The sequence below is a fragment of the Janthinobacterium sp. BJB304 genome, assembly GCF_002735765.1.
Lineage (GTDB): Bacteria > Pseudomonadota > Gammaproteobacteria > Burkholderiales > Burkholderiaceae_D > Janthinobacterium.
In genome coordinates, this window is sequence record NZ_PDZN01000005.1 from 57519 (window position 1) to 282943 (window position 225425).

The 225425-nt window shown below is 62.9% G+C and carries 213 protein-coding genes, 2 tRNA genes and 1 pseudogene (1 of these 216 only partly in view); 121 read left to right on the plus strand and 95 right to left on the minus strand.

What is annotated here, in order from left to right:
• Positions 1-81 precede the first annotated feature (81 nt).
• Positions 82-414, plus strand: a complete 333-nt coding sequence (locus tag CSQ95_RS29630; protein WP_180278986.1) for a hypothetical protein — start codon at positions 82-84, stop codon at positions 412-414.
• On the opposite strand, the pseudogene CSQ95_RS07445 reads toward CSQ95_RS29630, so the two are convergent.
• The 3 genes and pseudogenes from CSQ95_RS07445 to CSQ95_RS07455 form a co-directional block, all read right to left on the minus strand.
• A pseudogene (locus CSQ95_RS07445) lies at positions 402-746 on the minus strand (helix-turn-helix domain-containing protein); the annotation flags it as partial. The gene CSQ95_RS29630 and the pseudogene CSQ95_RS07445 sit on opposite strands and share 13 nt — an antisense overlap.
• Before the next feature lie 805 nt (positions 747-1551).
• Positions 1552-1839 (minus strand): H-NS family nucleoid-associated regulatory protein, encoded by a 288-nt coding sequence (locus CSQ95_RS07450; protein WP_099409030.1) that lies wholly within the window; start codon positions 1837-1839, stop codon positions 1552-1554.
• A gap of 285 nt (positions 1840-2124) precedes the next feature.
• The gene (locus CSQ95_RS07455) at positions 2125-3078 is read right to left on the minus strand and encodes a M48 family metalloprotease (protein ID WP_143449915.1); all 954 of its coding nucleotides are present in this window, start codon (positions 3076-3078) and stop codon (positions 2125-2127) included.
• A 427-nt stretch (positions 3079-3505) separates the two neighbouring features.
• Between CSQ95_RS07455 and CSQ95_RS07460 the strand changes: the two genes are divergently transcribed.
• From CSQ95_RS07460 to galE, 3 genes are all read left to right on the plus strand, one after another.
• Positions 3506-3579 (plus strand) — tRNA-Gly (locus CSQ95_RS07460).
• A gap of 92 nt (positions 3580-3671) precedes the next feature.
• Positions 3672-4352: a tRNA (guanosine(46)-N7)-methyltransferase TrmB gene (gene trmB, locus CSQ95_RS07465; protein WP_099409032.1), complete on the plus strand. Its 681-nt coding sequence runs from the start codon at positions 3672-3674 to the stop codon at positions 4350-4352.
• Positions 4353-4508: 156 nt separating this feature from the next.
• Positions 4509-5528, plus strand: a complete 1020-nt coding sequence (galE, locus tag CSQ95_RS07470; RefSeq protein ID WP_099409033.1) for a UDP-glucose 4-epimerase GalE — start codon at positions 4509-4511, stop codon at positions 5526-5528.
• 206 nt (positions 5529-5734) lie between these two features.
• On the opposite strand, the gene CSQ95_RS07475 is transcribed toward galE, so the two are convergent.
• From CSQ95_RS07475 to CSQ95_RS07505, 7 genes are all read right to left on the minus strand, one after another.
• The gene (locus CSQ95_RS07475; protein ID WP_070220497.1) at positions 5735-7021 is read right to left on the minus strand and encodes a Glu/Leu/Phe/Val dehydrogenase; all 1287 of its coding nucleotides are present in this window, start codon (positions 7019-7021) and stop codon (positions 5735-5737) included.
• 277 nt (positions 7022-7298) lie between these two features.
• Positions 7299-8279 carry a LysR family transcriptional regulator gene (locus tag CSQ95_RS07480; RefSeq protein ID WP_099409034.1) on the minus strand — a complete coding sequence of 327 codons (981 nt, stop codon included), beginning with the start codon at positions 8277-8279 and terminating at the stop codon, positions 7299-7301.
• A gap of 44 nt (positions 8280-8323) precedes the next feature.
• Positions 8324-8806 (minus strand): hypothetical protein, encoded by a 483-nt coding sequence (locus tag CSQ95_RS07485; RefSeq protein ID WP_099409035.1) that lies wholly within the window; start codon positions 8804-8806, stop codon positions 8324-8326.
• Positions 8806-10629 (minus strand): DNA helicase RecQ, encoded by a 1824-nt coding sequence (gene recQ / locus CSQ95_RS07490; RefSeq protein WP_099409036.1) that lies wholly within the window; start codon positions 10627-10629, stop codon positions 8806-8808. Before recQ ends, CSQ95_RS07485 begins: the two co-directional genes overlap by 1 nt.
• A 6-nt stretch (positions 10630-10635) precedes the next feature.
• Positions 10636-11481 (minus strand): undecaprenyl-diphosphate phosphatase, encoded by an 846-nt coding sequence (locus tag CSQ95_RS07495; protein ID WP_099409037.1) that lies wholly within the window; start codon positions 11479-11481, stop codon positions 10636-10638.
• A 155-nt stretch (positions 11482-11636) separates the two neighbouring features.
• Positions 11637-12785 carry an MFS transporter gene (locus tag CSQ95_RS07500; RefSeq protein WP_099409038.1) on the minus strand — a complete coding sequence of 383 codons (1149 nt, stop codon included), beginning with the start codon at positions 12783-12785 and terminating at the stop codon, positions 11637-11639.
• 31 nt (positions 12786-12816) lie between these two features.
• Complete coding sequence (locus CSQ95_RS07505) at positions 12817-13587, minus strand: DeoR/GlpR family DNA-binding transcription regulator (RefSeq protein ID WP_099409039.1); 771 nt, start codon at positions 13585-13587, stop codon at positions 12817-12819.
• Positions 13588-13819: 232 nt separating this feature from the next.
• On the opposite strand from CSQ95_RS07505, the gene CSQ95_RS07510 reads away from it, so the two are divergent.
• Positions 13820-14803 carry a DUF5655 domain-containing protein gene (locus CSQ95_RS07510; protein ID WP_099409181.1) on the plus strand — a complete coding sequence of 328 codons (984 nt, stop codon included), beginning with the start codon at positions 13820-13822 and terminating at the stop codon, positions 14801-14803.
• 21 nt (positions 14804-14824) lie between these two features.
• Here CSQ95_RS07510 and CSQ95_RS07515 read toward each other — a convergent pair whose 3' ends face one another.
• Both CSQ95_RS07515 and CSQ95_RS07520 read right to left on the minus strand, forming a co-directional pair.
• On the minus strand, positions 14825-15103 hold the full coding sequence (locus CSQ95_RS07515; protein ID WP_099409040.1) for a YkgJ family cysteine cluster protein: 279 nt from the start codon (positions 15101-15103) through the stop codon (positions 14825-14827).
• A 230-nt stretch (positions 15104-15333) separates the two neighbouring features.
• Entirely contained in the window at positions 15334-16203 is an 870-nt protein-coding gene (locus CSQ95_RS07520) for a head GIN domain-containing protein (RefSeq protein ID WP_099409041.1), read from the minus strand.
• A 327-nt stretch (positions 16204-16530) separates the two neighbouring features.
• On the opposite strand from CSQ95_RS07520, the gene CSQ95_RS07525 reads away from it, so the two are divergent.
• The 4 genes from CSQ95_RS07525 (at position 16531) to CSQ95_RS07540 (ending at position 19826) form a co-directional block, all read left to right on the plus strand.
• Positions 16531-17181, plus strand: a complete 651-nt coding sequence (locus CSQ95_RS07525; RefSeq protein WP_099409042.1) for a TetR/AcrR family transcriptional regulator — start codon at positions 16531-16533, stop codon at positions 17179-17181.
• A 170-nt stretch (positions 17182-17351) separates the two neighbouring features.
• Positions 17352-18002, plus strand: coding sequence for a protein-L-isoaspartate O-methyltransferase (locus CSQ95_RS07530; RefSeq protein ID WP_099409043.1), 651 nt, complete (start codon positions 17352-17354; stop codon positions 18000-18002).
• Positions 18003-18015: 13 nt separating this feature from the next.
• Positions 18016-18339: a rhodanese-like domain-containing protein gene (locus CSQ95_RS07535; protein WP_099409044.1), complete on the plus strand. Its 324-nt coding sequence runs from the start codon at positions 18016-18018 to the stop codon at positions 18337-18339.
• A gap of 146 nt (positions 18340-18485) precedes the next feature.
• Complete coding sequence (locus CSQ95_RS07540) at positions 18486-19826, plus strand: TolC family outer membrane protein (protein WP_070220470.1); 1341 nt, start codon at positions 18486-18488, stop codon at positions 19824-19826.
• Positions 19827-19895: 69 nt separating this feature from the next.
• Here the strand turns inward: CSQ95_RS07540 and CSQ95_RS07545 are convergent, their stop codons facing one another.
• A complete protein-coding gene (locus tag CSQ95_RS07545) occupies positions 19896-20363 on the minus strand; it encodes a DMT family transporter (RefSeq protein ID WP_099409045.1) in 468 nt (155 codons plus the stop codon).
• A gap of 84 nt (positions 20364-20447) precedes the next feature.
• Here CSQ95_RS07545 and CSQ95_RS07550 point away from each other — a divergent pair, with 84 nt between their 5' ends.
• Positions 20448-21362: a LysR substrate-binding domain-containing protein gene (locus CSQ95_RS07550; RefSeq protein ID WP_099409046.1), complete on the plus strand. Its 915-nt coding sequence runs from the start codon at positions 20448-20450 to the stop codon at positions 21360-21362.
• Between the two features lie 4 nt (positions 21363-21366).
• Here CSQ95_RS07550 and gloA read toward each other — a convergent pair whose 3' ends face one another.
• From gloA to CSQ95_RS07570, 4 genes are all read right to left on the minus strand, one after another.
• Complete coding sequence (gene gloA / locus CSQ95_RS07555) at positions 21367-21774, minus strand: lactoylglutathione lyase (protein ID WP_099409047.1); 408 nt, start codon at positions 21772-21774, stop codon at positions 21367-21369.
• 125 nt (positions 21775-21899) lie between these two features.
• The gene (locus CSQ95_RS07560) at positions 21900-22322 is read right to left on the minus strand and encodes an OsmC family protein (RefSeq protein ID WP_070220462.1); all 423 of its coding nucleotides are present in this window, start codon (positions 22320-22322) and stop codon (positions 21900-21902) included.
• Positions 22323-22422: 100 nt separating this feature from the next.
• Complete coding sequence (locus CSQ95_RS07565) at positions 22423-23733, minus strand: sorbosone dehydrogenase family protein (RefSeq protein WP_099409048.1); 1311 nt, start codon at positions 23731-23733, stop codon at positions 22423-22425.
• 51 nt (positions 23734-23784) lie between these two features.
• Complete coding sequence (locus tag CSQ95_RS07570) at positions 23785-24051, minus strand: hypothetical protein (protein WP_099409049.1); 267 nt, start codon at positions 24049-24051, stop codon at positions 23785-23787.
• A gap of 262 nt (positions 24052-24313) precedes the next feature.
• On the opposite strand from CSQ95_RS07570, the gene CSQ95_RS07575 reads away from it, so the two are divergent.
• The 7 genes from CSQ95_RS07575 to can all read left to right on the plus strand — a co-directional run bounded on the left by CSQ95_RS07575 (position 24314) and on the right by can (position 33427).
• The gene (locus tag CSQ95_RS07575) at positions 24314-25285 is read left to right on the plus strand and encodes an NAD kinase (protein WP_227742053.1); all 972 of its coding nucleotides are present in this window, start codon (positions 24314-24316) and stop codon (positions 25283-25285) included.
• Between the two features lie 47 nt (positions 25286-25332).
• The gene (gene recN / locus CSQ95_RS07580) at positions 25333-27000 is read left to right on the plus strand and encodes a DNA repair protein RecN (RefSeq protein ID WP_099409050.1); all 1668 of its coding nucleotides are present in this window, start codon (positions 25333-25335) and stop codon (positions 26998-27000) included.
• Positions 27001-27298: 298 nt separating this feature from the next.
• Entirely contained in the window at positions 27299-28408 is a 1110-nt protein-coding gene (hemH, locus tag CSQ95_RS07585) for a ferrochelatase (protein WP_099409051.1), read from the plus strand.
• A 344-nt stretch (positions 28409-28752) separates the two neighbouring features.
• A complete protein-coding gene (gene grpE / locus CSQ95_RS07590) occupies positions 28753-29289 on the plus strand; it encodes a nucleotide exchange factor GrpE (RefSeq protein ID WP_034788734.1) in 537 nt (178 codons plus the stop codon).
• 91 nt (positions 29290-29380) lie between these two features.
• Positions 29381-31324, plus strand: a complete 1944-nt coding sequence (gene dnaK / locus CSQ95_RS07595; RefSeq protein ID WP_070290878.1) for a molecular chaperone DnaK — start codon at positions 29381-29383, stop codon at positions 31322-31324.
• A 161-nt stretch (positions 31325-31485) separates the two neighbouring features.
• Positions 31486-32619, plus strand: coding sequence for a molecular chaperone DnaJ (gene dnaJ, locus CSQ95_RS07600; RefSeq protein WP_034745985.1), 1134 nt, complete (start codon positions 31486-31488; stop codon positions 32617-32619).
• Between the two features lie 136 nt (positions 32620-32755).
• Entirely contained in the window at positions 32756-33427 is a 672-nt protein-coding gene (can, locus tag CSQ95_RS07605; protein WP_034788731.1) for a carbonate dehydratase, read from the plus strand.
• An 18-nt stretch (positions 33428-33445) separates the two neighbouring features.
• On the opposite strand, the gene CSQ95_RS07610 is transcribed toward can, so the two are convergent.
• Positions 33446-33931, minus strand: coding sequence for a tetratricopeptide repeat protein (locus CSQ95_RS07610; protein ID WP_099409052.1), 486 nt, complete (start codon positions 33929-33931; stop codon positions 33446-33448).
• 211 nt (positions 33932-34142) lie between these two features.
• Between CSQ95_RS07610 and CSQ95_RS07615 the strand changes: the two genes are divergently transcribed.
• The 4 genes from CSQ95_RS07615 to CSQ95_RS07630 are packed head-to-tail and all read left to right on the plus strand — an operon-like array spanning position 34143 to position 37799.
• A complete protein-coding gene (locus CSQ95_RS07615) occupies positions 34143-35027 on the plus strand; it encodes a TauD/TfdA family dioxygenase (RefSeq protein WP_099409053.1) in 885 nt (294 codons plus the stop codon).
• A 30-nt stretch (positions 35028-35057) separates the two neighbouring features.
• Positions 35058-36083, plus strand: a complete 1026-nt coding sequence (locus CSQ95_RS07620; protein WP_099409054.1) for an ABC transporter substrate-binding protein — start codon at positions 35058-35060, stop codon at positions 36081-36083.
• Between the two features lies 1 nt (position 36084).
• Complete coding sequence (locus CSQ95_RS07625; RefSeq protein WP_070311703.1) at positions 36085-36930, plus strand: ABC transporter ATP-binding protein; 846 nt, start codon at positions 36085-36087, stop codon at positions 36928-36930.
• A complete protein-coding gene (locus CSQ95_RS07630) occupies positions 36927-37799 on the plus strand; it encodes an ABC transporter permease (protein ID WP_099409055.1) in 873 nt (290 codons plus the stop codon). The genes CSQ95_RS07625 and CSQ95_RS07630 overlap by 4 nt, the downstream gene beginning before the upstream one ends.
• Before the next feature lie 14 nt (positions 37800-37813).
• Here the strand turns inward: CSQ95_RS07630 and CSQ95_RS07635 are convergent, their stop codons facing one another.
• Positions 37814-38701: an HTH-type transcriptional regulator ArgP gene (locus tag CSQ95_RS07635; protein ID WP_099409056.1), complete on the minus strand. Its 888-nt coding sequence runs from the start codon at positions 38699-38701 to the stop codon at positions 37814-37816.
• 149 nt (positions 38702-38850) lie between these two features.
• Here CSQ95_RS07635 and CSQ95_RS07640 point away from each other — a divergent pair, with 149 nt between their 5' ends.
• Positions 38851-41289 carry a penicillin-binding protein 1A gene (locus CSQ95_RS07640; RefSeq protein ID WP_099409057.1) on the plus strand — a complete coding sequence of 813 codons (2439 nt, stop codon included), beginning with the start codon at positions 38851-38853 and terminating at the stop codon, positions 41287-41289.
• A 4-nt stretch (positions 41290-41293) separates the two neighbouring features.
• Positions 41294-41917: a trimeric intracellular cation channel family protein gene (locus CSQ95_RS07645; RefSeq protein WP_070220436.1), complete on the plus strand. Its 624-nt coding sequence runs from the start codon at positions 41294-41296 to the stop codon at positions 41915-41917.
• A 23-nt stretch (positions 41918-41940) separates the two neighbouring features.
• Here CSQ95_RS07645 and gabD read toward each other — a convergent pair whose 3' ends face one another.
• Positions 41941-43395: an NADP-dependent succinate-semialdehyde dehydrogenase gene (gene gabD / locus CSQ95_RS07650; RefSeq protein ID WP_099409058.1), complete on the minus strand. Its 1455-nt coding sequence runs from the start codon at positions 43393-43395 to the stop codon at positions 41941-41943.
• A 172-nt stretch (positions 43396-43567) separates the two neighbouring features.
• On the opposite strand from gabD, the gene CSQ95_RS07655 reads away from it, so the two are divergent.
• From CSQ95_RS07655 to CSQ95_RS07665, 3 genes are all read left to right on the plus strand, one after another.
• Positions 43568-45454 (plus strand): beta-propeller domain-containing protein, encoded by a 1887-nt coding sequence (locus CSQ95_RS07655; protein ID WP_099409059.1) that lies wholly within the window; start codon positions 43568-43570, stop codon positions 45452-45454.
• Between the two features lie 64 nt (positions 45455-45518).
• Positions 45519-46070 carry a sigma-70 family RNA polymerase sigma factor gene (locus CSQ95_RS07660; protein ID WP_257217981.1) on the plus strand — a complete coding sequence of 184 codons (552 nt, stop codon included), beginning with the start codon at positions 45519-45521 and terminating at the stop codon, positions 46068-46070.
• Positions 46067-46873, plus strand: a complete 807-nt coding sequence (locus CSQ95_RS07665; RefSeq protein ID WP_099409060.1) for a hypothetical protein — start codon at positions 46067-46069, stop codon at positions 46871-46873. Before CSQ95_RS07660 ends, CSQ95_RS07665 begins: the two co-directional genes overlap by 4 nt.
• Positions 46874-46877: 4 nt before the next feature.
• On the opposite strand, the gene CSQ95_RS07670 is transcribed toward CSQ95_RS07665, so the two are convergent.
• A complete protein-coding gene (locus CSQ95_RS07670; protein ID WP_099409061.1) occupies positions 46878-48023 on the minus strand; it encodes an MFS transporter in 1146 nt (381 codons plus the stop codon).
• Between the two features lie 282 nt (positions 48024-48305).
• On the opposite strand from CSQ95_RS07670, the gene CSQ95_RS07675 reads away from it, so the two are divergent.
• The 9 genes from CSQ95_RS07675 to CSQ95_RS07715 all read left to right on the plus strand — a co-directional run bounded on the left by CSQ95_RS07675 (position 48306) and on the right by CSQ95_RS07715 (position 58455).
• Entirely contained in the window at positions 48306-49070 is a 765-nt protein-coding gene (locus tag CSQ95_RS07675) for a gamma-glutamyl-gamma-aminobutyrate hydrolase family protein (protein ID WP_099409062.1), read from the plus strand.
• A gap of 54 nt (positions 49071-49124) precedes the next feature.
• The gene (locus tag CSQ95_RS07680) at positions 49125-50495 is read left to right on the plus strand and encodes a glutamine synthetase family protein (RefSeq protein WP_035822563.1); all 1371 of its coding nucleotides are present in this window, start codon (positions 49125-49127) and stop codon (positions 50493-50495) included.
• An 11-nt stretch (positions 50496-50506) separates the two neighbouring features.
• Positions 50507-51967, plus strand: coding sequence for an aspartate aminotransferase family protein (locus CSQ95_RS07685; protein ID WP_099409063.1), 1461 nt, complete (start codon positions 50507-50509; stop codon positions 51965-51967).
• Positions 51968-52201: 234 nt separating this feature from the next.
• Positions 52202-53350 (plus strand): ABC transporter ATP-binding protein, encoded by a 1149-nt coding sequence (locus CSQ95_RS07690; protein WP_099409064.1) that lies wholly within the window; start codon positions 52202-52204, stop codon positions 53348-53350.
• Between the two features lie 7 nt (positions 53351-53357).
• Positions 53358-54287 (plus strand): ABC transporter permease subunit, encoded by a 930-nt coding sequence (locus CSQ95_RS07695; RefSeq protein WP_099409065.1) that lies wholly within the window; start codon positions 53358-53360, stop codon positions 54285-54287.
• On the plus strand, positions 54284-55135 hold the full coding sequence (locus tag CSQ95_RS07700) for an ABC transporter permease (protein ID WP_099409066.1): 852 nt from the start codon (positions 54284-54286) through the stop codon (positions 55133-55135). Before CSQ95_RS07695 ends, CSQ95_RS07700 begins: the two co-directional genes overlap by 4 nt.
• Before the next feature lie 30 nt (positions 55136-55165).
• Positions 55166-56653, plus strand: a complete 1488-nt coding sequence (locus CSQ95_RS07705; protein WP_099409067.1) for an aldehyde dehydrogenase — start codon at positions 55166-55168, stop codon at positions 56651-56653.
• A 175-nt stretch (positions 56654-56828) separates the two neighbouring features.
• Entirely contained in the window at positions 56829-58121 is a 1293-nt protein-coding gene (locus CSQ95_RS07710; RefSeq protein WP_257217982.1) for a type II toxin-antitoxin system HipA family toxin, read from the plus strand.
• 1 nt (position 58122) lies between these two features.
• Positions 58123-58455, plus strand: a complete 333-nt coding sequence (locus CSQ95_RS07715; protein ID WP_070311687.1) for a helix-turn-helix transcriptional regulator — start codon at positions 58123-58125, stop codon at positions 58453-58455.
• Between the two features lie 6 nt (positions 58456-58461).
• Here the strand turns inward: CSQ95_RS07715 and panB are convergent, their stop codons facing one another.
• From panB to CSQ95_RS07745, 6 genes are all read right to left on the minus strand, one after another.
• Positions 58462-59337 (minus strand): 3-methyl-2-oxobutanoate hydroxymethyltransferase, encoded by an 876-nt coding sequence (gene panB / locus CSQ95_RS07720; protein ID WP_175445216.1) that lies wholly within the window; start codon positions 59335-59337, stop codon positions 58462-58464.
• A gap of 107 nt (positions 59338-59444) precedes the next feature.
• On the minus strand, positions 59445-59921 hold the full coding sequence (folK, locus tag CSQ95_RS07725) for a 2-amino-4-hydroxy-6-hydroxymethyldihydropteridine diphosphokinase (RefSeq protein ID WP_099409069.1): 477 nt from the start codon (positions 59919-59921) through the stop codon (positions 59445-59447).
• Positions 59921-61291, minus strand: coding sequence for a polynucleotide adenylyltransferase PcnB (gene pcnB / locus CSQ95_RS07730; protein ID WP_070311685.1), 1371 nt, complete (start codon positions 61289-61291; stop codon positions 59921-59923). The genes folK and pcnB overlap by 1 nt, the downstream gene beginning before the upstream one ends.
• A complete protein-coding gene (locus CSQ95_RS07735; protein ID WP_070220747.1) occupies positions 61284-61955 on the minus strand; it encodes an HAD family phosphatase in 672 nt (223 codons plus the stop codon). The genes pcnB and CSQ95_RS07735 overlap by 8 nt, the downstream gene beginning before the upstream one ends.
• Positions 61955-62623, minus strand: a complete 669-nt coding sequence (gene hda / locus CSQ95_RS07740; protein WP_034746045.1) for a DnaA regulatory inactivator Hda — start codon at positions 62621-62623, stop codon at positions 61955-61957. The genes CSQ95_RS07735 and hda overlap by 1 nt, the downstream gene beginning before the upstream one ends.
• A gap of 199 nt (positions 62624-62822) precedes the next feature.
• The gene (locus tag CSQ95_RS07745; RefSeq protein WP_099409070.1) at positions 62823-63905 is read right to left on the minus strand and encodes an AI-2E family transporter; all 1083 of its coding nucleotides are present in this window, start codon (positions 63903-63905) and stop codon (positions 62823-62825) included.
• A gap of 188 nt (positions 63906-64093) precedes the next feature.
• Between CSQ95_RS07745 and purM the strand changes: the two genes are divergently transcribed.
• Positions 64094-65137: a phosphoribosylformylglycinamidine cyclo-ligase gene (purM, locus tag CSQ95_RS07750; protein ID WP_099409071.1), complete on the plus strand. Its 1044-nt coding sequence runs from the start codon at positions 64094-64096 to the stop codon at positions 65135-65137.
• Between the two features lie 72 nt (positions 65138-65209).
• Here purM and CSQ95_RS07755 read toward each other — a convergent pair whose 3' ends face one another.
• Together CSQ95_RS07755 and CSQ95_RS07760 are read right to left on the minus strand one after the other, a co-directional pair.
• Positions 65210-66541, minus strand: a complete 1332-nt coding sequence (locus CSQ95_RS07755; RefSeq protein WP_099409072.1) for an MFS transporter — start codon at positions 66539-66541, stop codon at positions 65210-65212.
• Between the two features lie 118 nt (positions 66542-66659).
• Positions 66660-68276, minus strand: coding sequence for a GMC family oxidoreductase (locus CSQ95_RS07760; protein WP_099409073.1), 1617 nt, complete (start codon positions 68274-68276; stop codon positions 66660-66662).
• Positions 68277-68439: 163 nt separating this feature from the next.
• Here CSQ95_RS07760 and CSQ95_RS07765 point away from each other — a divergent pair, with 163 nt between their 5' ends.
• Positions 68440-69288: an IclR family transcriptional regulator gene (locus tag CSQ95_RS07765; protein WP_099409074.1), complete on the plus strand. Its 849-nt coding sequence runs from the start codon at positions 68440-68442 to the stop codon at positions 69286-69288.
• On the opposite strand, the gene CSQ95_RS07770 is transcribed toward CSQ95_RS07765, so the two are convergent.
• The 5 genes from CSQ95_RS07770 to CSQ95_RS07790 all read right to left on the minus strand — a co-directional run bounded on the left by CSQ95_RS07770 (position 69285) and on the right by CSQ95_RS07790 (position 75242).
• Positions 69285-70511 carry a 6-phosphofructokinase gene (locus CSQ95_RS07770; RefSeq protein ID WP_070290904.1) on the minus strand — a complete coding sequence of 409 codons (1227 nt, stop codon included), beginning with the start codon at positions 70509-70511 and terminating at the stop codon, positions 69285-69287. The two genes, CSQ95_RS07765 and CSQ95_RS07770, sit on opposite strands and share 4 nt — an antisense overlap.
• A 109-nt stretch (positions 70512-70620) precedes the next feature.
• The gene (locus tag CSQ95_RS07775; protein ID WP_070290905.1) at positions 70621-72669 is read right to left on the minus strand and encodes a sodium:solute symporter family protein; all 2049 of its coding nucleotides are present in this window, start codon (positions 72667-72669) and stop codon (positions 70621-70623) included.
• Positions 72666-72980 (minus strand): DUF4212 domain-containing protein, encoded by a 315-nt coding sequence (locus CSQ95_RS07780; protein ID WP_099409075.1) that lies wholly within the window; start codon positions 72978-72980, stop codon positions 72666-72668. The genes CSQ95_RS07775 and CSQ95_RS07780 overlap by 4 nt, the downstream gene beginning before the upstream one ends.
• Positions 72973-74511 (minus strand): sensor histidine kinase, encoded by a 1539-nt coding sequence (locus tag CSQ95_RS07785; protein WP_257217983.1) that lies wholly within the window; start codon positions 74509-74511, stop codon positions 72973-72975. The genes CSQ95_RS07780 and CSQ95_RS07785 overlap by 8 nt, the downstream gene beginning before the upstream one ends.
• Positions 74508-75242 (minus strand): response regulator transcription factor, encoded by a 735-nt coding sequence (locus CSQ95_RS07790; RefSeq protein ID WP_099409076.1) that lies wholly within the window; start codon positions 75240-75242, stop codon positions 74508-74510. The genes CSQ95_RS07785 and CSQ95_RS07790 overlap by 4 nt, the downstream gene beginning before the upstream one ends.
• Before the next feature lie 254 nt (positions 75243-75496).
• Between CSQ95_RS07790 and recA the strand changes: the two genes are divergently transcribed.
• The 7 genes from recA to CSQ95_RS07825 all read left to right on the plus strand — a co-directional run bounded on the left by recA (position 75497) and on the right by CSQ95_RS07825 (position 82611).
• Positions 75497-76600, plus strand: coding sequence for a recombinase RecA (gene recA / locus CSQ95_RS07795; RefSeq protein WP_076565922.1), 1104 nt, complete (start codon positions 75497-75499; stop codon positions 76598-76600).
• Between the two features lie 203 nt (positions 76601-76803).
• The gene (recX, locus tag CSQ95_RS07800; RefSeq protein WP_034788658.1) at positions 76804-77259 is read left to right on the plus strand and encodes a recombination regulator RecX; all 456 of its coding nucleotides are present in this window, start codon (positions 76804-76806) and stop codon (positions 77257-77259) included.
• A 155-nt stretch (positions 77260-77414) separates the two neighbouring features.
• The gene (locus tag CSQ95_RS07805) at positions 77415-78953 is read left to right on the plus strand and encodes a class I SAM-dependent methyltransferase (RefSeq protein ID WP_099409077.1); all 1539 of its coding nucleotides are present in this window, start codon (positions 77415-77417) and stop codon (positions 78951-78953) included.
• Positions 78954-79231: 278 nt separating this feature from the next.
• Positions 79232-79792: a DUF2889 domain-containing protein gene (locus CSQ95_RS07810; protein ID WP_070220385.1), complete on the plus strand. Its 561-nt coding sequence runs from the start codon at positions 79232-79234 to the stop codon at positions 79790-79792.
• 75 nt (positions 79793-79867) lie between these two features.
• Positions 79868-81037 carry an ADP-forming succinate--CoA ligase subunit beta gene (sucC, locus tag CSQ95_RS07815; RefSeq protein ID WP_092711837.1) on the plus strand — a complete coding sequence of 390 codons (1170 nt, stop codon included), beginning with the start codon at positions 79868-79870 and terminating at the stop codon, positions 81035-81037.
• 13 nt (positions 81038-81050) lie between these two features.
• Positions 81051-81932 (plus strand): succinate--CoA ligase subunit alpha, encoded by an 882-nt coding sequence (gene sucD / locus CSQ95_RS07820; protein ID WP_034746085.1) that lies wholly within the window; start codon positions 81051-81053, stop codon positions 81930-81932.
• A gap of 214 nt (positions 81933-82146) precedes the next feature.
• A complete protein-coding gene (locus tag CSQ95_RS07825) occupies positions 82147-82611 on the plus strand; it encodes a pilin (RefSeq protein WP_099409078.1) in 465 nt (154 codons plus the stop codon).
• Positions 82612-82632: 21 nt separating this feature from the next.
• Here the strand turns inward: CSQ95_RS07825 and CSQ95_RS07830 are convergent, their stop codons facing one another.
• A complete protein-coding gene (locus tag CSQ95_RS07830; RefSeq protein WP_070220379.1) occupies positions 82633-83355 on the minus strand; it encodes a flagellar brake protein in 723 nt (240 codons plus the stop codon).
• 163 nt (positions 83356-83518) lie between these two features.
• On the opposite strand from CSQ95_RS07830, the gene CSQ95_RS07835 reads away from it, so the two are divergent.
• On the plus strand, positions 83519-83899 hold the full coding sequence (locus CSQ95_RS07835; protein ID WP_099409079.1) for a DUF6713 family protein: 381 nt from the start codon (positions 83519-83521) through the stop codon (positions 83897-83899).
• Here the strand turns inward: CSQ95_RS07835 and moaC are convergent, their stop codons facing one another.
• The gene (gene moaC / locus CSQ95_RS07840; RefSeq protein ID WP_070220374.1) at positions 83900-84406 is read right to left on the minus strand and encodes a cyclic pyranopterin monophosphate synthase MoaC; all 507 of its coding nucleotides are present in this window, start codon (positions 84404-84406) and stop codon (positions 83900-83902) included. It abuts the gene before it with no gap.
• A gap of 185 nt (positions 84407-84591) precedes the next feature.
• Between moaC and CSQ95_RS07845 the strand changes: the two genes are divergently transcribed.
• Positions 84592-86181, plus strand: a complete 1590-nt coding sequence (locus CSQ95_RS07845) for a M48 family metalloprotease (protein WP_099409183.1) — start codon at positions 84592-84594, stop codon at positions 86179-86181.
• A gap of 3 nt (positions 86182-86184) precedes the next feature.
• Here CSQ95_RS07845 and CSQ95_RS07850 read toward each other — a convergent pair whose 3' ends face one another.
• The 4 genes from CSQ95_RS07850 to CSQ95_RS07865 are packed head-to-tail and all read right to left on the minus strand — an operon-like array spanning position 86185 to position 88483.
• Positions 86185-86775: a DUF2946 family protein gene (locus CSQ95_RS07850; protein WP_070290913.1), complete on the minus strand. Its 591-nt coding sequence runs from the start codon at positions 86773-86775 to the stop codon at positions 86185-86187.
• The gene (locus tag CSQ95_RS07855; protein WP_099409080.1) at positions 86768-87805 is read right to left on the minus strand and encodes a YheT family hydrolase; all 1038 of its coding nucleotides are present in this window, start codon (positions 87803-87805) and stop codon (positions 86768-86770) included. The genes CSQ95_RS07850 and CSQ95_RS07855 overlap by 8 nt, the downstream gene beginning before the upstream one ends.
• The gene (locus CSQ95_RS07860; protein WP_070311672.1) at positions 87805-88230 is read right to left on the minus strand and encodes a nuclear transport factor 2 family protein; all 426 of its coding nucleotides are present in this window, start codon (positions 88228-88230) and stop codon (positions 87805-87807) included. The genes CSQ95_RS07855 and CSQ95_RS07860 overlap by 1 nt, the downstream gene beginning before the upstream one ends.
• Before the next feature lie 58 nt (positions 88231-88288).
• Positions 88289-88483, minus strand: a complete 195-nt coding sequence (locus CSQ95_RS07865) for a zinc-finger domain-containing protein (protein WP_070220739.1) — start codon at positions 88481-88483, stop codon at positions 88289-88291.
• Positions 88484-88741: 258 nt separating this feature from the next.
• On the opposite strand from CSQ95_RS07865, the gene CSQ95_RS07870 reads away from it, so the two are divergent.
• From CSQ95_RS07870 to CSQ95_RS07920, 11 genes are all read left to right on the plus strand, one after another.
• Positions 88742-89488, plus strand: coding sequence for an AzlC family ABC transporter permease (locus tag CSQ95_RS07870; RefSeq protein ID WP_180278989.1), 747 nt, complete (start codon positions 88742-88744; stop codon positions 89486-89488).
• The gene (locus tag CSQ95_RS07875) at positions 89481-89831 is read left to right on the plus strand and encodes an AzlD domain-containing protein (RefSeq protein WP_070220364.1); all 351 of its coding nucleotides are present in this window, start codon (positions 89481-89483) and stop codon (positions 89829-89831) included. The genes CSQ95_RS07870 and CSQ95_RS07875 overlap by 8 nt, the downstream gene beginning before the upstream one ends.
• Before the next feature lie 77 nt (positions 89832-89908).
• Positions 89909-91120, plus strand: a complete 1212-nt coding sequence (locus tag CSQ95_RS07880; RefSeq protein ID WP_099409081.1) for a phosphoglycerate kinase — start codon at positions 89909-89911, stop codon at positions 91118-91120.
• A gap of 234 nt (positions 91121-91354) precedes the next feature.
• The gene (pyk, locus tag CSQ95_RS07885; RefSeq protein ID WP_099409082.1) at positions 91355-92803 is read left to right on the plus strand and encodes a pyruvate kinase; all 1449 of its coding nucleotides are present in this window, start codon (positions 91355-91357) and stop codon (positions 92801-92803) included.
• 82 nt (positions 92804-92885) lie between these two features.
• Positions 92886-93950 (plus strand): class II fructose-bisphosphate aldolase, encoded by a 1065-nt coding sequence (gene fba / locus CSQ95_RS07890; protein WP_010401625.1) that lies wholly within the window; start codon positions 92886-92888, stop codon positions 93948-93950.
• A 106-nt stretch (positions 93951-94056) separates the two neighbouring features.
• Positions 94057-94950 (plus strand): phosphoribosylaminoimidazolesuccinocarboxamide synthase, encoded by an 894-nt coding sequence (locus CSQ95_RS07895; RefSeq protein WP_070220356.1) that lies wholly within the window; start codon positions 94057-94059, stop codon positions 94948-94950.
• A gap of 1 nt (position 94951) precedes the next feature.
• The gene (gene purE / locus CSQ95_RS07900) at positions 94952-95449 is read left to right on the plus strand and encodes a 5-(carboxyamino)imidazole ribonucleotide mutase (RefSeq protein ID WP_070220354.1); all 498 of its coding nucleotides are present in this window, start codon (positions 94952-94954) and stop codon (positions 95447-95449) included.
• A gap of 15 nt (positions 95450-95464) precedes the next feature.
• The gene (locus CSQ95_RS07905; RefSeq protein ID WP_099409083.1) at positions 95465-96673 is read left to right on the plus strand and encodes a 5-(carboxyamino)imidazole ribonucleotide synthase; all 1209 of its coding nucleotides are present in this window, start codon (positions 95465-95467) and stop codon (positions 96671-96673) included.
• Positions 96670-97689: an L-threonylcarbamoyladenylate synthase gene (locus CSQ95_RS07910; RefSeq protein ID WP_099409084.1), complete on the plus strand. Its 1020-nt coding sequence runs from the start codon at positions 96670-96672 to the stop codon at positions 97687-97689. The genes CSQ95_RS07905 and CSQ95_RS07910 overlap by 4 nt, the downstream gene beginning before the upstream one ends.
• Positions 97690-97930: 241 nt before the next feature.
• Positions 97931-99322, plus strand: coding sequence for an SGNH/GDSL hydrolase family protein (locus CSQ95_RS07915; RefSeq protein ID WP_099409085.1), 1392 nt, complete (start codon positions 97931-97933; stop codon positions 99320-99322).
• Positions 99323-99420: 98 nt separating this feature from the next.
• A complete protein-coding gene (locus tag CSQ95_RS07920) occupies positions 99421-100107 on the plus strand; it encodes an OmpW family protein (RefSeq protein ID WP_180278990.1) in 687 nt (228 codons plus the stop codon).
• 38 nt (positions 100108-100145) lie between these two features.
• On the opposite strand, the gene CSQ95_RS07925 is transcribed toward CSQ95_RS07920, so the two are convergent.
• Positions 100146-100652 carry a flavin reductase family protein gene (locus CSQ95_RS07925; RefSeq protein ID WP_099409086.1) on the minus strand — a complete coding sequence of 169 codons (507 nt, stop codon included), beginning with the start codon at positions 100650-100652 and terminating at the stop codon, positions 100146-100148.
• A 177-nt stretch (positions 100653-100829) separates the two neighbouring features.
• Here CSQ95_RS07925 and msrA point away from each other — a divergent pair, with 177 nt between their 5' ends.
• Complete coding sequence (gene msrA / locus CSQ95_RS07930; protein WP_099409087.1) at positions 100830-101363, plus strand: peptide-methionine (S)-S-oxide reductase MsrA; 534 nt, start codon at positions 100830-100832, stop codon at positions 101361-101363.
• A gap of 22 nt (positions 101364-101385) precedes the next feature.
• Here msrA and CSQ95_RS07935 read toward each other — a convergent pair whose 3' ends face one another.
• The gene (locus CSQ95_RS07935) at positions 101386-102621 is read right to left on the minus strand and encodes a cyclopropane-fatty-acyl-phospholipid synthase family protein (protein WP_099409186.1); all 1236 of its coding nucleotides are present in this window, start codon (positions 102619-102621) and stop codon (positions 101386-101388) included.
• Positions 102622-102748: 127 nt separating this feature from the next.
• The gene (pdxH, locus tag CSQ95_RS07940) at positions 102749-103957 is read right to left on the minus strand and encodes a pyridoxamine 5'-phosphate oxidase (protein ID WP_099409088.1); all 1209 of its coding nucleotides are present in this window, start codon (positions 103955-103957) and stop codon (positions 102749-102751) included.
• A gap of 113 nt (positions 103958-104070) precedes the next feature.
• Here pdxH and tcdA point away from each other — a divergent pair, with 113 nt between their 5' ends.
• Positions 104071-104925: a tRNA cyclic N6-threonylcarbamoyladenosine(37) synthase TcdA gene (tcdA, locus tag CSQ95_RS07945; RefSeq protein WP_257217984.1), complete on the plus strand. Its 855-nt coding sequence runs from the start codon at positions 104071-104073 to the stop codon at positions 104923-104925.
• A 10-nt stretch (positions 104926-104935) separates the two neighbouring features.
• Here tcdA and thpR read toward each other — a convergent pair whose 3' ends face one another.
• A complete protein-coding gene (thpR, locus tag CSQ95_RS07950) occupies positions 104936-105454 on the minus strand; it encodes an RNA 2',3'-cyclic phosphodiesterase (protein ID WP_180278991.1) in 519 nt (172 codons plus the stop codon).
• A 95-nt stretch (positions 105455-105549) separates the two neighbouring features.
• Here thpR and CSQ95_RS07955 point away from each other — a divergent pair, with 95 nt between their 5' ends.
• Together CSQ95_RS07955 and cysK are read left to right on the plus strand one after the other, a co-directional pair.
• Positions 105550-106014, plus strand: coding sequence for an FKBP-type peptidyl-prolyl cis-trans isomerase (locus CSQ95_RS07955; protein ID WP_034780576.1), 465 nt, complete (start codon positions 105550-105552; stop codon positions 106012-106014).
• An 85-nt stretch (positions 106015-106099) separates the two neighbouring features.
• The gene (cysK, locus tag CSQ95_RS07960; RefSeq protein WP_099409091.1) at positions 106100-107032 is read left to right on the plus strand and encodes a cysteine synthase A; all 933 of its coding nucleotides are present in this window, start codon (positions 106100-106102) and stop codon (positions 107030-107032) included.
• On the opposite strand, the gene CSQ95_RS07965 is transcribed toward cysK, so the two are convergent.
• Complete coding sequence (locus tag CSQ95_RS07965; RefSeq protein WP_099409092.1) at positions 106993-108306, minus strand: SGNH/GDSL hydrolase family protein; 1314 nt, start codon at positions 108304-108306, stop codon at positions 106993-106995. The two genes, cysK and CSQ95_RS07965, sit on opposite strands and share 40 nt — an antisense overlap.
• Positions 108307-108405: 99 nt before the next feature.
• Here CSQ95_RS07965 and CSQ95_RS07970 point away from each other — a divergent pair, with 99 nt between their 5' ends.
• A complete protein-coding gene (locus CSQ95_RS07970; RefSeq protein ID WP_099409093.1) occupies positions 108406-109311 on the plus strand; it encodes a LysR family transcriptional regulator in 906 nt (301 codons plus the stop codon).
• 89 nt (positions 109312-109400) lie between these two features.
• Complete coding sequence (locus tag CSQ95_RS07975; protein ID WP_099409094.1) at positions 109401-109802, plus strand: DUF2809 domain-containing protein; 402 nt, start codon at positions 109401-109403, stop codon at positions 109800-109802.
• A gap of 6 nt (positions 109803-109808) precedes the next feature.
• Here CSQ95_RS07975 and CSQ95_RS07980 read toward each other — a convergent pair whose 3' ends face one another.
• From CSQ95_RS07980 to CSQ95_RS07990, 3 genes are all read right to left on the minus strand, one after another.
• A complete protein-coding gene (locus CSQ95_RS07980) occupies positions 109809-112622 on the minus strand; it encodes a pitrilysin family protein (RefSeq protein WP_099409095.1) in 2814 nt (937 codons plus the stop codon).
• Positions 112623-112700: 78 nt separating this feature from the next.
• Positions 112701-113054 (minus strand): hypothetical protein, encoded by a 354-nt coding sequence (locus CSQ95_RS07985; protein WP_099409096.1) that lies wholly within the window; start codon positions 113052-113054, stop codon positions 112701-112703.
• Positions 113055-113783: a hypothetical protein gene (locus CSQ95_RS07990; protein WP_070220320.1), complete on the minus strand. Its 729-nt coding sequence runs from the start codon at positions 113781-113783 to the stop codon at positions 113055-113057. It abuts the gene before it with no gap.
• A gap of 212 nt (positions 113784-113995) precedes the next feature.
• Between CSQ95_RS07990 and CSQ95_RS07995 the strand changes: the two genes are divergently transcribed.
• Positions 113996-115768 carry a diguanylate cyclase gene (locus tag CSQ95_RS07995; protein WP_070220735.1) on the plus strand — a complete coding sequence of 591 codons (1773 nt, stop codon included), beginning with the start codon at positions 113996-113998 and terminating at the stop codon, positions 115766-115768.
• Here the strand turns inward: CSQ95_RS07995 and CSQ95_RS08000 are convergent.
• Positions 115758-116240 (minus strand): CinA family protein, encoded by a 483-nt coding sequence (locus CSQ95_RS08000; protein WP_070220318.1) that lies wholly within the window; start codon positions 116238-116240, stop codon positions 115758-115760. The two genes, CSQ95_RS07995 and CSQ95_RS08000, sit on opposite strands and share 11 nt — an antisense overlap.
• A 223-nt stretch (positions 116241-116463) precedes the next feature.
• Here CSQ95_RS08000 and CSQ95_RS08005 point away from each other — a divergent pair, with 223 nt between their 5' ends.
• The 3 genes from CSQ95_RS08005 to CSQ95_RS08015 are packed head-to-tail and all read left to right on the plus strand — an operon-like array spanning position 116464 to position 121685.
• On the plus strand, positions 116464-117081 hold the full coding sequence (locus CSQ95_RS08005; protein WP_162995783.1) for a YfiR family protein: 618 nt from the start codon (positions 116464-116466) through the stop codon (positions 117079-117081).
• Positions 117082-119112: an ATP-binding protein gene (locus CSQ95_RS08010; RefSeq protein WP_070220315.1), complete on the plus strand. Its 2031-nt coding sequence runs from the start codon at positions 117082-117084 to the stop codon at positions 119110-119112. It abuts the gene before it with no gap.
• Positions 119109-121685: an EAL domain-containing protein gene (locus CSQ95_RS08015; RefSeq protein WP_099409097.1), complete on the plus strand. Its 2577-nt coding sequence runs from the start codon at positions 119109-119111 to the stop codon at positions 121683-121685. The genes CSQ95_RS08010 and CSQ95_RS08015 overlap by 4 nt, the downstream gene beginning before the upstream one ends.
• Before the next feature lies 1 nt (position 121686).
• On the opposite strand, the gene thiL is transcribed toward CSQ95_RS08015, so the two are convergent.
• Entirely contained in the window at positions 121687-122667 is a 981-nt protein-coding gene (thiL, locus tag CSQ95_RS08020; RefSeq protein WP_099409098.1) for a thiamine-phosphate kinase, read from the minus strand.
• A gap of 89 nt (positions 122668-122756) precedes the next feature.
• Here thiL and CSQ95_RS08025 point away from each other — a divergent pair, with 89 nt between their 5' ends.
• A complete protein-coding gene (locus tag CSQ95_RS08025) occupies positions 122757-123365 on the plus strand; it encodes a hypothetical protein (protein WP_099409099.1) in 609 nt (202 codons plus the stop codon).
• On the opposite strand, the gene CSQ95_RS08030 is transcribed toward CSQ95_RS08025, so the two are convergent.
• Complete coding sequence (locus CSQ95_RS08030; protein WP_099409100.1) at positions 123362-123883, minus strand: MarR family winged helix-turn-helix transcriptional regulator; 522 nt, start codon at positions 123881-123883, stop codon at positions 123362-123364. The two genes, CSQ95_RS08025 and CSQ95_RS08030, sit on opposite strands and share 4 nt — an antisense overlap.
• A 122-nt stretch (positions 123884-124005) precedes the next feature.
• Here CSQ95_RS08030 and CSQ95_RS08035 point away from each other — a divergent pair, with 122 nt between their 5' ends.
• From CSQ95_RS08035 to CSQ95_RS08050, 4 genes are all read left to right on the plus strand, one after another.
• Positions 124006-125193, plus strand: a complete 1188-nt coding sequence (locus CSQ95_RS08035) for an MFS transporter (protein ID WP_099409101.1) — start codon at positions 124006-124008, stop codon at positions 125191-125193.
• A gap of 39 nt (positions 125194-125232) precedes the next feature.
• Positions 125233-125826 carry an SMI1/KNR4 family protein gene (locus CSQ95_RS08040; RefSeq protein ID WP_099409102.1) on the plus strand — a complete coding sequence of 198 codons (594 nt, stop codon included), beginning with the start codon at positions 125233-125235 and terminating at the stop codon, positions 125824-125826.
• The gene (locus CSQ95_RS08045; RefSeq protein ID WP_218963590.1) at positions 125810-126172 is read left to right on the plus strand and encodes a hypothetical protein; all 363 of its coding nucleotides are present in this window, start codon (positions 125810-125812) and stop codon (positions 126170-126172) included. The genes CSQ95_RS08040 and CSQ95_RS08045 overlap by 17 nt, the downstream gene beginning before the upstream one ends.
• A gap of 198 nt (positions 126173-126370) precedes the next feature.
• Positions 126371-128689: an NADP-dependent malic enzyme gene (locus CSQ95_RS08050; protein ID WP_099409103.1), complete on the plus strand. Its 2319-nt coding sequence runs from the start codon at positions 126371-126373 to the stop codon at positions 128687-128689.
• Between the two features lie 52 nt (positions 128690-128741).
• Here CSQ95_RS08050 and CSQ95_RS08055 read toward each other — a convergent pair whose 3' ends face one another.
• Both CSQ95_RS08055 and CSQ95_RS08060 read right to left on the minus strand, forming a co-directional pair.
• A complete protein-coding gene (locus tag CSQ95_RS08055) occupies positions 128742-129611 on the minus strand; it encodes a hypothetical protein (RefSeq protein WP_099409104.1) in 870 nt (289 codons plus the stop codon).
• Between the two features lie 69 nt (positions 129612-129680).
• Positions 129681-130517, minus strand: coding sequence for a universal stress protein (locus CSQ95_RS08060; protein WP_099409105.1), 837 nt, complete (start codon positions 130515-130517; stop codon positions 129681-129683).
• A 411-nt stretch (positions 130518-130928) separates the two neighbouring features.
• Here CSQ95_RS08060 and CSQ95_RS08065 point away from each other — a divergent pair, with 411 nt between their 5' ends.
• Entirely contained in the window at positions 130929-131744 is an 816-nt protein-coding gene (locus CSQ95_RS08065) for a class I SAM-dependent methyltransferase (protein WP_218963591.1), read from the plus strand.
• Positions 131745-131750: 6 nt separating this feature from the next.
• On the opposite strand, the gene CSQ95_RS08070 is transcribed toward CSQ95_RS08065, so the two are convergent.
• The 3 genes from CSQ95_RS08070 to CSQ95_RS08080 form a co-directional block, all read right to left on the minus strand.
• A complete protein-coding gene (locus CSQ95_RS08070) occupies positions 131751-132251 on the minus strand; it encodes a hypothetical protein (protein ID WP_099409106.1) in 501 nt (166 codons plus the stop codon).
• Positions 132252-132315: 64 nt separating this feature from the next.
• A complete protein-coding gene (locus CSQ95_RS08075) occupies positions 132316-133062 on the minus strand; it encodes a M56 family metallopeptidase (RefSeq protein ID WP_099409107.1) in 747 nt (248 codons plus the stop codon).
• A 7-nt stretch (positions 133063-133069) separates the two neighbouring features.
• Positions 133070-133486: a GNAT family N-acetyltransferase gene (locus CSQ95_RS08080; RefSeq protein ID WP_257217985.1), complete on the minus strand. Its 417-nt coding sequence runs from the start codon at positions 133484-133486 to the stop codon at positions 133070-133072.
• 147 nt (positions 133487-133633) lie between these two features.
• On the opposite strand from CSQ95_RS08080, the gene CSQ95_RS08085 reads away from it, so the two are divergent.
• Together CSQ95_RS08085 and CSQ95_RS08090 are read left to right on the plus strand one after the other, a co-directional pair.
• Positions 133634-134026, plus strand: coding sequence for an Imm10 family immunity protein (locus tag CSQ95_RS08085; protein WP_070290944.1), 393 nt, complete (start codon positions 133634-133636; stop codon positions 134024-134026).
• Positions 134027-134095: 69 nt separating this feature from the next.
• The gene (locus CSQ95_RS08090; protein ID WP_099409109.1) at positions 134096-134674 is read left to right on the plus strand and encodes an NnrU family protein; all 579 of its coding nucleotides are present in this window, start codon (positions 134096-134098) and stop codon (positions 134672-134674) included.
• A 144-nt stretch (positions 134675-134818) separates the two neighbouring features.
• Here CSQ95_RS08090 and CSQ95_RS08095 read toward each other — a convergent pair.
• Positions 134819-134905 (minus strand) — tRNA-Leu (locus CSQ95_RS08095).
• 174 nt (positions 134906-135079) lie between these two features.
• Between CSQ95_RS08095 and CSQ95_RS08100 the strand changes: the two genes are divergently transcribed.
• Positions 135080-135844, plus strand: coding sequence for an SDR family oxidoreductase (locus CSQ95_RS08100; RefSeq protein WP_099409110.1), 765 nt, complete (start codon positions 135080-135082; stop codon positions 135842-135844).
• A 67-nt stretch (positions 135845-135911) separates the two neighbouring features.
• On the opposite strand, the gene CSQ95_RS08105 is transcribed toward CSQ95_RS08100, so the two are convergent.
• Together CSQ95_RS08105 and CSQ95_RS08110 are read right to left on the minus strand one after the other, a co-directional pair.
• Positions 135912-137228, minus strand: coding sequence for a hypothetical protein (locus tag CSQ95_RS08105; protein ID WP_070290994.1), 1317 nt, complete (start codon positions 137226-137228; stop codon positions 135912-135914).
• A 263-nt stretch (positions 137229-137491) separates the two neighbouring features.
• Complete coding sequence (locus tag CSQ95_RS08110; protein WP_099409111.1) at positions 137492-139855, minus strand: DNA polymerase II; 2364 nt, start codon at positions 139853-139855, stop codon at positions 137492-137494.
• A gap of 133 nt (positions 139856-139988) precedes the next feature.
• Between CSQ95_RS08110 and CSQ95_RS08115 the strand changes: the two genes are divergently transcribed.
• Positions 139989-141668, plus strand: a complete 1680-nt coding sequence (locus tag CSQ95_RS08115) for an AMP-binding protein (RefSeq protein WP_099409112.1) — start codon at positions 139989-139991, stop codon at positions 141666-141668.
• A 74-nt stretch (positions 141669-141742) separates the two neighbouring features.
• Here the strand turns inward: CSQ95_RS08115 and CSQ95_RS08120 are convergent, their stop codons facing one another.
• The 8 genes from CSQ95_RS08120 to hutC all read right to left on the minus strand — a co-directional run bounded on the left by CSQ95_RS08120 (position 141743) and on the right by hutC (position 152340).
• Positions 141743-142723, minus strand: coding sequence for a choice-of-anchor A family protein (locus tag CSQ95_RS08120; RefSeq protein ID WP_099409113.1), 981 nt, complete (start codon positions 142721-142723; stop codon positions 141743-141745).
• Positions 142724-142922: 199 nt separating this feature from the next.
• Positions 142923-144647, minus strand: a complete 1725-nt coding sequence (locus tag CSQ95_RS08125; protein WP_070311644.1) for a glycosyltransferase family 39 protein — start codon at positions 144645-144647, stop codon at positions 142923-142925.
• A 152-nt stretch (positions 144648-144799) separates the two neighbouring features.
• The gene (locus CSQ95_RS08130) at positions 144800-145069 is read right to left on the minus strand and encodes a type B 50S ribosomal protein L31 (RefSeq protein WP_034746247.1); all 270 of its coding nucleotides are present in this window, start codon (positions 145067-145069) and stop codon (positions 144800-144802) included.
• 305 nt (positions 145070-145374) lie between these two features.
• Positions 145375-146637, minus strand: a complete 1263-nt coding sequence (gene rho, locus CSQ95_RS08135; protein WP_034746249.1) for a transcription termination factor Rho — start codon at positions 146635-146637, stop codon at positions 145375-145377.
• Between the two features lie 155 nt (positions 146638-146792).
• A complete protein-coding gene (trxA, locus tag CSQ95_RS08140) occupies positions 146793-147119 on the minus strand; it encodes a thioredoxin TrxA (RefSeq protein ID WP_070224200.1) in 327 nt (108 codons plus the stop codon).
• 314 nt (positions 147120-147433) lie between these two features.
• Entirely contained in the window at positions 147434-147892 is a 459-nt protein-coding gene (locus tag CSQ95_RS08145; RefSeq protein ID WP_099409114.1) for a response regulator, read from the minus strand.
• A 73-nt stretch (positions 147893-147965) separates the two neighbouring features.
• Positions 147966-151289 carry a PAS domain-containing hybrid sensor histidine kinase/response regulator gene (locus CSQ95_RS08150; protein ID WP_099409189.1) on the minus strand — a complete coding sequence of 1108 codons (3324 nt, stop codon included), beginning with the start codon at positions 151287-151289 and terminating at the stop codon, positions 147966-147968.
• A gap of 331 nt (positions 151290-151620) precedes the next feature.
• A complete protein-coding gene (gene hutC, locus CSQ95_RS08155; protein ID WP_070224202.1) occupies positions 151621-152340 on the minus strand; it encodes a histidine utilization repressor in 720 nt (239 codons plus the stop codon).
• A gap of 180 nt (positions 152341-152520) precedes the next feature.
• Between hutC and ada the strand changes: the two genes are divergently transcribed.
• The 3 genes from ada (at position 152521) to CSQ95_RS08170 (ending at position 156013) form a co-directional block, all read left to right on the plus strand.
• On the plus strand, positions 152521-153576 hold the full coding sequence (gene ada / locus CSQ95_RS08160) for a bifunctional DNA-binding transcriptional regulator/O6-methylguanine-DNA methyltransferase Ada (RefSeq protein ID WP_099409115.1): 1056 nt from the start codon (positions 152521-152523) through the stop codon (positions 153574-153576).
• Positions 153573-154262 (plus strand): 2OG-Fe(II) oxygenase, encoded by a 690-nt coding sequence (locus CSQ95_RS08165; RefSeq protein ID WP_099409116.1) that lies wholly within the window; start codon positions 153573-153575, stop codon positions 154260-154262. The genes ada and CSQ95_RS08165 overlap by 4 nt, the downstream gene beginning before the upstream one ends.
• 74 nt (positions 154263-154336) lie before the next feature.
• On the plus strand, positions 154337-156013 hold the full coding sequence (locus tag CSQ95_RS08170; protein WP_099409117.1) for a mechanosensitive ion channel family protein: 1677 nt from the start codon (positions 154337-154339) through the stop codon (positions 156011-156013).
• Positions 156014-156055: 42 nt separating this feature from the next.
• Here CSQ95_RS08170 and CSQ95_RS08175 read toward each other — a convergent pair whose 3' ends face one another.
• The 7 genes from CSQ95_RS08175 to CSQ95_RS30010 are packed head-to-tail and all read right to left on the minus strand — an operon-like array spanning position 156056 to position 160133.
• Positions 156056-156559, minus strand: a complete 504-nt coding sequence (locus CSQ95_RS08175) for a hypothetical protein (RefSeq protein ID WP_099409118.1) — start codon at positions 156557-156559, stop codon at positions 156056-156058.
• A gap of 10 nt (positions 156560-156569) precedes the next feature.
• Positions 156570-157094 (minus strand): hypothetical protein, encoded by a 525-nt coding sequence (locus CSQ95_RS08180; protein ID WP_099409119.1) that lies wholly within the window; start codon positions 157092-157094, stop codon positions 156570-156572.
• On the minus strand, positions 157069-157566 hold the full coding sequence (locus CSQ95_RS29015; RefSeq protein WP_143449916.1) for a hypothetical protein: 498 nt from the start codon (positions 157564-157566) through the stop codon (positions 157069-157071). Before CSQ95_RS29015 ends, CSQ95_RS08180 begins: the two co-directional genes overlap by 26 nt.
• A gap of 13 nt (positions 157567-157579) precedes the next feature.
• Positions 157580-158086 (minus strand): hypothetical protein, encoded by a 507-nt coding sequence (locus CSQ95_RS29020; RefSeq protein WP_143449917.1) that lies wholly within the window; start codon positions 158084-158086, stop codon positions 157580-157582.
• Positions 158087-158096: 10 nt separating this feature from the next.
• Positions 158097-158552: a hypothetical protein gene (locus CSQ95_RS29025; protein WP_143449918.1), complete on the minus strand. Its 456-nt coding sequence runs from the start codon at positions 158550-158552 to the stop codon at positions 158097-158099.
• Between the two features lie 47 nt (positions 158553-158599).
• Positions 158600-159043, minus strand: a complete 444-nt coding sequence (locus CSQ95_RS08185; RefSeq protein WP_180278992.1) for a hypothetical protein — start codon at positions 159041-159043, stop codon at positions 158600-158602.
• A 19-nt stretch (positions 159044-159062) separates the two neighbouring features.
• Positions 159063-160133: a hypothetical protein gene (locus tag CSQ95_RS30010; RefSeq protein ID WP_099409121.1), complete on the minus strand. Its 1071-nt coding sequence runs from the start codon at positions 160131-160133 to the stop codon at positions 159063-159065.
• 132 nt (positions 160134-160265) lie between these two features.
• Here CSQ95_RS30010 and CSQ95_RS08195 point away from each other — a divergent pair, with 132 nt between their 5' ends.
• From CSQ95_RS08195 to CSQ95_RS08235, 9 genes are all read left to right on the plus strand, one after another.
• On the plus strand, positions 160266-160880 hold the full coding sequence (locus tag CSQ95_RS08195; protein WP_099409122.1) for a GNAT family N-acetyltransferase: 615 nt from the start codon (positions 160266-160268) through the stop codon (positions 160878-160880).
• A 67-nt stretch (positions 160881-160947) separates the two neighbouring features.
• Positions 160948-162621: an amidohydrolase gene (locus CSQ95_RS08200; protein WP_099409190.1), complete on the plus strand. Its 1674-nt coding sequence runs from the start codon at positions 160948-160950 to the stop codon at positions 162619-162621.
• A 127-nt stretch (positions 162622-162748) separates the two neighbouring features.
• Entirely contained in the window at positions 162749-164452 is a 1704-nt protein-coding gene (hutU, locus tag CSQ95_RS08205; protein WP_099409123.1) for a urocanate hydratase, read from the plus strand.
• 19 nt (positions 164453-164471) lie between these two features.
• On the plus strand, positions 164472-166031 hold the full coding sequence (hutH, locus tag CSQ95_RS08210; RefSeq protein WP_099409124.1) for a histidine ammonia-lyase: 1560 nt from the start codon (positions 164472-164474) through the stop codon (positions 166029-166031).
• A gap of 20 nt (positions 166032-166051) precedes the next feature.
• The gene (gene hutG, locus CSQ95_RS08215; protein WP_099409125.1) at positions 166052-166855 is read left to right on the plus strand and encodes an N-formylglutamate deformylase; all 804 of its coding nucleotides are present in this window, start codon (positions 166052-166054) and stop codon (positions 166853-166855) included.
• Entirely contained in the window at positions 166840-168228 is a 1389-nt protein-coding gene (locus CSQ95_RS08220; RefSeq protein WP_099409126.1) for a formimidoylglutamate deiminase, read from the plus strand. The genes hutG and CSQ95_RS08220 overlap by 16 nt, the downstream gene beginning before the upstream one ends.
• Positions 168228-168803, plus strand: coding sequence for a HutD family protein (locus tag CSQ95_RS08225; RefSeq protein ID WP_099409127.1), 576 nt, complete (start codon positions 168228-168230; stop codon positions 168801-168803). The genes CSQ95_RS08220 and CSQ95_RS08225 overlap by 1 nt, the downstream gene beginning before the upstream one ends.
• 12 nt (positions 168804-168815) lie before the next feature.
• On the plus strand, positions 168816-170042 hold the full coding sequence (hutI, locus tag CSQ95_RS08230; protein ID WP_099409128.1) for an imidazolonepropionase: 1227 nt from the start codon (positions 168816-168818) through the stop codon (positions 170040-170042).
• An 81-nt stretch (positions 170043-170123) separates the two neighbouring features.
• The gene (locus CSQ95_RS08235; protein ID WP_099409191.1) at positions 170124-171569 is read left to right on the plus strand and encodes a glycine betaine ABC transporter substrate-binding protein; all 1446 of its coding nucleotides are present in this window, start codon (positions 170124-170126) and stop codon (positions 171567-171569) included.
• 11 nt (positions 171570-171580) lie between these two features.
• Here the strand turns inward: CSQ95_RS08235 and CSQ95_RS08240 are convergent, their stop codons facing one another.
• The gene (locus CSQ95_RS08240; RefSeq protein WP_034746290.1) at positions 171581-171760 is read right to left on the minus strand and encodes a hypothetical protein; all 180 of its coding nucleotides are present in this window, start codon (positions 171758-171760) and stop codon (positions 171581-171583) included.
• Positions 171761-171774: 14 nt separating this feature from the next.
• On the opposite strand from CSQ95_RS08240, the gene CSQ95_RS29030 reads away from it, so the two are divergent.
• A complete protein-coding gene (locus CSQ95_RS29030) occupies positions 171775-172113 on the plus strand; it encodes a hypothetical protein (RefSeq protein WP_139143096.1) in 339 nt (112 codons plus the stop codon).
• Positions 172114-172346: 233 nt separating this feature from the next.
• On the opposite strand, the gene CSQ95_RS08245 is transcribed toward CSQ95_RS29030, so the two are convergent.
• The 4 genes from CSQ95_RS08245 to CSQ95_RS08260 form a co-directional block, all read right to left on the minus strand.
• Positions 172347-172853, minus strand: a complete 507-nt coding sequence (locus tag CSQ95_RS08245) for a GNAT family N-acetyltransferase (protein ID WP_099409129.1) — start codon at positions 172851-172853, stop codon at positions 172347-172349.
• Positions 172850-173794 (minus strand): DMT family transporter, encoded by a 945-nt coding sequence (locus tag CSQ95_RS08250; protein ID WP_099409130.1) that lies wholly within the window; start codon positions 173792-173794, stop codon positions 172850-172852. The genes CSQ95_RS08245 and CSQ95_RS08250 overlap by 4 nt, the downstream gene beginning before the upstream one ends.
• Positions 173795-174112: 318 nt before the next feature.
• The gene (locus tag CSQ95_RS08255; RefSeq protein ID WP_034780449.1) at positions 174113-174562 is read right to left on the minus strand and encodes a glycine zipper 2TM domain-containing protein; all 450 of its coding nucleotides are present in this window, start codon (positions 174560-174562) and stop codon (positions 174113-174115) included.
• Positions 174563-174715: 153 nt separating this feature from the next.
• Positions 174716-175144: a DUF962 domain-containing protein gene (locus CSQ95_RS08260; RefSeq protein ID WP_099409131.1), complete on the minus strand. Its 429-nt coding sequence runs from the start codon at positions 175142-175144 to the stop codon at positions 174716-174718.
• A 95-nt stretch (positions 175145-175239) separates the two neighbouring features.
• Between CSQ95_RS08260 and CSQ95_RS08265 the strand changes: the two genes are divergently transcribed.
• A complete protein-coding gene (locus CSQ95_RS08265) occupies positions 175240-175782 on the plus strand; it encodes a DNA-deoxyinosine glycosylase (protein WP_099409132.1) in 543 nt (180 codons plus the stop codon).
• A 15-nt stretch (positions 175783-175797) separates the two neighbouring features.
• Here CSQ95_RS08265 and CSQ95_RS08270 read toward each other — a convergent pair whose 3' ends face one another.
• Together CSQ95_RS08270 and CSQ95_RS08275 are read right to left on the minus strand one after the other, a co-directional pair.
• Positions 175798-177006 (minus strand): hypothetical protein, encoded by a 1209-nt coding sequence (locus tag CSQ95_RS08270; protein WP_099409192.1) that lies wholly within the window; start codon positions 177004-177006, stop codon positions 175798-175800.
• A 106-nt stretch (positions 177007-177112) separates the two neighbouring features.
• A complete protein-coding gene (locus CSQ95_RS08275) occupies positions 177113-177979 on the minus strand; it encodes an HDOD domain-containing protein (protein ID WP_070224224.1) in 867 nt (288 codons plus the stop codon).
• Positions 177980-178268: 289 nt separating this feature from the next.
• Between CSQ95_RS08275 and CSQ95_RS08280 the strand changes: the two genes are divergently transcribed.
• A complete protein-coding gene (locus tag CSQ95_RS08280) occupies positions 178269-178859 on the plus strand; it encodes a DNA-3-methyladenine glycosylase (RefSeq protein WP_099409133.1) in 591 nt (196 codons plus the stop codon).
• On the opposite strand, the gene CSQ95_RS08285 is transcribed toward CSQ95_RS08280, so the two are convergent.
• Together CSQ95_RS08285 and CSQ95_RS08290 are read right to left on the minus strand one after the other, a co-directional pair.
• Positions 178856-180553, minus strand: coding sequence for a methyl-accepting chemotaxis protein (locus tag CSQ95_RS08285; RefSeq protein WP_099409134.1), 1698 nt, complete (start codon positions 180551-180553; stop codon positions 178856-178858). The genes CSQ95_RS08280 and CSQ95_RS08285 overlap by 4 nt on opposite strands.
• 64 nt (positions 180554-180617) lie before the next feature.
• On the minus strand, positions 180618-181076 hold the full coding sequence (locus CSQ95_RS08290; protein ID WP_099409135.1) for a cache domain-containing protein: 459 nt from the start codon (positions 181074-181076) through the stop codon (positions 180618-180620).
• A gap of 281 nt (positions 181077-181357) precedes the next feature.
• Here CSQ95_RS08290 and CSQ95_RS08295 point away from each other — a divergent pair, with 281 nt between their 5' ends.
• The 5 genes from CSQ95_RS08295 to CSQ95_RS08315 all read left to right on the plus strand — a co-directional run bounded on the left by CSQ95_RS08295 (position 181358) and on the right by CSQ95_RS08315 (position 187084).
• Positions 181358-182722, plus strand: coding sequence for a KamA family radical SAM protein (locus tag CSQ95_RS08295; protein ID WP_257217986.1), 1365 nt, complete (start codon positions 181358-181360; stop codon positions 182720-182722).
• A 2-nt stretch (positions 182723-182724) separates the two neighbouring features.
• Positions 182725-184074: a nitrate/nitrite transporter gene (locus CSQ95_RS08300; RefSeq protein ID WP_180278993.1), complete on the plus strand. Its 1350-nt coding sequence runs from the start codon at positions 182725-182727 to the stop codon at positions 184072-184074.
• A complete protein-coding gene (locus CSQ95_RS08305) occupies positions 184019-184867 on the plus strand; it encodes a fumarylacetoacetate hydrolase family protein (protein WP_099409137.1) in 849 nt (282 codons plus the stop codon). The genes CSQ95_RS08300 and CSQ95_RS08305 overlap by 56 nt, the downstream gene beginning before the upstream one ends.
• The gene (locus CSQ95_RS08310; protein ID WP_099409138.1) at positions 184867-185433 is read left to right on the plus strand and encodes a carboxymuconolactone decarboxylase family protein; all 567 of its coding nucleotides are present in this window, start codon (positions 184867-184869) and stop codon (positions 185431-185433) included. The genes CSQ95_RS08305 and CSQ95_RS08310 overlap by 1 nt, the downstream gene beginning before the upstream one ends.
• A gap of 91 nt (positions 185434-185524) precedes the next feature.
• Positions 185525-187084: a S1C family serine protease gene (locus CSQ95_RS08315; RefSeq protein ID WP_257217987.1), complete on the plus strand. Its 1560-nt coding sequence runs from the start codon at positions 185525-185527 to the stop codon at positions 187082-187084.
• 56 nt (positions 187085-187140) lie between these two features.
• Here the strand turns inward: CSQ95_RS08315 and CSQ95_RS08320 are convergent, their stop codons facing one another.
• From CSQ95_RS08320 to yjgA, 3 genes are all read right to left on the minus strand, one after another.
• Complete coding sequence (locus CSQ95_RS08320; RefSeq protein WP_099409140.1) at positions 187141-187809, minus strand: alpha/beta hydrolase; 669 nt, start codon at positions 187807-187809, stop codon at positions 187141-187143.
• Complete coding sequence (gene mog / locus CSQ95_RS08325) at positions 187806-188435, minus strand: molybdopterin adenylyltransferase (RefSeq protein WP_099409141.1); 630 nt, start codon at positions 188433-188435, stop codon at positions 187806-187808. Before mog ends, CSQ95_RS08320 begins: the two co-directional genes overlap by 4 nt.
• Before the next feature lie 89 nt (positions 188436-188524).
• Positions 188525-189124, minus strand: a complete 600-nt coding sequence (gene yjgA, locus CSQ95_RS08330; RefSeq protein WP_070224233.1) for a ribosome biogenesis factor YjgA — start codon at positions 189122-189124, stop codon at positions 188525-188527.
• A gap of 92 nt (positions 189125-189216) precedes the next feature.
• Here yjgA and pmbA point away from each other — a divergent pair, with 92 nt between their 5' ends.
• From pmbA to CSQ95_RS08345, 3 genes are all read left to right on the plus strand, one after another.
• Positions 189217-190569, plus strand: coding sequence for a metalloprotease PmbA (gene pmbA, locus CSQ95_RS08335; protein ID WP_099409142.1), 1353 nt, complete (start codon positions 189217-189219; stop codon positions 190567-190569).
• 246 nt (positions 190570-190815) lie between these two features.
• Positions 190816-193227, plus strand: coding sequence for a TonB-dependent siderophore receptor (locus tag CSQ95_RS08340; RefSeq protein WP_218963592.1), 2412 nt, complete (start codon positions 190816-190818; stop codon positions 193225-193227).
• Positions 193228-193242: 15 nt separating this feature from the next.
• A complete protein-coding gene (locus CSQ95_RS08345) occupies positions 193243-194550 on the plus strand; it encodes an aminotransferase class V-fold PLP-dependent enzyme (protein ID WP_099409143.1) in 1308 nt (435 codons plus the stop codon).
• 37 nt (positions 194551-194587) lie between these two features.
• Here the strand turns inward: CSQ95_RS08345 and CSQ95_RS08350 are convergent, their stop codons facing one another.
• The 3 genes from CSQ95_RS08350 to CSQ95_RS08360 form a co-directional block, all read right to left on the minus strand.
• Positions 194588-195697: a cytochrome-c peroxidase gene (locus CSQ95_RS08350; protein WP_257217988.1), complete on the minus strand. Its 1110-nt coding sequence runs from the start codon at positions 195695-195697 to the stop codon at positions 194588-194590.
• 254 nt (positions 195698-195951) lie between these two features.
• Positions 195952-197661: a methyl-accepting chemotaxis protein gene (locus CSQ95_RS08355; protein ID WP_099409145.1), complete on the minus strand. Its 1710-nt coding sequence runs from the start codon at positions 197659-197661 to the stop codon at positions 195952-195954.
• Positions 197662-198028: 367 nt separating this feature from the next.
• Positions 198029-199153: a M14-type cytosolic carboxypeptidase gene (locus CSQ95_RS08360; protein ID WP_034746346.1), complete on the minus strand. Its 1125-nt coding sequence runs from the start codon at positions 199151-199153 to the stop codon at positions 198029-198031.
• A 141-nt stretch (positions 199154-199294) separates the two neighbouring features.
• Here CSQ95_RS08360 and CSQ95_RS08365 point away from each other — a divergent pair, with 141 nt between their 5' ends.
• Positions 199295-199549: a hypothetical protein gene (locus tag CSQ95_RS08365; RefSeq protein WP_077408596.1), complete on the plus strand. Its 255-nt coding sequence runs from the start codon at positions 199295-199297 to the stop codon at positions 199547-199549.
• Between the two features lie 235 nt (positions 199550-199784).
• On the opposite strand, the gene paaX is transcribed toward CSQ95_RS08365, so the two are convergent.
• Positions 199785-200714 carry a phenylacetic acid degradation operon negative regulatory protein PaaX gene (paaX, locus tag CSQ95_RS08370; RefSeq protein WP_070224237.1) on the minus strand — a complete coding sequence of 310 codons (930 nt, stop codon included), beginning with the start codon at positions 200712-200714 and terminating at the stop codon, positions 199785-199787.
• Positions 200715-200981: 267 nt separating this feature from the next.
• Here paaX and paaA point away from each other — a divergent pair, with 267 nt between their 5' ends.
• The 20 genes from paaA (at position 200982) to CSQ95_RS08470 (ending at position 221424) form a co-directional block, all read left to right on the plus strand.
• A complete protein-coding gene (gene paaA, locus CSQ95_RS08375; protein WP_070311619.1) occupies positions 200982-201971 on the plus strand; it encodes a 1,2-phenylacetyl-CoA epoxidase subunit PaaA in 990 nt (329 codons plus the stop codon).
• Between the two features lie 28 nt (positions 201972-201999).
• On the plus strand, positions 202000-202284 hold the full coding sequence (gene paaB / locus CSQ95_RS08380) for a 1,2-phenylacetyl-CoA epoxidase subunit PaaB (RefSeq protein ID WP_070224239.1): 285 nt from the start codon (positions 202000-202002) through the stop codon (positions 202282-202284).
• A gap of 14 nt (positions 202285-202298) precedes the next feature.
• Positions 202299-203051, plus strand: coding sequence for a 1,2-phenylacetyl-CoA epoxidase subunit PaaC (gene paaC / locus CSQ95_RS08385; protein WP_099409146.1), 753 nt, complete (start codon positions 202299-202301; stop codon positions 203049-203051).
• Positions 203051-203578: a 1,2-phenylacetyl-CoA epoxidase subunit PaaD gene (gene paaD, locus CSQ95_RS08390; protein WP_099409147.1), complete on the plus strand. Its 528-nt coding sequence runs from the start codon at positions 203051-203053 to the stop codon at positions 203576-203578. Before paaC ends, paaD begins: the two co-directional genes overlap by 1 nt.
• Positions 203579-203618: 40 nt before the next feature.
• Positions 203619-204698 carry a 1,2-phenylacetyl-CoA epoxidase subunit PaaE gene (gene paaE / locus CSQ95_RS08395; RefSeq protein WP_099409148.1) on the plus strand — a complete coding sequence of 360 codons (1080 nt, stop codon included), beginning with the start codon at positions 203619-203621 and terminating at the stop codon, positions 204696-204698.
• Between the two features lie 84 nt (positions 204699-204782).
• The gene (paaG, locus tag CSQ95_RS08400; RefSeq protein WP_099409149.1) at positions 204783-205574 is read left to right on the plus strand and encodes a 2-(1,2-epoxy-1,2-dihydrophenyl)acetyl-CoA isomerase PaaG; all 792 of its coding nucleotides are present in this window, start codon (positions 204783-204785) and stop codon (positions 205572-205574) included.
• 1 nt (position 205575) lies between these two features.
• A complete protein-coding gene (gene paaH / locus CSQ95_RS08405) occupies positions 205576-207141 on the plus strand; it encodes a 3-hydroxyacyl-CoA dehydrogenase PaaH (protein ID WP_099409150.1) in 1566 nt (521 codons plus the stop codon).
• Positions 207134-207586: a hydroxyphenylacetyl-CoA thioesterase PaaI gene (gene paaI / locus CSQ95_RS08410; protein ID WP_099409151.1), complete on the plus strand. Its 453-nt coding sequence runs from the start codon at positions 207134-207136 to the stop codon at positions 207584-207586. The genes paaH and paaI overlap by 8 nt, the downstream gene beginning before the upstream one ends.
• A gap of 47 nt (positions 207587-207633) precedes the next feature.
• On the plus strand, positions 207634-208962 hold the full coding sequence (gene paaK / locus CSQ95_RS08415; protein ID WP_070224246.1) for a phenylacetate--CoA ligase PaaK: 1329 nt from the start codon (positions 207634-207636) through the stop codon (positions 208960-208962).
• 22 nt (positions 208963-208984) lie between these two features.
• Entirely contained in the window at positions 208985-210190 is a 1206-nt protein-coding gene (gene pcaF / locus CSQ95_RS08420) for a 3-oxoadipyl-CoA thiolase (protein ID WP_070291034.1), read from the plus strand.
• Positions 210191-210274: 84 nt separating this feature from the next.
• Complete coding sequence (locus CSQ95_RS08425; protein WP_099409152.1) at positions 210275-211426, plus strand: ABC transporter substrate-binding protein; 1152 nt, start codon at positions 210275-210277, stop codon at positions 211424-211426.
• 72 nt (positions 211427-211498) lie between these two features.
• Positions 211499-212377, plus strand: coding sequence for a branched-chain amino acid ABC transporter permease (locus CSQ95_RS08430; protein WP_070224249.1), 879 nt, complete (start codon positions 211499-211501; stop codon positions 212375-212377).
• Positions 212374-213357 (plus strand): branched-chain amino acid ABC transporter permease, encoded by a 984-nt coding sequence (locus tag CSQ95_RS08435; RefSeq protein WP_070291037.1) that lies wholly within the window; start codon positions 212374-212376, stop codon positions 213355-213357. The genes CSQ95_RS08430 and CSQ95_RS08435 overlap by 4 nt, the downstream gene beginning before the upstream one ends.
• Before the next feature lies 1 nt (position 213358).
• A complete protein-coding gene (locus tag CSQ95_RS08440) occupies positions 213359-214114 on the plus strand; it encodes an ABC transporter ATP-binding protein (protein ID WP_070224251.1) in 756 nt (251 codons plus the stop codon).
• The gene (locus CSQ95_RS08445) at positions 214114-214845 is read left to right on the plus strand and encodes an ABC transporter ATP-binding protein (RefSeq protein WP_070291038.1); all 732 of its coding nucleotides are present in this window, start codon (positions 214114-214116) and stop codon (positions 214843-214845) included. Before CSQ95_RS08440 ends, CSQ95_RS08445 begins: the two co-directional genes overlap by 1 nt.
• A gap of 91 nt (positions 214846-214936) precedes the next feature.
• A complete protein-coding gene (paaY, locus tag CSQ95_RS08450; protein WP_099409195.1) occupies positions 214937-215551 on the plus strand; it encodes a phenylacetic acid degradation protein PaaY in 615 nt (204 codons plus the stop codon).
• Positions 215552-215647: 96 nt separating this feature from the next.
• Positions 215648-217699, plus strand: a complete 2052-nt coding sequence (gene paaZ, locus CSQ95_RS08455) for a phenylacetic acid degradation bifunctional protein PaaZ (protein ID WP_099409153.1) — start codon at positions 215648-215650, stop codon at positions 217697-217699.
• Between the two features lie 405 nt (positions 217700-218104).
• Positions 218105-219367, plus strand: a complete 1263-nt coding sequence (locus tag CSQ95_RS08460; RefSeq protein WP_099409154.1) for a hypothetical protein — start codon at positions 218105-218107, stop codon at positions 219365-219367.
• A gap of 10 nt (positions 219368-219377) precedes the next feature.
• On the plus strand, positions 219378-219785 hold the full coding sequence (locus tag CSQ95_RS08465; protein ID WP_070224256.1) for a hypothetical protein: 408 nt from the start codon (positions 219378-219380) through the stop codon (positions 219783-219785).
• A gap of 61 nt (positions 219786-219846) precedes the next feature.
• On the plus strand, positions 219847-221424 hold the full coding sequence (locus CSQ95_RS08470) for a methyl-accepting chemotaxis protein (protein WP_099409155.1): 1578 nt from the start codon (positions 219847-219849) through the stop codon (positions 221422-221424).
• Positions 221425-221464: 40 nt separating this feature from the next.
• On the opposite strand, the gene CSQ95_RS08475 is transcribed toward CSQ95_RS08470, so the two are convergent.
• The 5 genes in view from CSQ95_RS08475 to CSQ95_RS08495 are tightly spaced (at most 45 nt apart) and all read right to left on the minus strand, a layout consistent with a single transcriptional unit that may run on beyond the window.
• Entirely contained in the window at positions 221465-222688 is a 1224-nt protein-coding gene (locus CSQ95_RS08475; RefSeq protein WP_099409156.1) for a Xaa-Pro peptidase family protein, read from the minus strand.
• A 45-nt stretch (positions 222689-222733) separates the two neighbouring features.
• Positions 222734-223273, minus strand: coding sequence for a type II secretion system protein (locus CSQ95_RS08480; protein ID WP_257217989.1), 540 nt, complete (start codon positions 223271-223273; stop codon positions 222734-222736).
• Complete coding sequence (locus CSQ95_RS08485) at positions 223260-223643, minus strand: type II secretion system protein (protein WP_257217990.1); 384 nt, start codon at positions 223641-223643, stop codon at positions 223260-223262. Before CSQ95_RS08485 ends, CSQ95_RS08480 begins: the two co-directional genes overlap by 14 nt.
• Before the next feature lie 5 nt (positions 223644-223648).
• Positions 223649-224119 carry a type II secretion system protein gene (locus CSQ95_RS08490; RefSeq protein ID WP_257217991.1) on the minus strand — a complete coding sequence of 157 codons (471 nt, stop codon included), beginning with the start codon at positions 224117-224119 and terminating at the stop codon, positions 223649-223651.
• Positions 224116-225425: the 3' portion of a secretin and TonB N-terminal domain-containing protein gene (locus tag CSQ95_RS08495; RefSeq protein WP_257217992.1), read on the minus strand. The gene runs 580 nt beyond the window's last position; 1310 of the gene's 1890 nt are visible here — the last part of the coding sequence; its start codon lies off the right edge, out of view; it ends in the stop codon at positions 224116-224118. The genes CSQ95_RS08490 and CSQ95_RS08495 overlap by 4 nt, the downstream gene beginning before the upstream one ends.

Here is a 225425-nt window from a genome sequence, read left to right on the forward strand (position 1 = left end):
GACCCACGTAACACCCTATCTTTCGCAGGTATGAGCAGGGGTAGGTCAGGCTAACTCTATAGTTGTTGAATTTATACCGAAATGCGCTACGTGCTGGACATGCCAGCCATGTTTTTTTCATGCAATCATGTCATCTATCAGTTCTGCATGGAGAACTTCATGGGGAAGAAGCGCTGCGTTGCATGTGGCGCGCTTTTTCAGGCGCGTCCTCAGGTTCCAAATCAATCATATTGTTCAGCATCTACATGCCAACGCGAGCGTAAGCGCGAATGGCAACGCCGTAAGCTGCATACCGATCCAGACCATCGTGAAAATAAGGCAAGGGCGCAGCAGGCATGGCGCGAAAGAAACCCTGAATATTGGCGGGAGTACCGTGATGTTCGTTTGCTGGCCGGATTGACCCTCTCAGATTGACCCTCCCTCCAGGTCCTCGCGAACGCCGCGACCCTGTCGTAATACCCCTCGAACCCCAATTCTTTTAGGTCCTCATGGATCTGTTTCAGCGTGCGCCTCTGTTTGCGCGACTTGGTAGCCTCGGTCTTGAGGAGCGCTGAAAGCTGGAACGCGTATTTGTCGATGGCGCGGGTGGAGCGCCGCTCAGCGTAGGCTGGCTCTATGGTTTCCGAGCGCAGGTAGCGCCGGACGGTATTTCTGGAGATGCCCAACCGCCTGGCTATCTCTCTCAATGGGATATGCTCGCGAATGTGCCAGCGTCGAATAATGCCTAGTAGTGCCACGTCGATCACTCCGATTCCCCGCTCAATGTCATGAGCAGGATTGTGTCTTAAACGTGGGTCAGATTCGTTTGCAAATTATGGGGCAAAGTGGGTCAGATTTCGCTGCAAATCAACAGTAAGCATCTGATGAGAGGCAATCCGCTACAAAAACGAATGATAACGGTAAGTCAAATCTTCGTTGCATCTCATTGAACGCTCGTGCTTGTCACGAGACGACTCTATCCCTACGCAGATAATTCTAACGATACCAGTACATCGTTGAAACCTCTGGCAGAAGTGTCGACCGTCGGCCAGTGTTGAAAATTACAAAATCATTTTCTACGAGTCCTACATTACCTTTTGAGCGAGCATTGTAAACTGGTTGGTGAGCATAGATTAGAAGACTTTCAAGGCGCTCTACTATCGAATTTTCGGGTGGGGGATACTCAATGTCGTTTTGTATCTCATCCCAGCGAGAAAATTTTCTGCTAACTGCTGCTGCATAAACTTGAACCGGGTCAGGCTCATGGCCTATCCACAAATGTTCTTTCACGCGCGCAGAAACTGTACGCAACGTTTTCCCGATATACAGAGGTACGTTCTTGCCATACATCCCGTGCGTACCGCAGAGCATATAGAGCACAAGATTGGGATCATCGAGGACTTCGACGTGATCCAATGAATGCGGCCCATACCAGTGCACATTATAACAGTTAGACATTCAATCCCATTTCTTTCCAAATATTGAGTTGCCTGTATAGGCCCGTAGTGGCCAGCAAGAACTTCAACTCATCTGACAGTCAATGTCAGATGAAGTCTGGTCAGTATCCGTGAATTACTTGATCAAATACTGATTCTTATCCTTACCTTCCAGCCACTTTGGCGAACGGCCACGACCTGTCCAGGTCTCGCCAGTTACATCGTTGCGATACTTCACAGGGACTGTACTTGGAGCTTTGACAGCCTTCGCTTTGGTCTCCCGAAGGTCGTCGATGCTCAGGCCATACTGCTTCATGATGGCAGCGATTTGTGCTTTCGCACCTGCGAGTTCGTTCTTACGTGCCGCTTCTGCGAGTTCTTGCAGTTCTGCGATCTTGGCGGTGTATTCTTGATACGTGGTCATGTGTGTTCCTTGTAGTGTGGTTGCAGATCATACTTTACGCGAATTTTCCAATACTATCCAAATGTAACGTGGAAAAATCATGTTCCTTCGACATGAACATATATTTCAGATATTAAAAAGAAGCTTAAATCTATTAGACACGCAGCTATGATGAACGTGTCGAGGTCAATACATAGATTTTTGATATAAATTCAACCTCGTACAAAACAGATATTAAGGGTCTTTGTGGCATTGGGTAAGCGCGACTAAGGATGGGATTGCAATATTATGTCGCTTGCCATTAATCTAGACTTTAGTCATGTTTTGAAGTCGGGTTTTTCTTTCGTTAAGTGGCGGATGCGTATCAAATACACTTGTCATTTGAGGGGCGGGATCGGACAATAAAGTTAAGGCAGATATCATTTCCGGCACAGATGTCATAGCAGCTCCATCTGCATCTGCCACAAATTCCCTTTCCCGACTATAGGAAAACCACGCTCGCCTCAATGCATAGTTTAAGAAATAAAAAAATCCAATCATGGCGGCAGGCCACATAGAAAGTTTTAAACACATCCATATCCATTTGAGCGCTATATCAAATACATATGCGCTGCCTTGAAAAACGGCAACAGCCGTCAACAAGACCGCCCCAATAAAAATCGCTGAGATCACAATCATTCCCAATAGCTGGCGGCCTAGTTTTGAAAGAAATTCTGGATATACACGTAGTGCCTCATGAAAAGCAAGAATATAAGTCTTGTTTTGCGAGTCACCATTTTTTAAGTGAGCAATCTCGTGCGCAGCCATTGCTTTCAATTCTTGATCATTTGCAATTGTAAGTAGTCTTGTAGAAAATGCGATCAAATTCTTTCTTCCAGATAAAGATGAAATAGCAAATGCATTGACCTCGGCAGATGTGTATCGACCAACTTGTACTTCTTCATTAAAATTTTCTAGTAGATGCGCTATCTTTATCTTCAAAACTGGGTCATCAATTACCCCATTTTCTTTAGATACTGTTTCGACAGCACCATGAAAAAACTTAAATGTCTGCGAGGCTGGAATTCCAAGTGCAAAAATAATTAGAAATACAGCACCGGTGAATTTTTCAGTATTTTCAAAATTTTTACAAATAGCAAAAGCTACGATTAATATGACCAGAGAACACAAAAGAGTTAGTAGTGTGTATTTTGCAATTTTGGGATAGATATTAATTATTTTCATTTTCTTTAAAAATTCGTTTGTTTCTAAAAAACTCACATAAATTTTAACAAAAAAAGTTCCGTGCGGCAATTTTTTTGTTTTTTAAGCCTCTTAGGGGTGATATTAATTCTTTTAGATTCCATCGAATCGATAATGTAAAGTAAAAGAGTTATAGGTGGGAGAGGTGTGCTAGAGTGCCAGGCAGCGAGATAAAAATTATCGAGCAGCGAGCAGTGAGTGGGTAATCGCTCAGCACGTGATTGCACAATAGCGTGCGTCAGATTTCATCGTGCGCTTCCTTGAACTGTGGCACTGCGATACTTGATACCGCCAAGCAACCCAGCCTGATCATGATTGATGAGCAATGTGATGATTTATTCAGCGGCCATCACACCTCGGTGAAATCGGCCATCTCATTTTCGATCACAGCAACCATGCTGTAACGTTGCCAATAGCGGTGAAAGCCGCGTAAAATGCAGGCTTCGCGGGTGTAGCTCAATGGTAGAGCAGAAGCTTCCCAAGCTTACGACGAGGGTTCGATTCCCTTCACCCGCTCCATTTTTCGCTGGCGCCTGGCTTGATGCGGCGCGGCTACTTATTTCTCCATTCCCATGTCTTCTGATACCCCAGCAAACGGCCCGGCGCGGCCGATGATGTACGATCCGACCGAACACCGCATCCGCAGTTTCGTCACCCGCGCGGGACGGCTGTCTGTCGCGCAGGCGCGCGCGCTTGAGACCTTGGGGCCGCAGTTCCTGTTGCCATTCGCCAAGGAGTCCATGGACTTCGAGCAGGTGTTCGGCCGCAAGGCGCCCGTGATCCTGGAAATCGGTTTTGGCATGGGCGCGACGACGGCGCATATCGCCAAAGCCATGACGGAGAAAGATTTCATCGGCGTCGAAGTGCACACGCCCGGTGTGGGCAGCCTGCTGAAGCTGATCGGCGAAGAGTCGCTGACGAATCTGCGCTTGCTGCAGCACGATGCGGTGGAAGTGCTCACGCACATGATTCCCGCCAATTCGCTGGCCGGCATCCACGTGTTCTTCCCCGATCCATGGCACAAGGCGCGCCACAACAAGCGTCGGCTGATCCAGTCGCCATTCGTCAAGCAATTGACCGACCGCCTGGCGCCGGGCGGCTATCTGCATTGCGCCACCGATTGGGGAGATTACGCGGTGCAAATGCTGGACGTGCTGGGCGCCGAGCCGCAACTGCGCAATAGCGCCGATGCTTATGCGCCGCAACCGGCATATCGTCCGCTGACCAAGTTTGAAAACCGCGGTTTGAAGCTGGGCCATGGGGTGTGGGATCTGGTGTTCATCAAGAAATAAACGCATTATGGCGGCTTGCCCACCCCTGCCATTTGCATAAAAATGAAGGCTGCCGCAGCAATGCGGCGGGCTTTTTTATTACTTGCGCAGCCTTGTGCGGGCTTGGCAAAGCGGGGAAATTCCGCTAGTCTTATCTTTTTTGCATTGATTGATATTATGTCCAAGAAAATACTCGTGACCGGCGCATCCGGTTTCATCGGTTCGCATACCTGTATCGAATTGCTGGCTGCCGGTTTTGAGGTGGTCGCGGTGGATAATCTGTGCAATAGCGCGCGCGAAGCGATGGCGCGCGTGGAGCGCATTGCCGGCAAAAGCGTGCCCTTCTATGAAGCGGACGTGCGCGACCGCACGGCCATGGCCGCCGTCTTGCGCGAGCATGCCATCGATGCGGTGATCCATTTCGCCGGCTTGAAAGCCGTGGGGGAGTCCGTGGCCCAGCCGCTGATGTACATGGACAACAATGTGTCGGGCACCGTGGCGCTGCTGGAAGTGCTGGCGGCGGCGAACGTGAAGCGTTTTGTGTTCAGCTCGTCGGCCACCGTGTATGGCGATCCGGAAGCCTTGCCGATCGTGGAATCGTCGCGCCTGTCCGTGACCAATCCGTATGGCCGCTCGAAGCTGATGGTCGAGGAGATCCTGGCCGATCTCGTGCATGCCGATGCGCAATGGCAAGTCGGTGTATTGCGCTACTTTAATCCCGTCGGCGCGCATGCCAGCGGCTTGATCGGCGAAGATCCGGCCGGCATCCCGAACAATCTGATGCCTTTCATCGCCCAGGTGGCCGTCGGCCGCCGCGAGCGGCTGGCCGTCTTCGGCAACGACTACGACACGCCGGACGGTACGGGCGTGCGCGACTATATCCACGTGGTCGACCTGGCGCTGGGCCATGTGGCCGCCCTGAACCGCCTGTTCTCCACCGAGGGCGGCTTTACCGTCAATCTGGGCACGGGTCACGGCTACAGCGTGCTTGACACCGTGCGCGCCTTCGAGGCCGCCAGCGGCCGCAAGGTTCCCTACGAGATCGTGCCGCGCCGCCCCGGCGACATCGCCAGCTGCTACGCCTCGGCCGACAAGGCGAAGCAATTGCTGGGCTGGCAAGCGCAGAAAAATATCGACGACATGTGCCGCGACCACTGGCGCTGGCAGTACCAGAATCCGCAAGGCTACGCGGCGTAGTACCGCGTAAAAAAAGTCCGCGATATACAAAAAATCCCGCTCACACGTTAGTGTGGCGGGATTTTTTTTGAGCGCCATTAAACCAATGGCGTCAAAGGTCGCAATGGCGCCTGAAAAATGTCGGGGGCTAGGCGCCGCCCCGAAGACAGTACGCCAGTACGGCGAGGGGCAGGCAACAACGCCCCAGGCATTTTCTCAGGCAGCCATTATGGATACAGGCCGCGTACTTCGCGAGCCTGCAGCACGCGCGTGCACGCCAGGATGAAGGTGGCGGTACGCATCGACACTTTCTTCTCTTGCGACACTTGCCATACCGCGTCGAACGCTTCGCGCATGATGCGGGTCAGGCGGCTGTTGATTTCTTCTTCCGTCCAGAAGAAGCTCGAGAAGTTCTGCGCCCACTCGAAGTAGCTGACGGTCACGCCGCCGGCGTTGGCCAGCACGTCCGGCACGATCAGCACGCCGCGGTCGGTCAGGATGTCGTCCGCTGCAGGCAGGGTCGGACCGTTGGCGCCTTCCAGGATGATCTTGGCGCGGATGACTTGTGCGCGTTCGGCCGTGATCTGCTGTTCCAGCGCGGCCGGGATCAGGATGTCGCAATCGATGCCCCAGAAATCTTCGCGCGGCACGAATGCCTCGGCGCCCGGGAAGCCTTCGACGCTGCCCACTTCGGCCACGTGTGCCAGCAATTGCGGGATGTTCAAGCCGCCGGAATGCACGACGGTGGTCTTGTGGTCTTGTACCGCGACCACTTTCGAGCCGGCTTCAGCGAACATGCGGGCAGCGACGCCGCCCACGTTGCCGAAACCTTGCACGATGACTTTCGCGCCTTCGAGCGACATGCCGACCTTGGCGGCCGCATCGCAACCGACGACGAACACGCCGCGGCCCGTCGCATCGCGGCGACCCAGGCTGCCGCCCAGCGAGATCGGTTTGCCCGTCACCACGCCGGTCGACATATTGCCGCCGATCATGGCGTAGCTGTCCATCATCCACGCCATGACTTGTTCATTCGTGTTGACGTCCGGCGCCGGGATATCCTTGTTCGGTCCGATGATCATGCTGATCTCGCTCGTGTAGCGGCGGGTCAGGCGTTGCAGTTCGTTGCGCGACAGGGTCTTCGGATCGACGCGGATACCGCCCTTGGCGCCGCCGTATGGCACGTTGACCGCCGCGTTCTTGACCGTCATCCAGGCCGACAGGGCCATCACTTCCGACAGGGTCACGTCCTGGTGGAAGCGTACGCCGCCTTTACCCGGGCCGCGCGACAGATTGTGCTGCACGCGGTAGCCTTCGTAGTGGGCAATGGTGCCGTCATCGCGCTCGATAGGCACGTCGACCGTCAGGATGCGCTTTGGACGCTTCAGCGTTTCCACCCAGCGCGACAGGTTGCCCAGGTACGGCGTGACGCGGTCGATCTGCTCGAGGTAGACGCCCCATGGGCCCAGGTCTTCAGGATTGAGGTAGGAAGGAAGTGCGTGCTTGCTGGTCATGCTTGATAAGCTCCTGGACAAAACGGTGGTGTAATGCCGAAAAATCTACTGCGCGTCGTGCTTTGCGGCCGGCGATGCTCGCTGTACCTTGGTACAGCTGCGCTTCTCGGCCACAAATCACTGCCGCTCGCTACGATTTTTCCTGGCATTCAAAAATGCTGTGGTAGGCGCAATCAATTGAGTTGCGCGCAGCGGAACCGCATCGTAGGCGATAGCCTCATGCCCCGGCCAATGCTTTGTGCGCATCCGGTTATGCATTTATTGCATAGTTAGGAGGTCAGGATGGAATGGCGGTGACAGCCGCGCGCCGGCGTTTTTTTCCGCCGCGCGCGGCGCTTTCCTGCACCTGCACCAGGTATTGCCACAGGCTTTCGACGATCTGCTTGCCGGGGCGCAGGCTGGACGGGCGCTCGCGGTACAAGCGGATTTCCAGCTCGATTTCCCAGCCAGGCGCGCCGCCGTCGGCGCGTGCCAGGTGCTTGTATTTGACGTCGCGCATGACGGCCGATTCGGGCAGGAAGGCGATGCCGCGGCCTTCCAGCGCCATCATTTTCAAGCCTTCGGCCATGTCCGTTTCGTAGCAGGTTTCCAGGAACAGGGGCGCCTTGGCGTCGGCCAGCAGCAGTTCCACCATGCGCCCCAGGTAGGCGTTGTTGGTGTAGGAGAGGAAGGGCAGAGGCTCCCTGGCGCTGCCGGGCAGGACGAAGTCCGGCACCTTGTCCTGGCCGCAGCGCGCATACGCGCGCAGGGTTTCGCGGCCCATCACCAGCATGTCGTAGCGGCCCGGATCGAGCTGCACCGGCTGGCGCGGATGGTGATAGCACAGCAGCAGGTCGCAGCCGCCGTCGACCAGCTGCAGTACGGCGTCGTGCACGTTCAGGGCCATCAAACGGCTGTTGATCGGCGCAAAACCTTCTTCCAGCGCCGTCAGCCATTTCGGCATGAAGGTCAGCGACAGGGTGTGCGGCACGGCGAAGTCGACGCTCGTTTGCGTGGCCGCGCGCTTGCCGCGCAACAGGGCGCGCACGCCGTTGATCTGCCCCAGCATTTCCAGCGCCTGCTCGTAGAACACGGCGCCAGCGGGCGTCAGCCGCGTCGGGTACGAGGTGCGGTCGACCAGGTCGATGCCGAGCCAGTTTTCCAGCGACTGGATGCGCCGCGAAAAGGCCGGCTGGGTCACGTGGCGCAGGGCCGCGGAACGGCTGAAATTATGCGTTTCAGCGAGCGAGATGAAGTCTTCCAGCCATTTGGTTTCCATCGCGGCGGCGTTCTCTTGTCAAGGGCAGGGGCTAGGTGGAGTGGTCAGGGCGTCTCGGCCGATGCCGCCGGCCGGTACAGCGATGCCGGCAGGCCGAAGAAGGAGGGCGGACCCAGGGTCGTGCCATCGAGCGAGCCGCCCGCGTTCAAGGCCTTGTTGATGGCCGACAGCAAGGAGCTGCGGTCGGCGAGATTTTTTATCAGGGCGCGCGGGCCGTTGTGGAAAGTATGCTGGGCGATATCCGCGGCGACGACAAAGATCGGCTCGCGGCGCAAGGGGAACTCCACCCATTCGCCGTCCTCGTCCTGCGCGCGGAAGGTGTCGGGCAAGGTCATGTTTTCGGCGCCGGGAAGGTGCGAGGCCAGCACCAGGCCGAAGGCTTCCGGCACCACGTCGGCCAGGCGGCGAACGGTGAGGTCGTCCTGCACCAGCGTACGTACTTGCGCTTCCACCGCGTCTTCGGCGTCAGGCTGGGCGCCGAGGATTTTTACGGCCTGGTAAATCAGGTCGGGCGAGAGTGCTTCCATTAAATCATCTCCAGGATCATGGCGACGATTTCGTCGCCGTACGAGGCCAGTTTTTTCTCGCCCACGCCGCTCACGCCGCGCATTTGCTCGAGCGAGGTGGGCTTGGCCTTGGCGATTTCGCGCAGGGTGGCGTCGACGAAAATCACGTAGGCGGGCACGTTGTGCCTACGCGCCGTCTCCACGCGCCACCAGCGCAGCTTGTCGAAGATCGCCTGCTCGCTGGTGGACAAGTCCGTCTCGACATAACCCTTCGCCACGCTGGTGCTGCGCTTGCTGGTTTTCGCCGGCTTCTGGTACTGGCGCAGCTGCACTTTCTGGCCGCCCTTGAGCACGGGGCGCGAGGCGTCCGTCAGTTTCAGCGAGCTGTATTGTTCATGGTCGACCGAGACGAGACCGAGCGCGATGGCCTGGCGCAAAATCGATTTCCATTCCGCTTCGCCCAGGTCCGAGCCGATGCCGAAGACCGACAGCGAATCGTGGTGCCAGGTCTTGATGCGTTCCGATTCCACGCCGCGCAGCACGTCGATCACATGGCCGCCGGCGAAGCGCTGGTCGACACGGTAGATGGCCGACAGCAGTTTTTGCACGGGCACGGTGCCGTCAAAGGACACGGGCGGCACCAGGCAGGTGTCGCAATTGCCGCACGGCGAAGCCGGTTCGCCGAAGTATTCGAGCAATCGCATGCGGCGGCAGCTGAGCGTTTCGCACAGGCCCAGCATGGCGTCGAGTTTCACGCCCAGCACGCGCTTGAAGGTGTCGTCCGCTTCCGATTCGTCGATCATACGCCGCTGCAGCACCACGTCCTGCAAGCCGTACGCCATCCAGGCGTTGGCGGCCATGCCGTCGCGGCCCGCGCGCCCCGTTTCCTGGTAATAGCCCTCGATGCTTTTCGGCAGATCAAGATGCGCGACGAAGCGCACGTCGGGCTTGTCGATGCCCATGCCGAAGGCGATGGTGGCGACCATGACGATGTTTTCCTCGCGCAGGAAGCGCGCCTGGTTGGCGCTGCGCTTGGCGTACTCCATGCCGGCGTGGTAGGGTAGGGCGCGGATGCCGCTCTGGTTCAGAAATTCCGCCGTCTCTTCGACCTTTTTGCGCGACAGGCAGTACACGATGCCGCAGTCGCCCGCGTGTTCCGTGTTGATGAAGTCGAGCAGCTGCTTGCGGCCATTTGCCTTTTCCACGATCTGGTAGCGGATGTTCGGACGGTCGAAGGACGAGACGAACTGGCGCGCGTCTTCCAGCTGCAGGCGCAGCGCGATTTCGGCGCGCGTCTGCGGGTCGGCCGTGGCCGTGAGCGCGATGCGCGGCACGTCCGGGAACTGCTCGTGCAGCACCGACAGCTTGATGTATTCGGGACGGAAGTCGTGACCCCACTGGGCTACGCAGTGCGCCTCGTCGATGGCGAACAGGGAGATCTTCGACGCCTGGAACAGGTCAAGGCAGCGCTGCGTCATCAGGCGCTCGGGCGCCACGTAGACGACGTCGATGCCGCCCGTGCGCACCAGGCGCTCGATGCGGCTCGCTTCTTCGTAGGTTTGCGTCGAATTGAGGAAGGCGGCGCGCACGCCCACTTCGGCCAAAGCGTCCACCTGGTCCTGCATCAGCGCGATCAGCGGCGAGACGACGACACCGACGCCGTCGCGCAGCAGCGCGGGAATCTGATAGCACAGCGACTTGCCGCCGCCCGTGGGCATCAGTACCAGCGCGTCGCCGCCATGGCTGACGTGGTCGACGATGTCGGCTTGCTGGCCGCGGAAGGCCGGGTAGCCGAAAACGGTTTGCAGCAGGTGCAGCGCGCGCTGGTTAAGATCTTGATTCATAGTGCCTTATTCTGCCCAAACAACCCAGCCGTAGTGGGCGCTGGCCAATACCAGCAAGCCGAACACAATGCGGTACCAGGCAAAAAACGTGAAGTCGTGCGAGCTGATATAGCGCAGCAGCCAGCGCACGCACAGGAAGGCGGAAATGAAGGCGGCCACGGTACCCAGGCCGAACAGGGGCACGTGGGCGACCGACAGGATGTCGCGCGCCTTGTACAGCGAGTAGAAGGTGGCCGCCAGCAGGGTGGGGATGGCCAGGAAGAACGAAAATTCGGTGGCGGCCTTGCGCGACAGTCCCAGCAGCATGCCGCCGATGATGGTCGAGCCGGAACGGCTGGTGCCGGGAATCAGCGCGAACGCCTGGGCGCAGCCGACCTTAAGAGCATCAAGCGGACTCATATCTTCGACCGTATGTATGCGTACCGCGACCGGATTGTTGCGCGCGCGGCGTTCCACCAGCAGGATGATGATGCCGCCAATAATGAAGGCGGTCGCGACCGCGACAGGATTGAACAGCAGCGCCTTGATATTTTTGCCGAATTTCAAACCCAGCACGGCCAAGGGAATAAAGGCGATTGCCAGGTTCAGCACGAACATGCGCGAGCTGCACTTGGTGGTCAGGCTGCCCAGTACCGAGGCGATGCGTGCACGGTATTCCCAGCACACGGCCAGAATGGCACCTGCCTGGATGGCGATTTCAAATACCCCCATGACTTCTTTCGAGACATCCTTGGTAAAGTCGAGCAGGCTGCCGGCCAGGATCAGATGTCCTGTGGACGAAATCGGCAAGAATTCGGTAAAACCTTCGACCAGCCCCATGATGATGGCTTTTAGCGCAAGAATGAGATCCATAGATGTATAAACGGGTATAAGTGGCAGGATGGGGTAAGTGCGTGGCACCCGCAATGTGCGCGGGGTCGAAGCTTACCATGCCGCAGGCCCGTTGAGCCGATTTGGGCGCTGTCGGGCGGCGCTTTTTTAGCATCGTCCGACAGGCAGAAGGAGGATCAGGAACGTTGTTTGGCCGGCGCCACCAGGCGCGCGCTGGCTGCCACCAGCAGCAGGGCGGCGCCCAGCATGGCGAAGGCGATATTCAGGCTGGTCGCGTGCGCCACGAAGCCGATCACGGCCGGACCAGCCAGGATGCCCGCATAGCCGATGGTGGTGATGGCCGCCACCGCCAGGCTGGCCGGCATGGCATGTTGCTGGCCCGCCGCCGTGAACAGGATGGGCACGATGTTCGCCGCGCCCAGACCGATCAGCACGAAGCCGGCCATGGCCAGGCTGGCATGCGGCGCCAGCACGGCCAGGAAGAAGCCTGCCGCCGCGCACAGACCGCCGAAAGTGAGCACCCGCTTGCCGCCAAAGCGTGTAACCACCTTGTCGCCCGTGAAGCGGCCCACCGTCATGGCGATGGCGAAGGCGGCGTAGCCGAGACCGCCCTTGGCTTCTTCCACGCCGCGCGTGGTGGTCAGGAACAGGGCGCTCCAGTCGAGAATCGCGCCTTCGGCCAGGAAGACGATAAAGCACAGCAGACCGATGAAAATGACGGCGCCATGCGGCATGACGAACAGCGGCGTCTTTTCGCCGGAGGCGGACACCGTCGGCAGCAGATGGCCTTGCGCCGCGCCCAGCACGCCGCACAGCAGCAGCATCACCACCGCGCAGGACCAGGCCGGCGTCAGACCCAGCCACAACAGCAGGGCCATGCAGGCCGCGCCGGCAAAGCCGCCCACGCTGAACAGCGCATGAAAACCCGACATCATGGCGCCGCCGTTGGCTTTTTCGATGATCACGGCCTGGATATTGATGGCCACGTCAAACGTGCCCATGGCCGCGCCGAACACCAGCAGCACCAGGCCCAGTTGCAGCGGCGTGGCGGCCAGCGCCAGGCCGGGCAGGATGGCGGTCAGCAGCAGGCCGGCGCCGACGATGACCTTGCGGCAGCCGAAGCGGGCCGTGAGCATGCCCGTAAACGGCATCGCGCACAGCGAGCCGGCGCCCAGGCACAGCAGCAAAATGCCGAGCGTCGCTTCATCGAGGCTCAGGCGCGACTTGGCATAGGGAACCAGGGGGGCCCAGGCGGCCATGCCGAGGCCGGCGGCGAAGAAGACCAGGCGCGTCGCGCGTTGTTGCAGGGTGCCGGTAAGGTGCATGGGTAAGCTTTTCAAGGTCGGGGTGGAAAAATCAGGCGCGGGCGCGCAACACTTGCACGCCCAGCCGTTCGAATGCGGCCACGTGGGCAGCGTCGGCATCGGCTTCGAGCACCAGGTGCTGCAGCAGGCCCGTGGCCAGCACGCCGAAGGGCGCGGCCGTGCCCAGCTTGTCGCTGGTGACGGCCACCACCACGGCCTTGCTGGCGCCGGCGATGCTGCGCTTGAACTCGGCTTCGTCATAGTTGAACGCCGTCACGCCCGTGTCGGCATCGGCACCGCAGGCACCGAGGAAGCACAGGTCGGGATGCATGCGCTCGACCGTGCGCAGCGCTTGTGGACCCAGGCTGGCGCCGGCGCGGCGGTCGACCCGGCCGCCAGCCATGATCAGCTCGATTTCCGGGCGTTCCATCAGCACCATGGCGATCGCGGGCGCATTGGTGATGACAGTGAGCGCCAACTCCGGCAAGGCGCCGGCGATGGCCAGGTTGGTCGAGCCCGCATCGAGAAACAGCACCTGGCCCGTGCGCACGAGGGACACGGCGGCCTGCGCCAGGCGCGCCTTGCGTTCCGGCGCTTCCTGTTTGCGCTGCGTCAAGGTGCCGCCATCGGGCGCCAGCGGCAGGGCGCCGCCATACACGCGCTGGCACAGGCCGGCCGCCGCCATCTCGCGCAGATCGCGCCGTATCGTGTCTTCGGACACGTCGAGCTGGCGCGCGAGGTCCAGCGCCAGCACACGGCCGTCGGCATGCAATTGTTGCTGGATCAGCGCGTGGCGTTGTTTGAGGAGCAGAGTGGCGGACATGGATTTTAATTAAAACGTGCAGGAATGTGCATGAATATACGCAAACGTGCAAATTTCGTCAACGGTTACCTGATGCACGCATCGTGCTCGGGATGGGATCAGGGCAAGGAATTGCCAACAGTATCCCTGTTGTAAATGAATTTGCAAAAAAGATAAATTTACGTTTATGCTCATCGCCGATAGCTTGATGCACCTTGGTATTTGCTTGCCGAGGAATAAGGAAAACAGACGGATGAGTGACATTAAACTTTTCAAGTTGGCCCATGGCCAGGCCCAGGAACTGCAAGGCAGTGCATCGGACATGGAAAAACCATTGCAGACCTTGATTGAGGCAAACCTCGATACTTTGCTGAGTATTCGTTTTCTGGCGAGCGAGTATTCGACTGGAAAAACGCATGCTGGCCGTATCGATTCGCTTGGATTGGATGAGAACAATTGCCCGGTCATCCTGGAGTACAAACGGTCGGTTGGTGAAAATGTCATCAATCAAGGCTTGTACTATCTGGACTGGTTGATGGACCATCAGGCCGACTTTCAATTACTGGTCCTCGCTAAGCTAGGCAAGTTGGCATCGGAGGCCATCGATTGGAGCGCGCCGCGGGTAATTTGCATTGCGGCTGACTTTACCAAGTTCGATAGCCATGCCGTCCAGCAAATAGGCCGGACGATCGAACTGATCCGCTATCGCCGATTTGCAGAGGATCTGCTGCTCCTTGAATCCGCAAGCGCCGGCATGGATCAAGCAAGCAAGAAAGGGTTCGCCAGGCGGCAGACATCGGCGCCCACGAGGCAGGAAACAATGGCTGCCGGAGCCGTCGGCATGGGCACGAACAAGCCGACGGGACCAGACAGAGCATTTGTCGACGTGCTGTCAGGCCTGTCGGAACCCATGCGTCAGTTGTTGGCCTCGCTCGAGGATTACACGATGTCGCTGGGCGATGATGTTGAGCGTAAAGAGCTGCGCTTGTACCTGGCGTTCAAACGGCTTAAGAACTTCGCGACGGTGGTGATACACAAGAAGAACTGTCTCGCGCTGTACTTGCACATCGACCCAGCTCCCGTATTGCACGTCCTGCCAAATGCGCGCGACGTGACCGCCATCGGGCATTGGGGCACGGGTCACCTGGAGATCAGCATCGGCACGATCGCGGAATTGGATGCGGCAAAGCCATTCATTTTTGCCGCGTATGCAGGTCAGCCTGGCGTGAAACCCTAGCCGAGGGTGGCTGCGCGAGCATCAGTTGTGCGGTGCCGTTGCCCGTTCCAGCTCGGCTAGCCACTGGACAGCATGTTCGCGGCTGCTGCCGCACATCTCCTCGGAAGGCTGCAAGCCGCCGCAAAACGCGGGGCGCTCAGGCTGGCCAAAGATCTTGCAGCGGTTGTCGTCGGCCAGCTGCACGCAGCGTATACCCGCAGGCTTTCCGTCCGGCATGCCAGGAATCGGGCTGGTGATGGACGGTGCGGTGCAGCAGGCGCCGCACGATGGACGGCATGCCAGGGTGGCAGATGGTGACATGGGATTTCAGACGGGCGGGTGAGGAGCCGACAGTATAGCAAGTCGGCTCCCGTGCGTTGCCAGGGGCGCGTCTAAGTAACCCCCCAAAATTATTGTGATTTCTGACTGCCATAACCGGCGCTCTGTGGCGTTGCTCACTGCTAGCAGTGCCCGCACTGCGTCGCAGCGAGCGCCTTGCATAGCATCCGGTTCTGTTCGTCATAAATTCACACTAATTTCCCGAGGATTACTTAGCGCACGATGCTGACGCGCTTGCCCGACAAAGTGCGGCGGGCCGGATCGCCATGCACGGTGATGCGGCCGGAGCCGCTGGCGCGGGCGTTGACTTCATTCTGGACGCTGACGTCGATGTCGCCGGAACCGTTGCTCGCCAGATAGGCGACGTCGCTGCGCAGGGCAGCCAGGTTGACGTCGCCCGAGCCGTTGACGTTGGCGTCGAGGCGCTGCACGGCGCCGCTGGCGCTGATGCTGCCCGAGCCGTTGACGGCCACGTTGATGCGTTCGCCGCGCACGCTGCCCAGCTGGATGTTGCCCGAGCCGTTTTGCACCGCATCCGTGTTGCCGCTGGCGAGGGCCGCCGCATTGACGCTGCCCGAGCCATTGTTGGCTACGTCGAAGCGTCCCACCGTGCCCGACAATTCGCTCTTCATCGAACCGCGCTGCTCCAGGCTGAAATCGTCGCCATTGAAACCGCTGGCCACCAGGCGGCCCGAGCCGGAAATGCTGATCTTCCTCAATTGCGGCGTCGTGTAGATGACGTGGATGCCATTGCTGCTGCGAATGTTCGTATCGCTCCAGATGCGCAGGGTATTGCCGCTCACTTCGCTGTGGATGCGCGGCTGCAGGTTGCTGTCCGCTTCGATCACCAGCGATGTTGCCGGCCCCACGCGCACGTCGATCTTGATATCGATGCGCTTCATGTTGTCGATGTCGAGCGTGTTGATATTGCTGACCTGGCGCACGTCGCGGCTCACTTGTTCATTGCCCTGGATGGCATTGCCGCCCGAGTCCGCATGGCGCACTTCGCCATCGTTGGGGTTGATGACGATGGCGCAACCGCCGAGGGCAACGGCACAGCACAGGGCCAGCAAGGTACGCATGGTGTTTCCTTTATGATTGTTTTAGTTCAGGACAAGAAGTAAGCCGGCTGCCGCGCCGCGGCTGCCGTGCTGTCGATGTCAAGATAGCAAAGCGTCTGTCTTTGCTGAACGCCAATGCGATGAACTGCGCAAAACGGGGGCTGAAACGCATTCTGGTTCACCCAGCGCCACAGGTCAGGCGCCAGAGGAGGTGTCGCCAACGCCGGTACGGAGCGTACAATACCCGTGTTCGGCATGCTGGGCGGTGCCCCGCCTCGCCCGTGCTTGACCTTGCCCGTAGACAGGGCTACTATTAATGACTCAAAAGTAAGTTACTTGGAAAGATACATGCAAGCCCCGATTGATACCAAGCCCCGCTGGGAGCGGCGCAAGGATGCCCGCCCGCAGGAATTGCTCGCCGCCGCCCTCGACCTGTTTGTCGAACGGGGCTTTGCATCGACGCGCCTGGAAGATGTGGCCAAGCGGGCTGGCGTGTCGAAAGGCACCCTGTACCTGTACTTTGAGAATAAACAAGAGCTGTTCAAAGCCGTCGTGCGCGACAATATCGTGCAGTCGATCGGCGAAGCGGAAGACAGCATGGCCGCTTCGGACAGCAGCAGCGCCGAGCTGCTGCGCAAGGTAATGATGCAGTGGTGGCAGGAATTCGGCGCCACCAAACTGGCCGGCTTGACCAAGCTGATGCTGGCCGAATCGAACAACTTCCCGGAATTGGCGCAGTTTTACAACGAAGAAGTCGTCGCGCGCGGCAATGCGCTGGTCGTTTCCCTGCTGGAACGGGGCATGCAGCGCGGTGAATTCCGCCAGGTCGATCCCGTGCTGGTCAGCACCATCCTCAGCGCGCCCGTCACCATGCTGATGATGTGGACGCACTCCTTCCTGCCATGCGAGGTCAAGGATATCGATCCGCTCGCCTACATGGATGCGTTTATCGACATGAGCTTGCGCAGCCTGCAGGCGGAGGCGCCCGGGAAAAGCTGATGCACCGCAGCTGGCTACTACCGTTCAGTTACCCCTTTTCCAAGGTTCGCCCCCCCAAATCTGCAGATCGTCGCAAATTTCCTCCATTCCCCGCCTTTATGGTTAACATGTGCTTTCAGCCAGTTCAACGATAAAATGGCGGATTATTACTTCACTTACCGAGTCCAAAGATGAATATCGAACAAGCCCGCTTCAATATGATCGAACAGCAGATCCGTCCATGGGACGTACTGGATATCGACGTGCTGGAGCTGTTGAACGTGGTCAAGCGTGAAAATTTCGTGCCGGCCGCCTATAGAAACCTGGCCTTCGTCGATACGGAAATTCCACTGGGCGGCGGCGAATGCATGTTCACGCCAAAGCTGGAAGCGCGTATTTTGCAAGACGTAGCCGTCAAGAAGCATGAAAATGTGCTGGAAATCGGCACCGGTAGCGGTTACATGGCCGCGTTGCTGGCGCACAAGGCGCGTCATGTGACGAGCGTGGAAATCGTTCCCCAATTGAAAACCTTGGCCGAGCAGAACCTGGCCGCCAACGGCGTGACCAACGTGACCGTGGAACTGGGCGACGGCGCCCAGGGCTGGAGCAAGGGTGCACCCTACGACGTGATCGTCGTGTCCGGCGCCCTGGCCGTGCTGCCGGAAGCGCTGTTGCAACAAGTTAAAGTCGGCGGCCGCATCCTGGCGATCATCGGCGAAGCGCCGATCATGTCGGCGCACCTGATCACGCGCAGCTCGGACAAAGCCTATGACACGCGCAAGCTGTTTGAAACCAATGTCACGCCGCTGCAAGCTGTGGCACCGTCGCATTTCCAGTTCTGAGGCGACCGATTCGATGGAGCATTTGAGTGCACCGCAGCTGGCCGCCTGGCTGGCTGACCCTTCCCGCCCGCGTCCGTTCTTGCTGGACGTGCGGGAAAAATGGGAGTTCGACCTGTGCCACCTCGACGGTGCCACCTTGATGCAGATGAACTCGATTCCCGCGCGCATCGATGACCTCGATGAAGACGCCGAAATCGTCTGCATTTGCCATCACGGCATGCGCAGCATGCAAGTGGCGGCCTTCCTGGAGCGCAATGGTTTTGGCAAGATCAGTAATTTGACGGGCGGCGTGCATGCCTGGGCGCTGCAAGTCGACAGCGCCATGCCGAAATACTAAGTGAATTCGCAGTAGATGCACTTCCAGGCATGTTTTCCTGCATGCCTGCGGAGGCCTGTACCCCGCTCCTGCCGGCGCGGCCGCCAGGCAGGCTGTAACCGATTTTTGATTCCATCAACTTTTGACGACTCCAACGGAGAAATGCAATGCGGAAACCCCTTATCGCCGTGCTGATGACCAGCGCCTTTGTCTCGATGACATGCTCGCTGCAAGCGCAGGCGGCCGATCTCATCCAGGTGTACCAGCAGGCGCTGGCCAATGACGCGCAGTACGCCAGTGCGCGCGCGGCCCTGTCTGCCGGGATGGAGCGGGTTCCGCAGGGGCTGGCAGGCTTGCTGCCGCAAATCTCCGCCTCGGGCAGCAATACGCGTGGCAATCAGGAACAGATCATTCAGAACAATGGCGGCAACAAGATCACTTCGCCGTCCGTCAACGTCCGCGCGAACAGCTACAACCTGACCCTGGCGCAGCCGCTGTTCCGCTGGGACCGTTGGGAAACCTACCAGCAAAGCAAGCTGGCGCAGGCGATTGCCGAAGCGCAATTTGCGCAAGTCCAGCAAGACTTGATCACGCGCGTGGCGCAAGCGTATTTCGACGTGCTCAGCGCGCAGGACAACCTCGGTGCCACGCAGGCGCAAAAAGTCGCTACGACGGAACAGCTGGCATCGGCCAAGCGCAACTTCGAAGTCGGCACGCAAACGATTACCGACACGCACGAAGCGCAAGCGGCCTACGACCTGGTGGTGGCGCAGGAATTTGCCGCCATCAATGACCTGGCCAACAAGCGCAGCGCCCTGCAAACCATCATCGGCGAAGCGCCGACGAGCCTGGCGCCGATGCGCGCGGGCGTGGTCATCAGCGCGCCGGAACCGGCCGCCATCGAGCCGTGGGTGAGCTCGGCGGAAGAACAGAACTACAGCGTCGTCACGGCCCAGTTCAACGTGGAATCGGCCAAGCGTGACATCGGCCGCAACCGCGCCGGCCACTATCCGACCCTGGATCTGATCGCCAACACGGGCCATACCTACACTTCGGGTGGCGGGACCGGCAGCGGCAATAACAATAACGCCATCGGCGTGCAGTGGAGCATCCCCATCTTCAGCGGCTTTGCCGTGACGAGCAAGGTGCGCGAATCGATCGCGCTGGAAAACAAGGCCCGCAACGACCTGGAAACGGCACGCCGCACGGCATCGCAAGGCGCGCGCCAAGCGTTCCTGGGCGTCAACAGCGGCCTGGCGCAAGTCAAGGCGCTGGAAGCGGCGGAAGTGTCGAGCAAATCGGCGCTGGAGTCGAACCAGCTCGGCTATCAAGTGGGCGTGCGTATCAATATCGACGTCTTGAATGCGCAGAAACAATTGTTCTCGACGCAAAAAGACCTGTCGAAAGCCCGCTACGACACCATCATGAACGGCTTGCGCCTGAAGGCTGCCGCCGGCACCCTGAAGGAAACGGATTTGATGCCCGTCAACGCCTTGCTCGTCAAGTAAGCGCGTTCGTGCTTTGAATGAAAACCAGCCCCGGCAACGGCGCTGGTTTTTTTTCGCCTGGCGTTGTGGTCACACGGCGCGGCTGTTGGCGAACTGGGTCAGCACGACACCGGCCACCACCAGGCCCGCGCCGGCCCAGTGCAGCGGAGAAATATGCTTGACGGCAAAACCCAGCAAGCCGTAGCGGTCGATGGCCAGCGCTGCCAGCATCTGCCCGCCGATGACGGCTGCCATGAAGGGGCCGGAACCCATGCGCGGCGCCAGCATCAGCGCGGCCGTAATATAAAACACGCCGGCCGCGCCACCGAGCCAGGACCAGCCCGGTCCGCGCACGGCGAGGTGGAGATCGGGCGCCGGCACCCGCCAGACCAGCATCACGAGCGACGCGAGCACGGCGCTGACGGCCAGCGAGGCGAGCGTAGCCCACAGCGGGTGGCCCAGGTTGCGGCCCAGCGCGGCATTCGCGCCCGCCTGGAAAGGGACGACGGCGCCGGCCAGCATGGCCAGCGGGGCAAACAAGGTGATCCATCCGTGCATGTGCGACTCCCTGCGTGTTGAGTTGATGGCGTCATCGTATTATGCTGTCATGATTAAATCCAATTCGTAGTTTGTCATCCAACTATGCACCAAACGAATAATCTGCGCGCCGTTGACTTGAACTTGCTGGTAATCTTGGACGCGCTGCTGAGCGAGCGCCATCTGTCGCGCGCGGCCGAGCGCTTGCACATGAGCCAGCCAGCCGTCAGCCATGCGCTGGCACGCTTGCGCCACTTGCTCGACGATCCGCTGCTACTGCGCGGCAAGGGCGGTTTCCAGCCGACGGCGCGCGCACTGGCGCTGGCGCGGCCGCTGGCCGAAGCCCTGCAAAGCGTGCGCTCCGTGCTCGGCGGCGCCGTCTTCGAGGCGGCCACGGCGCAGCGCGTGTTTCGCCTGGCCATGTCGGATTACGGCGCAGCGTTGATCTTGCCCGCTTTGCTGCGGCGTTTGCGCGTGGAAGCGCCCGGCATCGACGTGGCCGTCAGCTATGCCAGCCGTTCTGCCGTGGTGGCCGGCGTGCAAGATGGCGAGATCGACCTGGCGCTGGGCGTGTTCCCGCAACTGCCCGAACAGTTGCACAGGGAAACCTTATTCGAGGAAACGTTCATGTGCGCGCTCGATCCGGCCAGCCTGGCGCCGGGCGAATCCTTGAGCTTGCAGACCTATCTGGCGCGCCCCCATGTGCTGGTGGCGTCCGGCGAAGGCGGCATGGCGGCCGAAGTCGACGCGGCGCTGGCGCAGCTGGGCCAGGCGCGCCGCATCGCCGTGCGCGTGCCGTACTGGACGGTCGCACCGGATGTCGTGATGGGGACAGATTTGATATTGACGGTGGCGCGGCGTGCCTTGCAGGGCATTGAGGCGCAGGGGCTGGCGCTGTGCTCCGCGCCGTTTGCCATCGCACCGTTTGCGTTTGAAGCGATACGGCACCGCCGCACGGACGGCGATGCGGGGATCGCCTGGCTGCGTGCGGCCATTGCGTCGGCCGCCGAGCCAGGCTGACGTCTTACAGGCCGGCGCCCTGGCCGTCGAACTTGCGTTCGATCAATTCGATCTTGTAGCCATCCGGGTCGGTGATGAAGGCGATGACCGTGTTGCCGCCCTTGACGGGACCCGGTTCGCGCGTGACGTTGCCGCCGTTCGCGCGTGCCGCGTCGCAAGCGGCGACGATATCGTCGGCCGAGATGGCGATGTGGCCGTATGCCGTGCCCAGCTCGTAGCTGGTGGTGCCATAGTTATACGTCAGTTCCAGTTCCGCGTGGTCGGGGTTCGCGCCATAGCCGACGAAAGCCAGCGTGTACTGGTATTCCGGATTGTCGCTGGTGCGCAGCAGCTTCATGCCCAGGACGTTCGTGTAAAAATCGATGGAGCGCTGCAGGTCGCCGACCCGTAACATGGTGTGCAAAATACGCATCGTAAATCCTTGATATGAATAGGGGAATGGCAGGATTTTATGCGTTTTACGGCTTTCTTGCCGAGACCGCCCCGGCTGCCCTGGTGGCAGGACAGCCGCGGACGGTGACGTTAGTGCCTCTGGAATTACTCCAGGCGGGCGTCCAGCGTGATTTCTGTGGCCAGCAACTTCGATACGGGGCAGCCGAGCTTGGCGCGCAGGGCCGCGTCCTGGAACGCTTCGTCAGTGGCGCCGGGAATGGTGGCCACCAGGGTCAGGTGCACGGCCGTGATGGCATAGCTGCCATCGATTTTTTCCAGGCTGACGTCGGCCGTGGTTTTCAGGGCCGTGGCGCGCAAGCCCGCCTCGCCCAGTTGGCCGGACAGGGCCATGGTAAAGCAGGCCGCGTGGGCAGCGCCGATCAGTTCTTCCGGATTGCTGCCGGGACCGTCTTCGAAGCGCGTGTTGAAACCATAGGCCACATTGTCGAGCGCGCCGCTTTGGGTGGAAATAAAACCTTTGCCGTCTTTAAGGCCGCCGCTCCAGACGGCTGATCCTGTTTTTTTCATGATGTACTCCTTGCGTGGTTCGAAGGTCCATCATGCGCGCCCCACCTTTGCCCTTCCGTTCGTTGCGCCACACAGGGGGCGCATGCGCGGCGCCAATGTGTCACGGCGCCGGCGTCACGCGCCAGATGACGTTGCCCACGTCGTCCGCCACCAGCAGAGCGCCCGCCTTGTCGACGGCCACGCCGACGGGGCGTCCCTGCGCCTTGCCATTGCCGTCGAGGAAGCCGTTGACGACGTCCTGCGGCGGCCCGCTGGGTACGCCATCGGAGAAGGGTACATAAATGACTTTATAGCCGCTGAAGGGCTTGCGGTTCCACGAGCCGTGCTGGCCGATGAAGGCGCCGCCCCGGTAGCGTTCCGGCAGCAAGGCGCCATCATAAAACGCCAGTCCCAGCGAAGCCGTATGCGCGCCCAGCGCGTAGTCGGGTGCAACAGCCGTGGCCACCAGTTCGGGACGGGGCGGCTTGACCCGCGCATCGACGTGCTGGCCGAAATAACTGTAGGGCCAGCCATAGAAGACCCCTTCCTTGACGGACGTCATGTAGTCGGGCACCAGGTCGTTGCCCAGCTCGTCGCGCTCATTGACGGCCGTCCAGAGGGCGCCCGTCCTGGGCTGCCAGGCCAGTCCCACGGGATTGCGCAAGCCTGTCGCATACACGCGAGCCTTGCCCGTCGCCCGCGTGAATTGCCAGATGGCGGCGCGGCCATCTTCGGCCGCCATGCCGTTTTCGCCCACGTTGCTGTTCGAACCGACGGCAACATAGAGAAATTTGCCGTCGGGGCTGGCGACGACGTTCTTGGTCCAGTGGTGATTGATGGGGCCGCCCGGTAAATCCATCACCTTGACGCCGGGCGCCGTGATGGCTGTCTGGCCTTCCTTGTAAGGAAAACGCATCAAGGCGTCGGCATTGGCGATGTACAGCTCGTTACCCACCAGGGCCATGCCGAATGGCGAGTTCAGTCCCTGCAGGAACACGCTGCGCGTCCGGGCCGCGCCGTTGCTATCCATGCCGCGCAGCAGGGTGATGCGGTTGGCGCTGGGCGTAGCCGCGCCCGCCTTTTTCATTTGCATCTGCATGATGGCGCCCTTGATGCCCTTGCCGTCGTCCGGTTTCGGCGGGGCGTTCGTTTCCGCCACGAGCACGTCGCCGTTCGGCAAGACGTACAGCCAGCGCGGATGGTCGAGGTCGCGCGCATACGCATGGATGGCCAGGCCCGCCGCGACAGCGGGGCGCTGCCCGGCCGTCCAGCGCTGCACGGGGGCGACGTTGACGGTGGGAATCAGCTGCTTGTCCGGCGCAGGCAGCACGGGCTGCGGGCCGAAGCCCACGGGCATGGCGGGCGCCTGGGCATGGGCGAGATTGGCGCCGCAGGCCGCAGCCATCAGGAAGGAACGGGCGTAACGGTGCATGACTTACTCCGGAGCATGAACAGTGCGAGCAGCAGCGCGTGACCGTTGGAGTCAGCGCGCCTTCTTTGGTTCCAGGTGCGCGTCGGGACGGGCTTGCTGCGGCGCGGCGGGCTTGACCTTTTCCACGCCCGGTTGGGCGTGCAGGTCCGTATCGACCAGTCCTTGCTCCAGGTCGCTGGCCGCTTGCTGCATGATCTTGTGTGGGCGCACGTTCTGCGCATCGGGCGATTCGTCGCGCTCGTGCGGCAGACGGTCGATGCCGTCATTCTTGACCTTTTCATCGGTATTGATCTTGCGTTCGCTATGCTGGGTAACCATATGGCCTCCTGACAGAAGAATTGACGTGGGATCAGTGTCCTGCCGCGCCAGGCTGCCTGCAAGCGGATTTGTCCATGCAGGGAGCGCTGGCGCACGCATGGATGATTCTTTTTCTGCGCTACACTGCGTGCAACACCAAGAACGCCCCTTGCGGGCACACGGCAGCCGCACTATACTGTGGATATATACAGTATCATGCGATGCCGGCGTGCGACGCGACAGCCAGGGGCGGTTTGCCACCGAATTCACTACCGAGATTTTTATGCCCGTCGATAACTACGCCGACCAGCGAGCCGAACAGCCAGCCGCGACCTTGCCAGCCCCGGGCGAGCGCTTCAACCTGGGCGCCAAGACCATTGCCCTGGTCGTGCGCCAGAATACGGATGGTATTGCCGAACCCGTGAAAAGCATCGTCGATTTCCTGCAAGTACTGGGCCACACGGTGGTCTTCGAGGCGGAGACGGCCGCGCACCTGAACCTGGCGTTTCCCGGCGTGCGCGCCATGTCGCCGGCCGAGATCGGCGCCGCCGCCGATTGCGCCATCGTCATGGGCGGCGATGGCACCATGCTCGGCATTGCGCGCCAGCTGGCGCCATTCGACGTCCCCTTGATCGGTATCAATCAGGGGCGCCTGGGTTTCATGACCGATATTCCGCTTGAGCGCATGCTGCCCGTGCTGGCGCAAATTCTCGGCGGCCGCTTCAAGGCCGAGCGCCGCACTTTGCTCGAAGGCAGCGTGCTGCGCGACGGCGAGTCGATTCACGTGGGCATGGCCGTCAACGATGTCGTCGTCTCGCGCGGCGGCGGCGCCGGCATGGCCGAATTGCGCGTCGAGGTCGACGGTCACTTCATGTACAACCAGCGTTCGGATGGCTTGATCATTTCCACGCCCACGGGCTCGACCGCGTATTCGCTGTCGGCCGGCGGTCCGCTGCTGCATCCGACCCTGGGCGGCATCGTGCTCGTGCCGATCGCCCCGCATGCGTTGTCGAACCGCCCCATCGTCCTGCCCGATTCCAGCCAGATCGTGGTGGAAATCGTGCGCGGGCGCGATATCAGCGTCAATTTCGACATGCAGACCTTTGCCAGCCTGGTGCAGCAAGACCGCATCCTGATCCGCCGTTCGCCGCATACGATTACCTTCCTGCATCCGGAAGGGTGGAGCTACTACAACACCCTGCGTGAAAAACTGCACTGGAACGAGTACCCGTCGGGCGAGGGCAAGCTCAGCTAATAGTTTCTCCACCTCAACCCGCGGTGCGCCGCCTAACCACAGAAGCCATGCTCCATACACTGTCCATTCGCGATTTTGTCATTGTCGATACCATTGAACTGGAATTTTCCGCCGGCTTCAGCGTGCTGACGGGCGAGACGGGCGCCGGCAAGTCCATCCTCATCGATGCGCTGACTTTGGCGCTGGGCGGGCGCGGCGACGCCAGCGTGGTGCGCGAAGGCGCGGCCAAGGCCGACATCACGGCCGATTTTTCCGTCAGCGAAGTGGCGCAGGCCTGGCTGGTGGCGCATGAATTCGCCAACGACGATGGCGGCGCCCTGCTGCGCCGCGTGATCGACAATGCGGGCCGCTCGAAGGCGTATATCAACGGCATTCCCGCCACGGCCGCCCAGCTGCGCGAACTGGGCGACATGCTGGTCGATATCCACGGCCAGCACGCGCACCAGTCCTTGCTGAAAAGCGAAGCGCAGCGTGCCTTGCTCGACGGCCAGGCGACGGCGCGCGAAGCGGGCGCGGAGCAGGATGCGCGGCAAGTGGCGGCCCTGCACAAGCGCTGGCGCGCCCTCGTGCGCCAGCGCGAGGAATTCGAAACGAATGCCGCCAACGTGCTGTACGAGCGCGAACGCCTGGAATGGCAAGTGGGCGAACTGGAAAAGCTGGCCGCCAAGCCCGGCGAATGGACGGAGATCACGAACGAGCACAGCCGCCTGTCGCACGCGGCCAGCCTGCTGGAAGGGGCGCAGGAAGCCCTGGCGATCATTTCGGAACAGGAAGATCATCCGATCGTGTCGCAACTGTCGGCCCTGAACCAGAAGCTGGGCAAGCTCGTGTCCGTCGATGCGGAATTGCAGCCGATCGTCGACCTGATCGAATCGTCGCGCATCCAGCTGCAGGAATCCGTTTATGCGCTGAACAATTACCTGGACCGTGTGGAACTGGATCCGGAGCGTCTGCACCAGCTCGACGCGCGCATGGAAGCCATGCACAGCACGGCCCGCAAATTTCGCGTCACGCCAGAAGAATTGCCGGAGGAACACGCCAAGCTGTCGGAAAAGCTGCAGCACCTTGCCGACGCTTCCGATATCGAGGGCTTGCTGCGCCAGGAAGCGAAGATCGAGGCCGAGTACCGCGCCGTGGCCGAGCGATTGTCCGCCACGCGCCGCGCCGCCGCCCTGGAACTGGGGCAAGCCGTCACGCGCGCCATGCAGGAACTGAGCATGACGGGCGGCAGCTTTGAAATCGCCCTGCACCCGTGCGAACCGGCCGCGCATGGCCTCGAGCAAGTGGAATTCCTCGTCGCCGGCCACGCGGGCACGGCGCCCCGTTCGCTGGCCAAGGTGGCGTCCGGCGGCGAACTGGCGCGTATCGCGCTGGCCATTTCCGTCATCACTTCGCACGCCACCACCACGCCGACCCTGATCTTCGACGAGGTCGACAGCGGCATCGGCGGCGCCGTCGCCGAAGTGGTGGGGCGTTTATTAAAACGCCTGGGGCAGGGACGGCAAGTGCTGTGCGTGACCCACTTGCCGCAAGTGGCGAGCCAGGCGAATCAGCATTTCCAAGTGGCAAAAAGTACCCTGGACAACGGCAAGACGGCGTCGCGCATCGACATGCTCGACGCCAAGGCCAGGGTGGAAGAAGTGGCGCGCATGCTGGGCGGCCTGGAAATTACGGCCACCACGCGCAAGCATGCCCGTGAACTGCTCGCGATTTGAACGCAGTCTTGCACCCCGGGGTCAGACCCCCGGATGTGTTGGCGCTGAGCTTGGCGTTAGCGGCATTGAGGGTCTGACCCCAGCCTTTGCTTGTGGGGTAAATCGTGCCAACAGCCATCGTTCCCGCGACGGATGCCCCCCGGATGCGTTCGCGCTGAGCTTGACGTTAGCGGCGTAATCGTAAATTGGCGGGTCTGTCCCTGCGGGACCGGAATACGCCCCACTGGGGCATATTCCCCCCTGCACCAATGCAACTATAATAACTGTCTAATCCATCCAACGCCTTCGAAGAGCCTTCATGTCATTTCAAACAGAACCGCCGTACACGCATGGCAGCATCGACCGCAGCGCCGTGGTGCTGGTCAACCTGGGCACGCCCGATGCGCCGACCTCGTCGGCCGTGCGGCGCTACCTGAAGCAATTTTTGTCGGACCCGCGCGTGGTGGAGATACCCCGCCTCGTCTGGTGGTTCATCCTGAACCTGATTATTTTGCCATTCCGCTCGGGCCAGTCGGCCAAGAAATACGCATCGATCTGGACGCGCGAGGGCTCGCCCCTGAAAGTGCACACGCAAAAGCAGGCGAAACTGCTGGCCGGCGCCCTGGCCGAACGTGGCCACGATGGTGTGACCGTGGCCATGGCCATGCGCTACGGTTCGCCTTCCTTGCCCGAGGTGCTGGCCCAGCTGAAAAGCGAAGGCTGCGAGCGGATCGCCATCCTGCCGGCCTATCCGCAATATTCGGGCACGACGACGGGTTCCATCTACGACGCCGTATTCGCCCATTACGCTACCGTGCGCAATGTGCCGGAATTGCGTTTCATCAAGCAATATCACGAGCACGACACGTATATCGACGTCTTGCGCGATTCCGTGCTGAACCACTGGGAAGCGCATGGCCGTCCGGAAAAACTGGTGATGAGCTTTCATGGCGTGCCCAAGCGCACCTTGCTGCTGGGCGACCCCTACCACTGCCAATGCCTGAAAACGGCGCGATTGCTGGCAGAAAAACTGAAATTAACTAAAGAGCAATACGTGGTGACCTTCCAGTCGCGCTTCGGCAAGGCCGAATGGCTGCAGCCGTACACGGCGCCCACCCTGGTGGCGCTGGCGCAGCAGGGCGTCAAGCGCGTCGATCTGCTGTGTCCTGGCTTTACCAGCGATTGCCTGGAGACGCTGGAAGAGATCGCCATGGAAGCCAAGCATGATTTCGAGACGGCCGGCGGCCAGCACTTCCATTACATCGCCTGCCTGAACGAAACGCCGGCCTGGATCGCGGGCATGGCGGAAATTGCGGAGCAGCATATGATCGGCTGGCCGACGATGAAGACGGCGCCGCAGCGCGACGCGGACAAGAAGGCGGGCGAGCAGGCGCGCGCGGCGGCGCTGGCACTGGGCGCGGCGAATTAAAGATAATTAATTTTTTCACAATCAAAAGCCGCGCTTGCGCGGCTTTGTCATGTGTGGCGCGACAAAAGTACTATCCAGATAGCAACGCCGCCAGTGGCGATGGCCGTGGCGGGGCTGGTAGAATGCCCGCTTTGCCCGGGGAAGCCTGGAAAATCAAGGGGGCGCGCACGGCTCACTGGCCGAAATGGGTCGCCTTTTGTAATAAGCTGTAACATGAATCGCTGTAATTCTGGTTTTGCCGTGTATACCCCTTGAAACAATAGGATATAGCCCCATCTGCCCGTTAGTGTTGTAAAGATAGTTAGACTAACTCATTTAAGTCATTGATTGTAGGAGCTTTCTAGATGCAAGATCAGGAAAACCAAGCTGTACCTAATCCGCAAGCGGACGCCGCGGCGACTGCCCCATCGACTCCCGCAGAGCCTACTTTGGAAGAGCAGCTGGCGAGTACCGAAGCGCGTCTTGCAGAGATGCACGATGCCTTCATGCGCGCCAAGGCCGATGGCGAAAATATTCGCCGCCGTGCGCAGGAAGATGTTGCTAAAGCGCATAAATTCGCAGTGGAAAGCTTTGCCGAAGCCATGGTGCCGGTGAAAGACAGCCTGGAAACGGCGCTGACGGTGGAAGCACCGACCATCGAATCGCTGAAAGAAGGCGTCGAGATGACCCTGAAGCAACTGAACGCCGCGTTCGAGCGTAACCGCCTGGTGGAAGTCTTGCCAGTGCAGGGCGAAAAGCTCGATCCGATGAAACACCAGGCCGTTGCCGTGGTGCCAGCGGAGCAGGAAGCCAATACCATCGTGTCAGTCTTGCAAAAGGGCTATATGATTGCGGACCGCCTGCTGCGTCCAGCCATTGTCACGACCGCGCAAGCAAAATAATCAGAGTGCGGCATCAAGCAAGCCTTGAAACCATGCCGCTTTGCCACATATAAGAACCATCTGAAATCTAGCAAATAAAAGGAAAAAAATCATGGGTAGAATTATCGGTATCGATCTGGGAACCACGAATTCCTGCGTTTCCATCATGGAAAACGGTCAACCAAAGGTAATCGAAAACGCTGAAGGCGCACGCACGACGCCGTCGATTATTGCTTATCAAGAAGATGGCGAAATTCTCGTCGGCGCGCCAGCGAAACGCCAGGCCGTGACCAATCCGAAAAACACGCTGTACGCAGTCAAGCGTCTGATCGGTCGCAAGTTCGACGAAAAAGAAGTGCAAAAAGACATCGCGCTGATGCCGTATCAAATCATGAAAGCCGACAACGGCGATGCATGGATCGGCGTACGCGACAAAAAACTGGCGCCGCCGCAAATTTCGGCTGAAGTCCTGCGCAAGATGAAGAAAACGGCAGAAGACTACCTCGGTGAAGAAGTCACCGAAGCCGTCATCACCGTGCCTGCGTACTTCAACGACTCGCAGCGTCAAGCCACCAAGGATGCCGGCCGTATCGCTGGCCTGGACGTCAAGCGCATCATCAACGAGCCAACCGCGGCAGCGCTGGCATTCGGCCTGGACAAGACCGAAAAAGGCGACCGTAAAATCGCCGTGTATGACCTGGGCGGCGGTACGTTCGACGTGTCGATCATCGAAATCGCAGATGTTGATGGCGAGAAACAATTTGAAGTGCTGTCGACCAACGGCGACACCTTCCTGGGCGGCGAAGACTTCGACCAGCGCGTCATCGATTACATCATCGACGAGTTCAAGAAGATCAACGGCATCGACCTGAAAAAAGATCCGATCGCCCTGCAGCGCATCAAGGCTTCGGCCGAGCGCGCGAAGATCGAATTGTCGTCGTCGCAGCAAACCGAGATCAACGAGCCGTACATCGCCATGGCGAACGGCGCGCCGGTCCACTTGAACCTGAAGATGACCCGCGCCAAGCTGGAATCGCTGGTGGAAGAGCTGATCACGGCCACGATGGAACCATGCCGCACCGCTATCAAAGATGCAGGCGTGAAAGTGTCGGACATCGATGACATCATCCTGGTCGGCGGTATGACCCGTATGCCGAAGGTGCAGGAAAAAGTGAAGGAATTCTTCGGCAAGGATCCACGCAAGGACGTGAACCCGGACGAAGCCGTTGCCGTGGGCGCAGCGATTCAAGGTTCGGTCCTGTCGGGCGAACGCAAGGACTTGCTGTTGCTGGACGTCACTCCTCTGTCCCTGGGTATCGAAACCCTGGGCGGCGTGATGACCAAGATGATCCACAAAAACACGACGATTCCGACCAAGTTCAGCCAAGTGTTCTCGACGGCCGACGACAACCAGCCTGCGGTGACCATCAAGGTCTTCCAGGGTGAGCGCGAAATCGCTGCCGGCAACAAGGGTCTGGGCGAATTCAATCTGGAAGGCATCCCGCCAGCATCGCGCGGCACGCCACAGATCGAAGTGACCTTCGACATCGACGCCAACGGCATCTTGCATGTCGGCGCGAAAGACAAGGCCACCGGCAAGGAAAACAAGATCACGATCAAGGCCAATTCCGGCTTGACCGAGGCTGAAATCCAGAAGATGGTGAAAGACGCCGAGCTGAACGCGGAAGAAGACAAGAAGGTCAAAGAATTGGCCGAGTCGCGCAACCAGGCCGATGCTCTGGTACACTCGACCCGGAAATCCTTGACCGAATACGGCGACAAGCTGGACGCGGGCGAGAAAGAGAAGATCGAAGCGGCGATCACCGACCTGGAAGCAAGCATCAAGGCCGGCGACAAGGCTGAGATCGACGCCAAGGTGGAAGCACTGTCGAGCGCATCGCAGAAACTGGGCGAAAAAATGTATGCCGACATGCAAGCGCAGCAAGCTGCCGGCGGCGCGGAAGGTGCACAGCAAGCTGCTGGCGCATCGGATGCAGGCGCCAAGCAGGACGACGTTGTCGACGCTGACTTCAAGGAAGTCAAAGACAGCAAGTAATTGTCTTGCGCTCCCATGAACCGGGGGCAGCCGGGCTGAACGCTACATCGCGGGATTAGCCGCGAAGACCGGCCGAGCCGAGTCGCTGCCCAGTGCAGCACTCGACTCGGCTTTTTCGTGTAATTTTTACATCAGTAGATAGACTGCAAGGTGCCGACAACATGGCAAAGCGTGATTTTTACGAGACACTCGGTGTCGCAAAAAATGCTTCGGAAGAAGAGATCAAAAAGTCTTACCGTAAACTGGCGATGAAATACCATCCGGACCGCAATCCGGATAGCAAAGAATCGGAAGAAAAGTTTAAGGAAGTCAAAGAAGCCTATGAGATGCTGACCAATCCGGAAAAGCGCGATGCGTATGACCGTTATGGTCACGCCGGCGTGGATCCGAACATGGGCGGCGGTGGCGGCTTCGGCGGCGGTGCTGGCGGCTTTGCCGACAGCTTCGGCGATATCTTCGGCGACATCTTTGGCGGTGGCGGTGGACGCAGCCGCAATGCGGGACCACAGGTGTACCGTGGCGCCGACTTGCGCTACAACCTGGAAATTACGCTGGAGCAAGCTGCGCACGGCTTCGACACGACCATTCGCGTGCCGAGCTGGGACAAGTGCGACACTTGTCATGGCAGCGGCGCCAAGCCGGGCACCTCGCCGACCACCTGCGGTACTTGCGGTGGCCACGGCCAGGTGCGCATGCAGCAAGGCTTCTTCAGCATCCAGCAAACCTGCCCGAAATGCCATGGCAGCGGCAAGGTCATCACCGACCCCTGCACGCCATGCGGCGGCGCCGGTCGCATCAAGCGCAACAAGACGCTGGAAGTCAAAATTCCAGTCGGTATCGACAACGGCATGCGTATCCGTTCGTCCGGCAACGGCGAACCGGGCACGAATGGCGGCCCGTCGGGCGACCTGTATGTGGAAATCCACATCAAGCCGCACGCCGTGTTCCAGCGCGAAGGCGACGACCTGCATTGCGAAATGCCGATCTCGTTCACCAAGGCAGCTTTGGGCGGCGAAATCGAAGTGCCTACCCTGAACGGCAAGGTGTCGTTCACGATCCCGGAAGGCACCCAGTCGGGCAAGACCTTCCGCCTGAAAGGCAAGGGCATCAAGGGCGTGCGTTCCGGTTACGCGGGCGACCTGTTCTGCCACGTGGCCATCGAAACACCCGTGAAACTGACGGAAAAACAGAAAGACCTGCTGCGCGACTTTGAAAAGTCGACGACCGAGGGCGGTGCCAAGCACAGTCCGCAAAGCAAGACCTGGAAGGACAAGGTCAAGGATTTTTTTGAGTAAGCACACGTAATACCATGCGCCGGGATGCTGAAACATCCCGGCGTTTTTTTCATCACGACTGAGAAATGTGCGCGCATCGCCGGCCTATGGGCGCGATCTGCGGCCAATTCAGTCGTACGCACACAATGGGAGCGATATGACCGAACAGAAAAATGGCCCGGCCCTGGCGGAACTGCTGCAGCGTAACCGCCGCTGGGCCGACTCGATGGTGGCGAAGGACCCAAACTTCTTCAAGAACCTGGAAGCGCAGACGTCGCCCGAATACCTGTGGATCGGCTGTTCCGACAGCCGCGTTCCCGCCAACGAACTGCTGGGCATGGCGCCTGGCGACGTGTTTGTACACCGTAATATCGCCAATGTGGTCGTGCATTCCGACCTCAATTGCCTGTCCGTCCTGCAATTTGCCGTGGACGTGCTGAAAGTCAAACATATCATCATCGTCGGCCATTACGGCTGCAAGGGCGTGCATGCGGCCATGACGGGCACGCGCATCGGCCTGGTCGACAACTGGCTGCGCCACGTGCAGGACGTGGGCCAGAAGCACGAGCGCTACCTGGGCGACGTGCTGACGAGCCGCCAGCGCGGCGACCGCCTGTGCGAACTGAACGTGGTCGAGCAAGTCTTGAACGTGTGCCAGACCACCGTCGTGCAAGATGCGTGGGAACGGGGCCAGGAACTCAGCGTCCATGGCTGGGTCTACGGCTTGAAGGATGGCTTGCTGAACGACCTCGAAGTGACGGTCACGGCCGGCCACGAGCTGGCGCCGCGTATGGCGACCCGCCTGGCCCGCTACGAAGCAATCGCGTAAGCGGCGCTGGCGCCGCGTCTATGGCGCGGCGCCTTCCAGGCGGCCCAGGTAATCGGCCGCCTCCCGCACGCCCTCCTGCGCCGCCTGGCGCAGCCAGGTTCTGGCCTGGGGAAGGTCCTGCGGCGTGCCCCGGCCTTCGGCCAGCGCCACGCCATAGTGATAGCGCGCCAGCCGCGCATAGGCGGCGTCATCGTTGGTATGGGCGCCGCGCCGCATCAGCGCCGTCGCCTGCGCCAGGTCCCTGGGCACGCCGATGCCCGTTTCATACAGCTGGGCCAGCCAAATCATCGAATACACATCGTTCCAGCGCCGGATGCAGTCTTCAAAGATGGCGACGGCCGCCGCATGGTCGCCCGTCTTGTCGGCCGCATAGCCGTATAAACACTTGATGCGCTTGTCGCTGTGCACATAGGCTTTGTAGCTGAGATCACTTTCATCCTGGCTGTCCTGGGCGTGGACGGGAACAGCGAACAGAACGGCGAGCATCAGGGCGTAGGTGCGCATGGTTTTCCTGGGCGATGGTTGAAGATTGGCAGACAAGCAAGTTGCGTGCTAGCTCCCTTTCCGGGCAAAGCCGGTGCCGCTGTGCCATTGCGTGACAGCGCCTGTTGCTGCATGGCGCAACGCGCCGCGCATATCCATAGCAGAAATGCTTCGTTTGCAGGATCGATGCGCAGGCATACAGTGGACTTCCCCAGACTCTAGTCGAGTTCCCATGTCGGCCGTCCTGAAATCCGCGTTTTCTTCCAGCCAGTTCCGCATCGAAACGTTCGACGCGCCGCTCGGCGCGCAAGTGCTGGGGCTGGACCTGTCGCAGCCGCTGTCGCTGGGCGACTTCCAGCGCCTGCACCACGCCCACCTCGACCATCATGTGCTGGTGTTCCGCGACCAGCGCATCACGCCGCAGCAGCAAGTCGATTTCAGCCGCCGCTTCGGCCCCCTGCAAATCCACGTGCTGCGCCAGTTCCAGCTGCCTACGCAGCCGGAAGTGCTGATCATCTCGAACATCGTCGAGGATGGCCAGCCCATCGGCCTGGGCGATGCGGGTCATTTCTGGCATTCCGACCTGTCGTACAAGGAAGTGCCCAGCCTCGGCTCCATGCTGCACGCGCAGGAGTTGCCGGACGAGGGCGGCGATACCGTGTTTGCCAACATGCACCTGGCCTGGGAAAGCTTGCCGGCCGCGCTGCGCCACGCCGTGCGCAGCGCCCGCGCCGAGCACAGCTATCTGAGCCAGTATGAGGAGTTGCGCCGCCGCAACCCATGGCGCCCCGCGCTGACGCAGGCGCAGATCGATGAAGTCAAACCCGTGACGCACCCCGTCGTGCGCGTGCATCCGGAAACGGGACGGCGTGCCCTGTTCGTCAGCGAACATTTCACCACGCGCATCGTCGGCTTGCCCGAGGACGAAAGCCGCGCCCTGCTCGACGAATTGTTCGTGCACAGCGTGCGCCCCGAGCATTTATATGTGCACCGCTGGCAGCCGCACGACCTGGTGTTCTGGGACAACCGCTCGCTGATGCATCTGGCGACGGGGTGTCCTCCAAACCAGCGTCGTAGGTTGTATCGCACGACTATCGAAGGCGATGCGCCGTACTGATTTTTGACCGTAGTTGACCAAGGAGTGTCCATGTTGCCGATCTTGCCCTTTTCCCGCCCGCGCCGTTTTCTCGCCGCCATCGCCATCGCCATGCTGTGCATGGCCATGCCCATGGCCCGGGCCGAAGGCCAGATCCGCATCGCGGGCCAGCACGGCATCACCTTCTTGTTGCTCAATATTGCGCAGGAACAAAAGCTGATCGAAAAGCATGGCAAGCAGCGGGGCGTCGACGTGAAAGTCGAGTGGATTACCCTGTCCGGCGGCCCCGCCATCAATGACGCTTTGTTGTCGGGCAATATCGATATCGCGGGGGCGGGCCTGGGGCCGCTGCTGACCATCTGGGACCGCACCAAGGGACGGCAGAACGTGCGCGGCGTGGCTTCGCTCGGTAATTTTCCCTACTATTTGATCAGCAACAACCCGAAGGTAAAAACCCTGTCCGACTTGACGGACAAGGACCGCATCGCCTTGCCCGCCGTCTCCGTTTCCGTCCAGGCGAGGATATTGCAGATGGCCGTGGCGAAGCAGTGGGGCGACAAGGAATTTGCCCGTCTGGATAAAATCACGCAAACCCTGCCGCATCCGGATGCGGCGGCGGCCATCATCGCCGGCGGCACGGAATTGAGCGGCCATTTCGGCAATTCGCCGTTCCAGGAGCAGGAACTGGCGCAGAATCCGAACGCCCACATCATCCTGAATTCGTATGACGTGCAGGGCGGACCCAGCTCGTCGACCCTGCTGTATGCGACGGAAAAGTACCGCAAGGACAATCCGAAGACGTACCGCGCCTTCATCGCCGCGCTGGCCGAAGCGGCGCAGTACGCGAGCAGCAATCCGCAGGGCGCGGCCGACATCTATATCAAGGTCAATAAAAGCAAGGTGGACCGTAATCTGCTGCTGAAAATCTTTGCCAATCCGCAAGTGCAATTCAAGATCGCGCCGCAAAACACCTATGGCCTGGCGCAATTCCTGCACCGCGTGAGTGCCATCCACAACCTGCCCGACAGCTGGCGCGATTACTTCTTTGACGACCCTGCCATCACGCAAGGAGGCTGACATGAATGCACCCGCTTTTCACCTGGTACGTCCTCCGCTTGCGCTGGAACCCTTGCTCAGTGTCAAACATGTCAGCCTGGAATACCGCACGGAACAGCGTACCGTGCGCGCCACGCATGACGTCAGTTTCGACGTGTTCCGCGGCGACCGTTTCGTGCTGCTGGGGCCATCGGGCTGCGGCAAGTCGTCCTTATTAAAAGCCGTGGCCGGCTTCATCGCGCCGCGCGCCGGCAGCATCGCCATGCAGGGCGTTCCTATCAGCAAGCCGGGGCCGGAGCGCGTCGTCGTGTTCCAGGAATTCGACCAGTTGCCGCCATGGAAGACCGTGCTGGAAAATGTCATGTTCCCCTTGCTGGCTAGCAAGCGGCTGGACAAGCAGGCGGCCCGCGAGCGCGCCCATCACTGGATCGCCAAGGTGGGCCTGGCCGGCTTTGAAGATGCCCATCCGCATACCTTGTCGGGCGGCATGAAGCAGCGGGTGGCCATCGCGCGCGCCCTGGCCATGCAGCCGGAAGTGCTGTTGATGGACGAGCCGTTTGCCGCGCTCGACGCTTTGACGCGGCGCAAGATGCAGGAAGAGCTGAGCCGCCTGTGGGAAGAGCTGCGTTTTACCCTCGTCTTCGTCACGCATTCGATCGAGGAAGCCTTGGTTGTCGGCAACCGCATCCTACTGCTGTCGCCCCATCCGGGCCGGGTGCGCGCCGAACTCAACAGCCATCAGTTCGGCTTGCACAGCGCGGGCAGTACGGAATTTCAGGCTGCCAGCCGCCGCATCCACGGCTTGCTGTTCGATGAGGAAGTTGTTCCTGTTCCGCAAGCAGCTGGCGCGCAGCGGGAGGCCGTATGAGCGCGCTGCTGGAGCCGCCCATCCGCCAGGAATTCGTCTATGCGGCACCGCCGCCCGCCGGCGTCACCGTCGAGCGGCCATTGTCGCGCTGGCAGCGCTGGAGCCAGCACGCGCTGTGGCGCAAGGCTGTCATTTTGCTCAGCCTGGCCCTGCTGTGGGAAGGGGCGGCGCGCTGGACGCAGAACGATTTATTGCTGCCCAGCTTTATCCAGACGGCGCAGGCGTTTATCGGCGGCATCGCCAACGGAGAATTGCTCACGCGCACGGCCGCGTCCCTCGTCGTCTTGCTGCAAGGCTATGCGGTGGGCGTGCTGGCCGCCTTCGTGCTGACCTTGCTGGCAGTATCGAGCCGCATCGGGCGCGACGTGCTGGAAACCCTGACGGCCATGCTCAACCCCTTGCCGGCGATCGCCCTGCTGCCGCTGGCCCTGCTGTGGTTCGGCCTGGGACGCGCCAGTTTGATCTTCGTCATCGTCCATTCCGTGATGTGGCCGCTGGCCCTGAACACGTATGCGGGATTCCAGGGCGTGCCGGAGACCCTGCGCATGGCGGGCCGCAACTACGGCTTGAACGGCTTGCGCCTGGTGCTGCACATCCTCGTGCCGGGCGCCTTGCCGTCCATCGTTTCGGGCTTGAAGATAGGCTGGGCGTTCGCCTGGCGCACCCTGATCGCGGCCGAGCTGGTATTCGGCACCACGTCGGGGCAGGGCGGCCTGGGCTGGTACATCTTCCAGAACCGCAACGAGCTGTACACGGACAAGGTGTTTGCGGGCCTGGCGGCCGTCATCGTCATCGGTTTAATCGTGGAAAACATCGGCTTTCGCACCCTGGAGCGCGTCACCTTGAAACGCTGGGGCATGCAGCGGTAGTTATCTGACCATACTTATTTCAGGATCTTGCGCGCCGCCGCGATGATTTGCCGCGACAGCTGCTCCATGCGCGGCGACTGCACCTTCCACGTGTGCCAGTACAGGGCCACGTCGGCCGGGGTCTTGGGCGTGAGCATTTCCACGAGTTCGCCATCCGTGTTCGCTTTCAGCAGCAATTCCGGCACCATGCCGTAGCCAAGGCCGTAGCGGATAGCGTTGAAGTGCGAGGTGGCGCCCGGCACGTAATGGCAGGGGTAGGCGCCTTCGGGCAAGCCCAGCGCCTCTAGCAGAAACGACGACTGCAGGGTGTCCTTGCGCGTGTAGGCGACCACGGGCGCCGTGCGCGCCGCCTTGCGCGTCAGCCCGTGCGCAAACCACTGCTGGCGGAACGCTTGTGTGGCCACCAGCCAGTAGCGCATCACGCCCAGCGGCTCGGCCGTGCAGCCGCGCATGGGTTTGGCTTCCGTGCTGATGCAGCCGATGGCCATGCCCGTCTCCAGCAAGGTATACGTGTGGTCCTGGTCTTCCACGGTCAGGTCCAGCAGCACGCGTTCGCGTATCAACACCTCGGACAGGGCCGGGAAGAACCACGTGCCCATCGAATCCGCGTTCAGCGCCAGCACCAGGGTCAGCGGGGCATCCTGCTGCACCGCCAGCTCCGCCTGCAAGTCCGCTTCCAGCAGCTTGGCCCGCTTCAGATACTGCATCAGGCGCTGGCCCATGCGCGTGGCGCGCGCGGGACGGCTGCGTACGATCAGCGCATTGCCGAGCTGGCTTTCCAGCGCCCGCACCCGCTGCGAAATGGCCGGCGACGTCAGGTGCAGCCGCAGCGCCGCCTGCTCGAAACTGCCCGTTTCGACGACGGCGCGGAACGCTTCCGTGTGCTTGGGATTGAGATCCATGACCGATGCCTTACATAAGAAAAATTTATCAATACTAAATAATACTTACTTTTCATAAGGATGGGTGTGTTGCAGTGCACAATGCCTCTTTGATGGAGTGCAGCGTACGCGTATGCAGCGCGGCCTCCTGGCAGCAAGGGAATACCACCATGGAAGCACAAGCGCAAGATACAAAACCCCGCAAGCCGTCATCGAAACTGGCGCGCAAGCTGAAATTCGGCCTGGGATTGACCCTGGGCCTGGGCTTGTCCGCAGCGCTGGCGGGCGGCTGGTGGCTGCGCCAGGCATGGCAGGACTTGCCGCCCGTCGAGCACCTGGCCCAGTACAAGCCCGCGCTGCCGCTCCGCATTTTCTCCAGCGAAGGCGAGCTGCTGGCCGAATATGGCGAAGAGCGCCGCGAGTTCCTGCCCCTGAAGGAGATCCCGCTGCGCATGCGCCAGGCCCTGCTGGCCATCGAGGATGCGCGCTTCTACGAGCATGGCGCCGTCGACTTTTATGGCTTGACGCGCGCCACCCTGGCCAACGTCGTCACGGGCCACCATGCGCAGGGCGCCAGCACCATCACCATGCAGGTGGCGCGCGACTTTTTCCTGTCGCGCGAAAAGACCGTGCAGCGCAAACTGACGGAGATGCTGCTCGCCTACAAGCTGGAACAGCACTACGGCAAGGACAAGCTGCTGGAACTGTACATGAACCAGATTTATCTGGGCGAGCGCTCCTACGGCTTTTCCGCCGCTTCGAACATCTATTTCGACAAGCCGCTGGCCGACGTCAGCATCGCGGAAGCGGCCATGCTGGCCGGCTTGCCGAAAGCGCCGTCGGCCTACAACCCCGTCGCCAATCCGCAGCGCGCCACCGTGCGCCAGCATTACATCCTGCAGCGCATGCGCGAACTCGGCTACATCACGCCAGCCGAATACGACGCGGCCGTGGCGGAAAAACTGGCCCTGAACAAGGACCGCAACAGCTCCGTGCACGCAGCCGCGTATGCGGTCGAGGAAGCGCGTCAGCTGATCGTGCAAAGCTATCCCGAAGGCGCCTACAGCATGGGCCTGGACGTGACGACCACCATCCGCATGGCGCCGCAGCGGGCGGCCGACAAGTCGCTGCGCGATGGGCTATTGAACGCGCAGGCGCGGCGCGGCTATCGCGGCCCGGAAGCGCGCCTGGCCGCCTCCGCAGACAGCGTGGCGCGCCAGCTGGCCGCCTACCCGGACAGCGGAGAAGTGCGCGCCGCCCTGGTGCGCAAGGTAGAGACGAGCGGCAAGCGCCAGCTGACGGCGCAGCTGCGCAATGGCGACGAGATCGTGCTGACGGCATCGGACGCGCGCCTGGGCGGCAAGCTGCCGCTCGACGGCAAGCGCGCCATCGTTGAAAACAGCGTCATCCGCGTGGTGCACGACGCGGCGAAAAAGCGCTGGCTCGTGAGCCAGCTGCCCGAGATGGAAGGCGCGCTCATTTCCGTCGAGGCGCACAGCGGCGAAATCGTCGCCATGGCGGGCGGCTTCGATTTCTACCGCAACCACTACAACCACGCCATGCAGGCCTACCGCCAGCCCGGTTCCAGCTTCAAGCCCTTCGTGTATTCGGCGGCGCTGGAAAAGGGCTATTTTCCCGGCACGGCCGTGGACGATACGCAGCGCCTGCTGCTGCCGCGGGAAACGGGGGCGCAGCCGTGGCGTCCGCGCAATTACGGCAACAACTATGAAGGCTTCATCAGCGTGCGGCGCGGCCTGGTGCGCTCGAAAAACCTCGTCGCCGTCAGCCTGATGCAGGCGGCGGGGCCCGGCTACGTGCAGCACTACGCCACGCGCTTCGGCTTCGAGGGCGCGCGCAATCCCGTCTCGCTGCCGCTGGCGCTGGGCGCGGGCGCCGTCACGCCGCTGCAGCTGGCGCAATCGTATGCCGTGTTCGCCAACGGCGGCGTGCAGATGCCGCCAAAGCTGATCAAGGAAGTGCGCAGCCGCAGCGGCGCGGTGCTGTTTTCCGACGCGGCACCGCGCGCCAAGGGCGAGCCAGCGCCGGGCACGCAGGTGATCTCCACGCGCAATGCCTACGTCATGGACAGCATGCTGCGCGACGTCGTCAAGAGCGGCACGGGACGCGGCGCGCTGGCGCTGGGACGCGGCGACGCGGCCGGCAAGACGGGCACTTCGAACAATGCGTATGACGCCTGGTTCGCCGGTTATTCCTCAGGCCTCGTCTCCGTCGTCTGGCTAGGCTACGACCAGCCCAAGAGCCTGGGCAACGCCACCGGGGGGACGCTGGCGCTGCCCGTCTGGCGCGATTACATGCAGGTGGCCGTGCAGGGCCGCCGCGAGCAGGTGCTGGCCGAACCGCCTGGCCTGGCCCTGCTCGATGGCGACTACGTGTATGCCGAATACCTGGCCGGCGACTGCCTGAAGGATAACTTCGCCTTTATCCACAGCAGCGTCGGCTGCGGCAGCGGCGGTGCCGATACGCGCATGGCGCACGGTGAAGCTGGCGCTGGCGGCGATGGCGGCTCCGGCACGGGCACGAATGAAGCGCGCACCCTGAGCGAAGCGCGCGAACGCGAACAAATTCTCAAATCATTTTCGGAAGAGTAAGACCATGCTGTTATATACGATCTACCTGGTGGCGATTGTCGCCGAAGCGATGTCCGGCGCCATCATGGGCATGCGGCGCGGCATGGATTTGTTCGGCATCTGCATGATCGGCACCGTCACGGCGCTCGGTGGCGGCACCGTGCGCGACGTGCTGCTGGGGCACTACCCGCTGGGCTGGATCGCGCATCCCGAATACCTGTTGTTTACCATCGGCGCGGCCATTGTGACGGCCTTTGTCGCGCGCTATCTGCACCATCTGCGCGCCATCTTTTTGCTGGTCGACGGCCTGGGCCTGGTGGCGTTTTGCGTGATCGGCTGCGACATCGCCATGTCGGCCAAGATGCACCCTGCCATCGTCGTGCTGGCGGGGATGATCACGGGCGTCTTCGGCGGCCTGCTGCGCGATATCCTGTGCAACCAGATTCCCCTCGTACTGCAGCGCGAAGTGTATGCCACCGTGGCCCTGTTTACGGGCGCCCTGTATGTCGGCCTGCTGCACTTCAAGGTCGACAGCTCCGTGGCGCAGCTGTCGTCCATCGGCGCGGGCTTTTTGTTCCGCTTCCTGGCCTTGCACTTCGAGTGGCGCCTGCCGAATTTCAACGGTGACCGGATCCGGGGATTCGAATAGCGGCGGCGCCGTCGGGCATATCGTTAAATACCGCCCATGCAGATGTATTTGATGACCAGGTAATCGTCGATCCCGTACGACGATCCCTCCCGGCCCAGGCCCGACTGCTTGACGCCGCCGAACGGCGCCACTTCCGTCGAGATCAGCCCCGTGTTCACGCCCACCATGCCGGATTCCAGGCCTTCGGCGACCTTCCAGATGCGGCCGATGTCGCGCGAATAGAAATAGGACGCCAGGCCGAATTCCGTGTTGTTGGCCAGGGCGATGACTTCCTCGTCCGTCTTGAAGCGGAACAGGGGCGCCAGCGGCCCGAACGTCTCTTCGCTGGCCACCAGCATGTCGCTCGTCACGTCGGCGATCACGGTGGGCTGGAAGAAGTTGTGGCCCAGCGCATGGCGCTTGCCGCCCAGTAGCAGGCGCCCGCCCTTGGCCAGTGCGTCGGCCACGTGCTGCTCCACTTTTTTTACGGCCTTTTCCTCGATCAGCGGCCCCTGCGTGACGCCTTCGTCGGCGCCGTTGCCCACCTTGAGTTTTTGCACGGCCGTCACCAGCTTTTGCGCAAAGGCCTCGTACACGCCATCCTGCACGTACAGCCGGTTGGCGCACACGCAGGTCTGGCCCGCGTTGCGGTATTTCGAGGCGATGGCGCCTTCCACTGCCGCATCCAGGTCGGCGTCGTCGAAGACGATGAACGGCGCATTGCCGCCCAGTTCCAGCGACAGCTTTTTGATCGTCGGCGCGCACTGGCGCATCAGCATGCGGCCCACTTCCGTCGATCCCGTGAAACTGAGCTTGCGCACGAGGGGATTGGACGTCATCTCATCGCCGATCTCCTGCGACGAGCCCGTGATGACATTGAACACGCCCGCAGGCACACCCGCGCGTTCGGCCAGCACGGCCAGCGCCAGCGCGGAAAACGGCGTCATGCCGGCCGGCTTGACGAGCATCGGGCAGCCGGCCGCCAGCGCCGGTCCTGCCTTGCGCGTGATCATCGCGGCCGGGAAGTTCCAGGGTGTGATGGCGGCGCACACGCCGATCGGCTCCTTCGTCACGACGATGCGCCGGTCCGGCCACGGCGACTGCAGGGTGTCGCCCGCGACGCGCTTGCCTTCTTCGGCGAACCATTCGATGAAGGAGGCGGCGTATTGCACTTCGCCTTTGGCTTCGAGCAAGGGCTTGCCCTGTTCCGCCGTCATGATCAGCGCCAGGTCGTCCGCGTTTTCCAGTATCAGGTCATTCCAGCGGCGCAGCACGGCCGCGCGGTCCTTGGCCGTCTTCTTGCGCCAGGCGGGCCAGGCGGCGTTGGCAGCGCTGATGGCGTTCCTTGTCTCCTGCGTGCCCATCACGGGCACATGGCCGATCACTTCACCCGTGGCGGGATTGCGGACGTCGGCGTGCTGGCCGCCGTCGGCATCGAGCCATAGTCCGTTCAGGTAGCATTGCTGGCGTAGCAGCGCGGGGTCTTTCAGTGTGAGCATGGCAGACTTTCAGCAGTGGTTGCGTGATCGTCCATGGTAGTCCTTTTTGCCGGGCGCACGATTGCGTCCCATGTGCGGCGTCTGGCCTTCAAAAATAGTTGACCATTTTTAACCCCGTTTCGCCGCGCATGCCGTTTCATGGTCATTACCCCAATCAACCGGAGCAGAAGCGATGTCCAGCGCCCACAAGATCATATTGATGCTGTCCCTGCTGCTGTCGGCAGGCAGCCATGCCGCCGGCACGGCGCCGCGCAAGACCCTGGCGCCGTTCGCCAGCGAGCAGGCCTTGAGCAGCTACCTGCAGCAACTGCAGGCGCGCCAGGCGGCGCTGCAAAGGGAGCAGCAGAAACTGCAGCGCGCCACGGTGCAGTCCATGTCAGCGCCGCCCGCTCCTCCCGCGCCGATGGCGGCCAAGGCGGCCCCCGCGCCATCGGCAGAAGCGACGGAATCCGTCACCAATGTGCAGACGGCGGGCGTGGACGAAGGCGGCATCGTCAAGCTGCACGGCAAGCATCTGGTGATGCTCCGGCGCGGCAAGCTGTTCACCGTGCAGGTGGGCGGCAATGCCCTGCAGCCCGTCGCCTCGCTCGACGCGTTCGCGCCGGGCAGCGACCCGTCCGGCAGCTGGTATGACGAGATGCTGATCGATGGCGACACGGTGGTGGTGATCGGCTACAGCTACAGCCGTGGCGGCACGGAGATCGGCGTGTTCGACATCGGTGCGGATGGCAAGCTGGCCTATCGCGCCACGTATCACTTGCGCTCCAACGATTATTATTCGTCGCGCAATTACGCGAGCCGCCTGGTCGGCGGCAAGCTGGTGTTCTATTCGCCCCTGTCGCTGAATTTGCGCCGGGGCGACCCGTTCGGCGGCTTTCCCGCGCTGCGCCGCTGGCGTCCCGACGCCGTGCCGTCCGACTTCAAGCGCATCGCGCCGGCCACGCGCATCTACCGCACCGATGAAGAACCCGAACCGGGCTTTGGTCTGACCCTGCATACGGTCACCGTGTGCGACCTGGCGCACCGCGACATGCGCTGCGAAGCGACGGCCGTGATGGGACCGCAGGGGCGCGTGTTTTATGTGTCGGGCGAATCCGTTTTCGTGTGGACCACGCGCCGGGGCAGCGACTCGGGCGTGTTCCGCATTCCCCTCGACGGCTCGGCGCCCAGCGCCCTGAAGGTGGCTGGCGCGCCCGTCGACCAGTTCTCGTTCCTGGAAAGCAGCGATGGCCACCTGAACGTCCTGCTGCGCGCCGAGGGCCAGGGCGACGCCATGTGGGATGGCGCGCGGGGGCGTGGCGACATGGCCCTGCTGCGCGTGCCATTGGCGTCGTTTTCCGATGGCCGCGACAGTGCGCCGGCCGGCAGCTACAAGCCGCTGCCCGGCGGTGGCAGCTACGGCTTGCAGAACCGCTACGTGGGGCCCTATCTGTTGTACGGCAATCCGGGCAATGCGGGACGCCGCAAGGCCGACCAGGCCTGGCCCCGCCAGCCCCTGTATGCACTGCGCTGGGCCGATGCGGGCAGCGTGCAAGCCTTGTCGCTGCCGCACGGCGTGGAGCGCATCGAGGCGCTGGGCAATGACGCCGTGGTGATCGGCGCCCAGGGCAGGGATCTGCACTTCAGCACCATCGGTCTGGGGGCGCAGGCGGCGGTCGCCACGCGCTACATCCGCGCCGATGCGGCGCAGGGCGAGTCGCGCAGCCACGGCTTTTTCTACAAGCCGCAAGCGGCCGGCGAGGGCATGATCGGCCTGCCCATCCTGGCCGCGGACGAGCGGCCTGGCCTCAACAAGTCAGCCGCCTCCGTCCTGTATCTGCGCAACAGCGGCTTGCAATTGACGGAACTGGGTGCGCTGGCGGCGCGGTCCGGCCAAACGCCGGACGATGGCTGCCGCGCCTCCTGCGTGGACTGGTACGGCAATGCGCGCCCCTTGTTCCTGCAGGGCCGGGTCTTCGCTTTGCTCGGCTATGAATTGGTGGAAGGGGCGCTCAGGGATGGACAGATCCGCGAAGTACGCCGCATCAGCTATGCGCCCATTGCGTCCACTGTACGCTGAAGGCGTAGCGAAATTGCCGCTGCCGCGTAGTTCGGCTACACTGGTCCGCATGCCTGACACTTTATTGACCGCGACGGATGAAGACCTGATGCTGCGCTACAGCGCAGGCGACCTGCCGTCGTTTCGCGAACTGTACCGGCGCCATAGCCAGGGCCTGTACCGCTTCGTGGCCTGGCGTTCGCCGCGCCGCGCGTGGGTGGACGAGATCGCGCAGGACGCGTGGGCCAGCCTGCATGCGGCGCGCGCCGGCTACCAGCCGCAGGCGGCGTTCCGCACCTATCTGTACCAGATCGCGCGCAACCGCCTGATCGACATCCTGCGCCAGCGGGAAGGGCATGAACAGGAGGAAACGGGCGAACTGGCGGACGAGGGCGCGTCGCCGCCGCAATCGCTGGAGCAGAAACAGCAGCACGCGCGGCTGCATGCGGCCATCGCCGCGCTGCCGGCGGAACAGAAGGAAGCGCTGGTGCTGCAGCAGTTCAGCGGCATGAGCATCCTCGAGATCGCCGCGGTGACGGGGGCGGAAGCGGAAACCGTCAAGAGCCGGCTGCGCTACGCCATGCAGAAATTGCGCGCGGGCTTGGACAGCGCCGCTGGCGCGGGAGGACAGGCATGAATACGCACAATCACGACGAACCGAATGACGAGGAATTGACCGCGCTGCTGGCCAGCCTGCCGCAGCCGGCGCCTTCCAGCGCGCTCGATGCGGCCATCCTGGCCGACGCGGAAAAAGCCTTGCACCAGCCGGCAGCGGCCAATGACAGCGCCGATGGCGTGCTGCGCACTCTGCCGGCCAAGAAATCACCGGACTACCTGCAGCGCTGGCGCGTTCCGCTGGGGCTGGCCGCTGCCGTGCTGCTGACGGTAAACCTGATCGGCGTGGACTGGTTCGGATCGAAGCCGGCGCAGTTTCCCGTGGTCGGGGAACCGGTCACGCAGGAGGTGATGCGGGAAGCCGCACCGGCCGCTGCACCTGCGATTGAGTCCGCGCCACCGCCGCCGGCACCGCGCGCCATGGCCAAGGCGGCACCGAGGCCGCCGGTGCAGGCCGAGCCGGTAGCAGCCGTGCCGTCAGCACCTCCGCTGGCGGCGACCGTACCCGTGGCTCCTCCTGCGCCGCCGCCACCACCGGCGCCTGCTGCGGCAATCGAGCAGCAAGCCGCCATGCAGGCCGAGGCCAGCCTGCAGCGTCAGGCGCCGGTGCAGCGCGCGCTGGCCATGCCCGCTCCCGTGGCGGCCCGCTCCGCGCCGCTGCCGCCGCCCGCAAAGCTCGACGCTTCCGTGTGGCTGGTGAAGATCGACGCCCTCTTGAAGGCGGGCGAAGGCGCGCTGGCGCAGGAAGAGTGGACGGCGTTCCGGCAGGCGTATCCCGACTACCCGGTGGCCGAGGAGCTGCGGCAGCGGCTGGAAAAGAAATAGCGCGTTACACGATCCCTTTCCTGCGTTCCCACACGGCGCTGCCGACGAAAATGGCGCAGCACACCCACATCACGGCCGGCAGGGCGTTTACGCCCGCCGATTGCATCAGGACGCCCGTCAGCAGGGGGCCGCCGCCGCTCGTGATACCCCAGGTAGCGTTGACGATGGCGCTGGCGCTGGTCAGCGACAGCCCCGTAAACCGCTCGCCGCAGGCCACCAGCGCCAGCATGTAGATGCCGCCCGCGGCCGCGCCCAGCAACAGCAGCAAGGTCCACCACAGCCATGGCGTGCCGACGGCGAACGGCAGCAGCGGCAGCAGCAGGCAGACGGCCACGCCGCAGCCCGCGTGCACCCTGGCGCGGCCGAAACGGTCGGCCATCCAGCCCAGCGCGAATTGCAGGCCCGTGTCGCCCACCAGCACCACGGTGGCCGACAGCAGGGCCAGGTCCGTGCCGATGCCGTGCTCCATCGCATACAGCGGCAGCAAGCTCAATGCCAGCGTGTCGAACAGGGCGAAGAAGGCGGCACCGAGCACGATCATCGGCATGCGCGGCAGGATCAGGGTCCATTGCACGCCGTGTTCTTGCGGCTCCTTTTCCGGGCCGCTGTTCGAGATCAGCATCAGGCCCGGCACGGCCAGCAAAAACAGCAGGCCGCAGGCGGCGAAGCTCCACGCAATCTTGTCGTTGAAGAGGGCCACGAGGGCGGGGCCGATCAGCTGGAAGAAGGTAAAACTGGTGGTGTACATGGCCACTACGCGCCCGCGCGAATTATCGGGCGCCAGGCGGTTGATCCACGCTTCGCCGATGGTAAACAGCACGCCCATGGCGCCGCCGAACAGGAAACGCAGCACGCTCCACGCCAGCAGTTGGTCGCTGAACTGCATGGCGATCGTCGCCAGCGAGGCCACCCAGACGGCGCCCAGCATGGTGGCGCGCGCACCGAAACGCCCCACCCAGCCCGAGACGAACGGCGAGGCGGCCAGGATGCCGAGGGCGCTGACGGCCGTGATCATGCCGATGATGTCCGTGCCCACGCCGCGCTGGTGCAAGGTCAAGGCGGTGAGCGGCATGGTGGCGCCCAGGCCCAGGCCGACCACGCCGATGCTGACCACGAGGGCGAAGAAGTCGCGCCACGGCATGGTCTTCATGGCTGCCCCCGCAAGGGATAAAAGGTGTTCGGAATGGCGGAAAAACGGTATGGATGCATGGGAAAGTAGGCAACTGTGCCTGCGGCGCTGGTGTTTGGCACCGGACGGGCATATGATGATTTTAATAAAGGCAATATTGCAAAGCCGTAGTGTAGGCGATATGCGCCGCCGCTGGCCACGTCCATCGGTGTGGCCGACTCTACCGGCTCTGCTGTACAGTGAAGCGAGCGGCAGCGCTGTCTTGGCGCTGTCATTGGATCGTCACGCCAGCGAGGTAGCACTATGCGCCGTCCCATCGTTCTCGTTCCCGCCTGCCAGCGCCAGCTGGGCAGCCACGCCTGGCACATGGCGCAGGACAAATACCTGCACGCCGTGCTGCGCGGCGCCGGCTGCATGCCGCTGCTGCTGCCGGCCCTGGGCGCCGATGCCGACCTGGAAGCGGCGCTGCGGATCGCCGACGGCGTCATGCTGACCGGTTCCGCCTCGAACGTCGACGCGCGCCTGTATGGCGAAGAGATTCTGCATCCCGAGCTGCCGCAGGACCCCGCGCGCGACGCCACCACCTTGCCCCTGATCCGCGCCGCGCTGGCGCGCCAGCTGCCGCTGCTGGCCATCTGCCGCGGCTTCCAGGAAGTCAACGTGGCCCTGGGCGGCAGCCTGCACCAGGCCGTGCAGGCGGTGCCGGGCATGATGGACCACCGCGAGAACGTGCTCGATCCGCTGGCGCGCCAGTATGCGCCCGCACACCGCATCAAGCTGATGCCCGACGGCATGCTGTCACGGTTGCTGGGCGGCGAGAGCGAAATGATGGTCAATTCCCTGCATGGCCAGGGCATCGCCCGGCTGGCCGATGGCCTGCTGGTGGAAGCGCTGGCCGACGACGGCCTGGTAGAAGCGTACACGGTGGCCAGCGCCGCCGGCTTTGCGCTGGCCGTGCAATGGCATCCCGAATGGCAGGTCGAGGAAAATCCGCAGTCCATGCGGCTGTTCGGCGCCTTCGGCCAGGCTTGCCGCGATTACCAGGAGCAGCACAGAAAGACAGAATGACAGGCGCACCGCCCGCAGTACGCGGTGTTTGATCAAGACCAGCGAGAGGGAAACATGGCAATACGCGAAAATTTCACCTATACGGATATGGATTTGTGGCTCAATGAAAAGCGCGTCACGGAAATCGAATGCCTGGTCCCCGACTTGACGGGCGTGGCGCGGGGGAAGATCCTGCCGCGCGGGAAATTCACCCAGGAGCGCGGCATGCGCATTCCGGAAGCGGTACTGGGTATGACGGTGACGGGCAATTATCCGGTCGACGATGGCGGCTATGACCGCGCCATTTCCAGCACCGACCGCGACATGATTTTAAAGGCCGATCCCACCACCATCACCATGGTGCCCTGGGCTACGGACCCCACCGCGCAAGTCATCCACGACTGCTATTTTGCCGATGGCGCGCTGGTCGATTTTGCTCCCCGCTCCGTGCTGCGGCGCGTGCTGAAACTGTATGCGGACAAGGGCTGGAAGCCCGTGGTGGCGCCGGAGCTGGAGTTCTACCTGACGGCGAAAAACACGGACCCCGATTTGCCATTGAAACCGCCCATCGGGCGCAGCGGCCGGGCCGAGACGAGCCGCCAGGTGTACAGCATCGACGCCGTCAACGAATTCGATCCGCTGTTCGAGGACATCTACGATTACTGCGAACTGATGAACCTTGACGTCGATACCCTGATCCACGAAATCGGCGCGGGACAGATGGAAATCAACTTCCTGCATGGCGATCCGCTGGGGCTGGCCGACAAGGTCTTCTTCTTCAAGCGCACCTTGCGCGAAGCGGCGTTAAAACACGATATGTACGCCACCTTCATGGCCAAGCCCATGGCGGGCGAGCCGGGTTCCGCCATGCACGTGCACCAGAGCGTCGTCGATGCGAAGACGGGCCTGAACATCTTCAGCAACGAGGACGGTTCGGCCGCGCCCATCTTCAAGCATTACATCGCGGGCCTGCAGCGCTACATGCCGTCGGCCATGGCCATCGTCGCGCCCTACGTGAATTCCTACCGCCGCATCGTGCGCCACACGGCCGCGCCGATCAACATCCAGTGGGGCCTGGACAACCGCACGGTGGGCTTCCGCGTGCCCGAGTCGGGCGTGCAGGACCGCCGCGTGGAAAACCGCATCATCGGCGCCGACGCGAATCCCTACCTGGCCCTGGCCGTCACCCTGGCCTGCGGCTACCTGGGCATGACGGAACAGCTGGAAGCGACGCCGATGATGGTGGGCAGCGCCTATGACATGAAATTCGAGCTGCCGCAAGGCTTGCCCGAGGCCCTGCAGCTGCTGCGCGCGGAAGACAAGCTGCGCACGGTGCTGGGCGAGCGCTTCATCGACGTGTATGCGGCCATCAAGGACCTGGAGCACCAGGAATTCATGACCGTCATCAGTCCGTGGGAGCGCGAACACCTGTTATTACACGTTTAAAAGGAACACGCATGAGCACATCCAACAATCCGCTGGCGCCGAGCGCCGCTTTTGTATCCTCCGTGGCGCAGAAAAACGCGATGCCGCAGGTGTACGACACGGCCGCCATCCAGAAAATGGATACGGCCCATTACCTGCACCCGTTCACCGATTTTCAGGACCTGGCATCGAAAGGCGCCAGGGTGATGGTGCGCGGCGACGGCGTCTACCTGTGGGATAGCCAGGGCAAGAAGATCGTCGACGGCATGTCGGGCCTGTGGTGCGTCAACGTGGGCTACGGCCGCACGTCGATTTCGCAAGCCGTGTACCGGCAGATGGAGACGCTGCCCTTTTATAACAGCTTCTTTGGCACGACGAACGTGCCGGCCGCGCAGCTGGCCGCCAAGCTGGCGCAAATATCGCCGCCGCAGTTCCAGCACGTGTTCTTCACCAGTTCCGGCTCGGAAGGCAACGACACGAATTTGCGCATGGTGCGCCGCTACTGGGATATCCTCGGCTACAAGGAGCGCCACACCATCATCAGCCGCCATAACGCCTATCACGGCAGCACGGTGGCGGGAGCATCGCTGGGCGGCATGGATGGCATGCATGCGCAGGGCGGCTTGCCGATACCGGGCATCGCGCATATCGGCCAGCCCAATTACCTGGAGTCGGGCCACGGCTTGTCTCCGGAAGCCTTCGGCCTGAAGGCGGCTGGCTGGCTGGAAGACAAGATCCTCGAAATCGGCGCCGACAAGGTTGCCGCCTTCATCGGCGAACCGGTGCAGGGCGCCGGCGGCGTCATCATCCCGCCATCGACCTACTGGCCCGAGGTCCAGCGCATCTGTGACAAGTACGGCATCTTGCTCATCGCCGATGAAGTCATCTGCGGCTTCGGCCGACTGGGGCGCTGGTTCGGCTCCGAGCTGTTCGGCATCAAGCCCGACCTGATCACCTTTGCCAAGGGCGTCACCTCGGGCTACGTGCCCCTGGGCGGCGTGCTGGTGGGCGACAGGGTGGCCAAGGTATTGATCGAGCGGGGCGGCGAATTCACGCACGGTTTCACGTATTCGGGCCACCCCGTGGCCTGCGCGGCCGCGCTGGAAAACATCCGCATCATCGAGGAAGAGCAGCTGGTGGCCAAGGTGGCCGACGACACGGGGCCGTACCTGAAGCAGTGCTTCGCCAGCCTGGGCGAGCATCCGCTGGTCGGCTATGCGGACAGCTGCGGCCTGGTCGCGGGCCTGAACCTGGTGCGCCGCAAGGGCGCCACCGTGCACGACAACGAGCTGTTCGACGAGGGCCAGGGCGTGGGCATGATCTGCCGCGGCCATATGTTCGACAACGGCGTCATCATGCGCGCCGTGGGCGAGCGCATGATCGTCGCCCCGCCCCTGGTCATGACGCGGGCGCAGATCGATGAGATGGTGGCGCTGATACGGCTGTGCCTGGACAAGACATATGACGAGGTGAAGGCGAAGGGCTGGGTGTAGGTTCTGGCTGAACCCAAACGCAAGAATACCGGGGTCAGACCCGCCGGGGGAATACGTCCCGGTGGGACGTATTCCGATCGCGAAGCGACTGACCCCGGATTTCTGCTGAATGCGCCACAGAAATCATAATTTTCACAGCACATGCGGGTGAGTTCCGCTAAACTTCCATCCTGGCCGCTCTTGTAGTGGCCAGTTTTTCATTTTGACACCCTCTTACCCAGAAGCTACCCACACATGACGATAGCAACACCTGCCGCGTCGGCCAGCGACGCCCAAGCGCCTTTCTTGCTGATTGATCAGCTGGTCAAGGAATTCGATGGCGTGCGCGCCGTCGATGGCATTTCCGTGACGATCAACAAGGGCGAGATCTTCGCCCTGCTGGGCAGTTCAGGCTGCGGCAAGTCGACCCTGCTGCGCATGCTGGCCGGTTTCGAGACGCCGACCTCGGGGCGCATCGCCCTGGCGGGCAACAGCATCGTCGACGTGCCGCCGCACCAGCGGCCCATCAACATGATGTTCCAGTCGTACGCGCTGTTCCCCCACCTGTCCGTGTGGGACAACATCGCTTTCGGCCTGCGCCGCGACGGCTTGCCGAAAGCGGAAGTGGCGGCGCGGGTCGAGCAGATGCTGGCGCTGGTGCAGCTGGGCCAGTACGCGAAGCGCAAGCCGCACCAGCTGTCGGGCGGGCAGCAGCAGCGCGTGGCGCTGGCGCGCAGCCTGGCCAAGCGTCCGCAGTTGCTGCTGCTCGACGAGCCGCTGGGCGCGCTCGATAAGAAACTGCGCGAACGCACGCAGATGGAACTGGTCAACATCATCGAGCAGGTGGGCGTGACGTGCGTGATGGTCACGCACGACCAGGATGAAGCCATGAGCATGGCCACGCGCATCGCCGTCATGAGCGAAGGGCGCATCCTGCAGGTGGGCGCGCCCGGTGAAATCTACGAGACGCCGAATTGCCGTTTCGTCGCCGACTTCATCGGCAGCGTCAACCTGTTCGATGGCCGCATCTCGGAAGACGAACCTGATCACGTGGTCATCGACACGCCCGACGGCCGCCACTATGTCGCGCATGGCATCACGGGCAATCTGGGCATGGATGTCTCGGTGGCCGTGCGCCCCGAAAAGATCGGCATCCAGACCGAACCGCCCGCCTTGGAAGAACGGGCTTCGCCAGCGGAACACGGCTACAACTGCGCCAAGGGCGTGATTGTCGCCATGGCGTATTTTGGCAATGAAACGAGCTACCACGTGCGCCTCGACAGCGGCACGGTGGTGAAAGTCTCGCGCACCAACGCGGCCCGCCACGACGCCGCGCGCCTCGAGCGCGAGCAGCGCGTGTGGGTGTGGTGGGACGGCGCCGACATCGTCGTGCTGACCAGCTGAGGCCACCATGACGTCCATTTTGCAATCGCTGCGCAAGCTCGTCACCCTGCGTTGGGTCACTGGGCGCAACGCCGTCATCGCCGTGCCCGCGTTGTTCCTGACGGCCGCCTTTTTGATACCGTTCCTGATCGTGCTGCGCATCAGCCTGTCCGACATGGATACGGCGGGCAGCCCGTTCGGCGGCCTGCTGTCGTATGTCGACGGTATCGTCGTGCTGAAGGTGAAAATCGCCAACTACCTGTTCATCGCCGCCGACGAACTGTATCTGCTCACCTACCTCAGTTCCATCAAGTACGCGGCCATCACCACGGCCATCTGCCTGTTCATCGGCTACCCGTTTGCCTACTTCATGGCGCGCGCCAGGCCATCGATCCGCCCCGTGCTGATGATGCTGGTGATGCTGCCGTTCTGGACTTCGTTCCTGCTGCGCGTGTATGCGTGGAAGGGCATCCTGGCCAACCACGGCTTGCTCAACGATCTCTTGATCGCGCTGGGCGTGGTGCAGGAACCGCTGCACATGATGAATACCTCGTTCTCGCTGGTGGTCGGCATGGTGTACGCCTATCTGCCGTTCATGATCCTGCCCCTGTACGCGAACCTGGTGAAAATGGACGTGCGCTATCTGGAAGCGGCGGCAGACCTGGGCGCCACGCCTTTGCAGGCGTTCTGGCGCATCACCGTGCCCCTGTCGAAGTCGGGCATCATCGCCGGCGCCATGCTGGTGTTCATTCCGTCCGTGGGCGAATACGTGATTCCCGAGCTGCTGGGCGGCCCGGAAACCCTGATGATAGGCCGGGTGCTGTGGGATGAGTATTTCACCAATAACGACTGGGCCATGGCTTCGTCCGTGACGGTGCTGGTGATCCTGCTGATCCTCGTGCCGATGGCCATTTTTAACAAATACAAGACCGACCAGGACGCGGAGGAGCGCACATGAACGGACGTACCTTCCTGCAGCGCTGGTTCGGGCGCGGCTGGCTCTCGCTGGGCTACCTGTTCCTGTACCTGCCCATCATCGTGCTGATCGTTTTCTCGTTCAACAGCTCGCGCCAGGACATGGTGTGGAGCGGCTTCTCGCTGCGCTGGTACAGCGAGTTGATGAGCGATGCGGAGATCATCTCGGGTTTCGGTTTATCCCTGAAGATCGCCTTCATGTCGGCCACCTCGTCCGTCATCCTCGGCACGTTTGCCGCCTTTGCCTTGAGCAGTTACCAGCGCTTCCGCGGCCGCACAGTGTTTTCCGCCATGGTCAGCGCGCCCTTGGTGATGCCGGAAGTGATCATCGGCCTGTCCCTGCTGCTGATGCTGGTGTCCATGCAAAAGGTCTTCGGTTTTCCCGAGCGGGGCATGCTGACCATCTGGCTCGGTCACACCTTGCTGGGCATGGCGTATGCGGCCGTGGTGGTGCAATCGCGCCTGCAGGAAATGAGCAAGTCGCTGGCAGAAGCGGCCATGGACCTCGGTTGCCGCGCGCACCAGGTGTTCTTCCTCGTGACCCTGCCGAACATCACGCAGGCACTGGCATCAAGCTGGCTGCTGACGTTTACCCTGTCGCTGGACGACGTGGTGCTGTCGGCCTTCCTGTCCGGCCCCGGTTCGACGACGATGCCGCTGGTGATCTTTTCGCGCGCGCGCCTGGGGCTTGACCCGCGCGTGAACGCCATCGCCGCGCTGACCATTCTCGTCGTGACGCTGGCCGTGATCGCGTATGCCGTGATGCTGGCGCGCGCCGACCGCAGACGCCGCAAGCAGATGTCTGCGGCGTATTCGGCGGACCAGGAGTAAGCTGTTTGTAAACTGACACAGGAGACGACCATGACGGAAAACACCAGCTGGCATGCACGGGCCGCGGAGATCAATATCGATGGGCGCGCCTTCATCAACGGCGAACGGGTCGCGGCCAAGTCCGGCCAGACCTTCGACAATCTGTCGCCCATCGACGGGCGTCAGCTGGGGCAGGTGGCCCGCTGCGACGGCGCCGACGTGGAGGCGGCCGTGCAGGCCGCGCGCGCCGCTTTTGACGACCGCCGCTGGGCCGGTAAATCGCCGGCGCAGCGCAAGCGGGTATTGATCAAGTTCGCCGACCTGGTGCAGAAATACGGTCCCGAGCTGGCCCTGCTGGAAACCCTGGACATGGGTAAACCGATCAAGTACAGCCAGAGCGTGGACGTGGGCGCCACGGCCAACTGCCTGCGCTGGTATGGCGAGGCGATCGACAAGGTCTACGATGAAATCGCGCCGACACCGGCCAACAGCCTGGCCCTGATCACGCGCGAACCGGTGGGCGTCGTCGCCGCCATCGTGCCGTGGAATTACCCGATGATCATGGCCGCCTGGAAGATCGCGCCCGCCCTCGCGGCCGGCAACAGCGTGATATTGAAGCCGTCTGAAAAATCGCCGTTGACGGCGCTGCGCCTGGCCGACATCGCGCTGGAAGCGGGCGTGCCGGCGGGCGTCTTCAACGTGTTGCCAGGCTACGGCAACGAGGCCGGCGCTGCGCTGGCGCTGCACATGGACGTCGATTGCATCGGCTTTACGGGTTCCACGCGCACGGGGAAACTGATCGTGCAGATGGCGGGCCAGTCGAATCTGAAACGGGCGTGGACGGAACTGGGCGGCAAGTCCGCCAACATCGTGTGTGCCGATTGCCCTGACCTGGACAAGGCCGTGGCTGCCGCCGTCGGCTCCATTTTCTTCAACCAGGGCGAAAGCTGCAACGCGCCCTCGCGCCTGTTCGTGGAAGAATCGATCAAGGAAGAGTTTATCGCCAAGGCGCTGGCCATGCTGCCCCGCTTCCAGCCGGGCGACCCGCTCGATGAAGCCACCATCATGGGCGCTATCGTCGACGCCACGCAGATGCAAACAGTGATGGGCTATATCGCGTCCGGCAAGAGCGAAGGCGCACAGCTGCTCGGCGGCGGCGAGGCCGTGCGCGTAGATTCGGGCGGCTATTACGTGCAGCCGACCATCTTCGGCGTGGACGCCGGCATGACGATCGCGCGCGAAGAGATCTTCGGGCCCGTCCTGTCCGTGCTGGGCTTTACGGATATCGCCGAAGCCATCCAACAGGCCAACGCCACGCCCTACGGCTTGCAGGCGGCCGTGTGGACCTCGGACATCAGCAAGGCCATCCAGACGGCGCGCGCCCTGCGCGCGGGCACCGTGCACGTCAACCAGTACGACGGCGACGACATTACTGTGCCGTTCGGCGGCTACAAGCAGTCGGGCAACGGGCGCGACAAGTCATTGCACGCACTGGACAAGTACACGGAGCTGAAGACGACGTGGATACAGGTGGGATAATTTCTATAAGGGTACTTAAAAGGGCTAATTAAAGGTATTTTCGGCTTAAAATAGTCCTTTTAGGTGCTATTAAATTTTTCATGGCGCTGCACTTGCTAAAATTTGGATCGTATAAGTGCTAATTTAAGGATAAACTGAACATAATTAGCTACTATAAGATCCAATTGGAGCGGCCATGCAATGCCATTTTCAAATTTTTCATGATAATGCGTGGCACGATTGCGCATCGCTGACTTTGCTTGAGCCTGCAGGCGGCAATCCACGTACCGCTGCCCTGTTCGAATATGATCTCGATTATGCCTTCTTCAAGCTTGAGAGTGGGCCTGTCTCGCTGCGTTTTCCCGTCACGGCAGAGATGCAGAAGCTGGCGCAATGGCCAGCCTTTATCTTTGACCTGATTCCCCAGGGAAGCGGACGGACATATCTGCTTGGGCAGCTGCAACTGGCCGATGGTCCGGCTGCCGATTTTCCGCTGATGTGCGCCGGCGCGTTCAATCCCGTCGGGCGCGTGCGCATCGCCGAAGCCGTGCAGTACTACGCACAACATATGAATCGCCATGACAAGGGCAAGCCGCTGACCGGCTTTTCACTGGACGAGATCATAGGTCGCGGCGATGCCTTCAATGAGCGCATGCTGATGCATGGCATGCTGGCCGCCGGCAGTCTGGGGGTGCAAGGAGCGGCGCCGAAATATCTGCTGACCACTGACCATGCCGGTCTCTGGCATGCCGATGGAGCCCTGGCGGACCAGGATGCGGCTGCCCATTTCATCGTCAAGCGTCCGCGCGGAAAGACCGCCAGCGACGCCAAGGTATTGCGGAATGAGGCCGCATACATGACTGTGGCGCGCGCGGTGGGCTTGCGCACCGAAGGCCAGTTGCGCTACCAGGACGATACCTTGTTCATTCCCCGTTTTGACCGCCGCATCCTCGATGGAAAAGTGCTGCGACTGCATCAGGAAAGCGCCGCTTCGCTGGCAGGTATCGTCGGCTTTGAAGCCACGCCCAGCCAGTTCGTACTCTTGCAGGCGCTGCGCGCCGTCGTCAGCGACAAGACTGCGGAAACCATCGAATTTCTCAAACGCGATATCTTGAACCTGGCCATGCGCAATACCGATAATCACGCACGCAATACGGCGGTGCAGCAAATTGGTGCCGAGGTGCGCCTCACGCCGCTGTTCGATTTTGCGCCGATGTACCTGGACCCGGATGGCATACCACGCGCGGCGCGCTGGTATCACCCGGACACCAAAAACGAGCTGCATGACTGGACGACGATACTGGCCACGATCGGCATGCCGGACGTGGAGCGCCAGCAGATCCGCCTCGCGCTATACGGATTTTCCCAGCACCTGGTTGCGCTGGAACAGCATATGCAGGAGGCTGGCGTGGATGATGACATCATTGCTTTCCTCCGGCCACATATCGCCGGGCAGATCGAACAGCTCAAGGCATTGGGAGAGCACTGACATGGCGCGTACAAAGAAGACCGTTGACAAGGAAGAGTTGCGGCAGCGCAGGGCAGTGCTTTACGAAGCCATTGAAGCAGGAGCCGTCACGCTACAGCATGCCGTCAAGGAAATGCGCGCCATCTCGCGCATGACGCAGGCAGAGTTTGCGATGCATCGGGGCGTGAGCACGAAGGTTATCAAGGAGATCGAGAGCGGCAAGGGCAACCCGACCATCCAGACGCTGAACCGTATCGGGCAATTCTTTGGCCTGGAGGTGGCCTTTGTACGGACAGAAACGCTGCGCGAAAAAAAAATCGCCCCGGCGAGTGCCGGGGCGATATCACCTCAATAGACTAGATCAGAAGCAGTGTTCCAGCGCCGGGAAGCTGCCGTCCTTGACGGCTTTCACATAGCCGGTGACGGCGTCGTCGATGCTGGCCGCGCCTTCCATGAAGTTGCGCACGAAGCGCGCCTTGCGGCCTGGGAAGACGCCCAGCATGTCGTGCATGACGAGGACCTGGCCCGAGCAGTCGGGACCGGCGCCGATGCCGATGGTGGGGATCGTCAGCATGTCGGTCACTTCCTTGCCCAGTTGCGACGGCATGGCTTCCATCAGCACGATGGCGGCGCCCGCGTTTTGCAGCACCAGTGCGTCGTTTTTCAGCTCGGCGGCGCTTTCCGTGCTCTTGCCCTGCACCTTATAGCCGCCCAGCTGGTGCACGAATTGCGGCGTCAGGCCGATGTGGGCGCAGATGGGGATGCCGCGTTCGGTGAGGAAACGGACGGTCTCGGCCAGCCAGGCGCCGCCTTCGATCTTGATCATGTGCGCGCCCGCCTGCATCAGGATGACGGCGTTGGCATAGGCCGTTTCAGGCGTGCCGTACGCGCCGAACGGCAGGTCGGACAGGATCATGGCGGACTTGCTGCCGCGCGCCACGGACGCCGTGTGGTAAGCCAGTTCGGCCACGGTGACGGGCAGGGTGGAGTTCAGGCCGTTGCAGACCATGCCGAGCGAATCGCCGATCAGCAGGATCTCCACGCCGCAACGGTCCATCAGCGACGCGAAGCTGGCGTCATAGCAGGTCAGCATGGAGATCTTTTCGCCGGCGGCGCGCAACGTGGCCAGGGTATGGATGGTCACGGCCTTGTTGGCGACAGGCTTGGATGGCGCCGGCGCCGGTGTGGCGGCCTTGTCTTTTGCGGCCAGATCTGTTCCTTGCAAATAAGCGGACATAGGTATTCTCTAGAGTGAAAGGGGGGGATGCTATTGCGACGCCGCTAGTGTAGTACTTTATAGGGCGGCGTGCAGGGGCGGCATTGTAGAGCAATGCCGCGTGGCGCTCAGAGTTGGCTGATGGCCTGGTCCGCCACGCCCGCCAGATAGCCTTGCGCGGGGCCGCGTCCTGGCACGGCGATGTCGGGCGCCAGGGCCAGCAGCGGCACCAGCACGAAGGCACGCTCCGTCAGGCGCGGATGCGGTACCGTCAGGGTGGCGCTGGCGATCTGTGCATCGCCGTACAGCAGCAAGTCCAGGTCCAGGGTGCGCGGGGCGTTGCGGTAGGGCCGTTCGCGCCCGTGCGCCGCCTCGATGGCGTGCAGGGCCAGCAGCAGTTCCTCTGCCGGCAGGGTGGTCGCGATGCGCGCCACGGCGTTGATGTAGTCGTCGCCGCTGGAATCGATGGGCGCCGTGCGGTAGCTGGCCGAAGCGTCCAGCAAGCTGGCGCCGGGCAGGCGCGCCAGGCGCGCGATCGCCTCCTGCACATTCGCGCGCGCGTCGCCCAGGTTGGCCCCGATGCCGATGTAAGCGATCACTGACATTATTCGCCGCTGGTGCTGCCGGTGGTGGTGCCGCCGCCCGTTTTGCTGCGCGTGCTGCGGCGCGGCGGGCGCTTCTTCTTGACGGCGCCCGGCGCGGCATTGGCGCTGACGAGCAGCGCTTCGCGCGTTTCCTCGTCGCCTTCATAAAAGGCCGTCCACCATTCGCCGATGTCCGCGTCGATCTCGCCCGAGGCGCAGCGCAGCAGCAGGAAGTCGTAGCCGGCGCGGAAGCGCAGGTGCTCGAGCAGTTTGTACGGCGCCTTGCCGACCCGGCGCTCGAAGCGGGGCTGCATCGACCAGATGTCGCGCATGTCGGAACCGATCTTGCGCTGCAAGGCCAGTTTTTCCGTCTGCGAATCGAGCACGTCGTCGGCCGCCAGGTGCAGCGCGGGAATCGTCGACTCGCCGGCGGCGCGGTAGGCCGTCCATTTTTCCAGCACCTGGTGCCACAGCAGCGAGGCAAACAAAAAGCCCGGCGAGACGGTCTTGCCGGCGGCGATGCGCTGGTCCGTGGCGTCCAGCGCCAGGGTGACGAATTTCGCGCCCAGCGGCTGTTCCAGCACCACGTCGAGCAGCGGCAGCAGGCCGTGATGCAAGCCTTCCTTGCGCAGCTGCTGCAGGCAGGCCAGCGCGTGGCCGCTCATCAGGAGCTTGAGCATTTCATCGAACACGCGCGGCGCCGGCACGTTGTTGATCAGCGGCGCCATGACGGGAATCGGCGCGGCCGTGTGCGGCTCGATGGTGAATTTCAGCTTGGCGGCGAAGCGCACCACGCGCAGCATGCGCACGGGGTCTTCGCGGTAGCGCTCTTCCGGCTTGCCGATCATGCGCAAGGTCTTGGCGCGGATGTCTTCCACGCCGCCGTGGTAATCGAGCACCTCCTGCGTGGCCGGGTTGTAGTACATGGCGTTGATGGTGAAGTCGCGGCGCAGCGCATCTTCGTGCTGCAAACCGAAGGTGTTGTCGCGCAGGACGCGGCCATGTTCATCCTTGGGCGCGGAATCGGCGCCGGCACCGCGGAAGGTCGTCACTTCCAGCAAATCCTGGCCGAACATCACGTGCACGATCTGGAAGCGCTTGCCGATGATGAAGGCGCGGCGGAACAAGCGCTTGACCTGTTCCGGCGTGGCGTTGGTGGCGATGTCGAAGTCTTTGGGTTTGACGCCCAGCAGCAGGTCGCGCACGGCGCCGCCGACGACAAAGGCCTCGAAGCCCGCTTCCTGCAGGCTGCTGGTGACGCGGATGGCATTCGACGATACCAGTTTCGGGTCGATTCCGTGTTGCGCAGGACCGAGCACGATGGGTGCCGTGGTGTCGCGCGCTGCCTCTTTTTTAACGCCGAGGATCTTGCGGATGAATTTTTTAATCATTGAATAAGTGGAGTGATGGCCAGCCGTGGAGGGATGCGTGTGCGCTCAAAGCGGTGTTGGGATTGGTCGCGACCGGGTGGGTCACGACCGACAGCAGGGGAATATCGTTGTGCGAATCGCTGTAAAAATAGCTGCGCTCGAACTGCCCCAGTTCCTTGCCCATCTTTTCCAGCCAGGCGTGGGTGTGGGTCAGCTTGCCCGCGCCCAGGGTCGGCGTGCCCAGCAGCTTGCCCGTGACATTGCCTGCGTCGTCATATTCGGGCATGGCAGCCAGCAGGTGCTCGACGCCGAGCGCATCGGCGATGGGTTTGGTGATGAAATGGTTGGTGGCCGTGACGATGGCCAGCAGGTCGCCCGCGTCCTGGTGCTGTTTCAGCAGGGCAACGACTTCCGGGCGGATGGCCGGCAAGACCACTTCGGCCATGAATTGGCGGTGCAGCGCTTCGAGGCGTTCGCGCGGGAATTGCGCCAGGGTGCCGAGCGAAAATTCCAGGTATTCCACCGGATCGAGCGTGCCGGCCTGGTATTGCGCGAAAAATTCGTCGTTGCGGCGGGTGAATTCGGCGGCGTCCACGGCACCGATGCGTACCAGGAATTCGCCCCACTCGTGATCCGAGTCGATGGGCAGCAGGGTGTGGTCGAGGTCAAACAGGGCCAGATTCATCATTCTTTCGCTTCCGCCTGCAGCAACTCGCGCAACAATGGCAAGGTGATCGGGCGTTGGGTTTCCAGGGAGTAGAGGTCGAGAGAGTCCAGCATCGTCGACAGCGAACGCATGTCGCGCCGGAAATGGGACAGCAGATAGGGTAACACGCCGGGCGACAAGGTCAAGCCGCGGGTGGCCGCCGCCTGGGTCAGGGCGGCGATTTTTTCATCGTCCGTCAAGCCGTGGATCTGGTAGATCAGGCCCCAGCCCATGCGCGTGCGCAAGTCTTCGCGCACGGGCAGCACGGCCGGCGGCACGGCGCCGCTGCACACCATGAACGCCTTGTTGGCGCGGATTTCATTGAACAGGGCAAAGGCGTCGATCTGCGCCAGCGGCGACAGCTTTTCGCAGTCGTCGAGCAGGTACAAATCCACGTCGGGCGAATACACGAATTCGGACTCGATCGAGAATGGCGAAATGTAGCGCGCGCGCTCGGTGCTGGCCAGGGCCTTGAGCAGGTGGCTCTTGCCGGCGGCCAGTTCGCCCCACAGGTAGGCAAAATGTTCGCGCGACGTGCGCGCGGCGAACTGGCGCATCAGCTGCGCCACTTCGGCATTCTGTCCCACCTCGAAGGTATCGAGGCTGTGCGCCTGGTCTGTGCCTAAATCGAGCACCAGTTGTTTCATGGCGTACGCCTTGTCCTGTTTTTCATTACTGCTTGTGCGTCGTCGTCGCTGTTGTTAGTTTAACATTTTTGTGTCGGGTGCCTGACAGAAGCGTAGCGAGCGGCAGCGATTTGTGGCCGAGAAGCGCAACCGTACTTGAGTACGGTGAGCATCGCCGGCCGCAAAGTGCGACGCGCAGCAGCTTATGTCAGTCACCTTGTCACGCATTATAGAAGGTGCTGGACAGGTAGTGGCGTCTTAGATGCTTAAAAGCGACCATCAGGACGGCAGAAGCGGGTAAAGCGAGCAAAACGCCGACGAAACCGAACAATTGTCCGAAAGCCAATAGGGCGAAGATCACGGCCAGCGGGTTCAGGCCGATGCGCTCGCCCACCAGGCGCGGCGTGAGGAAAAAGCCTTCGATGACCTGGCCGCAGCCATAGATGACGGCCACGGCGATGACGCCGCTCCAGTCGGCAAACTGCAGCAGGGCGGCGATCAGCGCCAGCATCAGGCCCAGGCCGAAGCCCAGGTAGGGGATGAATACCAGCAAACCCGTGATGATGCCCACAGGCAATGCGACTTCAAAACCGGCGATGGCCAGCGCCACCGAGTAATACGTGGCCAGCACCAGCATGACGAGCAACTGGCCGCGCAGGTATTGCGCCAGCAGGGTGTCGACTTCCTGCGCCATGCTCACCGTGCGGCCGACCCAGCGGCGCGGCACGGCGGCGGCGATGCGCGCCAGCATCGGATGCCAGTCCAGCAACAGGTAGAACAGCACCACGGGAATCAAGACCACGGTGGCCAGCCAGCCCAGCACGGCCGTGCCGCCGATGCGGGCCGAGGCCAGCACGGTACTCCAGATTTCATCGCCGCTGGTGGCCATCTGCTGGCTCAGCATGCGCTTGATGCCCGTACCGTCCAGGCGCACGCGGATGCCCAGGTCGCGCAGTTTCGGCGCCAGGAACTCGTTCGCCTTGCTGAGGAATTGCGGAATCTGCGCCTGCAGCAGCGGGATTTCCTTTTGCAACACAGGCACGACGATCAGCACGAGCGCCGTGATGGCGAGGAAAAACAACACTACGACGACCAGCACGGCCAGCGGACGGGGCACGTAAAAGCGCCGGTAATGCAGGCGCTGCAAGCGGTCCACGCCGGGATTGAGCACGTAGGCGAGGATGGCGGCGGCCAGGAAGGGCGTCAGGATGGGGCCCAGGCTGACGAGCAGCAGCAAAAATGCCAGCCAGACCGCGATCCAAAATGCTGTTTGCTTCTGTTCGGCGGTGATGGCGAATGGCATGGAGTTTGTGTTGTTGCGTTAAAAAAAGGCAGTTAATTACGAAATGGCGGGGCAGTTTGATAAAATAGCGTCTTGATCGACCGAATTCACCCGCTGGCGTCCTGCCGCACGATGTTGAAAAACATGCTTGCGCGCGCGTGCCGGCGGGTATCCGCCTTCTATTTTACCGCCTCCGCTGCCACCACACCATGAACCAGACTTCTAATGTTTCCCTTTCCTACCGTGACGCTGGCGTCGATATCGACGCAGGCGACGCTTTAGTCGAAGCAATCAAGCCGTTTGCCAAGCGCACCCTGCGCGAAGGCGTGATGGGCGGCCTGGGCGGTTTTGGCGCCATGTTTGAAATCAGCAAGAAGTACAAGGAACCGGTGCTCGTCTCGGGCACCGACGGCGTGGGCACGAAATTGCGCCTGGCGTTCGAACTGAACCGCCATGACACGGTCGGCATCGACCTGGTCGCCATGAGCGTCAACGACATCCTCGTGCAAGGCGCCGAGCCGCTGTTCTTCCTCGACTATTTTGCCTGCGGCAAGCTGGATGTGGCGATCGCCACCGACGTCATCAAGGGCATCGCCCAGGGTTGCGAACAAGCCGGTTGCGCACTGATCGGCGGCGAAACGGCGGAAATGCCGAGCATGTACCCGGCCGGCGAATACGACCTGGCAGGTTTTGCTGTCGGCGCCGTGGAAAAATCGAAAATCATCGACGGCACCAAGATCGCCCCGGGCGACGTGGTGCTGGGCCTGGCCTCGTCGGGCGTGCACTCGAACGGTTACTCGCTGGTGCGCAAGATCATCGAAGTGGCGAAGCCGGACCTGGACGGCGACTTCCACGGTCGTAAACTCGCTGACGTGCTGATGCAGCCGACGCGCATCTACGTCAAGCCATTGCTGGCGCTGATGGACGCCATGGAAGTGAAGGGCATGGTGCACATCACCGGCGGCGGCCTGGTGGAAAACATCCCGCGCGTGCTGCAGCCTGGCCTGGTGGCCGAACTGGACTCGAAGGCATGGACCATGCCGCCGCTGTTCACGTGGCTGCAACAGCACGGCGGCGTGGCTGACGCCGAAATGCACCGCGTCTTCAACTGCGGCATCGGCATGACCGTCATCGTTTCGCAGGAAAACGCCGACGCCGCCATCGCGCAATTGCAAGCGGCCGGCGAAACCGTCTCGCGCATCGGCACCATCCGCGCCCGTAACGGCGACGAGCACCAAACAGTTGTTATCTAAGCTGTAGCTTGAACAAACAAGGCAGGCGCTCGCAAGAGGCCTGCCTTTTTTTACGCCGCGATATCTTACCGCTTACCGCGCGTGCGCCGGCTTCATGCGGCCATCCGGTTGCGAGCCGCCCCTGCCGATCATGGCCACGCTGACGGCCGAGACGAGGGAGGCGAACAGGATGTAGCCGACGATGTGCCACGGCTCGCCCTTGCCCGTCTTGAGCAGGTAGGTGGCGATGATGGGCGTCAGGCCGCTGGCGAAAATGCCCGAGAACTGGTACACGAAGGAGATGCCCGTGTAACGCACCTTGGCGTCGAACAGGTCGCAGAACAGGGCCGCTTCCGGGCCGTACACGGCCGAATACAGCACGCCCAGCGGGATGATCACGGAACACCACAGTAGCAGCGGATTGTCGGCGTGGTGCAGCATGATCCAGAAGGCGGGAATCGACGATACGCCCGTGATCAAGGAGCCCCAGAAGAACACCTTGCTGCGGCCGATGCGGTCCGACAGGCGGCCGAAGAAGGGGATGCAAAAGCACATCACGACGGCCGACGCCATCACGCCCATCAGCGCTTCCGTGCGGTCTATCTTGATGGTGTTGGTCAGATAGGTGATGGAAAACACGCCGAAGATATTGAAGAACACGCCGTCGATATAGCGCGCGCCCATGCCTTTTAATACATTGCCCGGATAGCGCTTCAGCAGGTCGAAAAACGGAATCTGCGTCTCCGCGTTCTTTTCCTTGACGGCCTGGAACTCGGGCGTTTCCATCACGTTCAAACGTATCCACATGCCGATGAAGACGAGGGCGGCCGACAGGATGAAGGCCACGCGCCAGCCCCAGGACAGGAATTGCGCGTCCGTCAGGCTGTACGACAGGATCGCCACCACGCCCGACGCGAGGCACAGGCCGATGGCCAGGCCGATCTGCGGCAGGCTGGCGTAGAAGCCGCGCTCTTTTGGGGGCGCATATTCATATGCCATCAGCACGGCGCCGCCCCACTCGCCACCGAGGCCGATACCTTGCAGCACGCGCAGGAACAGCAGCAGGCCCGGCGCCCAGTAGCCGATGTGGTCGTAGGTGGGCAGCACGCCGATCAGGAAAGTGGAGATGCCCATGATCATCAGGGTCATGACCAGCATGCTTTTGCGGCCGATCTTGTCGCCGAAGTGGCCGAAGATCACGCCGCCGATGGGACGCGACAGAAAGCCCACGGCGAAGGTGCCGTAGGCCAGCATGGTCGAGACGAGCGGATCGCCGCCCGGGAAATACAGTTTGCTGAATACGATGCCGGCGACGACGCCGTATAAAAAGAAGTCGTACCATTCGATGGTGGCGCCGATCACGCTGGCCATCACGACTTTCCGCAGCTCTTGGGCTTTTTTCGGATTGCTGGGATTGTTGTTCATATCTAGTCTCCAATCGATATCGATTATGTGTTTGATGCCTGGCTTGTCGCCGGGTCATTGGAGGCGGGGCCGCCTGCCCGCCGCTGACATCCTCCTTGCCGGGAATGGAATGGGTGGGTCAGGCCGCCTGCGGCAGCCGCACGGCGTCCGCCAGGATCATGTCGGCCGCTTTTTCGGCGATCATGATGGTGGGCGCGTTCGTATTGCCCGAGACGATTTCCGGCATGATCGACGCGTCGACCACGCGCAGGTTCTGCATGCCGTGCACGCGCAGGCGGTCGTCGACGACGGCCATGGCGTCGTGGCCCATCTTGCAGGTGCCGCTCGGGTGGTAGATCGACTGGCTGAAGCGGCGCGCCGCATCCAGCAGCTGCGCATCCGTCTCGAACTGCGGGCCGGGCACGAACTCTGAAATGATGTGCGGCGCCAGCGACGGCGCGGCGGCGATTTTTCGTGCCACGCGCAGGGCGGCAATCGCCGTCCGCTGGTCGCGCGGGTCGGACAGGTAATTGGGATAAATGCCCGGATAGGCGAGGGGATCGGCGGACTTGATCGACACGTGGCCGCGGCTGTGCGGGCGCAGCTGGCACACGGACGAGGTAAACGCGGAAAACGGATGGGCGCCTTCGCCCGGCTTGTCGGCGCTTAGCGGCTGCATGTGGAACTGGATGTCGGGCCGTTCCACCTCGGGCGAGGACCGGGTAAACACCGTCACCTGGCTGGCTGCCAGAGTGAGGGGGCCGGAGCGGGAAAACACATATTGCATGCCCACCCACAGCTTGCCCCACAGGCTGTTGACTTCATCGTTCAGGGTTTTCAGCCGCGTCTTGAAGACGAGGCGGATCTGCAGATGGTCTTGCAGGTTTTGACCCACGCCGGGCAAGTCGTGCACGAGCGGCACGCCCACTTGCTCGAGCAGCGCGCGTGGCCCGACGCCCGAGCATTGCAGGATTTGCGGCGAGCCGATGGCGCCCGCGCATAAAATCACTTCGCCGCTGGCGCGCGCCTGGCGCAACTGGCCATCCTGCCGGAATTCGATGCCGACGGCGCGCTTGCCCTCGAACAGCACGCGCGTGATTTGCGCGCGCACTTCCACGCGCAGATTGGCGCGCTTGCGGGCGGGGCGCAAAAAGGCTTTGGCTGTGCTCCAGCGCAAGCCCTTGCTGGCCGTCTGCTGGAAGTAGCCGACGCCTTCCTGCGTGGCGCCGTTGTAGTCGGCATTGAAGGGGATGCCGCTTTCCGTGGCGCCGGCGATGAAGTGTTCGGCGATCGGGCGGCGCAGGCGCAGGTCCGATACCTTTAACGGGCCGCCCACCCCGTGGTAATCGCTGGCGCCGCGTTCCTGGTCTTCCGATTTCTTGAAGTAGGGCAGCACCTCGGCATAGCTCCAGCCTGCGTTGCCCAGTTCGGCCCAGCGGTCGTAATCCTCTTTCTGTCCGCGCACATACAGCAAGCCGTTGAGCGAGCTGGAGCCGCCCAGCACCTTGCCGCGCGGCCATTGCAACTGGCGTCCGGCGATGCCGGCGTCCGCTTCCGTGCGGTAGCACCAGTCCAGCTTCGGGTCGTGCATGGTCTTGAAGTAGCCAACCGGCACGTGTATCCAGGGATTGTTGTCCTTGCCGCCCGCTTCCAGCAGCAATACCCGGTTGTTGCTGTCGTGCGACAGGCGGTTGGCCAGCACGCAGCCGGCGGAACCGGCGCCGACGACGATGTAATCGTAGTGTGTTTGCAACATGGTGCTTGTCTCCTGCGTTGCGGTATCAGCTTGCCTCGGCGGGCGTTTTTTGCGATACACTGGTCTTTATTGATTATTTTTGGAACGTCTGGTTCCATTTATAAAAGACGTGCAGCACCGGGACAAGCGGAAACCGCCGCATACGCGAGAGGTGAAACAGAACATGCATGATGCGTTTCAAAAACGGCAGGCCGAGGCCGAAGAAGACAGCCCGGCGGGTGGAGCGGTTGGGGCCGGCGCGGCGGCCAGCCATGGCGACGAGGCGCGCGGCTTGCGCGTGCTGCGCCTGATCGAGCACCTGGCCAGCGCCAGCCAGCCCCTGACCTTGTCGCAGCTGGCGGCGCGCATGCAGGTGCCCAAGGCCAGCATGATGCGCCTGCTCGATACCCTGGAACAGCACGGTTATGTGCTGCGCACGCCCGTGGGGCGCGGCTATGTACCGGGTGCCGCATCGACCAACCTGGCGCTGGCGACCTTGCGCAACAATGCCCTGATCCGCGTGAGCCGCAGCATCCTGGGCAGCCTGGTGGCCGTCACGGGCGAGACCTGCAATTTGGCCATTCCCGAGGGCAATGCCGTCGTCTACGTGGACCGCGTGGAAACGCAGGAACCGCTGCGCCTGCACCTGGTGCTGGGCACGCGCGCGCCCATGCATTGCACGGCGAGCGGAAAATTATTCCTGGCGCACATGACCCTGCTGGAGCGGCGCGCCTTGCTGGCCATGCTGAGCCTGCAGGCGCGCACGCCGAAGAGCATCACCGATCCAGCATTGCTGGAACGCGAGATCGTGCGCATCGCCCGGCTGGGCATCGGCATCGACGACGAGGAATTCGTGCACGGCATGGTGGCCGTGGCCGTGCCCATCTGCGCCGCGGACGGGCGCATCGTGGCGGCCGTCGCCTGCCACGCGCCCGTGGCGCGAAAGTCCGTGGAGCAGCTGATGCAGCACGTGCCGCAGCTCAAGGAGGCGGCCGTCAAGCTGCGGCCGCTATTGCTGGCGGAGTCCAGCTAAGGTTTCAAGACCTTCGCCACCTTGGCCGCCCTGAGGCGGAACGCATCGGGCATGCCCGAGCCCAGCAGCGGGCGCAGATACAGGCGGAAGGCGTCCGTCACGTCCGTGCCGCTGGCGCTGATGAACTCGTCTTCCATGGTGCGCGTCTTGCCCGCCACCTCGGTCAGCGGCAGCAGTTCGTAGTCGACGGAATAAAAGCCCGTGCGCTTGATGGCGACGGAGCCGTCGCGGTCGCCCCACATGGCGAACTGCACTGCCTTCTCGCCCACTTCGCGGGCTTCGCGCTGGTCGACGTCGGAAACGCAGCCGATGAACGAACGCTGCAGATAGCCGAAGGTATCGCCGCGCACGCGCTTGATGCCGAGCTTGGCCTTGATTTCGTCGCACAGCAGGTCGGCCAGCGCGCCCGTGCCCGACAATTGCACATTGCCGTGCGCATCGCGCTCTACTTCATTGCCCACCTGCCTGGCCAGCAGGCTGGCGATCGGCTCGCCCGAGGCGTCGTGGATGCCTTCCGACACGGCGATCACGCAGCGGCCATACTTTTCATAGGTGGCCTTCACGTCGGCAAGGAATTGTTCCAGCACGAAGACGCGCTCGGGCAGGTAGATCAGGTGCGGGCCATCGTCGGGGAACTTCTTGCCCAGCGCCGAGGCGGCCGTCAGAAAGCCCGCATGGCGGCCCATCACCACGCCCACGTACACGCCGGGCAAGGCCGCGTTGTCGAGGTTGGCACCGGCGAACGCTTGCGCGACGAAGCGCGCGGCCGAGGGAAAGCCGGGCGTGTGGTCGCTGCCCACCAGGTCGTTGTCGATGGTTTTCGGGATGTGGATGCAGCGCAGCGGATAGCCTGCCTTGTGCGCTTCCTCGCTGACGATGCGCACCGTGTCGGACGAGTCGTTGCCGCCGATGTAAAAGAAGTGCTCGATTTCGTGCGCGCGCAGCACTTCGAAGATTTGCTGGCAGTAGGCAATATCGGGCTTGTCGCGCGTGGAACCGAGCGCCGAGGACGGCGTGGCCGCCACCAGTTCCAGGTTGTGGCTGGTTTCCTGCGTCAGATCGACGAACTCTTCATTGATGATGCCGCGCACGCCATGCAGGGCGCCGTACACGCGCGTGACGTGCTGGAAACGCCGCGATTCAAGCACCACGCCCACCAGCGACTGGTTGATGACGGCGGTGGGGCCGCCTCCCTGGGCAACAAGAATTTTTCCAGACGGCATGGGATCTCCTCGTAAGTAAAGCGGCCCTCCAGCCTACTCCTTTTTTAGCGGGACGCTGTCTTTTCCCTAAGCCGCAAGGGGAATTGATCTGGCGGGCCTGCCTGCCTATTCATTCCGGTGCCCGGATATGCTCGACCAGTCCCCTGCTGCGCCGTCCCGGCGCCGGCGTCAGCCAGCTGACGAGGATGGCGGCGGCCAGGCCGGCCGGCACGCCGAAGATGCCGGCGGAAATCGGTGCGATATGGAACCATTGTCCGCTGGCATTGCCTCCCAGCATGGTGCTCGTATGCAGCATGTAGTACAGGCAGATGCCAAAACCCGTCAGCATGCCGGCCAGCGCGCCCTGGTAATTGGCGCGTTGCCAGAAGACACCGAGCACCAGCGGCGGGAACAGGGTCGAGGCGGCCAGGGAGAAGGCCACGCCCACCAGCGACAAAATGTCGGCCGGCTTTTGCGAGGCCGCATAGGCGGCGATGAAGGCCACGGCCAGCAGCAGCAGTTTGGAAATCGTCACGCGCTTTTGCGTCGAGGCGCTGGGATCGACCACCTTGTAATAGACGTCGTGCGACAGGGCGTTGGAGATGGCCAGCAGCAAACCGTCGGCCGTCGACAGGGCGGCGGCCAGGCCGCCGGCCGCCACCAGGCCGGAAATCACGTAGGGCAGGCCGGCGATCTCGGGCGTGGCCAGCACCAGCACGTCGGCGTCGATGGAAATTTCCGCCAGTTGCACGATGCCGTCGCGGTTGACATCGACGATGCTGATCAGGGGACTGAGCTTGTCCACGTTGGCCCAGTACGATACCCAGGTGGGCAGGTTCGCGTATTGCGTGCCGACCAGGGCCGAGTAAATGTCGTACTTGACCAGCACGGCCAGCGCGGGAATCGTGAGATAGATCAACAGGATGAAGAACAGGGTCCAGAACACGGACACGCGCGTTTCGTGCACGGACGGCGTGGTGTACGATCGCATGAGGATGTGGGGCAGGGCGGCCGTGCCCAGCATCATGCAAAACACGAGGGCCAGGAAATTGTTGCGCTTGATATCGGATTGCTCGCGGTCGGCGGCGGGAAACGGTTGCGCGTGCGGAATGATCGGCTCGGCGCGTTTCTGGTTTTGCGCCTGCATGGCCTGCCACAGCACGCGTGCCTCGTCGGGGCTTTTGGGATAGGCGATCAGGTAGCGCTCCGCGTTGCGGATGTCAAACAGCGAGGTATTGCGCTGGCGCAAACTGTCGAGCTGGCGCTGGGCCGCCAGGCGGCCTTGCTCCCAGGAGCCGGGCAAGCCGTCGATGCGCGCCTGGTAGCTTTGCGCGCGCTGGCGGAAGATGGCCCGCACTTCGTTTTCTTTCGGGTCCGTTTCCAGCACGTGTTCGCGCGCGCTCAGTTGCGGCAGCACCTTGCCGTAGGCGATCTGCGGCACGGGATTGTCCGCATGCTTGACCGACAGCCACATGGCGGGAATCAGAAAGGCAACGAGGATGATGATGTACTGCGCCACCTGCGTCCAGGTGATGGCGCGCATGCCGCCCAGAAAGGAGCAGACGAGGATGCTGGCCAGGCCCAGGAAGATGCCGACGGAAAAATCCACGCCCGTGAAGCGCGAGGCGATCAGGCCGACGGCGTAGATCTGCGCCACGACATAGGTAAACGACACGATGATGGTGGCGGCCACGGCCACCACGCGCACGCTGGCGCCCCGTTTGTCGGTGCCGCTGCCGTAGCGCGCGGCGAGGAAGTCGGGAATCGTGTATTGGCTGAACTTGCGCAGGTAGGGCGCGATCAATAGCGCCACCAGGCAATAGCCGCCCGTCCAGCCCATGATGAAGGCCAGGCCGTCGAAGCCGTTCAGGTACAGGCCGCCCGCCAGGCTGATGAAACTGGCCGCCGAAATCCAGTCGGCGGCCGTGGCCATGCCGTTGAACATGGCCGGCACCCGGCGCCCCGCCACATAGTATTCGGTGACGTTCGAGGTGCGGCTGATGACGCCGATGGTGGCGTACAGGGTGATGGTGACGAGCATGAACAGGTAGCCGATCCACGCGCGCGGCATGCCTTCCTGTTCCAGCACCGACAGGGCCAGCAGGAAAGCGGCGAAACCGGCGGTAAACAGCAGGTAGTAACGGCACAGGCGCGCAAAGAAGCTGCGCTGGCCGCTCATGCTTGCTCCTCGGCATGGAAAGCCCGGTCCAGGCGCCGCATGCGCCAGGCATACAAGGCGATGATGGCCAGGTAGACGAGCGAGGCGCCCTGGGCCGCCATATAGAAGGGCAAGGGCCAGCCGAACAGGTTCAGGTGCAAGAGCTCGCGCGCATAGAACACGGTCAGAAAGCCCGTCAGCAGCCAGATCAGCAGAAGGATGGCCGTCAGGCGCCGCGTCTTGCGCCAGTGCACATCGCGGCGCGCCTGCAGTTCGGGGCCGGGCGCGCGCGCGGGCTGCAGCGGCGCCGCGGGAAGGCTGGGCTTATCCATACGTGATGTCGTCCTCTTTTGGCGCTTCCGGCAACAGCAGGGCGATGCTCAGGCGCAGCAGGGTGCCTGGCAACTTCGGCGAAGTGGCGCGCGGATTGTTAAAAATATCGACTTCGGCACCATGCTGCTGCGCAATCTCGCGCACGATGGCCAGCCCCAGGCCGCTGCCGTCGACATTGCTGCCAAGAATGCGGTAAAAACGTTCGAACACGTGAGCCCGCTCTGCCGGCGCAATGCCGGGCCCCGTATCTTCCACTTCCAGGATGGCCAGTTCCAGGGTGCTGCGCACGCGCACCGTGACGCTGCCGCCAGCTGGCGTGTAGCGCAGGGCATTGTCGATCAGATTGCTCAGCAGCTCGCGCAGCATCATGGCATTGCCGGAAATCATGATCGAATAGGCGGGCTGTTCGAAGCCCAGGTCGATATGCTGGGCAAACGAGGCTTGCACCCAGTCCTGCACCACGCCGCGCGCCAGCTCGCTCAGCTCGATCGGCTCGAACGCCGTGCCCGCCTGCGGCTGGTTTTCCGCGCGCGCCAGGGCCAGCAGCTGGTTGACCAGGCGCGTGGCCGCTTCCGAGCTTTTCGCCAGCTGCAGCAGCGAGCGGTGAATCTCGTCGTGGTCTGTCTGGCGCAGGGCCAGCTCCGATTGCATGCGCATGCCGGCCAGCGGCGTCTTCATCTGGTGCGCCGCATCGGCGATGAAGCGTTTCTGCATGTCGATCGACAGCGACAGGCGCGCCAGCATCTCGTTGAGCGAACCGACCAGCGGCGTGATTTCCTCGGGCACCTGGCCCGATTCGATGGGAGATAAATCGTCGGGCGGCCGGGCGCGTATGCGTTCCTGCAATTGCGCCAGCGGCGACAGCCCGCGCGCCAGGGCGAACCAGACTAGGGCCAGGATCACGGGCAGGATGATGAACTGCGGCAAAATCACGCCCTTGATGATTTCATTGGCCAGCTGGGCGCGCTTTTCCAGCGTCTCGGCCACTTGCACCAGCGCGCGGTGCGGTTCATCGTCGTTGCCGGCGGGAATATCGAGATAGCTGAACGCCACGCGCACGGGCGTGCCGTGGATGGTGTCGTTGCGAAACAGCACCATGCCGCTGCGGTATTTGTCGGGGTCCTGCGGCGGCGGCAAGTCGCGGTCGCCGTCGAGGTATTCGCCGCGCGGACCCACCACCAGGTAATACAGGGTGTCGACGTCGTCGCCGCGCAGGAAGTCGCGGCCCTTGTTATTGCTGTTCTTGTCCGGCACGCGGCGCAGCAGCGCGCCGTCGGCCTGCTTGACCTGTTGCGTCAGCACGGTGACGCTGTCTTCCAGCGCATGGTCGAACGGCTGATTGGCGATGCCCTTGGCCACCAGATAGGTGATGGCGATGCTCATCGGCCACAGCAGCAGCAAGGGCGCCAGCATCCAGTCGAGGATTTCGCCGAACAACGAATGCTCGATGGTGTCGTCCTGCTCCGTCGTGGGCGGCTCGAACCAGTCGTCGTCGTCCGGCTCGTCCGCTGGCGCCTCGCGCGCCTTCACTTGCTGGCGGACCCGCTGGCCGGGGCTGCCGACTCGCCCGCTTCGGCGTTCAGGCGCACCGCTTCCGAGTATTTTTCCAGGCAATAGCCGAGGCCGCGCACGGTGGCGATGCGCACGCCGCCCACCTCGATCTTCTTGCGCAGGCGGTGCACATACACTTCGATGGCGTTGTTCGACACTTCCTCGCCCCATTCGCACAGGTGGTCGACCAGCTGCTCTTTCGAGACGAGGCGGCCGGTGCGGCCCAGCAGTATTTCCAGCAAGCCCAGTTCGCGCGCCGACAGGTCGAGCATCTGGTCGTTGATGTAGGCGCTGCGCCCCACCTGGTCGTAGCTGAGGGGACCATGCTTGATGATGGTGGCGCCGCCGCCGGCGCCGCGGCGCGTCAGGGCGCGCACTCTTGCCTCCAGTTCCGACAGGGCGAACGGCTTGGCCATATAATCATCGGCACCGAGGTCGAGGCCATTCACGCGTTGTTCGATGGAATCGGCGGCCGTCAGGATCAGCACGGGCAGCAGCGAGGCGCGCGCGCGCAGGCGGCGCAGCACTTCCAGGCCGGACATCTTCGGCAGGCCCAGGTCGAGGATCAGCAAGTCGAATTCCTGGGTGGACAGGGCCGTATCGGCTTCCTGCCCATTTTTGACGCAGTCGATGGCATAGCCCGACTGGCGCAGCGAACGGGTCAGGCCATCGGCCAGTACGCTGTCATCTTCGGCAAGTAAAATACGCATGGTGAGACTTCCTCGGCTTGCGGCATAGAAGCTTGTATTGTGTTTCATTTCCCGCAAGGTGGCGAGTTTTTGTGAAAAACCAGGCTTGTATTGATCTGTTTCAAAACAAATCCACGTTCCGCTTGCATTGATCACTGTTTTTTTATACAGTACTGTCTGTGTAAAGAATTTAACCCACTGGCGCTATCGCAGGCTGCACGGTTCACGTAGATGCGTCACGTGAATCCGCAACTGTAGAACGGCTGAAAGAACATATGGACGATAAAAAAGCTGTAGTACCCGCATCGGAAAAAGCCAAGGCGCTCGCCGCCGCACTGGCGCAGATCGAGAAGCAGTTTGGCAAAGGTTCGGTCATGCGCATGGATGCCAGCGCACCGATCGAAGAAGTGCAAGTCGTGTCGACCGGTTCGCTCGGCCTCGATATCGCGCTGGGCGTGGGCGGCTTGCCGCGCGGCCGCGTGGTGGAAATCTACGGTCCGGAATCGTCGGGTAAAACCACGCTGACCCTGCAAACCATCGCCGAAATGCAAAAACTGGGCGGCACTTGCGCCTTTATCGATGCCGAGCACGCGCTCGACGTCGGTTACGCGCAAAAGCTGGGCGTGAACCTGCATGAATTGCTGATCTCGCAACCTGACACGGGCGAGCAGGCACTGGAAATCTGCGACGCCCTCGTGCGTTCGGGCAGCGTCGACCTCGTCGTCATCGACTCCGTGGCCGCACTGACGCCACGCGCCGAGATCGAAGGCGACATGGGCGATTCCCTGCCAGGTTTGCAAGCGCGCCTGATGTCGCAAGCGCTGCGCAAGCTGACCGGCTCCATCAACCGCACGAATACCCTGGTTATCTTCATCAACCAGATCCGCATGAAGATCGGCGTGATGTTCGGCAGCCCGGAAACGACCACGGGCGGCAATGCGCTGAAATTCTACGCCTCCGTGCGCCTGGACATCCGCCGCACCGGCTCGATTAAGTCCGGCGATGAAGTGATCGGCAACGAAACCAAGGTCAAGGTCGTCAAGAACAAGATCGCGCCGCCGTTCAAGGAAGCGCACTTCGACATCTTGTACGGCGCCGGTACCTCGCGCGAAGGCGAAATCCTGGACCTGGGCTCGGATGCCAAGATCGTGGAAAAATCCGGTTCGTGGTACAGCTACAATGGCGAACGCATCGGCCAGGGCAAGGATAACGCCCGTGCCTTCCTGCAAGAGCGTCCGGCGCTGGCCCGCGAAATCGAAAACAAGGTCCGCGCTTCGCTGGGCGTGCGCGAACTGCCGCCGCTGGCCGCTGAAAAGCCGGAAAAAGCGGATAAGGCCGCCGACAAGGCTGCCAAGGCTGCGGAAGCCAAGGCAGAGTAGGTCTGATTAGCGCGGCAAAGCCGCGCGTAATCCGACAGCACCACAGACGTCAACAATGTTGTCGGATTACGGCCCAAGGGGCCTAATCCGACCTACGCATGGCTTGCTGCAAGGTGTGACCATGATCGCCGTCCCGCGCTGTTGCGCCGGGCGGCGATTGTGTTTGGGTGATGTGATCGTGGAATGAAAGACAAGGTGGGTGTATGGCCGCAGTACAACTAAGCCTGAAGGGCAGGGCGCTACGCTTTCTGTCGATGCGCGAACACAGCCGCATGGAATTGCGACGCAAGCTGCAGCGCCATGCGCAGGAAGGCGACGACGTGGAAGCCTTGCTCGACAGCCTGGAGCAAGCCAACTGGCTGTCGCAGGAGCGCTTTTCCGAGTCGCTGATCCACCGCCGTTCGGCCCGCTTTGGCAACAGCCGCATCATGGCGGAGCTGCAAAGCCATGGCATCGGGGGAGAAGCGTTGCAGGAACTCAAGGCGGGCCTGGCCGAAGGGGAAGTTGCGCGCGCCTGCGAGGTGTGGCGCCGCAAGTTTGGTCAGGTGGCGCAGGATGCAGAGCAGCGCAACAAGCAGATGCGTTTTTTGATGCAGCGCGGTTTTTCGCAGCGCGCCGTGCAGGTGGCCTTGAAGGGACTGGATCCCGACGAGGAATAGCTCATCCAGGGCTGCCCGGCCGCCACGCCGTGCCGCCAAGAACTGCGCTTTCAAACGTCGTCTGATTCCAGTATGGTGACGCCGCGCGATCGGGTATGCTGGCGCTCGAACGCTGTGCGATGCGCGCAGCACCACTGATCGTGACAGGATGCAAGATGAGCAACTGGAATGCCGGCTATGTGGCCGAAATCGCCTATACCTATGGCTATTACGAAGAATTGAATCCTCTGCGCCTGCGCCTGCCCTTGCTGGCCGCCGGCCTGGCCTTGCCGGCCAGCGGCACGGCTTGCGAGCTGGGCTTTGGCCAGGGCATCAGCGCCAACATCCATGCGGCGGCGTCCGCCACGCGCTGGCATGGCAATGATTTCAATCCGTCCCAGGCCGCCTTTGCGCAGGAGCTGGCCAACGCGGCCGACGCTGGCGCGCAGTTCACGGATGAATCGTTCGCGCAGTTTTGTTGCCGCGACGACTTGCCCGATTTTGACTTTATCTGCCTGCATGGGATCTGGAGCTGGGTTTCGGCGGAAAATCGCGCGCTCATCGTCGACTTCCTGCGGCGCAAGCTGAAGGTGGGCGGTGTCGTCTTCATCAGCTACAACACGCAGCCAGGCTGGGCCGCAATGATGCCGATGCGCGACTTGCTGGCCGAACATAGCCGCGTCATGAGCGCCCCGGGCCAGGGTGTGCTGGCCAGAGTCGCTGGCGCCATCGATTTTGTCGACAGGATGATCGCCACGCAACCGCGCTACCTGGATGCCAACCCGCAACTGGCGGACCGCTTCGAAAAACTCAAGGCGATGGATGGACATTATCTTGCCCATGAGTATTTCAATGCCGATTGGCAGCCTATGGCTTTTTCCAGCGTCGCGGCCATGCTGGGCGAGGCCAAGCTCGAGTTCGCCGCGTCCGCCAACTATACCGCTCTGGTCGACATGCTGAACCTGACGGCTGAGCACCAGCAGTTCCTGGCCGAGATACCCGATCCCATTTTTCGCGAGACGACGCGCTCCTTCCTCGTCAACGAGCAATTCCGCAGGGATTACTGGGTCAAGGGCGCGCGCAGGCTGACGCCGTTCGCCCAGGCCAGTGCCTTGCGGGCCGTGCGCGTGATGCTGGCCGTACCCCGCGACGAAGTGGTGTTGAGCGTGCATGGCGTGCTGGGCGACGCCGATATGGACGAGCGCGTCTATGCGCCCGTGCTGGACGCCATGGCTGACCATCGCGTGTACACGATAGGCGAACTGGAGCAGCAACTGGCTGGCAGCGAAGCCAGTCTGGCCGCCTTGCTGCAGATCATGCTGGTACTGGCCAGCAAGGGCAGCGTGTCTGCCGTCCAGGACGAGGCCGGCATCGCCGCGGCGCGGCCGCAGACGGCGCGCCTGAATGCACACTTGCTGGAGCAGGCGCTGGCAAGAAGCGATTTGCACATCCTCGCCAGCCCCCTGACGGGCGGCGGCGTGGTTGTATCGCATTTACAACAGCTCTTCCTGTGGGCGAAACTGCAAGGTTGTCCAACGCCGCAAGACTGGGTGCGCACGACGTGGCCCGTGCTGCTGCGCCTGAAGCAGCTGATGACGAAGGATGGGGAGCCCTTGTTGACGGAAGAGGAAAACCTGGCCGAATTGTTGGCGCAGGCACAGTATTTTTCCGCGCGCATCTTGCCTGTTTTACGCGCACTGGGTGTGACTGACTGAGGTACGGTGCCGGCCAGCCTGACGGTGCCGGCAAGCCTGCTGCCAAGTTATTTGAATTGCGAATGATCGTCATTGATTTTGCGATTTTCGTTAATGATTTGCGGCGGGCGGCACAAGCAATAAAAAATTATGTTGCGGCGCAACTAGCGCCCTGTGTGCTACACTTTTAGGGTTTTTGCGGCGCCGCAGGTGCGGTTGCTGTTCGTAGAAGCTGCGAACAGAGTGCTTTAGGCACATGGCTGCTTACTAATTATGGCCGCGCAAGCGGCATCGGTCTTATGCCCCTGTCAACTCCCGTATCCCGGCGCGCCCTACGGCACTCCCGCGTTATCGACGTCCAAGCGTATATGCGCGACGACGGCCTGTGGGATATTGACGCCCATATTACCGATATCAAAAGCTATGACGCGACCCTGGCCTCCGGCCCCCGTCCCGCCGGCGCCCCTCTGCATGACCTCCATTTACGCATTACCGTCGATCGCGCACTGACCATTGTCGAGGCCGAAGCTGCCTCCGATGCCGTGCCCTATCCCGGTTTTTGCGATACCATCGGCCCCGCTTACAGGGCGCTGATCGGATTGAATTTATTGAAGAATTTCCGCCGCGACTTGAAACAGCGCCTGGCGGGAATCGCCGGCTGTACCCATTTGACCGAACTGGCGCAAGTCTTGCCGACTGCGACGGTTCAGGCATTTGCCGGCGATGTCTGGTCGACCCGTGACGGTGCGAATGCTGACTTATCGCATGAAAAGCCGTTTCAACTCGACAAATGCCACGCCCTGCGCACCGATGGCGGGGCGGTTGCACAGTATTACCCGCGCTGGGTAGCCAAAGCGTGACCCCGGCGCTGTATTTCCTGTTTTTTTGCACCACTAACCGTATTTTTACACATCAGTATCAGAAGGGAAGCCAGCATGAAAATCCATGAGTATCAAGCCAAAGAAATCCTCCGGCAGCACGGAGTGACGGTACCACGCGGTATTCCGTGCATGTCCGTCGAAGAAGCCGTCAAGGCTGCGGAAACCCTGGGCGGCCCGGTATGGGTTGTCAAGGCGCAGATCCACGCAGGTGGCCGCGGCAAGGGCGGCGGCGTGAAAGTGGCAAAATCGATGGAACAGGTCAAGGAATACGCTGACCAGATCATGGGCATGCAGCTGATCACGCACCAGACCAGCGCCGAAGGCCAGAAAGTCAACCGCCTGCTGGTGGAAGAAGGCGCCGACATCAAGCAAGAACTGTACGTTTCGCTGGTCACCGACCGCGTTACCCAGAAAATCGTCCTGATGGCATCGTCCGAAGGCGGCATGGACATCGAAGAAGTGGCCGAGAGCCACCCTGAGAAGATCCACCACGTCACCATCGATCCGGGCACAGGCCTGACCGATGCCCAGGCGGACGACATCGCCGCCAAAATCGGCGTGCCTGCCGGTTCCATCGCCGACGCGCGCGCCAACCTGCAAGGCCTGTACAAAGCCTACTGGGAAACCGACTGCTCGCTGGCCGAAATCAACCCGCTGATCGTCACCGGCAGCGGCAAGGTCATCGCCCTGGACGCCAAGTTCAACTTTGACCCGAACGCTCTGTTCCGTCATCCGGAAATCGTCGCCCTGCGCGACCTGGACGAAGAAGATCCAGCTGAAATCGAAGCGTCGAAATTCGACCTGGCCTACATTTCGCTCGACGGCAACATCGGTTGCCTGGTGAACGGCGCCGGCCTGGCCATGGCCACCATGGACACCATCAAGCTGTTCGGCGGCGAGCCGGCCAACTTCCTGGACGTCGGCGGCGGCGCCACGGCAGAAAAAGTGACCGAAGCGTTCAAGATCATGCTGAAAAACCCAGGCCTGAAAGCCATCCTGGTGAACATTTTCGGCGGCATCATGCGTTGCGACGTGATCGCTGAAGGCGTCATCGCCGCAGTGAAAGCCGTTTCGCTGAACGTACCGCTGGTCGTGCGCATGAAGGGCACCAACGAAGACCTGGGCAAAAAGATGCTGGCCGATTCCGGTCTGCCTATCATCGCAGCCGACACCATGGAAGATGCAGCCAAGAGCGTCGTTGCCGCTGCTGCCGGTCAAGCTTAATTAAGGAATCAACATGTCCATTCTGATCAATAAAGATACCAAAGTCGTTACCCAAGGGATCACCGGCAAGACCGGCCAGTTCCACACCCGCGGTTGCCGCGACTACGCGAACGGCAAAGCTGCCTTCGTGGCAGGCGTGAACCCGAAGAAAGCCGGCGAAGATTTCGAAGGCATTCCTATTTTCGCTAACGTTACCGAAGCGAAAAAAGAAACCGGCGCCAACGTTTCCGTGATCTACGTGCCGCCAGCAGGCGCGGCAGCGGCGATCTGGGAAGCTGTCGAAGCTGAAATGGATCTGGCCATTTGCATCACCGAAGGCATTCCTGTCCGCGACATGATGGCCCTGAAAGACCGCATGGCTAAAGCCAATAGCAAAACCTTGCTGCTGGGCCCTAACTGCCCAGGCCTGATCACGCCAGACGAAATCAAGATCGGCATCATGCCAGGTCACATCCACAAGAAGGGCCGTATCGGCGTCGTTTCCCGTTCGGGCACCCTGACCTATGAAGCAGTGGGTCAGCTGACCGCACTGGGCCTGGGCCAATCCTCGGCAGTCGGCATCGGCGGCGACCCGATCAACGGCCTGAAGCACATCGACATCATGAAGATGTTCAATGATGATCCAGATACCGACGCGGTCATCATGATCGGCGAAATCGGCGGTCCGGACGAAGCCAACGCGGCTTATTGGATCAAAGACAACATGAAAAAACCGGTCGTCGGCTTCATCGCTGGCGTAACGGCTCCTCCAGGCAAGCGCATGGGCCACGCCGGCGCGCTGATCTCGGGCGGTGCCGATACGGCGCAAGCCAAGCTGGAAATCATGGAAGCTTGCGGCATCACCGTGACCAAGAACCCGTCGGAAATGGCGCGTCTGCTGAAAGCCATGCTGTAATTTCAGCCTGGTTCATGCAGTATAAAAAAGGAGCTTCGGCTCCTTTTTTTTGTCCGCAAGACAGGTCGATTCCCGCCCTGGTGCGACGGCGCTGGTCCGAATCCGCCCAAATGCGTCGCTTTTCTTTCCATGCCTACCAACGCCGCCCCGGGGCGCCGCTGGCATGGCGCTTGCACCATGCACGGCGTGACCAACTGCACTCCGGGAGGATGCGATGCGCGTGCAAAGCGGATTTACCCTGATAGAACTGATGATCGTGGTGGCCATCGCCAGCATCCTGGCGGCCGTGGCCATTCCCCAGTACGGCGACTATACGATGCGGGCCAAGGTCAGCAACGTGCTGGCCGCGGCGGCGCCCCTGAAGACGGCCGTGGCCCTGTGCGTGCAGGAAAATGGGGGCGAGGCGGCCGCCTGCAGCACGCCCACCGAGAGCGTGCCAAGTTCCATTCCCGTGTTCAGTGCCACGCGCGAAGTGGCGAGCGCCACAGTGGACAAGGGCAATATCGTGCTGACCCTGGCGGCAGACCTGGGCAAGGGGATCGGTGGGCAAAGCGTGACGATGACCATGAAGCCGGGTACCAGCAGCCTGAGCTGGTTCAACAGCACCACTGTGACGAATCTGGCGGCGAAGGAGGCGATCACCAAAAACAATATTCCCGACGTGACCCCGACCCTGTAAGCGGCGCTGGCCAGCCGGGTATCAGACGATTTTTTGCCGGTCCGCGATCAGCGCTTCATAGGTGAGGTTTTGCAGCAGGGTGTAGTGGGTCGGTTCCAGGTCGATGAATTGCACGCCATACGTATAGATTTCGGCCACTCCGGCGGCGTGGCCATTGGACGGCTTGCCCACGCTGACGTTCTGGATGCGGGCGCGCGTGTTGACGCGCATCTGATGCTTGTTCGGCTGCACCAGCAGGGTAAAGCTCAGTGCCACGCCTTCTTCATCGGGCGTGAGCATGCTGGGTGCCTCGATCAGCGCGCCCGACACGCTGAGGTTGACGATGAACACGGGCACGGCCGCCACGTCGCGGTAGCTCAGCTGCGCGGGAATCTCCACCTTGACGCGCATGGCCGTGCGCAGGCTGGTGCCCTGGATGGCGTCGGGAAAGCTCAGGTGCACATAGTTGAGCGGACGGCCGAAGAGGCGCAGTACGCTGCACGCAAACGAACAGACGGTGATGCCGGAAAACACGCGGATGGTCAGCTTGTCGCCTTCGTTGAGCACGATGGAGGCGCCGTTTTCCATGGGAATCTTGACGATCAGGTACTCGTCTTTCACATAGCCGATCACGGTCGAGAAATGCTGAATCGGTTTGATGGTGCGGTGCGTGATGAACTGGATGCGTCCCCCCACCTGCAGATTCATGGCCTCGAATTCGAAGTCCTGGAGCTTGCTTTCCGCGGCGGGCGTGTTGCTTGTCATGCGATGCTCATCTGGATATGGTCGACTCGCAGTATGCATGATTTCTTGATGAAAAAGCATTCCTATCAATGAAATTCACTTTCGCATCGAAAAATACCATGGGCACGTGCCGGTGCGCGGTGCAGGCTTTACAATTGCGTCAATATTGACGAATGTAAATCTTATGCCACGCAGCTACTTCTGGACCATGTTGTTCCTGATCCTGCATCAAATCGACGCTGCCTACTGGAAAGAGTGGGAGATGTTTCACGTGCCGGGCGGCGTGCAGGGTTTTCTCGTGTTTAACCTGGCGGCGATTGCCGTGGTGCTGGCCGGTTACCGGCAGGTGCTGCTGGCCACCCCGCGAGCGCCCCTGTATGCTTGTGTCTGCGCCGCGCTGGGCGTGGGAACATGCCTGATCCATGCCGGCTTTGCGCTGGCAGGACTGGAACAATTCCACTTGCCCCTGTCCGTGGCCATCATCGCGTTGTGCCTGGGCTGCGCCGTCTGGCTGCTGTGCGACTTGCGCCGCATCCGGGGCCGGCTGGCGCGCCATGCGGCATAGTTACACTTCCGCGTGCCAATCGCCCGACTTGCCGCCATGCTTTTCCAGCACGCGCACATTCGTCATGACCATGCCCCGGTCGACGGCCTTGCACATGTCGTAGATCGTCAGCAAGCCGATCTGCACGGACGTCAGCGCTTCCATTTCCACGCCCGTCTTGCCCGTGGTGTCGACCTGGGCGCGGCAATGCACGCTGTTGGCCGCTTCATCCACGTCGAAATCGACGGTGACGCGCGTGAGGGCCAGCGGGTGGCACAGGGGAATCAGGTCGCTGGTGCGCTTGGCGCCCATGATGGCGGCGATGCGGGCGATGCCCAGCACGTCGCCTTTCTTGGCGTTGCCCGAAATGATCAAGGCCAGGGTGGCCGGCTGCATGCGGATGGTGCCGGCGGCCACGGCGCTGCGGCGCGTGTCTTCCTTGCTGCCCACGTCGACCATATGGGCTTGGCCCGTGGCATCGAAATGGGTCAGTTCCCCGGCGGGGGCTTGCTTGTCTGCTGTTGTCATGGCGTCAAAATAGGTGAGGAACGGGGGCGCGGCAGGCCGAATCACGACCCCATGCCACTGGCATGGCGCGTGGGAATGGGCGCCGCTAACAAGGTATGATAGCACCCGTGAATTCAAAAACTCCCCTTCCGATCGTACTTGAAAACGCCGCTGCGGCATGGCTGCGCGGCTTGCGGCGCGCATCCGTGCTGGCGGCATTGTCGCTGGCGGCGCCCTGTGCGCTGGCGCAAACCTACACGTCCGCGCCAGCGGCGCCGGCTGCCGGCGCGGCGGCCAAGACGGGAAGCGGCTGGACGCCCCTGGCCGTGCCGCCGGCGCCGAACCTGCCGAACCTGGGCGATACCTCGCGCGAAGACCTGTCGCCGGCGATGGAGCGCAAGATCGGCGAGGAAATCATGCGCGGCATCCGCGGCGACCGCGACTATCTCGACGACGCGCCTTTGCTCGAATACCTGAATACCTTCGGCAACGCGCTCGTGGCGGCGCGCCCCAGCGTGCGCGGCGAAACGAATTACGACTATTTCTTCTTTGCCGTGCGCGATCCCCAATTGAACGCGTTTGCCTTGCCGGGCGGTTTCATCGGCGTGCACTCGGCGCTGGTGCTGGCGGCGCAAACGGAGGCGGAACTGGCATCCGTGCTGTCGCACGAGATCGGCCACGTGGCGCAGCGTCATATCGCGCGCATGCTGGGCCAGCAGCGCCAGGATGCGCTGATGCCGCTGGCCGCCATGCTGCTGGCGGCGCTCGCTTCGCGCGCGGGCGGCGACGTGGCCATGGGCGTGTTTGCCGCCGGCCAGGGCCTGGCCATCCAGCGCCAGCTCAATTTCGGCCGCGACGCCGAACGCGAGGCGGACCGCATCGGTTTCCAGATCATGGGCGAAGCCGGTTTCGACACCACCGGCATGGTAGCCTTTTTCGGCCGCATGCAGGCGGCCAGCCGCTCGTACAGCGACCTGATGCCCGCCTATCTGCAGACCCACCCGCTGACGACGGAACGCATCGCCGACATCCAGGCGCGTATCCGCGAGCAGCCGTACAAACAGCGTGCGGACAGCCTGAGTTTCCACCTGGCCCGGGCGCGTGCCCGCGTGCTGCAGGATGAAAGCGTGCAAGGCTTGCTGAACGCCAAGGCCGTCTTCAAGACGCAGCTGGAACAGCAAAGCCGCTTCCAGGTGACGGCCGCCCATTACGGCTTGTCCTTTGTCGCCGTCAAGCAGGGCAAGCCGGCGGAGGCGCAAAAGGAACTCGATGCGGCCAATGCCGCCCTGCACCAGCCGGCCGGGCCGAATGTGCTGACGTCGGGCGGCACCCAGGGGCCCAATTCGCTGCTGGCGTCGATGGGGCTGGAAGTGCTGTTGATGCCGGGGCAAAAGAAGGAAGTGGCGCCACAGGCTTTGAAGGCGGCCGATGCGGCGCGCCAGCAGTTTCCCCTCTCGCGCGGCATTGCCCACCAATATGCGGAAGCGCTGATGGCTGCCGGCAAGCTGGAGCAAGCCACCTTGTACCTGCGCGAGCAGGTGCAGCTCTACAAGGAAGAGCCGGAACTGTACGATTTACTGGCGAAAGCCTATGCGGATCAGGGCAAGATGACCTTGCAGCATATGGCGCTGGCCGAATCGTACGTGCTGCAGGGCGCCACCATGGCCGCGCTGGACCAGCTGACGATCGCCCGCAAATCGACGGACGCGACCTTTTATGACCAGGCCGTGATCGATGCGCGCGAGCGGGAATTGCAGGAAAAGCGCCGCGAACAGATCAAGGACCAGAAGGGATAAGCCTTATTCGGCTTGCGGCATCGGCTGGAAGTCGAAGGTTTGCGGCACGGCGTCGTAGCGCAGCGGCTGCACGGCGATCTCCTTGCCGTCATGCAATAGGGTCAGCTTGCCCCGGCGCTCTTCCAGCCACGCCAGCAAGGCCTCGTCGCTGGCCACCTGGCCATCGACGTGCAGGGCGTCCAGCACTTGCGCCATGTCGCGGTCATCGACCTGCGCCACGACCTCGCCCTGGCGCAAGATCAAGACGCCGTTGTCGCACCAATACACCTGCTCGATCTGTTCCAGCGGCGCGCCCGTCTGCAAGACAAAACCGTGCCGCGGGTCGCTGCGGGCAATGTAGGGTGTCGCTTCCAGATTTACATACACGCGCTGCGGGCCGTTCTGGAAGAACCAGCAGCCGCGTTCGTCATGGCCGTAATTGCGGTTGATAAATCCCAGTAGGGCCTCGTGGGCGATCTTGTCGCCAGGCAGTTGTCGCTGTTGCGCATGCTGGTCGCGCATGCGCCAGTGGCCGCGCGCGTCCAGGCCCAGCCAGCCGTAGCAGTGCGGTACGTTCGGCCATTTGGCCAGGGCCTGTTTGACGAGTTCATCCATGTGTAGCGTTTTCCGTGTGCGTTTGCGAACTGCCAGCGTGACAGGTTTGCGGGGCCGGCGGCGCCATGTTGCCGCCCTCAAAAAAATGGAGCAGGCGCTGTGGCAGCCAGCGTGTGCTGCCCGGCAACTTGCCTGCCGCAAAGCCGACGTGGCCGCCGTGGCGCGGATACTCGAGCGTGACTGTCGGCGCGGCGCTGCGCGGCAGGAAGCGCCCGGGCAGGAAGGGATCATTCTGCGCATTCAGTACCAGGGTCGGCACGGTGATGTCCTGCAAGACGTGCTTGGCGCTGGCGCGGTGCCAGTAATCGTCGGCGTCGCGGTAGCCGTGCAGGGGCGCCGTGACGACATTGTCGAAGGCATGCAAGTCGCGCGCGGCCAGCATGGCGTCGCGCGCGAACAGGCCGGGGAATTGCTCCAGCTTGGCCAGGCATTTCGGTTTGAGCGTGTTCAGGAACATGCGCGTGTAGAGCCGGTTGGCGCCGGACGACAAGGCCTTGCCCCCTTGCGCCAGGTCCAGCGGGGCCGACACGGCGGCCGCCGCATCGATGAAATCGGCCTGGTGCTGCGACTGTCCCAGCCAGCACAGCAGGGCATTGCCGCCCAGCGAGACGCCGGCCGCGTAAAACTTGCCGGTCGCGCGCGGGCGCATGCGCTGCACGATCCAGTCCACTTCCTGCGCATCGCCCGAATGGTAGAAGCGGGGCGCCAGGTTCGCTTCGCCCGAGCAGCCGCGAAAGTGCGGCACGGCGCCCGACCAGCCGCGCGCGGCGACCTCGGCCATCAGGGCGCGCGCGTAATGGCTGTTCGACGAGCCTTCCAGGCCGTGGAACAGCAGCACGAAGGGCTGGCCCGGCTGGCCGTCGACCAGGTCGACGTCGACGAAGTCGCCATCGGGCGCTTGCCAGCGTTCACGGCGGAAGGCCACGGCCGGCTTGGCGATGCACACGGCAGGATAAATCGTCTGCGCGTGGCCGCCAGGCAGCCAGAGCGGGGCGGTGTAGGGGGCGTTGTCAATAAGAGGCAAGGACATCAGTGCAGGATCTGCGTCCCTGCAACGTCGGCCGGCGCGCCGCCCGGGGCGATGGACGCGTGGTGCAGCACGATGCGCCAGCCGCGCGGCGTTTTCACGTACACATTCGTCGCCAGCAGATGCGCCGGGCCGCCTTCTTCCTGGGTCACGCCTTCGATGACCGTGTGCACCGAACTCATCAGATTGTGCGTTTCATGCAGCTGCGCCGGCACGATGTGCAGGCCGCCGCCGGCCAGGATGGTTTCCCACGAGGCGCGGATGGCGGCATGGCCGATCAGGCGCGCGCCGCCCGGGTGGATGCAGACGATTTCTTCATCGTCGGCCCATAGCGCCATCAGCGCTTCGAGGTCGGCGCGGTGCAAGGCATCGTAGAACGCCGCTTCGACTTCCGCGGCGCTGCCATTGAGTTCTTTCAGACGTTTCATGACGACTCCGGGCTGGTGCACATAAAAACGGCGCGCTGGGGGCGCGCCGCTGGGCAGTTTAATGATGGCCGGCGCTGGCGCCTTCCTTCAGGGTGTAGGCCGTGCCGCAGTACGGGCACTTGGCGATACCGTCTTTGTTGAATTCCAGAAACACGCGCGGATGCGATGACCACAGCGGCATGGCCGGGTTAGGGCAGTGGGCTGGCAAGTCTTTACCGTCGAGTTCGACCGCTGGCTGGGTGGTTTTTGTCATCTTGTCATGCTCCGTGAGGCTGTATGGATGGAAGTCGGCTGCTGCCAAAAGTACGATTTTAACGGATTCAGGCAGACAGCAAAAATCATGGCTAAAATGGCGGCTTGATCATCTTCGGCTGCGGCGCGGGTTTTCGCGGAAATATGGCGGCTGCAGCGCCACACTGACTGGATTTGCCTTGCCGGTATCACCGTTGCCGCCCATGTCGTCTTGCACCATTGTTGTGCAGTTACCACACTCAGCCTGCCGGGGGCTCGCATGAACACCCGCGTGAACGCCGTCCCGGCCAGCAGCGATCATGCCGTGCTGAAAGATGCCTGGCGCGCCGGCCTGAACCTGGGGGCACCCACCCTGCTGGGCATCGCCGCCTGGGGCATGGTGGTGGGCGTGGCCATGGTGAAAAGCGGCCTGACTGTCGCGCAGGCGGGGGCCATGACCCTGTTTGTCTTTGCCGGCTCGGCCCAGCTCGCATCCTTGCCCCTGCTGGCCGCGCAAGCGCCCGTGTGGGTGATCTTTGCCACGGCCCTCGTCGTTAATTTGCGTTTTGTCATCTTTTCCGTGCTGCTGGCCCCCCATTTTTCCCATCTGCCGTGGCGCCAGCGCTTTGCGCTCGGCTATGTGGCGGGCGATATCACCGTGGGCCTGTTCCTGCAGCGCTACCCCCATGAAACGCCGGACCCGGCCAAGCTGCCTTTCCTGAAAGGCTTGATCTACCCCAACTGGCTGGCCTGGCAAATCGGTTCCTTCATCGGCATCGTGCTGGGCGCCGTCGTGCCGGCCGAATGGGGGCTGGGTTTTGCGGGCACGCTGGCGATCCTGTGCGTGACGGTGCCGCTCATCCTCAGCCGCGCCGCCTTGTGCGGCGTGCTGGTGGCGGGCACGGTGGCCGTGCTGGCGTTCAGCCTGCCGTATAAGCTGGGCTTGCTGGTGGCCGTCGTGGTGGGCATGGTCAGTGCCATGGCCGTGGAAGAATTGACAGAAAAATGGACAAAACGCCATGTTTGACGGCATAGCCTTGGGCAGGGCCGATGTGTGGATCGCCATCGCCGTGCTGGTGGTGGCGACTGCCGCCACGCGCAGCACCTTCTGGCTGATCGGCCACCACATCACCATTCCGCGCCGCGTGGGCGAGATGCTGCGCTATGCGCCGGCCTGCGCGTTGGCGGCCATCATTGCGCCCGATATGTTGATGGAAGGGCCGCAAGTGCACTTTGACTTGTCGAATCTGAAACTCTTGTCGGGTATTGCCGCTACGCTCTTTTTCGTGATTCGCCGCAATATGCTGCAAACCATCGTGTTCGGCATGCTGGTTTTCACGGGCTTGCGACTGTTGCATGTTTTTCAGTAAAGCAGGACAAATCGGCGATTTGGTCTGGTCATTGCGGTAAAATAGCGCACTTCCTTCCACTCGTCATCTGGATCGCCATGTCAGCTGTTCTCAACTTCATCCGTCTGCAAGATTTGATCGCCCAAAATGCACTGCAAGGCAAGCGCGTATTCATCCGCGCCGACCTGAACGTCCCGCAAGATGACAGTGGCAAGATCACCGAAGATACGCGCATCCGCGCTTCGGTGCCGGCCATCCGCGCCGCCCTCGACGCTGGCGCCGCCGTCATGGTGACGTCGCACCTGGGCCGTCCGACGGAAGGCGAGTTCAAGCCGGCCGACAGCCTGGCGCCCGTGGCCGCCCGCCTGTCCGAGCTGCTGGGCCAGGAAGTTGCACTGAAACAAAACTGGATCGACGGCGCCGGCCTGGAAAACCTGGCGGCCGGCCAGGTCGTCCTGTTGGAAAACGTGCGCGTTAACAAGGGCGAAAAGAAAAACAGCGATGAGCTGGCGCAAAAAATGGCGAAATTGTGCGATATCTACGTCAATGACGCGTTCGGCACGGCCCACCGCGCCGAGGCGTCCACGCACGGCATCGCCAAGTTCGCGCCCGTCGCCTGCGCCGGCCCGCTGCTGGCCGCCGAACTCGATGCGCTGGGCAAAGCGCTGCACGCGCCAGCCCGCCCGCTGCTGGCCATCGTTGCCGGTTCGAAAGTATCGAGCAAGCTGACCATTCTGAAAGCCCTGTCCGACAAGGTCGATAACCTGATCGTCGGCGGCGGCATCGCCAATACCTTCATGAAAGCCGTTGGCTTGAATGTCGGCAAGTCGCTGGTGGAAGCGGAACTCGTCGACGAAGCGAAAGCCATCATCGACATCATGGCCAAACGGGGCGCGCAAGTGCCGATTCCCGTTGACGTCGTGTGCGCCAAGGAGTTTTCGCCGACAGCCGCCGCCACCGTCAAGGACGTGGCCGACGTGGCGGATGACGACATGATCCTCGATATCGGCCCGAAAACGGCCGCCCTGCTGGCGCAGCAGATCGCCGCCGCCGGCACCATCGTGTGGAACGGCCCCGTGGGCGTGTTCGAATTCGACCAGTTCGGCAACGGCACCAAGACCCTGGCCCTGGCGATTGCCGAGTCGAAAGCATTTTCGATCGCCGGCGGTGGCGACACCCTGGCGGCGATTGCGAAATACGATATTACGGATAAAATCAGCTATATCTCGACGGGCGGCGGCGCTTTCCTGGAGTTCCTGGAAGGCAAGACTTTGCCTGCCGTAGAGATCCTGATGCAACGCGCAGGCTAAGAACACCTGATTAAACCTACTGCGCGTCATGATTTGCGGCCTCCGATGCTCACTGTGCATGCGCACAGCTCCGCGTCTCGGCCACAACTCATTGCCGCTCGCTACGGTTTTCTCAGATGTTCGAGACTGTGGAATGATGAATAGACCAAGCGCAGCCTGACCGCTGCGCTTTTACCTTGCCGGCGGCTGTCTCAAACCGGCCTTGCTCACCTTCGCTCGCGCACAAGGATTCCTATGCCACGTGGTACAAAAATCGTAGCAACAATCGGCCCCGCCTCCACCGACTTCGATATCCTGGTCAAAATGATACGTGCGGGCGTCGACGTGGTGCGCTTGAATTTTTCCCACGGCAAGGCGCAGGACCATATCGACCGCGCCGCGCTGGTGCGCCTGGCGGCGGCCGAGTGCGGCCGCGAAGTGGCCATCATGGCCGATATGCAAGGGCCGAAGATTCGCGTCGGCAAGTTTGAAAACACGCGCATCGAGCTCGAAGCGGGCGAGCGCTTCATCCTCGACGCCAAATGGGGCGAAAACGGCGAACTGGGCAACCAGGAACGGGTCGGCCTCGACTACAAGGCCCTGCCGCGCGACCTGCACAAGGGCGACGTGCTGCTGCTGAATGACGGCCTCATCGTGCTGATCGTCGAGCGCATCCACGGCAGCGAAATCCATACCACCGTCAAGATCGGCGGTGAGTTGTCGAACAACAAGGGCATCAACCGCCAGGGCGGCGGCTTGTCCGCGCCCGCGCTGACGGCCAAGGATATGGAAGATATCAAGACGGCCATGAGTTTCCAGGCCGATTATCTGGCCATTTCCTTCCCGAAATGCGCGACGGACATGGAAATGGCGCGCCAGCTGGCCAATATCGCCGGCGAACCGTACCACCACAAGCCGATGATGATCGCCAAGATCGAGCGCGCGGAAGCCATTCCCGCGCTGCAGGAAATCCTCGATGCGTCCGACGGCATCATGGTGGCGCGCGGCGATTTGGCCGTCGAGGTGGGCAACGCGGCCGTGCCGGCCTTGCAGAAGCGCATGATCAAGATGGCGCGCGCGTCGAACAAGCTTGCCATTACGGCAACGCAGATGATGGAGTCGATGATCGTCAACGCCGTGCCGACCCGCGCCGAAGTGTCCGACGTGGCGAATGCCGTGCTCGACGGCACGGACGCCGTCATGACGTCGGCCGAGACTGCCTCGGGCAAGTACCCGATCGAGACGGTGGAAATGATGGCCGCCATCTGCGTCGAAGCGGAACAGTCCGAATACAACAAGCTCGATGCGGACTTCCTCAACGTCACGTTTACCCGCATCGACCAGTCGATCGCCTACGGCGCGCTGTTTACAGCCCACCACCTGCGCGTCAAAGCCATCGTGGCGCTGACGGAATCGGGTTCCACCGCCTTGTGGATGAGCCGCCACAGTATCGATACGCCGATCTATGCGCTCACGCCGAGCGTCACGACTTTGCGCAAAGCCGCGCTGTACCGCAATGTTCGGGCGTATCATCTGATGCAGAACGCTCCCAGCGCGCAGGTGCTGAAGCAGGCGGAAGAGCTGCTGGTGGCGCAGGGCATCGTCAAAAAAGGTGACATGATCGTCGTCACCTGGGGCGAGCCGATGGGCCAGGTGGGCGGTACGAATGCATTAAAGATTGTGACAGTCGGCGAATTTGAATAAGGCCCAAGAATTCCGGCGCCGGCGCGGTTATTGACCACCGCGAAGCGCCGCAACGGTTTCTATTGTTATCTGGAGTATTACCATGTCTCTCGTATCCATGCGTCAACTGCTGGACCATGCCGCCGAAAACGGCTATGGCATTCCTGCTTTCAACGTCAACAACCTGGAACAAGTGCAAGCCATCATGGCTGCCGCCGATGCGCTCAACAGCCCGGTGATCATGCAGGCGTCCGCCGGCGCGCGCAAGTACGCCGGTGAAGCGTTCCTGCGCCACCTGATCGACGCCGCCGTCGAAGCGTACCCGCACATTCCCGTCGTCATGCACCAGGATCACGGCCAGTCGCCGGCCGTCTGCATGGCCGCCATCCGCTCGGGTTTTACATCCGTGATGATGGACGGTTCGCTGGAAGCGGACGGCAAGTCGGTCGCGTCGTACGAATACAACGTGGAAGTGTCGCGTGAAGTGGTGAAATTCTCGCACGCCATCGGCGTGACGGTGGAAGCGGAACTGGGCGTGCTCGGTTCGCTGGAAACCATGAAGGGTGACAAGGAAGACGGCCACGGCGCCGACGGCACCATGACGCGCGAGCAACTGCTGACGGACGTGGCGCAAGCGGCCGACTTCGTGCAGCGCACCCAGTGCGACGCCCTGGCGATCGCCATCGGCACCTCGCACGGCGCCTACAAATTCACGCGCAAGCCGACGGGCGACATCCTGGCCATCGACCGCATCAAGGAAATCCACGCGCGCATCCCGAACACCCACCTGGTGATGCACGGTTCATCGTCGGTGCCGCAGGAATTGCTGGCCATCATCCGCGAATTTGGCGGCGACATGAAGGAAACCTACGGCGTGCCAGTCGAAGAAATCCAGGAAGGCATCCGTCACGGCGTGCGCAAGATCAACATCGACACCGACATCCGCCTGGCGATGACGGCCGCGATCCGCAAGTACCTGTTCGAAAACCCGTCGAAATTCGACCCGCGCGACTTCCTGAAGCCAGCCCGCACCGCCGCCGAGCAAATCGTGCGCGCGCGCATGCAGGCTTTCGGCTGCGAAGGCCAGGCGTCGAAAATCAAGGTCATCACGATGGAAAAAATGGCCGAGCGCTACAAGGCCGGCGAGCTGTCGCAAATTGTGAAGTAAAATTCTGTCTGGAACGGGCCGGAAGCAATGCTCCGTGCCCGATTTTCTCGACCGGCGGGCGCCTTCCCTGCCTGCCGGTTTCGTTTCATCCAACTATTCCCCCGCTATGAACAGCCTCTATCAGACTTCCATCCATTCCCTGCCATTGCTGGGCCACGGCAAGGTCCGCGACAACTATGCCGTTGGCGACGACAAGATTCTAATCGTCACCACGGACCGCCTGTCGGCCTTCGATGTCGTCATGAATGAGCCTATCCCCGGCAAGGGCAAGGTCCTCAACCAGATGAGCGATTTCTGGTTCGAGAAACTGGGCCATATCGTGCCGAACCACCTGACCGGCGTGGCGCCGGAGTCCGTGGTGGCGCCCGAGGAAGTGGAGCAAGTCAAGGGCCGCGCCGTCGTGGCCAAGCGCTTGAAGCCCATCATGGTCGAGGCAGTCGTGCGCGGCTACATCATTGGTTCGGGCTGGAAAGATTACCAAGACACGGGCAGCATCTGCGGCATCAAGCTGCCAGCCGGCCTGCAACAGGCGGAAAAGCTGCCGGAACCGATCTTCACCCCGGCGGCCAAGGCCGAACTGGGCGAGCATGACGAAAACATCAGCTTTGCGGAAATGGAAGAGCGCATCGGCGCGGAACTGGCCGCCAAGATGCGCGACGTCGCCATCGCCCTGTACAAGACGGCCGCCGAATATGCGGCCACGCGCGGCATCATCATCGCCGACACCAAGTTCGAATTCGGCCTGGACGACAATGGCGTCATGCATCTGATGGATGAAGTGCTGACGGCCGACTCGTCGCGCTTCTGGCCCGCCGATTCCTATCAGCCTGGCATTTCGCCGCCGTCGTTCGACAAGCAATTCGTGCGCGACTACCTGGAAACGTTGACCTGGGGCAAGACCGCACCGGCGCCGGCGCTGCCGGCCGACGTCATCGAAAAAACCCAGGCCAAGTACTTTGAAGCCATCGAACGCCTGACGGGCGAGAAGCTGAAGGCCTGAGATGAGCGAGCAGAATAAGCCGCTGGTCGGCGTCATCATGGGTTCGTCTTCGGACTGGGACGTGATGCAGAACGCGGTCGCCATCCTGAAACAGTTTGGCGTGCCGTACGAAGCGCAAGTCATTTCCGCGCACCGCATGCCCGATGAGATGTATGCGTATGCGAAAAGCGCGCGCGCGCGCGGCTTGCGCGCCATCATCGCCGGCGCCGGCGGCGCGGCTCACCTGCCTGGCATGGTGGCCGCCATGACCATCGTGCCCGTGCTGGGCGTGCCCGTGCCGTCGAAGTATTTGCGCGGCGAAGATTCCATGCTGTCGATCCTGCAAATGCCCAAGGGCGTGCCGGTGGCCACCTTCGCCATCGGCGAAGCGGGCGCGGCGAATGCGGCGCTGACGGCCGTGGCGATGCTTGCCGCCAACGACGACGCCCTGGCCGAGCAGCTGGAAGCCTTCCGTGCCACGCAAACGGCCGCCGCCAAGGCCATGGTCTTGCCTGAATAATGTGCTTGAAAAATAATGAATAGTAAATCGACTTCCCCATTGCTGCCCGCCGCCAACCCACCGGCATGGCTGGGCGTGATGGGCGGCGGCCAGCTCGGCCGCATGTTTGCCCAGGCCGCCCAGAGCATGGGCTATCAGGTTGCAGTTCTTGAACCTGTGCTGGAGCCGGCTGCCACCTGCCCTGCGGGGCAGGTGGCGCAGCACCTGGTCAATGCCGGCTACAGCGATGCGGCCGGACTCGACGCCCTGGCCGCGCAATGCCTGGCCGTCACCACGGAATTCGAGAACGTGCCGGCCGACAGCCTGTCGCGCCTGGCCGAACGCGTCTTTGTGGCGCCCAACGCCCACGGCGTGTCGGTGGCGCAAGATCGCATCGCGGAAAAGCGTTTCTTTGTCGCCTGCGCCGCGAAATCGGGCGTGCTGCCGGCGCCGCATACGGTGATCGCCACGCAGCTTGACATCGACGGCATCGCCGACGACTTGCTGCCAGGCATTTTGAAAACCGTGCGCATGGGCTATGACGGCAAGGGCCAGTTCCGCGTGCGCACGCGCGACGAGGTGCGCGCCGCGTTTGCGGAAATGGGCGAGGTAACTTGCCTGTTGGAAAAGATGCTGCCGTTGGCCTATGAAGTTTCCGTGCTGACGGCGCGCGGCGTGGACGGCGCATCGGTCGTGTATCCGATCGCCGAAAACGTGCACCGCGACGGCGTGCTGTTCACCACCACGGTGCCGGGCCCGAACGTGTCGGATGACTGCGCCGCCAGGGCGCAGCGGGCGGCGCAATCGATGGTTGCCGAACTCGGCTATGTCGGCGTGCTGTGCATCGAGTTTTTCGTGCTTACCGACGGCAGCCTGGTGGTCAACGAAATGGCGCCGCGCCCGCACAACAGCGGCCACTACACGATGGACGCCTGCGTCACCAGCCAGTTCGCGCAGCAGGTGCGGGCCATGGCGCGCCTGCCGCTGGGCGACGTGCGCCAGCATTCGCCGGCCGTGATGCTCAACATCCTCGGCGACGCCTGGTTTGCCGACGACAGCGATGTCGTCAGCGAACCGGCCTGGGACCGCATCCTGGCCTTGCCGGGCGCGTGTCTGCACCTGTACGGCAAGGACGATCCGCGCCGTGGCCGCAAGATGGGCCATCTGACCTTCATCGCGGCCACCTTGCAGGAGGCGCAGCAGCGCCTGCGCGACGCTTGCCTGATCCTGGGAATCGCGCCGTGAGCGTGCCCGCACAAGACCTGGCGGCCGCGGCCGCCGTGCTGGAAGCGGGCGGCCTCGTCGCTTTCCCGACGGAAACCGTGTACGGCCTCGGTGCCGATGCGGAAAACCCGGCCGCCGTGGCGCGCATCTATGAAGCCAAGGGCCGTCCCTCGGACCACCCCGTGATCGTGCACGTGGCGCCGGGCGCCGACCTGGCGCACTGGTCCGATAATATTCCCGTGGAAGCGCAGCAACTGGTGGCCGCCTTCTGGCCCGGTCCGCTGACCCTGATCGTCAAGCGCGCCGCGCATATCCCCGACGCCGTTTCCGGCGGCCAGGATACGGTGGGCTTGCGCTGCCCGTCGCATCCGGTGGCTATCGAACTGCTACGCACTTTCAAGGGCGGCAACGGCGGCCTGGCGGCACCGTCGGCGAACAAGTTCGGCAACGTCAGCCCCACCACGGCGCAGCACGTGCGCGATGAATTCGCGGCGGAGCTCGACAGCGGCTTGCTGGGCCTGGTGCTCGACGGCGGGCAGAGCGACGTGGGCATCGAGTCGACCATCGTCGACCTGTCGCGCCTGGCCACGCACGGTCCCGTGCTGTTGCGTCCCGGCCATATCAGCAGCGAGCAGATCGCCGCCGTCATTGGCCGCGCACCGGCCGTGGCCGACGCGGCCGCACCGCGTGCCTCGGGCACCCTGGAATCGCACTATGCGCCACACACGCCTGTTGCGATGCAGCACAGCGACGACGTGCGCGCCACCTTGAACCGCCTGCTCAATGACGGGCGCCGCGTGGCGCTGATCCACTACTCGGATCTGCCGCCGGCCAGCGCCAGCGTGCGCCTGGCCGCCAGCCCGGAAAACTACGCACATGCGCTGTATGCCTCGCTGCGCACGATGGACCAGGTCGGCGCCGAGCTGATCCTCGTCGAAGCGCCACCGACCGGCCCCGCGTGGCTCGGCGTCAACGACCGTTTGCGGCGTGCCGCGTTCGGCTCAAGTGGTATCTTGCAGCAATTCCTGTCCGTCTGAAAAAAGCCCCGCAAGGGGCTTTTTCTTGATGCAGCGCAATAGCAATGCTTGCCACGAAACATAGTAAATCCTCCATAATTCAGCAGATCGCCCGGCCATCACAGGGCGCAGGCGGTGTTGTTATTTCGTTGATTTTTAAAGCATATTTTCTATACAAGCCTCATGAACGATGGCATATTAGTTGGGTAACGAATAGCACGCCCGTTCGTTTAGAAACCATAAAAAAGACCGAGGAGACAAAATGCATCAAACAAAATTTGCGCTGGCCGTGCTGGCTGCGGCTGTCCTTGCAGGTTGCGGCGGCGCCAGTGGCGGTGATCAAACCTTGAAAGTCAAGTACACGGCGCAGGTGTCGTTCGGCGACAGCCTGTCCGATGTCGGTTCGTATGCCGTGGGCACAGTGCTGGCGAAAGGTGGCGGCAAGTTCACCATCAATGGCGACAATACCAAGATCAATCCTGAACTGACAGGCAAGAACTGGACCGAGCACCTGGCCGCGCAATTCGGCCTGGCCGCCCCATGCGCCGCCGAGACTGGCCTGGAAGGCAATATGGCGAAAGGCTTGTCCGTGCCACGCGTCAAGCATCCGGGCTGCTACGGCTACGCCATGGGCGGTTCGCGCGTGACCAATCCCGTCGGTCCGAACAACAAGTTGACGGGCAGCGAGCTGGGCGCCCTGACCGTGCCCGTGGTGACGCAGATCGCGAACCACCTGGCTGCTTCCGGGGGCAAGTTCAGCGGCACAGAAGCCGTCTTCGTGATGGCGGGCGGCAATGACGTGCTGTTCCAGCTCGGCGCATTGCAGGCCGGTGCGACGGCGGCCGGCAAGACGGCGGGCGCCGATGCGGGCGCCAAGGCTTTTGCCACCAATTTAACCATGGCCCTGGCCGCCGGCGCGCCCAATCCCACCACGGCGGCCGCCTCCATCGGCGCCGCCATCCAGACGGCCAGCGCGGCGCCTGGCGCCACCTCGGCGACCATCGTCGGTGCCGCCGTGCAAGCTGCTGTCGTCGCGGGCAATACGGCCGTTGCCTCGTCCACCGTATATGGCCCGCTGGTCACCAAGGCGCAAGCCGATGCGACGGTCACCGGCAATGCCGCCGGCGCCAAGGCCGGCGCCGATTATGCGGCGGCCCAGGGGCCGTTGCTGATTGCCGCCATGAAACAAGCGGGTACTGAACTGGTGGCGCTGGTCAAGGATCAGATCATCGCCAAGGGCGCCAACTATGTCATCGTCAACAACTTGCCGGACGTGGCCGGTACGCCATCGGGCTTGAGCAAGGATGCCAATACCAAGACGCTCATCAATGCCATGGTCAGCGCCTTCAATGGTGAACTGAGCGGTGGCCTGAGCGGCAATGCGAAAGTCTTGCTGGTCGACGTGTTTGCCGTCAGCCACGACCAGGGCGTCAACCCTGGCCCGTATGGCTTGACCAATGTCAGCGAGACGGCGTGCGACCTGAACGCACCTGGCAATATCCTGGGCAGCTCGCTGGTGTGCAATGGCTCGAACCTGAAAGCGGGCGACGTCAGCCACTACTCGTATGCCGACGATGTGCACCCTACGCCGTTCAACAACCTGTTGCTGGCCCGTTATGTGGCCAAGGACATGGTCGTGCGGGGCTGGCTGTAAGGAATCGCCGCGCCAGCCGCGTCCCGGGGACGGGGCTGGCGCCGGCAGCGACAAGACTGGATAGCCCGGCTATCCGCACATAATGATCAGGAGACAAGATGAAAAATCGTTTGAATACCGCTGTACGCGTGCTGGCCGCCGCCGCCGCGATGGCCATGGCGACGGGCGCTTCGGCGCAAAGCGCAGGCACCTGGATGGCCAAGGTCGGCCTCAACAAGATCACGCCGCACGTCGACAGTGGCGACATTTCCGCGCCGGCACTGCCGGGCACGAAGGCCGACGTCAAGTCCGATACCAAGCCCATCCTGACCTTTGCCTACATGATCACGGACAATATTTCCGCTGAAATGATCCTGGGCGTACCGTACAAGCATGACCTGATGGGCGACGGTTCCATCAAGGGCACGGGCAAGCTGGGGACGGCGGAAGCCTTGCCGCCGACGGCCTTCATCCAGTACCGTTTCTTCCAGCCCAATGCGATGATCCGTCCTTACGTGGGCGCGGGTTTGACGTATGCATATTTCCAGAAGGAAAAAGGCTCGGGCCAGATGACGGCCTTGCTGGATCCGGGTGGAGCGCCCGTCACTTACCGCATGGATAACAAGCTGGCAGGCAGCCTGGTGGTCGGCAGCACCCTGTCCTTCAACGAGCGCTGGTTTGCCGATGTGGCCGTGGTCAAGACCTTCCTGAAGACCAAGGCGAAATTCTCGACGGGGCAGACGCAGGACATCAAGCTCGACCCGCTCGCCGTGAGTGTCAGCATCGGGTATAAATTTACCCTGTAAAACAAAAAATCCGCCTCGGCGGATTTTTTTTGTCCCGCTCAGGCTGGCGGTGTATTGAACTTACCATTGTGGAATATCAAGGGCGGCTGCGCGGCAAACGCGCATTGTTCTACTTCGCCCACGAAAATGACGTGGTCGCCTTCCGGATAGCGGCTGCGGTTGTGGCATTCGAACCAGGCCGACGCGCCTTTCAGGATGGGCTGGCCCGTGCGTGACAGTTCGTATTCGACGTCGTCGAAGGGATTCGGCGTGCGGCGTGCAAAGCGCTGCGCCAGTTCAGCCTGCTCGGCGCCCAGCACATTGATGACGTAATGCGAGTTGCCGCTGAAAATCGGCATGCTGTTCGCCACCGTGCCCAGACTCCACAGCACCAGGGGCGGCGACAGCGAGACGGAATTGAAGGAACTGGCCGTCAGACCGCGGAAACTGCCGTCGGCCAGGCGCGTCGTGATGACCGTCACGCCGGTGGCAAACTGTGACAATGCATGCCGGAAATGTGCCGTATCGAATTCTTGCGCTGGCGCGCGGGGAGAGCGTGTGTTCATGGGTGACCTGTCTATTTGCTGACATTATGCCAAAAATCGGCCACGCCAGCGCAATCGTGGCCGGCATGCCCCTTATGTGCGGTGCATCACGCGCCGTTTCAAGCGGCACTGCAGGCCATGGCGCTTTGCGTTACAGTAATGAAATGATACGTCGCACAGGCGTTGCGGGAGGACATCATGAACCAACAGACGGAAGTGGCGGTATTCGGCGGTGGCTGTTTCTGGTGCCTCGCTGCCGTGTACGCGGAAGTGCGCGGCGTGACGCGCGTCGAGTCCGGCTACACGGGCGGCACGGTGCCCAACCCCGGATATGAACAGGTGTGCACGGGCGAGACGGGCCACGCGGAAGTGGTACGGCTGGAATTCGATCCCGCCGTCATCCCTTACCACGATTTGCTGGAAATCTTTTTTACCTTGCACGATCCTACCACCCTGAACCGGCAGGGCAATGATGTCGGCACGCAATTTCGCTCCGTTATCCATTATCAGTCGGCGGAGCAGGAAACCGTGGCGCGCAAGGTGCTGGCCGAGATGGCCGGCGTGTGGGATGCACCGATCGTCACGCAGCTGGCGCCGGCATCGGTCTTTTATCCGGCCGAGGATTACCACCAGAATTATGTCGAGCAGCATCCCTTGCAGGGCTATTGCGCCCTCGTTGTCGTGCCCAAGGTGGAAAAATTCCGCGCCATGTACGCGGGGCGCCTGAAGTAAGCGCCCCGCGTGCGCATCAGGATCAGGTCGCCAGCAGGGGCGCCGGCGTGGCGTCCTGCGCATACATGTAGTTGCGCGACCAGGGCAGGGTGGAGGAACGCCGGCCCGCCTTGACGCAGACGATCTGGTACAGGCTGATCAAATCTTGCTCGAAGGCATAGGCGCAGCCTGCCAGGTAGACGTGCCAGATGCGGAAGCGCCGCTCGCCCGCCAACGGACGGATCTGCTCGGCATGGGCTTCGAAATTTTCCGTCCACAGGGCGCAGGTGCGCGCATAGTGGCGCCGCAGGTTTTCCACGTCGAGCACTTCCAGCCCCCCTTGCTGCATGGTTTTCAGGACATTGCCGATATGGGCCAGTTCGCCGTGGGGAAACACATATTTTTCGATGAATTCACCGCCGCCATACGGCGTTTCGCCATTCTCCGGGTCGGTCGAAGTGATGCCGTGGTTCATCGCCATGCCGTCCGGCGCCAGCAGCTTGTTGATGATGGAAAAATAATCGGGCAAATGTTTCAAGCCCACGTGTTCGAACATGCCCACGCTGGTGATGCGGTCGAACTGGCCCGTCACGTCGCGGTAGTCTTGCAGGCGGATGTCGATCAGGTGGGCCAGGCCGGCCGCCGCTACACGCTCGCGCGCCAGCGCGTACTGGTTTTCCGACAGGGTCACGCCCACGCAGCGGGCGCCATATTGTTGGGCGGCACGCATGACGAGCGCGCCCCAGCCGCAGCCGATGTCGAGCAGGGTCTGACCCGGTTGCAGCTGGATTTTCTTCAGGATATGGTCGATCTTCTTGACTTGCGCCTGCGTCAGCGTTTCATCGCCGTGTTCGAAATAGGCGCAGGAATACACGAGGGCGGGGTCGAGGAATTGCTCGTAGAAGGCATTCGACACGTCGTAGTGGTAGCGGATGGCTTCGGCATCCTTGCTCTTGTCGTGCGTAAAGCTGCGCACTATGCGGGCCAGCTTGCCTTCCGGTTTCAAGGTGTTGCGGGCCAGGGCATTACAGATGGAAATCATGTCCTGGGCCGTGCCCTTGACTTCGATATTGCCTTCCACATAGGCCGAGCCCAGGTTGGCCAGCGACGGGTTCAGCAGATAGCGGGCCGAGGCGACGGTCGGCAGGCGGATGGTGACTCTGGGCGCTTCGCTGGACAGGTCGACATACTGGCCATTCCACAATTCTATGCGCAGCGGCAAGGCGGTCTTGCTGCGGATACCGGCAATCCAGGATTTGAGTTGGTTTTGTACAAACAAAATGGCCTCCAATGAAGCGGCCGTCGTTGCGCCCGCAAATTGAGAAACAATGTCATTTAGTAACTTCTACCCTCATAGCCTACACCGATATTGACCAGCTTGCTTTGCGCCGCCTTGACTGTCCTGCTTAGGGTTGCAAGCGTTGCATGCTCCATTGCCCGTCAGCACCGCGCGTAAACACGATGCGGTCGTGGAAGCGCGAACGGCGCCCCTGCCAGAATTCGATGCGTTCCGGCTGCAAACGGTAGCCGCCCCAGTGGGCCGGGCGCGGCGGTGGTGCGTCGCCGACGGCGGCCACCACGGCCTCGTAATTGCTTTCCAGCGCGGCACGGTCGGCGATGGGCGCGCTTTGCTGCGAGGCAATCGCCGACAAGCGGCTTTGCACGGGGCGCACATTGAAATACTCGTCGCTCTCGGCGGCCGTGGTTTTCACCACCGTGCCCTCGATGCGCACTTGCCGCTCCAGCTCGCGCCAGAAGAACAGCAGGGCGGCGTGCGGATTGTGCTCGAGATGCCGGCCTTTGTCGCTGTGGTAATTCGTGTACCAGGTAAAGCCGCGCTCGTCGAATTGCTTGATCAGCACGATGCGCGAGCTGGGCTTGCCGTCGGGACTGACGGTGGACAAGCTCATGGCGTTCGGTTCGCTGACCTGGGCCTTGAGCGCTTCGTCGAACCATTTTTCAAATTGCGCGATCGGGTCGCGCTGCACGTCTTCCTCGGACAACAGCCTTTGCACATAGTCGATGCGCATGGCGGCCAGGGTGGCGGCATCGTGTACGGGGACGGCGGGAGCGGCTGCCTCGGGCGCGATGCCGCGGCGGCGCTGCATGGCCGTGCCCAGCTGCTCCATCTGTTGCGCGCTGAACAGGCGCTTGGCCATCGGTGCCAGCTGGCCCTCTTCCTTGCTCATGTGGGCCTGGTAGGCGGCCACATAGTCGCGCACGCCATGGGCGGACAGCTGCACGCCCGTGCCGGCCGCGATGGCGTCCAGTTCCGGGCGCAGGGTCAGCCAGGCCTGGTCCATGCGCTGGTGGTCGGCCAGGATTTCCGGCACCAGGGTCACCAGCAGGGCCGCATCGTCGCCCGTGGCCGTGGCCTGCAGCATGGGCATCAGGTCCTGCTCTTCATCGTCATGGTGCAGATGGGCGGCTTTATTGAAATATTGCAACACCGCCTTGGCCGCCTGCTGCGCGTCCGCCGTGTTGCCATGCTGCACCAGGTGGGCCAGCAGGTTTTGCAGGGTCGTCAGTTGCTTGCGGATCTTGTCGTGGCAATGCTTGAGCACGGCGATGGGCTGGTCAAAGCCGGGAACGGAGTCGAACAGGGGAGCGGTCATGGCGAGTTCTCGTGGTGAACGGTGTGGGGGCGCGGCGACAAACGGAGCTTGTCGCTGTGTCAATTCGGCTATTTTAGAATATCCGCCAGCGCAGTGTCCGTTAAAATGGCGCCATGCATACCTCCACCAATGAACTAATTTCCATGGACTTGACCGAGATCGATTTTGAACGGCGTTTCGGCGGCATAGCCCGCCTGTACGGCGCCCCCGCGCTGGAACGTTTTCGCGCGGCCCACGTGTGTGTGATCGGCGTGGGCGGCGTCGGTTCCTGGATCGTCGAAGCGCTGGCGCGCAGCGCCGTCGGCCGCCTGACCCTGATCGACCTCGATAATGTTGCCGAATCGAACATCAACCGCCAGATCCAGGCCATGAGCGACACCATCGGCAAGGCCAAGATCACGGCCCTGGCCGAACGCATCGAACTGATCAACCCGTTTTGCCAGGTCACGCAGATCGAGGATTTCATTACCCCCGATAACCTGGAGCAGTTGCTGGGCGGGCGCGATTTCGACTACCTGGTCGACGCCATCGACAATGCCAAGGCGAAAGCGGCCGTGATCGCGTATTGCCGTGCGCGCAACATTCCCATGCTGACCATCGGCAGCGCGGGCGGGCAGACGGACCCGACCCTGATCGCCGTGCGCGATTTGTCGAAGACGGAGCAGGAACCGCTGCTCAAGCGCGTACGAAAACTGTTGCGCACCGAATATGGTTTCCCTCGTGGCGTGAAAAACAAATTCAATATCGACGCCGTGTTTTCCATGGAGCCGTTGAGCACGCCCGAGAGCGCGGAAGCGTGCGCCATCGACGGCACGCCCGCCGGCGTGACGGGCTTGAATTGCGCCGGCTTCGGCTCCAGCGTGGTGGTGACGGCCAGCTTCGGCATGGTGGCGGCCGCCCATGCGCTGAAAAGCTTGCGCCAGGACAAACTGGCCTCCGAGCCAGTGGCGGTGCCGGACGCCGCCTAAGCCACGCCGCTTAAGCCAGTTTGCGGCTGGCCACGATGCGGTAGTCGCCGCTGCTTTTCAGCGATTCCACCAGCACCAGTTCGTCCGCCTGCCAGGCGATGGGCGCGAAGTCCTGGCTTGCCGGCGGCGGCGCCTGGCGCGCCAGGGTCACGTGCGGCGTAAAACGGTCGTGCTCGAAGCGGGGCGCCAGGCCCTGTTGCGCCAGCGCGCGCATGCAGGCCGCGCGCAAGTCCAGCAGGGCCGGCGACGGCTGCGCCAGGGCGGCCCAGGCCAGCGCCAGCTTGGTAAAGTGGCTGGCGTGGTCGAACAGCAAGGGCATGGGACGCGCCGGCAATTGTGCCAGGATAGCCAGTAGGGCCGGCAGGTCGCTGGCGGGGTGCTGGCCCAGGAAGGCCAGGGTCAGGTGCAACTTGTCCGCGCGCACGGGTTTGCCTTCCAGGCGCGCCTGCCAGGCGGCCAGCGCCGCGCGCGTGGCCGCGTCGGGCCACAGCGCGTAAAACAGGCGGGGGCAATGGGTATCGGGCGACAAGTTTTTCCTATCGTTGCGGCGGTTTGCTATGATTGGCGTTCCCTGCCCACTCGCATTGGCAGAGATCTCACCGAAACTTACTGAAAGAATACATCATGACGCGTAGCTCCGTTTTGTTTGCCCTGATCTGCTCCGTCGCCGCGTCGCTGGCGCAGGCACAGGCGCCGGCGCCTGTTCCCGCCTCCGCCGTCTCGCTGAGCCCTGGCCCTGTCGCCGATAAATTGATTCTGATCGACAACAAGGTCGGCACGGGCAAGGAAGCGTCCGCCGGCAGCAACGTCACCGTGCACTACACGGGCTGGCTGTACCGTCCCCTGGCGAAAGATTCGCGCGGCAAGAAGTTCGACAGCTCCGTGGGCCGTGGCCCGTTCGACTTCCCGCTGGGCAAGGGCATGGTCATCAAGGGCTGGGACCAGGGCGTGGCCGGCATGAAAGTGGGCGGCAAGCGCACCCTGATCATTCCAGGCGAACTGGCCTACGGCCCGCGCGGCGCCGGCAATGGCGACATTCCGCCGAACTCGGCACTGATCTTCGACGTGGAATTGCTGGACGTGAAGTAATTGTTCAGTTTGGCGGCGGCGCATGCTCGCGCTGCCGCCAAAACGCGGTAGACTGGATTCTTCTGTAATTGCTGTGGAGACTCCCATGAACATCGCCAACGACGTCACTGAACTGATCGGCAATACCCCCCTGGTGCGCATCAACCGCATCGCCGCCGGCAGTGTGGCCACCATCCTGGCCAAACTCGAATTCTACAATCCCGCCCACAGCGTCAAGGACCGCATCGGCCTGTCCATGATCGTCGCCGCGGAAGCCGCAGGCAAGATCCATCCCGATACCGTCATCGTCGAGCCCACCAGCGGCAACACGGGCATTGCGCTGGCCATGGTCTGCGCCGCGCGCGGCTACCGCTGTACCCTCGTCATGCCCGACACCATGAGCCGCGAACGCCGCATCCTGCTGCGCGCCTACGGCGCCGAGCTGGTGCTCACGCCCGGCAGCGAAGGCATGCTGGGCGCCATCCGCAAGGCCGAGGAAATGGTGGCGGCCGACCCGCGCTATCTGATGTTGCAGCAATTTAATAATCCCGCCAACCCCGCCATCCACCGCGCCACGACGGCCGAGGAAATCTGGCGCGACACGGATGGGCAAGTCGACATCGTCGTCGCCGGCGTAGGCACGGGCGGCACGATCACGGGCATCGGTGAAGTGTTGAAGGAGCGCAAGCCCGGCCTGCAAGTGATCGCCGTGGAACCGGAAGCGTCGCCGATGCTGTCGAAAGGCACCAAGGGACCGCATCCGATCCAGGGTATCGGCGCCGGTTTCGTGCCGCAAATCCTCAACACGGCCATCTACGACGAAATCATTTGCGTCAAGAACGACGACGCCTTCGCCACGGCGCGCTTGGCCGCCAGCGATGAAGGCTTGCTGGTCGGCATCTCGTCGGGCGCCGCCCTGTGGGCCGCCCTGCAAGTGGCGCGCCGCCCGGAAAACGCGGGCAAGACCATCGTCACCATCATCCCGTCGTTCGGCGAACGCTACCTGAGCACGGCCTTGTACGCTGGACTCGGCGATTGATTTTTATTAAGCAGCAGCGGCAGGTCTATCCCTTCCGCCAGCGCCCGGTTGCCCGCATCGCCCGGGTGCAGATGGTCGCCCGAGTCGTAGGCGGGCAGCAGGCGCAGCGGATGGGCGGGGTCGCGCGCCAATGCGTCGAAGTCGAGCACGGCGTCAAACAGGCCGCTGGTGCGTATCCACGCGTTTAGTTGCTGGCGCAGCGCATCTTTTTCCTTTTGATAGTAGTCGCTCAATGGCGTGCCGGGCAGGGCGCCTGCGAACGGCGTCACAGTGGCGCCGATGACGCGCACGCCGCGGCTGCGCGCCTGGGCCACCAGCTGCGCGTAGCCGCTGCTTAATTCTTCCAGTGTCGGTCTTTGTGCCCGAGGCGCGAACGCTGTGCCGGGCCAGCTGATGTCATTGATCCCCAACAAGACGACGACCGTGCGCACACCGGGCTGCGCCAGCACGTCGCGCTCGAAGCGGGCCAGGGCGTTCTCTCCCATGCCGTCGGACAACAGCCGTCCACCGGAAATGCCCGCATTGATCACGGCCACGCCGTGCGGCGCTAGGCGCCGTGCCAGGAAATCGGGCCAGCGCGCATCGATCCCCAGGCTGGCGCTGGCGCCATCGGTGATCGAATCGCCGAGGATGGCCACGGCTTGCGCCCCCGGCGCCGCCTCCACCTCGATGGCACTCAGTAAAAGGCGCGCCGTGGTGGTCTGCACGCCGGGTGCGTCATCGATGCGGAGGGAGCGCGTCTGGTCCTGCGGCGCAATCCACGCCGTCTCGCGGCCATCCCAGTGAAACGTGGCAGTCGCGCTGGGCTGCGGCAGGTGCACGCTCACCGTCAGGCGCGCCAGGTCCGGCACGGACAGGTCGATGGGGTCGCTGACGAGCGGCGCGCCCGGCGCCATGGTGGCCGCCGGCTGGCCGGAAAAGGTCAGCGTGCGTAGGCTGCCCACTTCAATGGCTGAGCCGTTCGCCGTCAGGGCTACGCTGGCCGCGCCGATGCGCAGCGGCACCTTGCCATACGCATTCGACAGCACGATGCGCACGCGCGGGCCGCCCACGCTGAGGCGTGCCACCTGGCGTACGGTGTGTTCGTGCAGCACGGCGGGCACGTTGCTTGGGAACAGGAAATCGGGGCTCCACACGGCTTGCGGGCTGGCTGTCCAGCTGGCCAGCCAAGTGGAGACGGGGGCTGGTGCAGGTTCGGCGTTGGCGGCTTGGACAGATAATGTGCTCAGGGCCAGGCTCAGCAGGGCGGCGGGGAGGGTGGGAAATCGTTGCATGGCGGCTCGCTTTATCAAGGGGAATGTGCGCATGATGAAAGCAAAGCCATTTATGTACTAGACTATCCCATCGAAGAACATTTATGAGTTGAATTCACAATGGCCAGACTGGAAGTGAACCGTTCCGGCGAGCTGGAAGTGTTTGTGCGCGTGGTCGAGCTGGGCGGCTTTTCCGCCGCCGCGCGCGCCTGCGGCATGACGCCGTCGGCCGTCAGCAAGCTCGTGTCTCGGCTGGAAGAGCGCCTGGGCGCGCGCCTGCTGAACCGTTCCACGCGCCAGCTGCAGCTGACGGCCGAAGGCTGCGGCCTGTATGAACGGGGGATGCAGGTGCTGGCGGCGCTGGACGAGGCCGAGCGCTGCGCGGGCGTGCAGGATGTGCCGCGCGGCAAGATCAGGGTGAATGCAAACGTGCCGTTCGGCCAGCATTTTTTGCTGCCGCTGGCGCCGCTGTTTCTCGAGCGCTATCCCGAGGTGACGCTCGACATCGTGCTGACCGATACCGTGGTCGATATCCTCGAGCAGCGCACGGACGTGGCCGTGCGGGCCGGTCCCCTGAAAAGCTCCAGCCTGCTGGCGCGCAAGCTGGGCCAGACGCGCATGGCGATCGTGGCATCGCCCGCCTATCTGGCGCGGCGCGGCACGCCGCGGGCGCCGGCCGAGCTGGCGTCGCACAATCTGCTCGACGCCAATTACGCGCGCGCCCGCTCGGGCTGGCCGCTGCGCCTGCCCGAGGGCGACCTCGTCGTGCCCGTCGTTGGCAATGCGCAGGCCAGCGATGGCGAAGCCTTGCGGCAACTGGTGCTGGCGGGGCTGGGCCTGGCGCGCCTGGCGGCGTTCCAGGTGCGCGCCGATATCGCGGCGGGCCGATTGCAGGCCGTGCTGGAAGCGTTCAACCCCGGCGACAGCGAAGACGTGCATGCCGTCTTCGTGGGGCAGGGCGGGCACGTGCCGCTGCGCGTGCGCGTTTTTCTCGACTTCCTGGCACAGCATGTCGACCTGGCTTGATGCGATAGGCTGCAGGCGGACACGGCCGCGCAGTACAATATCGGACGGGCCGCAATGGTTCGGCCCGTATTGTGCCTTTGAATGGAAATATGTTCCTGGTAAAACCTGAACGCCGCCGCCTGCTGCAGGTGGGCGCAACCGTGGCTGTCATCGCGCTGGGCCTGGCCTCGCGCGCCTATCCCCAATTCCTCCCCGCCGCGCTCGGCAAGTATCCGGGCGACGCCCTGTGGGCCATGATGATCGTTTTTGCGCTGGGTATCTTCGCCACACGCATGCGCACCTGGCAGCTGGCGCTGACTGCGTTGCTGATCTGCTTTGCCGTGGAATTCGGCCAGCTGGTCCAGATGCCCTGGCTCGTCGCGCTGCGCGCGCATCCGCTGGGGCACCTGGTGCTCGGTTCCACCTTCGGCTGGGGCGATTTGATCGCCTACACGGCGGGCGTGGCGATCGCGGCGCTGGTGGATAAAGCGGCGCTGTTCAGGCGCCGCTAGTCCCGGCTATTTGACGTTCCCTTCCGCATCGCGCAGTTCCACGGGCGCCAGTTTCAGCTTGCTCAACTGCGGCGCGATCTTCGCCTGGTCGCCCACGCCGATGACGATCAGCTTTTCCGGCTGCAGGTATTTTTTCGCCACCTGCTGCACCTGCTTGTCCGTCACACCCGCAAAGCGCTGCGGCAAGGTCGCGTAATAGTCGAGGCCCAGGCCGTAGATATAGGTGTTGGCCATGCTGGCGCTGATGCTGGCATTCGTCTCGAACTGGCCCGGCAGGGACAGCACCTGCGAATTGCGCGCATTCGACAATTCCTTGGCCGTCAAGGGTTTGGCGATCATGGCGCGGATTTCCTTGAAGGTTTCCGACACGGCCGCGCCCGTCACGTCGGTGCGCACGCCGGCCGCGATGGAGAACGGTCCCGGCTGGCTGCGGTACTGGAATTGGGAGCGCACGCCATAGGTGTAGCCCTTCTCTTCGCGCAGGTTATTGCTTAGCCGACTCGTAAACAAGCCGCCCAGCGCCGCGTTCATTACTTGCAGCGGCGCATAGTCGGGCGTGGCGCGGGCCACGGCGATGGTCGACAGGCGCACGGCCGTCTGCGGCGCGCCCGGCTTGTCGACGAGGATCAGCCTGGCTTTCGTCGTGGCCGGCGCCGCCGCCACGGACGGCGCCACCGCGCCCGCCTTCCAGCTGCCGAACTTGGCTTCGGCCAGTGCCTTCAATTGCGCCGCATCGATGTCGCCCGAGACGATCAGCGCCGCATTGTTGGGCACGTAATGCTGCTGCCAGAACGCCTGCAGGTCGGCGCGGCTGGTGGCTTTCAGGGCCGCTTCCGTGCCCAGCTGGATATAGCCGTACGGATGTTGCGGGCCGTACAGGGCCGCCGCTTCCACGCGGGCCGCCACGGCCGCCGCGTTTTCGCGCTGCTGCGCCAGTTCGCCGATGCGGCTGGCGCGCTGGCGCTCCACTTCGTCTTGCGGAAATTGCGGGTGCTGGACCACGTCGGCCAGCACGTCGAGCGCTTGCGGGAAGGTGGTTTTCAGCGACGTCAGCTGGGCGAACGAGGCATCCGCGCCGGAACCCGTGCCCAGAAAAGCGCCGAGTTGCGCCACGTCATCGGCGATCTGCGGCGCGCTGCGCGTACTGGTCCCTTCCTGCAGCAATTGCGCCGTGAAGCCCGACAAGCCCGGCTGCGCCAGCGGATTGGCGCCCGAACCGCTCTTGATGACCAACTGGCTGGAAATCAGCGGCACGACCGGATTGTAGTTGTGGATCACGGTCAAGCCATTGCTCAGGGTGAAGGATGTCGCTTGCGGCAGCACGATCTTCGGCGCGGGACCGGCCTTCGGCACCGCGTTGCGCCATGGCGCGTCCGCGTTGATGGCCGTGCCTGGCGCCGGCTTGACCTTGCCCGGCGCCGGCGTCGCCACTTCCGGACCCAGGTCCGGCTTGCCCGGTACGCCATACACGACCACGCGCGCCTGGTTTTTCAGGTAGGTGTCGACGGCGCGCTGCACGCCGGCCGCCGTCACCTGGCGGTAGCGCTCGATATCCTTGCCCAGGTAGCCGGGGTCGCCCAGGTACTGGTTGTACTGGTTCATCATGTTGGCATTGCCGCCCACTTTTTCCACCTGGCTCAGCATGGCTGTTTCAATGCTGTTGCGGGCCCGTTCGATTTCCTTCTCGCTGGGCCCCTGGGCGCGCAATTGCTCCAGCTCCGCCTGCATGGCTTGCTCGATTTCCTCGGGCTGGTGGCCGGGGCGCGCCGTCACGTCGAGGGTGAACACGGAGGTGAGGGCGTTCGAGCTCTGGTTGGCGCCCACGTCCTGCGCGATCTGCTTGTCGTACACGAGCGATTTATATAAACGGCTGGACTTGCCGCCGGCCAGTATCTGCGCGGCCATCGACAGTTCCGCATCGTCCTTGGCATAGGCGGACGGCGTCAGCCAGGCCATGAAGACGCGCGGCAGCTCGACCCGGTCCTGCACCACGATGCGGCGCTCCTGCGTGATGGGCGGCGTCACGACGTCGGGCTTGGCCACGGCGGGGCCGCTCTTGAAGCTGCCGAAGTATTTGTTGACCAGTTCCTTGGTCTTCGCCTTGTCGATGTCGCCCGCGATCACCAGGCTGGCATTGTTGGGACCATAGTATTTGGTGAAGAATTCCTTGATGTCGGCCAGTTTCGCGTTCTGGATGTCCGCGTGCGAACCGATGACGCTGGCGTAATACGGGTGGCTCTTCGGGAACAGCTGGTGGTACAGGGCTTCCTGCACGATGCCGTAGGGCGCGTTTTCCACGCTCTGGCGGCGTTCGTTGCGCACCACGTCCTGCTGGTTCGTCAGCGCCGTCTGGTCGAGCACGTCGAGCAGATAGCCCATGCGGTCGGAATGGGCCCACAGGGCCAGTTCCAGCTGGTTCGACGGCACCGTGTCGAAATAATTGGTGCGGTCAAAATCCGTGCTGCCGTTCGAATCGGTGGCGCCCGCGCCTTCGAGCAGCTGGTCGGCCATGCCGCGCGGCACGTGTTTGGTGGCGGCGAACATCATGTGTTCGAACAGATGCGCAAAGCCCGTCAGGCCCGGCGCTTCATTCGCCGGTCCCACGTGGTACCAGATGTTGACGGCCGTGACGGGCAATTTATGGTCTTCCACGAGGATCACGTCAAGGCCGTTCGGCAAGGTGTATTTTTCGTAGGCGACATTGGGCACGGCCGTGGCTGCCGTCGCGGCAGCGGCGCCGGCGGCGTGGGCGAGCGTGAGCGGGGCGCCGTACAGCGACAGCATCAGGGCGGGAATGGCCAGCAATTTGATCGGTTTCATGCATGCTTCCAGGCTAGGGTGGGGAAGACGCTGCGGCCCGCTCGTGGCTGGCCCAGCGCGATGGTGCTACGGTCGGTGCTACGGTTGATACAGCAGGGCCGCGCCGCCCAGCACCAGCAGCGCGCAGGCGAGCGAGACGATGGCCGCCGCGCCCAGCAAACGCCATTCGCGCGGCGTAAAAAGGGGGACAGGCCCGGGCGCTTGCGGCACGGGCCGGGGTATGGCAGCGCCCGGTTCGGGCGGCAAGCCGCCCGTGGCGCGCGCCTGCGCGGCCAGCGCCTGCGTGGCGGCGTCCAGCAGGGCTAGCTGGCGCTCGACGGTGTCCGCCAGCACCGCTTCGTTCAGCGCCACGAGGGCGAATATCGGGTCGTCGACGTCGACCTTGATGCCCGTCTTGTCGAACACGTGGCTGCGCAGTGTGTGCCGGTCCATCTACCACTGCACCTTGTCGAGCTGTTCGAAGATGTCGCGGTAGACGACCTTGATGCGCTGCTTTTCCATGATGTTGAACTTGTCGTTCTGCAGCACTTCCTGCATCGTCAGGCGCGCCGTGTTCATTTTCTTGACGTCCGCGCCGAAGGTGTCGGGGTTGCGCTGGCTCAAAGTGATGCTGCCTTTTACGCGCGCGCGGTTGTCGGCATACGACTGCGATTCGACGAATTGCTTGCCGGACGCCGATTGCAGCAGGCCGAAGTGTTCGTTTTGCCACAGCACCAGCGGCACCTTCGTCGCTTGGGCCGTCGCGACAAAACCCGTAGCCGTGTCGTGCAGGGTGTCGCCGCCGCCGACGATGGTGTGGATGTACACCTTGCGGCCGGATTCTTCCAGCAGCGAAAAACAGTCGTTTTCCAGCAGGTAGCCCATCAGCGGCGAAAACGTGTTCGCGCCATTGTCGATCACGCAGTTGCCGTCCGTGTCGAGGATGTCGATCATCAGCGCGTCGAAGCGTTTCGGATCGATGTTGCGCGCATCCGTCATCACGGGCACATGCTTGACGTTCATCGCCTTGTAGCGCGAGAACGTGGCGTTTTCCTGATCGGTGTCGTAGCAGCGCAGCGGCGTATCGTCCTTGCCGCCTATCCACTGGGCCAGCAGGGTCGAGACGAGGGTCTTGCCGATGCCGCCCTTGCCCTGCAGGATGAAATGTACCGTGTTTTGCATTGCGACTACTCCAAGTTGTTGCGTCAGTGACAATCAAAGATCCGTGACAGCGGCGATGGCGCCCGGCCAGGCCACGACTGGCATTTTTACCACAATCCTTTGCAAAGATGCCATGCGCGCGCGTGAATCTGGTTATGATGTTAATCAGGATACCATTGATACAAAGCAAGTTTTGTGTGAAAAATGCACCCCAGAGTGTGAACGAGGACGCAGTGCCGATCTCCAGTCTCGATAAAGCCGACATTGACCGTCTGAATCAGCAAGCCCTGTCCTGTCTGATCGGCAACCGCCGCCAGGCACGCCGGCTGGCGCAGATGGCGCTGGCGGCGGCGCAACGACAACAGTATGCGCGCGGCGGCGCATATGCGGAACTCAATCATTGCTGGCTGTCCTATTATGCGGGCGAAACGGAGCCGTCGTGCGAGCGTCTGCGCGACTATTTCAAGCAGACCTGCGACCTGGAAGGCGGCATGGAAGTGGCCGCCCTGCAGGGCGCGTACGCGAGCCGGCGCGGCGACTTTGCCGATGCCGAGCAGCACTTCCTGCAGGCGCGCAGCCAGGCCGCGCAGATCCCCGACTCGCTGCACAAGTTCATGCTGTACGCGCGCCTGGGCGTCGATGCCCTGAACCGTGGCGATACGCAGGACGGCCCGCGCAATTTCCTGCTGGCGCTCGACATCGCCGAGCGTTTCGGCAGCCCCGCGCACCGGGTCAACAGCCTGTCGAACCTGGCGTCGTCGCAGCATGACCTGGGCAACGATGAAGACGCCATTCCCCTGCTGGTCGAGGCGCTCGACATCATCGGCACGCAAAAGCTCAAATACCAGCAAACCATCGTTTCGGCCAACCTGGCCATGTGTTTATTAGCCACCGGCAAGCCGGCCGAGGCGCTGGCGCTGGTCGAGCCGTTTTACGAGTGGCCGGAAGAAGACCTGGCCGTGCGCGCCTTCCTGTTCTGCATCGCCGCCCATGCCGCCATCCTGCTGCGCCAGCCCGAGAAGGCCTTGCAATTGCTGCTGCGGGCCGAAGACTATGCGCGCCGGGGCCAGGACCTGGAGGAGCAGATGCATGCATGGCTGGTGCGCGGCAAGCTGGACCTGCACGCGGGCCAGACGGCGCAGGCGCTGGCATCCCTGACGCAGGCGCACAGCCTGCTGAGCTGGACGCGCAATCCGTTTCACCAGCAACAGATCCTGCGCGGCCTGGCCGACATCAATGCCCAGCTGGGCGAATGGCAAACCGCGTACGGTTTCCTGCAGCAATACCAGGCCGCGTACGAGGCTAGCAGCAAGTCGGCGCGCGCCTCGCGCAGCCTGATGCGCAATCTGGAAAAGGAAATGCACAGCCTGAAGGCCGAGCGCGACAAGGCGCTGGAGCTGCAGGCGGCGCGCGAATCGGAAAACGTCAAGCTCGAGCACCTGAACCGCGAACTGGCGCACCAGATCCTGCACGTCAATTCTTTGCAGGACAGCCTGAAGGAGCAGGCCATGCGCGACCACCTGACGGGCTTGTACAACCGCCGCCATTTCGAAACCTGCCTCAATGCCATCCTGCACGAGGCCGACGCGGATGCACCCGTGGCCATCGCCATCATCGACCTGGATTTCTTCAAGCGCGTCAACGACACCTACGGGCATAATTTTGGCGACGAAGTGCTGATCCAGTTCGCGCGCCTGGTGGAAGGCCAGCTGCGCGGCAGCGACATGGTGTGCCGCTATGGCGGCGAGGAATTCTGCCTGCTGTTGCGCGAAGCCGACAGCCTCATCGCCGCGCACAAGATCGACGATATCGCCGCGCGCTACCGCCAGCTGCTGATCCAGCAGGCGCCGCACAGCTTGACGGGCTGCACCTTTTCCGCCGGCATTGCCGAATATCCGCGCCACGGCGCCGGCCGCCATGAATTGCTGATGCGCGCCGACAGCGCCCTGTACGCGGCCAAGCAGGCGGGCCGCGACCGCGCCTGCATCGCCGGCGCTACTGAATAAAACGCAGCAGTTCCCGCAAGGCGTGCGCCACCGCCTGCTCGCGCACGGCTTGCCGGTCGCCCGCGAACACCAGCCGCTGCGTCTGCACGCGCCCGTCCATGGCCCAGCCGAAGCAAACGGTGCCGACGGGCTTGCCCGGCACGCCGCCCGTGGGGCCGGCGATGCCCGTGGTCGAGACGGCCACCTGGGCCTCGCTGTGGGCCAGGGTGCCTTGCGCCATGGCGGCCGCCACTTCCTCGCTGACGGCGCCGTGTGCGGCGATCAGTTCGGCGGGCACGCCCAGCATGCCGGTCTTGGCCCCGTTGGAATAGGTGACGAAGCCCCGTTCGAACCAGGCGCTCGAGCCCGAGATATCGGTGACGGCCTGCGCCACGCCGCCGCCCGTGCACGATTCGGCCGTGGCCAGCAGCAGGCCTTTCGCCTGCAAGGCCAGGCCGACGGCGGTGGAGAGGGGGACGAGTTCCTTGCTCATGGATGGCTCCTGTGTGCGGTGAAAATGGTGGCAAGACTGTAGCATGGCCGACGGTAAAAGAAACTTTCCCCGGTCACAGCGAAAATGCGTACACTCTTTTATACATTTGCTACCACTTCGGGCCGGCAGGCGCTCTGTCGCTGCGCCACCCTGGTGCGCATCGCTCGAACAGGCAGGCGGCATGGTGCCGCGCCTTCATATGCATTATCTTTACTCGGTTGTCATGGCAATTCTGAACTGGACCTGGTGGCGTCATCCTGGCCCCCTGCGCCGCCCTGTGCGCGGCGCTGCTCGCCGCTCCCTGCGCTGGGGCTGGCTAATGCTGCTCCTGGGCGTGCTGTGCGCCGATGCGCGGGCGCAGGTGCCGGGTGAACTGGAACGCCAGGTGAAGGCCGGATATCTGTACAAGTTTGCCGGCTATGTCGAGTGGCCCGACGGCAGCTTTGCCCGGCCCGACTCCCCGCTGGTGATCGGCGTGGCGGGCGCCGATGCGCTGGCCGAGCAGCTCGAACAGAGCGTGGCCGGGCACAGCGTCAACGGCCGCGCCGTGCAGGTGAAAAAAGTGCGCCGCGGCGACGCGCTGGCCGGGCTGCACGTGCTGTACCTGGGCGCGCTGGATAAAATGGCGCTGCAGGAAATGCTGGCCGCCAGCCGTGGCCTGGCGTTGCTGACGGTGTCCGATTCGGATGAGGTCTACGCGATGGGCAGCATGATCAATTTTGTGATGGCCGAAGACAAGGTGCGCTTCGACGTGGCGCTGAAACCCGTGGCGCAGGCGCATATCCGCATCAGCGCGCGCATGCTGCTGGCCGCCTACCGCGTGCAGACGGGAGGCGCCTAGATGATACGACTGCGTTCCATCCGCCACAAGCTGATGTCGGTGGTCTTGCTGACCACCCTGGTGGCGCTCGTCATTTCGCTGGGCACCATCGTCGCCTACGACTTGCGCGCCTACCACCGCAATCTGGTGGCCGACATCAGTACCCAGGCCGAACTGCTCGGGCACATGAGTTCGGCCGCGCTGGCCTTCGACGACGAGCGCCTGGCGCTGGAAAACCTCAATCTGATGCGCATCCGCCCGCGCGTGACGGCCGGCGCCCTGTACAAGGCCGACGGCAGCCTGTTTGCCAGCTACCGCGCGAATGAACGCTTGGGCGAGCTGCCGGCGAAGGCGGGCAAGGAAGGCGTCAGCATCGCGGGCAAATCCGTCGAATTGTTCAAGCCCATCGTCGACAATGGCGAGCTGCTGGGCACCGTGTATCTGCGCGCCGATTACGAACTGGCAGGCCGCACGGCCGATTACCTGGCCATCGCGCTGGGCGTGACGGTGCTGGCGCTGCTGGTGGCCTTGCTGCTGCTGCGCCGCCTCGATTTCGTCATCACGCAGCCCATCCTCGACATCGCCGACGTGGCGCGCGAAGTGATCGAGACGGGCGACTACTCGCGCCGCGCGCGCAAGCTCAGCGTCGACGAGGTGGCGCAGCTGGTCGATTCCTTCAACAAGATGCTGGCCGAGATCGAGCTGCGCACGCAGGCGCTGGAGCGCTCGAACGGCGAGCTGGCGCGCGAGGGCGAGCAGCGCACCCAGGCGCAGCAGGAAGTCATGCGCCTGAATCAGGAGCTGGAAGTACGCGTGCACGAGCGCACGATGCAGCTGGAAATGACGAATGGCGAACTGGCCATGGCGATGGAAGAGGCGCGCAGCGCCAACTATGCCAAGTCGGCGTTTTTGTCGTCGATGAGCCATGAATTGCGCACGCCGCTCAACGCCATCCTGGGCTTCGCGCAAATCCTCAGTTCCGACCGCCTGCCGTCGACCCTGGAGCAAAAGAAGGAGTTCGCCGGGCATATCCTGAAATCGGGGCGCCACCTGCTGACCTTGATCAATGAAATCCTCGACCTGGCGAAGGTGGAATCGGGCACCGTCAGCCTCTCGCTCGAACCGGTGGGCCTGGACGCCATCTTGCAGGAGTGCCGCGACATGATCGCGCCGCTGGCCAGCCAGCGCGGCATCGGCATGACCTTTCCCGACGCTTGCCCCCTGAACGTGCTGGCCGACCGCACGCGCCTCAAGCAGATTCTGTTGAACCTGCTGTCGAACGCGCTCAAGTACAACCGCGAGCAGGGACAGGTGGCCATCGATTGCGCGCCGCAGGCGGACGGACGGGTGCGCATCAGCGTGCGCGACACGGGCGTGGGCCTGGACGGCGAACAGGTGGCGCTGCTGTTCCAGCCCTTCAACCGGCTGGGGCAGGAGGGCGGCACGGAAGAAGGCAGCGGCATCGGCCTGGTGGTCACCAAGCGCCTGGTGGAGCTGATGGATGGCAGCATCGGCGTGAGCAGCGCGCCCGGCGAGGGCAGCACCTTCTGGATCGAGCTGCGCGTGGTCGACGCCTTGCCCGCACCCGACCTGCTGGCCTTGCCGCGGCCCGACCTGGCCGGGGCGCTGCTCGATCACAGCGCCCCCGTGACCTTGCTGTACGTGGAAGACAATCCCGCCAACCTGACCCTGGTCGAGGAAATCGTCCGCTACTGCCCGCAATTGCAGCTGCTGACGGCCACGGATGGCCGCCTGGGCGTGGAAATGGCGCGCACGCACCTGCCGCAGCTGATCCTGATGGACATCAATCTGCCGCACGTGAACGGCACGGAAGCGCTGAAGCTGCTGCGCGCCGATCCCCGCACGGCGCACATTCCCGTCATCGCCCTGACGGCCAACGCCATGCCGGGCGACGTCGAGCGCAGCATGGCGCTGGGCTTTTACCGCTACCTGACCAAGCCGATCAACCTCGATGAATTTACCGAGGCGATCAACAGCACCCTGGCCTATGTGGCGCAGCAGCGCCGGCAGAAGGGAACAGGCGCGCCATGATCAGCCAGGCCGATATCTATGCGGCGAAAATTCTCATCGTCGACGACCAGGACGTCAATTTGCGCCTGCTCGAGCATTTGCTGCAAAGCGGCGGCTACACGGCCATCAGCAGCACCCTCGACGCGCGCGCCGTGGCCGGCCTGCACCAGCGGCACCAGTTCGACCTGATCATCCTCGACCTGGTGATGCCCGGCATGAGCGGCTATGAGGTGATGGATGCCTTGCGTCCGCTGGAGCTGGAAGGCTATCTGCCCGTGCTGGTGATCGCCGCCGACCCGGACGCCAAGCTGGCGGCGCTGGAAGCGGGCGCGCGCGACTTCATCAGCAAGCCCTTCGATGCGCTCGAAGTGCTCACGCGCATCCGCAACATGCTTGAAGTGCGGCTGCTGCACCGCGCCGCGCGCCACTACAACACCTTGCTCGAACGCACGGTGAGCCAGCGCACGGCCGAACTGCAGCGCTTTCGCGGCGCCATGGACGCCACCACGGACGCCATCTTCCTCGTCGACGTGCTGGGCATGACCCTGGTCGACGTCAACGACGGCGCGTGCCGCCTGCTCGGCTATGCGCGCGCCGAACTGCTGGCGCTGGCGCCCGGCAGCCTGCTGCCGTCGCCGCCGGCCCCGCCGCTGGCCGCGCTGCCGGGCGGCCCGGCCCACCTGGCCACGGAAGTGACGGAATGCGAACTGGTGCGGCGCGACCTGAGCCTGATACCCGTGGAGCTGGGCTGGCACTGGTATGCGCAGGCGCCCGTGATGGGCGGGCAGGCTGCGGGCGGCCTGCTGCTGATCGCCGTGGCGCGCGACATCAGCGAGCGGCGCCAGGCGCAGGAGCGCCTGAAGCACCTGGCCCATTACGATGGCTTGACGGGGCTGCCGAACCGCAGCCTGTTCTACCAGACCCTGGCCCAGGCCGTCGAACTGGCGCAGGAAAAAAGCTGGCGCATCGTGGTGCTGTTCATCGCGCTGGATCGTTTTAAAAGCATCAACGACACCCTGGGCGCGGCGCTGGGGGACGAACTGCTGCGCCAGTTCAGCAACCGCCTGGTCGAATGCGTGCGCCTGCGCGACACGGTGGGGCGTCTGGGCAACGACGAATTCGCGCTGATACTGACCATGAGCCGCAACCAGCAGGAAGCCGTGGCCGTGGCCAACCAGGTGCGCGAAGCCCTGCGCGCGCCATTCGACTTGCGCGGCCACGCGGCCACCCTGACGGCCAGCATCGGCATCGCCATGTATCCGGACGACGCCACCGACCCGGAAACGCTGATCAAATACGCGAATACGGCCATGGGCGGCGCCAAGCAGGCGGGCCGCGACGGCTACCGCTTTTTCACGGCCGGCATGAACGTGCAGGTGCTGGCGCGCCTGGACCTGGAACTGGCGCTGCGCCATGCGCTCGAACACGAGCAGTTCATCCTGTATTACCAGCCGAAGGTGGATTTGCGCACGGGCCGCATCAGCGGCGTGGAAGCGCTGCTGCGCTGGCGCCGCCCCGGCTACGGCCTGGTGGCGCCGGCCGAATTCGTGCCCGTGCTGGAAGACACGGGCCTGATCGTGCGCGTGGGCGCCTGGGTGATCCAGGCCGCCTGCCACCAGATCGCCGCATGGCGCGACAGCGAAGTGGGCCCCGTGCACGTGGCCGTGAACGTGTCGAGCCGCCAGTTTGCCGAAGGCGACCTGGAAGGCGAAGTGACGCGCGCGCTGACACGGCACAACGTGGCGCCCGAGCTGCTGGAATTGGAACTGACGGAAACGGCGCTGATGTCGAACGCCGAGCGCACCATCGTCGTGCTGGGAAAATTGAAGAAGATCGGCGTGAAGGTGGCCATCGACGATTTCGGCACGGGCTACTCGAGCCTCGCGTATCTGCAGCGCTTCCCCATCGACAAGCTGAAAATCGACATCGCCTTCGTGCGCAACATCACCAGCAACCCGAACGACGCGGCCATCGCGCTGGCCATCGTCAGCATGGCGCACAGCCTGAAACTGAGCGTGGTGGCCGAGGGCGTGGAGTCGCGCCCGCAGCTCGAATACCTGCGGCGCAACCGCTGCGACGAGATCCAGGGCTTTTATTTCAGCCGCGCCCTGCCGGCGCTGGAACTGGGGCAGATGATCGCCGCGGGCGCCGGCCTGCCGCCCGGCCACGACCCGGCCGCCCAGCCGGCGCAAACCCTGCTCATCGTCGACGACGACGTCAACGTGCTGTCGTCGCTGCACCGCCTGTTCCGTCCCGAGGGCTACCAGATCCTCACGGCCAGCACGCCGGCCGAAGGGTTTGAAATGCTGGCCCTGCACCGGGTGCACGTCATCGTCTGCGACCAGCGCATGCCCAGCATGAGCGGCACGGAATTCCTCAGCAAAGTAAAAGAGCTGTACCCGGAAACCATCCGCATCATCCTGTCCGGCTACACGGGCCTGGAAGCCGTGCTCGACTCGATCAACCGGGGCGCCATCTACCGTTTTTATACGAAGCCGTGGGACGACACCCAGCTGCGCGACAACATCCGCCTGGCCTTCCAGCACTACTGGATGGTGAACCAGCCGGGGCTGGCGCGCGTGGCGGTGCGCTAGCTCAGTCGCTGAAGTGGTCGAACGAGCTCAGTTGTAAATCCAGGGGCTGTCCGGCCGCATCCACCAGCCGCAAGCCTGCTTGCGTCTCGATGCGGCCCACGCGCGTGGCGGGCGTGCCGCAGCTGATCGCCAGTGCGGCGATGGCGTCGCGCGACGATGCGGGCGCCGTGAAGCACAGTTCATAATCGTCGCCGCCGGCGGCCGTGTAGCGGCGGCGCAGGCCTGTTTCCTGCCGCGCCAGCACGGGGCCGGCCGGCAGGGCGTCGACGTCGAGGGTGGCGCCCACGCGCGACGCTTTCAAGATGTGACCGAGGTCGCCGACCAGGCCGTCCGAAATGTCGATGGCCGCATGCGCGAGGCCCGCTTCGGCCAGAGCGCAGCCGAGCGCCACGCGCGGCGTCGGCGTGTGCATGCGCGCGCCTGCAGTGGCCAGGTCGGCTGGCGATAATTCCTGTTCCATGCGGTAGCCGGCCAGCGCCAGGCGCGCGTCGCCCAGGGTGCCGCTGACCCAGATGTCGTCGCCCGCCACGGCCGCGCTGCGGCGCAGGGCCTGGCCCGGCGCCAGTTCGCCAAATACGGTGATGCAGATATTTAAGGGGCCCTTGGTGGTGTCGCCGCCGATGAGTTCGCAATCAAAGGCGTCGGCCAGCGCGAACAGGCCGTCGGCAAAGCCGGCCAGCCAGGCGCGTTCCGCTTGCGGCAGCGCCAGGGCCAACGTGAATGCCACGGGGCGCGCGCCCATGGCGGCCAGGTCGGACAGGTTCACGGCCAGGCTTTTGTGGCCGAGCATGCGGGCGTCGGCGCCGGCAAAGAAGTGCCGGTCCTCGACCAGCATGTCCGAGGAGATGGCGATCTGCTTGCCGGCCGCTGGCGTCATCAGCGCGCAATCGTCGCCGATGCCCAGGGTGGCGCGGCCGGGGCGCTGGCGCACGAAATAGTGTTTGATCAGGTCGAATTCGGAAAGCGCGTCGTGTGGGGCCATGGCGTGGTCTGTTCGTTGAGTGATGGTGTGGCCCGGCTATTATAGGCTGGCCTACAATACAGGCCTTTGTCACTGCCGAGCAACTTGCCATGCCCCTTTCCGATATTCACGTTCTACTGCAATCCTGGCTCGATCACGGCTGGCTGCGCGACCCGCAAGCCGTCGGCCTGGCCACCTTTGAGGCGCAGGAGCTGGTAGCACATGGCTTCGACGCCATCAGCGACGGTGGTCAGCTGTGCCTGTACGAGGACGAGCGCCTGTTCCTCAGGGGCAAGCGGCCCGTGCAGGCGTCGTTCAAGGCGTATCTGCAGCGCGGCCAGCTGGGCGCGAATGGCCTGGACCTCGGTTACCAGGTGCACCTGGCCGGCTTCCTGCGCGCGGCGCGGCAGCCCTTGCCCGCGTTTCGCGTGCTGCTGGAACAGGGCGGCCGCAGCGGCGCCCTGCTGTTCGACAGCGGCCTGGTGCTGCAGTTTGCCGCCAATTTGCGCGGCAAGCCCCGCCATTATTATCTGACCCTGGTCGAGGGGCACGTGGCCGACGCCGAGCTTCCAGACCGCGACAGCGATATCGACTTGCGCGCGGCCAGCGTGGGCCATGTCCAGGCCCTGTACGACAGCCGCGATCCTGCCGACCTGCAGCGCCTGGCCCGGCGCGGCAATGCAGCGCTGCGCGAGCTGGCGCAGCTGCTCGCTGCTTAGCCCTTCTTCGCCTGTGCCATGCCTTGCAGCAGCTTGGCCAGCAACTGGTCGAGCTGGCGCTGCTCGTCCGCGCTCAAGGCCGACAGCATGGCGCGCTCGTTCTCCACGTGCAGCAGCACCAGCTGTTCAATCAAGGCCAGTCCCTGGGGTGTCAGGGCCACCAGCACGCCGCGCCGGTCCGTCGGGTGCTTCTGGCGTTCGATCAGGCCGGCCGCTTCCAGCCGGTCGATGCGGTTGGTCATGCCGCCCGAAGACAGCATGGCCGCCTCGTACAGGGCCGTCGGCGTCAGGCTGTAGGGCGCGCCCGAGCGGCGCAATGTCGCCAGCACGTCGAATTCGCCCGGCTGCAAGCCGTGTTCGGCGAACAGGGGATTGAGCCAGTCGCGCGCCATCAGCTGCGCCACCGTGCCCAACTGTCCCACCAGCTGCATGGCGCGCGTATCCATCTGCGGCAGCTCGCGCTGCCATTGTGCGGCGGCAAATTGCGCGCGCGTGTGTTCTTGCGGGGTATCCGTCATGGCGTAGGCATTTATCTCGACATAAAGATAGATTTCTATCTTTATGCTAAGATACTTTTCATCAAGTGATTATGTCACGCATTAAACCATGTGCCTCCCTGCGAGGCAAGGACTACTCTGCCATGCCTGTTGAACGCCCCGTCTCTTCTCCGCTGCCCTCGTCCGCCTTGCTGGTGGCCGCCATCATCCTGCTGGGCCTGAACCTGCGCCCCATCCTGGCCGCCATCGGCCCCTTGCTCGACAGCATCCAGGCCAGCACGGGCCTCAGCAATGCCGACGCGGGCTTGCTGACCACCGTGCCCGTGTTCGCCATGGGCGTGTGCGCGCTGGCGGGCGCCCAGCTGCAGCGCCGCTTGGGCGTGGCGCGCGGCATCAGCCTCGGCATCGCCATCATCGCTGCCGCCTGCGCCTTGCGCTGGCCCTTGCATGGCAGCGGCGGCCTGATCGCCACGGCGGCCCTGGGCGGCCTGGGCATCGCGCTGGTGCAGGCGCTGCTGCCGGCTTTCATCAAGCGCCATTTCCCCGAACGGGCGGGCCAGTTGATGGGCTTTTATACGACGGGCATCATGGGCGGCGCGGCCATTGCCGCCGCATCCGCCTCACCGCTGGCGCAAAGCTGGGGCTGGCAAGCGCTGCTGGCCCTGTGGGCGCTGCCCGCCGTGGCCGCCGCGCTGCTGTGGCGCCGCGCCGCCGCCTCGCGCGTGGAGGTGACCGGCGGCGCGGGCGCCAGCCTGCCCGTGGGCAGTGGCCGCGCCTGGCTGCTGATGGTGTTCTTTGGCATCGGCACGGGGGCGTACACGCTGGTGCTGGCCTGGCTGCCGCCGTTTTATACGGAACTGGGCTGGAGCGCGGCCGACAGCGGCTTGCTGCTCGGTGGCCTGACCCTGGTGGAAGTGCTGGCGGGACTGGTGATTTCCAGCATCATCCACCGCTTCCCCGACCGCCGCATCCTGTTATTGTCGGTCTTGCTGGCAGTGCTGGCCGGCCTGGCTTGCCTGATCGTGGCGCCCGCGCAGCTGGCCATTCCCGCCGTGATCCTGCTCGGCTGCGGCATCGGCGCCCTGTTTCCCCTGTCGCTGATCGTCAGCATGGACCACGTGCGTGACCCGGCCGGCGCCGGCGCCTTGCTCGGCTTTGTGCAGGGCGGCGGCTACATCATCGCCAGCAGCATGCCCTTCATCGCCGGGCTGATCCGCCAGCATTCGTCCAGCCTGGCCCAGGCGTGGATGGTGATGGCGGGCGGCGTGGTGCTGTTGCTGCTGATCGCCGTGCGCTTCGCGCCGGGGGCGCGGCTGGCCGGTGCGCGCTAGCGTGCGCATGGCGTATCGGCCAGCTGATATATTTCGGCTATGAACATCGTCGACCACTATTTAGCCGGCTTGCGCCAGGCCATGCCGCCCGAGCCGCTGGCGGAGCTGGCGCTGGCCAGCGGCGCCAGCGCGGCGCAACTGGCCAGCTTGCGCCAAACGTATCCGCTGTGCCCGGACAGCCTGCTGCGCCTGCTGGGCCAGTACAACGGCACGTATTACCAGGAATATGCGGGCGGCATGGTGCTGGTGTACATGCTGGGCTCGGACGTGTTCGAGTACCCGTATTACCTGAGCTCCGTCGAACAGATCCTGGAAGACCGGCAAGCGAACCAGCGCAGCATCGCCGATATCTACGGCCATTACCTGGAAGACGACCCCGGCATCGTCGACACCCGCATCGACGCGGGCATCCAGCAGGGCCAGCGCCTGTGTTTTTCGCATTGCATGAACAATGGCGGCTCCTCGCGCCTGTATGTCGATTTCACGCCCACGGCGTCGGGCAAGGTGGGGCAGGTCGTGCGCTTCCTGCACGATCCCGACAACTACCAGGTCATCGCCGACAGTTTCGATGCGTATCTGCAAATGCTGATCGATGACGATTACGGCTTCCTGATCGATGACAATTTCGAATAAGCGCGCCGTGCCGCCGTCCCTGCTGCCCGCCAACCGCCGCATCGTGCTGTCCGGCGAGGATGCGCTGCGCATCCTGCGCGAGATCGAATTTTTGTTGATATCGCTCAATAACATTGGCCGCCATTATTATCCCGACGGCGATGATGACGGCGCCGATGCCCAGCGCCGCGCACGGTATTGCGCGGAGACGACGCGCTTCATCGACGAGGAGCAAGCCACGACGCGTCTGGCCCTGATGCGCCGCATCCTGTCCGCCCCCTTCGACACCAGCCTGGGCCACGACGACATGGACGATCTCGAGCGCGCCGTCGCCGCGCTGCCGCTGTGGCGTGCCCCCGGCGACTGATCACAAAAACTAATTGAAATCTAAAATTTGATAGTTTTTCCTGTTGAGGACGTTTGTGCCGCCGGACGGCCTTACAATGCTAGGTTATGCGTTTTCGTGATATCAGACTGTGGCTAGCGGAAAATACCTAGCTAATTGAAAGAATCGGTCTGATAAAATCCGGAACACCCGATCGACCAAACAGGAAGGCAGCACAGCATGGATTCGTCATCTGATAAAAAAGAAGAATTGCGTCAACAATTGCGCTTGGCCGCACTCGAGTATCACGAGTGCCCGCGCCCCGGCAAAATCAGCGTGACGCCGACCAAACAACTGACCAACCAGCGCGACCTGGCACTGGCCTACTCGCCAGGCGTGGCGGCACCGTGTGAAGAAATCGTCATCGATCCGGCGAATGCCTATAAATACACGGCGCGCGGCAACCTGGTGGCCGTCATCACCAACGGCACGGCCGTGCTGGGACTGGGCAATATCGGCCCGCTGGCCGCCAAGCCGGTGATGGAAGGCAAGGGCGTGCTGTTCAAGAAATTCGCCGGCATTGACGTCTTCGACATCGAAATCAACGAATCGGATCCCGATAAACTGGTCGACATCATCGCGTCGCTGGAACCGACCTTCGGCGGCGTGAACCTGGAAGACATCAAGGCGCCCGAGTGCTTCTACATCGAGCGCCAGCTGCGCGACCGCATGAAGATTCCCGTCTTCCATGATGACCAGCACGGCACCGCCATCATCGTCGGCGCGGCCATCCTGAACGGCCTGAAAGCCGTCGGCAAGAAGATCGAGGACTGCAAGCTGGTCGTCTCGGGCGCGGGCGCGGCGGCATTGGCCTGTCTGGACCTGATCGTCGACCTGGGCTTCCCCCTCAAAAACATCTACGTCACCGATCTGGCCGGCGTGGTCTACAAGGGCCGCGCGGAACTGATGGACCCGGACAAGGAACGCTTCGCGCAAGACACGCCGCTGCGCACCCTGGGCGAAGTCATCCCGGACGCCGACATCTTCCTCGGCGTTTCCGCCGCCGGCGTGCTGAAACAGGACATGGTGCGCAAGATGGCGCCGAACCCGCTGATCCTGGCGCTGGCCAACCCGAATCCGGAAATCCTGCCGGAAGAAGTCAAGGCCGTGCGCAGCGACGCCATCATCGCCACGGGCCGTTCGGACTATCCGAACCAGGTCAACAACGTGCTGTGCTTCCCCTACATCTTCCGCGGCGCCCTCGATTGCGGCGCGACGACGATCACGCGCGAGATGGAAATCGCCGTCGTGCACGCGATCGCCGATCTGGCGCACGCCGAGCAGTCCGACATCGTGGCCACTACCTACGGCATCAGCAACCTGTCGTTCGGCCCTGAATACCTGATCCCGATGCCGTTCGATCCGCGCCTCTTGATCAAGATCGCGCCGGCCGTGGCCAAGGCGGCCGAGGATTCCGGCGTCGCCACGCGTCCGATCAAGGACTTGCAGGCGTACGCGGACAGCCTGCAGCAATTCGTCTACCGCAGCGGCACCTTCATGAAGCCGCTGTTCCTGATGGCCAAATCCACGCCGGCCGAACTGAAACGCATCGTCTACGCCGAAGGCGAAGAAGAGCGCGTGCTGCGCGCCGTGCAAGTGGTGGTCGATGAAAAACTGGCGCGTCCCATCCTGGTGGGCCGTCCGCCCGTGCTCGAAGCGCGCATCCAGAAGTTCGGCCTGCGCCTCAAGCAAGGCGTCGATTTCGACGTCATCAACCCGGACTTCGACGAGCGCTATCGCGATTACTGGAATACGTACTACGCCATGACGAGCCGCAAGGGCGTCACCGAGGAATACGCGAAACTGGAAATGCGCCGTCGCCACACCCTGATCGGTTCGATGATGATCCACAAGGGCGACGCGGACGGCATGATCTGCGGCACCTTCGGCACCACCCAGCTGCACCTGAAATACATCGACCAGGTGCTGGGCAAGCGCGCCGGCAGCAACGTGTATGCGGCCATGAACGTCTTGATCATGCCGGAACGCCAGCTGGTGATGGTCGACACGCACGTCAATGAAAACCCGGACGCCGAGCAATTGGCCGAGATCACCATCATGGCCGCCGAAGAGATGACCCGTTTTGGTTTGTCGCCGCGCGCGGCCCTGCTGTCGCACTCGAACTTCGGTTCCAGCGACAGCGCCTCGGCGCAAAAGATGCGCGCCGCGCTGGCCATCGTCAAGGAACGCGCGCCGGACCTGGAAATCGACGGCGAAATGCACGGCGATACGGCCCTCGACAGCAAGCTGCGTCAGAAAATCATGCCGAATTCGGCACTGAAGAACGACGCCAACCTGCTCGTCATGCCGAACATCGAGTCGGCCAACATCGCCTACAACCTGGTCAAAACGGCCGCCGGCAACGGCATCGCCGTGGGCCCGATCCTGCTCGGCTGCGCCAAGCCCGTGCACATTCTGACGCCATCGGCCACCGTGCGCCGCATCGTCAACATGACGGCCTTGTGCGTGGTCGACGCCGTGGCGCAGCGCAAAGCCTAAGCTTTTAGTTGCCGCCTGAAAGCCGCGCCATCCGCAAGGAGGGGCGGCTTTTTTACGTCGGTGGCACGGGCAGGGCCGTGGCGGCCGGATGGCGGCGCAGGTAATAGTGGCGGTACAGCATGATCTCGCCCCATACCAGCAGCAGCGCGACCAGCGCGAACAGGCCCAGCGTGATCTTGAGCGAATTGAAATAGGCGCCGGCCTGGCGCTTGATGGCATCGATGAAGATCATCGGCACTGACTTGTCGAGTTTGCTGAAGTCGGCCTGGCGCGCCACGTCGGTGGTCAGGCGCACGGCCAGGTCGGTGCCCAGCGCGGCCAGCTCGCCCGTCGCCTGGCCACGGAAGTTGGCGCCCTTGAGCGCTTCGCCGAGCAGGCCGACCCTGGCGATCAGCTGTTCCTGCAGCACTTGCGTCAGCAGCACGCTGCCGCGGCGCAGGATGAATTCATTGATCCAGCGCGCCTTGCTGCGTTCCCAGTAGCTGCTGGACGTGGGCTGGTAATACATGCCTTGCACGAAGGGTTCGAGCAGGCTGCGCACGCTGATGGGCTGGCCCGGGGCGATCAGCCTGGCCTGCTGCTCCAGGTAGACGCGCAGCGCCGGCATCTGCGCTTCGACCACCGGCTGCAGGTCGCGCTCGAGGGCCTGGTTGACCATGCGGTGTGCGCTGTGCACGGCGCCAAACCCGCCGCCGAGGAGCGGCAGCGCGAACAGGATCAATACATAGCTGAGCTTGGCGGCCACATGCCAGGCGCGCGGACGGCGCACGAGCAGGCATTTTCTGGCCAGCTGGTAGCAGATGCCGAGCGCCAGCACAAAGCCGAGCATGCCATACAGCAGCATCGATGGCAGGGCGGTCCACAGCAGTTCGCTGCCGAACGGCGCCAGGCTGCTGCCCCAATTGATCATTTGTTGCTTCATCTACATTGCCTTGATATGGAAAATCAGGCAAGTATAGCCATTGTGCAACAGAACGTGGCGCGCGGGATCTCAGTGCGCCATCAGCACGGGCAAGGTCATCTGGCGCAGCACCGTTTCCGTCACGTCGCCCAGCAGGATTTCGCGGAAGCGGGCGTGGCCGTAGCCGCCCATGACCAGCAGGTCCGCATGCACTTCGGCCGTCATGGCCAGCAGCGCCGCGCCGACGTCGCCCGTGGTGACGGCGGGGCGCACCTCGACGGGCACGCCATGGCGGCTCAGGTAGGCGGCGATGTCGGCGCCCGGATGGCGGGCCGGCTGTGCGTGGCCGGCCGGCGGGTGCAGCAGGGCCAGTACCACCAGGCGCGCCGCGCGCAGCAGCGGCAGGGCGTGGCCGATGGCGCGCGTCGCTTCCATGCTGCCATCCCAGGCCACCACCACGGTGTTGTCCACTTGCGCGAATTGACCGCTGCGCGGCACGATCAGCACGGGACGGGCCGCGTTCAGCATGACGTAGGGCACCAGGTCGCTCATGGTGCCGGGCAGCGCTTCGCTGGCGTCGTGCTGGCTGAGCACCGTCAAGTCGCTGTAGCGGGCGCTGACGGCCAGGCCGCCATCCTCGTCGTCTTCGATCAGGCGCCGCTCGAGCGAAACGGCGCCGGCCTGGCGCGCCAGCGTTTCAAACTGGTCCAGCGCCTGCTCCGCCTGCCCGTGCAGGGCATTGATCTGCGCCGCCACGGCGCCGCCGCGCATGCCGCGGTTGTTTTCCAGGGTAAAGCGCGACACGCCCGTCATGGCGGCGCCGATCAGGTGCGCCTGGTGCGTGTGCGCCAGCCGCGCCGCGATGGCGATGCGCTGCGGCGCATGGCGCGACAGGTCGGCGTGGACGAGGATGGATTTGTAAGCCATGGTGTCATTCGCTAGTCAGGGTGGCAACAAGGCTAGAACGGCAACACGGGCAAGTCCAGCATTGCCGTGCTGGACGGCAGTTTTCTTATGCGGGGCTTGACGTGGGTCAAAAAAACACGGGCGATGGCCATCTGCAAGTCCATCGGCAGAAAATTGCGAGGTGTTTGATGTGCATCAAAATGCCTGGCTTCCTGCCGGCGATAATGGCATTGAACTCCTTGCCCTTCCAGTGGTCTGCATCGGCGCCGGCGCCATCTGTCCGGCACTTCTTTGTGTGACGCAACAACGCTGGCCGTGGCGGGAGTTCACTTCTCGGGCTTCCAGGCCTTCTCGTATTCTTTTCGGCCAGCACGCGCAGTGTGGCGCCTTGCCTGGAGTCATGCTACATTCGCGTCCTGTTTTTCTGAAAGGATGACGATGCCTTTAGGTAATAACGGTAACAACTTCTTGCGGCACAATCAGCAAGCCTGGGATGCGCAGGCTGCACGGAACAGCCCGTGGTCGCAGCCCGTCGACAGCGCCACCGTCGCCGCGGCCCGTGCCGGGCAGTGGCAAATCCATCTGACGCCCGGTCCCTTGCCGGCCGGCTGGCTGGGCGAGGTGCGTGGCAAGCGCATCCTGTGCCTGGCCGGTGCCGGCGGGCAGCAGGCGCCCGTGCTGGCTGCCGCCGGCGCGCACGTCACCGTCTTCGATCTGTCTGAACAGCAACTGGCGCAAGACCGCATGGTGGCCGAACGCGACGGCTTGCAACTGGCCACCGTCCAGGGCGACATGCGCGACCTGGCCTGCTTTGCCGACGCCAGCTTCGATGTCATCATCCACCCCGTGTCGAACCAGTACGTGCCCGATATCGCTCCCGTGTGGCGCGAATGCGCGCGCGTGCTGGCCGATGGCGGCGTGCTGCTGAGCAGTTTCTTCAATCCGGCCGTGTTCATCGGCGACCGCGATCCGCAATGGGCACAGCAGGGCTTGATACGGCCCCGTTTCGTGCTGCCGTATTCGGATGTGGAGGATATGGATGCCGATGTGCTGGCGGCGCGCATGGAAAAGGGCGAGGCGCTGGTCTTCGGCCACGGCCTGGACAGCCAGATCGGCGGCCAGCTGGCGGCGGGTTTCGTGCTGGCCGGTTACCACGAGGAAATGCATCCCCACCCACGCTTTGAAATTGAAAAATTCCTGCCCAGCTTTATTGCCACGCGGGCCGTCAGGCTGGCGCGCGCGCTATAGCGATCATTAGTTGTACGGCTGCAAGTCCAGCCAGACGGCGTACGACAGGCGCTTGCCGTTCCACAGGCCGCCGCCGCGGATGACGGCGTCGCACGAGGTCAGCTGGCCTACCAGATCCATGCGGCCCAGGTTGCGGCGCAGGCGCAGGGCGTCGTTGTGCGACAGGTAGCCCACCAGCAGGCCGTCGATGAAGACGGCGATGGCCTTGTCCTGGAACGGGTTGGCATCGTCGCAGACGAGCAGGGCCAGGCATTTTTCTTCCGCGTTGCCGGGGCCGTGTTCGCCGGCCAGCCTGGCGATGGCACTCTGGTACATCGCTTCGTTTTCCACTTCCGACGCAAAGCGCCCCTCGTCGCTCCAGTGGTGCGCCGGTGCGCCCGCAGGGATCGCCGGCACGTACTGGCGCACGGAGACGAGCGGCTTGTGCAGCGGTTTGACGGGCGTGCGGCCGCTGAAGACGTAGTACAGCAGGGCGATGACGATCACGATGGCAAGCAGGTAAAGCATGGTATCTCTCTGATTTCGAAGGGGGAAGCCGGGATCGCGGGCGTGCCGCGCGGCGTTGCCGCTACTATAGCAAGTTCGCCGCCCGGTCCCGGGTAAATCTGGCCATGATCCGGCGCCGCCGGCGCAGCGCCAGCGGATCGTTCAGCACGATGGGCGAGGCGCCCGTCAAGCCCGAATAATACTGGCCGTGCCGGCGCAGGACGAAGGCATAGTCGCGCAGCGCGTGGCCGTGCGCCAGCATGCGCGCATCGCAATCGACCTCGATGGCAAAGCGCAGCCGGTGCAGCTGCCACCACAGGGGCACATTCCACGGCATGATCACGATCAAGGCGTAGGCCAGGGCCAGCAACTGCGGATCGCGCGCGGCCAGCCGGCATTGTGCGTGCGCCAGCAGCAGCGCTTGTTGTTGGGGAGGAATCAGTTGCAGCCAGACGGGCATCACGATGCGCGGCCGCAGCAGTCCCGCCACGCAGGGGCCGATGCCGCCGCTCAAGTACACGGGAGTACCCAGCAGCGATGTTTTCTGCCAGCGGCGCTGGTGCGACAGCAGCCAGATGCTGCGCAGCACCAGCATCAACAGCATGCCGCTCGATAAGACAAACCAGCCCAGTTTCAGCTGCGCCTGCTTCGCCGGCATGGCCGCCAGCACGCCGGGCAGCCACGCCAGGGGCAAGATGACGGACGCGGCGATGGCCGCCAGCCACAGCCAGCGTGTCGTGCGCCCGCGCCGTTGCCGCGCGCGCTCGGCGCGCCAGGCGGCAGCGCTCAAGAGCAGCGCCAGCGCCATGCAGCACAGCAGCCAGACCGGCATCGGGCGCCTAGCGCTTCAGCGCCATGCCGACGGAGGCGGGCGCCGTATGCTTGAAACCGAACTGCGCATACAGGTCTTGCGCCTGGCCATCGGCGATCAGGCTGACGTACGCGCTTTCCGGCACGTCGCTGTCGATGAACTGGCGGATTTCGCGCATGATCAGCTTGCCCAAGCCCTTGCCCTGGTGGGCCGGCAGCACGGCGATATCGACGACCTGGTAAAAACAGCCGCCATCGCCGATGACCCTGCCCATGCCGACGACCTCGTCGCCATGCAGCACTTGCACGGCAAACAGGGAATTCGGCAAGCCCTTGGCCGCCGCCTCCGCGGTTTTCGCGCTCAGCCCGGCGACGACGCGCAGCTGCTGATAGGTGGCGATGGAGGGAATGGCCAGGCGGGTGGTATAAGGTGATGCGGCGGTCAAGACGGTCTCCTGTGCAATATGGATGGAATGGCCATTATAGGCGGCGAGCGCGGCCGGCGGCGGCATGCTTTATTCGCCGCGCCCTATGTCGTGCGCGGCGCTTTTGCGCTATGGTGGCGTCATTCATTTATTTGTTGAAAGCATGCCATGTCCGCAGGATTTACCGCCACCGAGTTGTCCGTCATCCATGAAGACGACGCCCTGATCACCACCCTGGCCGCGCCAGCGGGCAAAGGCGAGCCCGTCTACCTGATGCTGCAGCGCGCCGATGAATACGACGAGCAGGACGTGGCCACGGGCATGGACGAACCGTATATTGAATATGGCGGCCAGGAATTTGCGTGGTATGGCCACATGCACGCCGTGATCCTGCATCCGAACCGCCTGTCCGTGCAGATGGATGCCGAGGCCGCCATGCAGATGGATGACGACGGCCAGATCGACGTGCGTTTCAACTTGACGCCCGAGCGCTACGCCCAGCTGCAGCAGGCGCTGCGCACCACGTTCGAGGGCTGCGATTACTATCGCGAAGAACGTTGATCTGCACGGACGGCGCCGGCCATGGCGTCGCGTATGCTCGATAGCGGGCATTGACTGGGGGAGAAGACGATGACGGTGCTGATACTCGGTTTGCTGCTGTTCCTGGGCTTGCACTCGGTGCGCATCGTCGCCGACGGCTGGCGCAGCGCCCAGCTGGCGCGCCTGGGCGAAAAACGCTGGAAAGGCCTGTATTCGCTCGTGGCGTTTGCCGGCCTGGGCCTGATCATCTGGGGCTACGCCCTGGCGCGCCAGCAGCCGCAGGTGCTGTGGACGCCGCCCATGGGCTTGCGCCACGCCAGCGGCCTGCTGATGCTGTTCTCGCTGATTTTGCTGGCGGCGGCCAATGTGCCGCGCAACCGCATCAAGACCCTGGTGCACCATCCCATGCTGCTCGGCACACAACTCTGGGCCGTCGCGCATCTGCTGGCCAACGGCAACGTGGCCGACGTGCTGCTGTTCGGCGGCTTCCTCGTCTGGTCGTCGGTGGATCTGTATGCCGCCGTGCAGCGCGACCGCGCGGCCGGCGTCGCCTACCAGGGCGGCACCGTCCAAGGCACCCTGATCGCCATAGTCGCGGGCTGTGCGTTGTGGCTGCTGCTGGCGTTCTGGCTGCATGGCGTGCTGTTTGGCGTGCGGCCGTTTGGATAAGGGGATCGAGCAAGCGAGGGAGCTTGGCCTGCGACGAGCTGAGCGACAAACCGGGCGCGGCCAGGGCGTTTACATAAACGCCATAAAAAAACCCGCAGCATCTGTCGATGGGCGGGTTTGATCAGGTGCAACTAAAGTGTTCTGTGGTGCCGGGAGCCGGAATCGAACCGGCACGCTGTTTCCAGCGCGGGATTTTGAGTCCCGTGCGTCTACCTATTCCGCCATCCCGGCAACGCGAGACGCATTATCACTGATTTGTCACAATCTGGCAAGTTTTATGCTTGGCGTGTGTTTTGCCCAAGCCTGCAGAATCTGTGACGATGCCGATTCCAGCGCAAGAAGCGGAGTGCCGCGCCTGGCTTGCCGGCCTATCTTTTCCCTTTCAGCCACATGAAGGGGACGCAAATGTTACAACTGGAAAATAAGGTCGCCATCATCACGGGTGCCAGCTCGGGCATTGGCCATGCGGCGGCGCGGCTGTTTGCGCGGCATGGCGCGCGGCTGGTGCTGGTGGCGCGGCGGCGGAAGGAACTCGATGCGCTGGTGGCGCAGCTGGCGGACGGCGGCGCGCAAGCCGTGGCCTGTGCCGGCGACGTGGGCGAGGCGGCGTGCGCGCAAGCGGCCGTGGCGCTGGCGCTGCAACGCTTTGGCGGCCTCGATATCGCCTTCAATAATGCGGGCACCCTGGGACCCATGGGACCCACGCAGGAAGTTGCCCTGGAAGACTGGCGGGCGGCGGTCGACACCAATCTCACCAGTGCCTTCCTGGCCGCCAAATATCAGCTGCCCGCCATGGCGGCGCGCGGCGGCGGTTCGCTGATTTTTACCTCGACCTTTGTCGGCCATACGCTGGGCATGTCCGGCATGGCCGCGTATGCGGCCAGCAAGGCGGGCGTGATCGGTTTGACCAAGGCCCTGGCGGCCGAGTATGGCACGGCGGGTATCCGCGTGAATGCCCTGCTGCCGGGCGGCACCGATACGCCCATGGGGCGCGCAGTGGCGAATACGCCCGAAGCGCTGGCCTTCGTGGCGGGCTTGCATGCGTTAAAACGTCTGGCTACGCCGGACGAGATCGCCCGCTCGGCGCTGTACCTGGCGTCCGATGCCTCGAGCTTCACCACCGGCACGGCACTGCTGGCCGATGGCGGCGTGTCCATCGTGCGCGCATAAAGCACGCGCAGAAACGCCGACGGCCCGGGGATGAGCCGGGCCGTCGGTGGTGTGCGCTACATCAAGCTCAGTTGTGAACCGAGTTCAGCTGGCGCGCGATGATGTCGTGGTTGAGCCAGACGACGGGCGCTGGCGGTTCCGACATGGTGTGGAACATCAGCGGGCCCGTGCCTTCCAGCACCAGCGAGCTCAGGTGGTCGGTGATCAGTTCCTTGCGGTCCTTGTGCAGCTTGGTGATGTCGTCCGAGGTACCGATCATGACGTCGGCCAGCTCAGGGGTGTTGTCCATCGGCCAGGCGGCGAAGTTGCGGAACTGCACGCTCGTGGCGTCGCCATTGTAGGCGGCGATACGGTCGAGCAAGTCTTGCAGCGACACGCCGTCTTCCAGCAAGCCCTGGCAGATTTTCCATTGCTCTTCGGCCCAGGCTGCGCCGCCTTCTTTTTTCAGTGCGTCGAGCAGGGGGAACAGGGACAGTTCCACGCCGACGAAAATGTCGGACGAATTCGTGCGGATTTCCGGGCAATTGAAGACGGTCGCCTTGATGCCTTTTTCCCACGCGGCCTTGGCCACGTTTTCCAGGCGCATCTTGGCCAGGCCTTGCGTGTAGTTGCTGTAGGTTTGCCACTGGTATTTGCCGTCGATCAAGATCTCGGTGCCGTGGTAGCCGTAGGCGCTGTAGCGCACCTGGCCGCCCGTTTGCTCGATGCGGGCGCGGATGGCGGCGCTGCCGTCGATCAGGTGCTGCAGGGTGTTGGCCGTGACTTCGTCGAAGTTCATCAGGATCAATTTACCCAGGTCGCTGTCGAGCAGGGCGCGCGAGGACATGAAGCGCTCGCCGCGACCTTTGTAGATGCGGTTGGCGATCGCCAGGAAGACTTTGACCTTTGGAATGCCGCCCGCCATGGTGTGGGCGAAATACACATTGCTGCCGTCAGGAATCAGGCTGTCCAGCTCGGCCATGGCTTTGGCCACGGAAGCGCTGAAGCGGGCGATGCCGGCTTCGCGGCAGCGTTCGATCTGCGCCCAGTCCAGCTTGTCTTCCTGCCAGCTTTTCAGGGTCATGTCGGCCAGCAGGGCCGTCGGCGTCGGTTCGCCGGCTGGCGCGTCGAGGTCGAAACCGGCCATCAGCGGCACATTGATGATGCGGCCGCCCAGGTTGGCTTCGGCTTCCGCCAGCTCTTCCGCGTTCAGCGGGCGCAGCGCCATGTTTTCATCGCGGCGGCCGACCGTCATGCCGACGATATTCATGCCCGCCTTGCGCGCTTCGTCCAGCAAGCCATTCACATAGCCGCGGCCGAACAGCTCGCCGAACAGCACAAAGGTGTCGCCCTTGCGGAAGATATTTTTTTGCGGGATGTCTCTCAGGGACGTGATCTCGGTCATGGTGTCAATTCATTCAAAAATTAGCAGGGCAGATGGCTGTTGCTGCTGCCCGCTGGTTCAACATAGTGTGAAATTATGCGCCATTTCAGCGGGGAAAATCTTCTTGCGAATGATTCTCGTCTGGAATGGCATCTTCTTCTTCATGCAGCTCTTATTCTTTCGCCAAGGCGTATTTTACGCTGCCCCGGCGCACAGCGCCCGCGGACTGGCCCGGCAGGCGCCGATATTACCTCAGCTTGGCCGCGCAGGTCAGTAAAATTGATCTAAAACAAATCCTGTTGTCCCGAGACCAGGCGCGAAAAATCGTCGCCCAGGAAGGGCAGTATCGCGTCGGCCACCGGCTGCAGCTGGCGCGTCAGGTAATGCTGGTAGTCGATGGGCGAGCGCTGCGTTTCCAGCGGTTCCGGCCCCGCCACCGTGATGACATAGCTGATCCAGCCGCCGTTCTGGTATTGCAGCGGCCGGCCCTGCGCCAGGTTGTAGGCGTCGGCCGTGCGCGCCGCACGCACGTGGGGCGGCACGTTGCGCTGGTAATCGTCGAGCGGGCGGCGCAAGCGCTTGCGGTAGACCAATAAAGCGTCGAATTCGCCGCGCACCGTGCGCGCCACGTAGTCGCGCACATAGTCCTGGTAGGCGGCGCGCTGGAAGATACGCAGGTACAAGGCTTGCTGGAATTGCTGCGCCAGCGGCGTCCAGTCGCTGCGCACCGTTTCCAGGCCCTTGTAGACCATCTGTTCGCTGCCGTCGGGCTTGCCCACGAGGCCCGCGTAGCGCTTCTTGCTGCCTTCTTCCGAGCCGCGGATGGTGGGCATCAGGAAACGCCGGTAATGGGTCTCGAATTCCAGTTCCAGCGCATTCTCGAGGCCGAATTCTTCGCGCAGATGGGCGTCCCACCAGGCGTTCACATGCGCCACCAGGGCGCGGCCGATCTTGCCTGCCTCTTCATCCGTATGCGCTGTTTTGAGCCACACAAACGTGGAATCCGTGTCGCCATAGATCACCTGATAACCTTGCTCGGTGATCAGCTCGCGCGTGCGGTGCATGATGTCGTGGCCGCGCAGGGTGATCGACGAGGCCAGGCGCGGGTCGAAAAAGCGGCAGCCGCTCGACCCCAGCACGCCGTAAAACGCGTTCATGATGATCTTTAACGCTTGCGACAGCGGCGCGTTGCGCTCGCGCTTGGCCGCCTCGCGCCCTTGCCACACCTGTTTCACGATGGCAGGCAGGCAATGTTTTACGCGTGAAAACTGCGCGCCCCGGTAGCCGGGCACGGTATCGGCCTCGTCGCCGCTGGTGCCCACCACCAGGCCCACGGGGTCGATCAGGAAAGTGCGGATGATGGACGGGTACAGGCTTTTATAGTCGAGCACCAGCACGGAATCGTACAGGCCCGACTGCGAATCCATGACGAAGCCGCCGGGGCTGTTTTCGCCCGAGACATCGCCCAGGTTGGGCGCCACGTAACCCTGCCGGTGCATCAGCGGCAAGTACAGGTGCTCGAAGGCGGCCACGGAGCCGCCGCTGCGGTCGGCCGCCAGGCCCGTCACGCTGGCCCGTTCCAGCAGGAATGTCAGCAACTCGGTCTTGGCGAAGATGCGCGTGACCAGCTCGCAATCCTTGAGGTTATAACGGGCCAGCGCGGGCTTGTCTTCGCGGAAACGCCGGTCGATCTCGGCCATGCGCTGATAGGGATTGTCGATGGACTTGCCTTCGCCCAGCAAGGTCTGCGCCACGTTTTCCAGGCTGAACGAGGAAAAGTTCCATGTCGCCGAGCGCAAGGCTTCGATGCCGTCGATGATCAGGCGTCCCGCGGCGGCGGCAAAGTAATGCTCCTGCTTGCCGCCATGCTCGCGCCATTCCATCACGGCGCCGCCGCGTCCCAGTTTCAACGGTACCTGGTAGCGCTCGGCGTGTTCGCGCAGCACGCGCAAGTCGAACTGCACCAGGTTCCAGCCGATGATGGCGTCCGGATCGTGCCGCTCCATCCACGTGTTCAGGCGCTCGAGGATCTGTGCGCGGCTGTCGCAGTATTCGAGGTCGAAGTCGAGTAGCTCATCGCCGCCGTTTTGCGGCCCCAGCATGTAGACCTGGCGCTGGCCGCAGCCTTCCAGGGCCAGCGAATACAGCTCGCCATGGGCCGTCGTCTCGATATCGAGCGAGGCCAGTTTCAAGCTTGGCCGGTAGCCGGGCGCCGGTTTCAGCTGCACGTCCTGCCCTGTTTCCGCGCTGAACGTTACCGGCGCCGTAATGAAACGCTCCATCAGGTAGCGCTCGGGCGGGCGGATGTCCGCTTCGTACACATCGATGCCGTGCGCGCGCAGCTGCTTTTCCAGCTTCAGCAAATGCCGGTATTGCCTGCAGTACAGGCCCAGCACGGGACGGTGGTGAAAATCGCACAGCGACAGGGGACGCAGCTCGGCATGGCGCTCGCCGCGCAGCAGCTGTTGCGCTTGCTCCTGCTGCTCCATGGGGATAAAGGCGACGGCCGTCTGCACGGGCAGGCGCACGTGGCGGGGCCCGGCGTCCGTTGCCAGCCAGAAATCAACTTCCGTGCCGGCGCTGGTATCGCGCCAGTGGCGGGTCAGAATGAAGCCCTGTTCGGGCGTGTGCTGGGTGTTGCCTGTCATGGTGCCGTGAGTGTCTGGTGTGCTGGCCTGCACATTACAGCAAGCTGACGCAGGGCGGGGGCGGTTGCGGCTATAATTTTCTGCATCGAAGACGATAACAAGAGCGCGCCGCGCCACCCACCCCGGAGACAGCATGCAAGCAATGAGTTATGTACACGGCGCCCACGAGACGCCGTTGATCGGCGAAACGATAGGCGCCTACCTGGACGGCATAGCCGCGCGCTACGGCCAGCACGACGCCCTGATCGTGGCGCACCAGAACGTGCGCTGGACGTATCTGGAGTTCCAGCAGCGCGTGCACAAGCTGGCCGCCGGCCTGCTGAAACTGGGCTTGCAGCCGGGCGACCGGGTCGGCATCTGGTCGCAGAATTGCGCCGAATGGGTGCTGACGCAGTTTGCCACGGCGAAAGCCGGTTTGATCATGGTCAACATCAACCCCGCCTACCGCCGGTCCGAACTCGAATACGTGCTCGACAAGGTGCAATGCAGCGCGCTGATCCTGTCGCCCAGCTTCAAGTCCAGCGATTATCTGGCCATCGTGCAAGACGTGGTGCCGGAAATCGCCCGTTCGCGCGCCGGCGCCCTGCAGTCGCCGCGCCTGCCGCAATTGCGCCACGTCATCCGCCTGGGCGCGGCCGCCACGCCGGGCATGCACAACTTCGACGCGGTGATGGACGGCATCACGGACGCCGACCTGGCGCAGCTGGCCGAAGTGAGTGCTGGCTTGCAGTTTGACGACGCCGTCAACATTCAGTTCACGTCCGGCACCACGGGCGCGCCGAAGGGCGCCACCCTGACGCACCACAATATCCTGAACAACGGTTTCTTCATCGGCGAAGCCATGCGCCTGACGGAACGGGACCGCTTGTGCATCCCCGTGCCCCTGTACCACTGCTTCGGCATGGTGCTGGGCAACCTGGCCTGCGTCACGCACGGCGCGGCCATGGTGTTTCCCGGCGAAGGCTTCGATCCGAAAGCCGTGCTGGAAACGGTGCAGGCCGAGCGCTGCACGGGATTGCATGGCGTGCCGACCATGTTCATCGCTATCCTCGACCATCCCGACTTCAAGCAATATGACTTGTCCCGGCTGCGCACCGGCATCATGGCCGGCTCGCCTTGCCCGATGGAAGTCATGACGCGGGTCATCGAATTGATGCACATGGCGGAAATCACGATTGCGTATGGCATGACGGAAACGTCGCCCGTCAGCTTCCAGACGTCGATCGAAGACCCGCGCGAGATGCGCGTCTCGTCCATCGGCAGGGTCCACCCGCACCTGGAAGTGAAAATCATCGATGCGGAAGGCCGCATCGTGCCGCGCGGCGAAAAGGGCGAATTGCTCACGCGCGGCTATTCCGTGATGCAGGGCTACTGGGGCGACCCGGAAAAAACAGCGGAGGCCATCGACGCGGCGCGCTGGATGCACACGGGCGACCTGGCCGTCATCGACGACTACGGCTTTTGCAGCATCGTCGGCCGCTCGAAGGACATGGTCATACGCGGCGGCGAAAACATCTACCCGCGCGAAGTCGAGGAATTCCTGTACCGCCACCCGAGCGTGCTCGACGTGCAATGCGTGGGCGTGCCGGACGCCAAGTATGGTGAAGAACTGTGCGCCTGCATCATCTTGCGCCCGGGCACGCAGGCCACCAGCGAGGATATCCGCGCCTTTTGCGACGGGCAGATCGCCTATTACAAGATTCCCCGCTATGTGCGCTTCGTCGAGGAATTCCCCATGACGGTGACGGGCAAGATCCAGAAATATGTATTGCGCAAGCAGGTGGCGACGGATCTGGGCTTGAGCACGGAATAAGTTTTTCGCCCGCCCATAAAAAAACACCGGGACGCTCGCGCGGCCCGGTGTTTTTTATTGATGCGGCGTAAAGCTTAGGCCATCGCGGCTTGCGGTGCGCGCGCTGGCGTGCGGCGGCGCATGAAGGCCAGCAAGCCCAGGCCGGCCAGCAGCATGGCGTAGGTGCCTGGCTCAGGTACGGCCGACACGTTGACCGTGTTGAAGCCGGAACCGTTCATCGCGACGTGACCACGATTGATCGAGCTGACCGAATTGGCGATCAGGGTGCCGTTCATGTCGCCCGAACCGGAGAACGCGCTGTGCGGCGCCAGGATGCTGCCGTTGATGCCGACGTTCTGCAGGTTGGTGGTGGTGGCGTTGGCGAAGTTGAACAGCGTGCGGTTGGCGAAACTGGCGAAATTGTCGAAGCCGCCGCTCATGGTGATGTTGGTGGCCGTGCCGTTGATGATGATGCTGGCCGTGCTTTTCAGCGAGGACAGGTCCAGGGTCAGGTTATGCAGGTTCGACGCATCGATGTTGAAAATATTCACGTCGGCGTTGACATTGCCGACCAGGGTCATGTTGCCGTACTGCGAGATCACGGTGCCGTTCGATTGCAGCTTGGCCACGTCGCCCGACAGGGTCGTCAGTTGCTGCTTGGCGCCCGCGAAGTCCAGGGTGGAGGCATTGCCTTTGCTGATGTTGTCTTTTGGAAACCACTGTGGCGCCGTCAGGGTGGCGTTAGGGTTGCTGACGCCGTACACGGCCGAACCGCTGAGCGTGCCCCAGCCCGTGTTCAGGTTGCCGCCAGCAACGACCGAATTGACGGCGCTGCCTGGCTTTTTATTCGTGCCGACATTGTAGTTGTCCAGGTAGATATTGCCGCCAGCGGCAATGCTGCCGCCGACGCTGGTAAAACCGCTGGCGCCGCTGCTGCCGATGTTGCCAAAGATAAAGGCCGAGTAGCCATTGGCGACGCCGAGGTCAACCACGGTGGCTTGTGCCGAAGCGCTGAAGGAGAAGGCGAACAGGGCGGCGCTGATGAGCGGCAAGGTACGGGTAGCAAATAATTTCATGGACAATCTCATAGTCAAATTAGGGGACGATTCGGGCGGGAAAGCAACACACCGCCATCGCGCAGCCGGCTATTATAATATAAAAAACAATGTTAGTTCAATTTAGGTAATTAACTATATTTTAAGGCAACACTTTTCCTATAGTCAGCAATTGTCTGGCGGACATAAAAAAACCGGGGCTGGCCCGGTTTTTTGCTGTTTATCTGACGCGCTGGTATAGGCGGAAGCGTTCCACGTCATCCGTGGGGCGGCGTCCTTCCCACAGCTTGATCCAATCCGCACCGTGGTGTTCCGGCAGCTTTTCCTTGTTATCCGGAACTTTAATGCTGTCTTGCAACAAGAACACGTCGCAATGCTGTTGGCCCACATTGGCAAACGGCAGGTGGCCGTAGTAGGCGAACGAGGCGCGCTGGGCGGCGCCGACATTGCTGTTGATGCAAGTAGTGCCCGGCGGCAGGTGGACGGAAATTTGGTGCGCGACGCTGGCGTAGCTCTTGCTGTAGTTCAGCGGCGGCAGGAACAGGGTCATGATCAGCACCCAGATCAGGATCAGGCCGCCGGACGACAGCACCACGGCGCGCCACAGCACGGCTGGCTGGCGCGAGATGCGCCAGTGCACCAGCGCCACCCAGCCCGCGCTGGCGCAGGCGGCGACGAAGAAGGCCAGCAAGTCCAGTTCGGGCTTGAAACCTGGCATGAGTTTCAGGGCGTTATGCGACAGTTTCGGCGGCCAGCCCGTCAGGATGGCGAACCAGAACAGCCACAGTGCGAGGGCGCAGATGGTCAGCACCATCACGGAGAACCAGTCGATGGCGTTGATGGCGCCCCGTTTCATGGTCAGCAAGCCGAACGCGGCCATCACGGCCAGCGGCGGCAGCAGCGGCAGCAGCTGGCTCGGGTCGGGATCGGGATGGCACAGGCCCAGGATGGCCAGCATGGCGACAAAGGTCAGCGGCACGACGATGTGCAGCACGTGGTGCTGGCGGCGCCAGGCATACACGGCCCAGGCGGCGAACGGCCAGGCGGGCCAGAAGAACCAGATGCCCACACGCCAGAAGTATTGCAGGCTCTTCAGGCTGGGGGCGCTGAACTGGCGGCAATTCCATTCCATCCACGCTTGCAGCGGCGAATGGCCGTATGGCTGCAGCAGTTCGCCCGGCAACAGCCAGACCAGGGTCAGCGCGATGCCAATCAGGATGGCCAGCGCCAGGTGGCGCACGCTGCGCAGCAGCGGCAGGCGCAGGAAGACGGTGCACAGCAGCAAGGCGATGCTCAGCGCCGCCGGCGTGATCCAGCCGCGCGCGAGGGTCAGGCCGCCCAGCGCCAGGCCCAGCAGGGCCGCATTGCGCACGGACGGGCCTTCCACGTAGCGCACGGCGCGGTACAGCAAATAGGCCATCAGGGACACGTACAGCGCTTCGGCCGTGATGTCGTGGCTGTGCTGCAGCAGGCCCAGGCAGCCCAGGTAGATGAGCACGGCGGCATCGGCCAGGGTGCGGCCGAAATCGTCCGGCTCGGGTTGGCCGCCGAAGGCCAGGCGCAGCGGCTGGGCGTCGTTGCGCCGGCCCAGGTTGAAGGCGGTGTACCAGACGGACAGGGTGCTGACGACGAAGATGCCGATGGTCGACATGCGCGCGCCAAAGACGTCGCCGTCAATCCAGCCGAACAGCTTGATGAAGATGGCGCCCAGCCAGAAGGCCAGCGGGCCTTCGTCAAGCAGCGACAGGCCGGCGATGTTGGGCCACAGCCAGTCGTTCAGGCCGCCATGCGCCATGGTCCACATGATGCCGAAACTGGCGGCATCATCGTTCTTCCACGGTTCGCGGCCGATCAGGCCAGGCAGGATGTACAGCAGGCCGAGCGCAAACAAGGCCCATCGTGGCAGCGCGAGTGTGGCAGCGGCGGGAAGGCGGACTGGCTTCATCGATAATCGGTATCAGAATGGTGGCAAGACGCGACGAATGGCGTCGGGTATGCGCGAGTATAAAGTAAAGCGGCCAAAGACAAAAAAGGCAGCCGTGGCTGCCTTTTCTCTGGCAGCCGGAGCTGCCCTGTTTTGCCGCAAAGCGGCAAAAATCAGCCTGCTGCGACTGCGGTTTTCGAACCAACCGAACCGAACTTCTGACGGAACTTCTCGACGCGACCGGCGGTATCGACGATTTTGTGCTTGCCCGTGAAGAATGGGTGCGATTCAGCCGAAACCTCGATCTTCACCAGCGGGTATTCTTTACCGTCGTGGGTGATTTTTTCGCGGGTTTGGATGGTCGAGCGGGTAACGAATTTGAAATCGCACGACAGATCGTGGAAAACAACTTCGCGGTATTCTGGATGGGTATCGACTTTCATGGTCTTCTCTCTAGTTTGGTAGCCAAACAGCACTTCGTCGGTCGTCCTGCTTCTTGACCCGATTGCCGATCACTTGCCAGGTTTAAAATAATGCAACCGTCGATTATATAGCGCTTTCGGGTTGGCGGCAATAAAAAAGCCGCCCGAAAGCGGCTTTGCATGATCGCGTGTGCTTACGCCGGGCGCAACGTAGGTCGGATTAGCGCACTAGCGCGTAATCCGACAACACCACCGTCTTCGCCAACAATGTTGTCGGATTACAGCCCTGCGGGCCTAATCCGACCTACGATACATGGCAGGGGAATTTAGCCGCCCCGGCGCATCATGTCGAAGAATTCGGCGTTGTTTTTGGTCGCCTTCATCTTGTCCAGAATGAACTCCATCGCCTCGATCTCGTCCATCGAGTACAGCAACTTGCGCAGGATCCAGATTTTTTGCAGCTCGTTCGGCTTGATCAGCAGTTCTTCGCGGCGGGTACCCGATTTGTTCAGGTTGATTGCCGGGTAGACACGTTTTTCGGCCAAACGGCGTTCCAGATGCACTTCCATGTTGCCGGTACCCTTGAATTCTTCAAAGATCACGTCATCCATGCGCGAACCCGTTTCGATCAGCGCCGTGGCGATGATGGTCAGCGAGCCGCCTTCTTCGATATTGCGCGCGGCGCCGAAGAAGCGTTTTGGACGTTGCAGCGCGTTCGCGTCGACACCACCGGTCAGAACCTTGCCCGAGGCAGGGATCACGGTATTGTAGGCGCGCGCCAGGCGGGTGATCGAGTCGAGCAGGATGACCACGTCTTTTTTCATTTCGACCAGGCGCTTGGCTTTTTCCAGCACCATTTCGGCCACTTGCACGTGGCGCGTGGCCGGCTCGTCGAAGGTCGAGGCGACGACTTCGCCGCGTACCGAGCGTTGCATTTCGGTCACTTCTTCCGGACGTTCGTCGATCAGCAGCACGATCAGCGTGATATCCGGGTGGTTGGCCGTGATCGCATGCGCGATGTGCTGCAGGATCACGGATTTGCCGGATTTCGGCGACGCCACCAGCAAGCCGCGCTGGCCTTTGCCGATCGGGGCGATCAGGTCGATGATGCGGCCGGTGATGTTTTCCTGGCCATTCATTTCACGTTCCAGGCGCAGCGGCTCGTTCGGGTGCAGCGGCGTCAGGTTTTCAAACAGGATGCGGTGTTTCGACATCTCCGGCGATTCGCCGTTGACCTTGTCGACTTTGACCAGTGCGAAATAGCGTTCGCCATCTTTCGGGGTCCGTACCTCGCCTTCGATCGAATCGCCAGTGTGCAGATTGAAGCGGCGGATTTGCGAAGGGGAGATGTAAATATCGTCGGTGGACGCCATGTAGCTGGCGTCAGGCGAGCGCAGGAAGCCGAAGCCGTCAGGCAGCACTTCCAGGGCGCCGTCGCCAAAAATCTGTTCGCCGGACTTGGCGCGTTTTTTCAGGATAGCGAACATCAGCTCCTGTTTGCGCAAGCGGGCTGCGTTGTCAATGTCAAGACCGATCGCCATCTCAAGCAGGGCGGATACGTGTAGGGCCTTTAGTTCGGATAAATGCATATGTGTTGAGTGTCCCGAGACGGGATGTAAAGGTAGGGGAGGGGACTGCGTGGCGTTGATTAATTATTGGGGAAGGCTGTGCACGAATGAGGCAAAGCCGCTTCCCGGTCTATCCAGTCAGGCGGCGCTGCGGGCGCAGCGCTGCCCATCATACATTAAATGTTGCTGTCGACGAAAGCGGTCAACTGGCCCTTGGCCATGGCGCCCACTTTTTGAGCAGCTGCAGCACCATCCTTGAACAGGATCAGGGTCGGGATGCCGCGGATGCCGAACTTGGCAGGCACTGCCTGGTTGGCGTCCACGTCCATCTTGGCGATCACGATGCGGCCGGCGTATTCCTTGGCCACTTCTTCCAGGATCGGGGCGATGGCCTTGCAGGGACCGCACCATTCCGCCCAGAAGTCGACCAGTACTGGCAACTCGGATTTCAGGACGTCTGCTTCAAAAGATGCATCGCTAATGTGTTTGATATTTTCGCTCATATTTTCCTCAAATGAGGGTGGGATCAATAATGCCTGGAATTCACCATACGCTGGTTCGCCATCCATGCTTCCTGGAATGCAGTGAGAAGATGGGGGCAATGGGCACAAATTCAATGTTCTTGGAAGGTGCGACCAGAGGTATGCAGGCGGGGATGGCTGAAATAATAACCCATTTTTTCAAAGCGTGGCGATTATTGCAGAAAAACTTGAGGCATATCGCCAGCATATCGCTTCCGCGCGTGCCGCCAGGGCAGCAAAGCCGCATGCCTGCTGGCTTGCGGCGCCGTGTCCCGCCTCCCGGCCTGGCTCCGCGCTCAGGCTTGCGCGCCGGCCTGACGCGCCGTGTGCTGCAGTTGCAAGTTCACCATGAGCTGCAATTCCGCGCTTTCCATCGGCTTGCGGAAGGTGCCTAATATATGCAGGCCGTTGGCCATGGCCAGGCGTTCGGCCGCCAGGCGCACGGCCGAATGCAGTCCCGACAGCAGGACTACGCCGCCGCGAAAGCCGTTTTCAGCCGCCATGCGCAAAAATTCGATGCCGTCGATGTCGGGCATGGACAGGTCGCAGATCAGCAGATCGGGCTGGTGCTGCTTCAGGGTCGACAGCGCCTGTTCGCTGTGCGACTCGCAGCGGATGTCGAACGGGCCCATTTGATCGAGCATGTCGCTGAGCACGTCGAGCATGAAAACGTCGTCGTCCAGCAGCAATACGCGCAATGGCGCCAGGCCTGCTTCGCTGTGTTCACGGCTTGCTTGGTTTGATACAGTAGTCATCGTCCTGTCTTCCTATTGATATGCTGCATCGCTGTCGATGCCGATACCTTGCCTTAACGGAATTTGGCGGTAGCTAATCGTCATTGGCAAAGCTGGTGTTATTCATGATTTGTTCGGTAATCTGTTCCAGCAGGGGCCACAGGCGCGCGACGATGTGCTGCGCCCGCTCCGCCTCGTCGGCCGGTTCGCCCGGCGCCAGGGTTTCCAGGTTGTGGCACAGCTCGGCCAGCCCCAGGGCCCCCACGGTGCGCGCCGACGACTTGATGCGGTGCCCCAGTTCCCGCACCTGGTGCACGTCGCCGCGCGCCAGGGCCGCATCGATGTCGCCAAAGCCGTCCTGCGTCGTCTGCAGGAACTTGAAGGCGAATTTGCGCACCTTTTCCGGGTTGTAGCCCAGCAACTTGGCCAGGATCGACAGGTCGATCACCTGCGGGTCGCCCGCCAGCGTGGTCTTGAAGGCGGGCGCGGCGCGGCTGCGCGCCGGGGGCGGCGGCGTGTCGCGTGCCGGCAGCCAGCTGGCGATGGTCTGGTACATCATGGCCGGCTGGATGGGCTTGGAAATGAAATCGTCCATGCCCGCGTCCAGGCAGCGCACGCGGTCTTCGCTGGTGGCCGTGGCCGTCATGGCCAGCACGCGCAGGTGCGCCAGCTGCGGGTCGGCGCGGATGTGGCGCGTCGCCTGCAAGCCATCCATCAGCGGCATCTGCACGTCCATCAGCACGCAGTCGAACTGCGTCTGGCGCAGCAGGTCGAGCGCTTCCTCGCCATTGTTGGCCAGGCAGACGGAGGCGCCAGCTTCTTCCAGCAATTCCAGTGCCACCTGCTGATTAAACGTGTTGTCTTCCACCAGCAGGATGCGCGCATGCTTGAGCGTGCGCATCACCAGGGCCGCGTCGGCGCTGGCGCGCATGGCCGCCGCCGTCTGCACCATGCTGTCGAGCATGGCGGGTGCCGCCTGGTCGGAAATGCCCAGGTTGGCCGTGAACCAGAAGGTGCTGCCTGCGCCGGGACGGCTGTCGACGCCCACGTCGCCGCCCATCAGCTGCGCCAGCTGCTTGCAGATGGCCAGGCCCAGGCCCGTGCCGCCATATTCGCGCGTGGTGGACGTGTCGGCCTGCTGGAAGGACTGGAACAGCTTGCTCATTTCATCCTGCGACAGGCCGATGCCGTGGTCGCATACTTCAAAGCGCACCAGGCAGTGCCTGGCGTCCGCCACCACCTTGCGCACTTTCACGGTGATGCTGCCCTGTTCGCTGAACTTGATGGCGTTATTGGCGTAGTTGATCAGCACTTGTCCCAGGCGCAATGGGTCGCCCACGAGCACGGCCGGTAATTGCGGGTCGATTTCAAACAGCAACTCCAGGTTCTTGCCGGCGGCGCGCGGCGCCACCACTGTCATCAGCGTTTGCACGACGTGGTCGAAACTGAAGTTGACGCGCTCGATCTCCAGCTTGCCCGCCTCGATCTTCGAAATGTCGAGAATGTCGTCGATGATGCCCAGCAAGTGTTCGCCGGCAAAACGGATTTTTTCCAGGTAATCGCGCTGGCGCGGTTCCAGGTCCGTTTTCAGGGCCAGATACGCCATGCCGATCACGCCATTCATCGGCGTGCGGATTTCATGGCTCATGTTGGCCAGGAATTGCCCCTTCGCCAGGCTCGCTTCTTCGGCCACCTGCTTGGCCTGGTCCAGCTGCTCCGTGCGCTGCGCCACGCGCTCTTCCAGATGTTCATTGAGTTCGCGCAAGGCACTCTCGCTGCGCTTGTGATACGTGATGTCCGTCAGGCTGGCCACCACCATGCCCACCTTGCCGTATTCATCGCGGATGGCCTCGGTATTTACGGACAGCCACGACAGGCTGCCGTCGGGCTGTTGCACGCCCATCAGCACGTCACGCATGGCGACACCCGTCGACAGGGTGATGTGCACGGGATGGCTGCGCTGGTCGAAAGGGGAACCGTCTTCGTGGATCGCTTGCCACAGGCTGTTGCCGGCCGGGCTGGCCGCCAGCATACGCTCGGCAGCGGCATTGCTTTCCAGTATGTGGCCGTGGCTGTCCTGCACCACCAGCCCGTTCGTCACGGCGCCGAACACGGACGCCATGCGCTGGCTCGAGTTCGACAGGGCGATCGACGCCTGGCGCCGTTCCGTGATGTCGGTAATCATTGCCAGGGTGCCGCCCGGCTCGCCGTTGTCCGACTGGATGCTGGTGCTCGACAGCAAGCCCCACAGACTCGACTGATCTTTGCGGAAGAAGCGGAAATCGACCTGGTCCGGCTGGCTGGCGGCACTGCCGTGGCTGGCCAGGCGGCGCTGCATCAGCAGCTGGCTGTCGCGGTCCATGAAGTCGAGCAGGGGACGGCCCAGCATTTCCTGCACCGTGTAGCCGAGCATGTGCGCCATCTTCGGGTTGACGAAGGTGGTCTTGCCGTCCGCATCCGTCATCCAGATGCCTTCGGCGGCCGTCTGCACGATCAGGCGGTAGCGTTCGGAACTGGCGTGCAGCGCTTCCTCGGCGCGTTGCCGCTGTGTCATGTCGCGCAGCGAGACGATGGAAAATACTTGCCCGGCCATGCGCAGTGGCGACAGGCTGACCTTGGCCGGGAAGTGCGTGCCGTCGCGGCGGCGCGCCATCATCACCCGGCCCGGCAGGCTGTGCCGCGCTTGCGGGTCGCCCACGGAGTGGCTGGCCGTGCTTTCCGGTACCAATTGCTCCAACGACATGCCCGTCAATTCGGCCAGCGGATAGCCGAAGCAGCGCGCGCCGATCTGGTTGGCGTAGTGCACCTTGCCTTCGACGTCGGCCACCAGCATGGCTTCGGGCGCCGCTTCCAGCATCGAGCGCATGCGCGATTGCTCATCCTGTTTGCGTTCGCTGATATCGCAGACGATGCCGCTGGCCTGCGTGGCGGCACCATCCGAGGCGCGTGTCAGCACGGCGCCGCGCGCCAGCAGCCAGCGCCAGTGGCCGTCGCTGTGGCGCAAGCGGAATTCGCAATTGAAGGTGCCGGGCGCCTGGCCATCCAGATGCTGGCGAAAGGCCAGGCTCAGGCGCGCGCGGTCGTCGCGGTGCACTTCGGCCAGCCACTCGTCCAGTGCATGGTCGAGCCTGGCGCTTTTGTCGCCCAGCACGTCCTGGTACTGGGGCGCGAACTGCAGCCGGTCGGCCTGTCGTCGCCAGGTCCAGCCAGCCATGGCCGCGCCGCGCAAGGCTTGCCCGGCGTCCTGTTCGGCCAGGGCATGCGCGGGCAGCAGCAGGCGGCGCAACTGTTGCCGCAGCCGCCAGGCTTGCCAGCAAGCCACTCCCGCCAGGGCGGTGGCGCTGGCGGCAGCGTAAGGCCATAGCAGTGTTGGCGCCATGCCGTGTACCGCCGCCTGCACCGGCAAGGAAAGCGTCATGCCTGCCGCCAGCATCGTATGAGCGAGACGACGCAGCGCAGGGCGCCGTCGGCGCGATGCGCTGAAACTCGTGTGGCTGCAATACGACAAATGCATCCCTTTCTGGGGCATGATGGAACTGGGCTGACAGTGCATGATGCGCGCTCAAATAAACGCCTGCGGCGCTTTCTGGCGGCAACTATAGCATCGAATATTTGCTCGGGGTATTTAAGTTCTGAAACAGCCAAAACGGGATTTTTTTTGCCCCGGAATGGCTGTTTTTTTCGCGATTTGGTGAGAATTTGAGAGAAAGTCGGCGCGAAATCGTGCTACTCAATCGAGGCGATAGCCTTTAGGTGAAACTGCCGGCAAACTGATATCGGTGCCCGGGATGCCACATGGTGGCGATCGAGGCGATCTTGCCGCCCGAGCGCGTCTGGCGGCGCAGGACCAGGCATGCCTGTTTCGTGTCGATGGCCAGCATTTCGGCGATGTCGCGCGGCGCCGACAGTGCTTCGATGCTGTAGGTGGCGCCTTGCAGGGGCGCGGCGGCCATCAGGTATTCGTTCGGCGTGATGCTGGAAAAATCCTGCGTCATGTAGTCGGGCGCGCACTCGGGATTGACCCAGCGGTCTTCCACCTGGATCGGCACGCCGTTTTCAAAATGCACGATCAGCGAGTGGAACAGCGGGTGTTCCGGCGGCAGGCCGAATTGCTTGGCCAGCAAATCCGAGGCTTTCGTACGTTCCAGCAATTGCAGGCTGCTGCGGTGGATATGTCCGCGCGCCCGCACTTCATCGGCGATACTCTTGATTTCCAACAAGGTCGCCTGGTATTTTTGCTGCGCCACATAGGTGCCGGAACCCTGGCGCCGCGTCAGCACCTGTTCACTGGTCAGTTCGCGCACGGCGCGGTTGACCGTCATGCGCGAGACGCCGAATTGTTTCACGAGGGCTTGCTCGGAGGGAATCACGTCGCCTTCCTTCCAGCGCCCGGCGGCGATGCCGGCCAGCAGAAAATCCTTGATGCGCTGGAAAATGGGCGTATTTTCCTGGGTAGTATGATCGTCCAATGCGGTTTCTCCGAGGCGCGGGCAGGGCGCGCCGCCGGCTGGAGGCGCGATGGCCGATTTTAGCACCGAGCAAGGCAGGCGCCGCCAGCCTTTTTTGAATTCAAAAGCAAGCGCCGGAGTGTGGCGCGCGCGGGTGCTGGCTATGCTGGTGACTTATTATTGATTTGCACGGAGTTCGCCATGGAACACGCTTACCTGACTGACGATGAACGCTGGGAGGCCCTGCAGCGGCGCGCGCCCGATGCCGACGGCGTCTTTTATTACTCGGTGCGCACGACGGGCGTGTATTGCCGCCCTTCCTGCGCGGCGCGTCCCGCCCTGCGCCGCAACGTGGCTTTTCACGCCACGTGCGAGCAGGCGGAGGCGGCCGGCTTTCGCCCCTGCCTGCGCTGCAAGCCGAACTTACCGCCCCTGGCCCAGCGCCAGGCGGCCATCGTGGCCGACATCTGCCGTTTGATCGATGCCAGCGACGAGCTGCCCGACCTGGACGCGCTGGCGCAGGCGGCCGGCATGAGCCGCTTTCACTTTCACCGCGTCTTCAAGGCGCACACGGGCATCACGCCGAAAGCGTACGCGGCGGCGCAGCGCGGCGAGCGCCTCAAGGCCGGCTTGCAAGGCGCGGCGAACGTCACGGAAACGTTATATGCGGCCGGCTTCAATTCCAGCGGCCGTCTGTATGCGGCCACGCCCGGCTTGCTGGGCATGACGCCGGGCGCGTTTCGCGCCGGCGGCAGCGGCGCCGTGATCCGCTTTGCCATCGGCGCCTGCTCGCTGGGCGCCATCCTCGTGGCCAGCACGGACAAGGGCATCTGCGCCATTCTGATCGACGACGACCCGGAAGTGCTGCTGCGCGACTTGCAGGACCGCTTTCCGCAAGCCGAGCTGCGCGGCGCCGAGCCTGATTATGAACAGACGGTGGCGCAGGTGGTGGGCCTGGTCGAGGCGCCGGCGATCGGCCTGGACTTGCCGCTCGACGTGCGCGGCACCGTGTTCCAGCAGCGCGTATGGCAAGCCTTGCGCGAAATTCCCGCCGGCAGCACGGTCAGCTATGCCGAGCTGGCCAGCCGCATCGGCGCGCCGAAAGGTGCGCGCGCCGTGGCGGGCGCCTGCGCCGCCAATGCCCTGGCCGTCGCCATCCCCTGCCACAGGGTGGTGCGCAACGATGGCGCCTTGTCCGGCTACCGCTGGGGCGTGGAACGCAAGCAGGCGCTGCTGGAACGCGAGGGCGAACGGTGAGGGCGCTGGACTGGCGGCAGATCGAGGATGAGCTGAATGCGCATGGCTATGCCGTCGTGCCGGGCTTGCTCAATCTCGTGCAGTGCGCGGCGCTGGCGGCGCAGTATGACGATGCGTCGCGCTTTCGCAGCCGTGTGGTGATGCAGCGCCATGGCTTTGGACAGGGCGAGTACCAGTATTGGGCGCATCCGCTGCCCGACGTGGTGGCCGCCTTGCGCGAACAGTTGTACGGGCCGCTGGCGGCGATTGCCAACCGCTGGCAGGCCAGCATGGGCCTGGAGACGCGCTTTCCCTCCAGTCACGCCGATTTTCTCGCGCGCTGCCATGCGGCGGGGCAGACGCGGCCCACGCCCTTGCTGCTGCGCTACCGCGAAGGCGATTACAACTGCCTGCACCAGGACCTGTATGGCGAGCACGTGTTTCCGCTGCAACTGGCCGTGCTGCTGTCGCGCCCGCAAGACGATTTCACGGGCGGCGAGTTCGTGCTCACGGAGCAGCGCCCGCGCATGCAGTCGCGTGCCGAAGTGGTGCCGCTGGCGCAGGGCGACGCCGTGATCTTTCCCGTGGCGCTGCGCCCCGTCAACGGCACGCGCGGCAGTTACCGCGTCAACATGCGCCATGGCGTGTCGCGCCTGCGCTCGGGCATGCGCCACACCCTGGGCATCATTTTTCATGATGCGAGCTGAACGCTAGGTGCGGCGCTTGAGTTTCCGCAATTACATGGCATGATGGCTACTCCCTGTCACTTTTCACTGTTGCCATGTCCGCGTTGCTCCGCCTGTTGTGCCTGTTGACCATCTTCCTGCTGCCCGCAGCCCACGCGGACGATGGCGCATCCTCGCTCGTTGCGGAAGCCGCGACCGCCATCGCGCCGTCACAGGCTGCCGCCGTCAAGACGGCGCCATTGATGTTTGCCAACCGCAAGGTATTCGTCTTCCGCGCCGCGCTGGCCGGCTATCCGCCCGATGAACGGGCTATCGGCGCGCAGCGCCGCCTGGAAAGCGTGCTGGCGAAAAACGGTCCCTTGCAGGCGAGCACGCGCATGATTCCAGAAGGCACGCAAGTGCTGCTCGACGGCGTGCAGCTGTTCGTTGTCGTGCCTGGCGACGTCAACTTGCTGGCCGGCGACACGACGGAAAGCGTGGCGAAAACGGCGGCCGAGGAGCTGAGCAAGGCCGTGTTTGACTATCGCGAACAGGGCAGTTGGCGCTACCTGGCGATCGCCGCCGCCGTGTGCGCGGCCGCCACCCTCGTGTTCTGGCTGGTGTGGATGGGCTTGACGCGTCTGTACCGCTGGGCCAAGCGCCGCAGCGGCATCCTGCTCGCTTCGCGCCTGCGCGACGTGCGCCTGAAAAATGTGCGCGTGCTCGACGCCGAACACTACATCGCCTTCGCGTATCAGTTGCTGAGCGCCGTGCTGTGGGGCTTGCGCCTGATGGCCACGTATCTGTGGGCCGCCTTCGTGCTGGGCCGCCTGCCCTACACGCGCTCCTGGGGCGAAAGCCTGAGCGGCTACCTGTTCGACGTGGCGGCCGACGTCTTTCACGCCATCATCGGTGCCTTGCCTGGGCTGGTGCTGGTGTGCGTGATCTTCGCCATCGCGCGCCTGATCGCCGCCACGGCCGCCTCGCTGTTCAAGCGCGTGGAAAGCGGCGAATTGCAGATCGGCTGGCTCGACAAGGACACGGCCCTGCCCACGCGCCGCATCGCCAGCGTGGTGATCTGGTTGTTCGCGCTGGCCATGGCGTATCCGTATTTGCCCGGCTCGCACACGGCCGCTTTCCAGGGCCTGTCCGTGCTGGTGGGCTTGATGGTGTCGATCGGCGCGTCGAGCATCGTGGGCCAGGGCGCCAGCGGCCTGATCCTGATGTACACGCGCGCCCTGCGCAAGGGAGAATATGTGCGCGTGGGCGACAGCGAGGGCACCGTGGTCGAGTTGGGCATGTTCGAGACGCGCCTGCGAACGGGCCTGGGCGAAGAGGTGGCCTTGCCGAACGCCTGGGTGATGTCGCAAACGACCAAGAATTATTCGCGCGCCCAGCCCGGCGGCGGCTTCGTGCTCGACTCCACCGTCACCATCGGCTACGCCACGCCGTGGCGGCAAGTGCACGCCATGCTGGAACTGGCGGCGTCGCGCACGACGGAACTGTCGACCACGCCGAAACCGTACGTGATGCAGCTGGCCTTGCAAGATTACTACGTGCAATACCGCCTCGTCGCCTACGCCAGCGCCGAAGTCCCCCGCCAACGCGCCGAAGTGCTGAACCGCTTGCACCAGAACATCATCGACGTCTTCAACGAGTTCGACGTGCAGATCACCTCGCCGCACTACATCGACGACCCGAAAGAGTCGCACGTGGTGCCGCCCGGTGAATGGTTCAGGGCGCCGGCGAAGCGGGGGGAGGAATCGATTGAGGTAGTTCCGCCCAAGTCTTGAACGCGAGGCGTGGTCTGTACGTGACGGATGCAATGGCACGCGCTATCTTGGTTTTTCCTCGGGAGCGCAGGTATTCTTGCCATTTGTCAGCTGAATCACCTGGAAACCCCCGGCGGGTGCCGTGAGCAGGCAGAAATCTGCGGAGTAGCGCGAAGTGGGATCGGACGCGGAGGGCGGCCTTCCCAGGAAGGATACGCCATACACTTTCCCCGACACCAGCGGCGCGGCATCGCTGCTCTCGGCCCCCTCGGGAGCCTTGCCATAGCGCACGCATCCCTTGTTTGGCAGACGATAGCTGGGATCGCCAAACGAGGCATTGGGAAACATGACCGTCCATACATCTTTCCAGCCATTCGGCCCAGGCGTGCTGATCGTCAGCATCTTCAGGCTGACTGGCCCCCTTGAGCGTTCCTCTTCGCTGGCAATTTTGAAGCAGGGAAGGCCAGCCGCCGTCATGACGGCGACAGTGCCCATGCGCGACCACGCCAAGGCATCCATGCTCGTCAAGGTCGCCAGCAGACAAAGAATAAGGTGACGATGATTCATTGCATGCCTTCTATGGGACAGGATTTTTGGCTGGGCACGTATCATCCATCCAGGCCTGTGTATCGCTTTTGATGACGACGAGGTGTGGCTTGGCAGAGACCTGCTGTACGAGACAGAACTTTGCCACATATCCATAGGTAGGATCGGCAGGATCGGCTGGCCTGCCATTCAGAAATACCTCGTACACCCTGCCGGTCTTCAATTCAGGCGCGGGCGCAGCGTCGGCATGTGCCGAAATATTCCCATAGGGAATGCAATTTGTTGAAGACAGCGGAATTTTCTTATCGTCCGTCATGAGAAACCCCCATATTTCCGTCGTTGGCTTGACCGTCACGTCGGACACGCTCAAGGCGCCGAGGAAGGGCTGGCCGTTGCGCCTCTCTTCCTGTTTGGAAATGCTAAAGCAGGGCACGCCATTGATCGAGGTAACTTCGGCATCGGCCATGCGTGAGCGCGCGCAGCCGTTCATACTCGAGAGCGCGAGCAGTATGAACAGCGTTGGATTGATGCTAACGGGGCGTCGGGCAAACTTCATCGATCCAGGCCTGCATGTCGCTGTTGATGGGAATGATTTGCTGACCGCCAGGCGCCGTAGTTCTCACGCAGAATTTTCCTTGATAGCCATAGGTTGGATCGGACGGATCTTTGGGGCGGCCATTCAGAAATACGCTATAGAAATGTCCTGGAATAAGAATTTTTGGTTTAATTCCTGTAGCAGTAGGGGGCAAATCTCCATAACGAATGCACGAATCTGCATGGATTGGAATAGGCCAATCTGGAGGTACAGAGAAAGACCATACCTTCTTGACGGGTTGAACGGACAGATCGGAAACGATTAATGCCCCGAGCATTGGTGTGCCATTGCGTGCCTCTTCCTTTTTTGTAATTGAAAAGCACGGCATGCCGTTGCCAGAGTGAATGAGGGCATCAGCGATGCGCGACCACGCCGAGGCATTGATAGTCGTCAGCGTGGCAAGCAGGAATAGCAGTGTGTGACGATATGGCATGGCGATCCTTGCACTATCTGATGAGCGAATGCTCCGGGCAACTATCCTGTTTCCACGCTGGCGTGTCGCTGCCAATGGCGATGATTTTTCGTTCACCAGTGGCCGTGGCTACTATGCAAAACTTTCCCATGTAGCCATAGGTAGGGTCTGCAGGATCATTTGGTCTTCCATTGAGGAAAATGCTGTAGACCCGTTCTGTGTGCAGTTCAGGGGCGGGCATGCCGTTCGCTCCTTGGGGAAGGTCACCATACCGAAGGCAGCTTTTTGACGAGAGCGGTACTTTTTTTCCACCAGTCATATAAAAACTCCACACACCAACGACGGGCTTTTCTGACAGGTCTGAAGTGCTGAGTGCTCCCAGGAGTGGCTGGCCGTTACGCTGTTCTTCCGTCTGCGAGATTGTGAAACACGGTACGCCGTCAATTGAACTGATTTCAGCATCGGCGATGCGTGATGTTGCACAGGCATGCAGACTGAGGAACTTGAGCAATATGAACAGGGCATTCTGCTGCAAGGACATCCTCTTTTTCCTATTTCTGAACGGGGCAGATTTCATCTATCCAGGCTTGGCTATCGCTTTCGATACGAAGAATCTTGCGCTCCCCGGATATGCCGGTGATTAAGCAAAATTTCCCTACGTAGCCGCGAGTAGGATCTGAAGGATCGGCTGGCCCACCGTTCAGGAAGACGTCATACATGCGCCCCGTTTTCAGCGGCGGCGATTTGGACGGCTTGACCTCTGCCGTTGCTGGAGCAAGCCCATACAAAAGGCAGGACTTGGCATGCACAGGGATAGTTGCTGTGCCAGATAAAAGAAAAGACCATACTTCGACTGCGGGCTTGACGAATACCTCTGTCAGTACGACCGCACTAATCTGCGGAACCCCGTTGCGTGCTTCTTCCTTTTTAGAAATAGAGAAACAGGGAATGCCGTTTTTTAGCTGTACTTCCGCGTATGCCATGCGGGAGGTGGCCGAGGCACTCATGCAGGTCATCAAGGCGAGTACCAATAGGCTCTTGTGGCAGATGGGCATTATTGACCTTTTTGTGCTGGGGTGTTTGCCGGGCAAATTTCGTCTATCCAGGCCTGCATATCGCGCTTGATGGGAATGACCTGTTGACCGCTATTAGCTGTCGCGATGAGACAGAATTTCCCTTTGTAGCCGTAGGTCGAGTCAGACGGGTCATCCGGCCTGCCATTCAAGAAGACGCTGTACATCCTGCCTGTTTTCAACATCGTCGCGGCAGTCGATTCGGCTCCTGCTGGTACTTGGCCATACAAATAGCAGGTTTTTGCATGCATGGGTAGGGTCGTCGCTCCAGGGAGAATGAAGGACCAGACCTCTACAGGCGGCTTTATGGAGATATCGTAAACCATGAGTGCGCCCAGCATTGGCGTTCCATTGCGGCGTTCTTCTTTTTTTGAAATGGTAAAGCATGGTCTGCCTTTGAAAGTGCTAATCTCGGCTTCGGCCATGCGGGACATCGGGTACGCGTCACGGCATGTCAAACAAAGGCTCATGGTCAATGTCATTTCCAGGAAGATTGGTCTTGCTTTTTCTATTTTTAAGAAATTCATTGATCACCTCTTCGTAGAGAATCAGGGAGTCCCGGTATTCTTTTTGATTCATAGCTTTTGGTGTTTTCAAATACCTTAGTCCGAAATAATCTGCCAGTAAGTTGCCCTGTGCCTCCATGTTGAAGTCAGATAGTTTTTTTCCTCGCTTTAAAAAATACGTGTAATTCAATCCGAAACGGATCGCCCCACGCAATGCAACCGGATAGCCCAATTGATACTGCCAGACATGGACCATTTCATGCATGAACCAGTTTTTGTCTATTGGCTGAGCTATGGAAAAATCCTCCTGATACTCCGACTCATGAAAATAAATCTCCCCATCCGGCGTCATGGCCACGTTCTTCGGTTGCAAGCCGAACCATAGATATGGCTCGCCATGCACCTTGACCTTGCCATAGTCGATCGCATCCTGGAACAGCATCCACGCCATGTCGATCTCGCCCCTGTTCAGCGGGCGAACCTTGTCCTTGACTTTGACCTGTTTGACGGACGAACCGACGTCCTTGTCGGTCGTCTTGATGCCATCGAGCTGGACGACCTTAACGGCTGGCGCCGCGTGTTTCGGGGCGGCGGCGCAGCATGGTGATTTGTCCGCGTGCGGCAGGAATTCGGCCTGGGTAATTTGCTCTTCCCGCTTGCTGGCGATGCGCCCCGTGCGTCCCTTCGCATCCGTCGTCCCCGTCCACGTTTCGCCATTGCTCAAGGTGAGCCGGTAGTCGGCGTGCGCCAGCGGCACCTTGTTTTGCGAGACGAATTCCAGCTGTTCGTCGTAGCCGCAGCACCAGCATTCGTCGGGCTGGCCGGCCAGGCGGTGCAGTTCGCAGCCGCTTGTCGCGTTGCGCAGGGTGGCACCCAGCACGGGGCGGCCGTTGGCGCTGAAGGTGACGATCATGCTGTCGAAGCGCGCGCCCAGGCTTTTCTTTTGATGGGCCACAAGCTTGAAGAACACGTCGCACGCGGTGGTGCTGATGACATGGTGCCTGGCCATGGAACCTCCTCGATAAAACGCCAGCGTAGGCCAGCGGCGGCGGGGAGGTATTGACTGGGCGCAATGCTTGGGCGCTTGCGTTAAGATGCCGGGCGTCGCAATGAAAAGATACAACGAACAGAAAGAGAACCCATGTCCAGCACCCCCCATACTCAAGCATCGCAAGCCGCCCTCAGCCTGGCTGCCGCCCTGATCGGCGACCCGTTTTACCGCGCCGTCACGGTGGCCTGCGGCGACGACGAAGCGGCGCGGCTGGCCATGCTGGAAGCCTACTTCGCGCTGGCGCTGGCCGAGGGCGAGCAGGCGGGGCGCGTCGACCTGGCTGACGACGGGGGCAATGGCGCCGCCATCTGGACGACGGATGCGCCGGCAGCTCAGCGTCAGGCCGCCTACGCGCAGCGCGAGGATGCCTTGCGAGTGCTGCTGGGAGAGCAGGGCTACACCCATTTCACGGCCATCGTCGGGAACATGGAGCACGCGCTGGCGCCGCATGCCCTGCAGGACGCGTGGTATTTGTCGATCGCCGGCATCGCCCCGGACGCGCAGGGGCGGGGATTGGGCGCGTCCGTGCTGGCGCCTGGCCTGGCGGCCGTCGATGCGGCGGGCGCCGCGTGCTTCCTGGAGACCTACAACGAGCGCAGCCTGCCGTTTTATGCCCGCCGGGGCTTCGCGGTGGCGGGGCGTTATGCGGAAGCCGTCACAGGTTGCGATTACTGGCTGATGCTGCGGCAACCCACTGCTGCCTGATTGACCATTTTGCCAATTTCTATACACTCGTCTTTTCACTCATTTATTAAAAGACCTGGAGATGGAAATGCCGACCCTGCCACTGCGCCGCACCCTGCTAGTTCTCACCTGCCTGGGCACCTTGGGCCAGGCCCATGCCGACACGGTCATCGACAATGCCAACGGCTATACGCTCGATGCCAACGGCAAGGTGCTGCGCTTCACGGCGCTGGCCTTTGACGACGCTGGAAAACTCCTCGCCGTCGGCAGCGCCGCGCAGGTGAAACGCAAGGCGGCGAAGGGCGCTCTGCACGTCGACGTGCAGGGCAAGACTGTGCTCCCCGGCCTGATCGACGCGCACGGCCACGTGTTCGGCCTGGGGACGATCGCCAGCGGCGTGATGCTGTACGGTTCCGCGTCGCTGCAGGCCGCCGTGCAAGCCGTGGGCGACTTCGCCCGCGCGCATCCCGAGCGCGGCTGGGTCGTCGGCAATGGCTGGAACCAGGAAATCTGGAAGCTGGGGCGCTTTCCCACGGCCGCGGAACTCGATGCGGTGGAAAGCGCGCGGCCCATGTGGCTACGCCGGGTTGATGGCCACGCGGGCTGGGCCAACAGCCGCGCGCTGGCGCTGGCCGGTATCACGCGCGCCACGCCGGATCCGGCCGGCGGCAAGATAGTCCGCGACGCGGATGGCAACGCCACCGGCGTGCTGGTCGATAATGCCATGGACTTGATGGACGCCGTGCTACCCAAGCCGGGCGACGTGGATAACCGCGCCGCCCTCGATGGCGCGCTGGCGCAGCTGTCGCAGGCGGGCCTGACCAGCGTGCACGATGCGGGCATCGGCCAGATGCAGGACCGGCTGTTCCGCGACTACGCGGACCACGGCAAGCTGACGGTGCGCGTCTACGGCATGATTGCCGATACGACGGAAGATTTCGACGCGCTGTCGAAAAACGGCCCATTAAAAAGCTATGCGCGCGACATGTACGCCTTGCGCGCTGTCAAACTGCTGTCCGACGGGGCCCTGGGCAGCCGCGGCGCCGCCCTGCTGGCACCGTACAGCGACGATCCTTCTACCAGCGGCCTGCTGTTCTACAAGGACGACGCCATGCGCGCGAAGATGGAAAAAGCCATGCGCGCCGGCTACCAGGTGAACGTGCACGCCATCGGCGACGCGGGCAACCATCAAATCCTCGACGGCTACCAGGCCTTGACCGCGCAATACCATAGCGTGGGCCTGCGCCACCGCATGGAGCATGCGCAGGTGGTGCAATTATCCGACATCCCCCGTTTCAAGGTGCTGGGCATCGTCCCTTCGATGCAGCCCACGCACGCCACGTCCGACCAGAACATGGCGGAGCAGCGCGTGGGCCACGAGCGCATCAAGGGCGCGTATGCGTGGCGCACCTTCCTCCAGCAGGGTTCGCGCATTGCCTGCGGCTCCGACTTCCCCATCGAGTCGCCGAATCCGTTCGAGGGCATCCACGCGGCCGTCACGCGGCAAAACAGCGAAGGTTTCCCTGCCGGCGGCTGGTATCCGCAGCAAGCCATGACGGTGACGGAAGCGCTGCGCTGCTTCACCTTGGACGCGGCCTGGGCGGCGCACCAGGAAAAGGTCATCGGCACGCTGGAAACGGGTAAATGGGCGGATTTCATCGTCGTCGACCAGGACCTGTTCAAGGTGTCACCAGCCGCCATCGGCAAGACGCAGGTGCTGCAGACGTGGGTGGCGGGCAAGCGCGTGTTCGAGAAAAAATGAGGGCCGGGGTCAGACCCGTCGGGTCTGACCCCAAAAGAAAATCTGTTGACTTGGTTGTATAGACAACCTATGCTGGGAGTACAGGAGCGGGCTAAATACGCCCGCTCGCACCCTACGAGGAGACAGCATGAACAGCACAATGGACACCGATCCACGCTTTGATGCCAGCCGTACCATCCGCGCCCCGCGCGGCACGGTCATGGCTTGCAAGAGTTGGCAGGCCGAGGCGGCCTACCGCATGTTGCAAAACAACCTGGACCCGGAAGTGGCGGAAAATCCGCAGCACCTGGTCGTCTACGGCGGCATCGGCCGCGCGGCCCGCAACTGGGCCTGTTTCGACCAGATCCTCGCCTCGCTGCGTGAGTTGGAAGACGACCAGACTTTGCTGATCCAGTCCGGCAAGCCGGTGGGCGTGTTCCAGACCCATGCGGACGCGCCGCGCGTGCTGATCGCGAACTCCAACCTGGTGCCGAAATGGGCCAATTGGGAACACTTCAACGAACTCGATCGCCAGGGCCTGTTCATGTACGGCCAGATGACGGCCGGCAGCTGGATCTACATCGGCACGCAGGGCATCGTGCAGGGCACGTATGAAACCTTCGCCGAAGCGGGCCGCCAGCATTTCGGCGGCGACTGGGGCGGGCGCTGGATCCTGACGGCGGGCCTGGGCGGCATGGGCGGCGCGCAGCCGCTGGCCGCCACCATGGCGGGCGCCGTCTCGCTCAATATCGAATGCCAGCAAAGCAGCATCGACTTCCGCTTGCGCACGCGCTACCTGGACAAGCAGGCGGCCAGCCTGGACGAAGCTTTGGAGCTAGTGAAATATCACACCGAACGCAAGGAAGCCATTTCGATTGGCCTCCTGGGCAACGCGGCCGAAGTGCTGCCGGAATTGGTGCGCCGCGCCAAGGCGGGCGGCCTGGTGCCGGACCTGGTGACGGACCAGACGTCCGCGCACGACCTGGTCAACGGCTACCTGCCGCGCGGCTGGAGCGTGTCGGACTGGAAGGCGGCGCAGCAGGACCCGCAGCGCCACGCGCGCCTGACGGTGGCCGCCGCCGATTCCTGCGCCGCCCACGTGCAGGCCATGCTCGATTTCCACGCCATGGGCGTGCACACTGTCGATTACGGCAACAACATCCGCCAGGTGGCGTTTGATCAGGGCGTGCAGAACGCCTTCGACTTCCCCGGTTTCGTGCCCGCGTATATCCGCCCGCAGTTCTGCGAAGGGCGGGGGCCGTTCCGCTGGGTGGCCCTGTCGGGCGACCCGGAAGACATCTATAAAACGGATGCGAAGATCAAGGAGCTGTTCCCGCACCACAAGCAGGTGCACCACTGGCTGGACATGGCGCGCGAGCGCATCGCCTTCCAGGGCCTGCCGGCGCGCATCTGCTGGCTGGGACTGGGCGAGCGCCACATCGCCGGCCTGGCCTTCAACGAGATGGTGCGCACGGGCGAACTGAAAGCGCCCATCGTCATCGGCCGCGACCACCTGGACACGGGTTCCGTCGCCAGCCCGAACCGCGAGACGGAAAGCATGAAGGACGGCACGGACGCCGTCTCCGACTGGCCGCTGCTCAACGCCATGCTGAACACGGCCGGCGGCGCCACCTGGGTCTCGCTGCACCATGGCGGCGGCGTGGGAATGGGGTATTCTCAGCATGCGGGCATGGTCATCGTGGCCGACGGCACGGACAGCGCGGCGAAACGCCTGGCCCGGGTGCTGGTCAACGACAGCGGCTCGGGCGTGATGCGCCATGCCGATGCCGGCTATGAAACAGCGGCCGCCTGCGCCAAGCGCAACGGCCTGATTCTTCCAATGCTTCCTTGAGACCTTGATGCGAATGACTATGACACAGCATGCCAAAAGTTGGACCCTGAAACCGGGCGCGATGACCCTGGGCGACCTGCGCGCCGTCTGGGCCGCACCCGCCAAACTGATCCTCGCCGCCGAGGCCTATCCCGTCATCGAGGCGTCGGCCGCCGCCGTGCAAGCCATCGTCGCCAAGGGCGATGCGGCCTACGGCATCAACACGGGCTTCGGCCTGCTCGCCAAGACGCGCATCCCCGATGAAAAGCTCGAGCAATTGCAGCGCAACCTGATCCTGTCGCATTCCGTCGGCACGGGCGAACTGCTGTCGGACGCCGTCGTGCGCCTGATCATGCTGATGAAGATCGGCAGCCTGGCGCGCGGCTTTTCCGGCGTGCGCCCGCTGATCGTCGATACCTTGATCGCTCTGTACAACGCGGGCATCATGCCGGCCATTCCCGCCAAGGGCTCCGTCGGTGCCTCGGGCGACCTGGCACCGCTGTCGCACATGACCCTGGCCATGCTGGGCGTGGGCGAGGTGCGCGTCAACGGCGAATTGATGGCGGCGCCCGAGGCGCTGGCGCAGGCAGGCATCGCGCCCGTCGTGCTGGCGGCGAAAGAGGGCCTGGCGCTGATCAACGGCACGCAAGTGTCGAACGCGCTGGCGCTGCATGGCCTGTTCATGGCCGAGCGCCTGCTGGAAGCGGCCATGGTCACGGGCGCGCTGTCGCTCGATGCGGCCAAGGGCAGCGATGCGCCGTTCGACGCGCGCGTGCACGCCGTGCGGGGACAGCCGGGGCAGATACTGGCCGCGCAGATGTACCGCCAGCTGGTAGCCAACAGCGCGATCCGCGCCTCGCACCTGGAAGGCGACGAGCGCGTGCAAGACCCGTACAGCCTGCGCTGCCAGCCGCAGGTCATGGGCGCCTGCCTCGATTTGATCGGCAACGTGGGCCGTACCCTGCTGATCGAAGCCAATGCCGTCACGGACAATCCGCTGATTTTCCAGGATGGCCCGAACGGGCAGGCGGAAATCGTCTCGGGCGGGAACTTCCATGCCGAGCCGGTGGCCTTTGCCGCCGATACCCTGGCGCTGGCAATTGCCGAAATCGGCGCGCTGGCCGAGCGCCGCATCGCGCTGCTGATCGACGCCACGTTGTCCGGCCTGCCACCGTTTCTCGTGCGCGACCCGGGCGTCAATTCCGGCTTCATGATCGCCCACGTGACGGCCGCGGCGCTGGCGTCGGAAAACAAGTCGCTCGCCCATCCGGCCAGCGTCGACAGCCTGCCCACGTCCGCCAACCAGGAAGACCACGTGAGCATGGCCACGTTCGCCGGGCGCCGCCTGGACGACATGGCGCACAACACGGCCGTCATCGTCGGCATCGAGCTGCTGGCCGCCGCGCAGGGCATCGATTTCCACCGTCCCCTGAAAACCTCGCCGCACCTCGAACACGTGCACCACCAGCTGCGCCAGAAGGTGCCGTTCTTCGACGCCGACCGCTTCTTTGCGCCCGACATCGAGGCGGCCAAGCAGATGGTGCTGCACGGTGAGTTGAGCAGCACCTGCAAGAATTTGTTCGCCCCGCTGTACGCTTGAGCGGGCGCAAGGAGACAGGCATGGATTTCCGCTTCAACGAAGGCAGCATCCCGCTGCTCGTGTCGATGCCCCACGTGGGCACCGACATACCGGACGATATCGCCGCGCGCATGACGCCGCAGGCCCTGATCAAGGCCGACACGGACTGGCATTTGCGCGAGCTGTATGGTTTTTTGCAGGAGATGGACGCGTCGGTGCTGTCGGCGCGCTGGTCGCGCTACACCATCGACTTGAACCGCCCGCAGGAAGACACGAATCTGTATCCGGGCCAGGATACGACGGGCTTGCTGCCCAACGATACCTTTCATCGCGAACCTCTGTACCTGGCCGGCAAGGAACCCGATCCGGCCGACGTGCAGCACCGGCTGCAGCGCTACTGGGCGCCGTATCATGCGCAGCTGCGCGCGGAACTGGACCGCCTGCTGCGCGTGCATGGCGCCGTGGTGCTGTGGGATGCCCATTCCATCGCCTCGCATGTGCCGCGCTTCTTCGACGGCAAGCTGCCCGACCTGAACTTCGGCACGGCCGATGGCGCCAGCTGCGATGCGGGCCTGACGTCCGCCGTGGTGGACATCGCGCGCGCGCAGGATGCATTTACCGTGGCCTTGAATGGCCGCTTCAAAGGCGGCCATATCACGCGCCATTACGGCCAGCCGGACAAGCGCGTGCATGCGATCCAGCTGGAGATGTGCCAGTGCCTATACATGAATGAACCTGGCATGGACGAGGCGGCGCCTTTCGGCTACCGGCCCGACCTGGCGGCCCGGGTGCAGCCGCTGCTGCGCCAGATGATGGAAGCGGCCGTGGCATGGGTGGCGCGTTGAGTACCTGTCTGTTCGCGCGCCACGCGCTGCTGCCGCAAGGCTGGCGCCGCGACGTGCTGCTGGAATGGGATGCGGCAGGCGACTTGACGGCGGTGACGGAGGGCGCCACAGTGCCGCCCGGCGCGGAAGTGGCCGAGTATGTCTTGCCCGGCATGGTCAACCTGCATTCGCATGCCTTCCAGCGGGCGCTGGGCGGCATGACGGAGGTTGCTGGTGACGAGGTTAATCAGGTAGCGGACAGCTTCTGGACCTGGCGCGAGCTGATGTACCGCTTCGCGCGCCACATCACGCCGGAACAGATGGAGGCCATCGCCGCGCAGCTGTTTGCCGAATGCCTGCGCCATGGCTACACGGCTGTCTGCGAATTTCACTACCTGCAGCGCGATGCGGCTGGCGCCCTGTATGCGCGTCCCGCCGAAACGGCAGAACGGGTGCTGGCGGCGGCGCGCGTCAGCGGCATCGGCATGACCATGCTGCCCGTGCTGTACAGCCATGCGGGCTTCGGCGCACAGCCCCTCAAACCCGAGCAGGTGCGCTTCCGCACCGGTGCGGACGATGTCTTGCGCATCATCGAGGCGCTGGCGCCGCAGCGCGGCGGGCAGGTGGAAGTGGGCTTTGCGCCCCATTCTCTGCGCGCCGCCGGTGTGGTGCAGATCCGCGAAGTGGCGCAAGCGCTGCCCGCGAATCGCCCTATCCACATCCACATCGCCGAGCAGCAGGGCGAGGTGCGCCAGAGTCTCGATTACAGCGGCCGGCGCCCGGTGCAGTATTTGTACGACCAGGTCGACGTCGATGCGCGCTGGTGCCTCGTGCATGCCACGCATGTGCAGCCCGACGAGGTGGCGCTGATGGCCGCCAGCGGCGCTGTCGCGGGCCTGTGCCCGACGACGGAAGCGAACCTGGGCGACGGCCTGTTCCCGCTGGCCGAATTCATCGCCGCCGGCGGGCGTTTCGGCGTCGGCAGCGACAGCCACGTATCGCAGTCGCCCGTGGAAGAATTGCGCTGGCTCGAATACGGCCAGCGCTTGCAGCGCCAGCAGCGCAATGTGGCCGCCACGCCGGAGCAGCGCCATGTGGGCGACTATCTGTGGCAGGCAGCCTTGCGGGGCGGCGCGCAGGCGGCCGGACGCAAGCTCGGTGCTTTGGCGCCGGGCTGCCGCGCCGATGTGCTGGTGCTCGACGACGCGCATGTGAACCTGTGCGGCGTGGCCATCGCCGATGTACTGGGCAGTTTTATCTTCTGCGGCAACGACAAGCTGGTGCGCGACGTGCTGTGCGGCGGCCAGTGGCAGGTGCGCGACGGGCGCCACGTTGCGCAGGACGCGATCGCCACCGCCTACAAGCGCGCCCTGGTGCAACTGAGGGCGCTCTGATGGCGACCTTCATCCCACAGGAATACTTGCGCGCCGCGCCGTGGAAAAACGGCGGCGGCAGCACGACGGAAATCGCCATTTCTCCGCCGGACGCCGGTTTCGACGATTTTGACTGGCGTATCAGCCTGGCGACGATCACGGCCAGCGGGCCGTTTTCCAGCTTTCCCGGCATTGACCGCAGCCTGATGCTGGTCGATGGCGACAGCGTGCAGCTGACGCTCGACGGTACGCGCAAGGTAACCTTGAATGCGGCACAACCGATGCTGTGGTTTCCCGGCGAAGCGGCCGTGGTTGCGCAGGTCAAGGGGCCGACGACGGATTTCAATGTGATGACGCGGCGCGACCGCTGCCGCCATCAGCTGGAAAAAATCACGGCGCCGGGCAGGCTGGCGCGGCGCAGCGCGGCGACCTTGCTGTTCGTCGCTGGCGAAGGCCACGTGCTGGCGCGCGGTGGCGAGCAGCAGTTCGCGCTGGCCCGCCATGACGCGTTGCTGCTGGACGCCGATGACGCGCCGGACTGGCGGCTCGACGCCTTGCAGCGCACGGCCGTGTTCCGCGTCGACCTGTTCATCTAGGAGAGAAAAGCGATGCAAGACTGGGATATGGTCATCCACAACGTCCACCTGGCCACCATGGAACATGGCTATGGCGAACTGCTCGACGCGGCCATCGCCGTCAAGGATGGCCGCATCGCCTGGTTCGGTCCCGGCGACGAGCTGCCGGCCAGCGGCGCGGTGCTGCACGACGGCCAGGGCTGCTGGCTGACGCCAGGCCTGATCGACTGCCATACGCACATCGTCCACGCGGGCAACCGCAGCGACGAATTCGAGGCGCGCCTGAATGGCGCCAGCTATGAAGACATCAGCCGCGCCGGCGGCGGCATCATGTCCACCGTGCGCGCCACGCGCGCGGCCAGCGACGATGAATTGCTGCGGCAAAGCCTGCCCCGCGTGCTGGCGCTGCTGGCCGAAGGCGTGACCACGCTGGAGATCAAGTCCGGCTACGGTCTCGATGCGGACAGCGAGGCGAAGATGCTGCGCGTGGCGCGCCGCATCGGGCAAGAGCTTCCGGTCACCGTGCGCACCACGTTTCTCGGCGCGCACGCGCTGCCGCCCGAATACGCGGGCCAGCCCGACGCTTATATCGAGCTGCTGTGCGCGCAGATGCTGCCCCGGCTGGCCGGCGATGGCCTGGTCGATGCCGTCGACGCGTTTTGCGAGCGCATCGGCTTTACGCCGGCGCAAACCGAAACGGTGTTCGAGGCGGCGCAGGCGCTGGGCCTGCCCGTCAAACTGCATGCGGAGCAGCTGTCGGATTTGGGCGGTGCGGCGCTGGTGGCCCGCTACGGCGGCCTGTCGGCCGACCACCTGGAATTCCTGTCGGACGAGGGCATCGCCGCCATGGCGCGGCATGGCACGGTGGCCGTGCTGCTGCCGGGCGCGTATTATTTTTTGCGCGAAGTACAGCAACCTCCCATCTCAGATTTGCGCGCGGCCGGCGTGCCGATGGCCGTGTCCACCGATTGCAATCCGGGCACGTCGCCGATGACGTCATTGCTGCTGGCGATGAACATGGCGTGCACCTTGTGGCGCTTGACGCCGCAGGAAGCGCTGGCCGGTGTTACGTGCCATGCGGCGCGCGCGCTGGGCTTGCAGCAGGAAACGGGCAGCCTGGCAGTGGGCAAGCGCGCCGATTTCGCCCTGTGGCGCATCGCGCGCCCGGCCGACCTGGCGTATGCGCTGGGCCTGAACCCGTGCGCGGGCGTGGTGCACGGCGGTGTCTGGCGCGCGCCGGTGGTAAGCTTGCCGGATTGATCATCCGTCCTGGAGCGCCGCGTGCGTGCTGCTTATTTGCCGTTTTACTTGCTGTTGTTACTAGTCTTCGCCGCCGCGCCCATGTCCTCCCTTGCCATGGATGGCGGCACCCTGAAGGTGGGTTCGAAGCGTTTCACGGAATCGTACATCCTCGGCGAAATCGTCAAGCAGAGCGCCGCGCCGCACGTCAGGGCGGAACACCGCCAGGGCCTGGGTAACACCGCCATCGTGCTCGCCGCGCTGCAGGCGGGCAGCATCGACGTATATGCCGAATACATGGGCACCATCGCCAGCGAAATCCTCAAGCACGACAAACCGATTGATCTGAATCAGATGCGGCGCGAGCTGGCGGTGCTGGGGCTGGGCGTGGCCGTGCCGCTGGGCTTTAACAATACGTATGCGCTGGCCATGCGCGGCGATGAACAATCCATCGCCAGCCTGGCGCAGCTGGCCCAGCACCCGGCCTTGAAGTTCGGCCTGTCGCATGAATTCATCGGCAGGGTCGATGGCTGGCCGGGCCTGGCCGCGCGCTATGGCTTGCCGCAGCGCCCGCGCGGACTCGATCACGGCATTGCGTATGAAGCGCTGGCGCAGCGCCAGGTGGATGTGATCGACATCTATTCGACGGACGCGAAGATCCGCCAGTACGGCTTGCGCGTGCTGGCCGACACGCAGCAGTATTTTCCCCGCTACGACGCCATGCTCCTGTACCGGATCGACCTGCCGCAGCGCTTTCCTGCCGCCTGGCAAGCCTTGCAAGGGTTGCAGGGGCGTATTAGCGAGGGCGACATGATCGCCATGAATGCGGCCGTGGAAATCGACGGCAAGAGCTTTGCCGGCGTGGCGCGGCAGTGGCTGGCATCGGGCACGCGGCCGAACAAACCGGCCGCCGCGCGCAGCGGTTTGCTCGATAAAATCATCGGCGACGATCTGTGGACCCTGACGCGCCAGCACCTGACGCTGGTGCTGCTGTCGGTGGCCCTGGCGTGCCTGATCGGTATTCCGCTGGGCGTGCTGGCGGCGTTTTCGGCGCCGCTGCGGCAAACCGTGCTGGCCTTCGTCGGCGTGCTGCAGACGGTGCCGTCGCTGGCCCTGCTGGCGATATTGATTCCCGTGCTGGGCATGATCGGATTGGTGCCGGCGCTGGTGGCGCTATTCGTGTACGCCTTGCTGCCCATCGTGCGCAACACGTGCACGGGCATCTTGCAGGTGCCGCAAGGCTTGCGCATGGCGGCGCTGGCGCTGGGCTTGAGCCGGCGCGACCGCCTGCTGCATGTGGACTTGCCGCTGGCCTTGCCCGTGATGCTGGCGGGCGTGAAAACGGCGGCCGTGATGAGCGTGGGCACGGCCACCATCGCCGCCTTCATCGGCGCGGGCGGCTATGGCGAACGCATCACCATCGGCCTGGCGCTGAATGACAACGACATGCTGCTGGCCGGCGCGATCCCCGCAGCCGTGCTGGCCCTGCTGACGCAAGGCCTGTTCGAACTGGTGGAGCGTTGGGCCGTGGCCGGCCGGCAGCGCTGACGGCATCACGGTTACAGCGAGTGCAGTTTCGAGCGCACCGAGACGACGGCCTGGTGCAGGATGCGTTCGGCCTGGAAGTCGTTTTCGCGCTGTTCGGCGATGGCTTGCAAGTCGCGCGTGTAGCGTTCCAGGCGGGAACGCAGGTAGGCGCGGTAGATCTTCATGACGAGCGGTTTGGCAGAGACATTCATGTTGTGGCTCCCGGATGCGAAATGATGCGTTCATTTTGTGTGAGCGGAATGCCGCCACTTTGCGTCATATCAAACGCCATGACCCCGTCAAATTGGCGCGTTTGACATTGCGCAATGCCCCCAACGTCGCAGATGCCACACTGAATCTTCCCTGCTCGCCTGGACATCATCAGCCGCGAGCCCTGATCCCATCAAGCATACTCAAGGAGCGTCGCATGGTCATTTTTGCCGTGGTTGCTGGCTGCATCGCCTGCCTGACAGTGTACCAAATCTATAAAAATTCGCAGGGTGGCAGTGGGGTTGCGCAACAACATATCGGCTTGCACGGCACATTGATTGAACCACGGAAATAATCAGTGTCATCCGAGCGACACTTGGTGACACTTGGTTAGCAGATTTAAGTCAAATGTAAGGCCCGGTAAGCAAATGTAAAGGTCTGCGCCATCGCAAGCGGCTGCGTTTATATTGATAACCGTTGATTGCATTCTCCCCCTCCCACTTGACAATGGGTTCACCCCGCGGTGCCGCTAGCCCGCGGGGATTTTTTTGGGAACTTGCATTGTCAGTTCCCTCGCTACAATTCCAATCAGGCCGCTTTCGGCGTGCCCGCCGACAATTGCGTCAAGGCATCGCCAGCCACGCGGCAGATGCGCCAGTCCGGCATCACGTCCGCGCCCATGCCCTGGTAGAAGTTGATCGCGTTTTCATTCCAGTCCAGCACTGACCATTCGAAGCGGCCGCAATCGCGTTCGACGGCCAGTTGCGCCAGCGCCACCAGCATCTGCTTGCCATAGCCCTTGCCGCGCACCGATTGCTTCACGTACAGGTCTTCCAGGTACAGGCCCTTGCGGCACAGGAAGGTGGAAAAGTTGTGGAAGAACAGGGCGAACGTCACTACTTCACCATGCTCCTCACCGACCAGCGCTTCGCACGCGGGCTGCGGGCCGAACAGGCTGTCGTGCAGCATGGATTCCTTGGCGATCATCATGTGTTCGAGTTTTTCAAACACGGCCAGTTCATGGATCATGCCGAAGATGGCGGCCACGTCGGATGCGGTCGCGGGACGGATGGCGAGGGAGGAAGAGGTGCTCATGTTGCCTTTGCGGATGAAGTGGTGGAAAGAGAGGAAACGGCAGCCGTCTTGCGCGCGCCCGACGTCAGCGCCCAGGCCACGCTGGACAGGCACAGCACCATGCCCACCCATTCGATGGGGGCGGGTCGATAGTGTTCGAACTGCACCGACAGCAGCACGGAAATGACGGGCGTGACGACGCCGATATACACGGTCTTTTGCGTGCCGATGCGCGCGATTAACGTGAAATACGCGCTGAAGGCGATCACCGAGCCGAAGAGGGCCAGATACAGCAATCCCATCCAGTAACTGGGGCGCGTAGGCAATTGCCAGGACTGGCCCGTGGCGATGGCCCAGGCAGCCACCATGAGGGTGCCCCACAGCATGGTCCAGGCCATAGTCAGCATCACGTTGCCGGAATGTTCGCGCACTTTCATGACGAGGGCGTTGCCTGCCGTGCTAGACACTGTGGCCACTAGGGCCAGCATGAATCCGAGCAGAAAGTGGCCATTGCCGCCGCCGAGCATATCGTGCAGCGCCGCGCCGATGGACTGGTAAAACAGCAGCACGATGCCGCAGATGGCAACGAACGCCGCGCAGCAGGTGCTCCAGGTGATCGGTGTGCCGAAGGCGATGCGGTTGAGCAAGGGCGTCCAGAACACCATCAGCGCGAACAGCACGCTGACGAGGGCCGACACCAGGTATTGCTCCGAACTATACGTACACACATAGCTGAGGGCAAACGAGGCCAGGCCCTGCAGCAGCATCCATTTTTGCGCGCGCCAGGGCAGGCGCAGGCGGTCGCCGCGTACGGCGCACCAGGCAAACAGGGTGGCGGACGCGAGGCCGAAGCGGTAGACCACGGAAACGGCGGGGGCGACGTCTCCCAGCTGCAAGGTGATGGCCCAGAAGGTGGAGCCCCAGATCAGGCAGGCAATGATGAACAGGAGAGGAGAGGACATCGCGCAAGTATACGGGCATCGCGCAGCGATGGCGAGTGCGGTCGAGCTTGCTCGATGTGTTGCCAAAAAACACCAGGCATTGAGCCAGCGCAGTGCTTCTGGAAAATATTGAATTTATGAAAATATTTACATTAATATCAAGTAAATATTTTCCGGATTGCATCTTTGAAGGGGACCGCCATGCCAGCCTCACTGCACATCAAAGTATGGAGCGTGCTTGTATATGTCGTCGTGACTGCTGTGATTGCCATCTGGCTGCACCCTTCTGCCTTGCTCGCTGCCGGCGCATTTGGCTGAGCGCATGCGCCGGCAAGCAGATCAGTGGGTGACGCGGGTCTTGCGGCCGTCCGACAGCAGGCGCACGCGCTCGCCGGGGCGGAACAGCTCGTCGGCGTCTTGCACGATGGCGCGCATGTCGCCATTGTCCAGGCGCACGGTGATTTCCAGGCCGGGTTTGTTGGACGCGTTCGCTTCGATGCTCTTGCCGGCCATGCCGCCGGCGACGGCGCCGAGGATGCTGGCCGCAATGGCGCCCTTGCCGCCCCCGACTGTCGAGCCGGCCACGCCGCCCAGCGCCGCGCCAGCCAGCACGCCCGTGCCCGTTTCGCCCTTGTCGATGGTTACCTGGCGCACGGATTCAACCGTGCCCATGCGAACCGATTGTTCATTCTGCGCCTGGCGCGCGTTGTAGACATTTGCCGAGTTCGGTTGTACGGCGCAGCCGGCCAGGGTGGCGAGCAATGCCACTGCAATAATTGGTGCTTTCATGTAGGACTCCCTTGGACAAAAGTTGGTTGCCGATTGCGTCGACCGGCAGATGATGACTTATCATAAGGACACTTGCCTAAGATAACTAGTTGCGAATAGTAAAAATCTGTTACTGGGCCCGCGTGACCGAGTGGCCACGTGACCGCCTGCCGCTCAATACGCCAGCCGCAGGCGCCGGTACAAAAATCCCAGCACGAAGAGCGGACCCACCAGCAAAAAGCGCAAGTCGTCGAGAAACGACGGCTTCTTGCCTTCGATCTGGTGGCCGATGAACTGGCCTATCCAGGCCAGCACGAACAGCGCCAGCGACGCGGGCAGGATGGTCAGCGGCGGCATGAGCTGCAGCAGGCCCAGCATGGCGGCCAGCATCGCCAGCATGCCCGCCGCAAACGGGCGCGACAGCTTGTAGTAATAGTATAAGGCCAGGATACTGCCGAGCAGCGCCACGCTGGGATGCACGCTCCACAGCAGCCCCAGCAAGCTGAAAACGATCAGCGGCACGCACACGATGTGCACCCATTCATTGACATGGTTGCGGTGGCTTTCGCCATACTGGGCCAGCAGGGTGTCGATGGTGCGCATGGGCGGTCTCTTGTAGCGGGAGGGTTGTGCGTGAATTCTACACCGTCGCGTGGCCGGGTAAAATGGCCCTTTGTCTTCCTTTCAGGACATCTCATTTGAATAGGCCAGCCTTCTTGCCAGACGAAAGCGCCGACCCGCTTAAACGCTGTTTCGATCCCGTCGTCGACGCCGGCACGCGCTTATTGATATTGGGCAGCCTGCCCGGCGAAAAATCGCTGGCGCATAGCCAGTACTATGCGCACCCGCAAAACAAGTTCTGGATGCTGCTGGGAGAAGTGCTGGGCGTGGATTTGAGCAGCCTGCCCTATGAAGAGCGTCTGGCAAGCTTGCTGGCGCACGGCGTGGGATTGTGGGACGTGGTGGCGCAGGCGCAGCGCACGGGCAGCCTGGACAGCAATATCCGCGCCCGCGACGACAACGACCTCGTCGCCCTGGCCGCCAGCTTGCCGCGGCTGCACACGATCGCCTTCAACGGCGGCACGGCCGCGAAGCTGGGCGTCAAGGTGCTGGGTGAGCACGCGCAGCGTTACCGCATCGTCAGCTTGCCGTCGAGCAGCCCGGCGTACACGCTCGCGTATGCGCAGAAATTGCAGGCGTGGCTGTCGCTGCGTGGCCAACCGGAGCCGGCCGCGCGTTAATCGTGTTGCCGGCCTTTACGCCGGCGCGTACGGCTGCGCTTCCAGTGGTTGCCCCTTGGCATCGAATTTCAGCGCCACGTATAAGTTGGTGACGCCGATGGTGGCCAGCGCGTCGCAGATGTCGTCGACTTCGTCCTGCAGGTCGGCGGCCAGGTCCAGCGGCTTGTCGGCGCTGTGCAGCAGTGCGCCGCCCGCCGTGCTGACGTTGACGCGCAGCAGCATTTCACCGTGTTCATCGGCCGGGCCGACGACCACCGAGACGTCACCCGCGTCCACCTTGTTTTCCGCCAGTGCATGGTTGATGCCGGACATCATCTGCAGCATCGCATATTCGCTCATGCCTTGTTCCTTGCCGCCGTGGAACAAGTCCTGGTAGAGGAAGCTCACTTCCAGCGCGCTGCCGGTCGGCGCCAGGCAGCGTTTCACCAGGTCGCCCACTTCCGTCGTCCACTGCTGGTAGCGGGCCATGCGCGCGTCAAACCAGGCGTCGAGCGCCGCTTCATCCTTCGGTTCCGCATAGAACGGGTCGTCCACGCGCTTCAAGGCAAAGCCCAGCAGGAAGCGCAGTTCGACGGCCGTGTCCTGCGGGCCGAAAGCCGTCTCGCTCCAGCCGACGATGCTGCTTTCCAGGCCGGGCGTGGCGACGATCTTCTTGTCCGTCATTGACGAATACGCATCGCGCACCATGTCATGCAGGTGGCTGTAGGTGATGCGGTCGATTTCATCGAGGTCGTAGGCATGGCTCATCAGGACCACCTTGGCCTTGGCGCTTTCCAATTCTGCTTGCTGGAAACTTTTTACCAGCGCTTCGAACGCATCCTGGTTCTGGAAACTGTCCGCTTCCTTCAGGCCACCCGTGCTTTGCACCAGCAGGGGCACGACGAAGGCGTTGATTTCCATGGCCGGGGCATTCTCGCGGCGGATCACGGAAATGGACGCCGCTTCCTCGATATGGCTGCGCAAATACTGGTAGGCGCCCACGTCTTCGTACTTGGAACGCTCGATGGCGTCGTACAGGATTTCATCCTTCTTTTGATTCAAGGCCTTGCGGATCAGGCGGCCGAATTCGACGGCTTGCTCGGCCAGCACCGTGCCCTGCGATTCGCTGTCTTCCTGCTCCGCCAGGTTCAGGGCCATCGTGCACAGCATGCGCGTGACGGATTCGTCCTTGTCTTCAGGCGTGTTGGCGGATTTACGGGGGACAGGGCGCTTATTTTTGGGCATGGCGATCAACAGGTTAAGGAATACGGGTCAGGCAAACGGAAACGGGCGCCAGGGTTTTACCGGGCGCCGGGATGGATCATACAGGCGGACGCGGCCGCCTGATACTTCAATGGTCGGTATCGAACATCTCGTGCAGCTCGTCGAGCAGGTCGGCGGCTTCTTCCTGCGACAGGCCAAGATGCTGGCATGCAAGCTCACCGCCCTTGTCCCACTCCAGCGAGGTACTGTTCCCATGGTAGCGCTGAATGCCCTTTTCGGCCAGCAGCGACAGGGCGACGAGCGAGCGGATGGCATCGTCCGTGGACGGGTCGGCCAGCACCGTGTAGTCGTGGTGGTGCAAAATCGCCCAGGAAACGTCGGAGGACAGGCCCCAGTTGCGTGCCAGCAAGCAGCCAATGGCTGCGTGGTTGGTCTGGTGGCGCGCGTCTTCCAGGGCCGTAAAACAATTGTGCGCATCGTTGGCCGCCGCCGCGTACGTGTTGACATAGTCGGGGAAGCGGTTCATCAGCAGGGGCACGCCGATGTCGCAGAACAGGCCGAAGGTATGCGCGATATCGGGCGGGGCGATGCGCAGCTTGCGCGAGGTAAATACCAGGGCGCGCGCGCGCTTGGCCGATACATCCCAGAAGTGGGTCAGTTCCACGCCTTCCGCTTCCAGCGCCTGGCGCGCCAGCAAGCCCGTCATCATGGCGCTGCACTGGTTGATGCCGAGAAAGTTGATGCCTTGCTCAACGGATTTGGCCTTGCGCGCGGCGCCATAGAACGGCGAATTTGCCAGTTTCAGCAGGGCGCCCGACATGCCGACATCGTCGGCGATGATGCGCGCGATGCGGCGCGGCGACGGGTCTTGTTCGGCCAGTTCGCGCTGCAAGTCGACCAGCAGGCTGGGACGCGGCGGGATACGGATGGAACGCATCAAGGCGTCAACCGGATCTTCCTGCACTACCTGCTTTTGCGCTGCCGCTCTCATCATCACGCTTTCATCATCATTTTTGTGCTCGGTGCTTATTCTGTGCGCGCTGCCGCTGCCCGCTTCATGAGCGTCTGGCGCAGTGCCCGACGATTATCGCTGTTTATGGGCGGCAATAGTTCACATCTGCAATATATTGTCGCAAAAATCCCTGTTTTGGCCTGCTCCCGTTGCGATTTCCGTCATGTCAGGACGTTATTCATTCAGGAAATAATGATTAAAAGATCAAGTTTTATTTGTTTTCAAGGCGGGAGTGAGGCGTGCGGCAACAGGGCAGCGATACAATTGCCGGATGAAAAAAATCCTCGCGGGTATCGATTTTGCGGACAATTCCAGCAGCGTGGCGCGCCAGCTGATCGGCGTGACCGTGCTGGTGGACGGCGTGGGCGGGCGCATCGTGGAAACGGAAGCGTATGACCGGCTGGACCCGGCCTCGCACACGTATGGCGGCATGACGCCGCGCAATGCGGCCATGTTCGGCCCGCCCGCGCACGCCTATGTCTACCGCTCGTACGGCATTCACTGGTGCCTGAACTTTGTGTGCCGCGAAGCGGGCCATGGCGCGGGCGTGTTGATCCGCGCCATCGAACCGCTCGTGGGACTCGATACCATGCGCGAACGGCGCGGCGTCGAGGATGCCCGGCTGCTGTGTTCGGGGCCGGGCAAGGTGTGCCAGGCGCTCGGTGTGAGCCATCTGCAGAACCGGCTGGCGCTCGATGCTCCGCCGTTCATGCTGCTGGCCCGCGAGGACGAGGTTGCGGTACAGGCGGGGCCGCGCATCGGCATTTCCAGGGCGATGGAGACGCCGTGGCGTTTCGTGCTGGCAGGCTCACGCTACCTGAGCAAGCCGATGCGCGCGCCTGTCATCGAGTTACCTCGCTAGCCGCGCCGGCGCTGGGGCGCATCCTTGGCGTTACGCATGCCGGGCTTGCCGCGCAGCGGACTGTGCAGCGCGCGCCGGTCCTGGGGCGGCGTCCTGGCGGGGTCTTGAAAGGCGTCGTCGTCCGCGCCGGCGGGCGTGGCTGGCGCGGCTGGATCCAGGGTAAAGACGCTGACCGCCGCCGACAGTTTGACGGCCTGGTCCTGCAAACTGGCCGCCGCCGCTGCCGCCTGCTCCACCAGGGCCGCGTTTTGCTGCGTGACGTCATCCATTTGCGCGACGGCCTGGTTTACTTCCGTGATGCCCGACGCCTGCTCGGCGCTGGCCTCTTTCACGCGCTGGATGATCTCGTTGACTTGCTGCACCGAGGCCACGATGGCGCCCATGCTGTCGCCCGCCTGCTGCACGGCCACGCTGCCGCCGTCGATGGTGGTGACGGAGGTGGCGATCAGGGTCTTGATTTCCTTGGCCGCCTGCGCCGAGCGCTGCGCCAAGGTGCGCACTTCCGACGCCACCACGGCAAAGCCGCGGCCCTGCTCGCCCGCGCGCGCCGCCTCCACCGCCGCATTCAGCGCGAGGATATTGGTCTGAAAGGAAATGCCGTCGATCACGCCGATAATATCCACGATCTGGCGCGAATTGGCCCGTATCGTCGCCATTGTCGCTACCGCCTGCTGCATCGATGCTCCCCCTTGCACGGCCAGGGTCGACGCTTGTCCCGCCAGCTCGCAGGCCAGCTGGGCATTGTCCGCATTGTTGTTGACGGCTGCCGTCAAGGTTTCCATGGCGCTCGATGTTTCTTCCAGCGAACTGGCTTGCATTTCCGTGCGCGCCGACAGGTCCAGGTTGCCGGTGGCAATTTCGCGCGAGGCCGTGTCGATCGATTGCACGGCGCCCGTGATGGTGCGCAAGGTCTGGTTCAGGTGGGCGATGGTCTGGTCCAGCACGCGCGACGTGGCGGCGATTTCGTCATTGCCCGGCTTGGGAGCGCCGGCCATCAGCTTGCCCGCCGCCAGGTCTTGCACGGCGTCGGCAATGCCGCGGATTTCCACCAGCATGGCGCGGCGCACCAGCATGGTCACGACGATGGAGACGAGGATCGACAGCAGGACCGTCAGCAGCAGGCTCCAGCCCAGGCTGCGGAACTCGGCGCTGGCCGTCGCGTGGGCCTGGCTGCTGAGCGTTGTTTCCAGGGCAGACAGTTGCGCCAGCTGCGTATTGAACTGGACGAATTGGGTTTCCGCCTTGAGCATGGAGTTGGTGGCGATCGACTGGTCCATCTGCGCCATTTCCATGGTTTCCAGTACCGCCTTGCGATAGCCGGCCAGGGCCGTGATGGCCGCATCGACCAGGGTGCGCTCGGCGCCCGTGGCCGTGGAACGCAGCGTGCCCAGCTGGGCGCCGATGGCCGCGTGGCGCGCCTTGATCTGTTGCTCCAGCGCATCGAGGCGGGCCTTGGCGAAGCTGCCATTCGTCCATGACAGCAACTGGTACATATTGCCATGTACGTGTTTGGCCTCGCCTAGTACGTCCGCGGCCGCCTTCAAATGCGTAATGCGCACCCGCACCATGTTTTCCAGCGAGGCATTTTGCCGCACCATGCCATACCAGGCGCCGCTCGAGCTGAGTATCAGCAACAGCAAGACCAGGGTGGGCGCCAGCAATAATTTTGGTCCGATGCGTAATTGATTGAGCATGCTTGACTCCTGGCTATGGCTGATCAAACCGCAGGCGGCGCGCGGCGTGCGCGCCGCCCCTGCCTTATTTTTTGTAGATGCCCGCTTCCAGCACCACATCGTTGACGCGCAGGATGTAGGTGGTCTTCGGCTCGATCTTGCCGCTGGTGGGATTCTTGTACTGGTAATCGACCCAGCCCTTGCCCTGTTTTTGCGCCAGCTCGATGATTTCACGCCGATATTTCTTGCCATTCGCGTCCGGCACATCCGTCAAATCCTTGCCCACGATGGAAGGATTGATGGGGTGGGCCAGCACGATGCCCGTCTTGATGTCGCGCATGTCCACGTACAGCGAGCCCTGCACGAAGTCCGGGTCTTTCGCCGTGATTTTCTTCATCATTTCTTCCTTGCTATGCGCCTTCATGAAGGCGGCGCCCCGTTCGGCCATGGCGATGGCGTCTTTTTCCGTTGGTTCGACCGCGGCACTGACGCTGCCGCCGGCAAATGCCAGGCACAGCAGGCTACCCGTGAATAAGCGTTTCATGAAAGCTCCTTGTGATATCGAGGGATGTGTTGCCAAGCCGTAATTTACGTCGCCGACAGTCCCATCAAATTGCGGTGGAACAAACTTAGGTGTTGCTTGTAGGCAGCATGCAACGTATCGACCGCTTGTTGATATGTAGCAATTTGGTTCTTATAGGCAAGAACTATGATGACTTTCACAGCATGCCGAGCTGGACTGGCATGGAGAGGAAAAAGCTGGAATTGGCCGATATACGGCTGATTTCATGAAAGTTGTCGCCATTTACAGGCAAGGAGCTGATCGTGTCCGCACTCATTACCGAGCCGTTTGCACCCAAGTTCAAGCCGTATACGCGGCAAACCATTCAACAGGCGCGGCAGTGGGAATGGCTGCCGGAAGAGCAGCGCGAAGCCGTGCAGGTGGTCTCGCACGTCTTGCCATTTCGCACCAATGAATATGTGCTTGATCAGTTGATCGACTGGAACAACATCCCTGACGATCCCATCTACCGCCTCGTCTTTCCCCACCGCGACATGCTGCCGCCCGAGCAGTACGCGCACCTGCGCGACCTGGTGCTGGTGCAGCGGGACAAGGCGGCCATCGACGCCTATGTGCATGGCTTGCGCCTGGGAATGAATCCCCATCCGGCCGGGCAAATGACGCATAACGTGCCGAGGGTCAACGATGCGCCCGTGCGCGGCCTGCAGCATAAGTATGCGCAGACGGTGCTGTTTTTTCCCAGCGCGGGCCAGACCTGCCACGCGTATTGCACTTTCTGTTTTCGCTGGCCCCAGTTCGTCGGCATGGACGACATGAAGTTCGATGCGCGCGAATCGAACGAGCTGGCCGCCTACCTGAAACTGCATCCGGAAGTGACGGACGTGCTGATTACGGGCGGCGATCCGATGATCATGAACACGCGGCAGCTGGCGGCCTACCTGGAGCCGCTGCTGGCGCCGGGCCTGGAACATATCCAGAACATCCGCATCGGCACCAAGGCGGTGGCGTATTGGCCGCAGCGCTTTGTCTCGGACCGCGATGCGGATGACTTGATGCGCCTGTTCGAGCGCATCGTCAAGGCGGGCAAGAACCTGGCCGTGATGGGCCATTACAGCCATGCCGTCGAGTTGCGCCAGGACATCGCGCAGCAAGCCGTGAAACGCATCGTTTCCACGGGCGCCACCTTGCGCATGCAGGGGCCGCTGATCCGCCACATCAACGAAGACCCGGCAAGCTGGGCTGAGCTGTGGCAGACGGGTACGCGCCTGGGGGCGATTCCGTATTACATGTTTGTGGAACGGGATACGGGCCCGCGCGGCTATTTCGAGTTGCCGCTGGCGAAGGCGCACGAAATTTTCCAGGCCGCCTACCAGATGGTGTCGGGCCTGTCGCGCACGGTGCGGGGACCGTCCATGAGCGCCTTTCCCGGCAAGATCGTCATCGACGGCATCGTCACCATCAATGGCGAAAAACTGTTTGCCCTGCAATTCTTGCAGGCACGCAACCCGGACTGGGTGCGCCGGCCGTTCTTTGCGAAATTCGATGCGGAAGCGACGTGGATGGACGATTTGAAACCCGCGTTCGGCCACGATAAATTCTTCTTCCAGACGGATGAACCTGTGCCGCAGCTGCCGCATAAAATCATCCGCCTGGCACAGGCTGCCTGAGCATGCACGCGGCCGGTGCGCCCGCCCGCTCCGGCGTGGCCGTGTTTTGCCTGGTATTCCTGCCATTCGCGCTCGGGCATTACCTGTCGTGCCTGCTGCGCGGCGTGAATGCCGTGCTGACGGCGGAATTGCTGGGCGCCGTCGCCCTGACGCCAGCTCAGCTGGGCCTGCTGACCAGCGTCTTTTTTCTCGCCTTTGCGCTGGTGCAATTACCAGTCGGCATGGCGCTGGACCGCTACGGCCCCCGCACCATGCAACTGTGGCTGCTGGCGCTGGCGGCCCTGGGCGTGTGGCTGTTCAGCCGGGGCCACAGCTTTGCCGAGCTGATGTGGGCGCGCGCCATCATGGGCGCCGGGCTGGGCGGCTGTTTCATGGCTGCCGTGAAAGCGATCTCGTGCGCCATCGCGCCGTCGCGCCTGCCTTCCGTGCATGGCTATCTGATCGCCGTGGGCGGCCTGGGCGCGGCCACGGCCACCATGCCCGTCAAGCTGGCCCTGCATTACACGGACTGGCGCGGCGTGTTCCTGGGGCTGTCGCTGGCGGCGCTGGCCGTCGGCTTGCTGATCCGCCTGCTGTCGCCGGCCATGCCCGCGCCTGCCGCTGGCAGGAACAAGGTGAGCAAGGTCAGCGTCTGGAGCGTGTACCGCGATCCCGGCTTTCGCCGCACCATCGCGCTGATCCTGTTGCCGCACACGGTGTTCTTTGGCGTGCAGGGCTTGTGGGTGGGGCGCTGGCTGGCCGACGTGGGCGGCTTGTCCGATGACAGCGTGGCGTATTTGTTGTACCTGGGCATGGCGGCCGTCATCTTCGGCGCCATCGGCATGGGCATGCTGACGGAATGGGCCGGGCGGCGTGGCATTGCGCCCATGCAAGTGGCGGCCGCCGGTATCGTCCTGTTTGTCGCCGTGCAAGCGGCGATGGCGTGCAATGTCGTGCCCGGCCTGCCGTTGCTGTCCGTGCTATTTACCTTGCTGGGCACGGTGACGGGCCTCGAGTATGCGATCGTCGCACAAAGCATGCCGGCCAGCCTGACGGGCAGGGCGGCCACCTGTCTGAATTTGCTCATTTTCACGGGCGCCTTCCTGGTGCAGGCGGGCTTTGGCCTGATCCTCGGCTGCTGGCCCCTGAACAGCCAGCAGCAGTACCCGCCGCAGGCGTACCAGGTGGCGTTTGGCGTGCTGGCAGCCTTGCAACTGCCGGGACTTGCGATGTTTTTCATCAACCGCTACAGGCGTGCCGGGCCATCCGGTAAAATGGCAGCCTGCACAGCGGCAATGATCAACTCCAAGGAAGACTATGAAACTCGTTCGTTATGGACGTCCAGGCAAGGAAAAACCGGGCCTGATCGATGAAGAAGGCAAACTGCGCGACCTGTCCGGCGTGATTGCCGATATTGACGGCGCACAACTGTCCGACAAGGCCTTGCGCAAGCTGGCCAAGATCGACGAAAAGACCTTGCCCCTCGTGCGCGGCAACCCGCGCTTCGGCGTGCCGCTGGCCAAGGTCGGCAAGTTCATCGGCATCGGCCTGAACTACGCGGACCACGCGGCCGAATCGGGCATGCCGATCCCGGCCGAACCCATCGTGTTCATGAAGGCGATCACTTGCCTGAACGGCCCGGACGACAATGTCGTGCTGCCGAAAGGCTCGAAAAAGACGGACTGGGAAGTGGAGCTGGGCGTGATCATCGGCACGCGCGCGCAGTACGTGAGCGAAGAGGACGCCTTGAAATACGTGGCCGGCTATTGCGTCGTCAACGATATTTCCGAGCGCTCGTTCCAGCTGGAACGGGGCGGCCAGTGGGACAAAGGCAAGGGCTGCGACACCTTCGGCCCTGTCGGCCCGTGGCTGGTGACGCGCGATGAAGTCATCGACGAGCAGGACCTGGACCTGTACCTGGAAGTCAACGGCAAGCGCATGCAGACTGGCAATACGCAAACCATGATCTTCACGGTGGCGCAGATCGTCAGCTACCTGTCGCAATTCATGACCCTGGAACCGGGCGACGTGATCGCCACGGGCACGCCGCCGGGCGTGGGCCAGGGCCGCAAGCCGCAGCGCTTCCTCAAAAAAGGCGACAGCCTGCGCCTGGGCATCGCCGGCCTGGGCGAACAGCAGCAGGACGTGGTCGCCTGGACTGCCTGATGGCCGGTAGCGATATCGACCGCTTGCCCGCGCTGCCTTTGGCGCAGCTGGACCCGCAGCAGCGCGCCGCCGCGCAAGCCATCATCGATGGTCCGCGCGGTGCCCTGTACGGCCCCTTCGTGCCGCTGATCCGCAGTCCCGAGCTGATGGAAACGGCGCAGCGCATGGGCGAGTATTTGCGCTACCGCAGCGCCATCGGCACGCGGCTGTCGGAGCTGGCGATCCTGGTGACGGCGCGCCAGTGGGACCAGCAGGTCGAGTGGGCCATCCACGCGCCGCTGGCCGTGCAGAACGGTATCGCGCAAGCGGCCGTGGACGCCATCGCCGCGCGGCGCGCGCCGCTTGTCCTGAAGGAAGACGAGCAAGCCGTGCATGACTTCTGTATCGAGCTGCAGCAAAACAAGCGCGTCAGCGACGTCACGTATGCGCGCGCGCTGGCGCTGTTCGGCGAGCATGGCGTGGTCGACTTGATGGGCATCAATGGCTATTACACCTTCCTGGCCATGGTGATGAATGGCGCGCAGACGGCCGTGCCGGCCTTGGGCGTCACGCCTTTGCCCGATTAGAATAGTTCTTCGGGCAAAGATGGACAAAGTGTAATGAAGTTGAAATTATTCAATATATAATTTTACTTCCCTTCCATTGCCAATTAGCTCAATGAAAACTCGTCCGTGCATCACCCTGATGGGCCGCGCCTTCCTGGCGCTGGCCCTTTCTTTTTCCCCCTTGATGACGGTGCGCGCGCTTGCCGCCGAGCCCGCCGCTACGGCGAACGCCAGCGCTTCTGCGCTGGAAAATTCCGTCGTCAAGGTGTTTTCCACCCTGCGCGGGCCGGACCCGTATAAACCCTGGAGCAAAGCCGCGCCGCAAGAGGTGACGGGCTCGGGCGTCGTCATCGAAGGCCGCCGCATCCTTACCAATGCGCACGTGGTCGGCTATGCCAGCCAGGTGCAGATCCAGGCGAATGGCGCGGGCGACAAGATACCGGCAACCGTGCTGGCCATTTCGCGCGGCATGGACCTGGCCTTGCTGAAGATCGATGACGACAGTTTTTTCGCCAGCCACAAGGCGGTGCCGCGCGCCAATGTCTTGCCGGACGTGCGCGATGCCGTGCTGGCGTATGGCTATCCGACGGGCGGCACCTCGCTGTCGATCACCAAGGGTATCGTGTCGCGCATCGAATTTGTGCGCTACAACTTTCCCGTCTCCGGCCTGCGCATCCAGATCGATGCGGCCATCAATCCGGGCAATAGCGGCGGTCCCGTGATTGCCGGTGACAAGATGATCGGCCTGGCCTTTGCGGGCATGCTCAATGCGCAAAACATCGGCTACATCATTCCCAACGAGGAAATCGAGCTGTTCCTGCGCGACCAGGAAGGCGGCGCGCCCAAGGGCAAGCCGGCCATGCGCGACGTGACGCAAACGCTGGAAAATCCCGCGCTGCGCACGTATTTGAAGCTGGCCAAGGGTGTCGAGGGCGCCGTCGTGATGACGCCGGCCAGCAAGGATGCCGCCTATCCGCTCAAGGAGTGGGATGTGATCACGCATATCGGCGATTTTCCGGTTGACAACCAGGGCATGGTCAAGCTGAATGCCAACAGCCGCGTGCGCTTCCAGTACCGGGTGCAGCAACTGGCGAAAGACGGCGAATTGCCGTTGACGGTGGTGCGCCAGGGCGCGCCCCTGAAAATCAAGGTGCCCGTCTCGGCGGCGCACCCGATGCTCATCAGCGGCCTGCAGGGCAGTTATCCGTCCTATTTCATCTTCGGCCCCATGGTGTTTTCACGCGCCACGACGGAATTCATGGCGGCGCCGAATGGCAACCCGGCGATCTTGGGCGGCATGGCGTTTGCCGGCAATCCGCTGGCCACGCGGCGCGGCGATGCGCCCGATGCCGAGCGCGAAGAGCTGGTGGTGATCGCCGCGCCGTTCTTCCCGCACAAGCTGATGAATGGCTACAGCACCCGTTTCTTCTCGGTCGTCGATTCCGTCAATGGCGTGCGCGTGCGCAGCCTGGCGCACCTGGTGGCCTTGCTGCGTGACCAGACCGATGAATTGCTGACGTTCCGCTTCCAGCAGCGCGATGCGGAAATGGTCGTCGTGCCCCGCAAGGAGATGCTCGCCGCGACGGAATCGGTGCTGACGGACAACGGCATCCGCTCGGAAGCGTCGCCCGACATGTTGAAGATATGGAATGCAAAAACGCCGGCGAACTGATCGTTCCCGGCGCTTCGTTTGACAACAGGCGCGGCGTACACCGCGCCTGTTTTATTTTAAGCCAATACTTTTTTCAGCCAGGCGCCGATGGCGTCGATCTCTTCCTGGCACAGCGAGTGCTGCATCATGTATTCATGCCATTCCACCTTGTAACCCATACCGGTGAGCAAGTCGCGCGACTGCTGCGCGCGGCCGATCGGCACCACGGGATCGGCCGTGCCGTGCGCCATGAAGATCGGTGTTTCCAGGCTGGCCGGCGTGCGCTCAAGAGCCGTCTTGTCGGCCAGGGGCAGGTAGCCGGATAGGCACATCAGGCCGGCCAGCGGTTCCGCATGGCGCAAGCCCGTTTGCAAGGTCATGGCGCAGCCTTGCGAGAAGCCGGCCAGGATGATGCGGCTGGCGGGAATGCCGCGCGCCTTTTCGCGCGCGATCAGCGCTTCGATTTGTCCCTGCGAGGCGCGCAAGCCGCCTTCGTCTTCGCGGCGCACGAGGTCGTTTACGAGGATGTCGTACCAGGCGCGCATCACATAACCGTTGTTGATGGTGACGGGCATGGTGCCGGCGCTGGGGAAGATGAAGCGGATGGCGGGGCAGCCGCGCAGGTCCAGCTCCTTCACCAGGGGCACGAAATCGTTGCCGTCGGCGCCCAGGCCGTGCATCCAGATGATGGAGACGGTGGGGTTCGGTGCGCTGTCGAGTTCTATGGTTTCCAGCAAGGTGCTCATGTATTTTCCTCTGGTAGTGGTTGCGCCGGACGCAGCGCCGATTTGGGACGGAAGGCCTTGCAGATGGCCGGGTCGGTTTCCATGTAGGGACCACCGATGAGGTCGATACAATAGGGAACGGCGGCAAAGATGCCGTTCACCAGTTGCACGCCGTCGGCGTCTTTCAAGCCTTCCAGGGTTTCCTTGATGGCTTTCGGCTGGCCCGGCAAGTTCATGATCAGGCAAGCGCGCTCGGGCGTTTCGCGGATCACGGCCACCTGGCGCGAGAGGATCGCCGTCGGCACGAATTGCAGGCTGATCTGGCGCATCTGTTCGCCGAAACCGGGCATTTCCTTGGTTCCGACGGTCAAGGTCGCATCCGGCGTGACGTCGCGCCGCGCCGGACCCGTGCCGCCCGTCGTCAGGATCAGATGGCAATGGTTCAGGTCGACCATGTCGATCAGGGTGTTTTCAATTTGCGAGCGCTCGTCCGGGATCAGGCGCTTTTCCAGGCGGAACGGCGTGCGGATGGCGGCGGACAGCCAGCTTTCCAGGGCGGGGATACCCAGGTCTTCATACACGCCGCCGCTGGCGCGGTCCGAGATCGACACGAGGCCGATAATCAATTCGTCTTCTATCGTGGTCATGGGCACCTCTCTATGTCGTAAAAAAACCGGGCTGATCCCGGTTTTTCGCTGCTTTCGGGGTCAGACCCGCCGGGTCTGACCCCAGTTGCTTATTCGTCTTCTTCTTGCTCAACGCCATCTTCATCGGCATCTTTCTTGCCGCTGTTGTTCTTCTTGGCGATCTCTTTCAAGATCTGGAAGATTTCGCGGTAGGCTTTCGGCGGCTTGTTCTCGGCTTGCTCCTTGCGGGCATTGCGGATCAGGGTGCGCAGGTGCTGCACGTCCAGCTCCGGGTTTTCCGACAGCAAGACGGTGAGCGCCTTGTCATCCGTCAACAGCTTGTCGCGGCGGCGTTCCATCGCGTGCATATTGGCCGTGTCGGCTTTCGACAAGCCTTTCCAGCTATCGATGGTGCGTTGGATGGCGGCAACTTCTTCTTCATCCAGGGTGCGCATTTTCTTGCCCACGTATTGCAGCTGACGGCGGCGGCCTTCGTGATCCTTGATTTGCTGGCATTCGAGAATGGCGTCGCGCACGTCTTCCGGCATCGGGACGCGCTTGACGCGGTCGCGTGCCTCATTGACGAGTTCTTCGCCCAGCTTTTGCAGGACGGTCATCTGGCGCTTGAGTTCCGATTTCGACGGACGTTCATATTCCTGTTCGAATTCGGTGGATTGGAAGCCGCAAGCTCCCCGGTTTGGATTTGGCATGATAAGGCGGGATTGGCCGCGTAGGCCGCACCTGTAAACTGTAAACGACTGCTATGATAACCTTTTTAGCGGCTTTCCGAAGAAAACAGCGCATGAACGACTCCGTATTTACCCATAGTCAAGAGCAATTGCAGCAACTGGCCCGTGATGTGTTGTCTTTTGCGCGGGAAGCGGGCGGCACCGACGCTGCCGTCGAGGTCAGCGAAGGCGGCGGCCTGTCCGTTTCTGTACGAAAAGGCAAGATCGAGACGATCGAGCAAAACAAGGACAAGGGCATGGGCGTGACCGTGTTTGTCGGCAAGAAACGCGGCAATGCCAGCACCTCCGACTTTTCGCCCTCCGCCCTGCGCGCCACGGTGGACGCCGCCTACAACATCGCCCGCTTCACGGCCGAGGACGATTGCGCGGGCCTGGCCGACGCCGACATGCTGGAAATGTCTCCCCGCGATTTGCAGCTGTTTTATCCTTGGCTCATTTCCGCCGAGGAAGCCGTCGCACTGGCCCAGCGGGCCGAGGCGGCCGCGTTCGCCGTCGATCCGCGCATCACGAACAGCGAGGGCGCCAGCGTGCACGTGCAGCAATCGCACTTTGTGTCCGCCAATTCGCGCGGCTTCATCGGCGGCTACCCGTTTTCGCGCCATACGCTGTCCGTGGCGCCCATCGCCGGCAAGGGCGCGAAGATGCAGCGCGACGACTGGTATTCGTCCGTGCGCGACGCCGCCAAGATGTCGAGCCCGGAAGCCATCGGCCGCTACGCCGCCGAGCGCGCCCTGTCGCGCCTGAACGCGCGCAAGCTGGGCACGCGCACTTGTCCCGTGCTGTTCGAGGCGCCGCTGGCGGCTGGTTTGCTCGGTACCTATGTGCAAGCGACCTCGGGCGGCGCCCTGTACCGCAAATCCACGTTCCTGAACGATTCCCTGGGCACGCAGGTGCTGCCGTCGCACGTGCAGATCTTCGAAGACCCGCACGTGATCGGCGGCGTCGGTTCCGCGCCGTTCGACGAAGAGGGCGTCAAGACTGTCAGCCGCGACGTCGTCAAGGATGGCGTGGTGCAAGGCTATTTCCTGTCGACCTATACGGCCCGCAAGCTGGGCATGCAGACGACGGGCAATGCGGGCGGCTCGCACAATCTGTACCTGACCTCGAACCTGACGGCCGCCAGCGACGATTTCAGCGCCATGCTGAAAAAGCTGGGCACGGGCTTGCTGGTGACGGAACTGATGGGACAAGGAACCAATTACGTGACGGGCGACTATTCGCGCGGCGCCTCCGGTTTCTGGGTGGAAAATGGCGTGATCCAGTATCCGGTGGAAGAAATCACGATTGCCGGCAACATGAAGGACATGCTGCGCAACATCGTCGCCGTGGGCGCCGACGTCTTGCGTCGCGGCACCAAAGAGACGGGTTCCATTCTCATCGAGAGCATGGTGGTGGCGGGCGGCTGAGCGCCTGCATCCTTGTTTCAAAAGGCGCCGCTGGCGCCTTTTTTCTTGTCCCTGTGGTTTTTCGCGCAGCGGCCTGGGCGTCATACGGCGGAAATATTCGCTTCGTATGATGGCGCCATCTGACGTTATCTGCGTAATTTAGATGCTTTTAATGTAAGTAAGCCGAACTTCGTGATATTTCATGCAAGATGCGAGTCTTGCCGTGACGCGTCGTTGTTGATCCAACCTGCATAGTGAACTCTCTCCATGACCTGTTCCCGTACCCGCATCGCCCGCGCGGCGGCCCTGTTGTGCGCCATGAGCGCCGTCTTCGCCAGCCAGGCGCATGCCCATGGCGATGCGCCCGCCGGGCCCGTTGCCGCCAGCGATACCCTTGATGCAACGCAAGCCGTGATCGTCACCGGCACGCGCGGCAGCAACCGTACCCAGTTCGATACCATGGCGCCCGTCGATGTGTTCAACCGCGAAGATATCGGCGCCGTCGAATCATCGGACTTGAATGATGTCCTGGCGCAACTCGTGCCCTCGTATGTGGTGCAGCGCTTGCCGATGGCCGATGGGCAAGTCTTCGTGCGCCCGGCTACCCTGCGAGGCCTGTCGCCGGACCAGACTTTGGTCTTGATCAATGGCAAGCGTTTCCACCGCAGCGCCCTGCTCGGAGCGCGCGGTGCGCAGGCGCCGGACCTGGCGCAGATTCCCGTGTCCGCCATCAAGCGCATCGAGGTGCTGCGCGACGGTGCTTCGGCCCAGTACGGCTCCGACGCGATCGCGGGCGTGATCAACATCATTCTCGACGATACGGTGGGCACGGAAATCTCCTTGCATCATTCGCAATATTCGGAAGGCGACGGCAAGGGCAATGAGCTCAACCTGAAGACGGGCTTTACCTTTGGCGAGACGGGCAAGGCGACGATTTTCGGCGCGCTGGCCAAGTCCGACCCCACTTCGCGCACGCGCCAGCGGGCCGATGCTATTGCTTTCCAGAACGCCCATCCGGAATTGAAGGTACCCAACCCCGTGCAGCGCTGGGGCCAGCCTGAGCTCGACAGCAAGCGCCTCGGCTTCAATGCCGGCATGGCCCTGTCCGACACGGCGGAATTGTACGGTTTCGGCCTGTTCAGCCGCAGCGACGGCACCTCGGATTTCAACTGGCGCAATCCCGATACCAGCACGGGCGCGTATAAAACCAGCAGCCTGTTCCCCGGCTGGGATTTGCGCAGTGTATATCCGCTCGGCTTCAGCCCCAGCTATTCCAACGACCAGGATGATGTGCAGTTGGTGGCCGGTGTGCGCGGTCACTTCAACGACCGTTTCGGCTGGGATGTGAGCGCTTCCTATGGCCGCAACCGTATCGACTACCACCTTGCCAATTCCATCAACGCCTCGATGGGCCCGAGCAGCCCGACGTCGTTCTACCTGGGCCAGCTGTCGCAGGCGGAAAAGATCCTCAACGCCAATTTCAACTATGAACTGCCCGTGGCATCGTTGCCGCAGCCCGTCAATATCGCGTTTGGCGCGGAAGCGCGCAATGAAACGTATGGCGTGAAGGCGGGCGATGCGGCGTCCTGGACGGTAGGGCCGGGCGCGGCCATCGGCCTCGATGCGAACGCCAACGGCGCTCCCGGTTTCAGCGGCCGCCAGGCGGGCAGTTGGGGGCAGGACAGCTATGCGGCCTATCTGGACGTGGAAGTGCCCGTCACCAAGGCGCTGAGCCTGGGCGGCGCCGCCCGCTATGAACATTTCTCGGAATTTGGCAGCACCGTCAACGGCAAGTTGTCGGCCCGCTACGCGCTGAGCGAAGACCTGGCCTTGCGCGGCTCTTACTCGACGGGTTTCCGCGCGCCAACGCCGGGCCAGTCGAACACCAACAGCACCAACCAGGGCCTCGACACCAAGACCCTGCTGCTGTTTACCAGCGGCCGCCTGGCCAATAACGACCCGCTGGCCATCCTGCTCGGTGCGCAAGCGCTGAAGCCGGAAAAGTCGAAAAACCTGTCGCTGGGCTTTACCTGGAAGACGCCGGCCGGTTTTTCGGGTTCCGTCGATGTGTATGACATCAAGGTCAGCGACCGCTTCAGCACGTCCGCCGCGTTTGCCGTGCCGGCTGGCGTGGCCAACCCTCTGCGCTACACCTCCGTCAGCTATTTCACGAACGACTTCGACACGACCACGCGCGGCATCGATATCGTGGGCAGCCACGTCAGCCGTATCGGCGATGGCAAGCTGAATCTGACCCTGGCCTACAACTACAACACCACCAAGGTCGACGGCGGCAAGTCCAGCCTGGTGACCAATCCGGCCCAGCGCCAGGTGTTCGAAGAGCGCCTGCCGCGCCAGAAAGCCACCATCAGCGGCAGCTATGGCCTGGGCAACTGGAATGGTCTGGCCCGCGTACGCTATTACGGCGCGTGGACGGACAATTCCGGCAACGCCACTGGCGATATCTTCCAGCGCTTTGGCGCCATGCAATTTCTCGACCTGGCGGCCAGCTACAAGATCAACGACAAGCAATCCGTGCGCGTGGGTATCGATAACGTGCTGGACAAGTATCCCGATGAGGCAACCTTCCAGGCCAGCCGCGGTCTGATCTATTCGCGCAATGCGCCGTACGATACGGATGGCCGCAAACTGTACGCCGAGTACAAAGTGACGTTCTAAGGGGATAATGTGAATATGAATCCACAACGCCGCGCCTTGCTGCGCGCCGGTTCGCTGGCGGCGGCGCTGCCCTTGACGGCGGGTGCAGGATCGGCGGCGTCCGCCGCCTTGCCACCACCTTTGCCGGCAGTGCCCGCCGGCACCACGCCGGAGACGCTGGCCAGCAACCAGGCTTACTGGCAGGCCGTGGTCGCGCAGTACGACACCACCGATGCCATCGTGCAACTCGACAACGCCTACTGGGGTTCGATGGCCAGGCCCGTGTTGCGTCATTACGAGCAGCAATTGACGATGGTCAACCGCGACAATGCCTGGTATGCGCGCGTGCGCTTTCCCGCCGACTTCGAGGCGGCCCGCGCGGCGGCGGCCAGGGCGCTGGGCGTGGGTGTCGATGAAATCGTGCTGACGCGCGGCGCCACGGAAGCGCTGCAAGTCTTGATCGCCGGCTACAACCGCCTGCAGCCGGGCGATGCGGTGCTGTACGCGGACATCGATTACGACAATATGATCACCGTCACGCGCTGGCTGCAGCAGCGGCGCGGCGCCCAGGTGGTGTCCATTGCCATCCCGGAACCATTTACGTATGACAATGTTGTTGCTGCCTATGTTGCCGCCATGGACCGTCATCCGAAGCTGAAATTGATGCTGCTCACGCACGTCAACCACCGCAACGGCATGGTCTTGCCCGTGGCCGAGATCAGCCGCCTGGCGCGCGCGCGGGGCATTGATGTGATCGTTGACACGGCGCATGGCTTTGGCCAGCTGGACATGACGATTCCCGACCTGCAGGCGGACTTTGCCGGCATCAACCTGCACAAATGGATAGGCGCACCCGTGGGCGTGGGCGCCGCCTACATCAAGCGGGGCAGGGCGGCCGATATCGACCCTTACATGGGAGACGCGGCGGGCGACGATATCCGCACCCGCGTGCACACGGGCACGGTGAATTTCGCCGCCTACCTGAGCCTGCCGGCGGCACTGGACTTGCATGCGCACATCGGCGTGGCCAACAAGCAGGCGCGGTTGCGGCTGCTGCGAAACCGCTGGGTAGAGGCGGCGCGCGGCATCGATGGCATTGAGGTGCTGGCGTCCGGCGATCCACGCCTGACGAGCGCCATCGCTTCGTTCCGTCTGAAAGGCAAGACCAGCGTGGCAGACAGTTATGCCCTGTCGAAAAAGCTGGTGCAGGAACACGGCATCTTTGCCGTACCGCGCGACGGGCTGGCCAGCGGCGCGTGCGTGCGCGTCACGCCGGGCATCTTTACGCCGGAGTCGCATCTGGACCGGCTGGTTGCTGCCCTGCGCAAGGTGGCGCGCGGGTAGTTGCCAGGGGCGTTCCGGCGCTGGAACGCCCCACCCTTTACTGCTGGACTTGATAGCCATCCGTCAGGGTGGCCAAGAACTTCACCATATCCTCGATCTCGCCCGCCGTCAGCGCGGGCGCCATGCCCCGCTTGCGGTCGAACGGCCCCTCCTTGACGTTGACGTTGGCGCGGTACCTGGCGGGTAGGTCATTGAATTTCTGCACTTTCCCCCGCTTGTCGCGCGGATACCATTCTTGCGGATGCGTATCGCGCCGCACATAGAAACGCAGGGCATCCGTCAGGTTGTCGAACACGCCGTTATGGAAAAATACCTGGCGCGTGGCCACATTGCGCAGGCTGGGCACCTTGAAGGCGCCGCACAGCTCGCCTTTCAGCGCCAGGTCCGTGCGGTCGGGGCCGCACAAGCCCAGATCGAAATACGCGGGGTCGGCCGTGGCGGGAATGCGCGTATTGCGCGGCACGCCCAGATTGTCGAAACTGAAGTCCGTAAACAAGGGCGGCGCGCCATGTTCGCCCCGCACGCTGGGGTGGCAAGCGGCGCAATTGCCCTTGCGTTCATCGTTGAACAGGGCCAGGCCACGCAATTCGGCCAGTTCCAGCGGAACCTTGTTGGCCAGGTAGAGGTCATATTTGGAATCGTAGCGGTGGAAGTCCGGCTCTTCCTGCTGGAATTGCTGCAAGGCATAGGTGATGCGGTGGAATGCCTGTTGCGGTTGCGTAAAGATGGCAGCGCCAAAGACGTGCCGGAATGCTTCTGCGTAACTGCCGTTGCGCAGCCGTTCCACCACTTCATCCGTGCTGGCATTGGCCATTTCGTGCGGTGCCAGGAAAGGCCGTTCCGCCTGTTCCGCCAGGCTGGCGGCGCGGCCGTCCCAGTTGATGCCGCCGTTGGGTGCGCCTTCCCCATCAAAGCGGAAGGGCGGAGTGTGTTCCAGGTAGCGCAGCGATGGCGTGGCGCGGTAGCCGTGCGCCTGGCCGTCGGCGCCCCCCAGTTGCACGGCCAGCTTGTTGGCTGGCGCGTAAGCATGGGCCGGGTCATGGCAACTGGCGCACGACTGCTTGCCCGAGGCGGACAGGCTGGCATCATGGAAGATGCGCTGCCCCAGCTGTGCGGCAGGGCTGAGTTCGGCCGCTGTGCCTGGCATGGCGTGCAGGCCAAGCAACAAAAATATGCACACGTGTGCAATTCGGGTCGGTGAAAATCGCGCCGCAGCGCGTGGCTGGTCTTTGATGGTCATATGCGGGATGGTTATCGGCAAGGGGAGGGACGAACAATGCTGCGCCCAGTATAGGCAGCAATTGCCGGCGTGGCAACGATTTGCGATGCTGCGCTGCGCCATGGCGGTGCCTCCCGCCGTGCCGGAGGGCGGCACGGGCGGCTGGCTGCTGCCCGGTCAGGTCAGTATTGTTCCCACTCGCCTTCCGCCACCATGGCGGGCGCGGCGCTCTTGCGGCTGGCGGGGGCGTTGGCGACGAGCCGGGGCTGGGCCGCCGTGGCGGCTGCGGGCCGTGGCGCCGGCTTTGGCGTCGGCCGCGCTGCTGGCGCGGCTAGCGCCAGCGCCTGTGTGCCGTCGAGTTTGAACACGCTGACGGCTTCGGCCAGGATACCCGCTTGATCCTGCAGCGCTTCGGACGCGGCGGCCGCCTCTTCCACGAGGGCTGCATTTTGCTGGGTCACGGCGTCCATTTCCGTGATGGCCTGGTTGATCTGTTCAATCCCCGCTTCCTGCTCGTTGCTGGCGGACGTGATCTCGGCCATGATGTCCGTGACGCGCCGCACGCTATTGACGATTTCCTCCATGGTGCTGCCCGCCTGGTTCACGAGGGTGCTGCCAAGACTGACCTGGTGCACGGAATCGTCGATGAGGATCTTGATTTCCTTGGCGGCGGAGGCGGAGCGGTGGGCCAGGTTGCGCACTTCCGTGGCGACCACGGCAAAGCCCCGGCCCTGTTCGCCCGCCCTGGCTGCTTCCACGGCCGCATTCAGCGCCAGGATATTGGTCTGGAAGGCAATGCCGTCGATAACGCTGATGATGTCGACGATTTTCTTCGACGAGGCATTGATGGAATCCATGGTGGTGATCACTTCCGCCACCACCTGGCCGCCCTTGCTGGCCACGCTGGAGGCCGATTGCGCCATCTGGTTGGCCTGGCGCGCGTTTTCGCCATTCTGCTTGACGGTCGACGTCAGTTCTTCCATCGACGAGGCCGTTTCTTCCAGCGAGCTGGCTTGCTGTTCCGTGCGCGAAGACAGGTCCATATTGCCGGAGGCGATTTCACGCGAGCCGTGGGCGATGGCGTCCGTGCCATGGCGCACGCGGGCCACGATGCCTTGCAGATTGTCATTCATCTCTTTCAAGGCGCGCAGCAGCTGGCCCGTTTCATCGTTGCCGCGCGCGTCGATGCTGACCGACAAGTCGCCGGCCGCCACCCGTTGCGCCACCTTGACGGCTTCGGCGATGGGCCGGCTGATGGAACGGCTGATCAGGATGGCCAGCGCGATGGCAATGGCCGTCGCCGCGATGGACAGGGACAAGGTCAGGATGATGGCCATGCGCCCATCGGCGGCGGCTTGCTTGCCTTCGCTTTCCATCAGCGATTCCTGGAAGCTGGTCATGGCCGCCAGGGCCGTCAAGAATTTTTCTTGCGGATAGCGCAACTGCGTCAACAGGAAGATGCCCGCCGTTTCCGATTTGCCTTCTTGTAATAGTTTGATGTTCGCATCGCGCGTCCTGGCATAGCTTTCGCGGCTGCTCATCACGGCCTGGAGCAGTTCCTGGCCCTTGGGCGTGTTGATCATGGTTTTCAGGCGTGCCAGCAGCTCCGCGTTCTTTTTGATCGAGGCCTGAATCTTGGCCACGGAACTGCTGACTTCGTCGGCATCGTTGGCGCCGATGATGGCGATGCTCAGCAGGCGGGCCTGGATATTGACCTCGGACTGTATCGTATTCGACAGCATGACCTTGACATAGCGGTCGTTGAGAATTTTTTCCGTCGAGGCATTGATGTTGCGGATGCGGCTGATGGAAACAAATGCCACCATGGCAAGCAGGACAATGATCAAGCCGAAACTGACGGCCAGGCGGGTACTGATTTTAAGCTTATACATAGGTCATTCATCCTCGGCGAAAAGCGGAAAGCGTGCGCTGGGCATCGTCCCGCGGACAGGCTGTGTCCATTCAAGACGATGCTGATGCGGTCAGTTTGCGTTACAGAAAGCTAATTCGGCAGGGACAGGGCCGTGGATGCGTATTGCCGGTGGCCGGGAAGTCATGGCGACCCGCCCGGCGAGATATTCTTGCGGGGCAGCGCAGCGTGGCGCGGCCCTATTCTGTTGCTTAGTGTAGGACGATAATTTCTGACAGGCAAGATGTTAGGGAAAAAAACCGCTCGGCCAGCAACGCTTGTCGTGCGGTCAAAAAAAATGCCCCGGCGAGCGGGGCAAGGGATCAAGCGGGCCGTGTCGGCCCAGGCGCTCAGGCGCGCAAGGTGGACAGGATAGGTTGCAGCACGGCCGCGCCCAGTGCGGCGCTGCGAGCGCCGCTCCAGCCCGTTTGCGGGTCGGGATCGTTGGCGTTGTCCTTGAACGGCAATTCCAGGGTCAGCGACAGGCAGCCGAAAGCGTGCGTGATGTGGGGCGAGCCCATGGTCAGCACTTCCGGCGTGAACGGGCCGTCTTCATAGCCATGCTCATCCTGGAAGTCGGGGCTGGCCACCTTGAAGTCGGCGATGAAGCGGTCTTGCTCGGCCTTTTGTGCTGGCGTGAAATTTTCCAGCGCATCGCTGCCGGCCACGAAGACGTAGGGCAAGCCTTCGTCGCCATGCACGTCGAGGAACAGGTCGCAACCGATTTCATGCATTTTCTGTTTCACCAGGAATACTTCCGGGCTGCGCTCCATGGTCGGCGTCATCCATTCGCGGTTCAGGTTGGCGCCGGCCGCGTTGGTGCGCAGGTTGCCGTGCACGGAACCGTCCGGGTTCATGTTCGGCACCACGTAGAAGACGGCGTCCTGCAGGCACTGGCGGGCAAAGGGATTGGCCTGGTCCAGCAAGGCTTCAAGCATGCCTTCGACAAACCACTCGGCCATCGTCTCGCCCGGATGCTGGCGCGCGATGACCCAGACTTTTTTCTCGGCATCGGCGTCGCCGACGACCAGCAGATTCATGTCGCGGCCTTCCACCGTGCTGCCCAGGTCGATCAGGCGCACGAGCGGCGACGCTTGCGCGCTGTCGATCAGGGCCAGGTGGCGGTCCCATGGGTACGGTTCGAAATAGGCGTAGTAGACGCTTTCTTCCTCGGGCGTGTGTTCGATGGTCATCACCGTGCCGTCAAAGCTGGTCGGCACTCGGAACCAGGTTTCGCGGTCGTAGCTGGCCACGGCCTGATAATCTTTCCAGCCGTCCGGGTAGGCGGACTTGCCGGCATTCATGAAGCGGATCGTGCACGCCTCGCCTTGCGCGCCTTGCAGGCGGAAGTAAAACCACTGCGTGATGTCGGCGTGGGAATCCTTGCGGATGTTCAGTTCGATGGACTGGGCATCGTCGGCGCGCAGCACCTCGATCGCGCCGGCGTCGAATTGCTGGCTGATTTTAATGGTCATGAGTGTTCCTGATAAAAACGTATGGGTTTTGCATCGTGTGCAATGGCGCGATGATACCTGTTTTGCGGTGGCCTTTGTGCTGGCGCAAACGATGACGCACATGCTTTGCTAACGTGGAAGCTCCGACACGGGGAGAGCATCATGGACGACAACGGCAAACACATACGCGAACTGGAAAAGAAAATCAGCGCCCTCAGCGACGCGCTGGCGCACCTGGGCAAGGGGACGACCTTGCAGGAATTGCTGCGCATCATACGTTTCCCTGGCTATACGACGCCGGCCGAATTCACCTTCAATGTGGCCATCCTCGACACCATGCTGGTGCAGGCCAATGCGCTGGAAAAGCTGGGGCAGGATTTGCTGGCGGGGGCCAAGCAGGTGGTGGCAAAACAGTGAGCAGGCGGTGACTTACAACACCTAACAAAACCGTAGCGAGCGGAAGGGAGTTGTGGTTGAGAAGCGCAACTGTACGAAGGTACAGTGAGCATCGCAGGCCGCAAATACCGACGCGCAGTAGGTTTTGATAGGTGTTCTTATTCCTGAACGCCTGAAAAATGGCCTGGGCAAGGCGCAGGGCCGCAGGCAGTACGAACGTACGCCCAGGCCCTGCAACGCCGCCATCGACGTTTTATCAGGTGTTCAGTCCGCCGAAGCGTTCGTAAAACCACGGCTCCACGTCCGGTGCGTGCTCATCCTCGCGACGCAGGGTGGCCAGGATGTGTTCCTCAGCAGGTGCATACGTGATGCGGTACAGGTCGCGCGCCAGCGCATAGGCTTGCGTGCCAGGCCACGGTTCGGGCAGCAGCTCGACGGGCAATTGCGGGTCGTGCAACTGCACGCGGCGGTAGGCGTGCGTCAGCAGCGAGCGGATGACGAACGCTTGCTCCGCATCGAACACGGGTTCTTCCTGCAGCAGGGTCAGCAGCGGCTGGAAGCTGGCGATGAATTTTTCGTAGCCGGCCATCACTTCCGACAAGTCCCAGCAGTCGCCCACCATGTCGCGCAGGGGACGCGTGCTGACGCCTGGCAATTCCGTGGTGTGGCAGACATACAGCTTGCCCTGCACCTCGTTGCGCACGAGGATATCTTCCAGCGCCTCCGCATTGCTGGCCGGATGGCCAAAGATGCCGGGGGAAATCAAGCCGTAGCCCGCCCACAATAATTCCTTGCGCAGCGCGCCCCGTTCGGCGGCGCCGATGCTGCCGGCCGGACCGATCACCAAGGTCCAGCTGCCATCCCAGTGCACGACCAGCGGAGCGTAGATGCGGCGGTAGGCGCGTTCGAAGCGGGCCAGCGCCTCCGGGCGTATCGCATAGGCGCTGCGGCGGCCGTCGCGCTGCGAGCTGAGCCAGCCTTCCTGCGCCAGGCGGAACACGCTGGTGCGCAATAGCCGGTCATTGACGCCGAATGGCGCCAGCAGTTCGATCAGGCTGCCCAGCCAGATGGCGCCGCCGCGCGGCACGATGGCGTCGCCGAAGATGGTCATCACCAGGGACTTCGAGCGCGGTGGGTCGCTTTCCAGGAAATCGGCTATCCATGCCGTGCAGCGGGTGTTCTTCATGTGGTTCCGGTCTGGCCGTGTTGCGGTCGGTTCAATAAAAGCAGCAGTTTACTTGGCTGCGCGGGTAGCGCGGCAATAATTTGCCGGAAGCGCGGGTAGCGCTCCATAGTGTTTTCTCATAAGCAATATCATACGCACAAAAAAGCGGCACAAGATACGATTTTTTAAAATGATTCACATCAAGTGTATGCAAATCGTTTTTTGTATCGTATTATCTGTTTATCGCACCGCGTTGCTGCGCAAAATCAAAGACATGGGAGACACATCATGTACGCACAAATGGTTGAAACCGGCCTCAAGAACGTCCGCTCCATCGACGACATGGGCCAGGAAGAGCGCGCTTTCCAGGCGCGCATCGACGAAGGCATCAAGATCGAGGCCAAGGACTGGATGCCGGACGCCTACCGCAAGACTCTGATCCGCCAGATTTCGCAGCACGCGCACTCGGAAATCGTCGGCCAATTGCCCGAAGGTAACTGGGTCACGCGCGCACCGACCCTGAAACGCAAATCGATCCTGCTGGCGAAGATCCAGGACGAAGCGGGCCACGGCCTGTACCTGTATAGCGCCGCGGAAACCCTGGGCGTCTCGCGCGACGATTTGCTGGCTGCCTTGCATTCGGGCAAAGCCAAATATTCCAGCATCTTTAACTATCCGACCCTGTCGTGGGCCGACATGGGCGCCATCGGCTGGCTGGTCGACGGTTCCGCCATCATCAACCAGATTCCCCTGTGCCGCTGCTCCTACGGTCCGTATGCGCGCGCCATGATCCGCGTCTGCAAGGAAGAATCGTTCCATGCGCGCCAAGGCTACGACATCATGATGTCGCTGTGCAAGGGTACGCCCGAACAGAAAGCCATGGCGCAAGATGCCTTGAACCGCTGGTGGTGGCCGTCGCTGATGATGTTCGGCCCGTCCGACGCCGCCTCCGTCAACAGCGCCCAATCGGCGCAATGGCGCATCAAGCTGTTCTCGAACGATGAATTGCGCCAGCGCATGGTCGACCAGACCGTGCCGCAAATCGAATACCTGGGCTTGACCGTGCCCGATCCCGACCTGAAGTTCAATGCGGAGACGGGCCACTATGAATTTGGCGAGATCGACTGGGCCGAGTTCAACAATGTCCTGAAGGGCAATGGCCCGTGCAACCGCGAGCGTTTGCAAACGCGCGTGAAAGCGTATGAAGACGGCGCATGGTTCCGCGATGCCTTGGTCGCCTATGCCGACAAGCAAGCCGCTAACAAAGCAGCAGCGTAATTACATAAGACAGATAGGGGATAGCAACATGAGCAAAGAATGGCCTTTGTGGGAAGTTTTCATCCGCAGCCAGCACGGCCTGGCGCACAAGCATGTAGGCAGCCTGCACGCCTCCGACGCCGCGATGGCGGTCAACCATGCGCGCGACGTCTACACGCGCCGCAATGAAGGCGTGAGCATTTGGGTGGTGCGCGCGGCCGATATCGTCGCCAGCAGCCCCGGCGACAAGGGCGCCCTGTTCGAACCGTCGAACAGCAAGGTGTACCGCCATCCCACCTTCTTCCCGATGCCGGAAGAAGTCAAGAACCTGTGATGGGAGCGCCTGTAATGGATGACAAGGTCAACTACCTTTTGCGCCTGGGCGACAACGCCCTGATCCTCAGCCAGCAGCTGTCGCAGCTGTGCGGCAAGGGACCGGCGCTGGAAGAAGACATGGCGCTGACCAACGTGGCGCTCGATCTGTTGGGCCAGACGCGCTTGTGGTTCAGCTATGCGGCCGAACTGGAAAACGCGGGCCGCGACGAGGACGACATCGCCTTCTTGCGCGATGCCCACGATTTCAAGAACTGCCTGCTGGTCGAACAGCCGAACGGCAATTACGCCGACACCATGATGCGCCAGTTCTTCTTCGACAGCTGGCACTACTTCCAGCTGCTGGAACTGACGAAATCGGCGGATGCGCGCATCGTCAATGTGGCGCAAAAGTCGATCAAGGAAGTGACGTATCACCTGCGCCGCAGCGGTGACCTGATCGTGCGCCTCGGCGACGGCACGGCGGACAGCCATGCGAAAACGCAGGCGGCCGCCGACAAGCTGTGGATGTACACGGGCGAGATGTTCACGTACGACGCCGTCGACCAGGCCATGGTCGCCGCCGGCATCGCGCCGCCATCGGACGTGCTGCGCCAGGCCTTCCTCGAACACGTGGCCGAGATCTTCGCCGAAGCCACCTTGACCATGCCAGCGCCCGACGCCTGGATGCAAAAGGGCGGCAAGCAGGGCACGCACACGGAACACCTGGGTTTTATTTTGGCCGAGATGCAGTTCCTGCAGCGCGCCTATCCCGGGGCGGAGTGGTAATGCACGCCGCCGGCGCATCACTGGACGCGGCCCAGGTCTGGGCCTGGCTCGGCGAGGTGCCTGACCCGGAAATCCCCGTCATTTCGGTGGTGGACCTGGGCATCGTGCGCGCCGTCGAAGTGACGGATGGCGATGCGTGCATCGTGACGATCACGCCCACGTATTCGGGATGTCCGGCCATGCAGGTGATCGCCGATGCCGTCACCGATGCCTTGCGCAGCCATGGCGTGGCCAGGGTGACCCTGGTGAACCAGCTGGCGCCCGCCTGGACGACGGACTGGATGAGCGAAGCGGGCAAGGCCAAGCTGAAAGGCTATGGCATCGCCCCGCCGCAGCAGCAGGTGATCGACATCAGCGGTTTGCGTGGCGGCGTCAAGCGCCAGGCGATGCCGAAACTGGACGTGATCTGCCCGAACTGCGGCTCCACGCATACGCAGCTGACCAGCCAGTTCGGCTCCACGCCGTGCAAGGCCCTGTACAAATGCCTGGCTTGCCGCGAACCGTTTGACTACTTCAAGTGCCACTAAAAAAATCAGGCACACGTTCCGAAGAAACTGGAGATGAAGCATGAGTAAATTTTATCCGCTGTCCGTGGCCAACGTGCGCAACGAAACGCGCGACACCATCGCCGTCACGTTCGACGTGCCGTCTGAACTGCAGCAGCAGTTCCGCTTCCAGCAGGGCCAGCACCTGACCCTGCGCGCCAACATCAACGCGGAAGACGTGCGCCGTTCGTATTCCATCTGTTCGGCGGTGCAGGACGGCACCCTGCGCGTGGCCATCAAGCGCACGCCGGGCGGCGCTTTCTCCACCTGGGCCAACGACACCCTGAAAGCCGGCGCCACCATCGAGGTGATGCCGCCCATGGGACACTTCAACGTGCCGCTCGACTGCGTCAACCGCAAGCACTACTTGGCATTCGCGGCCGGCAGCGGCATCACGCCCATCCTCTCCATCATCAAGACGACCTTGCTGACGGAACCTCTGAGCCGTTTTACTCTGTTCTACGGCAACCGCGCCTCGTCGTCCGTCATCTTCAAGGAAGAATTGACGGACCTGAAGGATGTGTACCTGGAGCGTTTGAACCTCGTCTACGTGATGAGCCGCGAGCAGCAGGACATCGAATTGTTCAACGGCCGCATCACGCAGGAAAAATGCGAGCAATTCCTGCAGCACTGGATCAAAGTCGAAGACTACGACAACGCGTTTATTTGCGGCCCGGAAGACATGATGCTCGGCGTGTCCGCTGCCCTGCAGGCGGCCGGCATGCCCAAGCAGAATATCAAGATCGAACTGTTCGCCGCCAGCATCCCGAAAAACGCCCACAAGCCGCGCGTCCAGCTGGCCGCGGATGCCGTGCAGGAAACGGAAGTGACCGTCATCATGGATGGCAACCACACCACCTTCATGATGGACAAGGACAAGGAATCCATCCTCGACGCGGGCCTGCGCTCCGGGCTGGACATGCGCTACTCGTGCAAGGGCGGCGTATGCTCGACCTGCCGCTGCAAGATCCTCGACGGCAAAGTCGAGATGGACGTCAACTACGCGCTGGAAGACTATGAAGTGGCGCGCGGTTTCGTCCTCAGCTGCCAGAGTTTTCCGGTTACTGACAAAGTCGTGGTGGACTTTGACCAAGCCGAATAACCCAACTGCCACTGCCGGGGTCAGACCCGACGGGTCTGACCCCAGATTTCCGCTGTGGGTTGATAACTAAAATAGCGAGACGCCATGACCTACCAAAACATCCTCTTTACCATCGAGCAGGGTATCGCGACGCTCACCCTGAACCGTCCCGACAAGCTCAATAGCTTTACGCAAGCCATGCACGAGGAAGTGCGCGACGCGCTTGCGCAAGTGAACGCCGACAGCACCGTGCGCGTCTTCGTGCTGACGGGCGCGGGCCGCGGCTTTTGCGCAGGCCAGGATCTGTCCGACCGCGCCGTGGAGCCGGGCTCGAAGGGCGTGGACCTGGGCGAGTCGGTGGAAAAAAACTACGCGCCGCTGGTGCTGGCCTTGAAAGCCTTGCCGATGCCCGTGATCTGCGCCGTCAACGGCGTGGCCGCGGGCGCGGGCGCCAACCTGGCGCTGGCCTGCGACATCGTCATCGCCGGCAAGTCGGCCAGTTTCGTGGAAGTGTTCTGCAAGCTGGGCCTGATCCCGGACACGGGCGGCACCTTCTTCCTGCCACGGCTGATCGGTTCGGCACGCGCCATGGGACTGGCCATGCTCGGCGAAAAACTGATGGCGGAAAAGGCCGAGGACTGGGGTTTGATCTGGAAATGCGTGGACGACGCGCAGCTGGCGGAAGAGACGCGCAAGCTGGCCGTGCACTTTTCCACGGCGCCGACCAAGGGCCTGGCCTACACCAAGCAGGCGCTGGCGCTAAGTGGCGCCAATACCCTGCCGCAGCAGCTGGCGCTGGAAGCGCGCATGATGAGCGATCTCGGTAACAGCGACGATTACCGCGAAGGCGTGGCCGCCTTCATGGAAAAACGCACACCGCAATTCAAGGGACATTGATATGACCGCATTGGCAAAGAACAGTATCGTCGCCGTCATCGGCAGCGGCGCCATGGGCGCCGGCATCGCGCAGGTGGCGGCAGCGGCCGGCTACAGAGTCAAACTGTACGACACGCGCGCGGAAGCGGTGAGCAAGGCGCTGGCGGACATCGCCAAGATGTACGCGAAGCTGGCCGAGAAGGGCCGCATGACGTTGGACGAAGCCACGGCCGCCACGGCGCGTCTGCAGGCGGCCGGCAGCCTGGCCGACATGAGCGATGCCGCATTGGTGGTGGAAGCCATCGTGGAAAACCTCGACGTCAAGCGCGGCCTGTTCGCCGAACTCGAAGCGTTAGTCAGCGACGACTGCATCCTGGCGACGAATACCTCGTCGATCTCGGTCACGGCGATCGCGGCCAAGCTGCGCCGGCCGGAACGCCTGGTCGGCATGCACTTCTTTAATCCCGTGCCCCTGATGGCGCTGGTCGAAGTGATCAGTGGCCTGGCCACAAGTGAACAAGTTGCCGCCACCGTCTACGACACCTCGATCGCCTGGGGCAAGAACCCCGTGCATGCGAAATCGACACCGGGCTTCATCGTCAACCGTGTCGCCCGTCCGTTTTATGCGGAAGGCTGGCGCCTGTTGAACGAGCAGGCGGGCGACCCCGCCACCATCGACGCCGTGCTGCGCGAAGCGGGCGGCTTCCGCATGGGGCCATTCGAGCTGATGGATCTGATCGGCCACGACGTGAATTTCTCCGTCACGCAATCCGTGTTCGGCGCCTACTTCAACGACCCGCGCTTCACGCCATCCGTGCTGCAGCAGGAAATGGTCAACGCGGGATTCCTTGGCCGCAAATCGGGCCGAGGCTTTTATCTGTACGGCGAAGGCGCGGCTGCACCCGTGGCGCAGGCGGAAAGCGCGCAAGCGGCCCCGGAATTCGTCGCCCTGTCGGCCGCCATCGGCGGCGATGGCCGTGGCCACAGCGGCATCATTGGCAGCCTGGTGCAGCGGCTGGAGCAGGCGGGCGTCACCGTCAGCCGCCGCGTGACGCAGGAAGGCCAGGCGCATGACGAGGCACCGGCCCTGCATTGCCATGGCGCCGCGATCTATCTGACCGATGGGCGCAGCGCCACCCAGCGCGCGCACGACAACCAGCATCCGGACACGGTGCTGTTCGACCTGGCGCTCGATTACGCCGGTGCAAAACGCATCGCCGTGGCCCGTGCCGACCAGTGCAGCGACGACGCCTATGCGGCCGTCGTCGGCCTGTTCCAGGCGGCCGGTTTCACCGTCACGCGCCTGGACGACGTGCCTGGCCTGGCCGTCATGCGCACAGTCGCCATGCTGGCCAACGAGGCGGCCGACGCCGTCAACCAGGGCGTGTGCACGGCGGATGCCGTCGATATCGCCATGCAGAAGGGCGTCAATTATCCGCGCGGACCGCTGGCCTGGGCCGATGCGGTAGGCGTTCAACAGATTGTCACCGTGCTGCACCACCTGGCGCAAGGCTATGGCGAAGACCGCTACCGGGTCTCGCCGCTGCTGCGCCGCAAACTCGCCAATGGAGCACCGTTTCATGCATAAGGAAGACCATATTCACGCTGCTCAGGCTTTGGCCGAAGCGGCTGCCGCCTCCATGCTGTCGCGCGATAACGCCACCGCCGCCATGGGCATCGCCCTGGCCGACGTGGGCCCCGGCCATGCGTGCATGACGATGACAGTGCGCGCCGACATGCTCAACGGCCACCAGACCTGCCATGGCGGTTTCATTTTTGCCCTGGCCGACAGCGCCTTCGCCTTCGCCTGCAACAGCTACAACATGAACACTGTGGGCGCCGGCTGCACCATCGACTACCTGGCGCCAGGCCGCGAAGGCGACGTGCTGACGGCGCACGCCGTCGAGCAGGCGCTGGCGGGCAAGAGCGGCGTCTACGACGTCAAGGTCAGCAACCAGGAAGGCCGCGCCATCGCGCTCTTCCGCGGCAAGTCGATCCGCGTGGCGGGCGAAGTCATACAAGAGCAGGCTTGAACTGCCGGAACCGATTGAATAGTTAAAGAATTAAACAGGAGACAATGATGGTCCAACGTACGCCTTCCCCGAATGACCTCGAGCCGATCGAGCGCGCCAGCAAGGATGAACTGCAGGCGCTGCAGCTCGAACGCATGAAATGGACGCTCAAGCACGCTTATGACAACGTGCCCCATTACCGTGCCGCTTTTGACGAAGCGGGCGTGCATCCGGACGATCTCAAATCCTTGTCCGATCTTTCCAAATTCCCGTTCACGGACAAAAAAGTCTTGCGCGACAATTACCCGTTCGGCCTGTTCGCCGTGCCGCGCGAGCAGGTGGTGCGCATCCACGCATCGAGCGGCACCACGGGCAAGGCCACGGTGGTCGGCTACACGCAGAACGACATCGATACCTGGGCCAACGTGGTGGCGCGCTCGATCCGCGCCGGCGGCGGCCGCGCGGGCGACATGGTGCATATCTCGTATGGCTACGGCCTGTTCACGGGCGGCCTGGGCGCGCACTACGGCGCCGAGCGCCTCGGCTGCACGGTCATCCCGATGTCCGGCGGCCAGACGGAAAAGCAGGTGCAGCTGATCCAGGATTTCAAGCCGTCCATCATCATGGTCACGCCTTCCTACATGCTCAACATCATCGAGGAATTCACGCGCCAGGGCCTGGACCCGGCCGAATCGTCGCTGAAGGTGGGCATTTTCGGCGCCGAACCGTGGACGGACGCCATGCGTTCGGAAATCGAAGCGCGCGCCGGCATCGACGCCGTCGACATCTACGGTCTGTCCGAAGTGATGGGGCCTGGCGTGGCGTCCGAATGCATCGAGAGCAAGGACGGTCCCGTCATCTGGGAAGACCATTTTTACCCCGAGATCATCGATCCGGAAACGGGCGAAGTGCTGCCGGACGGCGAAGAGGGCGAACTGGTGTTTACCTCCTTGTCGAAAGAGGCGCTGCCCATCATCCGCTACCGCACGCGCGACCTGACCCGCTTGCTGCCGCCGACCTCGCGGGCCATGCGCCGCATCGGCAAGATCACGGGCCGCTCCGACGACATGCTGATCATCCGCGGCGTGAACGTTTTCCCCACGCAGATCGAAGAGCTGATCCTCAAAATGCCGAAGCTGGCGCCGCAGTACCAGCTGGTCGTCACGCGCGACGGCCACCTCGACAAGCTCGAAGTGATCGCCGAGCTGCGCATCGACCTGACGGCCACCCTCTCGGCGAGCGAAACGGACGCCCTGGCGCGCGAGCTGGAGCACCGCATCAAGACGCACGTGGGCGTGAGCACGCGCGTGCGCCTGGTGGCCGCCGCCGGCATCGAACGCACGCTGACGGGCAAGGCCCGCCGCGTGGTCGACCAGCGCCCGAAGATTTTCTCCTGATAGCCCGAACAAGGAAGCAAACATGAACGAAGCCTTTATCTGTGACGCCGTGCGCACCCCGTTTGGCCGTTATGGCGGCGCGCTGTCCAGCGTGCGCGCCGACGACCTGGGCGCGCTGCCGATCGCCGCGCTGATCGCCCGCAACCCGTCCGTCGACTGGTCCGCCATCGACGACGTGTTCTACGGCTGCGCCAACCAGGCGGGCGAGGACAACCGCAACGTGGGCCGCATGGCCGCGCTGCTGGCGGGCTTGCCGGCGGCAGTGCCGGCCAATACCATCAACCGCCTGTGCGGCTCCAGCCTGGACGCCGTGGGCATGGCCGCCCGCTCGATCAAGGCGGGCGAGGCGGAACTGATCATCGCCGGCGGCGTGGAAAGCATGACGCGCGCACCGTTCGTGATGGGCAAGGCCGACAGCGCGTTTTCGCGCGCGGCGAAAATCGAAGACACGACCCTGGGCTGGCGCTTCGTCAACGGCAAAATGAAGGCGCAGTACGGCATCGACACCATGCCGGAAACGGCGGAAAACGTGGCCGTGGAATTTGGCATCAGCCGCGCCGACCAGGACGCGCTGGCCTTGCGCAGCCAGCAGCGCTGGGCCGCCGCCAACGCGGCCGGCGTGTTCGATCGCGAAATCGTGCCCGTCGCCGTGCCGCAAAAAAAGGGCGAGCCGAAGATGGTGACGATGGATGAACATCCGCGTCCGGACACCTCGCTGGAAATGCTGGCGAAACTGAAAGGCGTGGTGAAGGCGGATGGCACGGTCACGGCCGGCAATGCCTCGGGCTTGAACGACGGCGCCTGCGCGATCTTGCTCGCGTCCGCCGCCGCCGTGGATAAATACAAATTGACGCCGCGCGCAAAAGTGCTGGGCATGGCCACGGCGGGCCTGGCGCCGCGCATCATGGGCTTTGGTCCCTCGCCGGCGTCGCGCAAGGTACTGGCGCAGACCGGCCTCACCATTGAGCAGATGGACGTGATCGAACTCAATGAAGCGTTTGCTGCACAGGCGCTGGCCGTCACGCGCGACCTAGGCCTGGCCGACGATGCGGCCCACGTGAACCCGAATGGCGGCGCGATTGCCATCGGCCATCCGCTGGGCGCATCGGGCGCGCGCCTGGTGATGGCCGCGCTGAACCAGCTGGAACGCACGGGCGGGCGCTATGCGCTGTGCACCATGTGCATCGGCGTGGGGCAGGGTATTGCTGTCGTCATTGAACGCGTATAAAAAAGTAAAACAACAAAAAAGGCGCAGGCTTGCAAAAAAGCGCCAACCATAATTGACCGTAGTGCCAACCTGGTGGAGACCATAATGATTGCCAATATCTTCAAGAAAACCCTGATCGCCGGCGTGCTGGCCATGACTGCCGCGGGTGCGTACGCGGCCGACAACATCAAGATCGGTTCCGTGCTGTCCGTCACGGGCCCGGCCGCCTTTCTGGGCGACCCGGAACTGAAAACCCTGCAGCTGTATATCGAGAAAATCAATGCGGCCGGCGGCGTGCTGGGACGCAAGCTGGAACTCGTGCATTACGACGACGGCAGCGATGCGGCCAAGGCCAACGGTTTTACCAAGCGCCTGATCGAGTCGGACAAGGTCGACGTGCTGATCGGCGGCACCACCACCGGCGCGACGATGGCGATGGCGCCGCTGGTGGAGCGCGCCAGCATGCCGTTCATCTCGCTGGCGGGCGCCGTGGTCATCATCGATCCGGTCAAGAAATGGGTCTTCAAGACGCCGCATACGGACCGCATGGCGGCCGAGAAGGTGTTCGAGGACATGAAGAAGCGCGGCATCAGCAAGGTGGGCCTGCTGTCGGAAACGAGCGGCTTCGGCGCCTCGGGCCGCAAGGAGTCGCAGATCGTCGCCTCGAAGTATGGCATCACCCTGGTGGCCGATGAAACCTACGGCCCGAAAGACACGGACATCACGGCGCAGCTCACGCGCATCAAGAATACGGCCGGTGTGCAGGCCGTCTTCGTGTTCGGCCTGGGCCAGGGCCCGGCGGTCGTGACCAAGAACTACGGCCAGCTGGGCATGGCCGCGCTGCCGCTGTACCAGTCGCATGGCGTGGCGTCGGACGAATACCTGAAGCTGTCGGGCAAGGCTGCCGAAGGCGTGCGGCTGCCGACGCCGGCCCTCTTGATCGGCGCCATGCTGCCCGACAGCGACGCGCAAAAGGCCGTCGTCGTCGGCTACGACAAGACGTATAAAGAGCGCTACAAGATCGATCCGTCGACCTTTGGCGGCTATGCGCTCGACGCCCTGAACCTGTCGGTGGACGCCATCAAGCGCGCCGGCGGTACGGACCGCGAAAAAGTGCTCACGGCGCTGGAGCAGACCAAGGGTTTTGTGGGCACGACCGGCGTGTTCAACATGTCGGCCAAAGACCACATGGGCCTGGACCTGTCGGCTTTCCGCATGGTGGAAGTGAAGAACGGCGAATGGCAATTGTCGAAGTGATGTAAGCCAGAGTACCTGCGCGAGGCCGCCCCCGAAGGCGGCCCGCGCATAGCCGAACATAATGGAGACACCATGGAAGTCGCACAATTTCTACAATTTCTGTATTCCGGGATGACGGTCGGTTCCGCCTACGCGCTGGCGGCGCTGGGCTTTACCATCATCTACAACACCAGCGGCGTGATCAATTTCGCGCAAGGCGAATTCATCATGCTGGGCGGGATGCTGGCCGCCGTGATGTCGGCCGCCGGCGTGCCGCTGCCGCTGGCCATCATCCTGGCCGTCATCGCCACCGGCATCGTTGGCCTGTTGATGGAAAAAGCCGTGATCGAACCGGCGCAAAACGCGCAGGTCATCACGCTCTTGATCATCACCATCGGCGCCTCGCTGGTGCTGCGCGGCCTCGTGCAAATCTGGCTGGGCAAGGATACGCACTCGCTGCCGGCCTTTTCCGGCGACGCGCCGATCGAATTTTTGGGCGCCAGCCTGCTGCCGCAAAGCCTGTGGGTGCTGGGCGTGACGGTCGTCATCGTGCTGGTGCTGGGCTGGTTCTTCGGCCGCACGCTGATGGGCAAGGCCATGCTGGCCACCTCGCACAACAAGCTGGCCGCGCAACTGGTGGGCATCAACACGCGCAAGGTCCTGCTGTTCTCGTTCGGCCTGTCGGCCCTGCTGGGCGCGGCGGGCGGCATCCTCGTCGCACCGATCACGTATACCTCGTATGACGCGGGCATCATGCTGGGCCTGAAAGGTTTTGTCGCCGCCGTATTGGGTGGCCTCGGTGGCGGCGCAGGCGCGATTGCCGGCGGCCTGATCCTCGGCATCGCCGAAGCCATGACGGCCGGCTACATCTCGTCGGCCTACAAGGATGCGGTGCCGTTCGTGCTGATTCTATTGATCCTGTTCTTCCTGCCGCAAGGCTTGTTTGGCGCTAAAAATTCGGAGCGTGTATGAAGAATTTCCTTACCCGCTCGCGCCATGGCGGCCTGCTGGTGCTGGCGCTCGTGCTGGCCATCTTGCCGCTGTTCCTCAGCAATGCGTTCTACTATGACGTGGCGATCCGCATCGCGCTGAACGCCATCGTCGTCATCGGCCTGAACCTCTTGATGGGCTATACGGGCCAGATCAGCCTCGGTCATGCGGGCTTCTATGGCCTGGGCGCGTATGCGTCGGCCGTGCTGACCACGCACTATGGCTGGCCGCCGCTGGCCGCCCTGGCCGCCGGCGCCGTTGCCACGGGCCTGCTGGCGCTGCTGCTGGCGCGTCCCGTCTTGAAACTCAAGGGCCATACCCTGGCCATGGCGACGCTGGGACTGGGCATCATCATTTCCATCGTCATCAACAACGAGACGCAATGGACGGGCGGTCCGGACGGCATCGGCGTCTCCGCCTTCAGTGTCGCCGGCCTGGAAATCGCCGGCGAAAAATCGTGGTACCTGGTGTGCGCCGTGCTGCTGTTGCTGGTCACGTGGCTGGCCCTGAACCTCATCGATTCGCCCGTCGGCCGCGCGCTGCAGGCCATCCACGGTTCGGAAGTGGCGGCCCGCGTCGTCGGCGTCGATACGACGCGCTTCAAGGTGCGCGTGTTCGTGCTGTCGGCGGTGATTGCCAGCATCGCGGGCAGCATCAGCGCCCATTACATCGGTTTCATCACGCCCAACCTGGCCGGCTTCTTCCACTCGATCGAGCTGGTGACGATGGTGGTGGTGGGCGGCATGGCGTCGATCTTCGGTTCCATCATCGGCGCCGCGCTGCTGACGGTCTTGCCGCAACTGCTGTCCAGTTTTGAAGGCTGGGAAACGGTGGTGTTCGGCGTGATCCTGATGGCGACCATGATCTTCATGCCCAAGGGCCTGGTGCCGAGCCTGGCCAGCCGTTCGCGCAAGCGTTCTGCCACGCCGAAAGCACCGCCTCAATCTGCACGGGAGGTGTGAGATGCTGACGATTAACAACCTGAGCAAGAGCTTCGGCGGCGTGCATGCGGTGCAGGACGTGAGCTTTACCGTCAAGGAAGGCAATATCCATTCCGTGATCGGGCCGAACGGCGCCGGCAAGACGACCCTGTTCAACCTGATCACCGGTGTCTATACGCCGACCAAAGGCGAGATCCTGCTCAATGGCGAGAACGTGGCCGCCATGTCGCCCGATGCGCTGGCGCGGCGTGGCATGAGCCGCACTTTCCAGAATCTGCAGGTGTGCATGAACATGACGGCCATCGACAATGTGATGGTGGGCGCGCACCTGCGCCTGAACCAGAACCTGTTCGCCTCCATGCTGCGCCTGCCGTCCGTGCGCCGCGCGGACGCGGCCTGCCGCGACGAGGCGGCGGGCCTGATGGAGTTTGTCGGCGTCGGCCGCCACATCGGCGACGAGGCGGGGCAGATGTCGTATGGCGCATTAAAACGCCTGGAAATCGCCCGCGCGCTGGCGGCCAAGCCGAAAGTGCTGCTGCTCGACGAACCGGCGGCGGGTCTGAACCACACGGAGACGGGCGAGATCGAAGCCCTGATCCGCAAGGTGGCGCAATCGGGTGTGACGGTGGTGCTCGTCGAGCATGACATGAAACTGGTGATGAATCTGTCGGACCATATCCTGGTGCTCGACTATGGCAAGAAGCTGGCCGAAGGGACCGCCGCCGAAGTGCGCGCCAATCCCGACGTGGTGGCGGCATACCTGGGAGTGGCGGCATGATGAAGATGGAAAAACCTCAGACACCGCTGGTGCTCGATATCGCCGGCCTGACCAGCCATTACGGCCGCATCCAGGCCTTGCACGGCATCGACCTGCAGGTGCGCCAGGGCCAGCTGGTGGCGCTGGTGGGTGCGAACGGCGCCGGCAAGACGACCTTGCTGCGGGCGATTTCCGGCGTGCAGCCGATCAGCGCCGGCAGTATCGCCTTCGCCGGCCAGGACGTGAGCCGCATGAGCGCCGACAAGCGCGTGCGCGCCGGCATTTGCCAGGTGCCGGAAGGGCGGCAAGTGTTCGGCCCCATGACGGTGGAAGACAATCTGCGCCTGGGCGCGTTTACACGCCCCGCACAGGACGTGGCGGGCGACATGGAGCGCATGTACGGCCTGTTCCCGATCCTGAAGGAAAAGCGCCTGCTGCTGGCCGGCACGCTCTCCGGCGGACAGCAGCAAATGCTGGCCATGGCGCGCGCGCTGATGGGCCGCCCGCAACTGCTGCTGCTCGATGAACCGAGCATGGGCCTGGCGCCGCTCCTGATCGCGGAAATCTTCCGCATCGTGGCCGAGCTGCGCGACCAGGGCATCACCATCTTCCTCGTCGAGCAGAACGCGCACGCGGCCCTGTCGATCGCCGATGTGGGCTATGTGATCGAGACGGGCGCGATTACCCTGTCCGGTCCCGGCCCCGAATTGCTGCACAACGAGCAGGTACAAAGCGCGTACCTGGGTATGTGAAGACGTAGGTCGGATTAGCGGGGGCGCCGAGCCGCTTGCGCGTAATCCGACATCAGCCGCTACGGCTGGCAATAATGTTTTGGAGAACAACATGGTCAAAGTCTACGAAATCAACGGCGTCACCCCCGTCGTCCACCCCAGCGCCTATGTGCACCCATCGGCCGTGCTGATCGGCGACGTGATCGTCGGTCCGCGCTGCTATATCGGTCCGCTCGCTTCGATCCGCGGCGACTTCGGCCGATTGATCCTGGAAGAGGGGGCGAACCTGCAGGACACGTGCGTCATGCACGGCTTCCCCGGCTGCGACACGGTAGTCGAAGTCGATGGCCATATCGGCCATGGCGCCGTGCTGCACGGCTGCCGCATCGGCCGCAATGCGCTCGTCGGCATGAACGCCGTGGTGATGGACAACGCCGTCATCGGCGAGGAATCCATCGTCGCCGCCATGAGTTTCGTGAAGGCGGGCATGGTCGTCGCACCGCGCAGCATGGTGGTGGGCACGCCCGCCAAGGTGATCCGCGCGCTGACCGACGATGAAATCAAATGGAAAAGCTCGGGCACGGGCCAGTACCACGAACTGGCCGTGCGCTCCATGCAGACGATGCGCGAAGTGGAGGCGCTGACGCAAGTCGAGGCGAACCGCCAGCGCCTCAATTTCGAATCGGCCTTGCCGCTGCATTTGCACAAGAACGCCACGGCGCAATAAACCATATGAGCGTAGGTCGGATTAGCGGGGCAGCGCCCCGCGTCATCCGACACCACCACCAACGTCACCAACACCCTCGTTTTACGGAGAAACCACATGGCTCACATATCCACCCTGCAAAGCCTGATCGCCGGCCGCTGGCTGGGCGAAAGCGCCGCCGTGCCCCTGCACAGCGCCTTGAACAACCGCGTCATCTATCACACGCATGCGGAAAAGATCGACTTCGACGAAGCCGTCACGTATGCGCGCAAGACGGGCGTGCCGGGCCTGATGGCGCTCGATTTCCAGCAGCGCGCCGCGCGCCTGAAGGCGCTGGCCCTGTACCTGGTCGAGCGCAAGGAAGAACTGTATGCGATCTCGCACCTGTCGGGCGCCACGCGCGCCGACAGCTGGGTCGACATCGAAGGCGGCACGGGAACGCTGTTCGCCTACGCCAGCATGGGCAGCAACGAGCTGCCGTCGTCGAACGTGCTGCACGAAGGCCCGGCCATCGCGCTCGGTAAAAAAGGCGGCTTCGCCGGCACGCACATCCTGGTGCCGCGCGGCGGCCTGGCCGTGCACATCAACGCCTTCAACTTCCCCATCTGGGGTCTGCTGGAAAAATTCGCGCCCAGCTTCCTGGCGGCCATGCCCTGCATCGCCAAGCCGGCCACGGCGACCAGCTATCTGACGCAGGCCGTCGTGCGCATGATGCATGAATCGGGCTTGCTGCCGGCCGGCAGCTTGCAGCTGGTGATCGGTTCCACGGGCGACTTGCTGGACCGCCTGAATGGCCAGGATTTCGTCACGTTTACAGGGTCGGCCGCCACGGCCGCCAAGCTGCGCACGAACCCGAACCTGATCGCCCAGTCTGTGCCGTTCAACGGCGAAGCCGATTCGCTCAACTGCGCCATCCTGGCGCCGGACGTCACGCCCGACGACGTGGAATTCGACCTGTTCGTCAAGGAAGTCGTGCGCGAAATGACGGGCAAGTCGGGCCAGAAGTGCACGGCGATCCGCCGTATCATCGTGCCCGAGCACCTGATGGACGCCGTCGGCACGCGCCTGCGCGAGCGCCTGGCCAAGGTGGTGGTGGGCGACCCGTCCATCGAAGGCGTGCGCATGGGCGCGCTGGCCTCGAAAGAGCAGCAGAACGACGTGGCCGAGCGTGTCGCCACCCTGTCACGGGGTAACGAGGTGGTGTTCGGCGCGGCCGACGGATTCAATCCGCTCGGCGATGGCGCGCAGGACGGCAGCTTCTTCTCCCCGACCCTGCTGATGTGCCGCGATGCCTTCGGCAACGATGCCGTGCATGACGTGGAAGCGTTCGGCCCCGTCAGCACCATGATGGGTTACAACGATATCGACGAAGCGCTGGCCCTGGCCGCGCGCGGCAAGGGCAGCCTGGTGAGCACCCTGGTGACGCGCGATCCGAAGATCGCCGCGCGCGTGGTGCCGCAAGTGGCGGCCACGCATGGCCGCGTGCACGTGCTCGAGCGCGTGGCTTCCGTGGATTCGACGGGCCATGGCTCGCCCCTGCCGCAACTGAAGCACGGCGGCCCTGGCCGCGCGGGCGGCGGCGAGGAACTGGGCGGCGTGCGCGCCGTGCGCCATTACCTGCAACGGGCGGCCGTGCAAGGCTCGCCGACCATGCTGGCGGCGATCACGGGCGAATACGTGCGCGGCGCGGACGTCAACGAAAGCCCGATCCACCCGTTCCGCAAGCACTTCGAGGACTTGAAGACGGGCGACTCGCTGCTCACGCACCGCCGCACGGTCAGCGAAGCGGACATCGTCGCCTTCGGCGGCATCTCGGGCGACTTCTTCTACATGCACTTCGATGAAATCGCCGCGAAGGAATCGCAGTTCGGCAAGCGCATCGCCCACGGCTACTTCGTGCTGTCGGCCGCCGCCGGTCTGTTCGTCTCGCCTGGCGTCGGTCCCGTGCTGGCCAACTACGGTCTGGACAACCTGCGCTTCGTCGCTCCCGTCGCCATCGGCGACACCATCCGCGCGCGCCTCACGTGCAAGCGCAAGGTCGACCGCAACCGCAAGGACGTGTTTGGCGTGGGCCAGGGCGTGGTCGCGTGGGACGTGCAGGTGACCAACCAGAACGAGGAACTGGTGGCCAGCTATGACATTCTGACCCTGGTCTCCAAGCGCGAGTAAGTCCGAGAGTAAGCGTCTCCGGCAGGACCGGTGTGAATGGCGCCACCCGCGAACTTCGCGCGGGTGGCGCTTTTTTTATGGTGGTTCTTTTGGTCTTGAATTATCCATAAGTGTATGAAAAATATAGGCTAAGTGTGGTTTTGCACAGCGTGCTATTTAGATAAACCCCTCTAGAACGCGTGCTTTTTTCATCAAAAGCGGCGAATTCGCTCATTGCCGCAAGAAAACTTTCCAACGTAAAACCTTTTCTATGTAGCATGGTTTTACTCACTGGTCACGTCGCCATGCACGCCCAAGGCGATGGCGGCGCGAAAAAAAACGGACCCGGCCTTTTGCGGCTGGTGAACCCTCGACCGCGAGTTCCATTCCACGATTAACGTTCACCGCTACGGGTATTTAATTACTATGAATAAACACGTCCTGATTTTCCTGTTGGCCATGCCCCTGGCCATCAGCTATGCTTATGCCGAAGAGGCCGTTGGCCCCGCCGTCAAGATCAGCGGTTACGGCACGGCCGCCCTGACCATGGCCGATACCGACAACGCGCAGTTCGCGCGCCCGAACCAGGCTGCCGGCGCCGGCCGCACCGCCCGCACGGGCGTCGATTCCAACCTGGGCTTGCAAGCCAATGTCACCGTCAACCCGTGGCTGTCGGCCACCGTGCAGGGCCTGGCGCGCAAGGATGGCGAGGATGATGTCGGCGCCGAACTGGCGTGGGCCTTCGCCAAGGCCAAGGTATCGGACAGCTTCAGCGTGCGCGTCGGCCGCATGGGCCTGCCAGTCTTCATGATTTCCGATTATCGCAACGTGGGTTATGCCAACACCATGCTGCGCCCGCCCGGCGAAATGTATTCGCAGGTACCGCTGAACAGCATCGACGGCATCGACGGCACCTACCAGTTCAGCGCGGGCGATACCAGCATCACCACGCAGCTGGCGCTGGGCCGCACCAAGGCCACCCTGGCCACGGGTCCCGCTTCGACCGTGCAGGTGGAAGGCAAGTCCATCGTCGCCTTGAACGTGGTGGCTGAGCATGGCCCCGTCACCGTGCGCTTCGGCCGGGCCGAGACCAAGTTGACGATCAACGATTCGCCGAGCCTGAACACCTTGATGGGCAGCTTGCGCGCGGCCGGCAGCGGCTACCGGATCGCCCAGCTGGGCGCCCTGGCCGATGCGCTGGAAGTCAAGGACAAGAAGGCGTCGTTTACCTCCGTGGGCCTGGGCCTGGACTGGAACAACGTGCTGCTGCAGTCCGAATATGCGAAGCGCAAGACGGACAGCTATGTCAGTGACAGCACCTCGTGGTATGTGATGGGCGGCTACCGCATCGGTGCTTTCCTGCCCTACTACAGCCACGCCAGCCTGAAGGCCGATGGCCGCGTGAACAACACCGTGCCCGCATCCTGCCCTGCCGGCTTTCCGGCCGCCTGTACGCCGACCCTGCGCGCCCTGTCGGCCGGCGTCGAGACTCTGGCCACCATGCGCAACCAGCTCGAGCAATCGACGGACAGCATCGGCGTGCGCTGGGACTTCCACCGTTCGGCCGCGCTGAAAGTGCAGATCGACCGCATCAAGCCGAAGAATGGCCCTGGCCTGTTCGTGCAAGCCAAGCCGGGCTTCCATGGTCCCGTCACGGTGGCTGCCGCCGCCATCGATTTCGTTTTCTGAGGAGCGCCGCATGAAACCATTGATCTTGAATGTGGCTGCCTTGCTGGCGCTGTCGACCGCCGTTCCCGCCATGGCCGAAGTGGTCGTGGTGGTCAATCCGAAAAGCGCCGCTGGCGCCATGACGAATGAACAGGTGGCGCAATTCTTCCTCGGTAAATCGACGGCCATGACGCCGATCGACCAGCCGGAAAGCGCCCCCGTGCGCGCCGAGTTCTACAAGAAGGTGACGGACAAGGAACCGTCGCAAGCGAAGGCCCTGTGGTCCAAGCTGGTCTTCACGGGCAAGGCCACCTTGCCGAAGGAAGTGGCCAACAGCGCCGACGTGAAGAAGGCCGTGGCTGCCGATCCGAAAGCCATCGGCTATATCGAAAAGAGTGCCGTCGACGCCAGCGTCAAAGTGGTGCTGACGGCGCCATAAAGCCGGCCCGGGCCGCACGCCATGCGGCGGCCCGATAATTCATCAGAATCAGGAGACAGCAATGAGCATCAAACGCAAGATATGGGCGCTGCCTGTCGTCTCGGCCGTGATTTTCGGGCTGGGGCTGGCCGTCAGCGCCTACCTGTCCACGGCCACGCTCAATTCCATCCACGCCACGGAAAGCGCCGACTATCCCGTGCTTGACCTGGCCAAGTCGCTGACCCTGGACGTGGCCGCCGTCGCCGACGCCCTGCGCGATGCCGTCAGCGAAGGCGACAAGGAACGCATCGGGCAAGTCGGCGGCCAGGCTACCAAGCTGCACGCCAGGCTGGGCGACTTTGCGGCGATCCCCGGCCAGCGCGAGCACGGTGCGCGGCTGGCCAGGGAATTCGATGCCTACTATGCGCCGGCCCTGAGCGCGGCGCGCATTATGCTGGAAATGGAAGAGGGTGACCCGCAGGCGACCGTGGCGCGCATGCAGGGCGCGCTGGCGGTGCTCAATGCCGACCTGGCAAAGACCAATGAACAGGCGCAAGCGCAGTTCAGGCAGGGCATAGAACGCAGCGCTGCCAATGTGCGCAATGCGCTCAATACCAGCATCGCCGTAGCGCTGGCCGTCATCGTTTGCCTGGTGGCCGTGTCGCATTTCGTCGTGCGCGCCATCTGGCAGCAGCTGGGCGGCGAACCCGAATATGCGCGCCAGATCGCGCGCGCCGTGGCCGATGGCGACCTGTCGATGCACATCGTGACCGAGGCGGGCGACCAGGACAGCCTGCTGGCGGCGCTGAAGGACATGCGCGCCAAGCTTGGCAGCATGGTCTCCGATATCAAGGCGTCGGCCGAAACCATCCAGGTGGCCAGCGCGGAAATCGCCCAGGGCAATGCGGACCTGGCCGCGCGCACGGAATCGCAGGCGGGCAGCCTGGACCAGACGGCGCGCAGCATGGACAGCCTGACTTCCACCGTGCGCGACAACGCCGCCAACGCGGGCCAGGCGCATGCGCTGGTGGTGTCGGCATCGTCGGTTGCCGTGAAGGGCGGGCAGGTGGTCAGCCAGGTGGTCACCACCATGGGCGAGATCAACGATGCATCGAAACGCATCGTCGACATCATCGGCGTCATCGACGGCATCGCCTTCCAGACGAACATCCTGGCCTTGAATGCGGCCGTGGAAGCGGCGCGCGCCGGCGAACAGGGGCGTGGCTTTGCCGTAGTGGCGTCCGAAGTGCGCAACCTCGCGCAGCGCAGCGCGGCAGCGGCGCGCGAGATCAAGCAATTGATCGGCGATTCGGTGGCCAGGGTGAATGTCGGCTCGAAGCTGGTCGACGAGGCGGGTCTGACCATGGGCCAGATCGTCGATTCCGTGAAAAAGGTGGCCGACATCATGGCCGAGATCAGCGCCGCCAGCCAGACGCAGAGTGCCGGCATCGGCGACATCGGCGTGGCCATCGGCAGCATGGATCAGATGACGCAGCAGAATTCCGCGCTGGTGGAAGAAGCGTCGGCGGCGGCTGAATCGCTGCAGGAACAGGCCGTGCAGCTGGGCACGGCGCTGGCCGTGTTCAAGCTGGCGCAGGGTGCTGTGTCGGATTACGCGCTGCGCGCTAATCCGACCTACCAGGTATTGGCGTATGCGTAGGTTGGATTAGCGCAGCGTAATCCAACACAGGAGCGCCGGCTTACGTGCGCAAGCCGAACGGATCGTCGATGCTGTGCGCCGGTTGCGTGAACCAGCGCGGTCCGTTTTCCGTCATATAAAAATGGTCTTCGTGGCGGATGCCGAATTCGCCGGGGATGCAGATCATCGGCTCGTTCGAGAAGCACATGCCCACGTCGAGCGGCGTCGTGTCGTTGCCCACCAGGTAAGGCCACTCGTGGATATCGAGGCCGATGCCGTGGCCCGTGCGGTGCGGCAGTCCGGGCAGCTTGTAGCCGGGGCCGTAGCCGTCCGCTTCCAGCGAGACGCGCGCGGCGCGGTCCACGTCGCCGCACGGTACGCCCAGCCGGGCGGCCGCGAATGCGGCTGCCTGCGCGGCCTTTTCGCTGTTCCATACGCTGCGCTGGCGCTCGCTGATCTGTCCGAAAACATAGGTGCGCGTGATGTCGGAGATGTAGTTCATCACCTGGCAGCCCGTGTCGATCAGCACCGTGTCGCCCGCCTTCAGGGTTTGCACGTAATTCACGCCATGCGGATAGGCGGTCGCCTCGCCGAACAGCACGATGCAGAAGTACGAGCGGGGCGCGCCCACTTTGCGGTGCGCGCGCTGGATGAATTCTTCCACTTCCACCGTCGTGATGCCTTCGTACAGCATGCTGGCCGTGGCCACGTGCACGGCCAGGGTCATGTCCATCACGCGCTGCATCAGGGCGATTTCCGCCTGTGATTTTCTGCTGCGGCAGTACGCGGTGACGGTGCGCGCGTTTTCCAGCGCGTAGCCGGGCGCCAGCGGCTTGATGCCGTCATAGATGAAGAAGGCGGCGCTTTCGCAGATGCCCACGCGCGGCGGCGCGGCCGCATCCTGGGCGATTCCCATGCGCGCCAGCACGTCGACGAACAGCTGGTACGGGCTTTCATGCTCTTCCCAGCAATTGACCTTGCCCTCGATGAGCATGAAGCCTTGCAGGGTGCTTTCCTCGAAGGCGGGAGCGATGTATTCGATGTCGCCGCTGGCCGGCAGGATGGCGCCCACCATGCGTTCGCTGGCATACCATTTGGTGCCCGTGAAATAGGTGAGGTTGGCGCCCGCGTTCAGGTAGATGGCGGCGATGCCCTGTTCGCGCATGAACGCTTGCGCCTTGGCGATGCGCTGCGCATGTTCCTCCTTGCCGATGGCGACCATGCCGCCCGTCATGTCCGACAGCGATGCCAATGCCTGTTCGATGGAAGTGCCACCTATGCTCATGCCTGCTCCTTTGCTCGATGCTGAATATGGAATGCGGGCATGATATCAGTTCGCGCCTTTCGGCTTGAGGCCGGGCGCGCCGCCAGCCGCATCGGGCGGAGCCAGCACCAGGTCGTGCGGATACGTGAAGTGCCAGTCCGCGTAGCGCTGCTTGCGGCGCAGGCTGGCGTCTTCGTCAAGAAAGTTGTCCTGCTTGATGGGCAGCTGCGGCGACAGCGAATGGATGCCGACGATGCGTCCCTCCTGCCGCAGCACGCCCCATTCCGCCTTGCCCGTGATGGGGTCCGCATACAGGCGGCGCAAATGGCGCCGGGCGTTGGCAAAGCGCGGGTCGCGCAGCAGTTCCTGCAGGGTCAAGGGATAGCGGGGCCGCCCGTCGGCCGGCGTGCTGTCGTAGTAGCGGCCCAGCGCGTTGCGGAATTCATGACCGATGAACAGCAGCTCGCGTTCCTTCTCGCGCCGCGCGGCCGTGGCAAACAGTTCGCCGGCCAGCACCAGGCCCACGCCCATGAAGGCCACCAGCATCAGGGTCCAGATGTAGGCGAAACCCGCCGCCCGCCGCCGCACTCTCCTAGAGCTGTTCAAAGGGGATGCCCTCGCGCGTCTTGCCCTTGGCGCCGCTGCGCACGTCGGCCACGCCGCCGATCTCGCCATTGGGCGAAGGGATCAGCTGCCAGGTGGCCGCCGACTCCGTGACAGGGTCCAGCGGCACGCTGCGGAAGTAATGGTGGGTCACCAGGTCGTCCAGCGCAGCCGGGTACTCTCCCTTGTCGGCATAGTATTTATCGAGGCCGCTCCTGAGCACCTGCAGGTTTTCCTTCAGGGCGACTTCCTTCGATTTTTCCACCGAGCCGAAATAGCGGGGGATGGCGATCGTCAGCAGCAGCGAGATGATCGCCAGCACCACCAGCAGTTCGACCAGGGTAAAGCCGCGGCGTATGGTCGGGGTATGCATGGCCGTCACCATTGATTGAGCGGCACGCCGTTCAGGCCCGCCTTGGTCGAGCGCGAGGCGACGTCGAACACGTCTTCGCCTTCGCTGGGATTGTCGGGCGGCGAGGCATACGCGCGCTTGCTCCAGCTGTCGGCGGCGCTGCCGGCTTCCCTGGGCTGGAACGGGTCGCGCGGCAGGCGGCGCAGGAAATAGATGTTCTGTTTTGATGGACTGCGCTGGTCGGGCACGCCCTCGACCAGTTCCTCTAGTTTTTTGGGATAGCCCGATGCGCCCAGCGACAGCTTGATGCGGCCATTGTCCGACGCGCGCTTGTAGGCGTCGATCGCTTCGCGCATCTCGATCAGGGCGCTGCGCAATTGCTGCTCCTTGGCCCGTTGCAAGGCCACCTGCGCCATCGGCACGGCCACCGTGGCCAGGGTCGCCATGATGGCCAGGGTGATCATCAGTTCGATGAAGGTAAAGCCTTTATGCTTCACTGGCCACCTTTGCTTGTCTTGTCGGCGGCGGGCGCCTCGTCGCCGCCCGTCATGGGCGAGCCGGCGCGCGCAGGGGCTTGCTCGGGTGCGGCGATGGCTTCCGGCGTGCCGCCCACGCTGGCGCGGCCGCCCACGGACGCCTCGGTGCCGGAATTGAATTCAGCCGTCATCAGGTCCGGGCGGCGGATGCTGCGCAGCAGGCGCGGCGTGATCGACAGCACGATCTCGCTGCGCATGGCGTCATCCTTCTGGCTGCCGAACAGGCGGTTCAGCACGGGCAGTTCGCCCACGCCGGGTACCTTGTTGGCCGTGCCCCGGTCTTCGTCGCTGATCAGGCCCGCCAGCACCTGCGTCTCGCCATCTTTCAAACGCAACACGGTCGAGGCGCTGCGCGTGCCGATCTGGTAAGCCTGCGTGCCCGTTTTGCTGATCACTTCCTTGACGACGTTCGATACTTCCAGGTTGATCTTGATGGCCACTTCGTCGTCCAGGTAGACGTTCGGTTCCACGTCGAGTTTCAGGCCCACGTCGATGTAGTTGACGCTGTCGGAACTGACGCCGTTATTCGTCGTGACGGTAATGACGGGCACGCGGTCGCCGATGAGGATCTTCGCCTTTTCCTTGTTGCGCACGCGGATGCGCGGGTTGGCCAGGATATTGCTGTCGCTGTCCGTCTTGTTGGCGTTGAGGGTGACGCCGCCGATGCCCAGGTTGATATTGTCGCCATTGATGCGGTGCAGGTCCGCCACCTTCAGGCCGCCCAGGCCACCCGTGCTGCCTGCGACGCCGGCCAGGGTCAGGCTGGCCTGGTCGGGCCAGCGCACGCCCAGTTCCATCAGGCGCGTGCGCTTGACTTCCAGCACCTCGACTTCCAGCATCACTTCCGGGTCGGCCAGGTCCTGCACGTTGATGATGCGCTCGGCCATGCGCACCATTTCCGGCGTATCGCGCAGCATGATGATGCCCAGGCGCTCGTCGGTGACGACATCCTTGGCCTTGAGCAGGGTCTTGATGGAGAACGCCACCGTCTTGACGTCCGCATTGGCGAGGAAAAAAGTGCGTACCACCAGCTGCTGGTAATCCTTCACCTTTTGCGGCGTGTTCGGGTAGATCGTGATCGACTTGTCGCTGGTGACGCTTTGCTCGAGCTGGTTGGCGCCCAGCAGCATGGCGATCGCTTCTTCGATGCTGGTGTCGCGCACGGAAATGGTGGCGCGCAGGGCCGGGTCGACCTCCTTGTCGAAGACAAAGTTCAGGCCCGACACCTTGCTGAGAAGATCGAACACGGAGCGCAGGGGCGCGTCGC

Excerpts from the sequence above, each read along its gene's own strand:
- CSQ95_RS29630 (WP_180278986.1), top strand. The coding sequence starts at position 82 with ATGCGCTACGTGCTGGACATGCCAGCCATGTTTTTTTCATGCAATCAT.
- CSQ95_RS07450 (WP_099409030.1), bottom strand. The coding sequence starts at position 1,839 with ATGACCACGTATCAAGAATACACCGCCAAGATCGCAGAACTGCAAGAA.
- trmB (WP_099409032.1), top strand. The coding sequence starts at position 3,672 with ATGATGTACGATCCGACCGAACACCGCATCCGCAGTTTCGTCACCCGC.
- galE (WP_099409033.1), top strand. The coding sequence starts at position 4,509 with ATGTCCAAGAAAATACTCGTGACCGGCGCATCCGGTTTCATCGGTTCG.
- CSQ95_RS07475 (WP_070220497.1), bottom strand. The coding sequence starts at position 7,021 with ATGACCAGCAAGCACGCACTTCCTTCCTACCTCAATCCTGAAGACCTG.
- CSQ95_RS07480 (WP_099409034.1), bottom strand. The coding sequence starts at position 8,279 with ATGGAAACCAAATGGCTGGAAGACTTCATCTCGCTCGCTGAAACGCAT.
- CSQ95_RS07485 (WP_099409035.1), bottom strand. The coding sequence starts at position 8,806 with ATGGAAGCACTCTCGCCCGACCTGATTTACCAGGCCGTAAAAATCCTC.
- recQ (WP_099409036.1), bottom strand. The coding sequence starts at position 10,629 with ATGAATCAAGATCTTAACCAGCGCGCGCTGCACCTGCTGCAAACCGTT.
- CSQ95_RS07495 (WP_099409037.1), bottom strand. The coding sequence starts at position 11,481 with ATGGATCTCATTCTTGCGCTAAAAGCCATCATCATGGGGCTGGTCGAA.
- CSQ95_RS07500 (WP_099409038.1), bottom strand. The coding sequence starts at position 12,785 with ATGCACCTTACCGGCACCCTGCAACAACGCGCGACGCGCCTGGTCTTC.
- CSQ95_RS07505 (WP_099409039.1), bottom strand. The coding sequence starts at position 13,587 with ATGTCCGCCACTCTGCTCCTCAAACAACGCCACGCGCTGATCCAGCAA.
- CSQ95_RS07510 (WP_099409181.1), top strand. The coding sequence starts at position 13,820 with ATGAGTGACATTAAACTTTTCAAGTTGGCCCATGGCCAGGCCCAGGAA.
- CSQ95_RS07515 (WP_099409040.1), bottom strand. The coding sequence starts at position 15,103 with ATGTCACCATCTGCCACCCTGGCATGCCGTCCATCGTGCGGCGCCTGC.
- CSQ95_RS07520 (WP_099409041.1), bottom strand. The coding sequence starts at position 16,203 with ATGCGTACCTTGCTGGCCCTGTGCTGTGCCGTTGCCCTCGGCGGTTGC.
- CSQ95_RS07525 (WP_099409042.1), top strand. The coding sequence starts at position 16,531 with ATGCAAGCCCCGATTGATACCAAGCCCCGCTGGGAGCGGCGCAAGGAT.
- CSQ95_RS07530 (WP_099409043.1), top strand. The coding sequence starts at position 17,352 with ATGAATATCGAACAAGCCCGCTTCAATATGATCGAACAGCAGATCCGT.
- CSQ95_RS07535 (WP_099409044.1), top strand. The coding sequence starts at position 18,016 with ATGGAGCATTTGAGTGCACCGCAGCTGGCCGCCTGGCTGGCTGACCCT.
- CSQ95_RS07540 (WP_070220470.1), top strand. The coding sequence starts at position 18,486 with ATGCGGAAACCCCTTATCGCCGTGCTGATGACCAGCGCCTTTGTCTCG.
- CSQ95_RS07545 (WP_099409045.1), bottom strand. The coding sequence starts at position 20,363 with ATGCACGGATGGATCACCTTGTTTGCCCCGCTGGCCATGCTGGCCGGC.
- CSQ95_RS07550 (WP_099409046.1), top strand. The coding sequence starts at position 20,448 with ATGCACCAAACGAATAATCTGCGCGCCGTTGACTTGAACTTGCTGGTA.
- gloA (WP_099409047.1), bottom strand. The coding sequence starts at position 21,774 with ATGCGTATTTTGCACACCATGTTACGGGTCGGCGACCTGCAGCGCTCC.
- CSQ95_RS07560 (WP_070220462.1), bottom strand. The coding sequence starts at position 22,322 with ATGAAAAAAACAGGATCAGCCGTCTGGAGCGGCGGCCTTAAAGACGGC.
- CSQ95_RS07565 (WP_099409048.1), bottom strand. The coding sequence starts at position 23,733 with ATGCACCGTTACGCCCGTTCCTTCCTGATGGCTGCGGCCTGCGGCGCC.
- CSQ95_RS07570 (WP_099409049.1), bottom strand. The coding sequence starts at position 24,051 with ATGGTTACCCAGCATAGCGAACGCAAGATCAATACCGATGAAAAGGTC.
- CSQ95_RS07575 (WP_227742053.1), top strand. The coding sequence starts at position 24,314 with ATGCCCGTCGATAACTACGCCGACCAGCGAGCCGAACAGCCAGCCGCG.
- recN (WP_099409050.1), top strand. The coding sequence starts at position 25,333 with ATGCTCCATACACTGTCCATTCGCGATTTTGTCATTGTCGATACCATT.
- hemH (WP_099409051.1), top strand. The coding sequence starts at position 27,299 with ATGTCATTTCAAACAGAACCGCCGTACACGCATGGCAGCATCGACCGC.
- grpE (WP_034788734.1), top strand. The coding sequence starts at position 28,753 with ATGCAAGATCAGGAAAACCAAGCTGTACCTAATCCGCAAGCGGACGCC.
- dnaK (WP_070290878.1), top strand. The coding sequence starts at position 29,381 with ATGGGTAGAATTATCGGTATCGATCTGGGAACCACGAATTCCTGCGTT.
- dnaJ (WP_034745985.1), top strand. The coding sequence starts at position 31,486 with ATGGCAAAGCGTGATTTTTACGAGACACTCGGTGTCGCAAAAAATGCT.
- can (WP_034788731.1), top strand. The coding sequence starts at position 32,756 with ATGACCGAACAGAAAAATGGCCCGGCCCTGGCGGAACTGCTGCAGCGT.
- CSQ95_RS07610 (WP_099409052.1), bottom strand. The coding sequence starts at position 33,931 with ATGCGCACCTACGCCCTGATGCTCGCCGTTCTGTTCGCTGTTCCCGTC.
- CSQ95_RS07615 (WP_099409053.1), top strand. The coding sequence starts at position 34,143 with ATGTCGGCCGTCCTGAAATCCGCGTTTTCTTCCAGCCAGTTCCGCATC.
- CSQ95_RS07620 (WP_099409054.1), top strand. The coding sequence starts at position 35,058 with ATGTTGCCGATCTTGCCCTTTTCCCGCCCGCGCCGTTTTCTCGCCGCC.
- CSQ95_RS07625 (WP_070311703.1), top strand. The coding sequence starts at position 36,085 with ATGAATGCACCCGCTTTTCACCTGGTACGTCCTCCGCTTGCGCTGGAA.
- CSQ95_RS07630 (WP_099409055.1), top strand. The coding sequence starts at position 36,927 with ATGAGCGCGCTGCTGGAGCCGCCCATCCGCCAGGAATTCGTCTATGCG.
- CSQ95_RS07635 (WP_099409056.1), bottom strand. The coding sequence starts at position 38,701 with ATGGATCTCAATCCCAAGCACACGGAAGCGTTCCGCGCCGTCGTCGAA.
- CSQ95_RS07640 (WP_099409057.1), top strand. The coding sequence starts at position 38,851 with ATGGAAGCACAAGCGCAAGATACAAAACCCCGCAAGCCGTCATCGAAA.
- CSQ95_RS07645 (WP_070220436.1), top strand. The coding sequence starts at position 41,294 with ATGCTGTTATATACGATCTACCTGGTGGCGATTGTCGCCGAAGCGATG.
- gabD (WP_099409058.1), bottom strand. The coding sequence starts at position 43,395 with ATGCTCACACTGAAAGACCCCGCGCTGCTACGCCAGCAATGCTACCTG.
- CSQ95_RS07655 (WP_099409059.1), top strand. The coding sequence starts at position 43,568 with ATGTCCAGCGCCCACAAGATCATATTGATGCTGTCCCTGCTGCTGTCG.
- CSQ95_RS07665 (WP_099409060.1), top strand. The coding sequence starts at position 46,067 with ATGAATACGCACAATCACGACGAACCGAATGACGAGGAATTGACCGCG.
- CSQ95_RS07670 (WP_099409061.1), bottom strand. The coding sequence starts at position 48,023 with ATGAAGACCATGCCGTGGCGCGACTTCTTCGCCCTCGTGGTCAGCATC.
- CSQ95_RS07675 (WP_099409062.1), top strand. The coding sequence starts at position 48,306 with ATGCGCCGTCCCATCGTTCTCGTTCCCGCCTGCCAGCGCCAGCTGGGC.
- CSQ95_RS07680 (WP_035822563.1), top strand. The coding sequence starts at position 49,125 with ATGGCAATACGCGAAAATTTCACCTATACGGATATGGATTTGTGGCTC.
- CSQ95_RS07685 (WP_099409063.1), top strand. The coding sequence starts at position 50,507 with ATGAGCACATCCAACAATCCGCTGGCGCCGAGCGCCGCTTTTGTATCC.
- CSQ95_RS07690 (WP_099409064.1), top strand. The coding sequence starts at position 52,202 with ATGACGATAGCAACACCTGCCGCGTCGGCCAGCGACGCCCAAGCGCCT.
- CSQ95_RS07695 (WP_099409065.1), top strand. The coding sequence starts at position 53,358 with ATGACGTCCATTTTGCAATCGCTGCGCAAGCTCGTCACCCTGCGTTGG.
- CSQ95_RS07700 (WP_099409066.1), top strand. The coding sequence starts at position 54,284 with ATGAACGGACGTACCTTCCTGCAGCGCTGGTTCGGGCGCGGCTGGCTC.
- CSQ95_RS07705 (WP_099409067.1), top strand. The coding sequence starts at position 55,166 with ATGACGGAAAACACCAGCTGGCATGCACGGGCCGCGGAGATCAATATC.
- CSQ95_RS07710 (WP_257217982.1), top strand. The coding sequence starts at position 56,829 with ATGCAATGCCATTTTCAAATTTTTCATGATAATGCGTGGCACGATTGC.
- CSQ95_RS07715 (WP_070311687.1), top strand. The coding sequence starts at position 58,123 with ATGGCGCGTACAAAGAAGACCGTTGACAAGGAAGAGTTGCGGCAGCGC.
- panB (WP_175445216.1), bottom strand. The coding sequence starts at position 59,337 with ATGTCCGCTTATTTGCAAGGAACAGATCTGGCCGCAAAAGACAAGGCC.
- folK (WP_099409069.1), bottom strand. The coding sequence starts at position 59,921 with ATGTCAGTGATCGCTTACATCGGCATCGGGGCCAACCTGGGCGACGCG.
- pcnB (WP_070311685.1), bottom strand. The coding sequence starts at position 61,291 with ATGATTAAAAAATTCATCCGCAAGATCCTCGGCGTTAAAAAAGAGGCA.
- CSQ95_RS07735 (WP_070220747.1), bottom strand. The coding sequence starts at position 61,955 with ATGAATCTGGCCCTGTTTGACCTCGACCACACCCTGCTGCCCATCGAC.
- hda (WP_034746045.1), bottom strand. The coding sequence starts at position 62,623 with ATGAAACAACTGGTGCTCGATTTAGGCACAGACCAGGCGCACAGCCTC.
- CSQ95_RS07745 (WP_099409070.1), bottom strand. The coding sequence starts at position 63,905 with ATGCCATTCGCCATCACCGCCGAACAGAAGCAAACAGCATTTTGGATC.
- purM (WP_099409071.1), top strand. The coding sequence starts at position 64,094 with ATGAACCAGACTTCTAATGTTTCCCTTTCCTACCGTGACGCTGGCGTC.
- CSQ95_RS07755 (WP_099409072.1), bottom strand. The coding sequence starts at position 66,541 with ATGAACAACAATCCCAGCAATCCGAAAAAAGCCCAAGAGCTGCGGAAA.
- CSQ95_RS07760 (WP_099409073.1), bottom strand. The coding sequence starts at position 68,276 with ATGTTGCAAACACACTACGATTACATCGTCGTCGGCGCCGGTTCCGCC.
- CSQ95_RS07765 (WP_099409074.1), top strand. The coding sequence starts at position 68,440 with ATGCATGATGCGTTTCAAAAACGGCAGGCCGAGGCCGAAGAAGACAGC.
- CSQ95_RS07770 (WP_070290904.1), bottom strand. The coding sequence starts at position 70,511 with ATGCCGTCTGGAAAAATTCTTGTTGCCCAGGGAGGCGGCCCCACCGCC.
- CSQ95_RS07775 (WP_070290905.1), bottom strand. The coding sequence starts at position 72,669 with ATGAGCGGCCAGCGCAGCTTCTTTGCGCGCCTGTGCCGTTACTACCTG.
- CSQ95_RS07780 (WP_099409075.1), bottom strand. The coding sequence starts at position 72,980 with ATGGATAAGCCCAGCCTTCCCGCGGCGCCGCTGCAGCCCGCGCGCGCG.
- CSQ95_RS07790 (WP_099409076.1), bottom strand. The coding sequence starts at position 75,242 with ATGCGTATTTTACTTGCCGAAGATGACAGCGTACTGGCCGATGGCCTG.
- recA (WP_076565922.1), top strand. The coding sequence starts at position 75,497 with ATGGACGATAAAAAAGCTGTAGTACCCGCATCGGAAAAAGCCAAGGCG.
- recX (WP_034788658.1), top strand. The coding sequence starts at position 76,804 with ATGGCCGCAGTACAACTAAGCCTGAAGGGCAGGGCGCTACGCTTTCTG.
- CSQ95_RS07805 (WP_099409077.1), top strand. The coding sequence starts at position 77,415 with ATGAGCAACTGGAATGCCGGCTATGTGGCCGAAATCGCCTATACCTAT.
- CSQ95_RS07810 (WP_070220385.1), top strand. The coding sequence starts at position 79,232 with ATGCCCCTGTCAACTCCCGTATCCCGGCGCGCCCTACGGCACTCCCGC.
- sucC (WP_092711837.1), top strand. The coding sequence starts at position 79,868 with ATGAAAATCCATGAGTATCAAGCCAAAGAAATCCTCCGGCAGCACGGA.
- sucD (WP_034746085.1), top strand. The coding sequence starts at position 81,051 with ATGTCCATTCTGATCAATAAAGATACCAAAGTCGTTACCCAAGGGATC.
- CSQ95_RS07825 (WP_099409078.1), top strand. The coding sequence starts at position 82,147 with ATGCGCGTGCAAAGCGGATTTACCCTGATAGAACTGATGATCGTGGTG.
- CSQ95_RS07830 (WP_070220379.1), bottom strand. The coding sequence starts at position 83,355 with ATGACAAGCAACACGCCCGCCGCGGAAAGCAAGCTCCAGGACTTCGAA.
- CSQ95_RS07835 (WP_099409079.1), top strand. The coding sequence starts at position 83,519 with ATGCCACGCAGCTACTTCTGGACCATGTTGTTCCTGATCCTGCATCAA.
- moaC (WP_070220374.1), bottom strand. The coding sequence starts at position 84,406 with ATGACAACAGCAGACAAGCAAGCCCCCGCCGGGGAACTGACCCATTTC.
- CSQ95_RS07850 (WP_070290913.1), bottom strand. The coding sequence starts at position 86,775 with ATGGATGAACTCGTCAAACAGGCCCTGGCCAAATGGCCGAACGTACCG.
- CSQ95_RS07855 (WP_099409080.1), bottom strand. The coding sequence starts at position 87,805 with ATGTCCTTGCCTCTTATTGACAACGCCCCCTACACCGCCCCGCTCTGG.
- CSQ95_RS07860 (WP_070311672.1), bottom strand. The coding sequence starts at position 88,230 with ATGAAACGTCTGAAAGAACTCAATGGCAGCGCCGCGGAAGTCGAAGCG.
- CSQ95_RS07865 (WP_070220739.1), bottom strand. The coding sequence starts at position 88,483 with ATGACAAAAACCACCCAGCCAGCGGTCGAACTCGACGGTAAAGACTTG.
- CSQ95_RS07870 (WP_180278989.1), top strand. The coding sequence starts at position 88,742 with ATGAACACCCGCGTGAACGCCGTCCCGGCCAGCAGCGATCATGCCGTG.
- CSQ95_RS07875 (WP_070220364.1), top strand. The coding sequence starts at position 89,481 with ATGTTTGACGGCATAGCCTTGGGCAGGGCCGATGTGTGGATCGCCATC.
- CSQ95_RS07880 (WP_099409081.1), top strand. The coding sequence starts at position 89,909 with ATGTCAGCTGTTCTCAACTTCATCCGTCTGCAAGATTTGATCGCCCAA.
- pyk (WP_099409082.1), top strand. The coding sequence starts at position 91,355 with ATGCCACGTGGTACAAAAATCGTAGCAACAATCGGCCCCGCCTCCACC.
- fba (WP_010401625.1), top strand. The coding sequence starts at position 92,886 with ATGTCTCTCGTATCCATGCGTCAACTGCTGGACCATGCCGCCGAAAAC.
- CSQ95_RS07895 (WP_070220356.1), top strand. The coding sequence starts at position 94,057 with ATGAACAGCCTCTATCAGACTTCCATCCATTCCCTGCCATTGCTGGGC.
- purE (WP_070220354.1), top strand. The coding sequence starts at position 94,952 with ATGAGCGAGCAGAATAAGCCGCTGGTCGGCGTCATCATGGGTTCGTCT.
- CSQ95_RS07905 (WP_099409083.1), top strand. The coding sequence starts at position 95,465 with ATGAATAGTAAATCGACTTCCCCATTGCTGCCCGCCGCCAACCCACCG.
- CSQ95_RS07915 (WP_099409085.1), top strand. The coding sequence starts at position 97,931 with ATGCATCAAACAAAATTTGCGCTGGCCGTGCTGGCTGCGGCTGTCCTT.
- CSQ95_RS07920 (WP_180278990.1), top strand. The coding sequence starts at position 99,421 with ATGAAAAATCGTTTGAATACCGCTGTACGCGTGCTGGCCGCCGCCGCC.
- CSQ95_RS07925 (WP_099409086.1), bottom strand. The coding sequence starts at position 100,652 with ATGAACACACGCTCTCCCCGCGCGCCAGCGCAAGAATTCGATACGGCA.
- msrA (WP_099409087.1), top strand. The coding sequence starts at position 100,830 with ATGAACCAACAGACGGAAGTGGCGGTATTCGGCGGTGGCTGTTTCTGG.
- pdxH (WP_099409088.1), bottom strand. The coding sequence starts at position 103,957 with ATGACCGCTCCCCTGTTCGACTCCGTTCCCGGCTTTGACCAGCCCATC.
- tcdA (WP_257217984.1), top strand. The coding sequence starts at position 104,071 with ATGCATACCTCCACCAATGAACTAATTTCCATGGACTTGACCGAGATC.
- CSQ95_RS07955 (WP_034780576.1), top strand. The coding sequence starts at position 105,550 with ATGACGCGTAGCTCCGTTTTGTTTGCCCTGATCTGCTCCGTCGCCGCG.
- cysK (WP_099409091.1), top strand. The coding sequence starts at position 106,100 with ATGAACATCGCCAACGACGTCACTGAACTGATCGGCAATACCCCCCTG.
- CSQ95_RS07965 (WP_099409092.1), bottom strand. The coding sequence starts at position 108,306 with ATGCAACGATTTCCCACCCTCCCCGCCGCCCTGCTGAGCCTGGCCCTG.
- CSQ95_RS07970 (WP_099409093.1), top strand. The coding sequence starts at position 108,406 with ATGGCCAGACTGGAAGTGAACCGTTCCGGCGAGCTGGAAGTGTTTGTG.
- CSQ95_RS07975 (WP_099409094.1), top strand. The coding sequence starts at position 109,401 with ATGTTCCTGGTAAAACCTGAACGCCGCCGCCTGCTGCAGGTGGGCGCA.
- CSQ95_RS07980 (WP_099409095.1), bottom strand. The coding sequence starts at position 112,622 with ATGAAACCGATCAAATTGCTGGCCATTCCCGCCCTGATGCTGTCGCTG.
- CSQ95_RS07985 (WP_099409096.1), bottom strand. The coding sequence starts at position 113,054 with ATGGACCGGCACACACTGCGCAGCCACGTGTTCGACAAGACGGGCATC.
- CSQ95_RS07990 (WP_070220320.1), bottom strand. The coding sequence starts at position 113,783 with ATGCAAAACACGGTACATTTCATCCTGCAGGGCAAGGGCGGCATCGGC.
- CSQ95_RS08000 (WP_070220318.1), bottom strand. The coding sequence starts at position 116,240 with ATGAGCAAGGAACTCGTCCCCCTCTCCACCGCCGTCGGCCTGGCCTTG.
- CSQ95_RS08005 (WP_162995783.1), top strand. The coding sequence starts at position 116,464 with ATGGCAATTCTGAACTGGACCTGGTGGCGTCATCCTGGCCCCCTGCGC.
- CSQ95_RS08010 (WP_070220315.1), top strand. The coding sequence starts at position 117,082 with ATGATACGACTGCGTTCCATCCGCCACAAGCTGATGTCGGTGGTCTTG.
- CSQ95_RS08015 (WP_099409097.1), top strand. The coding sequence starts at position 119,109 with ATGATCAGCCAGGCCGATATCTATGCGGCGAAAATTCTCATCGTCGAC.
- thiL (WP_099409098.1), bottom strand. The coding sequence starts at position 122,667 with ATGGCCCCACACGACGCGCTTTCCGAATTCGACCTGATCAAACACTAT.
- CSQ95_RS08025 (WP_099409099.1), top strand. The coding sequence starts at position 122,757 with ATGCCCCTTTCCGATATTCACGTTCTACTGCAATCCTGGCTCGATCAC.
- CSQ95_RS08030 (WP_099409100.1), bottom strand. The coding sequence starts at position 123,883 with ATGACGGATACCCCGCAAGAACACACGCGCGCGCAATTTGCCGCCGCA.
- CSQ95_RS08035 (WP_099409101.1), top strand. The coding sequence starts at position 124,006 with ATGCCTGTTGAACGCCCCGTCTCTTCTCCGCTGCCCTCGTCCGCCTTG.
- CSQ95_RS08040 (WP_099409102.1), top strand. The coding sequence starts at position 125,233 with ATGAACATCGTCGACCACTATTTAGCCGGCTTGCGCCAGGCCATGCCG.
- CSQ95_RS08045 (WP_218963590.1), top strand. The coding sequence starts at position 125,810 with ATGACAATTTCGAATAAGCGCGCCGTGCCGCCGTCCCTGCTGCCCGCC.
- CSQ95_RS08050 (WP_099409103.1), top strand. The coding sequence starts at position 126,371 with ATGGATTCGTCATCTGATAAAAAAGAAGAATTGCGTCAACAATTGCGC.
- CSQ95_RS08055 (WP_099409104.1), bottom strand. The coding sequence starts at position 129,611 with ATGAAGCAACAAATGATCAATTGGGGCAGCAGCCTGGCGCCGTTCGGC.
- CSQ95_RS08060 (WP_099409105.1), bottom strand. The coding sequence starts at position 130,517 with ATGGCTTACAAATCCATCCTCGTCCACGCCGACCTGTCGCGCCATGCG.
- CSQ95_RS08065 (WP_218963591.1), top strand. The coding sequence starts at position 130,929 with ATGACGATGCCTTTAGGTAATAACGGTAACAACTTCTTGCGGCACAAT.
- CSQ95_RS08070 (WP_099409106.1), bottom strand. The coding sequence starts at position 132,251 with ATGCTTTACCTGCTTGCCATCGTGATCGTCATCGCCCTGCTGTACTAC.
- CSQ95_RS08075 (WP_099409107.1), bottom strand. The coding sequence starts at position 133,062 with ATGCCGGTCTGGCTGCTGTGCTGCATGGCGCTGGCGCTGCTCTTGAGC.
- CSQ95_RS08085 (WP_070290944.1), top strand. The coding sequence starts at position 133,634 with ATGTCCGCAGGATTTACCGCCACCGAGTTGTCCGTCATCCATGAAGAC.
- CSQ95_RS08090 (WP_099409109.1), top strand. The coding sequence starts at position 134,096 with ATGACGGTGCTGATACTCGGTTTGCTGCTGTTCCTGGGCTTGCACTCG.
- CSQ95_RS08100 (WP_099409110.1), top strand. The coding sequence starts at position 135,080 with ATGTTACAACTGGAAAATAAGGTCGCCATCATCACGGGTGCCAGCTCG.
- CSQ95_RS08105 (WP_070290994.1), bottom strand. The coding sequence starts at position 137,228 with ATGACCGAGATCACGTCCCTGAGAGACATCCCGCAAAAAAATATCTTC.
- CSQ95_RS08110 (WP_099409111.1), bottom strand. The coding sequence starts at position 139,855 with ATGACAGGCAACACCCAGCACACGCCCGAACAGGGCTTCATTCTGACC.
- CSQ95_RS08115 (WP_099409112.1), top strand. The coding sequence starts at position 139,989 with ATGCAAGCAATGAGTTATGTACACGGCGCCCACGAGACGCCGTTGATC.
- CSQ95_RS08120 (WP_099409113.1), bottom strand. The coding sequence starts at position 142,723 with ATGAAATTATTTGCTACCCGTACCTTGCCGCTCATCAGCGCCGCCCTG.
- CSQ95_RS08125 (WP_070311644.1), bottom strand. The coding sequence starts at position 144,647 with ATGAAGCCAGTCCGCCTTCCCGCCGCTGCCACACTCGCGCTGCCACGA.
- CSQ95_RS08130 (WP_034746247.1), bottom strand. The coding sequence starts at position 145,069 with ATGAAAGTCGATACCCATCCAGAATACCGCGAAGTTGTTTTCCACGAT.
- rho (WP_034746249.1), bottom strand. The coding sequence starts at position 146,637 with ATGCATTTATCCGAACTAAAGGCCCTACACGTATCCGCCCTGCTTGAG.
- trxA (WP_070224200.1), bottom strand. The coding sequence starts at position 147,119 with ATGAGCGAAAATATCAAACACATTAGCGATGCATCTTTTGAAGCAGAC.
- CSQ95_RS08145 (WP_099409114.1), bottom strand. The coding sequence starts at position 147,892 with ATGACTACTGTATCAAACCAAGCAAGCCGTGAACACAGCGAAGCAGGC.
- CSQ95_RS08150 (WP_099409189.1), bottom strand. The coding sequence starts at position 151,289 with ATGACGCTTTCCTTGCCGGTGCAGGCGGCGGTACACGGCATGGCGCCA.
- ada (WP_099409115.1), top strand. The coding sequence starts at position 152,521 with ATGGAACACGCTTACCTGACTGACGATGAACGCTGGGAGGCCCTGCAG.
- CSQ95_RS08170 (WP_099409117.1), top strand. The coding sequence starts at position 154,337 with ATGTCCGCGTTGCTCCGCCTGTTGTGCCTGTTGACCATCTTCCTGCTG.
- CSQ95_RS08175 (WP_099409118.1), bottom strand. The coding sequence starts at position 156,559 with ATGAATCATCGTCACCTTATTCTTTGTCTGCTGGCGACCTTGACGAGC.
- CSQ95_RS08180 (WP_099409119.1), bottom strand. The coding sequence starts at position 157,094 with ATGAAGTTTGCCCGACGCCCCGTTAGCATCAATCCAACGCTGTTCATA.
- CSQ95_RS29015 (WP_143449916.1), bottom strand. The coding sequence starts at position 157,566 with ATGCCATATCGTCACACACTGCTATTCCTGCTTGCCACGCTGACGACT.
- CSQ95_RS29020 (WP_143449917.1), bottom strand. The coding sequence starts at position 158,086 with ATGTCCTTGCAGCAGAATGCCCTGTTCATATTGCTCAAGTTCCTCAGT.
- CSQ95_RS29025 (WP_143449918.1), bottom strand. The coding sequence starts at position 158,552 with ATGAGTGCCTCGGCCACCTCCCGCATGGCATACGCGGAAGTACAGCTA.
- CSQ95_RS08185 (WP_180278992.1), bottom strand. The coding sequence starts at position 159,043 with ATGGCCGAAGCCGAGATTAGCACTTTCAAAGGCAGACCATGCTTTACC.
- CSQ95_RS30010 (WP_099409121.1), bottom strand. The coding sequence starts at position 160,133 with ATGGCCAGGCACCATGTCATCAGCACCACCGCGTGCGACGTGTTCTTC.
- CSQ95_RS08195 (WP_099409122.1), top strand. The coding sequence starts at position 160,266 with ATGTCCAGCACCCCCCATACTCAAGCATCGCAAGCCGCCCTCAGCCTG.
- CSQ95_RS08200 (WP_099409190.1), top strand. The coding sequence starts at position 160,948 with ATGCCGACCCTGCCACTGCGCCGCACCCTGCTAGTTCTCACCTGCCTG.
- hutU (WP_099409123.1), top strand. The coding sequence starts at position 162,749 with ATGAACAGCACAATGGACACCGATCCACGCTTTGATGCCAGCCGTACC.
- hutH (WP_099409124.1), top strand. The coding sequence starts at position 164,472 with ATGACACAGCATGCCAAAAGTTGGACCCTGAAACCGGGCGCGATGACC.
- hutG (WP_099409125.1), top strand. The coding sequence starts at position 166,052 with ATGGATTTCCGCTTCAACGAAGGCAGCATCCCGCTGCTCGTGTCGATG.
- CSQ95_RS08220 (WP_099409126.1), top strand. The coding sequence starts at position 166,840 with ATGGGTGGCGCGTTGAGTACCTGTCTGTTCGCGCGCCACGCGCTGCTG.
- CSQ95_RS08225 (WP_099409127.1), top strand. The coding sequence starts at position 168,228 with ATGGCGACCTTCATCCCACAGGAATACTTGCGCGCCGCGCCGTGGAAA.
- hutI (WP_099409128.1), top strand. The coding sequence starts at position 168,816 with ATGCAAGACTGGGATATGGTCATCCACAACGTCCACCTGGCCACCATG.
- CSQ95_RS08235 (WP_099409191.1), top strand. The coding sequence starts at position 170,124 with ATGTCCTCCCTTGCCATGGATGGCGGCACCCTGAAGGTGGGTTCGAAG.
- CSQ95_RS08240 (WP_034746290.1), bottom strand. The coding sequence starts at position 171,760 with ATGAATGTCTCTGCCAAACCGCTCGTCATGAAGATCTACCGCGCCTAC.
- CSQ95_RS29030 (WP_139143096.1), top strand. The coding sequence starts at position 171,775 with ATGCGAAATGATGCGTTCATTTTGTGTGAGCGGAATGCCGCCACTTTG.
- CSQ95_RS08245 (WP_099409129.1), bottom strand. The coding sequence starts at position 172,853 with ATGAGCACCTCTTCCTCCCTCGCCATCCGTCCCGCGACCGCATCCGAC.
- CSQ95_RS08250 (WP_099409130.1), bottom strand. The coding sequence starts at position 173,794 with ATGTCCTCTCCTCTCCTGTTCATCATTGCCTGCCTGATCTGGGGCTCC.
- CSQ95_RS08255 (WP_034780449.1), bottom strand. The coding sequence starts at position 174,562 with ATGAAAGCACCAATTATTGCAGTGGCATTGCTCGCCACCCTGGCCGGC.
- CSQ95_RS08260 (WP_099409131.1), bottom strand. The coding sequence starts at position 175,144 with ATGCGCACCATCGACACCCTGCTGGCCCAGTATGGCGAAAGCCACCGC.
- CSQ95_RS08270 (WP_099409192.1), bottom strand. The coding sequence starts at position 177,006 with ATGCCCAAAAATAAGCGCCCTGTCCCCCGTAAATCCGCCAACACGCCT.
- CSQ95_RS08275 (WP_070224224.1), bottom strand. The coding sequence starts at position 177,979 with ATGATGAGAGCGGCAGCGCAAAAGCAGGTAGTGCAGGAAGATCCGGTT.
- CSQ95_RS08280 (WP_099409133.1), top strand. The coding sequence starts at position 178,269 with ATGAAAAAAATCCTCGCGGGTATCGATTTTGCGGACAATTCCAGCAGC.
- CSQ95_RS08285 (WP_099409134.1), bottom strand. The coding sequence starts at position 180,553 with ATGCTCAATCAATTACGCATCGGACCAAAATTATTGCTGGCGCCCACC.
- CSQ95_RS08290 (WP_099409135.1), bottom strand. The coding sequence starts at position 181,076 with ATGAAACGCTTATTCACGGGTAGCCTGCTGTGCCTGGCATTTGCCGGC.
- CSQ95_RS08300 (WP_180278993.1), top strand. The coding sequence starts at position 182,725 with ATGCACGCGGCCGGTGCGCCCGCCCGCTCCGGCGTGGCCGTGTTTTGC.
- CSQ95_RS08305 (WP_099409137.1), top strand. The coding sequence starts at position 184,019 with ATGAAACTCGTTCGTTATGGACGTCCAGGCAAGGAAAAACCGGGCCTG.
- CSQ95_RS08310 (WP_099409138.1), top strand. The coding sequence starts at position 184,867 with ATGGCCGGTAGCGATATCGACCGCTTGCCCGCGCTGCCTTTGGCGCAG.
- CSQ95_RS08315 (WP_257217987.1), top strand. The coding sequence starts at position 185,525 with ATGAAAACTCGTCCGTGCATCACCCTGATGGGCCGCGCCTTCCTGGCG.
- CSQ95_RS08320 (WP_099409140.1), bottom strand. The coding sequence starts at position 187,809 with ATGAGCACCTTGCTGGAAACCATAGAACTCGACAGCGCACCGAACCCC.
- mog (WP_099409141.1), bottom strand. The coding sequence starts at position 188,435 with ATGACCACGATAGAAGACGAATTGATTATCGGCCTCGTGTCGATCTCG.
- yjgA (WP_070224233.1), bottom strand. The coding sequence starts at position 189,124 with ATGCCAAATCCAAACCGGGGAGCTTGCGGCTTCCAATCCACCGAATTC.
- pmbA (WP_099409142.1), top strand. The coding sequence starts at position 189,217 with ATGAACGACTCCGTATTTACCCATAGTCAAGAGCAATTGCAGCAACTG.
- CSQ95_RS08340 (WP_218963592.1), top strand. The coding sequence starts at position 190,816 with ATGACCTGTTCCCGTACCCGCATCGCCCGCGCGGCGGCCCTGTTGTGC.
- CSQ95_RS08345 (WP_099409143.1), top strand. The coding sequence starts at position 193,243 with ATGAATCCACAACGCCGCGCCTTGCTGCGCGCCGGTTCGCTGGCGGCG.
- CSQ95_RS08350 (WP_257217988.1), bottom strand. The coding sequence starts at position 195,697 with ATGCCAGGCACAGCGGCCGAACTCAGCCCTGCCGCACAGCTGGGGCAG.
- CSQ95_RS08355 (WP_099409145.1), bottom strand. The coding sequence starts at position 197,661 with ATGTATAAGCTTAAAATCAGTACCCGCCTGGCCGTCAGTTTCGGCTTG.
- CSQ95_RS08360 (WP_034746346.1), bottom strand. The coding sequence starts at position 199,153 with ATGACCATTAAAATCAGCCAGCAATTCGACGCCGGCGCGATCGAGGTG.
- CSQ95_RS08365 (WP_077408596.1), top strand. The coding sequence starts at position 199,295 with ATGGACGACAACGGCAAACACATACGCGAACTGGAAAAGAAAATCAGC.
- paaX (WP_070224237.1), bottom strand. The coding sequence starts at position 200,714 with ATGAAGAACACCCGCTGCACGGCATGGATAGCCGATTTCCTGGAAAGC.
- paaA (WP_070311619.1), top strand. The coding sequence starts at position 200,982 with ATGTACGCACAAATGGTTGAAACCGGCCTCAAGAACGTCCGCTCCATC.
- paaB (WP_070224239.1), top strand. The coding sequence starts at position 202,000 with ATGAGCAAAGAATGGCCTTTGTGGGAAGTTTTCATCCGCAGCCAGCAC.
- paaC (WP_099409146.1), top strand. The coding sequence starts at position 202,299 with ATGGATGACAAGGTCAACTACCTTTTGCGCCTGGGCGACAACGCCCTG.
- paaD (WP_099409147.1), top strand. The coding sequence starts at position 203,051 with ATGCACGCCGCCGGCGCATCACTGGACGCGGCCCAGGTCTGGGCCTGG.
- paaE (WP_099409148.1), top strand. The coding sequence starts at position 203,619 with ATGAGTAAATTTTATCCGCTGTCCGTGGCCAACGTGCGCAACGAAACG.
- paaG (WP_099409149.1), top strand. The coding sequence starts at position 204,783 with ATGACCTACCAAAACATCCTCTTTACCATCGAGCAGGGTATCGCGACG.
- paaH (WP_099409150.1), top strand. The coding sequence starts at position 205,576 with ATGACCGCATTGGCAAAGAACAGTATCGTCGCCGTCATCGGCAGCGGC.
- paaI (WP_099409151.1), top strand. The coding sequence starts at position 207,134 with ATGCATAAGGAAGACCATATTCACGCTGCTCAGGCTTTGGCCGAAGCG.
- paaK (WP_070224246.1), top strand. The coding sequence starts at position 207,634 with ATGGTCCAACGTACGCCTTCCCCGAATGACCTCGAGCCGATCGAGCGC.
- pcaF (WP_070291034.1), top strand. The coding sequence starts at position 208,985 with ATGAACGAAGCCTTTATCTGTGACGCCGTGCGCACCCCGTTTGGCCGT.
- CSQ95_RS08425 (WP_099409152.1), top strand. The coding sequence starts at position 210,275 with ATGATTGCCAATATCTTCAAGAAAACCCTGATCGCCGGCGTGCTGGCC.
- CSQ95_RS08430 (WP_070224249.1), top strand. The coding sequence starts at position 211,499 with ATGGAAGTCGCACAATTTCTACAATTTCTGTATTCCGGGATGACGGTC.
- CSQ95_RS08435 (WP_070291037.1), top strand. The coding sequence starts at position 212,374 with ATGAAGAATTTCCTTACCCGCTCGCGCCATGGCGGCCTGCTGGTGCTG.
- CSQ95_RS08440 (WP_070224251.1), top strand. The coding sequence starts at position 213,359 with ATGCTGACGATTAACAACCTGAGCAAGAGCTTCGGCGGCGTGCATGCG.
- CSQ95_RS08445 (WP_070291038.1), top strand. The coding sequence starts at position 214,114 with ATGAAGATGGAAAAACCTCAGACACCGCTGGTGCTCGATATCGCCGGC.
- paaY (WP_099409195.1), top strand. The coding sequence starts at position 214,937 with ATGGTCAAAGTCTACGAAATCAACGGCGTCACCCCCGTCGTCCACCCC.
- paaZ (WP_099409153.1), top strand. The coding sequence starts at position 215,648 with ATGGCTCACATATCCACCCTGCAAAGCCTGATCGCCGGCCGCTGGCTG.
- CSQ95_RS08460 (WP_099409154.1), top strand. The coding sequence starts at position 218,105 with ATGAATAAACACGTCCTGATTTTCCTGTTGGCCATGCCCCTGGCCATC.
- CSQ95_RS08465 (WP_070224256.1), top strand. The coding sequence starts at position 219,378 with ATGAAACCATTGATCTTGAATGTGGCTGCCTTGCTGGCGCTGTCGACC.
- CSQ95_RS08470 (WP_099409155.1), top strand. The coding sequence starts at position 219,847 with ATGAGCATCAAACGCAAGATATGGGCGCTGCCTGTCGTCTCGGCCGTG.
- CSQ95_RS08475 (WP_099409156.1), bottom strand. The coding sequence starts at position 222,688 with ATGAGCATAGGTGGCACTTCCATCGAACAGGCATTGGCATCGCTGTCG.
- CSQ95_RS08485 (WP_257217990.1), bottom strand. The coding sequence starts at position 223,643 with ATGCATACCCCGACCATACGCCGCGGCTTTACCCTGGTCGAACTGCTG.